We start from the raw sequence: 230,686 nt of genomic DNA on the forward strand, positions 1-230,686 counted from the left end.
CAATAAATAATGTACTGCACCCAATAGTAAGTTTGGGACTGGTTGACCTACCTGAGCATAGGACGATAGTGTAAGTACTTCCTCATCTTCAGCAATTTTCATTGATAAATATTCATATAAATCACTTGACCCTTTACATTCCTTTATTGAAAAGTTTCGAAATAAGTTTGAAATTTGTTCTTTTGTACACATTAGAGTCCCTCCTTTTTATTTTTCAGAATAATCTTACCATTACAGAAAGAATAATCCCATAAAAAGGTACTCGATTTAGTCACTTAAGGATACGTAAGCTTTTTCGAGATAATTTCAAACTGTAATTTTTTTCTATTTACCACCTTAAAAGAGCTTGTTAAATAAGATTTTTAGCGAATAAAACGTTAAATAGTTTAAAATTATCAGATAACACTAGATATTTTAGTCTATTAATTATTATAATAGAGTATGAGATGGTTATATAATTGAGACAAAAAAGTATACACCTAGGTGGGGCCTAGGCGGTGTTTCTCTTTTACGGCTTAGACATAGAAAACACCTACACTTTTTTGCCAATATAGGGGATGGAGAGATTATCATGAGCAACATGCAGCAAAAAACAGACGTTATCTTAATTGGTGCAGGAATTATGAGTGCAACGTTAGGCTCATTACTAAAAGAATTAGCACCAGAATGGGAAATTAAAGTTTTTGAAAAACTCGCAAGTGCCGGGGAAGAAAGCTCTAACGAATGGAATAATGCAGGTACAGGGCATTCTGCGCTATGCGAACTGAACTATACTTCCGAAAAAGCTGACGGATCTATAGATATTAGTAAAGCTGTAAAAGTGAATGAGCAATTCCAGCTTTCAAGACAATTTTGGGCATATCTTGTAAAGAGCAAATTAATTCGTAATCCACAAGATTTTATTATGCCACTACCTCATATGAGTTTAGTACAAGGGGAAAAAAATGTTGAGTTTCTAAAAAACCGTTTTGAAGCGCTTTCAAAAAATCCACTGTTTCAAGGAATGGAATTTTCTGATGCTCCTGAAACATTAAAAAAATGGCTTCCACTCATTATGGAAGGTCGCACATCTAATGAACCGATGGCGGCAACGAAGATTGACTCTGGAACAGATGTTAACTTCGGTGCATTAACACGTATGTTGTTTGATTACTTAAAAACAAAAAATGTCGAGCTAAACTACAAGCATAGTGTCGAAAATATTAAGCGCACGAAAAATGGTTTATGGGAAGTAAAAGTACACGATATGAATAGTGGTAAAATTGAGCATCATACTGCTAAATTCGTCTTTATTGGCGGCGGTGGCGGTAGCCTACCTCTACTTCAAAAGACTGGTATCCCTGAATCAAAGCATATCGGTGGCTTCCCAGTAAGTGGACTATTTATGGTATGTAAAAACAAAAAAGTTGTAGAGCAGCATCATGCGAAAGTGTACGGTAAAGCTAAAGTTGGCGCTCCGCCAATGTCTGTACCTCATCTAGATACGAGATATATAGACAATAAAAAAGCCTTACTGTTTGGACCATTCGCAGGCTTCTCACCTAAATTCTTAAAAACTGGCTCAAATCTTGACTTAATCGGTTCTGTAAAACCGAATAATGTCTTAACGATGTTAGCCGCTGGTGTAAAAGAAATGGGACTTACAAAATACTTAATTCAGCAAGTTATGTTATCACATGAAAAACGTATGGAAGAATTACGCGAATTCATTCCGAACGCGAAAAGTGAAGATTGGGATATTGTAGTTGCTGGACAACGTGTACAAGTAATTAAAGATACTGATGCTGGCGGTAAAGGAACACTTCAATTTGGTACAGAAGTAGTAAGTGCAGCTGATGGCTCAATCGCCGCATTACTAGGCGCATCACCAGGTGCTTCTACTGCTGTTCACGTCATGCTCGAAGTATTAGAAAAATGTTTCCCAAGCCGCATGGTAGAATGGGAAGAAAAAATAAAAGAAATGATTCCTTCATATGGCATTTCACTAACTGAAAATCCAAGATTGTTCCAAGACCTTCACACTTCTACTGGTCGTACACTTGGATTAAACGAAAAAGAAACTGTTCATAATTAATGCAGAAATAAAAAAACGTCCGATATATTCGGACGTTTTTTTGTCTACTAAAAATTATACTTATCAATATTATCTTTCGTAAATACAACTCGTTCTGGTAATACGATAATTCCGTTCCCTTCTGCCTCATAATCATATCCTTGAATGGAGTTTGGCTCTACTTTCACTTTTCCAATTCCTTTTACTTCGAAGCTATCCCCTACTTTTAACTTCTTCCCTTTTACAACAATTTCATTTGCTACATACGTTGCGAGAGCACCTTGTTGTTTTACATCCCATAAACCAAATTGTTGTACTGTTCCTCGTTTTACATAATCACGCATAACGTTCGGTGTAGAAAATCCAGTTACCACTACTTTTTTATCCATTTTTAAGTTTTCAGCTGCCTGCGCCATTGCTGGGAGTGCTGTTGCATCTGGACAAATAACTGCGTTAATATCTGGATACGTTTTTAATATGTTCTCCCCTACGGATAAAGATTTTTGTGCATTATTTTCACCGTACTGCGTCGTTACAATTTCCCAGTTCGGATATTTCTTTTTAATAATTTCTTTCGCTTTCGTTACCCATTGGTTTTGATCCGTTACTGTCGGGCTAGAATAAAAGAATGCTACTTTTCCTTTATCTCCAATTTGCTTAGAAGTCATTTCTATTAATAAGTTAGCAAGTTGGTCTGGTGTTCCTTGGCTTATATAAAAAGAACGATCTTTCGGATTCACATCAGAATCCCATGTTAAGACGGTCATTCCTTTTTTCTTAGCACGTTGTAGTGATTGCGATAAACCATCAACTGATGTAGAGGAAACCATAAGTGCATCATAGTTTTGGTTAATAAAATTATTTATATACTTTACTTGCCCTGATACACTCGCTTCAGACGGCCCATCATATTTCACTTGTACGCCTAGCTTCTCTCCCATCTCCTTTGCTCCTTCACCTCCCGATGTGAAGAAACCAACTCCTGTTAATTTCGGAATAAATGCAAATTTCACATCATCAGCCTTTTTCTTATCTGCCGTTTGGCTAGAACACGCAATTAAACCGATTAAACAAATACATACAATCAATACAATCCCTAGTTTTCTCTTCATGACATTTCCCCCTTATGCAAATTCTGTCTTTTCCCCGCTAAAAATTGATGTAATTTGAAATGTCTCATAATAACTGAAAGAATAAGGATAATACCTATTACTACATTGGATTGTTCATTTGTTAAACCCGTCATTTGCAAGCCATACTGCATGAGCCCAATGAAAATACTCGCCAGTACAGTACCGAAAATACTTCCTTTTCCACCTGTAATAAGTGTCCCGCCTAATACTACTGCTGTAATGATTGGTAATATTGTTTCGCTTCCTATATCAGCACGTGCAGAACCGAAATATGCAGTTAAGAAAGCTCCTCCTAATCCACCTCCTAACCCAGAAAGTATGTAAGCAATGATTACTACTTTCTTCGTCTTAATCCCGGTGTATTTTGCTGCATTTTCATTCGCGCCTGTTAATTTTACGTGGCGCCCATATATCGTTCGGTGAAACAAAATCGTGCATACAATTGTTAATAAAATAAGTAGCCATAATAAATTGGGTATTCCTATAAAACTACCATTTGCTAGTTGTACATAAGTATCAGGTAAACCGCTTATCCCTTCATATCCAGAAGCACCTGCCCCTCCTGAAATAACGAGTGCAATTCCTCTGTATAAAAACATCGTTCCGAGTGTAACGACTAGTGGTTCTACATCTGTCAATTTTATAATAAGCCCATTTAAAGCTCCTGCTAAGCAACTGACTATAAGTGCCATTATTACTGCTAGTAAAATATGAATTCCATTCATCCAAAACACACCAATTAAAATCGAGGTTAGCCCCATAATTGATCCTACAGATACGTCAATTCCTCCTGTTACAATAACGAAAGTCATTGGAATTGCCGCGATTGCTATGAATAGAAAATCATTTGTACTAAAAAGGAGATTACTAATATTTAAGAAATTGCTGTTTATAAAACTAAAGAGAATGAATTCTATAAGAAGTAATATGATTAACACACCTTCCCATCTGTAAAAATACTTCATAGATTCATTCTCCTTTCTGCTTTCCACTTCTTCATGACGCTATCTAATATGATAATAAGTAATAGTAAAAAACCTGAAATAGCATTATTCCAAAATGCTGGTATTTTTAAAAAGATAAGTGAACTGCTTATCACTTCTAAAAACAATGCTCCTAGTGCAGCTCCAAATATAGAACCTGTTCCTCCTTTTAGATGAATTCCTCCTAGCACAGCAGCTGCAATCACCTGTAGTTCCATTCCTGTACCAGTTTGATTTGGAACGAACCCGATATTCATAACAAATATGCAACCAGCGAGCGCAGCGCTTATGCCTGAAATCATAAACGCATATATCTTCACTTTATTAACAGGTATACCAATAAGCCTCGCGCCATCTTCATTATCACCTACCGCATAAAAGTATCTTCCCAATGGCACTTTTCTTAAAAAGAAGTATAGTAGTAGTAAAATAATAAGAACGAACCATACAGTTATAGGTAAACCAAGAATGATGATAGATGACAGCTGCTTAAAATCGTTTGGAATATCTTCAATCCACTTTCCGCCTGTGAAAATTAACATTGCACCTCTAACAATTCCTAACATGCCTAATGTCATAATAATGGCTGGTACCCGAAACTTCGCAACTCCAATACCATTTACGAAACCGATAATGGCCCCAAGTATAATAGCTACAAATATCGACAAGAATGCACTATACCCATTCGTTAACATCATTCCGCAAACTGCTGCACTTAATCCCATGCTTGAACCAACTGATACATCTATATTTTTCGTAAATAAGACGAACGATTGACCGATTGCTAGCACGACTAAAATAACGCTTGATTTCATCAGTAAAGATAACGAGGTAAATTGAATAAAACTAGGGTTTATCATCCCTACAATAGCTATATAAATTAGTAGTAACAGTATGATAGACGTTTCGTGCATTTTATACATACGTTTCATTCCGTTACACCTCCGTATGCAAGGCGTGTAACTTCATTCACACTCAGTTGTTCTTTTTCCATATGAGAAACAAATCGCCCATTTCTCATTACATATACACGGTTTACTAATTGGATAATTTCTTCAACATCTGAAGAGATTAATAAAATTGCGAGTCCTTCCCTTTTCATTTTTTTTATCGTCTCATACACTTCAAGCCTTGCTTTCGCATCAATTCCGCGAGTCGGCTCATCAAGAATAATAATTTTCGGATTACATGCAAGATACTTCGCAAGCACGACCTTCTGCTGATTACCTCCTGATAAAGATGCCAATTCTTTATTCATATTCTGCACAACAATTCGGAACTGTTCTATAAACGAATTAACTAAAGCGCTTTCTTTTTCTTGATTTATAAAAAAGCGATTATTTTGATATAAACTTGCTGCTGCAATATTTTCTTTAACAGAAGCAATTGAGAAAATTCCATTCCTCGCCCTATCCTCTGGCACATAAACTAGGCCTTCGTCTAGCCTTTTATGCAAAGAACACGTATCAATTGATTTTCCACCCAATAAGATAGACCCTGATTTTATAGTTTTCAATCCAAATATCGCTTCTGCTAATTCCGTTCTGCCAGATCCTATAATGCCAGCAACACCTACAACCTCACCCTCATGTACAGTGAATGATATATTTTCGAATGCGTGACCATTTATATCAACCACTTCTAATATTTTTTTCGTCTTTGCTGTCTCTTGAACTACTTCTATTTTCTCTTTCTGTTTATATCCTTTTGGCAATAGTCCCTCCATCAGCATGTCATATGTATAGTCACATACATCACCTTGGCTTACAACCATTCCATCACGTAGTATTGCTACTTTGTTGGCAATTTCAAAGATTTCTGGAAAACGATGCGTAATATAAATCATCCCAATTCCTTTTTCTTGTAAACTTTTCATCAACACAAAAAGACTCTTAATTTCGTGTGTTGTTAATGTCGATGTTGGCTCATCTAGAATAAGAATCTCAGCTTCTCTTATTAATCCTCTAACGATTTCTACTAACTGTTGTTGCGCAATCGATAATGTTCCTCCTAGTTTATTAAGGTCAATATCCCATCCTAAGCTGCTAATCAATTGCTGAATCTGTACTTTTAGTTTCTTTTTCTTTTCTTTTAACCCGATACATATATTTTCTTCAATAGTCATATGCGGAAAAATGAGTGGTTCTTGCGGTATTAAATAAATACCTTTTCGGTGTGCTTCTGATGGATTTGAAAACTGTTGCTTCATTCCTTTTACATACATCTCTCCATCATCATACGAATATAACCCCGTTAATATTTTCATTAATGTCGATTTCCCGGCGCCATTTCCACCAACTAAAGCGTATATATCACCATGCTCTACTTGTAAGTTCACTTCCTTTAGCACAAGTTGATTCGAAAACGCCTTACTCATTTTCTTCACTTGTAATAAGGGCACATTCTCCACATGATGTCACCTGCCTTTACCCAGAACATTTTTTAAGAAAATGATTATTTGTTCTACTTGTTTTGTAGCATTGTATATTCCTTTTTTTATATCTAGAACACTTTTTTCTACGTACTATTAATCGTTCCAACTGGAATAAACAAAATATATGGTACATATGTTTAAGCTGTGGTCAATTGTTGAAAGGGATGAAGAGTATGACTCAGCTGAACTTTGAAGAAAATTTATTAACTAAAGTAGCTTGGTACTATTATAAAGACCAATTAACACAACAGGAGATCGCGTCACTTCTTCATATTTCAAGAAATAAAGTCGTCCGGTTATTAGATAAAGCGCGCAGTGAAGGTATCGTTACATTTCACGTAAAAGGAACCGGTTTGCATTGCTTGAGCATTGAACGTGACTTAATGAAAAAGTTCCACTTAAAAGATGCTTTCATTATCCCTACTCCAATAAACAATTATGCTACTTCTCTCGGAAAAGCCGCTGCACAATATTTAGAGACTCATCTCCAACAAGGTGATTTACTCGGCATCGGCTGGGGTGAAACGATAAGTAAAATGCTAGAAAACATTCATTTTGAAAGTTCTATCAACCTTTCAATCGTAACGCTAACAGGCGGGGTAAATCACTATCTCCCGAGAAAACAAAACTATTTACACTACATGCAAGGCGAACTTCACATTATCCCTACGCCGTTTCTAGCGTCTACAACCGAAATGGCACAAAGTATTCTATCAGAACCGAGTGTAAAAGATATGCTTCAAGTCGCTTCACTTGCTCATACGGCTGTTGTCGGTATTGGGGGATTATCTCAAGACGCTACGATTGTAAAAGAAGAAAAATTAACACTACGTGAGATGACATATATTCGTAGTCAAAACGGTGCTGGCGATATTTTAGGACAGTTTTATAATACAAATGGCGATTTATTAGAGCTCTCGCATCACAATCGTCTAATTGGCACGCCCCTCTCTATTTTGCGCAATATGAATCATGTCGTCGGTGTTGCTGGAGGTACTGAAAAGATAGATGCAATTTATGGTGCCTTAAAAGGAAAGTTTATTCATTCATTAATTACCGATGAGGAAACTGCCCTCTCCTTATTACGAAAGGATGGTGATTGTTAATGTCCCATTTATTAGCTTTCGATGCTGGTACAGGGAGCATTCGAGCAGTTCTTTTTGATTTACATGGTAATCAAATTGCAGTAAGTCAAAAAGAATGGATTCACAAATCTGACCCTCGTTATCCAGGCTCTATGAACTTTGATGTAATAGAAAATTGGAAGCTAGTACAAGAATGTACGAAAGAGGTTCTTCAAAAAAGCAATACCCCTGCCTCTTCTATTCTTGCTATTAGCGCTACAAGTATGCGAGAAGGTTTTGTTTTATATGATAAACATGGGCAAGAAATATGGGCATGTGCAAATGTTGATGGCCGTGCATCCGCTGAAGTTAGTGAGCTAAAAGAAATCCGCTCACATCTTGAAAAAGATTTATACAGAAAATCTGGGCAAACTTTTTCATTGGGTGCTTTACCACGTCTACTTTGGATTAAAAAACATGAACCAGACGTCTATAGCAATATTCACTCCTTTACGATGTTAAATGATTGGATTTTGTATAAATTAAGCGGCGTACTGCAAATCGACCCTTCCAACGGTTGTACGTCCGGAATCTTTGATTTACAAAATAGGAATTGGGATAACGATGTCGCTAAAGAGTGTGGTATAAATTTGCCATTTTCACCAAAAGTAAATGAAGCTGGCACTGTGATTGGTAATGTTTCAAAAGAGTGTGCAACACTAACTGGTTTACTTGAAGGGATTCCTGTCGTCGCTGGCGGCGGTGATGCTCAAATGGCAGCACTCGGGACTGGAGTCGTAAACCCAAATCAAACTTTAATATGCGGCGGCAGCTTTTGGCAACAAGAAGTGAATGTTACTGAGCCAATAACAGATCCACATGCTGCGATTCGAGTAAATTGTCACGTCGTTCCGAACCTTTGGCAATATGAAACAATCGCCTTTTTCCCAGGTCTCGTTATGCGCTGGTTTCGAGACGCTTTTTGCCAAGAGGAAAAGAAACTAGCTGATAAGCTCGGTGTAGATGCTTATGCATTATTAGAAGAACAAGCGAAAGACGTACCTGTCGGCTCACATGGTATTATCCCTACTTTTTCAAACGTAATGAACTACATTTCTTGGCGTCATGCCGCACCTTCTTTTTTAAATTTAAGTTTAGATGCTGACAAATGTGGAAAAAAAGAACTGTTCCGTGCTATTGAAGAAAATGCTGCCTTCGTTACACTTGGTAACTTAAAATTAATAGAAAATCTCACAGGAACATTCCCTTCTGAAGTCATTTTTGCTGGCGGTGCCGCTAAAGGAAAACTATGGCCACAAATTCTAGCGGACGTCCTTGGTATTCCTGTAAAAGTACCCGTTGTGAAAGAAGCAGCTTCTTTAGGAACTGCGATTGCTGCTGGAGTTGGCGCAGGCATCTATTCATCTATGGAAGAAACTGCTGAACAGTTTGTACAGTGGGAGCACACATTCGAGCCAATTACTGAAAATCATGAACTATATAAAGAATTCTATGAAACATGGAAAACTGTGTATGACAGTCAACTCGCTTTAGCTGATAAAGGGCTCACCTCACATATGTGGATTGCGCCTGGTGCTCTGTAACACATTACATAAAGGAGTGAAAATGTATGTTAAAAGCGAATGAAAATGACTTCTCCTATCGCTTCGGTGATAATGGGCCGAAATATTTAATACAAGGTCCAAATATTGATCTTGGCCTTGTTGTCATTCAACCGGGCCAGGAGTTTCAAAATCACTACCATACGACGTGCGAGGAAGTCTTTTATGCATTAGAAGGTGAAATTGATTTCTATGTGAATAATGAAAGAGTTCCAATTAAACAAGGTGATGTCCTGCAAGTTCGTCCTCATGAATCTCACTATCTGATTAACCATTCTGACAAACCTTTTAAAGCTGTTTTTATAAAGTCACCACATTTACCAAATAAAGATACAGTACAAACGGAAAATCCAACATTAACGAAGGAGTGATTTGGAATGACTTGGGGATTTAAAAATCGATTAAATACAATTTTACCTAATGGCAGAGCGGTAATGTTAGCGATAGATCACGGCTACTTTTTAGGGCCAATTCACGGGCTTGAACAGCCACTTGAAACTGTTAAAAACTTACTTCCTTACACGGATTCTCTCTTTTTAACGCGTGGTGTACTTAGCTCCTGTATTCCTGAAAACTGCAGCACACCGATGGTTATGCGTGTATCTGGCGGCGCTACTGTCGTCGGTAAAGATTTAGCGAATGAAACAATTGTTACACCTGTGAAAGAAGCAGTAAAACAAAACGCAATTGGCGTCGGCGTTTCTGTTTTCATTGGATCAGACTATGAAACACAAACTGTTACAAATCTCGCAAATGTAGTTTCTGAAGCTCATGATTACGGCCTGCCAGTACTCGGCATTACCGCAGTCGCAAAAGAATTACAAAAACGTGAAGCTCGCTTTCTAGCACTTGCTTCCCGCGTATGTGTTGAAATGGGTGCTGATATTATTAAAACGTATTACTGCGAAGGATTCGAAAAAATAACGAGCACATGCCCTGCCCCAGTAGTCATCGCGGGCGGCCCCAAACTAGATTCAATTGAAGACGCATTAAACATTACGTACAATGCGTTGCAAGAAGGCGCAATTGGAGTAGACATGGGCCGAAACATATGGCAATCCGAGCACCCAGCTGCGATGATCCAAGCAATACATGGCATTGTAAAAAATGGATTGAATGTGAAAGAGGCACTTGAACTTTATGATGATGTGAAGAATTAATGTGAAAAGACAGACTATTTATTAGTCTGTCTTTTTTACTTTACAGTGAAACTTTCATAATCCTTCTTCTAATATGATACATACTTAAATTCTATACACCTTCAAATGATTACTCTTGATGATTACTATTAAGCTTTGAAACGTTGATAAGCCGATTTCGATGATTTCACATAATAAACCGCATGATCCACATTAATAATATGATCTGGTTTTGGTTTACCACGTCCCGCTCTATGTCCAGCTAAGTGTTCTTCACTTGTTTCCCAGTTTTTCCATGCTTCTTCCGATTCCCAGCGAATCATTACGACAACTTCTTCGTCACCGCGTCTTACTTTTTTAACGAGAACACTTAAATCGATGAATCCTTCAAATTTTTCAATTATGCCTTCTCCAGTAAAACGTTCTACAACTATATTTGATGTACCTTCTTTTACTGTAAATGTTTTCGTTTCGATAAACATATATCCCACTCCCTCTTCGTAATACGAATACTAGTATTCTTCTATTATAATTGATTATGATAATTATTTTCAATTGTAAAGTTTTAATTTTTTGAATTATGCTGATTTCTTTTCTATCGCCTCATCTAAAAATTTGAAATATGGAAGTAACATCCCTATTAAAGAGGTGACACATATAATTGCACCGATAATTAAATATAGCACTCTTACTCCCCACATTTCACTCAATATTCCCCCTACTAACACACCTAACGGCATAGCGGATCGTATGAAAAATAAACGCACTGAAAATACTTGTCCTATCATATTATTCGGCACGGTTTGTTGGCATATTGTTGTGTTATGAACATTGAAAAATGCAATACAAATCCCTGCTATTACTTCAATTATTATTGCAATGATAATACTATGATTGAACCCTAATGAAATGTATGTGAGCCCCCCTATAAACAATCCTCCAAGCATAAGTATACGCCGGCTTTTATATGTTACTTTTCCGACTACTACTGATCCAATTACGTAGCCAAGTGGAAAACCTGCCATAAAATAGCCGTACTCTGCATATCCCGCTAACAGCTCGTCTTTTATATAAGGAAGATTTGTGACCATCGTTACCCCTACTCCAAACTGCACGAAAGTAAGAAATATACCGAGCCAAACGATGATTGGTTTTGTAAAAAAATATGTAAAACCTTGAAGAAATTGTTCTAGCCACGTTTTTCGTATATCTGTTGTAGTTCTCTTTTCTTTTATATAAAGTAAGAAAGCACCACTAACAAATAGACAAATACATACGAAAGATAATGTAAGTTCTGTTCCAATGAAATGAATTACTACTCCACCTAATACTGGCGCAAGAAACATCATGAGACGAGTCATTCCATCAATATACGCATTTGCGGCTTGAAGTTGTCCTTGACTTACAATGCTCGGTGTAATTGCCTGACTCGCAGGTGTATAAAGAGGTGTAATAAGTCCCACTACAATTTGAACAACATAAATGTGCCAAACTTCTATACTACCTGTAACTAGCATCACCAAAGGTAATAAGAATACGGACGCCCGTATCCATTGTGAAAAAATCATAATCCACTTTCGGCTCCATTTATCAATAAATGGGCCACTTATTAATTGCAGTATGAGTGATGGGATGAAATATAATAGCCACATACTACTTAAAGCCATTTCCGATCCTGTTAACTCATATACTAGAATTGAATTACATAACGTTCCGAAAGCCCCTCCTAATTCTGAGATTGCACTACCAATCCACATGAAAAAGAAAGAACGATTTTTCAATATATTTTTCAATTTCACACACCAACTTTTCTTTTATATTCCTCCCTTTATGTACATTCCCGTTGTTAATTATCTATTCAAAAACATATCTAATTCTTTCGCTAAAGACTGTACTGCTTTCTTTCTTAATACATATTTTCCGTCATGTATATCAACTAACTTCGCTGCACGTAACAATTTCAAATGATGGTGTACAGTCGATTTACCAAGCTGTAATCTTTCCGTTATTTCCTGTAATGTACGTTCTTTTTCAAACAACATTTTTACAATTCGCAATCTCGCTTCATCTCCAAGAGCCTTATGTTTTTGAACTAAAAAATAATTCGGTTCATACGGATCTTCAGGATGAATACTTTCATTCGCAACTGGATAATGAAATACTTTTGTATCATCAATATCCGCTTCAATATTCCACGGTCTGTACGTCATTTGCGGGATAAGAAGCACGTGATGAACACTTGGTTCTGGCATATAGTTAATGCCACCAGTAGCCCACTCAACAAACTCTTCTGGTTTCATCTTTTTATTCATTTCATTTTTTGCTTCATAATCTCGTTTTAATATAGAAAGTATTTGTTCTTCCTCTCTTTTAATAACACTCTCATACCAACCTGTCATAACAGCGATTAAATGCGATTTCAGCACTTGTACATCTACATTACATATAAAGCTAATATAAGTAGAAAAAAACTGATGATTATCTGTTAGTTCCTTTAGTTCGTGTATTGCACATACAACTCCCGTTGCAGCTAAACGTCTTTTCTCTTCATACTTCTTTCCTAAAAACGGTAAACATATAAATTTCAAATCTTCTTCTGAAAGTGAATCAATTTTAAACTTAAACTGCGATAAATCTTGAAAATCCTCTTCATACAATAACTGGAGTAATGCTTTCCACGTATTATGTTCTTCTACAAACTGTAAGTGTTCTCTCATTTCTTCTGTTAATGCTTCCTTAATTTCTTCCCATTCACTTTGAGTCTTTTCAAGTGTATCAATTAACCTTTTATGAGTAATCGCAGCAATGCCAAGTGCACATTCGAAAAGTATCGAATATTTCACCTGAACGTTGTATGTTTCCCTTTTTCTGCTCGTTATGTGATAGACCTCCATTTTTATCCCCTCCTTGTTTGCTATATAACATATTCTATTTTTATCGAATTTTACCTTCTATATTTTTAGAACCGTTTTGCAATTTAAAAAAAACTTTGATCAATGAGCAAACAGAAAAAGGTTTATACTCTTTTCATTCTGACTCAATGAAAGCCTTGATTATTAAAAATGAAGTTTTTTAATGACTCTGTTATAAGTTGTATTTCACTCTCTTGTTCAACTATAGAGAAGGTTTATTGAAGAGAAAAGCGAATTGATTTTATTAAGAAAAATGAACAGGAGGCTATAAGAATGGGAAGAAAAGAAATGTTGCAAAATGGAGTCCAACAAGTTTTTTACGAGGAAGAATGGTACCCACCGATATCTGAAGCGTTAAAAAATCTTACTGCTGAACAAGCATGTTGGAAACCAGAAGGTGCTGCCAGTAATACGATTTGGGAAAATGTGAACCATTTATTAATTTTTAAAGAGCGCTTACTTTCCCGCTTACATGAAGATAATACATTTGTTGCTCCACAAAATAATGATGAAACCTTTATCCAAGGTGAGCCTAATGATGATAACGCTTGGCAACAAACAGTAAAGCGAACACTTCAAGTACATGATGCCTTACAATCTTCATTAACCGCCCTTCAAGAAGCAGAACTAGATCAACTAAGTCCTTCTCTACCAGTTTGGCAACAATATATGAATATCCTTTTGCATGATGCTTATCATACAGGACAAATTATACAGCTTCGGAAACTTCAAGGTTCATGGCCAACTCACCGTTCTTATTTATAAAGTGAAACTTTAATCAGCTCTTACCAATCGGGATTTTGCGGGCAGCCCACTCCCACCTAACTTCTTTGCTTTCCCTGAATTTTGAGGTAAAAGTCTTACTGCCCGTTAATCCGAGATAAACGATGTTTAAAATCGCATACGTTTAATATCCAACAAAGCAATTGAAAATAGCTACTTGTTTTGTAATTACTGCGATTGCTCAAAATAAAGCAAATTAAAATACGTGAATCCCAAACATCATTTACCCTCTTCATAACTTCTGATCATAATCCAAATTTGGAAGAATAGAGGCTTTTTTATATACAAATAATAAGCCTCAAGGAGTTGTTGACATGTATTTCATATTGAATATGTTAGGGATTTTCGTTGTCATATTAATCGTTTTCTTATGTTCGCCTAATAAAAAACATATAAAATGGAGACCAATTGTAATTCTCATCCTATTGGAGCTTTTTATTACATGGTTTATGTTAGGCACAAAGCTCGGCAGTATTATCATTAATAAAATTGCGTCATTTTTCAGTTGGCTACTAGCATGTGCGAATGAAGGTATTCGATTTGCATTTCCTTCAGCTATGGAAAGTCAGCACATTGATTTCTTCTTTAGTGCGTTACTTCCTATCATTTTTGTTATTACTTTTTTCGATATTCTATCTTATTTCGGAATCTTAACTTGGATTATTGATAAAGTAGGTGCAGTTATTTCAAAGATTTCTCGTTTACCAAAGTTAGAAAGTTTCTTTTCGATTCAAATGATGTTTTTAGGAAACACCGAAGCACTTGCGGTTGTTCGTGATCAATTATCTGTGTTAAAAGAAAATCGATTATTAACTTTTGGAATTATGAGTATGAGTAGCGTTAGCGGATCCATTCTTGGCGCTTATTTATCAATGGTGCCAGCAACATATATTTTCAGCGCCATTCCATTAAATTGTATTAACGCATTAATTTTAGCCAATCTATTAAATCCTGTGGAAGTTTCGAAAGAAGAAGACGTTGTTTACACACCTTCAAAACATGAAAAAAAGGATTTCTTTTCTACTATTTCAAACAGTATGTTAGTTGGGATGAATATGGTTATCGTTATTTTAGCTATGGTAATTGGTTATGTAGCTTTAACAGCATGTTTAAATGGGATTTTAGGATTTTTTGTAACGGGGTTAACAATTCAAAAAATCTTCTCCATTATCTTTAGTCCTTTTGCATTTTTACTCGGTTTATCAGGCAGTGATGCTATGTATGTAGCTGAATTAATGGGGATCAAAATAACGACGAATGAATTTGTTGCAATGATGGATTTAAAATCAAACTTAAAGTCGTTACAACCGCATACGGTTGCGGTTGTAACGACATTTCTAGCTTCTTTTGCTAACTTTAGTACAGTAGGTATGATTTACGGAACTTACAATTCATTATTTGGCGGAGAAAAATCATCAGTCATCGGTAAAAATGTTTGGAAGCTTCTTGTTAGCGGGATGGCTGTTTCTTTATTAAGTGCTATGCTCGTTGGGCTATTTGTATGGTAAATAATTTTTATAATAAAAGACACCCAAGCCAATTGAGTGTCTTTTATTATTATTTTCGAATTTGCCCATTTCCACGAATCACATATTTTGTAGAAGTTAATGCTGGAAGCCCCATTGGTCCTCTTACGTGTAACTTTTGTGTACTGATACCAATTTCCGCTCCGAATCCAAATTCGGATCCATCTGTAAAACGAGTCGATGCATTATGATAAAGTGCCGCGGCATCTACAGAAGTAAAAAACTTGCTGACGTTTTCCTCGTTTTCAGTAATAATTGCTTCAGAATGCATAGATCCATACGTATTTATATGATGAATCGCTTCTTCAACAGTGGAAACCACTTTCACTGCTAGTGTGAGAGATAAAAACTCAGTTTCCCAGTCTTCTTCTGTCGCAAGTAAGATAGAAGGATCAATCTCCACTGCTTTATTATCACCACGTAGCTCCACTCCTCTTTCCTTCAAGGAAGAAAACAACTCGCTACCATATTGCTCTGCCCACTTCTCATGAAGTACAATCGTTTCAATTGCATTACATACAGATGGACGCTGCGTTTTTGCGTTTATAATAATATCAAATGCCATTTGTTTATCCGCTGTTTCATCAATGAAAATATGACAATTCCCCGCACCTGTTTCAAGTACTGGAACAGACGCTTCCCTCACAACAGTATCGATTAATTGTTTGCCACCTCTTGGAATAAGAACGTCTAGATAATCATTCATTGTAAACAACTGCTTCGCGCTATCTCGCGTTGTATCTTCTATAAGCTGTACACTTTCTTGAGGTAAGCTTGTTTGTTTGAGCGCTCTGTGAATAACGGCAACGATGGCTTTATTAGAATGAATAGCAGAAGAACTACCACGTAATATGACTGCGTTTCCTGTCTTCAAACAAATTGTAGCAGCATCCACTGTTACATTCGGTCTTGCCTCGTAAATCATCCCAACAACACCAAGTGGTACGCGCATTTCCTGAATAGATAGTCCATTTGGCCTTTCCCATGCACTTACACATTCTCCTACAGGATCACGTAATTTAATTAGCTGCTTAATCCCTTCTGTCATATCAACAATACGCTGTTCATTCAGCATAAGGCGATCAAGGAGTGAATGAGAAAATCCTTTCTCCTTACCTTCTTCAATATCCCGTTTGTTTTCTTCTAAAATATAAGCTGTTTCTACTATCAGCTGATTAGCAATTGCAGCAAGTGCTTCATTTTTTTGATCTGTAGTTTTAAGCACAAGTTCTCTAGCAACCTCTTTTGCTTTTATCCCCTTTGCCAACACTTCATTCATTTTTATTTCCTCCTTTTTAAAGTGAAACCCAATGATCCCTATGGATGACTTCATAACTATGTCTCTCGCCTCTTACTTGAATATGTTGGCTTTGCATACCTTTTACATCTCTTAGTTCCTCTGCACTATATGTGCATTGTCCTTTTCCTATTACGCGTCCTTGTTGCGTTACAACCTCTACAACTTCACCCACTTGGAAAAATCCTGATACATTCGTAACACCAGCTGGAAGTAAACTCTTCCCATGCTGAATGATGGCAGTAGCTGCCCCAGCATCTACTTCGATTTGTCCACTAACAAGCGAATGCAAGGCAATCCATTGCTTGTTCATCTTCATTTCTTTTTGAGGAGCATTACCAACATACGTTCCATCACCCTTACCCTTCAAAACATCTACAAACTTTTCCTGTCCACGTCCTGTTCCGATAAATACACTCACACCAAGAGAGTGTGCTGTCTTTGCAGCATCGATTTTTGATTTCATACCGCCAGTCCCAAGTTTTGAGCCAGCATCTCCTGCAAGAGAAGAAATTTCTTCCGTAACTTCAGGAAGAAAATAATATTTTTTTGCATCCGCATTTTTCTGAGGATTTTTGTCATATAACCCGTTCACATCCGTAAAGATCATAAGCATATCCGCCGAAACAAGCCCGCTTACTAAAGCTGATAGCATATCATTATCACCGAACGTTAGCTCCTCTAAAGAGATGGAATCATTCTCATTAATAATTGGAAGAGCGGCACGGTTTAATAATTCTCCTAACGTAGCGTAAGCATTACTATATTGTTCTTTTCTAGAAAAATCACTTCTCGTCAGCAAAAGTTGCGCAGTAACGATGCCATATTTACGGAATTCCTCCGTGTACGCCTGCATTAACAAACTTTGTCCGACAGCTGCTGCAGCCTGTTTCCCTTTAATCGTTACAGGTCTGCTAGGATATCCTAGCGCTGAAAAACCTGCAGCGACGGCTCCAGATGTAATTAACACAACCTCGTGCCCATCTTCTTTCAACCGAGCCAATGCGGCAACGTGATCTGAAAGCTGTTCTGTAGAGATGCCTCCGTGACTATCTGCCAAGGAACTACTCCCAATCTTTACAACAACTCGTTGTTTTTTCACTTTTTTATCCCCCAAGTCTAAAATCAAAGTTTTTTATAAATTACACTTCATTCACTTTGTAACTATATCTATTCTCATCAATGCTGCACTGAAGTATTTAAGAGCAAAATAAAAATGACCGCCTCGCCCTTAATAAAATAAAAAGGACGAAACGGTCATTGTTCCGCGGTACCACCTTAATTGATATACATAGATATCCACTTGGTGCCTATAACGCAGGCGAACGCCTAAACTTTCATTTAAGACTCAGGGATAGGTTCGATATATTCTATACGAGGAATCTTTCAGCCGGTGAATTCCACTCTCTTTCGCAAGAAGACATATGTACTAATTCCCTTCAACGATTTTCAATCTAATTTTTTTATATTATGCGATATAGTTCGATTCGGTGTCAAGAGGTATTTTTAAAAATAAATAGAGCCACAAGTTATTTGTATGAAATTATCGCCCTACTGAATGAAAATACAAAATGATATAAGTTTAACTCATATTCATAAACATAAAACCTTACATTATAGTGTATATATTTACATAATGTCGAATATAATTAATTTTTATCTTTTAGTGTTGCAAAAAGGAATATATTCTCTTAGAATGTTTCTTTATATTGCACAGGGATGTTATTCTTATTCTAAGAAAATAATATCAAACCGATATAATTGATTATAAAAGGAGCAAGATTGAGTTATTATGGATAAACAAATTGGATTCATCGGTTGCGGAAATATGGGAATGGCTATGATTGGCGGAATGATAAACAAAAATATAGTGTCTTCAAATCAAATTATTTGTTCAGATTTAAACACTGCTAATTTAAAAAATGCTAGTGAAAAATATGGGCTAACTACAACTACCGACAACAATAAAGTAGCTAAAAATGCTGATATTTTAATTTTATCAATCAAACCAGACCTATACGCATCAATAATTAATGAAATAAAAGAAGTAATCAAAAACGATGCTATCATCGTTACGATCGCTGCTGGGAAAAGTATTGAAAGTACTGAAAATGCATTTAATAAAAAAGTAAAGGTTGTCAGAGTAATGCCTAATACTCCTGCTCTTGTTGGAGAAGGAATGTCTGCATTATGCCCTAATGAAATGGTGACAGAAAAAGATTTAGAAGATGTACTAAACATTTTCAATAGTTTTGGTCAAACAGAGATCGTAAGTGAAAAATTAATGGATGTTGTAACATCTGTAAGTGGTTCTTCACCAGCTTATGTATATATGATTATAGAAGCGATGGCAGATGCTGCTGTACTAGATGGTATGCCAAGAAATCAAGCATATAAATTCGCTGCTCAAGCTGTGTTAGGCTCTGCAAAAATGGTACTAGAAACAGGAATACATCCAGGTGAATTGAAAGATATGGTTTGTTCTCCTGGCGGAACGACAATAGAAGCTGTTGCAACATTAGAGGAAAAAGGATTACGAACAGCGATTATTTCAGCTATGCAGCGTTGTACGCAAAAGTCTGTTGAACTATCTGGTCAAACTAAAAAATAAAACTATAAAAGAGATTACGTTAGCTATGAATTCACATAATTTTAATTAAAAATTCACTACATGATAAACGGCCAAACTCATATAAAATTGAGCTTGGCCGTTCCACTTTTTAATTATATTAAAATAATTTCATTCGAATTTTCTTTAAAGGTTCTGTTTTATCCCTTACCTATTCCCTACTATGATTGTGTAATTTTATTAGAAACTAATAATTTTTCAATGCATTTCGGTAACATATCTAATAGTGTTTCAAATGCGTAGTTTACATCTAGACGTTCTGTCCATTGATGTGCATCTTTTCCTACCGGCCCCATATTTAATACTGGAACATCAAACTCTTCTAATTCCTGAAGCGGAATTGAATAACCTTTATCCCATAATGGCATATTGTCTACAAGCGAACTCATTGAATCTAGTGGATACTGCAAGCCTACATAGCTTAAATCTGAAATCCCCCCAAAATAATTTTGGTTTTCAAATGTAATCTTATGATTGTAGTGTGCATACTTTTCCATTTCTACAACTACCTCTTTTATTAAAGGATTGTTGCGTGAACTCACAGCTGGATAGTACGGCGGAGCGAAGAAAAGTACAATCATCGGTGCCTTTTCTTTACATAAAATCGCTAATTTATCTACTAAATCAATCGTTACCGCACGATCATCTTTATCTTCTCTATTTTTTATAATATTAGATTGAATATGATTTATTTTTTCTTGTCCATGTTGCTCAATTGCATATGTGATAAGCTCTTCATACGTTAATACATTTACTTTGAGATTAGGTGGTATAAATGGATTATATTTAGAAAAACGATATGCATGTTTTTCATACGACTCTTCTATTTTCTCTGCTACTTTCGTTACTTTTTGACGTAACAATGAAACTACATCTATCATTGATTTTTCTAATAAAAACAAATTAAATAATGTAACTGCACGATGCGGAATTTGTACAGAATAATCCTCCTTTAAGTCCCTTTGAAGTAAGTTAGTTGGCGGAGGACTCGCTTCCCCTTCTACAATATCACAAAGGTCTGTGTTTAACTCTAATTCTGCTGTTATTAATGAAGCCATATAACTCCCATTTAAGCCTGCAAAAGGTTCACCTACATGTGTCTCTTTTCCATAGCAAAGAAAACCAGGTAACACTTTACCAATAGAGCCAGTGTAAATATACTTATTTTGGTCACCAGGATGTCTTGAAAACATAGGCTCTGAGTTTAAGACCGTTTTATAATCTAAGTTATGCTCTCTAGCTAAATCTAACAGTCTCGGAACAGCGGCCCTCATCCCTACAGAATTCACTTCTTCATCTGGTACAGCCAATAAAAGAACATTCCCATCGAATCTTCCTTCACATGCTTGTTCAATCATTGCCATTTGTAATGCTAGACCGCATTTCATATCCATTGTTCCTCTACCAAACAGCCATTCCCCATGTTCTATATCTTCACGCACATGGTCTGGAAGTTCATCTTTATGAGAATAAAACATAGATGTTAACTTTTTAGGATTAAATGCATCTTCTTTCCACACTCCGTAATCTTGTACATCTACAACATCAAAGTGACTTACTAGAATTACAGTATTTTTTGTACTATCTTTTTTCTTTACTAGTGCTGTAACAAAATATCGTCCGTCCCCTGTCGGATTTTTTTGTAAATGATGCGGGTTTTCTTTGAAATACTGTAATTCAGATAATTGTTCCACAACAAAGCCTGGCAATATTACTTCAGCTTCTGAACCGGTAATACTAGGAATTTCAACAAGACTGCTTAATAATTGAATCAATTGTTCTTTTGATTGCCACTTTGACATATAAATCCCCCTATTTTTCCGCATTATGAAAACGAATTCCAGTATATGAATAAAAAATGACGACAGCTATCAAAATTATAGTTCTGATGTACTGCCGATTTTTATTGATATTTCATGAGCTGCTTGTTTTACCTTGCTAATAAGAAAAGATAGTCGATCATCATTAATACGATGACTAATTAACCCAACACTTAATGCTCCTACTACTTTATGATTAAATCCGATAATAGGTGCAGCTACTGAAGCTGTCCCTTCTGTTTTTTCACCATAACTGACAGCATATCCTTCATTTTTTATTTGCTTTATTTGATTAAGAAGAATTTGCTTTTGTTCTGGTAATGAAGAAAGTAAATGTTCTACAATATGTTCCATTTCATTCGTTTTCATATTGGCAAGCATCGTTTTATTTGCGGCACCAATTGAAAGTGGAATTTGTTCCCCTAGATTATCGATAACTCGAATTTTTAAAGGACTATCAATTCTTTCAATGATAATAGAATGTGTTCCGTTTGGAATATTTAAATAGACACTTTCTTCGACTTCAAAGGCCAACCGCTTCATCACTTCTCTTGCAACTGATCTGTAGTCTACCTTCTCCAATTGACGTAACCCTATTTCCATCCACATTGGTCCAATTTTGTACTGTTTTGTCTCTGGTATTTGTGTAACTAACCCATGCTCCATTAGAGAGTTAAGTAATCTATGTACTGTACTAACTGGGAGATGTGTTCCATCTGCTATATCAGAAATAGCCCAATACTCTTTTTCATTTGTAGAATTCAATAATTTAATAATACTTATCGCTCGATCAATGGACTGTACCATAACTCGCCTCAACTTTACTCGTAGTATGTTAGTACGTTTAATTAACTATCAATTTAGCAAACATTCGAAATGAAATCAATCTATTTATTCAATTTTCTAACAATAAAAATATATCACTAACAACGAATTGAAAACGCAAACAAAAAAATATTGACTTTTCTTTTTAATTATCTGAAAATTATAACAAGATTTCACATCACGGAATACATTCCATAATACGGAAAAACATCAAACTTTATTCTATCAACTACGAAAGTGAGGAAAACAATGGCGCAAGTAAACAATACAAACAATGAATTAAAACGTACGATGAAAAGTAGACACTTATTCATGATTGCACTCGGTGGTGTGATTGGAACGGGGTTATTTAACGGATCTGGCTTTATAATAAGTCAAGCTGGACCTGGTGGATCCGTACTTGCCTTTATGGCCGGTGGATTATTAATGTATTTCGTTATGCTATGTCTTGGTGAACTCGCTGTAGCCATGCCTGTTTCGGGTTCTTTCCAGGAATATGCCACTAAATTCATCAATCCTGCAACTGGCTTTACAATCGGATGGTTGTATTGGTTAAGCTGGGCGAATACGACCGGTCTTGAATTTACAACTGCCGGTATTACAATGCAGCGCTGGTTTCCTGATATTCCTGTTTGGGTTTGGTGTTTAATATTTGGCGTTACAATCTTTACTATTAACGCATTATCTGCTCGTAGTTATGCAGAAACAGAATTTTGGTTTTCAAGTATAAAAGTATCTGCCATTATAGCTTTTATAATTCTTGGTGGCGCCGCTATGTTCGGCTTTATTGATTTAAAAGGCGACGAACCAGCTCCACTCCTTTCAAATTTCGTAAATCATGGTGGTTTATTTCCGAATGGACTTGCAGCTATTCTATTAACAATGGTTACAGTCAATTATTCCTTCCAAGGTACAGAGCTTGTCGGAATCGCAGCAGGTGAAAGTGAAGATCCAGCAAAAACTTTACCTCGTTCTATTAGAAATATTATATGGCGCACAATGTTTTTCTTCGTCTTAGCAATCTTTGTTCTTGTTGCTTTAATTCCTTGGGAAGAAGCTGGACTCACAAAGAGCCCATTCGTTGCTGTTTTTGATAATATCGGTATTCCATATGCAGCTGATATTATGAACTTTGTTATTCTTACTGCTGTTCTTTCTGTTGCAAACTCAGGACTATACGCTGCTACTCGAATGCTTTGGTCTTTATCAAAAAACGAAATGGCTCCAGCATTTTTAAAGAAATTATCATCACGTGGGATTCCTCTCAACGCTTTAATCATGACAATAGCTATTTCTGCTTTTTCTCTTTTAACAAGCGTCGTAGCTGCTGAAACGGTTTACTTATGGTTAATTTCCATTTCTGGAGTCATAACAATCATTGTTTGGATGTCAATTTGTGTTTCTCAATTCTTTTTCCGCAAACACTATTTAGCTGAAGGTGGAAAATTAGAAGACTTGAAGTTCAGAACTCCACTCTATCCCCTTGTACCAATTCTTGGTTTTGGATTGTATGGCATTATATTAGTAAGTCTTATCTTTATCCCAGATCAAAGACTAGGCATTTATTGTACTGTACCATTTATCATCTTTTGCTATACCTACTATCACTTTAAAGTTAAGAAAAGAATTGCAACTAACACTCAAAGTGAAACTAAAATTAGCGAAACTTCGTAATATTGCACGATACAAAAAAGACAACACGTGGCGTTTCACTTCATGTGTGGTCTTTTTTTCATTATTTAAATATGAGTTCACCTGAATTTAATGGATTTTTCTCTTCTCCTACAAAAGTAGTAAAAATTTCATTTGAACTTGCTACCTCAGTTGGATTTATCGTATTTCAATTTCGATATAATAATAAATAGGTATATCAGATATAGCTGTACATTATTAGAATTACATTCATTACTCAACTGGTAGTTACCAAGAAAGAAAGGAATGATCATAATGATACAGAACATATACGAGACTCATTTACATGTAAGAAATTTAGAAAAAGCGATAAATTTCTATCAAAACAAGCTAGGATTAACGTTAGCAAGAAAACTCTCCAAAAGAAGAGTGGCTTTCTTTTGGGTCGGAGAAAATAAAAAACAAATGCTTGGACTATGGGAAGTAAATAATATCGAAGACTTTGAGCTGAAACATTTTGCTTTTGGTGTAAATTTAGAGTTTTTAATGACTTCTAAAGCGTGGTTAGAGGAGCGTGGAATAGAAGTGATAGGAAGTCAAGGAAAAGGAAATCAAGAGCCAATTGTCCAAAGGTGGATGCCCGCTGCAAGTGTATACTTTCTAGATTGTGATAGAAATAAATTAGAATTCATTTCTATGTTACATGACAATCCAGATGAATTAGAATATGCATCCTATTTAAGTGTATGGAATGCGGAACACCAAGAAAAATGAATGAAATTTCCGTTCAAGTCTTTTCTAATTTTTTAGATATACTGTTGTACGATCCCCCTTTTGCTATTAATTTTCGTCGGATTTATGAACAGTTATCGTAATAGAAAATTCATGATAACTCCACTTGTTAACATAATGCATTTATTGTCATCTTGCATTTGTACTTACGTACGAGCAATTCCTAATCTGCTTCAATTATAATTTGAATCATTTAATTTTTCTTCTTATCTGGCATCTACTTTTGAAACAAAAACTCCCCTTAAATCGAAAATGATTAAGGGGAATTTTATATACGATGCAATTATAGTTCAGATTTCACCCGAACAGAAACATTATTTTTAATTATATTTTTGACATCTTTAAAGCTAACAAAATTGTTACTTTTCTCATCCCAAAGACGGAAACGGAGTGAACGCAAGCTTGTAGCAAGCGTAATCGTTGGTACATTTTTTAAAGGAAGGGTATTGTTGTGTGCCTCTTCTAGTTTATAGTTAGGTACTCTTGGACTTAAATGGTGAACATGATGAAATCCAATATTACCCGTTAGAAATTGCAAAATTTTTGGAAGTTTATAAAAAGAACTTCCCTCCACTGCCGCTTTCACATATTCCCACTCTTTATCTTCTTCAAAATAAGAATCCTCGAATGTGTGCTGTACGTAAAACAGCCAAATCCCTATTGAACCTGCTATTAAAAATATAGAACCATGTACTAAAAGAAACGATTGCCATCCAATTGCCCAGCAAAGCATCCCTATAATAGCAACGATTAAAATATTCGTTAAATAAGTGTTCATACGTTCTTTTTTTCTAGCACCTTTTCGGTTAAATCTATTTTTAAGCAAGAAAACATAAATCGGGCCTAACCCAAACATAACGAATGGATTGCGATATAAACGATATGCTAAACGGAGTCTAAATGGTGCTGCTACATATTCATCTACTGTAAGCGTCCAAATATCCCCTGTACCCCTCTTATCCAAATTACCACTCGTAGCGTGGTGAATAGAATGCTCATGCCCCCACTGATCAAATGGGAATAATGTTAAAACACCCATACACGTTCCAACTATTCTATTTGCACGTCGACTTTTAAAGAATGAATAATGGGTACAATCATGAAAAATAATGAAAATCCTTGTCATAAATCCAGCGGCTAACAGTGCTGGAACTAATGTTAACCAATAAGAAACTGACAAACTTTTATAAGCAAGGTACCATAAAATAATAAATGGCACGATTGTGTTAATCAGTTGCCAAACACTTTTTTTAATCGTTGATTTTTCAAAAGGAGCAACTTGTTTTTTTAAATTTTTAGTATTTTCTAAGGTCATTGTTCTAATTCCTTTCCTTTTTGTTGCTAATTCATATTATAGCACACTATTAGTATCAGGTGTTAAAAGTAGCTATAATAAATATTTTATACTATGAAAATCTCTTTTTTCTTACTCATTACTTACAAATTTCTTACGTCCAAAATAGCTTCTATAATTGGACAGACGGAACATTTTATGTATCAAAGAAACTTCGTATTTTTCCAATAAGTACATAAAAAACAGCGAGTTTTTTCACAAGAAGAAAAAAGCTGCAATCAGTCAGTTTCACCGACTTATCGCAGCTTCTCTTCTTTTTACCTTATTTTATCGATGAAGCCAAACTGCACCTGCAGACTTGTCTTCAGCTTGGCCTACCACTTCAAACTTCAGTCCTAGCTTCGGTAACTTACGTCCTGCATCAGGAATAACGCTGTTGATGTATTGCTTAGAATCATCAAATTTTGCCACTCCTGGTAATCCTTTATAATCGAAGATACCGCGTGTTGGTGAATTTACTTTCCATGCTGGCGTTTGATCAAATGAGAATGCCGCATCGGCAATTTGATAACGTGTACTGCTCTTCACAGTAGGTTGTCCGTTTAATGTCCCTACAATTGCCTCTGGATGAGAATCTACTACTCCTAAGAACCCTTCACCTGGATGAACGCCTACCCAGTTATCTGTAAAGCTTTGATCCGCATACCATACAACCATTCCTGTATTAAACACTGGGCCACGTGCATGTTGTAACGCAGTGTCAGACCCAGCGTAATTTCTCCACTCTACATAGTAATTATGTTTTTTCTGTTCAAATCCATTAGACACAGTAAAGCCTTTTAGCGTCATTGCTGGCTGACCTTCTGCATCATCAGAGAAAACAACTTTTCCATCTACAGTTAAGGCTGCATTATCTAACGCAAATCCTTTATAAGCTACTGCAATATCTGTTAAGTACTCAAATTGCAGTTTTACTTTTTTTCCTTTGAATTGGCTTAAATCGTATGATTTATCAACCCACTTACCATCAGTTGTATCCGCGCCGCCTTTTATATCTTTTTCGCCCATTCTATCAATGCGTGTCTTCGTTCCATCTTCTGCAATCGCATATACGTCAAGGAAATCATACTTCGCTTCAAGTTCGTAAAATGCCTTATAATCGAACTTAGCATCCTTTGCATTTGTTAAGTCAAATACTGGTGTCTCAAGTGTTGTATGAATGTCATTTCCTTTTGTACTGTAATAGAACTTCTTACCAAACGCTGATTCGATATTTTTTATATCTTTGTCCGGCAAGTTAACACGAACAATTCCAGGTCGTTTAGATTTTGTAGTACTTTGATCTACATATGTTGCAACACCGATTCCTTTGCTAAGTTTGTCATAATCTACTTCAAGAATATTCGCCCAGTTCCCCTTCATATTCTTTTGGAAAAACTCTTTATTTTGTGGCGAGAAACTCGTTGGCTCTGTTCCTGCAATTTTTCCAGCCCAGCTACCACCACTCATAATAGACCATGACTCAACAGGTTCACCTTGTCCTGAGTACTTTGTATCATATTCATCTGGTAAGCCTAAATCATGGCCATACTCATGTGCAAACACACCAACTGCTCCGTCTTCAGGCTCGATTGTATAATCATATGCAGCCATCTTTCCGCCCCAGTTCGAAACAGAAGATTTCGTGCCATCAATTGCATATGGTTTTGAACCTAGTTTTGAACGATGTGACCAAATCGCATCATCTTTCAATTTACCGCCGCCAGCTTCTTGACCAACGCCAGCATGTACAACCATTAAATGATCAATAATGCCATCTGGCTCATTTTTATTTCCATCACCATCTTGATCGTATTGATCAAATTGGTCATAGTCTGCTAAATTGATTCCTTTTGCTACCGCTGCTTTTAATGCTTCTTTCACAAAATCTTTTGGTCCTAAAGGCCCCTTGTTATCATGCCCAGTACCCGCATCAGCACCATAATCTGATGCTTTTCCTGGAACAGTAAGCCATTCTGTTACAGTCCCATCAACTGTATAGCTACCACCAGATTGTTCTTCATAATATTGCTTAAATGTGTTAATTTTCGATCCATCAAATAAAGTAAATGGTTCATCACCAAATAACATTTTTTGATAATGTTCACGATTAAAGTCCTTAGAATACATGTATCCTGGCTCTTGATCAATATTGTTATGCTTAAAATCGCTAAATTCTACAAGTAAAACAAGTACTTTATCTTTTCGAACAGCTCCATTGTATTCTTCTTGCTTCGCTGATGTAGTAGGTACTTTTCCATTTAATTTCCCAGGGTTCAATGCTGCACCTTGTCCAGCTACTGGGCCTACTTCAGGCTGCTGCGCCTGTTCATTTTCCCTCATTTTTGCATCTTTTACTTTTTTCATAAAGTCAGAGGCTTCTTGCGTAAGACTATCTCCTGTTAAGATTTCTTTCCCAGGGTTTTCCCCTTTCTTTTTCTCAACATATTTTTCGACAGCCTTTGAAGTCTCAGCTTGTGATGCAGATTGATCAATTACCCCCCGTTGTTTTAGCGCTTCAGCCAAACGCTCCTCCGGTATTAAGTGCTCATCTATTGGTAGAGATGATGTTGGTGTCTCAGCATACGCTACGTGACCTCCAAAAGCAAACGTACTACTTAGTACCGCTGCTGTTGTTAATACCGCTAATGGTTTTAATTTCTTTTTCTTTTTCAATGTATTTCCTCCCCAGTGCCTGCAAATTATCGTTTTTTGCCGATAACAACATAATATGTTATAATACGAATATTCAATCTTTTTCAACAAATAAAATGTTGAGAAATATTTTTTTATGCAGGGTGAAATACATAAGATATAAAAACAAACAGACTCTTCTATAAATAACAGTGAACTTTTATATGTTCTTAGTTACAATCAAAATCCAGTAAATCTGGGATTCATACTTTTTTAATAAAAATAAGAATTAAATATTTTCTATACTATTTAATCTATGGATTACCATATTACTCACTATTCTCATTATTACAAGCTAATAGTGGTTCGTACATCATTATAGCGTGATTCTCTGTTACATATTGATCTTCTATTAACTGTTTCTGTTGATTATATACTTTACGTTGAATCACATTATGTCGTATATAACCGCCCCAGTATGCCGGTTGAATTGAGTGTTCTTTCTCATACACTTCATATTGATAAAGTTGCGGATAGACTGTTCTCCATTCACCAACTAAATGTTCATCTGTCATATAAAGGTGAAGTTGATACGGTTGGTCCGTTTCATTTTTAATTTGTAAATCCAAATAGTTATAGGAACAAGTCGCCCCACTCCCAAACGGTTGAGTTCGCCTAGAGTCAGGAAAGACATCAAAGCTATGACGATATCGTTCTGTTACTGTCAGTGGTGTATGTAAAGTCATCCAATATATTAAATTCGAAAGCTGACAAAGACCTCCTCCAATACCTGTTTGAAAAGATCCGTAATGTAATACCATACCTTCTACATACCCTTTTTTCCTCGTTGGCTTACCTATTAAACGCCAGTAAGAAAATGTTTCTCCCGGTCTAATGACGATACCATTTAGTTTTTTAACAGCAATTTTCAAATTAACAACCTTATTCTGTTGATACCACATATCTACATCTTTGAGCTTACGAAGTAATATCGTTCGGTGCTGAATTGCTGTACAAGGTAGCTTTTCTTGTTGGAACCTTTTTGCATATGTTTTTCCGTCTGCCAACCACTGAATATACCTCTTTGTAGAGTAATACCACTTCCCTAGCATAATGCGATACTTAGACCGCTGTTTAGGACGTAAGTGCACTATATTCATTTTATTCCCTCTCTCTTTCTTCAAGTAAATTCTAATATATTTCTAATCCAATAAACTACAATTTTCTTAGCTGCATAATAATTTCCGCAAAAAAATAATAAATTTACTCTAGTGGAGATTTTATTTTGATGATTGCTTTATAATTATATAAAACTGAGCTTCAATACAATAAATTGAAATAAACATATTATAAATATAACGGATAACCTTAAATAAAAAATAATGAACATTAAAGAAATTCTAAAGTATTAATATATTTTTCGTAAATATTAATACACATTAGACTTTACTATATGTATAACTTCTTATTCTACAAAACGAAATTTTTTAATGTAAGAAAAAAATATAATTTCCCTTTAACATTTATACAAGTCTCATATGGAAAACTTTACAAAACAATTCGAACACTTACATTTAGAATAAACACAAAAAATTGCCACCAGTTAACTTAACTGGTTGGCAATTTTTTAACGAGAATGCTTTACAAATAGTTGAATTGCTTCTTCTGGTACATAGCACTTTCCATTACTCTCTACAATAATACTTCTTAATTCATACCCTTTACCATTGATACGAATTATATTTTTGTTACCAAATAATTGTGCTTCTACTTTATTATGTTTTACTACGAGTAACGGGTTTGCTCCTTCGGTTTTGTCGGCTGTTACAGTTGCACCGATTTTCTTAAAGGCTTGTTCACTCTCTAAAAATATTTTATTCGTTACTTCTTCTAAGTTAAAGCCCATCGCTTTCGCCATCGTCTTCGCAATGTCTGTATTTTGGATTAAGCCTTCTGGTTTTTGAGGTCCATAAGAATGTAAGAATACATCCTCACCTGTATGTCCTCCTGTCGTAAAGCCGATATTTGCACGATTAGCCAATAATGTAGTAAGAATTCGTCCTACATCCATTTTCTTTTTTGCCACTTTTAATTTTTCTTTTTCATCATGAGTTAGATTATCCAAACCGTATAGTTTAGCTACATCTTCTACATTTGATAAATCAGATTTCAGTTTATTTATAGTTCCTTCAAGTGTCATTTTCGCCTTTTTCAATGGATCAATGTATGCAGAAACCGGTGTAGTATTGTATCCTTTTGTCGTATTCCTATTCCCTATAGAGATGCCGCTGTTACCATGATCAGTTAAAGCGATGAGCATCGTATCCCCATCTTTCTTCGCAAATTGTAACGCCTTTGCTACCGCTTCATCAAATGCCAATACATCACTAATCATCCCAATTGGATCATTAGCATGAGCTGCCCAATCAGGCTTACTACCTTCTACGAATAAAAAGAAGCCATCTTTATCTTTTGATAATGTTTGAATTGCTTTTTCTGTCATTTGAGAAAGTGTTGGTTGTTCTGGATTTGTTGCTATACGATCTATATCAAACGCAAGAGCATGATGTGAGAAAGAGCCCCAAATTTTATTAGATTTGGAGTTCAATAACGCATCTTTCGTTTCAACGAAATCGTATCCTTTGTCTTGAATCACCTTTACTAAATTTTCACCATCTTTTCGGATTCCATTACTTTTCATAGGTAACAGCGCCGCTTTTCCCCCGCCTAATACGACATCTATATTTTGATATACTTGCTGCTTCGCAATTACGTCAAAATGTTTGCGATTGACATGGTGAGCGGAGAATCCGGCCGGAGTAGCATGCTGAATTTCAGATGTAGCAACAATGCCAGTTGCACGACCAGTACATTTTGCGCCTTCTAATACGTTTGCGACCGGCCGTAACTTTTCTTCTTCTTTTATTGGCTGTAAGCTAGGCGAACTTACAATAGAAGGTAATACACCTACATATCCTGAATTCGATTTATTTCCAGTTGCTAAAGCTGTTGCTGCTGGCGCTGAGTCTGTAATAGCTGATTCCGCCGAAAACGTACGAACACCTCCTGTTACAATTTGATCTAACGTAAGCGGTGCCCCTTTATACCAGCGAGCCAATGTTGTCGCCGTTGAACTCGTTCCGTCCATAACCATCATAATTATATTTTTAGGCTGGTGTTCTACTTTTTTCACCTTAGCTTTGGCCGCATGATAATTCATCATACTTTCCATACTTAATACGCTTACTATTATAGCTCCCACCAATAGTAACTTTTTCATCTTCACACCATAATTCAACATGATTGTTCCTCCATAAACTTTGCATTCATTTCAATACACCTTATTTCCTTTTCCATACCAAAACCTACATATGTTTTATTAGTTCCCAATTCTCATAAAGCTAACAATAGTTACTTTCTCTTTCTTTAATTAAATATCGATATGTATCATTTATCTTATAAAAAAGATTTAACATCCTTTTCATTAATTACTTGTTTAACAATAAATCCTCGATTAAAAGAAATAAAGATTTATTGTTAAACAATAAATTTCATGTTAAATTAATAAGATATTAAATAAATGAGGTGCTTTTTATGAAACAAGGATCCACACTCTTTTTAAAGACCGTTGTAATTCTGATCGGAATCCCCGTTCTTGCTATGTGCATTTTTTTAGTCCCTAAAATAGGAAATTTTGCCGCAGAATTATATCCAGATATTGCATATATTAAATATCTTGTATTTATCAATTTATACGCAACAGCAATACCTTATTACTTCGCACTGTACCAAACATTTAAGCTTTTAAACTATATTGATAAAAATAACGCATTCTCAGAGCTATCTGTTCAAGCTTTAAAAAATATTAAGTACAGCGCATTGGCAATTAGTGTATTATATGTATTAGGTATGCCACTTTTCTATCTCGTGGCAGAGAGAGATGACGCCCCTGGCATTATTATTATCGGAATGATTATGATTTTTGCTTCAATGGTAATCGCGGTCTTTGCTGCCGTTCTCCAAAGACTATTAAAAGATGCTATAGATATAAAATCAGAAAATGATTTAACGGTCTGAGGTGAATAATATGGCAATTATTATTAATATTGATGTAATGTTAGCAAAAAGAAAAATGAGTGTCACAGAACTTTCGGAGAAGGTTGGAATTACAATGGCTAACCTTTCTATCTTGAAAAATGGAAAAGCAAAAGCAGTCCGTTTTTCAACTTTAGAAGCAATATGTAAAGCATTAGAATGCCAACCGGGGGATATTTTAGAATATCAACCTGAAGATACCGAGTAAAAAGAGTCCTTCATACGAGAAGGACTCTTTTTATTACACATTACGGCGCAAAACTAATTTGACCAGTAAACAATAGGATAATTGCTATGATCCAAAATATAAAAAATGATGAGGACAGTATTAATGAAAGAATAGCAATTCCCTTCTTCTCTGTTCTTTTCGTCATTGTGATTATTGAAAGCATGATACCTACACCTGTCAGGGCAATTGTAATATAATCTCCAACTATATTACCTGCATTGGCTATCCTTGTTGGCGTTATAAAAACGAATAGAAAACACAAAATGCCGATGAGTAAAGATACATAACTTATTATACTATACTTCTTTTTAGGACCTATTTCAGTTTTCATACTAACCCCACCCCTTCTATATAGCTATGAGTTCATATTAACATGAATAACCATAATTTGGTTAAAACAAACTGACCACTTCCTTATTAAAGATGGACGATTATCCTTTAACCTCTAGTAATTATTATATACAGAAAATAAAGTGAAACTTTAATCAGTGGAGGTTTTGTTCACCCTCCACTGATTATTAGTTGAAGCAATCAGGCTGCCCGTTATTGCGGAATAAAATGAAAGAGTTCTAAAAAATAAAGACTGTACCTTTAAAATGAAAGATTCAGTCTTTATTAATAACTTTTTTTATAAAGAAAACTCTCTATCACTCACTATCTTAAAAAACTCCGAGTAATGTGATAAAGAATAATCCGCTACATCACAATCACCTTGAAACATACATGTTGAAATACCTAATTCTTTTGCAGGTAATAAATCTAATTCTCTATCTCCAATAGCTAAATCAATATTATGTTTTTTATGTAAATGATTATAAGCTAAAGAGTTGGGCTTTCGGGGAAAGCCATCGTCAATTGTAACCATATCTACAAAGTATTTTTCCCAGCCGTAATATTTTAAAATGTTCATAACCCCTGCCCTATGTTTATGGGTCATAATCACATTTTTATCTGCAAATTTCAAAACCTCTTCGACACCTGCAAAAGGTTTCATATCTTTTGGCGTGAATTTCTCCTTCAAAACTTTAATTTTTTCTTCCTGCTCGCATGAAATATTATAATACTGAATTGCATGAGAGTATGATATTTTTAAGTTTTTGTATATTTCTTGTTTTTCTACTGAGTCACCTAATATTTCAGAAAGCATCATTGTATATGCAGGATACGTATCAAATAACGTCCCATCAAAATCCCATAAAATATTCATTCTATTCACCTTCTATTTTCAAATCATTCAATGACTAAATCCGCCCTATCCCTCGGCAATTCCGTTTCTAAGTAATAATCCTCTGCTTTCCAATACCTATTTTCAAATTTTGAAAGGTTTTTCTGTGTCTCCTCACTCTCACGTAGAAACCTTGTCTCTCTTGGACAGTCCAAATAGACCATATAATGAAAGAAATCTCTCCATTCTTTTCGCTGCAGAAAAACTCCTTCAATAACAATTACCCCTACAATAGGAATCTGTACTTTTTCCATTTCACATATATCTGTTTCTTCATGAAAGAAAGGTAATTTCAATTTTGTTTCATGTTGTAGCTTTTGAAAAAATTTCTGCCTTAGCCATTCAATGTCCCATTGTAAATAATAATACTCGTACCATTCTTCATATCCAGTATGATATCGTTTATTACGCTCCACTATGTGATCATCAATATGGAAAATATGAAACGGAATGCCTTCTTGTTTCATATTTTCTTTTAAATTGGTTACGAATGTTGTTTTTCCAGATCGACTTAAACCATCTATACCTAAAATGAATCTATTTTCCCTATGCTTCTTCATAATCGTTATAAGTTCGTTTGTGCTCATTACTTCTTCCACTCTTCTTTTAATAAAGAATATAAAATAGTATCATGAGCAACTCCATTTTGAATCATATGTTTTCGAAGTAATCCTTCTTCTTGAAATCCTGCTTTTATTAACAATTTTTGAGAAGATTTATTTTCTACATATACAACCGCTGCGATTCTTATTAGTTGCAGCATTTCAAATCCGTAAGCTAAAATCGCTTGTAATGCTTCCGATGCATATCCTTGTCCCCAATATGTATCATCTAATTCATAACCAATTTCAGCTCGTTTATGATTATTATTAATTAAATGAAATCCGCACGTTCCGATTAATTGGCCCGTCCCTTTTTTCTCGATTCCCCAGCGAAATACACTGCCCTCTTCATAACGATTTTTAAACGTTTGAATCGTTGTTTTCGCTTGCTCAATATTTTCAAAAGAATCCATTCCGAAATAACGTATAACTGATTCTTTCGAAAAATATTGGAACATCGTTTCTGCATCTAATAGTGTAAGTTCTCTTAATCGTAAACGTTCTGTTTCTAGTTTCGGAAATCCCATCTCTCTTTCTCCCTCTATTCTAATGAACTGCAAATTTCAATATAATTTCCATCTGGATCAGCAATGTAGGCAATTGTTTGCCCCCACGGTTTTACAATTGGTTCAACTAAAACCTTAATACCTTGTCCTCTAAATTGCTCAATCGTTTCTAATACATTTTCAACAACGAATCCTAATTCGAAATGAGAAGACTGTAATTTACCTTCTGTAAGCGGTAGTCCTGTTAATTCTTTCACATCTTGCCGCGTATTCATCGCTAAAATGGTAGTTCCAGTATTAAATTCAATATATGTACCGTGCTCTGCTTTTATAGGTAACTGTAAAATATCTTTATAGAATTTTAAACATTCCTCAAACTTTTCTACATATAAAATGATGTACTTCATTTTCAAATCCATTTTACATCCCCCTTTGTATCTATCCCTAAAATTTCGACAAAAGTCTCACAAAAACCTTGTTCCTTGTAGTAATGAGCAAAAAAAATGAGGCCGATTTCTCGGCCCCCCAGCTTATTGGCATAAAACAGGAGATTTGGTTTGGACATAACCAGTTCGTACTTTTATTATATTTTATTTTTTCTGAATTTTAAATACATTAAACACCTATTTATATTGAGAAAGTTTTTTGCTTGCATAAAATTAAAGATTTTAAGAAATGATACAAATGGAGGTGTATACATATGGAACCAATGCTATGTCCAAGCTGTAAAACGAATCGTACTCGCTTTAATATTCTTGAGCAACAAGTAAAACCAGTCAAAATAAATCCACAAACTGGTCAAGTAGAAGAAAAATACACAAATGAAACGATGAATGCTTTTCATATGGCCTATCAAGGACCTACATACCGTGTCCAATGTGCTGTATGCGGACTTGTTGAAAACCCTGAACAATTTATTAAACCTGCGCAAAATCAGTCTTTCTAATAAAAACATGATTATCCCTTGTAGAAATAGATTTTTCTATAAGGGATTTTTCCGTTTAATAACTTAATTAAAAATGTATTTCTTCCTTATTATATGTTAAACTTCGCACTCTTTTGGAAATGTTTACATAAGCGAGGTAAAACAAATAATAAAAAAATAACGCTTCTATCAATATTTCTACTATTAACTTGCCATATAGTCATCTTTTACTTTTGGATCTTCGATTGGGAGAAAATAACGACTCCTTACGGTCTAACAATATGGTTTGTTTCTACTATTTATAGTCTTTTACTTTACTACCATTTTAAAAATTAAAAATCTAATAAATTAATATTAATTGCTAGTTCGTTATTATTGATTATTTCTTCTTCATTTATGATTTTTTTAGGTGTTGTTACTGGTATTATGGTATTATCTTTGTAACTGTTAGTTCTATGAATTAAAAAGTTGGTCTTTTATTATATAAAAAAGAATGAACAAAATAAATATATATAGAAATTAGAGAAGTTGATTCCCATCAATATCTTCTCTAAGAATATCACTCTTTGTTAAAATATTTCCTTTTTCAACTTTTTAATCTTCCTAAATAAATTAATAAACGCATATAAATATATACAAACTAAAAACCCAACCATACCTTTATATAATCCTGATTCTGATACTCCAAGAAAACATAAGTAAAGCACTGGAATTAACATTACAAACATAATTGCAACGAACTGTATCAATTCAACAAATTTTTGTATCTTCGTTTCTTTGTCTGAATAAATATCAGGTAACTCATTTTCCTCGTCTACTTCTTTACAAAAATAATTCCACTTCGCAAAACTCGTTACATGTTTCCATCCACACATTTCATATATTTCAATATATTCTTTTTGTTTTTCTTTTGAATCTTTATAATCCAGTCTAAAATCCGCTTTATATACTACATCTTTTGGTTCAGTTTTCTTAAACGTATACATTACATTATACTTTTGTAAAGCCCATCCTTTTTGATGCATTTTTCTTAAAAAAGCTTCTTCTTTTTCCAAGCTCCATATCGCAAAAGGTTTGAATACCTTCTTTGTCTCCATTTCCCATTCACTCCCCTAATATACTATTTCCATTCCTTACAGATCTCTGCAATCTGTTATATTCTAGCTCTAACACTTCTCTCCCAAACGGCGTTAACTTATAGCACTTCTTTCTATCTGTAGAGGCAACTTCAACAATTAATTTTTCTTTAAGTAATTTCGTCGTATTCCCGTATAAAGTACCAGGACCGAGCTTTACTTCCCCATTTGTCATCTCTTCTACCATTTGCATAATTCCATATCCGTGCATTGGTTTCACTAGTGATAACAGTATGTAATATGTCGCCTCAGTTAACGGAATATATTTTTGCGCCTTCGCATTCATTATAACTACCTCCGATACATCGCCTTATGATATATCGACTAGCGATACATCGTATATCGATATTTTATAATCATATTCCAAAATATGCAAGAGTAATTTAATAATTAAATATCCATTTCTTTGAATTAAAAAATGATACAAACTTTCTGAATAATTTGTTAAAATATAGGAATATTAGCTCTTTTATAATGAAAGGAATGGTACATATGATACATAAATTGAAAGAAAACATCGGATCTGTGTTTGTTGGGAAAGAAAATGTTATTGATCTACTGCTCGTTTCACTTCTTGCTGATGGACATGTACTGCTCGAAGACGTGCCTGGTACTGGGAAGACGTTACTGGCGAAAACCATTTCCAAAAGTATTGGTGGTAGTTTTTCTCGCGTTCAATTCACCCCTGATGTACTTCCAAGTGATGTAACAGGTATTGAATACTTCAACCCAAAAACAAGCGAATTCGAATTAAGAATTGGACCAGTTATGACAAACATTTTGCTAGCAGATGAAATTAACCGTGCAATGCCGAGAACGCAGTCGAGTTTGTTAGAAGCGATGGAAGAACGACAAGTGACGCTTGAGAAGCAGTCAACTCCTCTGCCAAAACCGTTTTTTGTTATTGCGACGCAAAACCCAATTGAATCACAAGGGACTTTCCCTCTTCCAGATGCACAGCTTGATCGCTTTTTAATGACGATTTCAATCGGTTATCCTACTCCTAAAGATGAGCTACAAATGATGCGACGTTTTCGGAACGATTTACCATTAGAAAGTGTCACATCTGTCATCTCATTAGAAGATATTTTAGAATCTCAAAAACGAGTAAAAGAAATATTTGTTTCGGAACCGTTAGAACATTACATTATTAAACTTGCTCATGCTACAAGAAATCATGATTATATCGCTAACGGTGTAAGCCCACGTGCCACATTAGCTTTAGTACGTGCTGTTCAAGCTTTAGCCTTTTTACATGGGAGAGAATATTGCACACCAGAAGATATACAATTGTTAGTTCCTTCTGTTTGGAATCACCGTATCGTCTTATCAATGGAAGGTGCATTACGTACGACAAAAAATGATATTATGAAAAGTATTTTAAAAGAAGTTGACGTACCTGTGGAGATTGAGCAAGCATGAATGGACAGCGTGTTGTAACTGTACCTTTATTTTTTCAACTCCATATTATTCAACTAACCGTTCCAATCGCGTTACTTTTCACATTCTTTTTCCCGCAACGAATGCTTATGTTTCTCTTTTTCTTCTATTATATATTTGCGATTTTTATTTATAAATATGTGGCTTTCATAGAGAAGAAGTTTCAAATCATAAATGAGAAACAAACTACACGGCTTTTTCCTGAGGAATCTGGACAGTTTTTTATTCATTTAAAAAATGGAGCCAGCATACCGCTCGTTAATGGTGTTTGTTACTTTCATTTAAATTCGTCCCTTATACCGCATAAAGAGCAAGGCATTGAACAAATATCAAAAACATTATTCTCTTTCCCATTTTCACAACCTGCACATTCGGCACAAAAATGGGGTTTAACATTAACCGCAACGAAGCGTGGTGTGTTTCAAATTGAACAGTTTGAATGTGTATTAAAAGATCCATTTCATCTATTAACTGTACATTTACCTGTTTTTGATAAATTAAGGACTGAAATTATTGTGTATCCTTCTCCTAAAGAAGTAGCAGGTTTGCAAGAACTTCAGCAACTTTTGAATGGATTTTATCGAACGAATTTTTCTTTTTACAATGATGAAACATCTATTATCGGTGTAAAGCGATATGAGCGTGAGTCTTTCCGCTCTATTCATTGGAAGGCATCTGCTAAAATGCAGGAATTACAAGCCAAGCAATATGAACCTGTAAAAAATTATAGTTGGACGATTTGTCTTTCTTTAGCTGCCGATCGTGGATTTGGTTGGAAAGATAATGTAGAAGAACTTATTTCATATGCAACATACATTTTCCAGTACACAACGAAGCACCACATTCCGTTTGAATTGTTTATTAGTGTATTAGCAGAAGGCGGTGCATTACATGTACCGTTAAATGAAGGACAAACACAATATGCAAAAGCTTTAGAAGAATTAGCCCGTATTTCAGATGATAGTACGTTACTTCCGAAACAAGGATTCCTTCATTATGTAAAGAGAAAGAGAGAACGATCGTCTACAATGATATACATTGGTTTACAAAGAAATGAACTCCCTCTTCTCTCGCAGCCAACGTTTCTCATTACTAGTGAAGGGATGGTGGAATCGGTTGAAAACTTGGCTATATCACATTCATGATTTCATTCTGCTCCTCCTGCTTTCATTATTAACAGAAAGAGATGAACTAATTAGTATTGCAATATTTTTAACAACAGGCTATATTGGAGTATTTCTTATTCATAAATTTATGCAGAAAAAAACAACAGGATTTGTAATACTTTTAGTTCTTCAAATCGTTCTTTTCTCTTTATTTTTACCTTTTTCTCTTTTTGGCACAATCATATTACCACTATTTTTCTTTATCGTACATGTGGTCGGACCTGGATATCCAGTTCAAAAATCTTTAGGTGGTATTGTATGGTTTGTCGTTTCAGTTATATTTTATGCACCCTTTCCACCGTTGTGGAAACTATTAATGTTAGCCTTGCATCTTATGATTACATTTTGGTTAACCGGGGCAAATCGCAAACAACAACTATTACGTTTTGCTTCTATCATTACGATTGGCTTAATGAGTATATTAATTGTTCAAATATTTCCTTTCATTCGACTTATTTTTGGTTTTATAACGGAAGTAGTCGCATTAGGCGTCGGCTATGCTTTAATGCCATTAATTAAAGCAGCGGAATTAAAAGATACTGAAGATGTTTGGGCAAATAAAGGACATCTCTTAAAACCAAAAATTGAAGACGGAAAAAAAATTCCTGATTTTGATCCAATACTCATAAATAGCGCTACAATAATAGTCTGTACAGCTATCGCTATTTACGTCGTTTGGAAAATAGTAAAAAAACGAAAACATTTAAGTTTACCAAATATGCCCGCCTTCGAATCTACTATCATTACTGATAAAGAAGGAATGAGCCAAAATCCTTTTAAACGAAATAAACCGCCACATAACGAAATTCGGAAGGAAATTTTCAAGCTAGAGAGTAAGTTAACCCCTCCTTTAAATAGAAAACGGGGAGAAACTGTTGAGACTTGGCTAGAAAGAATAAACGATGAAGAAGATGTAAATATTCAAAGTGATATTATTATAGATGCTTATAATACTGTGCGTTATTCAAATGGTGCAAACACTGTACTTCTACATGAATTTAAGGAAGAGATTCATAAGCTTTATGCATATCAAAAAAGTTTGAAGAAACGAAAGAAATAACGTAATAAAAAGACTCCTATTTTTTCATAGGAGTCTTTTTATACTTCTAGGTTGCTTTTTAAATGGAAGCATTCTTCCCTGCTTCAATTTCTAATGACTCTTCATGCCACCAAAGTGTTTCTTCAGGGTCTTCTTTAGCGATTAGGTGTGCTTCTTTTTTCGTTTCTACTGTAGGATATGAACCTTTTAGCGCACGCCCTGAAGTCGTAACGAATAGTACACTAAATACAACTAATCCAATAATACTTACACCTGCTAAATAAAATGCCGGTGCGAGCGGGTTACCAGTTGCATGAACTAAGTATGAACATACGAGCGGTGTTGTTCCACCGAATATCGATACAGAAATATTAAATGAGATCGAAAGTGCTCGATAACGTACATCAGTGAAAAAGAGTGATGGTAATAATGAAGGTAATGTTCCTTCATATACACTTAAAAAGAAACCTAATACGAAAATACCTGCAAATATAGCTGCAATATGTCCGTTACCTATTAGTAAAAATGCTGGAATTGCAAATACAGTTAAACCAAGTAAACCAATTTGCACAACGCTTTTATTACCAATTTTATCACTTAATTTACCGAAATATAGTGCTAGTGGAATCATAAGTGCCATCGTAATAGAAATAATTAATAGGCCTGTTGTTTCTTCGACTTTAAGTACTTGAGTTAGATAAGAAGGAATATACGAAAGAATCATATAATTTGTAATATTAAAGAAGGCGACAATTACTGTGCTTAATAAGAAGTCTTTTTTGTGATACTTAATAATGTCCATAAATGAAAATTGTTCATTGTCTTCAGATTCCTCTTGTGCTTTTTCCATCTCTTCAAAGATTGGAGATTCATCTAGATGACGGCGTAAGTATAAACCGACCAAACCAATTGGTGCAGCTACTAAGAACGGAATACGCCATCCCCAGCTGAGCATTTGCTCATCTGTTAACAATAACGTCAAAATGGTAACAATTACCGATGCAGCAATGTAACCTGAGAGTGTTCCAATTTCAAGACCACTACCGAGTATACCACGCTTTTTATCTGGAGAAGATTCTGCGATATAAACCATTGCTCCTGAATATTCGCCGCCTGTAGAGAAGCCTTGAATCATTCGGGCAACTAAAAGTAGTATTGGTGCCCATACACCAATTTGTTCATAGGTTGGTAGTAATGCGATGAATAATGTAGAAAGTGCCATTAAAATAATAGTAGTACTTAACACGATTTTTCGGCCGTACTTATCTCCTATTCTACCAAAGAATACACCTCCGATTGGTCGAACGAGAAAGGCTGCTGCAAATGTACCGAATGTAAGTACAAGTTGCAATCCACTATTATCAACACCTGAGAAGAATAATTGACTTAAAATTACCGCTAAATACGCGTATAATCCGAAGTCAAACCACTCCATTGCGTTCCCTATACCAGTAGCAATTACTGCTTTCCTGGCTTGTTTAGGATTGACAATATTAACGTCTTGAGGTTCAAAATTTAAATCATTATTTTGTTGCATATAATAAAACAGCTCCTTTTTTAATTTAACTTCTTTAAGCACACCTTCTCTTATTGAATAAAATTAATTCGAAGCACTTAAGGGAAATCAACGTCTCCTTGTCTGTTATTATTATTTCACATAATTAATTATTTGTCCAATTAAATGCTCTTTTTGTATAAATTTACACCCTATTTAACTTTTTATAAAATGAAGTTTAGGCTATATAATATATACCTTTACACTATAAATGAACCTTTCATTTATTTATATTTATAACGTTTCTATAATTGCTTCCTCTAACTTAGAAATCAGTAACTTTTACTAAAGATTTGCATATATTTAAAAAGTGAACTCATTAGCTCGAATTCTGTTTTATTACATTCAACTATTAATATTATTGTATTTTTAAAGGAGGTTGTTTTATGTTGGAAATAATACTTTTACTTGCTACTGTTTCTTTTCTCTTTATTATTTCTGGATTTTTCATTACCTTAAAACAATATAAAGAAATTAAAAATATAAAGACTATATTAACTACAAAAAAAGAAAATGAGAAAACTTCATCTGAGAACTCCGTCCCGTTGCAATTAGACCTTAGTGTTCTCAATAATTTGCTCGCTTCTGGAATAAATAAAAACTCTAATTCAAGTAATGAAAATTGTGAGTCTGATAAAAACAAATGATTGTTATGCTTATAACAAAAGGAAAATATATCTCCTATTTTATCTAATCTTATTAACAACTACCTCTGATTAAAAAGGAGACTGCTTATGTGTAAACATTCAATTTCTATTATTATCCCCATACAACATAAAATAAAAAATTTAACTGGAATTTTGAAAGCATGTGAACAACTACAGCCTTTAGAAATTATCCTTACTATTAACGGATATACCCAGGATTCAATTGGGAGTGCAGATTCCTACAATTGTGAAATTATTACACTAGAAGAACCGATAGAATCTCCTAATCTTTATGTAATTGGTGCAAAAAAAGCAAAGGGGCAGTATCTCTTATTTTTAGATGAAAATTACATGGTTCCCCCCTCCTTACTTATACAATTTCTTCAACCATTACTAAATGGATGTGCTGACGTCGTATTAAATAATTTAGATGATTTTTTTTATCAAAAACAACAGCCCAATTTAGCAATGATTTGGCAGCAAGTTACAAATCATTTTTTTTATCGCCCAGATTTAAATATTAACTCCTTATTATTTCCCCCCTATGCAATGACAAAAGAAGTACTTGAGGTAATTAATCCAGATAATTTATCAAATCCCATATTGGCACAAATGAAAATTATTGAACATAAATTTCGGATTTGCGATCAATTAAACATTCCTATCCCTCAAGTTCTCCCTTTTCCTTCAACTCAACTCATTCATTATCATCTTGAAGCCATTGCAAATTGGATAAGTAAAATGCAAGATCCAAGAGGAAACTATACCGATAATAATCGAAAGCGGGATATTATTTTAGGGCTTCAAAACGGAGAACAAAAATCCATTCCAAAAATAATTACAGGTAAAGAGTTTTATTCAAATACTTATGGAGATCAACAATTATCAGTTATCATCCCTGTTCAAAATGAAGAAAAAATGATAGAATCTGTCATTTTTGAGGTACAAAAATTAAAACCTTTTGAAATTATTATTATTGTTAATGGATCAACAGATAAAACAGAGGAATTGGCGAAGGGTTGCGGTGCAACAGTTATAAGCTACGAAGAAGCACTTGGAAATGATACAGGACGTGCTGTTGGTGCCTTTTTTGCAAAAGGTGAAATACTATTATTTATAGATGGAGATTTCTTAATTTCTAGTCATGATTTATTACCATTTGTACAATCTATTCAAAACGGCACAGACTTAGCTTTAAATAAACTAGAGCACTACTATATGTATCGTCTACCGTATTCTATCGTCACCGCATGTAAATATGCTGTTAATTTAGCATGTAATCGAAAAGATTTAGGTATGGGATCCACAACTGCTGTCCCTCATGCTTTTAGTCGAAAATGCATTCATACAATTGGGTTTGATTCACTTCTTTCTCCAACCTTAAGTCAAGTGAAAACAATTTTAGCAGGGTTTCATGTGCAAAATGTCCATTCTGTCGACGTCGATAAGCTGAATCGTGTTCGACCTGAAAAACACTTCTCACAGGAAGGTTGCCTTTCATTAGCAACACAACAAATCATTGGTGATCATATAGAAGCAATTTCTTACCTCATTGAACAAAAAAGAGGTAAAGAGTGCTTTTAATTACACATCCAATCTACCAAATAATATATTATTTCATTTTAAATATATGACCGAATAAAAAAGATGGTTTGTAACCATCTTTTTTGTCTTTACATCAATTCAAAAGAAAAGTAGAAGGCAGGTTTTTCATTTCTGTATCTTCTTAAGAAGTTTGAAAAGAGAGGCTTGTTAATGAAGAGTCAACACTTAAATCATCATTTAGTGCAATTGAGAAACATGCAACTAATGGTAAAGTAATAACAATTGATCCACTAGGACTAATTACAATAGTAGGACTTGTCCCACATGTGCCTCCACAATCGACTACTGCATCAATTCCACTACCAGGGGTAATTGTAATTTTAAGACACACATCTAAACAAACATTATTCGTAGTACATGCCATAACTCTCCCTCCTTTCTCTTAACAATATATGCAGTTAGTTAAATTCGGACACGACTCTCCTACTAAATTTTATAAATTAGATGCTATTTTACTATTCGTTTTATAGGCAATTAACGTTTGATTAAACTATCTAAATTAACTAAGAAACTCAAATCATCTTTCACTGCAATAGAAATACATGCGATAAATGGTATTACATTAAAATTAGACATACATTCATCATTGCACCTTACGAATATTTCTGCGCCACCATTTGGATTGACTTTAGTTTCTAAATAAATCTTTAAATACCTTTTATTGATGTAAAAAAAGGTATTCTCTCCTTTCTTACATCTAATATTAAGTTAATTTCGTTACTGCTTTATTTACTCTTTACTTTATATACTTATAATAAATTGAAATAAAAAAGTAAAAACTTCTTCATGTATTTGAAGAAGTTTTTACTTTTCACTTACACTGAATTAAAAAAGCAATTTTTAAAATTTTGTTTTTATCCCAATACGTAACTCATACTTTATCCGTTGCTATTTCAAGCCGATTAATAAAGTAGCTTCCAAATTAAAATAAATCTTTAAAATCCCTATTCTTTAGTAAATAAGAAAACCCTTCTACATGATCGCCGGTAATTCTCAATACAGCTGGTGGATGTCCTACTGTTGCAAAGTGTTCATTTGGACGAATACGATTTGGTTTCATTACATCTACAAAATGGACACATTCGACTTTATACCCTTCTAATATTGCCTTTACTTGTGCAACACACGCTGTGTGAAGAGTGTCCCAGCCAATTCCCTCTAAACATTTTCTACTAATAGCATGGGGAACAGCAATTGTAGATCCTACCCCTAAATCTTTACGGTTACAAGCAATATTCAATATATATTTATATAAACTTACAATATATAGAGGAAATCTAAGATTTAAATTTAAATCATTTAAAACCATATCAACACCATCCGCAACAGCTTGCGTTAACGGATGAAGATCTTTTGCTGGAATAGCAAAATCAGCATCAATAAAGAGAAGTATATCCCCTGTGGCTTCTTGTGCACCAATTGCCCGTCCTACATCATGCCCTAATCTTTCTTCATAAACAATTACTGTTGCCCCTGATTGCTTAGCGATTACTTCTGTCTGATCTGTTGACCCATTAATGACAACAATTATTTCTTTCGGTTCAATTTTTCTTGCCTCAAGAATAACTTCTTTAATCGTTGATTCTTCATTTTGTGCTGGTATAATAATTGATAACTGTTTTCCATTATAAATTGATGAATTCATTCCCCATCCTTTATGGAAACGTGAATAATTCTTTTGTTTTTTTAACTGCTCTATAATTTCTCTTTTTCTTCCTCCATCTGTATAGTTACCTCTATCATCTTTTCGTTGTAACCAACTCTCCAAAGCTTTTATATTTTCTTTAATCTCATATACTTCTAATTTAGTTAATTCACTTTTATAGAAAGAGGTTTTGTTTGCGAGCATATTATTCAAGGAGGTGTTAGTGATGGCTGACGAGGATTGTAGTCGCCACCCTTTCTCAATAAGAGTTACTTGGGACAGAATAGGGTTCTGCAAGATATCATATCCAATGTCTTCAATTGCTTTTTTAGTAATAGCATATGGCATAGATAACATCGAATCATATTTTAAATCCATACGCCCCAATACATCGTTTACTATTTTTCTATACACCATAGCAATACTTGGCCATTCTACTCTCATCTTTTCAAAACATACGGAGTCTATGTTATTTAAGATTACATCCTGTTCCTTTTTCAGTATCGGTTCTATAAATCGCTCTAATTCTACCGAAAAAATAACATCTTCCCCATCTAAAAATAAGACTACATCACCATTGGCGATTTTTGCCCCATGAACTGGTGCTTTCCGTTTACTTTTCTCCTCAATCACAACAACGTTACTTTCAACAAATGTTGGTATAGATTGTATCGCACTCATTCTATCATCAGCTACAATAATAATTTCTATCGGTTTTATATGCTGCACTTTATTTAAAATTTGATTCAATTTTGATTTTTCTTCTCCTAAAACTATAACGACTGATAGGTCCACTTCTTTTTGTTCTTCTTTTACAGTCTGATTAGGTTTTACTTTTTTTATATATTCAATTGTTTCACTCTTCCCTACAGCTGCATGCCCTGCTTTTTTATCAAAATATAAGTCAATTATAATTTGATTTACTTCCGTGTCTTTATCAAGTTGCTCTAATTCGGAAATAAATGGTAGCAAATGATTTTGCACATCAAATTCACACGCGAAATTTTGCAAAAAATAAATATTCGGTACATATTTAATGTGATTAAAAAATTTCACAACATTAATTCTTTCGCCAAATTTCTCCTCAACTTCTTCTCTTGATAAATTTGGATAAGACAAATCGAAAACTAGATTTATTGGTACAGGTATCCATTTTAATAAATTTGTTTGAGGATTATTAATTAAAGCTGTGGAGCCCTTAACGAATCCAGCTAAAATTAAAGACATAAATCCTCCCCCGGAACTGCCATAAAACAACACATTTTTCGAATCAACTTTTAACTTTGCAAATACTATTTCTAAAATATTTGCTATATCTTGTAAATAAAATCTATTTAACTCTCCCTGTCCCCAGCCTAAAGATAATTTTCCAAGATATAACGTAGGGTCATTATAATATATAACAGTATCTTCAAATTCATCCATCCAAGAATGTCGATGAAAAATAGGTGGACCAATTGGCTGTTCTTGAAACCCACCTGCTCCGGATCCAAAAACAATAGTGTTAGAAGTATCGGGCTTAATACGAATTAAAAATTCATACGTTACTTTATCCCAATCAACCTTGAGTATAAATGGTTCTGTAATTTGAAAATCCATTTGCCATAATTGTTCATATGAAATGTTAATTTTTTTGTACTGGTCTAACAGTTTAATCACCCTTTCCATCTATTTCAAGATGTTCTATTAAGTAAGAGAGAGCTTCAACGTGATCACCAATTATTCTTAATACTGCCGGAGGATGTCCATTGTAACTTACATTCTCCATTAAACGAATTCTATTCGGTTTTACAACATCAACGTAATGTACACATTCTACTCTATACCCTTGTAATATAGCTTTTACTTGTGCAAGACTAGGGCATAGTAAGCTTTCCCAGCCTATTGCATCTAAACATGATCTACTCATAGCATGTGGAATTGCTACTAATGAGCCATTGCTTAATTCTGGACGATTATATGCTAAATTAAGCATATATTTTACGACGTCTACAACATAAAACGGAGGATGTAACATCGGATTCAAATCATTTAATGCTATGTCTACACCAGCTGAAACTGCTTTTGTAAAATGATGCAAATTACTTCCTGAAACACTAAAATCACCATCAATAAATAAAAGAATATCTCCTGTAGCTTCAAGCGCTCCAATAGCACGTCCAACATTATGACCAAGTCGTTCGTTATATTCAATAATAGTAACACCAAGTCTTTTAGCAATATTAGCCGTTTGATCTGTCGAACCATTTACAACGACAATTATTTCTAGTGGTTCTATTTTTCTCGCCTCAAGTATTACTTGTTCTATAGTCTCTTCTTCATTTTGTACTGGTATAATGACAGAAAGTTGTTTCCCGTTATAAATTGAAGAATGCATTCCCCAGCCTCGATGATACGAAGGATACTGCTTGCTTTCACCTAATCTTTGAATAATATCTCTTCTTTTTCCTGCATCAGTAAATCCTACTCTTCTTCCCTTTTTCTCTATCCATTTGGATATACCAATTAAATATTTTTCCACTTTCTCTTTTTCATTTTCTAATAATTCTTTTTTAAATAAATACCCTTCTTCTTCTAACATTTCATCTTTAGATAACGTTCTTATTGCATATTGATTGTTAATCCGCCAGCCTTGATTCACTATGTTCATATGAGCTAGAACGATATCTTTTATATAATCAAAGCCGATATTTACCACTACTTCTTTCGTAAGTGCATATGGTAATGAAAGTATTGAATTGCTTTTTAAATCTGGTCGACTTAAAATTTCATTTAACATTTTTCTCCAAACAATATCCATATTCGGACATTTACCAACTTCTATAAATTTATCTATTCTGTTTAATACTACATCCGCCTGATTTGTAACAACTGGCTCAATAAAATTCTTCATTTCAGTTGAAGATAATAAAAAATTACTATCTACAAATAACAATACATCTCCTTTTGCTGCCTTTACAGAAGCTTCATACCCATCATAATACGTACTATATTTATCCATCAAAACAATATGGCATTTATGTTTCTTTGCTATTTCATACAAATTACTTCTATCGTTAGGAACGAAAATTATAATTTCAAGAGGATTTAGCTTCCATATAGATTGAATTGACTCTTCTAACATTTGCTCTCTTTCACTGTACAAAATAATAACCGTTAACGATTTCATTACACGCCCCCTTTACACATTATGTGACATAAAATATTAAGTATTACCATTTCCTATGAATTTGCTACTTTATTAACATATTCAAAAGTGAATTATACTGTGTAAAAACAACCGTCTATTTTTAAAAATATAAGTTCTGCACTTACCTCCTTTCTCTTATCATTGTTTGTTACAACTCTCACCATAAAAAACAAAAAAAGTCCTAATTTCTTTAGGACTTTTTTAAATAAATTTATCAATATTATTAATTTTATATACTACCTTTTTCCATGTTATACCGCGATCTTTTGTAGTAAATATTTCTTTTTTATTACACGCCCAACCTTTACGCCGATTAAAAAAATGCAAACAAAATACATTTTTTAATAATGGATTGCTTGATACTTTAATCCATTTTGCTCCTTTTTTTATTATTTGATACCCACTCCCATTTTCACTATTTATAACCCAGCCATAATAGGAACTAAAAAACGAAACAGCCACTTTACTAGTATTTATTGTTTTATTTGAAATATGCCACGAATTCCCCTTATCAAATGAGTAATTCATTAAAAATACATCATCATTCATTTTAGTTGGTATTACTAATAAGTTATTTTTATAGATTGCTTTATAAGCCATAGCAGTCCCATTATTAATTCCTTCAAGACTTGGAATATCTTTTATAGGATGCCAACTTTCCCCACCATTTATTGTTTTAAATACCGTTGATGTTTCATAATGTTTTTGTAGTGAAATAAACCCAATTAGATCGTTTATAAATGTTATCCCTGAAATACTATCACTAATACTTATATTTTTTATTACTTTCCAAACTTTCCCTTTCGTTTTCAAATAGTATAAATTATGTTCAAATTTATTTGATGCAAGCTTTCTAGATAATACAATCCATATACTATCCATATTCGTAGCATGCAATTGTACTTGAACATCAGTCGATTTCTCCCAATCTTCTTCAACCGGTAAAATAAACTCACTCCACCTTTCTCCTCTATTAACTGTATAAAATATAGCTGGCAATAAATCGTCATTCTTTTTTGTTAAACCATATGCCCAAGAGCTTCGAGCGTTTATTGGATACCCAAATAATACAATTGAATTAAGAGGATTGACAACATCCCATTCTACTCCTCCGTTTCGAGTATATAAGATAGCCTGCTTTTTATTTGTATATTGAATACTAGCCCAACCATATTTATCCGTTCTCATTTGTAAAGAAGTAAATTGAATATCATTATTTTCCAATATATCACCTCATTCTTATTATTTATATATTCGTATGCTATTATTTTCAAAACGTTCTATCATTAGTTAGTTAAACCACCCGCTTTATCTACTATCTTTATACTTTCCCTTTTCTTCACCACTCAAATATAACGAAATTCCTTCTATTTTTCCGTTATCATATACAAACGACTGTATTTTACAAAATTCAACTATAAAAAATGCACTCCAATTGTAAACTATCCCCAACAATTAGAGTGCACTTTATATAAAATATAGCTTTTAATTTTTAAGCACTTACTACAGTAGCAACCTTATCCATACAAGTAATAAATTGAGTAATAAATGTATCAATTTCTTCTTTTGTAATTATATATGGAGGAAGTAAACGGATGATATTCCCTTGTGTTACGTCAACTAATATCCCTTTCTCCATTAGCTCTACCTGTAATTTTTTCACATTTTCATTTGTATCATTTAAACTAATTCCAAACATCATACCAGCATGACGTACTTCCTGAATATAATAAGAATTTTCTTTCTGAATTTCTTGTAATTTATCATTTAAATATAGTGACGTTTCATACGCTTCGTGCATTAAACCATCTTCAATCAATGTGTTTAATACCGTTAACCCTAAAGCCGTTCCCATTGATGAATGAGCAAATGTTGTTCCATGATCTCCAGGTGCAAATACATCACATAGCTTTTCACCTACAATAATTCCTCCTAGCGGTATCCCGCCTCCTGCTCCTTTACCAATTTGAATAATGTCCGGTGTGATATTAAAATTTTGATACGCAAACAGTTTCCCGGTTCTCCCCATACCACTTTGAATTTCATCAACGATAAGTAGTAGATTGTATTTCTCACATAAGTTTTGAACGCCATGTAAATATTCACGCGATAAAGGATAAATCCCCCCGCTGCCTAAAACCGGCTCTAGCATAATCGCAATTGGATTTTCATGAATAATTGTTTCTTCTAATTGCTCTATATTTTCGCGCTCTACTTCATATACAGGAATCGATGTTTTAGGGAAATTTTGATATACACTTTCTTGTCTCGTAAAATGAAGTGCCCCTAACGTACGCCCATGGAAACTATTCTTCAGCACTACAATTCCTTCGCGTTCTTCATTCGTATTAGCTCTATATTTATCAATTAATTTCAAAGTTGTTTCTGTCGCTTCCGTACCAGAGTTTGTAAAAAAGACCTTTCCGTTTTTTAATGAGCAATCCACTAATTTCTTTGCATACTCAATCGCAACTGGGTTTAAAAAATGAAACGGCAGATGCAACGATTTTGTAACTTGCTCCATTGTCGTTTGTACAATTTTAGGATGATTGTATCCTAATACATTTACTCCTACGCCAGAAAATAAATCTAAATACTCTTTACCATCTACATCATATAGTTTACATCCTTCTCCTCTTTCCATTGCAACCTCTGTACGACAATATGTAGACATCATATATTCTTTATCTAATTGAAACCAATCCGACATGTTAAATTCCTCCTATTTATTTTCCCTGTTTATTTCTGTTCATTCTCTATAAACTCATGTATAAATTCATTTTTTAGATTAAAATTTTAATAGTAATTTTCTTCACGATATTCATTTTTCCATAATTTCTTCTATTTCAACAGGTCCACTACATACACGTTTTTTTCATCTAGCGGTCTGTTACTACTTTGCATATCATACATAATCAAGATTATAAAATCATATTTAGTAACAATAGACGAAATAAATTTGGAGGCTATATCGATGAATGAAAACTATGATAAACAGGGGCAATCTTTACTAGGGAATCACTTTAATGAAAAAGGCGAACGTAATGAACTAGCTACCCTTCACTCTCAAACAGTTGGTTCACGTGGACCCGTACTAGAGCAAGATAGTGTACTACATGAGTCATTACAACAATTTATTCATGAAAAAATTTTAGAAAGACCTGTTCATGTAAAAGGATTTGGTGCGTTCGGTTATTTTCAAACGATATATTCGATGTCTGAACATACTAAATTAAGTTTTTTACAAAATTCTAATGAGAAAGTTCCTGTTATGGTGCGATTTTCGTTAGCTGTTAGTACGAAAGGAACACCGGATACTGCTAGAAATGTACGCGGTTTTTCTACAAAATTTTATACAAAAGAAGGCATTTTTGACCTTTTATGTAATCACATTCCTGTTTTTTCTGTCCGTGATCCGATGCGTTTCCCTGAAACGATTCAAGCATTATTGCCTTCACCTAAAAATAACTTAATAGACCCTAATAGATTTTGGAATTTTGTCGCTAAAGCACCTGAATCTATTCATTTTGTTGTCCGTTTATACTCAAACAATGGTACGGCCAAAAGTCTTCGCCACATTCCAGGGCATAGTGTTAATACATATGTATGGAGAAATGCGGAAGGTAATCGAAAGTATGTAAAGTATCATTGGTACCCGTTTGAAGGTGTACAGTACATTACTAGTAAAGAAGCAATTAAACTAGCTGCCGAAAATCCTGATTATAGCGGGAAAGATTTATATGATGCTATTGAAAATGGTAAACCAGTGGAGTATGGTTTATACGTCCAGCTCATGGATCCGAAAGATGAAGCGCACCTTTCTTATGATCCTTTAGATGACACAAAAGTATGGGATGAACAGACGTATCCTCTCATACCAGTCGGGAAAATGGTATTAAATAAAAATCCTGAAAATTTTATGGAACAAGTAGAAAAAGTCGCATTCTCTCCTTCTAATTTACTGGATGGTGCAGAACTATCAGATGATAAAATGCTGCAAGGGCGCGCTAACATTTACAGTGATTCACAAAGAAGAAGAATTGGTCCAGAATTTCGCAAATTAACGATTAACCAGCAGCAAGATTGGACACCTGCTAATCAAATTACAACCGGTGAAGGAAGGTACGTTGAAGGTAAACTTGAAAGAGCTTCTATAACGAAACAGGATGACTTTACACAAGCTGGTGAATTTTATACGAAGTTACAGCCAATGGAAAAAGAACATCTCGCTGAAAACTTAGCTAGTGATTTGAAAGTTATATCCGATGATATTAGGGAGATCGTTTTGGGGTATTTCAATCAAGTATCAACTGATTTGAAAACAAGCATTGAGACAAAAATGAAAGAGCATTAAGAAGATTAAAACATGCTTTACGAATGAGAATTCAGATCTATATTAATTATTTTCTTATCAAAATCCAATGAGGTTATTTAAATTAAAAATATAAAGCCAACATATCCCTGTTCTATAATTAGAACAGGGATATGTTGAATTAGTTTAATGTTTAACATTAAATACTTTATTTCGCTAAAAAATGTAATAAGTAGCCTTTCAAAACAAACTATAGTAAACTATTTTACTTGTACCGTATAATTCCCTGTTCCACCACCATACTTATATACACTTAAGTAATATTTCCCTGGCTTTGCATTATAATTTCCAAGCAATTTGTTTCCATCATGTTTTGTTGCATAAGCTACATAATTATTTAAATCTGATTCAGAATATAATACCCAGTTCAATCCAAGATTTTGTTCGTTCGTAACAGAAATTTGTAAATCTTTTTGATCCTTTACATCAATAACAAATTTATCCCCCTGATCTTGATCGCTCAAGGTTCCTCTTAACAAAATACTCAAAGATAGTGGGTTTGCTGTTTCAAATGAATTATTTGGTTCTTTTTCTACAGCCGTACCTTCTTCCGTATTCACTCCGCTAAACACAACATCATATTCAAATTGCCCAGCATTATTTACACGGTAATTTACAAAATAAGCAGTCAATGTTTTATATCCAGTCCACTCTTTTCCTGAAAGACGTTTCAACATATCATTCGTTGCTTCATTCATCACTTTCCAGTCCTCAACTTCTCCTTTAGCCGCACTTCCTGTATATGTCCCCTGTAGTGTAAATGTATTAAAGAATTGTGATTTATTCTTTGTTACTTTCACATCTTTTAATTTCGCTTCATTCGTAATATCTGAAGTAACGTCCGAAAGCGATTTTGGATCATGCTGAGTTAAATACTCATCTGATACTTGTGGAATTGTATACTTATCACGATTATCAATAAGCATTTGCATATAAGATTGATATTCTTCATTTAACTTATTATCTTTGCTTAATGTAGCACGGTATTCATCGTAACTTGAAACATCATTTGCGCGAATTAAATCATGTACTTTATCGAACATTTCTGGGCGCTTATTATACATATATGATTGCAGTGCAAACGAATAATTATAAAAATCCCACGTTCCATATTTCGCATTTAATGTTTGTGATGCTGTATAACGTTTTGCAGGATCATTAGATAACCCACCAATTATACTTTTTCGTGGTACTACACTATCTAATCGCGTTGCACCTGCAAAGAACTCTGCATTCCCTTCTTCAAACCATGTTAAACGTTCATTTTGATACATTTCCCCTTGGCCCCATAATCCCTGAACTTCGTACCTTCCCTGTAAGTAGTGCGTAAATTCATGGCGGAACAATTCTTCCAGACTATAAATACTTTGCTCTGGTGTACGTTCATATGTAAAGAAAGTCCCTGTCCCTTCAATATAAATCCCACCATTATTCGTTTCATATCCGTACAGCTGACGATTAAATTGATACTCATCTGGGCTATTATAAATAACCATCGTTAACACATCATCAGCATGTCCACTTTCAAGTGGTTTATCGCTACCAACTGTACGATAAAATTGAGAACGCACCTCTTTTGCCGCCCAGTATAGACGTTTAATTTTCTCTTCGCTAACTTTATCCCCAGCTTTAAAGACAATTGCACCATCATCAAACGTATACGTTTTCGGTAAATATTTCTTTTTACCCTCTTCTCGAATTTGATCTAAATTTACAGTTTTTCCACTCGCATCTATTCCTCCATAATTTGTAGTAATTTGTTCTGCCGCAACAAAGTATTGCTCTCCTAAATATGGATAAATTCGCATTGCATCTGTAACAACTTGTTGTCCTTTTGTGGGCGTGCTATGAAGCTTGCCCAATCGGCCAGCATAGTAAATTCCATTATTAATTAACCATCCGTTTTTATTTGTTACTGTACCAAGTAGTGCAAAACGATTTATTTCATTAATAAAGTTATCAATATTTCGAAACCACATCGTATCTTTTGGCTCTTTTCCAGTCGTGTACATATCCGTCTGAATATCAAAGTCAATTCCCTTCATCAACTCATATATAGCGTCTCCTTTTGTTCGGTCTTCAATGAAAGTTGCAAGATTATCGTTATATTGTTTAAAAATTTCACCTGCATATAAAACCGTTTCAACATCTGCTGATGCATTTCCAATTAATTTTCCATATGATGCAATTACTTTATTTTGTTCTGATGTACCAAGTTTGAAATTTGGATTTTTTGCAATTGTTTTTAAAGCTGGTAAACATTTATCATGGTAGCTACGCTCATTTAGTTTGCTTAATTCATCATGGTAAAAACCTAAATAAAACGCTGCACGTAGAGCTTCTACTAATGTTTCAATCCCTTTTGAATCATCTTGCGTATAAGCTTGTCCTTGTTCTGCTAGTTTATTAATAATCGCTTGCATTCGGCTATCATCTTGATAGAATTTAAGACTATCACTATTAAACTGAAATAATTCCGGAATTTGATACCATTTAATTGTCACAAGAAGATCAGTTAATTGTTTATTATTTAATTGATTTAACTCAGCCATCGAATACTTTTTTTCTTCAGCTAACGGCTTAATATTATCGGTTGGTGCTAGTGGACGCTGCGATAAATCCGCTAATTTTAACCGTTTTGTAAAAGATTCATTTTCTTGTACTTTTGAAGGGTGCGCCAATTCATCAACAGATTTCTGTATTCCTACCGGCTCCATTTGTAATACGTTCTTCACATTTTTCTCTTTTGTCTCTGCTTGAATTTGCAAACCATTACATGTTATTGTCACTAGTCCAACACCAAGAATCCACTTAGAAATTTTCGAATATTTAACCATACCATTGCCCCCTAATAATTTAAATGAAAATTCAGAATTTTAAAATCAAAAAAACCACTTATTTGTATGTATTTACAGTTCCGCTATAAATACAACTATGATTAATAATGCAATAGTAGCTTGTTTTATACTATTACGAGTACAGATTCCTTACATACAATCTCCCTTCCTTACATGTAATACAAGCAAAAACCGTGCCAATCATATTTCTTATGAATAGCCAACATTCTTTTATAAATACTGTAGAATAAAATATACATAGGTGTTTCGGCAATGTATAAATCATTTGACACAAAATCTAATGTTTATGAAGAACAAATTCATTGAATGTTATAAATTCATTAGGCAGTGAAAAATTTCCAACTAACAATATCCCCAATTTTTAAATCTCTCAAAAAAAGGTAAACAAACATATTCCATAAAGCTAATATGTTCGTTTACCTTTTTCTATTTCAAATCAACAGCAAAATATCGTTGAATAAAAATAGTATTAATAAGTATTTTGTTATTCATTTCTCTTTTTTAGATAATCTTTTTCACATTGTAACGGTTTGAATTTCACTTTTTTCCCTTTCTTCTTTTTCGTTTTTATAACGAGCCATTCCCCTTTTTCAACGTCTAGTTTAAGGCGTTTCATTACATTAATATTATCTTTTTCTTTATAAAGTAAAAATGCTTCTTGCGCCCTCACAAATAAGCTGGGCTGTTCGCTAAATCCACCACTATCATAAATTTTAGTTAGCGAAGTATAATAAGAATCATTTTCCTTTCCACCATACATCAAATGAGCAGCCTCCAGATCTCTTTTACTTACTTCCCAAAAACTATGTTCATCAATATTTAAATTAAATGTGGATTTAATGTCCTGTATTATATTCTTCACATACTTTTCATCTCTAACTTTTCTTTCTTCGAGACAATCCGAAGATAACTCTGGTGCATCTGATTGGGAATGTACAACGTGTTGTATCGATACACACAGAATAAATACGCTTAAAATGTAAAATATTTTTTTCATATTTACATATCACCTCAAATGATTTAGATACTATATCATTTGAGGCTTACAATATTCTTATGCTAATAATAAGAAAGATCCTATAAAATAAAATTTTTATAGGATCTTTCCTTTTAATATTGCTTTATCAAATTCACGGGCGGGGCAACTACCTTACTACTTTTCACATCATATAATCCTATAGGTGTTACTCGTATAAAAGGCAAGTGCGTCGCAGAAAAGAATAAAATTGTAAATGCTGGATCATCATACGCGTAGCCACGCTCTTGTAGTAATTTCACCATCTGTTTCTCTTCCTGTATTAATTCCCTCATTTTTAAATTAGACATAATCCCGAGCAATGGTAATGCTATTTCGTGTAACACTTCATTGTTTTCTACTATGACCATTCCACCACCGAGCTCTTTTACTCTACGAAAAGCTGTAAGCATATCTTCTTTTCTTTTTCCGATAAGAATGATGTCACCTGTACCAGAATAAGAGCTAGCAAGCCCACCTAGTTCTTTTGCAAAACCTTTGACAGCTATATTCACTTGCCAACTGCCATCACGAGCAATCATCATAAGGAAACATTCATCATGATCTGTGGACAATTCATCACAGTCTATATTGATTTCACTAGTGTATGGTTTTGTAATAACGTTATTTAATAAGTGTATCCCCGTTTTATTAGAGAAAATCATATCCTCTTTTTCTATTGACCAATCTAATGATAATGGAGTTACTTTATGTTTACTCCAGTCTATATGTAATGCCTCATGTGTATTTACACCGTCACGCTTCACCCATTTCCCCTTTGCAAGGACACTAATTGGTACTGGGTTTTCTTTACTTTCTAAAATATTGATATTAGCAATTCTACCTGTCGCAATCGAACCATGTACATGTTCCATATTATAATAGCGAGCAATATTATAACTTGCCATATCGTATGCATCTATTACTGGCACTCCTTGTTTTATCGCGGTAGAAATCATAACGTTTGTCATTCCATTCTCATAAAACGAAGGATGTGAGCCGTCTGTTGTAAAAAAGAATCTATCAAACTGCTTTACGCCTAGTTCCAACAATTCTTTCAGTAAAACTTCTAAATCTGGGCGGATTGAAGAATTTCTTAGGGAAACAGTGTAACCTTGCATAAGACGAGTGAAAGCTTCCTGCCCTGTCATCGCTTCATGATCACAATCTGTACCTAACAGTTTTAACTTCGCTAAAGTCGTTTCAGATGCACCTGGAAAATGTCCTTCTACTTTCTTCTGCAATCGCTTCGTTTCCTGCATCCAAGTTAACATTTCATCATCGCCATGTAATAGTTTTGGCCACGCTGTTAGTTCGCCGCCTTGAAGAACTGCTTTATGCTTAAGCCATTCTATTATTTCTTCACGATTAAATAAAGTTTCCCCGTTTTGCAATTCAGTTTGTCCATCAAAACGACACCACCAATACATACTTGCTGGAATCTTTTCAAATTCATCTAATAAACGAAATGCTTCTTCACGCTTTAATGTGAAAAATAAAGTTAAATTATCATTAATAAAAGTTGTTGTCCCAAACTGCATCGCATGATTCGCTAAAGTTTCAGGATTATATAATTGATATGGATGTGCATGAGGTTCTATGTAACTTGGAACTACATACTTTCCATCACAATCAATGACTTCACATTCATGCAGTTGCACTGGCAGCTTTTCCCCTACATAAACAATCCGGTCATCATAGATCCAAATATTTGCTTGCATCCACTCGCGCATATAGGAATTTAAATAAGTTGCGTTCTTACATAAAATGTGCGGACTTCTTTTACCATCTATTATTTCAACATGTTCTCGTAATTGTTTATTACTCCATTTATAATGATTTTCTCCCATTGTATTCAACTCCAAATCAACTCATAATTATTTTGATTAAAACGAGAAATAATTAACTAACTAAAGTATTTCCCATTCATAACTCCCCTATTGGCGCCCCTATATCCTTCATTATATTTAATAATTTTAAAAATAACAATTTTCAGAACCACATACCTTTTTTATCCAAAATAAAAAGAATGTCATGTAACTGACATCCTTTTTATTTTTATCGTAAGCATTAAGATTGATTTTCACTTTGAAATACAATTGATGCCATATCATAAATGCAACTACTGTCCATAGTTGCGAACTTAAAAAAGCACCTCTTTTAAATATAACTATAACAAAATTCCATTCACTTTCTTTTCATCTATTTATTAAATTCAATTTGCATCATTTTATTAAACTGCGGAACAATATCGACCCCACCTATAGAGTTGAGACTGATAGCCAATGTATGTTTGCCTCCAATTACTCCCCCAGCAAAAGTTGTAAATCCAGGAATTCCTCCTCCATGCCCCCAAACTGAAACACCGTTTGGAAGTTTAGTCTCATAGATTCCAAGACCGTATGCGTCACCAACCCCTTTTCCTTCTATAGGAACTGTAGTAAGCATTTCTTTTAGCTCGCGTTCCTTCAGTAACTTACCACCGAGTAAAGATGAAAAGAACTTATTTAAATCATCCGCATTAGAAATCATATCTCCAGCTGCATTAGCTAAACTCGGATTATAATAAGTAATATCTTTCAACTCGCCTGTTCCTTCCATTTTTACATATCCACGAGCATGATTCTTTCCTGGGATGACGGGTGAATTTCCTGGTAAAAACGTATTTGATAGGTCCAAAGGTTCAATAATTCGCTTTTCGATTTCTTCCGCATAACTATTTCCAGTTATTTTTTCAATAAGCATTCCTAGTATTACGTATCCTGTGTTTGAATACAACCAGTCTTTACCCGGCGAGAAATCTGGAGGCAGCGAAAGGCCTATTTTCACTATTTCTTCTGCTGTATACGTTTTTTTCGAATTCATTATGTCCGCGTCTTTTGACTTTAAGTATTCAGCGATACCACTCGTATGATTCAAAAGTTGTCGTATCGTAATTTGATTACCATCATACCCATTTCCTTGCACGAGACCCGGTAGCCACTTTTCAATTGGATCGTCAAGTTGTAAGCGCTTTTCTCCTACTAATTGAAGAATAGTCGTGGCAGTAAACGACTTCGTCACACTACCAATCCGAAAGCGATAATCCGAATTCACCGGTTTCTTTGTACTTAAGTCCGCCACGCCAGCAGTAAAACTACTAGTTTTTCCGTTATTAGACGCCTTAGCTAATATTCCTACAGCACCAAGCTGTACTGTTTCCTGCATTACTTGTTTCCAGCCATTACGATTCTTTTGATCATGTACTTGTGACGAACTAGAAATATTTTGAGTTGACTCTGCAGTCACAGTAAAACCAGGTGTGAATAGAGCAGTACCCGCTAATAAAACTGCAAAACTTGCTAACTTAATTGAATTACATTTTTTCATAAGGCTTTCTCTCCTCCATTAATATCGGATTGATTCAAGCTATACTTTCATCCTATATGATAAATCTCTCTTTTTTCTTATCCATTCCTTACGAAATACTTACGTTTAAATTTAAATACGGTAAACTGAGGAAGAGTTATGCATGCAAATAAAAAGAGAACATGTTTTCATTTTTTATGTAAACATGTTCTCTTAAACATTTAAAATTCTATATCAACTTTTCATCCTATTCTTTACACAACTAATTTATATTCCTTTTTACCAGCCCGCACTAGCATTCATACCATTTCCAATAATAGAAAGTAATAGCGGCCATAATACTGGTCCTAGTGTAAGAAATACATTTAGAAGTATGAGCATTCTATATCCAACGGTGAAATTGTGATTTTTACGATTAACAAATACTAAACTGATTAATGATATTATAGTTGTTAAAAATAATACTAACATTAGCAACCAATACCACACCATTAAACTAAGACTCCATGGTGTTAATAGCTCATGTATGATACAAAATGAGATTCCTAATACAGAAAAACTAAAACTAGTCACCGCTGTTTTTATAAGCCATTTATTTATTTTTTTATCGTATGTATTTTTACAATATAAATCTATTAAAGTATATAAAGATAAATATGCCATTAATACACCTATCCAAGACAATAACCAGTCTCCGTCCCCTTTGAATAATACGTACAGTAACCAACACATACCTACTGCTGAAAAAACAAAGGAAATAAGTATGCTTTTTAATACCGATTTCATTACATTTTCACACCCTTAAAAAACCAAAAATTAATTATAATTTATAAAAATTAAGTATAGGTTAACATGTAATGAAGTATAAGTAAATAAAGTTAATTTTGTTTACCTATTCGAATACGGTTTCATATAAGAAAATAATTCATGTTAATCAAATTTCCATATAAAAAAGAAAAGGTGAATATTTATGTATCCACCTTCCCATCTCCCTCTACCCACTTCATTATTTCTTCCACATCTAAATCCGTATACGTCTTTTCACCATAACGAACAGACTCATATAACGAGATAATATCCCTTGTTCTACAAATTCTTTTTAACCATTGTTGCATCGTTTCATAGGACCTTCTCTGTTCATGAAATGGTAATGTTCTTTCCCATTCAACTAACGTTTTTCTTATCTTATCTGTCGGTAACGGCTGTTCTAACTGATGAATGACTTTTTCATTCTTTATGCTTCTTACCGCAGTGTGCTTTGTAATCAATTCTTTCTCCTGTACTATTTCTGTTTTCGTCAATTTTTTCCTAATATACTTGTAGATGGCATATATAATTGATATTGCAATTATCACATAAAAAGCTATAGTAATCCATATATTTGAAAGAACAGAAAGCACGTCACTCCATAGACTTTCTCTTTCGAAAGGTTGAAATTTTTTACCCGTTTTCGTTCTTATACCTGTATCTTCTACTTCTTCATATTCATCTTCATCTATTTTGGAATCATCGAAATTTTCACCTATACTAGTAAAATCATAATTTCTTTCCGATATTGTCTTAGTCTTACTGAAAAAACGCTCTTTTACTATGTCTTGTACATACACAACACCTTGTGATAACGTTATCGCACTAATCGCAAAGAAAAGTATGATTAAAGTTCTTACACTCCATAACTTCACTTTCATATGCCGCTTCTTATTCACCATGACATAAGCCCCTTCTTATTCTTTCATTACAATCCATTTATTCGTTCTACTGTATTTCTTTGGTGAAGTACCAATAATTAAAGGAACCGCATCCAGTTCCTTTCGACGAAAGCCTGCTGTGTAAAAGTAAGAAGAAGATATAGGCGTATCTTGGTCTGATATCGAGGCAAGTACCTTTAATACATTTTGCAAATGTTTCCGATTATCCCCATTTTTTATATGTAGCAAACCGTTATCTTTTACACTATTGATCCATACTTCAAACGAACAGTTTTGCATAAGAAGTTGTTTGCATATACCTGCTGTTAATTCAATTAGTTCCTCTATATCATTTCGCAAAGAAACACCACTTTTATTTTGCAAGTTGAGATAAATCGCGTATTTATCACATTGTGTTCGCTCATACTTTTTCGCAGTTATCGTCCCTGTTTTCGCTGTTGCACTCCAGTGGATGGAACGAAAATCTTCATTTTCATAAGACTTTACTCCCATTACTTTCGTTTCATCATATAAGGGTGAAGACATCGCTTTTCGAAATCCTCGTGACCATTCTTGTAATTCAGGAACTTGTATTTTCGGAACAGCTGGTAAGACTAAATAAGAGGGCGTATCAACTTGTTTATATGTTATATGGTTCGTTATAAATCCAAAGAGATCAGTAATAACAATTTCAACTTCTTCCCATTTCGCGATGCCTCTTTTTAACGCTACAGCTTGCAAATCAAATGAAACTGACTCCCTTCCTTTTAAATTAAAATTCATATAATAATTTGAACCTGTACTATGATTTTTGTTTATTTCATCATGATTCCAAGTTAGCTTATTTTCACATTTAAATCGAAATACGATATTAAGAATAGGAAATATCGACTTGTTTGAAATTTTCATTTTGCACATATTCGTTTCACCTATAAAAACGTTCGAATTCCCTTGACTGTATTCCCATTCAACACGAGATACTTTACGTATATATACATGCATAGCACCTATTAAAATTACATATAAAAATACGAGAGATAAAAACAGTAGATTACTTGAAAATACACTTAAAATAACGGCTACAACTGACATAACCCCCATTACAAAAGGCTCCGCTAACGGTGTATACACAAGTTGTTGATTCATTGTACATTCTCCACTGGCACACTAATCGTATGAAGAATTTCTTTCATAATTTGTTCTTTCGTCGTTTTCATCTCTCCCTCAATCGTTAACGTTAAACGATGAGCACAAACTGATGCAGCGAGCGTCTTAATATCATCTGGCGTACAGTAATCTCTTTCATTTAATATTGCCCGTGCTTGAATTGCTCTCATAAATGCCAACGTTCCCCGAGGGCTTACACCAATTTCAATTAACTCATGGTTACGAGTTGCTTCAATAATTTCAAGGAGATAATCTTGCACATCATTCCCTACTAACACTTCTCTTGCACACTTTTGCATCGTAATAATTTCTTCACTTGAAATAATAGAATGTAACGTTTCTAATGGATCATTCATTTGAAACCGATTCATCATTTCCTTTTCAGCTTCTCTCGTAGGATAACCTTGGCGTATTGTGAGTAAAAACCGGTCTAACTGAGCATCTGGTAACGGAAATGTGCCCGCTGATTCGAGTGGATTTTGCGTTGCTATAACTAAAAAAGGTTCTGGTAATGAATGTGTCTGTTTCGCAATTGTAACAGTACGCTCTTCCATAACCTCAAGTAACGAAGATTGTGTTCTCGGTACAGCTCGATTAATTTCATCCACTAATACGATATTTGCAAAAATCGGTCCTAACCTTGTTTTAAAATCCGATTCCTTTACATGAAAATATTCAAGACCAATAACATCTCCAGGCAAAGTATCCGCTGTAAATTGTATTCTTTGAAATTTAGCGTCCACACTTTTAGCCAAACTTTTCGCTAATGTTGTTTTTCCTGTCCCAGGTACATCTTCTAATAAAATATGTCCCCTTGCTATTAGAGCAATGGCTGCTAGTTCTATCGATTCGTCTTTTCCTATAATAACCTTCGAAATATTATTAGTAATTTTCTTTAATGTACTCATATAGTAATCTACCACCTTTTAATTATCTAAAAATTAAGAATATATTTTTTTCCAAATTATAACATGTAATTCGAAGATGAAATAGAGTGAAAATAAATCTTTTATTTTTTCTTCATTGCACGCAAAAAAGCACCTATTGTCGTATATTGACAATGAGGTGCTTAACTCAATCCAACAGCCTTCTTTCCCTCTAATTTTTAGTAACAATACATCCTTTTTTCTGCCACGCATGCATTGTTTTGAATTAACTAGTAAAATGCATTCTAATATTACATATAATAAAAACCATTTCGATTTGTTCGTTATAGAACTTCCTCTACATCGACACTCTCTATCTTCACTTCATACATATTTGGGATACTTGCTTCTTTTGGTACCCATGCATAATAATTTTGATCATTCTCTAACATAAATTGAACTAACTTTGTTTCTGAAACATTCCAGAAATTTTTAAGATTATCGATGTAGTCCTCTAAACCCTCTTTATAGTCCAATTGCAAAATATAATCTCTTACCGTCAGGGCAAACACAATTAAACTTCCTAATAGATTTTTTTGCTCATTTTCTTCTTCATACTCTTGTGGTAAGAACCACACTTGACCTATTCCTATCGTTTTTTTGTATTTTTCATAAAAACTACTATCATTCATATTCTCATAATCATGTATTAATTCATTGACCAATGAATGCCATTTTGGCGGAATAATATTTTCCAATGCAGGATTATGTTCAATTCCTTCTACTATATCCTCGATTTCTTTTGTCTCATCTTCATAGTGATATTCACTTAGGTCTATATGCTTGAATTTCATTTCATTTTTATAATGCGCCAAATCATATGGATAATGGTTATTATCTTTTAAACTTGTATCATCAAGTTCGAGTATCTTTACTATTGCAGCTGTCTCAAAGCTCCAATACCCTACATATCCAGGTTCTTTATGCGCATTTTTCCATTCATAATCATAATGGCCTTTAAACCATTCTTTCTCCATGTACGTTTGCAATCTTTTAGACGCTTCTTTTTTATCTGTTTGTGCAAGTTCTATAATCTCTCTCGTTTTTGCATATGGATTTTCTTTAAAATAAACATTCGTCATTTTTGTGTATCCGATATCACTAGCGCATAAGAGGAAATCAATTACTGCGTCATTCATATTTTCCTTCTCAACTAGCTTAGCTAAACTTACAAGATTCTTTTTCTCCGTCTCTAATAAAATTCCTAGAGATATCATCCAAATTAGATTTAAATATCCAACTTCTCTTTCCCCTATATGCCCCAAATCAATAAGAGCGTTGTCAAAATCTCCTTCTATTGTATGGATAGCTTCTCCTAGGGAATATTTTGCGTTAATATCCTCTAACTCATAATTAAAATTTAATAGATACCTTCCTTCTATAAGACTTTTATTATCTTTAGCCTTTCTTTGAATACCATTCTTTTCATCTTCTTCTAAACTTCTAATCTCCTCTCTATTATCTTCAATAAACTTTTTATGGAGTTCTATTCCTTTTTTACATTTTTCTTCTATGCACAATTGATCTCTCATTCTATTTAATTCCTCCTAGCTTCTAAATTATGGCCATTCTCCAATATTGTTTCCTTCTTCATCTAACCTATATGTTTTTACGTTTCCACTACTATCGACTTTTGATAATACTCTTTCAACTTCACTATCTTCCAATGCATTCGCAATCTTTTCTGCTAATACTTCATCTCCATCAACAGCTTTCAATATTCTACTTTTCCAGTTTCAGAACCGTTCAACCAATCATTTGACATTTGTCGTCCATCTTTAGTTTTCCCCAATTGTGAACTACCAAACTTAGCTTCATCTATAACGTATTTGATCTTTGATTCTGCATTTGCATTTTCGTATAATCCATCAATTCCTTTTACTATTTTATCATTTATGCCAGATGGTGCACTTTTTCCGACTGGCTTTAACTCAAATCCAGCTTCTTTTAAACTTTGATTATTCAATAAATTGTCACTAGATTTTATTTCACCATAATTACCTTTTTGTTTATTTGTAGCTGTTTTTGCATCAAAATTTTCTACATTTGTGTTTTTGCTACTGCTAGGTTTACCGTTAGCCGTATCCTAAGTATCATCCTTAGCCCCTTTAACTCAACCAATTTCTTCCTAAAGCTTTGAAATCTTACTTTGAGTATAGGCTTTCGTGTCTTTACGACTTAGGGTGATTGCCTCTTCAAATATTAACTACTATAATTACAAGTAAATTAAAACAAACTTAAAAGGAATGAATTCTTTACTATACAGAATTCATTCCTCACTAGTTGCTTAAAATATTTATCTAACTCGTTAGTTTCAATTCACATTCAATGTCCCCTAAACATACATTAAATTTAAATTTCCCTCCATATTTTTAAATTCCTAAAAATGATGGAAAGCTAGCATACCCTGCAAGCTTATGCTGAATACCACTCTTCCGTAGAAAAATTATCAGCATTTGAATTTCCTTCTAACTCCCATTCGCTAATAAAATTAATTATTTCTCCTAAAATTAGATTTATATCATGATTTTTTATAATCAAACCTCTATGATTATTCCAAGTCAAATCAATTTCGATATTTATATTCAACTCATCCTCACATTTACTTAAAAAGTCATTCATTACTAAGGTAAAACATAAATTTACAAAATTATCAGAAACCCAAATTACGGATGAATCATCATTAACCTTCTCTATTCTAAATCTTAAATTATTGTATGCAATCCACTTTATATTACCTTGTATTTTTTCTTCTTTCATAATTATTTTCCTCCCATACTATGAAATAATCCTGTCAAGACATCCATTGCTGGATTTGTTTTTAAACTGCCATATATCACATCTTCCCATGAACCATACTTTTTATAAAGTTGTTCAGGTGTAGGTCCTTCTGCCCTGCCATATTCAAGAATATTTCTTTCTTTCATTGCATTCAATCCATCTAAATTATTAGATTTTATATACGTTTCCATTCTTCCTTGATTTCGCTCTTCGACTTTCAATCTAGCAATTTCCTCCATAGATAGCCCATCATTTTGAAGATTTTTAATATCTTGTTCTAGTTGTATTCTTTTTTGTTGTATTTTTTCATGATACTTTATTCTTTCGCTTCTTGCATAAGCAACTTCATCACCATTTGTCCAGTCTACCCCAAACTTATTTAAGGCAGATTCCTTCTTAGGTGAATATCCATATACAGCTTCAGTATTTCCCTCAATCTCCTTTGCTATCTTAGGATTATCTAATGGATTTCGAAGTTTAGAATTTATTTCTCTTCTGGTACCACCAGCCTCGACTATATCATCAAGATAATTGCTTACAGTTTCACCCGTACCCTTACCACCATCTTTAGACTTCGCAAACTTATAATAAGCTTCTATCAATTCACCTTGTGGTATTTTGGTTATAATAGTTCCACCAACATTAGAGAATGCATAGGAAGCCTCTTTCTTAAATGATTGTAACATTTCAAGCGTAGGCTTCAATTCTTTTGCTAGTTTTACTGCATTAGCAAATGTACTTACTCCACTTAATGTCTTTGCGATATGACCGATTTTATTTAGCGCCTTTAACTTATTTACTTCTCCTACATAATATATATACTCTGAAATACTCTACTTAATTTACAGAACCATTCCCAAACACAAAAATAGTGGTAGTTGGATTCTCCAAACTACCACTATTTTTAACCTCTTAATTCATTAAATTCCGTATAAATTAGTTTTTCAACATTACTCATGATACACAATGTTTTAATTTGCTTATTATAGAACTTCCTCTACATCAACACTCTCAATCTTCACTTCATACATATTTGGGATGTTTGCTTCTTTTGGTACCCATGCATAATAATTTTGATCATTCTCTAAAATAAATTGAATTAACTTTGTTTCTGATCCATTCCAGAAATTTTTAAGATTATCAATGTAGTCCTCTAAATCCTCTTTATAATCCAATTGTAATATATAATCTCTTACCGTCAGGGCAAACACAATTAAACTTCCTAATAGATTTTTTTGCTCATTTTCTTCTTCATACTCTTGTGGTAAAAACCATACTTGACCTATTCCTATCGTTTTTTTGTATTTTTCATAAAAACTACTATCATCCATATTCTCATAATCATGTATTAATTCATTGACCAATGAATGCCATCTTGGCGGAATAATATTTTCCAATGTAGGATTATGTTCAATTCCTTCTACTATATCCTCGATTTCTTCTGTCTCATCTTCATAGTGATATTCACTTAGGTCTATATGCTTAAATTTCATTTCATTTTTATAATGTGCCAAATCATATGGATAATGGTTATTACCTTTTAAACTTGTATCATCAAGTCCGAGTATCTTTACTATTGCAGCTGTCTCAAAGCTCCAATACCCCACATATCCAGGTTCTTTATGGGCATTTTTCCATTCATAATCATAATGACCTTTAAACCATTCTTTCTCCATGTACGTTTGTAATCTTTTAGATGCTTCTCTTTTATCTGTTTGTGCAAGTTCTATAATCTCTTTCGTTTTTGCATATGGATTTTCTTTATAATATCTGTTCGTCATTTTTGTGTATCCGATATCACTAGCGCATAAGAGGAAATCGATTACTGCGTCGTTCATATTTTCCTTCTCAACTAGCTTGGCTAAACTTACAAGATTCTTTTTATCCGTTTCTAATAAAATCCCTAGAGATATTATCCAAATTAGATTTAAATATCCAACTTCTCTTTCCCCTATATGCCCCAAATCAATAAGAGCGTTGTCAAAATCTCCTTCTATTGTATGGATAGCTTCTCCTAGGGAATATTTTGCAATAATATCCTCTAACTCATAATTAAAGCTTGATAAGTAGGTTCCTTCTATAATACTATTATTATCCTTAGAATATCTTTGAATTCCCTTTTTCTCATCTTCTTCTAAACTTTTAATATCCTCTTTATTTTCTTGAATAAACTCTTTATTATATTCAATTCCTTCTCTACATTTTTCTTCTATAATTAAATAATCTCTCATTCTATTTGATTCCTCCTAGCTTCTAAATTATGGCCATTCTCCAATAATATTTCCCTTTGCATCTAATCTATATGTTTTTACTTTTCCGGTACTATCGACTTGTGATAGTACTCTTTCTACTTGATTTCTTTCCAGCGCTCTTTTAATCTTATCTGCCAATTTCTTATCTCCATCAACAGCTTTAAATATTCTACTTTTTTTGGTCTTCGCACCATTCAACCAATCATTTGACATTTGTCGTCCATCTTTAGTTTTCCCCAATTGTGAACTACCAAACTTAGCTTCATCTATAACGTATTTGATCTTTGACTCTGCATTTGCATTTTCGTATAATCCATCAATTCCTTTTACTATTTTATCATTTATGCCTGATGGTGCACTTTTTCCGACTGGCTTTAAATCAAATCCAGCTTCTTTTAAACTTTGATTATTCAATAAATTGTCACTAGATTTTATTTCACCATAATTACCTTTTTGCTTATTTGTAGCTGTTTTTGCATCAAAATTATCTACATTTGTGTTTTTGTTACTGCTAGGTTTACCATTACCACCATCTTTAGACTTCGCAAACTTATAATAAGCTTCTATCAATTCACCTTGTGGTATTTTGGTTATAATAGTTCCACCAACACTAGAGAATGCATAGGAAGCCTCTCTCTTAAATGATTGTAACATTTCAAGCGTAGGCTTCAATTCTTTTGCACTGGCCTATTTTATTTAGTGCCTTATTACCCAATAATGAAGTAGCTATTTGCCTTGATCCAAGGAAAGATATAATATTTGTTATTCAAATCCATAAAAAGAAATCCACACTTATGAATTGTGTTTTCTTTTAACAGATAACTATTTCCCTGTAAGGTTTGTCGCCATATTTGAATATCAATTTACTATCATAAACTTTTGATTCATACGTGAAATTTTTCAAAGCGTAAAACCTTTTAGTTTACTAAAAAACCTTGAAAGGCAGATAGCCAATCAAGGTTAAATAACTACTCAACATCTACTGAAACAAACGTAGTTTCATTACTTGGAAAATCATCAGGAAATGCATTGCATATTAATTCTTTCGTTATTATTTGATATAAAAATTCTACCATCGTAAGTGAGTAAGTATAATTCTCTGGTGATCTCGATTCGTATACTACAATTTTCCATTCATCAGGTTTTCCATCTGTTAACCAGTACAATTCATCACCATTATCAGTGTATGCCCATGGAAGTATCCCCCCACTTGAAGGGTAAACATCATGTTTGTAATATTGCGGAAAATTTTTCTTAGATTGAATATATGAATCTTTCATTTCCTTCTGCCTACCAAGATAATTTACATTTTCATCGTTTACAAAAGGAGTTAATATCCACAAAAAATTGTCAATACCGCCTGTGCCATAAATTCCAATAAATTTTACATAGTCTGTAGGCAATTCCGTACCAAGAGCGCCGAAAAATTCTCCCCATTGTTCTTTATCCCCAGTTTTTTGTGGGAATTCTGGAGGAGGGAGTATTTTAATTAACTTATCCAAATAAATCGACTCCTATTTTTTATTTATTATTGTAACATCTAAAGAAAAATCATTTGTTCCCCTTGCTTTTAACGTAACACCTTTAGGCATTAAATTATTGCCCTCATATATCGGAATTGATTGGTATCTTACAACTTCACCTTTTTCAACAGCTGCTCGGACAGAACTCTCAAAATCTCTCATAACAGGTGAGTTTACAGGTGTTTGATAAAGTGTGACTAAATTCCGAGCATCTTTTCCAGAGCCACCTAACTGGTTACCTAATAAATGCCCTCGGGCATGACCTGGACTCCCTGGTCCACCACCTAAGAAACCAGGAGGTTTAATTGATTGGCTAGCTTTACTACCAGTACCAATCATGTCCTGTGTAATTGTAGCTGTTACTCCAGTTGGTCGACCCAGGTTATCCAATTCACCAAAAATAACATTTTTAGGCGAATTTTGAGTTATTTTAGATATTCCTAGATCACCCGTACCCTTAGCAACCCCCGCACTCCCAGACGTTGCTTTCTTCACATCTCCAACCTTTTTTAAATCATGAAGTTTATCAACTATTTTTACACCTTTCCCATATGGAGTCATCATCCCAACTGCTAGGAGTTTTTCACCATAGGTAGCTTCTGGGTCAAAGAGTGTGAAAAGATCACCAAAGAGAAAATCGAATCCAAACTTCGCCACACCGATTAAAAAAGGATCGAGTTCTGGCCTTCTACCACCGACTGGCTGGCCAAAAATGTTATGCTCCATTTCATAATCATCGGTTTCAACTTGGAAATCCTCACCTATATTCCCTTTTATTGTACCATTTTTAATTCCTTCAAGGTATTTTTGTGTCGCTTGTATCTCTTCTTTTGTAAATCTATTATTGATAGATTGATTTTCGCTGCTTATTCCTTCAATGTCATTATACACATTGTGCTCTAAATCTACACTTTTTCCAATACTATTGTCAGATTTCCGTATTTTCTCTTCTATAATTATTTGAATTTGCTTTGCCCATTCCATATTTAACTTTTCACTATGAAACGTCCCACTCACAGGACTAAACCCTTTCCCGCTTTGCACTTCAGCGAGTCCGGCTGTGATGCTAGCGGCTAATTGGAGGGCGGTGCTGTAGTTGTTGCTGGATGAATGATTGAATTCATATAGACGCTCTAGTTTTTCTTCTAGTTTTTTTCTCATTGCAATTAAGACTGCAATAATTGCGTCTACTCCAGGCATTGGTGTAAGTACTTCTATTGCTTCTATACTTGCAATGGATTGATTGATTTCTTGTATTTGTTGTCTTATTTCATGTTCGATAACATCTGTTGAAGCAACTTTTGCTTGAAAATCGTTTGGAAATGCTTCGTTTTGGCGAATTAATTCTTCACATAAGCATATGATTCCTTGTGCTAATGGCCGAAATGTTTGGACAAGGTAGGCTTTTGCACTACTGTATGTTTGTCCTTGTAATACTGTGTCTATCGCAAATGCATCAATAGATTGAATGGCTTGTTCCATACTTTGAATCGTAGCATTACATATAGCGTTCATACTTTGAGTTTGACTTTGTACTTCTCCCAAATACATGTTTAAACTCATGTATTGGCCTCCCTTTGTAGTTGCTGCTGTTCATAGGAAAGGTTGTTTTCTTTCTCACTGAGATGCCGTTTTTCTTTAAGCAACGTCTCTTTTTCGTTTTCTAATTCGAATGTAAGTTTTCTTTCATACTGCCCGATCTCTTGCCGCATATTCGTAAAAAAGTGAAATGCTTCTTTGTCACCATACCAAGTTTCTAGTATTCGGTTAAATAAACGATTACTTCTATTTTTCCATTCATGAAAACTAGCCTCAGCTCGTTCTTGATTTTGCAGCGCGATTCGGTTTTCATTTTGTTCTTCAAATATAATTCGTAATTTTTGATTACATTGATTGATTCTCGTTTCAATTCCTTGACTCATCTTTTCTTCCTACCTTTTCCCCTTTACGTAGGTTGTTACATTATTGAAAAGTCTTTTGAAGTCCTGTATCCATTTTCTCAAATTCATTTGCTACGGAATGGATATTATCAATTGTTTGTTGAAAAGCAGTACAAAATTGTTTCGTGATCTGTAAATTTTGTTGATTTGCTTCTTGTGCCTTGAAGTTCACAGATAGTGTAGTACGCGTTGCCTTATTTATAGAGCGACTAGTAGCACTTTGCATTCTATCTGAAGCATTTCTCATTTTCGTTGCAAGTTGCGTTGCCGTATGCAAATTACTTTGAAATTCTCCCATTACTTACTCCCCTCTACCTTTTATTTACAAGAAAATTATAACACGGAAAAATATCCCAATAAACCGAATGTTCGAATTTAACATACAATTCACCACAGTTACTGAGGATACGAGCAACACTTATCAATCAACATAACTGAATCCAAAATGGATTCTACTTATACAAAAAAGATGACTTCAGCCATATGCTAAAGTCATCTTTTTCTACCTTATTATTTTACTAATTCTCCATTATAAGCTTTTATATTAAGCGGAGCAGTTAAAAATTGTGCTGCTTTACTAACGAAAGATGTGAAGTGTTCACTCGTATTATGGCTCGCAACTGCTGCTTCATCTTTCCATACTTCTACCATCGTATAAACACTTTCTTTTTCTGTATCTTTATATAAGTCATAAGATACATTTCCACTTTCTTCTCTTGAACTATGAATAAGCGGACGAATTTCTTCTAAAAATGCTTGTTGTTTCGCTGGATCTACTTGAAATATTGCGTGAATAATAATCATGGTGTTTCCCCTCTCATATTCCACTTATTTCTTTGAAATTACTTCCACTCAGCAACTTTTTCAATTGGAAGGCGTACTGATTGGTAACCACTGTCAGCAGCTTTTCCGATTGAAATTAACATTACTGGTACGTGACGTTCTTTATCTAATCCGAATGCTTCTGCGATTTGATCTTTTTCAAATCCGCCAATTGGGCAAGTGTCATAACCGTGAGCACGAGCTGCTAGCATAAATTGCATTGCTACAAGACCACCGTCAATTAGTACTGTATCTTTCATGACTTCTGGTGTAACCATTGAGAAGTAAGCTGAAAGTTTTTTCATTTGATCTTCTTTTACTTCTGCTGGCATAAGTCCGCGCTCTACAGCTGTACCGTAAATTTCTTCTGCGTTATCAAAGTTGTTTAAATCACCAAATACAGCAATCATTGCTGAAGATGTTTCTACTTGAGATTGATTGAATTTCGCTAGTGGCGCAAGTGTTGCTTTCGCTTCGTCACTTTCAATCACTACGAATCTCCATGGTTGCATGTTTACTGAAGATGGTGCAAGTGTTGCTTCTGTAAGAATTTCTGTCATTTCTTCTTTGCTAATTTTCACTGAAGGGTCGTACTTACGAATTGAACGACGTCCTGTTAAAATTTCGTTAAAATCATTTGTTTTTACTGAGTTAGTCATAGTTGTATTCTCCCTTTTTTATAATTCTTTTATATTTTCTTGAATGTGATTTAACATATTTAAAAGATTATCGCGTTCTTCCTCACTTAATCCTTTAAATGCAGATGCTGCAAAACGTTCTTTTTCCTCTTGAAATGCTTGAATTTTATTTCGTCCCTCTTCAGTAAGAGAAACTAACGTAATTCTGTTATCATCTGGATTTTTACGTCTTACAATCATTTCATTGGCCTCAAGCTGCTTTAAATGCCTTGTTATCGCAGCATTATCAATATTCACTTCTTGTTGAAGTGCTTTTTGACTAATTTCACCTACTTCATATAACTGAAGTATAAGCTCTAATCGAGACTGGCTCATACCCGTACACCCTTCAAATTTCGAACTTACTTCTTTATTTAGAAAGTGTAATTTATATAAAATAATCGCTTCTTTTGAGCATGAACTTGTCAAATTAACCCTCCTTTACAATCAAAATAAAAATGTTTGATGTATCAATAGTTGATATGTCAATTAATATAATCTATATCGATTTAGAATGCAAGCATTTTGTTTTTATTTTATTTTTTCCAAATTAAGGCGCTTTGTAGCGTTACAAATAATGTTAATTGCACTATAATAATACTAATTTAAAGAACTGGAGAGTGATTGATAATGCGGCAATATACAAATAGAAATGAGGAATTGAAAATGGAAAATGAAATGAGGATATTCACAAATGACAACAATAAATATAGGGATCGTCGCGCACGTAGACGCTGGCAAGACGAGTTTGACTGAGCGTATTCTTTATGAAACGAATGTGATTAAAGAAATTGGCCGAGTAGATAGTGGTAATACACAAACTGACTCAATGGAATTAGAAAGACAGCGCGGAATTACGATTAAAGCATCTGTCGTTTCTTTCTTTATTGATGATGTAAAAGTAAATGTCATTGATACACCTGGACACGCTGATTTTATCGCTGAAGTGGAGCGATCATTCCGCGTTCTAGACGGTGCGATTTTAGTTATCTCTGCCGTTGAAGGTGTGCAAGCACAAACAAAAATTTTAATGCGAACATTACAGAAACTAAACATACCGACTATTTTATTCGTTAATAAAATTGATCGTAGTGGCGCAAACAGTGAAAAAGTTATGAAACAAATAAAAGAGGTTCTTTCAAATGAAGCATTCCCCTTCTACTCTGTTCTAAACGAAGGAACGAAAGAAGCCCGGATCATTGAATACAAATCATATGACGATTGTATGGAACTGTTAGCACCATTTAATGAATCATTACTTGAATCATATGTAAATAACGAAATAATACCGGACGCACTATTAAGAGAAAAACTAGAACAGCAAATACAGCAAGCGAATGTGTATCCAATCTTTTTCGGTTCAGCAATGACTGGTATGGGCGTAACAGAACTTCTTGAAAAACTTCCGGCTCTCATTCCGGCTCTTACATCGGCACAAGAGGAACCATTATCCGGTGTTGTTTTTAAAATTGAACGTGAACCTTCTGGAGAAAAGGTTGCTTATATAAGAGTTTTTTCAGGTAGCTTACATGTTAGAAAATATGTTAATATACAGCGCAGTAAGTCTCTATTCCATAAAGAAAAGATAAAAAAAATGTGCCTATTTCATAATGGAGATACCGTTCAAACTTCTACCGTTCCTAGCGGTGAGTTTTGTAAAGTGTGGGGGCTGAATGATATTAAAATTGGTGATATTATCGGTGAACGTACGGATTATATAAAAGATATTCACTTTGCCGAACCACAAATGGAAGCTGCCATTGATGCGGTACCTAAAGAGCAAATTCATAATTTATACGCTGTTCTTATGGAACTATGTGAAGAAGATCCGCTCATTAAAGTTTGGAAAGACGATGTTCATAATGAACTATATATTCGCCTTTTCGGTGAGGTACAAAAAGAAGTAATTGAAACAACACTTTATGAGAAATATAATTTGCAGGTTACTTTTTCAAATACGCGAGTTGTATGTATCGAGAAACCAATTGGCGTAGGCAATTCTGTTGAAGTAATGGGTGAAAAAGAGAATCCATTTTACGCAACAATCGGATTCAAAGTTGAACGTGGTGAACTTAATTGCGGTATAACATATAAATTAGGTGTTGAGCTCGGCTCACTACCTTTAGCATTTCATAAAGCGATTGAAGATACGGTATTTCAAACGTTAAAACAAGGATTATATGGATGGGAAGTTACAGATATTATCGTCACGTTAACACATACTGGTTATGCTAGTCCTGTTACAACAGCGAGTGACTTTAGAAATTTGACACCGATCGTATTAATGGATGCTTTAAAGCAAGCTGAAACATATGTATATGAACCAGTAAATGAATTTGAATTAACTGTACCGGAGCACGCAATTAGTACTGCAATGTATAAGCTTGCTGCCGTTCCAGCAACTTTTGCAGAGCCTATATTCAATAACAATTCTTATCAGTTAACAGGATCATTACCTGTTGCGAAAACAGAGAGTTTCAAACGAATACTACATTCATTTACAGAAGGAGAAGGCATATTTACAACGAAGCCAGCTGGTTTCACAAAACTTATGGCTCCCTTCCCTACTCGAAAACGTGTTGATTATAATCCGCTGAATCGTAAGGATTATTTACTTCATGTTTTGAAGGCTTATTAAAGTAAAAGAGGTGCAATTCGCACCTCTTTTGCATGTATTAATAGGTTAGTTTGTCCTAACAACTTCTTTAAGTTTTCCTATTATTTTCGCTATAGCCTCAATTGAATTTTCCGTTTCATATCCCCCAACATTTACAGAATGATTTGCATTTTTGACAACTTCAATCTGTAAATTCGTTTTATATAACTGATCAATTTGATCTGCATTGTATTGGTGATCTTTATCCCCAATAACTAAAAACCCTTCGTGTCGACTATGTAAGATAGAATCAAAAATTGTATCAAACGTCAGTAAAGGTGTAAGTAGTATCATTTTTGACTGCGCGAACTCTTCTCTCTTCATTAAATCATTTGCAATCGGAATTGTTCCGAGTGACTTCCCTAAAAACATAGTCTCGTTGTATTGCTCATCTTTTAATACTTCATTTATTACAGGATTAATATCATCCATCATTACTTTCGTTACTTCTTCCATTGGTTTATTCATTAATTGTCCATCATAAGAATAATGAATATGTACAACATCTATTTTATGTTCAAGCATTAACATCGTTGCGTAATAAAATAACGGCTTATCATAATTGTATCCTGAACCTGAAAACATAAAGCAAACGGTACTAGAACCTTCTTCGATATGTGTGTAATAAATTACTTTGTCATTTATATGTACCTCTTTTTTAGTTCCCTTCACCATTTTCCCCTCCGAATACATTTACTTTTGTAATACGATATGTTCTGTGTGAACTGATACATCCTTTACTTTCTCTTTTATAAATGCAGGCTGTAAGTTATATGTATGCAGTTCTTCTACTGGCACCCATCTAAACAAATACGTTCTACCCTCTTCTTCCAAAATATATTGATCCGCTCCACTCGCAGGTAACTCATGTAGCTCTACTTCATAATAAAAACTAATTTCATGAAACTTTCGCTCAGAAAGTGTAAAGAAATTTTCTACTGACCATATTAACCTTTTCCTTTTAATAGGAACACCTATCTCTTCCGCAAGTTCTCGTTTTAATGCATCTTCACTATTCTCTAGCATTTTTACTCTACCGCCGGGTACATACCAAAAATCTTCACCGTCACCTTGCAGAATGAGTATTTTATTATCATGTTTACAAATTGCTCCAACGCGGTAATTAAAACATGTTTCCTCAACTTTAAACGTAAGATCCATCCGTAACGCCCCCTTATATAAATATCGAATTATTACAAAACAATTATGTAATTACTGTACAAATAAGGTTACTAAATTTATCCACTCCATTCAATGGTTTTTGAATTTTCTAAACTATTATTTTTCATCATTACAAGTGTATATACATATGTTACAATCATATTGCACACTAGAAAACATTATGGGGGTACGGATGGAAACGTTATTAATCCAGCAAACTGAGAAATCAAATAAGTTTTGGAAAATCGTTGTGAAAGAAAAAGACTATGTTGTGTTTTACGGAAAAATTGGCACAGCTGGCAGTGTGAAAGCGAAAGAGTTTGAAACAGAAGAAGAATGTATGAAAGAAGCTAATAAACTAGTTGCTTCCAAACGTAAAAAAGGATATACAGACCCGTTGCCTGGGGAAGATTACATAAAAGAAAAAACGATAACCGAAGAAGAATTTTGGGAGCTACTTCATCGTGCAAAAACGAAAGGTGAGGACCAAGAAGAACAAATAGAATGGCTTACTTCTCACCTTGCTAAACGTACAGTACATGAAATTGTAGCTTTTGATACGCATATGCATCGCCTTTTGAAAGACTCCTATACCTCCCGTTTATGGGCAGCAGCCTATATTATTATGGGTGGCTGTTCAGATGATACTTTCGATTACTTCCGCGGATGGTTATTATATCAAGGAAAAGAGACATACGAAGCTTGTATTGAAGATCCAGAACGATTAATTCCTGTATTAGAAAATTCGAGTGAGTATGACGTCCCAGAAATAGAAGAACTTTCTTTATATTTCGGTTTCACTGTATATGCAGAAAAAACTGGTGACGAAGATGATACTTACTTTACACTTTACCATGTCTTATCTAATGAAGAATTCGACGATGTAGATTTTGAATTTGACTGGAATGAAGACGATGAAGAAGGTTTAAAAAAGATGTTTCCTAAGCTATGGGAACTGTATGGAGAAGAACCGTTTGAGTGGTAGATTCATATTAGGACTCTGTTTAAGCAATAAACAGAGTCCTTTTTTCACAAGATTCTTATTTAAACTCTCTTTATTTCATACCACTTATCCAATAACATCTTTTCTCTTTCCCTTGAAATACCTGCTTTTAATTCCCATTCTTCCACACTCTTCATCCACTCATACACATCTGTAACTGTATGTTCTAACCTTCTAAAAGTAAGTCCTTCTTTAACAACACTTTCAATACTAATTGAAAATCCACCTTTCCACGGCTTCGTTTCACCTTCTAATGAAAAAGTTTCTGGAAGCCATAAAGGCATCTCTGTCCAAGGCTGCACTTTATGTTCATTCATAAACGATTCCTCTATCCAAACGAATTCAGCATCACTATTCGTAACTTTTTTACACGTATTTAATAGCTCTTCCATCGTCAAATCATAATTCGGACCTGTTACATTGAATGTACCTGCATTTTTGTTTTCTGCCATGTTTAGTCCCCAGTTTGCGACGTCTTTTATATCAACTATCTGTACTGGACGGTCTTTTCTTCCTGGAACTAACACGTTACCTCCTTTTGCTACACGCCCGATCCAGTATGGAAGTCGATCTGTATAATCGAACATTCCTGAAAGAAGTCCTGCTCTTACGTGTAAAACACGCCCCGGCCAATACTTCTCTGCTTCTTTTTCGCATAATACTTTCAGCGCACCATAATGCTCATAAGGAGATATTTCACCATTCTCTACAGCCTTTATTTGCTCTTCCGTCGGTTCAGGTTGTAATATATAGTCTTCTTTTATGTCATGCGGAATCCAATCTTTATATACGGAAAGGCTTGAGATGAATATATAGTGTTCAATATTATCTTTAAGTACTTCTCCAACATTTCTAATGTGATGCGGAGAAAACCCACATGTATCCACAACAACATCCCATTTTCGATTTTCTAAACTTGATACATCACCATTTCTGTCACCGATCAGCTGCTCCACTTCAGGAAAAACTTCTTTGTTTGTTCCGCGGTTAAATAATGTAACTTCATGCCCTCTCTGTAAAGCCTCATCTACAAATGCTCTTCCTAAAAATCGTGTACCGCCTAGAATTAGAATTTTCATGGTTCTCCCCCATTCGTGATTAATAACCCTTCCTAATGTTTAACGATTTTTTATTGCGGAAAGTTACGGGGAGCGTTTAAATTTTTCTACAAGTTCACCATTACTCTTTTAAAAGTATATACTCTTTGATTAATCTCCATCTATCCTTTGTTTCTGGCACAACTTCAGAAGCCATCACCACCACCAATTCCTTCTCTGGAATACAACAAATCATATTCCCACCATCACCCATTGCACAATACGAATAGACACCCTCTTCTTCTCGTAACCACCATAAGTAACCATATTGATTTGAATTCATCGCTATTGATTCTTTTATCCATGATTTTGATAGAACTTGTTTTCCATTATGAATACCTTCATTCAAATACATCTGTCCAAACTTAGCCATATCCCTAACCGTTAACGTTAGTCCCCAGCCGCCCGTCGAAATACCATTTGGATCGTGAACCCATCCTTTCACATCTTTTCCGAATAAGTCATCAAATCCAAATGCTTTCATATTATAGTTTGGAATTTCTCTCATGCCGAGTGGCTGAAATAAGTATTCATTCGCAAATTCACGCGCATTTTTTCCTATTGCGTTCGTTATGATCGCTGATAGTATATGAGCTCCTGCAGATGAATATTTAAAAGCTCCAATCTCTCCACCGTTCCCCATTCTATGAAGTGTATACTGTACCCAGTCTAGTTGTGTACATAATTCTTCTAACGGTTCCTGCCAGTCTACAAAAGGGTATGGAGCTGTCATTGTAAGTAGGTGTCGCACTGTTACTTCAGATGACTTTACTTTATATTCAGGGAAAAACTCTATTACTTTTTGATCAACACTTTTTATATAGCCCTTATCTATACATATTCCAATTAGCGCAGAGATTATCGTTTTTGTAACTGACGCTACATGAAATGTATCATTTTGTCCGTAATCGTTATAATATTTTTCAAAAATAACATTACCTTTCCGCACTACTAACATACCACTCATATTTTCATATTCTTCTTTTATAATCTGATCTAACTTTTCAGCAGTTTTCATTATTCTTTCTCCTTTAACCTGTAATTAAAAAGGTTCGATAGGTACATATATATCAACTATATGTTTATGCTTTGGATGCTGCTTTGGGTCATTTCTATATACTTCAAAAGGATACGAGTCTCTCGGTTTATATCCGCTATTTGGCAGCCACTCACCATATATAAAGTCCCACGCTCCCTTATATTCATCTTGGAATATTTCAAAATGTCCTACTGTATACTTGCCTGAAGGTATTATCATTATTCCAATATCACTCGTTTCTACTGCGGACGCATCCGGAATTGTTATACATAAACTTGTTCTTAAATGATAGTCCTCAGTAAATTCATGATGATTGTGGTAAATGGTTAATACTTTCGTATCCTCAAATACATGATAGTTTTTCTTCGCCGCGTAACGAAATAATTTTTCTATCATTTCTGGAAAAGCTATAGCTAACTCTTCATATGTACCTGTATGTCTTATGTATGCGACGTTTATATTATCCGCTGTTACAATTTCAACATTTCCTCGAACCTTCTTACATTCATTGTATTGAGGAATTCCCCTTACGTCTTTGCAATTCTTGCTATTATCGTTTCGATATTGAGACGGACTTACGCCGTAATAATTTTTAAATGTTCGGGAAAAAACTGCTGAATCTGTGAATCCGAAGTGATACGCAATATCTGTAATCGTCATGTCTGCGCGATATGTAAGTAAATGTGTTGCCCTTTCTAGTTTCAAGCGATTCACATACCGAGATAATGGCTCATCAACTATTCCTTTAAAAATCCGATGAAAATGATACTTCGAAAATCCTGCTATATCAGCTAGCTCTTCAATGGATAATGAACTGTCTATGTTTGATTCTATATAATCTTGAACCTTATGTATGCGTCTTACATACTCATTTCTACTCTGTTTATTCTCCATACTCTTTATCTCCTCACAACAAAAAGAACCATCCTAGAATACTTTTAGGACGGCTTTCTATTCGTAATAGATTCTTCCATATTCTATTGTTAAATCGATATAATTTCACTATATTTTTTAAATTGATGGTAATGTGGCAGTATCTCGATTTAATTGAAAGAAACAACTATTTTTTTATGGCCCTACGCAAATTAATAATATTATTGGGATTTAGCTCCCATTGTCTCATAAGTTCTTTTTGTCTTGTTTTTAAGTCTTCAAATGGTTCTTCCACTATGTCGATTTTATTAAATTTCCCTTCGAAAACTAAAGCATTTTTTATCTTTTTATATCCACCAAAACCTAAGTCGTCATTTAGTAACCAGACTACTCTCTGTATTTTTGCGAATAAAATACCACCTGTACACATTGGACACGGTTCCAACGTGCTATAAATAGTAAACTTCTCATTTTTTATTTTTGCATCAAACATTGCTTCCCCTGCATTGCGAATAGCGTCTATCTCTGCGTGAGCTGTTATGTCTTTTTGTGGATGCACTCTATTTCTTCCTCTTGCAATGACATTATTATTTCCATCAACAATAACTGCTCCTACTGGATATGTATTTTCTTTTAATGCCTTTTCTGCTTCTTCCAATGCCATCTCCAAAAAATATCTATCTCTTTCAAAATGCATATAAATCCCCTTCTTTTGATGAAATTATTTTACAGAAATTGCTTTTGACATCCCACTCACTTCTATTAAATTAACAAAATAAAAAAGGATATCATTATGTCTGCAACAACAGGGCAAGCATGGTGTTTTGATATAAACTTAATTTAATAGAATTTGTGATACAATCCAATCGCCATTAAGCTAAGAAAAACAAATACCCTAAAACGAGAATTTTTGAGGTATCATAAAATTTTCAAATTTTTAATTCTTGTTTTGACGTTTCTTTTGTATGCTACCTATAACCCCAAATACAATCGCTACTGCTAAACATACGATTGAGAAAGTTTGTAATACGTTTGTCGAAAAATAGCCTACCCCTAACACTACTGCTAAAACAATTCCTGCTACTAACATTCTCCGTTGCTGCATATCCATGCAATCATTCCCCTTTTATCTACACATTTTTCAAAAATAAAACTCTACTCAAGCCATTCCCATCATAATTTGTATGTACCGATACACCCTCTACTTCATCATCCCCAGCCTCAATTCGAAAACCGATTTCTTGATGAAACTGTATCGACTTTTTATTAGTTGGTGACGTAATTGCTTTTACAACTTTACGATTATTTGCACGAGCGACATCAAAGAAATAAGAATACAATGTCGATGCGATTCCTCTTCTTCTATACTTCGGATTTACACCGATAAAATGAACGTATGCTTCATCTTTATATGTTTGTGAAAAAAATCCACATAAGAAACCTAACGTTTCTCCTTCTTCTTCAATGATAAAACTCGTTTCTTGAAAGTGAACGAAAAACAATTTTGGCAACATGGCAGCCATGTCTCTCCCGCCCCACCAATCATTTAAAACAGAATGAATCTTTACATAATCTTCCCCTTGGATGTTTCTTACTCGCATATGTTTCTCCCTCTCACTCACTTCATTTTTTCATAAATTTTAATGACTGTTTCTACTAAAAGGATAAATACCCATATCCCGCAAAATACGAGAACAGACTGGAATATCGATCCAATTATCATAACACCAACTGCACCTGTTATTGAAAAGGATATTCCACCAAACCCTGGATCCTGTATAAATGCTCCAGCAGAAATAGCGATTATAATAGATACTATTAAATAAATCACACTCATTATTTTTAATATTTTTATAGAAAGATACGAAGTTTGTTCTTGCTCCACTTGTGATAATTCGATTTCCCCGCTTTTAATTCCTTTTTGCAAACAGTCCTCACATAGAAATTCTTCCTTAATTTTTTTACCACCGTGCAATGTACCTGTAATTTCTTTACAGCGCGTACACTTTCGATTTATCATTTTGTTATCACTCCAATCTCGTAAGATTATACTTATACAATTTTGTTTTACCTTATTATTCCTTTTATGTATTTTATAGAGAGGTGACGTGTTTTATGATATCTAAACTTACTTTTGGCTATAAAAAGCCTACTGAGCAATATGTATTACGACCTAGTTGTTATGCAATTATTTTCAACTCAACTTCTTCAAAGATTGCTGTTATCCAAAAAGGTGACCGTTACTTTTTACCTGGTGGCGGTATGGAAGGTAATGAAACAAAAGAAGAATGTTTGCACCGTGAACTACTAGAGGAATTAGGATGGGCAATTAAAATTGATCAGTATATCGGTAATGCGGCTCGATATTTTTATGCAGAAAAGGAAGATATATATTATTTAAACGATGGATTTTTTTATATTGCGAATATGGTGCAGAAACAAACTGAAAACTGTGAGGAGGATCATGTTCTAAGGTGGATGTCTCCATTGCATGCTATAAAGCATCTCATACACGATCATCAAAAATGGGCCGTTGAACAAGCGCTTTTATTACAAAAACAAAAAGGATCTCCTTCTATATGAAAGAGATCCTTTTTACTGTTAACTTACTTTTTTCAAATTGAGAGCTGGCTTTTTGATTCCACCTTTTTTTACAACATATAAACCGATGAAGATAATAAGCCCGCCAACTAGTTGCATCAAATTAATTTGCTCTCCAATTGTTACTGCCGCAAAGATCACTGCAAACAATGGCACAAGATACATATAAACCATTACTTTCGTTGAGCCTATTTTACTAATACCGACATACCACATTGCAAGTCCGAATATGGTCGCAAAGACGATTGAATATGCTAGTGATTCCCAGCTTAGTGTATCTACTGGCCACGTTAGTGTGTTTACGTTGAATAAACAGTATATAACGAGAGGTACAATTCCAATTAAAGTAGACCATGATGTGACTCTCATTGCGGAGTACTTTGTAATAAGAGGTTGTGCTAAAATTGGGTACCATCCCCACGCAATTGCTGCGACTAATCCAATTATATTTCCGAGCCACGCATACTCGTAAGTAGCTCCTCCTGTGTGTCCTGTTAATAAAACGAATGCTGCACCAATAAACGCTACGATTGAACCAATTTGTACTTTCATCGAAAAACGTTCTTGTTTGTGCAATACTGCTAATATCCCTGTAAAAATAGGGGACATCGCAATTAATAATGAGGCGTTCGTTGCTGAAGTATATTTCACGGATAGCATAAACATCGTTTGATACATTGTCGTACCAACGATGCCGACTGCTACTAATCGTAACCAATCTTTTCTTTCAATACGTAATGAGCGTTCCATCATAAAAGTAATAAGTAATAATACCGGTGATGCTACTAAAAATCGTAAACTATTAAATTGAATGGATGACATAAATGCCACGCCATACTTTCCTATTGTATAATTTGCTCCCCATACTAACGCAACTGATACTAGGAGCCATTCCATTTGCCATCGTTTCATCCGAATCTCCCCTTCCATATTTAGCATAGTAAAATTGGCTGGATATAACACCGTCCAATTGGCTGTTTTTTTACCCAGCCAATTTGCTATACTGGATTTATATAAGAGATACGGAGGCGTTTTTTATGGAATGGAAGCTAGATAATGACAGTAAAATCCCTATTTATCAGCAAGTTGTTGACTTTATTGAGAAACGTATTACATACGGAGAACTTCCTCCAGGAAGCTTCCTACCTTCCGAACGGAAATTAGCTACGCAGTTAAATGTAAACCGTAGTACAGTAACGACTGCTTATAATGAGTTACGTGCTATGGGAATTGTAGAAAGTACGACTGGTAAAGGTACACGTGTAAGTACACATATGTGGGGCGTTTCTCCAACATTAACGCCGAACTGGAGAAATTTCGTAGAAGGTGGTACGTTTTTACCAAACTTACCGTTACTTCGCCATATTCGGGCAGAAGTACAACAAAATGAAAACATTATTGATTTTGCAAACGGAGAGCTCGGTTGTAATCTCTATCCTCATGATCAACTACAAACGATTTTACGAGAACAACCGTTAACGCATTCATTAAGTTATGATCATCCGCAAGGCTATCTCCCGCTAAGACAAGCGGTCGTAAAATATATGAAAGAATATTTAAAAGTTGAGGCAACTGAACAATCCATTATGATTACATCTGGCGCACAGCAAGCACTTCACCTTATCGTACAATGTTTATTAAATCCCGGTGATGCCGTCGCTTTCGAAAGTCCATCGCACTGTTATTCCTTACCGCTATTCCAATCAGCAGGTATTCGTATTTTCCCGTTACCTGTCGATGAACATGGTATTAATCCGGATGATGTGCAAGAATTATATAGAAAACACCGTATTAAAATGATCTTTTTAAATCCAAATTTCCAAAATCCTACGGGAACGATGCTGCATCCAAACCGTAGAAAAAAACTATTATCACTTTGTGCAGACTTACGAATTGCGATCGTTGAAGATGACCCGTCCAGTTTACTTACGCTAGAAAAGAAACAACCTTGCCCTACTTTAAAATCGATTGATGAAAATGGAACAGTTATTTATGTACATTCTTTATCAAAAATGATTGCGCCAGGATTACGAGTCGGCTGGCTCGTCGCTCCGCAATCTGTAGTAGAAAGGTTATCCGACGCAAGGCATCAAATGGAATTAGGAATGAGTATTTTCCCGCAGTGGCTTATGCAGCAGTTTTTCGAAACTGTACCATTTCAGTCGCATATCGTACCGTTACGAAAACAACTAGCAGAAAAAAGAGACGTTATTGTTCGTGCTCTAAACGAGCAACTTCATGATAAAATCTCTTTTTCAAACCCTACTGGTGGTATTTACATATGGGGAAAATTAAAAGAACCGATAAACGAAAAACAACTCATTATGCAAAGCTTAAAACAAGAAATTGCTTTTATGCCTGGTAGTATTTTCGGCGCGAAAGATGGTTATATTCGTTTATCTTATGGAAAAGTGGATATTGATCAAATTGAGGAAGGTATTTCTCGTTTGCGGGAGGCTATTTTGGTTTGTGAAAAATAACTTTACATAAAGCTCTATCGTTTGACAAAAGAAAAATCTACCATTATTATCAACACGAACCTAGTTACCCCGCATTAACGGGCAATAAAACTCCCAGCTCAAAATTCAGCTGTAACAAAGAAGTTAGGTGGGAGATTAACTGCCCGTAAATGCCCGATTGGTTCAACTAATAATCAGTGGAGGGTGAATCCCCCCACTGATTAAAGTTTCACTTTATAGGAGTGGTAAAAATGAAAATTTACGTTGATGCAGATGCTTGTCCTGTAAAAGATGTAATTATTTTTGAAGCTACGAGTGCAGAAATTCCTGTAACTCTAGTTACTAGCTTTTCTCATTATTCTAATGCTCAGCAGCCTAAAGGTGTAGAAACAATTTATGTTGATTCCGGAGCAGATGCTGCAGATTACCGAATTATGCAGTTAGCAAAAAAAGAAGATTTAATCGTAACACAAGATTACGGTCTTGCTTCGCTCGCTTTAGCAAAAGGCTGTATCGTTCTACACCATAAAGGCTATAAGTATACGAATGATAACATTGAACAATTGTTACAAACACGATATTTAAGTGCAATGGTTCGAAAAAGTGGTAAACGTACAAAGGGACCGAAACCATTTACAGCAGAAGATAAAGAGAAATTTAGAGAGCTCTTTAAAAGTATGATCGCACTTTAAAAATGAATCGTCTATTTGCAAGGAAAACTTCGCAAAACAAAGAAGAGAATATCGTAATGAACATTCTCTTCTTGAGGTTTACCCGTTTAAAATGAAGGTAAATTATCTAAGTTATTTTCTTTTATTCCATCAGGTTCACTACGTATAATATCTCTGCCATACTTATGAAATACGTCCACATGAGCTAACTTCCCTGATTTTGCTTCACTAAGAGCAGTCATATAATCTAACTCTCTCCCGCTACTTGTTTTAAAAGCAATCAAATCACCTTCATCATTTTTACGAACAGCAACAATTTGTTCTGCTCCTGAAGTAACTTCCTGAGCTATTTCAAATTGAGCTTGCTCTTCCCCTTGATGTAAATAATCATTATATACTTTTTCAAAGTCTTTTTTGTCCATTAAACTCACCTCCAAAACATTTTATTAGTATGGTTGGGAGGTGTTGGTTTTATGTACTTTTCTGTTAGAAAAACGAATTTTTAATACCTACGCAAACCCTTCAAAGTCTCCAATATATCATCTGTAAAGGCTGTACTACCCTCTGTCTCTAAAGCTCTGAAATATAAACTTCTTAAGAAAGCTCTAATATTTTGTACTAAAATATCATATTGAGGATGCGGGATGTCTTCAACAATTGCTATGCTATGTAGCCAATTGCTCCACTCTTCTTCAGTTAAAAGATTTTGGTTACGTAACGACATAATTGGTGCTACTAATCTCTCATCCTCAAAGTGAATGTATACGTAGTCATGTAAGCGTACCTTCTGACGAACAGCTGCAAGAATCGCATACGAAAATTCACGACTTTGGATTGTACGTGCTAACGCATCAAGCGCATCTGCTGCATGTGCAGTAGAGTGTGCCCAGCCTTTTCCTTCTACGTAACCTCTTACATCTTCTTCTAAATATACATATTCCAGCACTTGTTCTGCTACACTGTACAGTTGTTCTTCGGATAACAACGGTTCTCTTTCATGAACAGATAAAATAAGTGGTGGAATTAATACGGAGAATGCACGTTTAAATACAGAGTCTGTTCCCTTTTCACCAATTTTATAAAATAAATAATCAGGACTAATTGCTTGTAGCATTAACCCTCGTAATTCTTTTTGTCTAAACACATCATTTGTAATCCATGTATGAAGCGTACTATAAATTAAATCATCACGTAATTCAGCGTCAGGTGATCCGATATAATCTAGCATCCACTGCGCATATGGATATGCATCTACGTCTTCTGGTACAGCATAATTATTATTTTTAATTTGTAGTAGTTCTTCTTTTAGTTCTAGTACTTCATTCATTCTATTCCCTGTCCCCTTTTTACGTTTTTTTATTGCCTTATCCCCCGTTTTTTACTTTCTAAAGTTAATTTAATTATAAGAGAATTATAACTATAAATAAAAGGCTATACATATAATTTTGATTATGTATTACTTTCGCTCTTGAAATATAACTTCTGGATTTGCTAAATCACTATTCCGAAATACAACATCCGCATAACTTTTTGGATTATGCTCATCTATATACATCTTACAGGCAGCATGATATCTGTTTAAAAACATCTTCTCTGCTTCTTCATAACTTCCAAAAGCTTCTGTCTCCCGCTTTGCACCACGTTTTCTCGCAATCTCAAAATCTGTATCTACAAAGATTTTGTAATCAAATAAATGCGTAACGTCTTTTTTCAATAGAAACGTTCCATCTACTATTAATATCATATTTTGCGTAGCCAATAGCGGCTCATTATGTACAGGCATATCCGTTATTAAGTTATGAGAAATCGTTTCATACTGTAAATTCCCGTTAAGTCCTAAAGGCATTAATAATCTTTCTTTGAAAGCTGTATAATCGTGTGCATCTTCATAATACCCTCTTGCAGATTCTTTTCCTTTTGCATAGCGAATCACTCTTGGATTATGAAAATCATCAATGCTGGCGCGTGTTACTGGTAATCCTCGTTTTTTTATTTCTTCCGCTAGTTCGTTTGCAAATGTTGTTTTTCCTGAGGCTGTAATACCGCTTACTCCAACTCTTATTGGATGGGTTAAGTTTAGCTTTACAATATGATCTGCAATTTCTTTGATTCTTTGTTTTCGGTTCATGATATCTCCCTTTATAATTAGTTGACATAATATAATTATAGATAATAATTCATGTCACTATTTGTCAGTAAATTGATATCCTTTCTCGAATCGCTGATATCTCGAAAAAATCATTGATATATTTTAAGTTATGATAGATATATTTGAAAAATCGTTGATATATTATTAGCTTACTTTCCCTTAAACCCTCGATATAAAGCAGTCCGTAATTCTTGTTTGTATTCTTCAATTTCTGGCATTTCGAGTTCTTCTGCTAGTCTGATAGCTAATTCAATATCATACGGTACTCGTACAAGTTGAATAGAAAAGCTCGCTGCTTCTTTTTCATTGTAAGTTCCTTCAAATATTAAATAGGAAGCTTGTGTTATTTCAAGTGGGTTTCCTACGCTACCGGCATTACATAACGTTTTCCCTCTGAAATTTTGAACGAATGCTTGGTGAACGTCACCGTAACAAACGACATCTGGTTTTCTTTCCCCTTCTATATTTTCCGTCAGATCACTATTTTCGAACATACTAATACGTTCTTCTCTTGAAGCGTGTGGTTGAATTCTTTCATATAAACTTCTCGGTGAAGCGTGAAACATACGAATGAATTTCCCACTCATATAAAACTCGATTGAAAATGGTAAGTTTCTTAAATAGTCATTTTGTTCTTCCGATAATTGTTTTTGATGCCATTTCAATGCTTCAAATTCAGTCGGCTTTGTAATAAAATCATCCCAGTTTCCCATTACGACTACTTCACATTCTTTACGAATGATTTCAACTGCTTCACTGGAATGAGGTCCTTTTCCTACTAAATCTCCAAGGCAAATAATGCGCTCGATTCCTCTTAATTTAATATCATTCAACACGGATTCTAATGCTTGAATATTACCGTGAATATCTGAAATTACTGCTATTTTATCCATATAAATTACTCCTTTATTTATTAAATTCGCTTGATTGATACCATTTTGGAATATAAGATGAAAAATGATTATGATCTTCTAAAATTCCATTTAATCTTTCCTTCATATCATCTACTAAATGCGGTGTACTTCGATTCGTCCAAACGATATCCGCTGGGAATGTCATCGCGACGTACAATGTATACAGTTTCCAAAAATGAAGCGATGGTTCGCCTCCGAAATAACCGTGAACTTGTCCAACCGCAAATGGTTTACTTATTCTTATAGTAAAAATCGCTACGTTATAAAAATCGTGTATTGGATCACCAAAATCATATCCACCAAAATCGATAACGATAAATTCCTTATTATGAATCATGCTATTTGCTGGATGGAAGTCATCATGTAAAAATCTTATTGGACGATTTCCCAATAAATCTTTATGATTTTCTACAAAGGTTAATACTGGCTTCAAATCCAGAAAATTCACCTCGTAATCTGTTAGTGCCTCTATGTATCTTTCGTATTTATTCCATCTAGATGTTTCCCATTTATTACTTGCACTTTCTCTTTCAATTGAGTGAATCCTCTTTAATACTTCCCCTGCTTTTCTTCCTACATTATACTGTTCTTCCACCGATAACTTCTTTAAACCTTCTTCACCATTTATACCTCGGGTCCATTCAAATACTTGAACACATTTATTTAATTTCTCAATTATTATGAAATGAATTAACTTGGGTGTTGGAATATGTAATGACTCTAATTGTTTCATATACGTATATTCTTCTTGTTTACGTTCAAAATGAACAGCATCACATACTTTTACAAAATAGGTTTCTTGATTCTTTAATTCAATTTTATACTTCTCTTCATGTGAAAAACCTTTTGAAATAGCTGTACACGTTGCAATACGAGGCCATTCTAGTATTCTCTCTATCTCTCTAAGTATTTCTTTCACAACGTTCACCTCTATTAATATATGTACAAACTACCTAGCACTTCATGTTCTCGTTTATTTCCACCTTTAAACTCTACTGCAAATGGATTTTCGCCATTCTTATTCAAATGTTCTAGTACTAGCCCTTCTCCAATCGGTTCACAAAACTGCACATGAATATCTCCAAATACTACACTTTGACACTCGGCATTCCATTTTTCATTTTTCACAACTAAGCTTGTAGATAGCTCCATTACTTCTTTCCATTTCCGTACTGTTTCTCGAACATTTTTTACTGCGTAATGAATCGTTTCAATTTGTTGCACTTTGTTTTTATGTTCAGTAATCGTCCCACTGTTACGTAAATCGTTTCTTCTTTCTTCGTCCGTTTCATTCCACTGTATAAAGAAAGGTAATTTCGGTCCGTTCTCTTCTTGCTTAACGAATAACATTTTCCATTCTAAAAGTCGGCCATCTTTTCTCATACGTTTCCCTTCAAATGGCCCTATCGTATGTAAGCCGTACTTATTAAAGTTAACTGCTAGCTCCTCAATTGCATCTGTTCGGATCGCGATTTGTAGCATTCCTTCTCCATTTTGTAGTTTCACCACTGTTTCTTGTACTAATGGATTTTCTGCTTCTTTCGCTTTTTCTTCATGTTGAACTGCTAAAAATTCTATATATGATAAATCAAAATAACTTAAACTATTCCAAGTACCCCAATTCGTATGCTCTCCGCCTAATACAGTATGAAATCCAAGTTCCTGCATTTGTTTTGCCGCTTCCTCCGGTGTACCATGAACTGCGTGAACGAGATGATCAAATCGTAACATGTCTTTCTCCCCTTTCTCTCCATCCTTTTATTGTATATTTTATTTTTCTTTCATTCAATTCAAAAACTTTAAAACCTAGTTGATTTATACGATTAATATGTATTATAATGAAACAAATTTAATTATTGCTGATTGGAAAAACCAAAGGCACTTTTCTCATACGGGAAAAGTGTCTTTTTCATTTATTATTACAGGGGGATTATTTATGCAGAAATTAATTGTCTTTGCTATTATTGGATTTTTCGCTCAATTGATCGATGGAGCACTTGGAATGGCGTATGGAGTAACGTCTTCCTCTTTATTATTAATGTTTGGTATTGCACCAGCTGTTGCATCTGCATCAGTTCATTTAGCTGAAGTCGTTACAACTGCAGCTTCCGGCGCATCTCATATCAAATTTGGAAACGTTGATAAATATACAGTTTCCAGGCTTACATTACCTGGGGCAATCGGCGCATTTGTTGGGGCATGTTTTTTAAGTAATTTGCCCGGAGATGTAATCAAACCATACATTTCCGTATTTTTATTTACTTTAGGGGTTTATATTTTATTACGATTCATCATCCAAAAACAAATTGTCACTTCAAATAAGCGTATGTCTGCAAAACAACTTGTGCCACTTGGTTTATTCGCTGGATTCGTTGATTCAACTGGTGGCGGTGGTTGGGGGCCCATTACGACACCTGTTCTTCTAGCAAGAGGAAATGAAGCTAGAAAAGTTATTGGATCTGTAGATACGAGTGAATTTCCTGTTTCACTCGCTGCAACAATCGGCTTCTTCATCTCACTTGGCTGGGAACAAGTAAGCTGGGTTTGGGTATTTGCGTTAATGCTTGGCGGTATTGTCGCAGCTCCAATTGCTGCATGGTTAGTCCGCATCGTTCCACCCCATTTACTTGGCGTATTAGTTGGTGGTCTTATTATCTTTACAAATATTCGTACACTGCTTACTACATTTAAAGTGGATCCAACTGTTATTTCACTTTCTTACGTTGCAGTTGGTCTTGTCGTTATTATTTCTATTTTCATTGCTGTTCGAAATCATTCCAATCGTCCTAACGCATCAACGGCTGAGTATCCAAATGATCAGAAGCAAATGCTACCATAACTATAAAAAAATACCGCTCAATTTAGAGCGGTATTTTTTATTTTTCTATTTTCCAATTAATCATCGTTTCTGTAGCATTTACTCTCTTCATATGTAACTTTTCTAAAACACGCATCGAACTATAGTTATCTATGAGTGTCTCTGCAATTATTGTTTCTACCTCTCCTGTTTTGAAAGCCCAATCGATTAGTTCTCTTACAGCTTCTATTGCATAGCCCTGATTCCAATATTTCTCAATGAATCCATAGCCAATTTCTACTGTTTGATCCTCGTTTGGTTTCCCTTTAAACCCAATATCACCTAAAACGCTATCATCTTCTTTCCGAAGAACATACCACGCCCCCCATGGTAATAAAGCCGAATCTTGTTTTACATTCTCTACATGCCCTACAATATGCGGACCGCTATTATATCCTTGCTCGTTAGCGACTTGAATACTCTCTTCTGTACACGGCACTATATAGAGCCTTTCTGTTTCTAATTTCATTTTGATTTCCCCTTTTTGCTTAAACGTTACTTTAATTATAACAAATAATATGACTTTATCATGAATGTCGAATTATATTTTTCTGAATTTTCTTTTTATTTAGAGGGTTTTTCAATATTTTTTGCGAAACATTTGTATAACAATTTTTTCTTTGCTTATTGCTACATAATAGTAGGTTCGGGTGGAGTTTCGCAAGCGTTTCCTATACAATAACCGATATTTTTTGACTTTTCCTAACAAAATATCTTGCAATATATTCAGAAAGTCATTACAATTGCCATATATTAAAAATCTTAGCAATATATAAATCCTCATCAATCCGATGAGGTAGAGGTTGCGACTTTTAATAGTAAAACGGACGAGACACAGAGAATGTCAGCTGACTCCGTTTGAAAGGAAAAGTTGCCGAAGTTTATATTTCTTCTCTGGAAATATGAGCTGGGGCTGTCTCCGAAAGGAACAGAACTGTCACGTTTACAAAATTACCGTGTAAACGTGGGGTGCTATCTTAACGGAAGGGTATGATGGGGTGGTTATTTGTGAAACGTTCCGCCAAATTCCTTTGGCGGTTTTTTGTATTTTTCTCCCCCGCTCCTTCCTAACCTACAAGAAAAGGAGTGTTGAACATGAATAGCGCAACAAATCAATCTACCTCTAAAACGCAAACTACACAAGGACAAGGTGAATTAAAACGCGGATTAAAATCGCGTCACCTTACGATGATTTCTCTCGGTGGTACAATTGGTACCGGACTATTTCTTGCCAGCGGTGGTGTCATTCATTCAGCTGGTCCTGGCGGTGCATTAATCGCATACGCCGCAATTGGAATTATGGTATATTTCTTAATGACAAGCTTAGCTGAACTTGCAGCTTACATGCCTGTTACTGGATCTTTTAGTACGTATGCAACAAAATTTGTTGATCCATCACTTGGTTTTGCACTTGGATGGAACTATTGGTATAACTGGGCGATTACAATTGCGGCAGAACTAGCGGCCGTAACATTAATTATGAAATTTTGGTTCCCAGATACCCCTTCTCTTATTTGGAGCGGATTATGTTTAGCTATTATTTTCCTTTTAAACTATTTATCTGTTAAAGGGTTTGGTGAATCTGAATATTGGTTCGCACTTATTAAAGTAGTTACAATTATTATCTTTTTAATTGTCGGCTTTATGATGATTTTCGGAATTATGGGGGGCGAAACTGTTGGCTTCAAAAACTTCACTGTTGCTGATGCACCATTTAACGGTGGTATCATGGCAATTATCGGTGTATTTATGGCAGCTGGTTTCTCCTTCCAAGGAACTGAATTACTTGGGGTAGCTGCTGGTGAAACTTCTGATCCAGAGCGTAATATTCCGAAAGCAATTCGTTCGATCTTTTGGCGTATTCTTTTATTCTATATTCTTGCGATTCTCGTTATCGGTTTATTAATTCCTTATACAACTGAAAGTCTTGCCGCAAGTGATGTAACAGTAAGTCCATTTACACTTATTTTCGAAAAAGCGGGCGTTGCCTTTGCTGCTTCTGTTATGAACGCTGTTATTTTAACTGCTGTACTATCTGCTGGTAACTCTGGTATGTATGCATCAACTCGTATGCTTTGGGATTTAGCTCGCCAAGGAAAAGCACCAAAGTTTCTTGGTAAATTAGATAGCCGCGGTGTACCTGTTAACGCGTTAATCGTAACGTCAATTGTTGGTAGTATTGCTTTCATTGCTTCTTTATTCGGTGACGGAGTTGTATACATTTGGTTATTAAACGCATCCGGAATGTCTGGTTTTATCGCATGGGTCGGAATTGCAATTAGTCATTACCGTTTCCGTAAAGCATATATCGCACAAGGAAAAGATTTAAATGACTTACCATATAGAGCAAAATGGTTCCCATTCGGTCCACTCTTCGCATTTACTCTTTGTATTATCGTAATTTTAGGACAAAACTATGGCGCATTTATGGGTGAATCAATCGATTGGAACGGCGTACTTGTTTCTTACATCGGTTTACCACTCTTCTTAGTACTATGGTTAGGATATAAATTTACGAAAAAAACGAAAGTGATTCCACTTGATAAATGTGAACTAAAATAAAGTGAAACGAGCAAACAAATTTGTTTGCTCGTTTTTTGTTGCAAACCTCTTTGCTTCCCTATTGCTCCTGTTTTTGCAATAATAAAGGAAATATAAATAAAGGTTGGGATACAATGAACATTCGCATTACTGATGAAGCGAAAGCAGCTATACATAGATTAGAACTTGAAGATAAAAAGATCGTTCGCATTAGAGGAACAATGACGAACTCTTGTAGTATTTTCGTTGATGTCGATTTAATTTTGGATACATATAACGCAGATGATGTTGTATATGAAGATGCAGATCTTATCGTACAAATGGATTCATTCACGAAAGACTACACTGGTGATACAGTGAAGCTTGATTATAAGACGACTGGTTTTAGTATTACGACTCCGAGTGAGACGTTAGTTTATGGTTTGTCGATTAAAAAATAAAAATTGTTTTCATTTGACCACCGAGGTGAAAAAATGGGTAATTATGTTCCGTTAAAATTTTTATTTAGCGAAGAATTAGCAGAAAAAATAGCTGATTCTATTTGTAAATACGATCCGAATTTCTCTAAAAAAAACTTTGTATCCTCTGTAACATGTAAAGTTGAAGGTTTAGGGTTAAAACAACGTATTGAAGTAATAGCAGATGAATTACATAATGCATTACAAAAAGATTTTAATGAAGCAATACATATATTACTAAAAACATTAGGCCCAGAAAATACAACAGAAGTAGGCACATTTACAAACGGATATATGTACATGCCTCTTGCAAAATACATTGAAAAATATGGACTTAACGACTTTGAAACCTCATTCAACGCCATGTATGAAATAACAAAAAGGAATACTGCTGAATATGCCATTCGGCCTTTTCTTCAAACATACCATGAAGACACACTAAACATATTACAAAAGTGGATTCATGATAAAAACAGCCACATTAGAAGATTAGTTTCTGAAGGTACGAGACCAAGACTTCCTTGGGCTAAAAAAACAGGAGCTCTAAAAGGTGATTTTAAGTACAATTTACAGCTTCTTGAACCATTAATGAATGACCCTTCTAAATATGTTCAAAAATCTGTAGCCAATCATATTAACGATATTACGAAAGAAGATAAAGAACTCGTTTTTCAGTGGTTACAGCAATTACGTGATAAACAGCATCCTATTAATCCTTGGATTATAAAACATGGGCTAAGAACAGTAATAAAAAGTGGTACTTTACCAAAAAATTTTTCTTTTTAAGTATTTTAAACAAAACCGCTTATGCTTCAAAAATGAAGCATAAGCGGTTTTCCTTTTGAATACAGAAATAACAAACATAAAAAGTACTTTAAATTTCTTCTTTATATCATTATTTTACTAACTCTTCTATGTTATTACTTTCCTTAATTTTTTCGGATGATAGCCAGAGTGAATAACTTGTTCCATCCTTGTTCCTTAAATATATGTTAAATTCCTTATTATATAGTTCTTCTTTAAGAATAGTGACTACCTTTCTCAAATCATCTATTACATATGGATCATTTCTATATTTTATCTCACTGTCATTGAAAACTAAAGTCAATTCATACTCTAGACAATTGCCGTCTTTCGGGTGTGGACAAGTAATATCCTCAATTACAAAACGATCATTTTGAATTTCATTTAACCTTACGCCTACTTTTGTTTCAGTTTGAATCAAATATGTCCAATAACCGCTTACTGTGTTTTTCATTGTTAAAAGCAGTTCTTCTTTCGTTATAGCTTTTTGCACATTTTGAAAAGGGAAACCTATAGATTCACCATTATAATCCTCAATTTCAAGTGTTGTTATCTTTCTATTACTCTTCTGAATGAATTGAATTAGAGCATATAAACGATCTAATTCTTTTGATTCAAATTGACTGTAATCAATCTTGTCACTCGTTTTTAAAGTTAATAATAACTTATCCGTTGGTTTCTCCTCTATATCATCATCCACTATATATTGAAAAACATTTTTATTTTCAGGTTCCACGTAACCTAATTTTTTAATTTCTTCTAGCATTGGTTTAAATTTCTTATATTCCTCATATGTTTTTTTTCCGTATTGATATTCATCACCTTTTATTCTTGAATATAAGAAGCCATCTACCTCTACTCTAAATTGAATATTTTTGTTATTTTTTGCTTGAACAGTATGATATGTATGCCCCATATTCCCTTCGTTTATAGCACCCCAATGTGTTACAATCACATCAATTCCGTGCTTTTTTTTCACATATTTTTTCACCTGATCGTCATCTTTATAATTACACCCACTTAAACATAAGAAACATAACAATACTAACATTACATTTTTCATTCTTTTCATATAGCACCTTGCCCTCTTTTTGCATAAACAAAATATTCCATATATAAAGAATACTAAATCGCTGAATGTTTTCAAAGAATTAAAATATTTTTACACTCGGTTTATATATCTATTTCTTTTATTAATGGCTCTAATAAGTTTTAATATTGATAATCGAATATAATAAAAAGAAACCTAAATTTAAGGTTTCCCATTTTTACCAACAATTTAAATTTTAATAGATATTTTTTAGCCAAGTAATAATTCGTAGTACCTGAAACGACTCAAACCAAGTAATGAAAAACAGGAGAACAAAGAAAGAGATAAGTGATATGAATTTTAATCTTCCATCTTCACGTCTAGCAATCGCTATAATACTCAGAACCACTCCAATCAAAAAAGAAATATACCCTAATAGGATAATAGGCTCAGAATAGCTATCTATTATCCTATTTAATCCAAATAATAACATTCCAAAAGTCATCAATGTTATTGAAAATACACTAAATTTTTTCATAATTCAACCTCCAATATAATTTTACTATTTTATGGAGAGAATAATTTTTTTATGCGTATGGATGAACAATTACACTATAAAATTAGATAACTCAATTTATTTTTTCATTAAACAACTGCCTTCTTTTATACCCTCAAAGGATTTTCACTCAATTAACCCGAATATATAAATAACAATTCTCACAAGGAGTAACTTTATATGAATCTATTCGAACACGAAACATAAAACCGTTCCACTTTAATAAGAGGTCCTCCCTTTTTCTTTTCTCATCATATCATCCATTAAAAAAATAGGAGGACATAATTATGAAACGTGATCCATTATTTTTAACTTTATTAGAAAGTGCAAATACACATTTTAGCGGCTGGGATTTTTCTTTCATTTCAGAAACAGGTCGAATGAAGAGCGAACCTTTATCGTGGTCATACGGCAGTACTGCTTTTCAGCTTATGCAACGTGCAGAATCAATGCTCGATATGGGTACTGGCGGCGGAGAGTTTTTATCTATGTTACAACCGTTCCCGTCAACTATATTCGCTACTGAGGGCTACGCTCCAAATGTGCCAATTGCTCGAAAGAAATTAGAGTCTTTAGGGGTTACCGTTGTAGAAGTGACCGATGATACTGCTTTGCCATTTCAAGATGGTCAATTTAATTTAATTATAAATCAACATGAATCGTATGCTGCTTCTGAGGTAAACAGAATTCTTTCTCCAAGTGGCGTTTTTCTTACACAACAAGTTGGCAGTCTTGATTGCGCGGAACTTAATGAGCAGTTTGGCTCACCACTAAATAGCGAATTTGCAAGTTGGTCTCTCGAAACCGCATGCAGTGAGTTAAAGCAAAATGGATTTACTATCTTAGATGCAAAAGAGGAATTCCCTTTCCAACGCTTTTATGATATTGGCGCTATCGTCTATTATTTAAAAGCAATTCCGTGGCAAGTTCCTGATTTTACTGTCGAAAGGTACTTTGAGGAGTTATATCGTATACATGAGATTATTTTGCAAAATGGATATTTTGATGTGAAACAACATCGTTTTATGATTAAGGCGATTTGTAGCTAACAAAAAGAGGTGGCAAAGCCACCTCCTTTTTGCTCCGTTTACATATGTTCTCTACTCTTTCATAATAAGAAAAGTTATATCATGCATATTACAATTATGACCAATGAATTGTATTTCTGAAACATATAATCACCTCGCATATAGGATGAGAGCAAAAACGTGATTTTTCACTTTCCTCTTCTATTGAGAAATGAGTTGTTTTTCATATCGCTTGTTCGCATCATCTTCTGTCAAACATGCAGTTGTGTAATGAATAATATTCCGGTTATCATACGTAAACGTATGTTCTAACTTATTTTCTTCTGTTAATACTGTCGGTAAGTATTTTGGTAAATTGCTAACTACTCCTCTATTATCACCATCTAATATCCAATCAATTTCTTTCCATTCTAATAGACCTTCAGCCGTACGTAATGGTATATTCATTTGCATTCCATCTGGCAAATCAGCAACGAACACATACATTCCTTCACTAGCCTGGGGCTCATCTTTACCTTTAAAACCAACAGTCCCTTTATACGTTACACTTGAAAGTTCTATGCCCGTTTCCTCAAATGTTTCTCTAATTATTCCTTCGTATGGCGTTTCATTATCTTCTATTTTTCCTCCAACACCATTCCACATCCCCATATTCGGCTTTTTATTTCTATTTAATAGCAGTATTTTATCGCTTTTTCTAATAAAGCAAATTGTGTATTTGTACATACGATCATTTCCTTTCATTTTCCACATGAGTTATTTGGCTTATTTTCAAGTAAAAACACTCGCCTTACAATTCCTTACTACATAATATATAGTACAACTTTCATGCGTAAACACTTTACGTCAAACGAGAGAATCCTTTTTAGAAAGGAGAATTTAAAATCGATACTATAAGCAATGAATTTCTAAACCAATATTACAACAGCCTCGTATGGTTAAACGATACACACTGGTTCGGGGTTCCAATCTGTAAACTTCCCTCTGATCTCTTTTTGTATCAAGAAATTATTTATGAATTAAAGCCCGATTTAATTATTGAATGCGGGACTTTTCACGGTGGTAGTGCACTGTATTTAGCTTCTATGTTAGATTTAATTGGAAAAGGTCACGTACTTACTATCGATATAACTCCGCAGCCAAATCGACCATCACATAATCGGATTACGTATTTAACAGCATCTTCTGTTTCTGTACAGGCCGTCCAAACAATAGTAAGCATGCGCAAACCTGATGATGTGGTTTTAGTTATTTTAGATTCTGATCATAGTAAAGAGCATGTATCCAAAGAACTATTACTATATAAATCTATCGTCACTACTGGCAGTTATATGATTGTAGAAGATACCTCCATTAATGGACATCCGCTTCTTCCCGATTGGGGGCCTGGCCCGATGGAGGCTGTGGATGAGTTTTTAACTAAAAATAATAACTTCATAATCGACGAGTCTAAACATAAATTTTTCATATCATTTAATCCAAAAGGTTTTTTAAAGAAAATAAAGTGAAACTTTAATAAGTGGGGTTTTGCTCCTCTCCCACTTATTCTATTATTTTCATTTTTGAAAAAGGATAATATACAAATTCCACCTTGCCAATTATGTTATCTTCTTCAATATATCCTAAGCCATTTCGACTATCTCTACTTACTTCGCGGTTATCTCCCATTACAAATAACTTATTTGGCGGAATTTTTGTCTTTTGAAAATTATAAAACACTTGTGTGTTGTTAAATAAATCTTTGTTTGTATATGGTTCTTCTTGCTTTTTATCGTTCACATATACCTTTCCGTTCGTTATGTTAATTACATCACCAGGAAGCCCTATTACACGTTTCACATAATATTTCGATTCATCCTCTTCTTTTATAATGACAATTTCTCCGTGTTGTAAATTAGAAAGACGTACTACTGCTTTATTTACAAATACGTAGTCTTCTTCATATAAAGTGGGCTGCATCGATTCCCCTTCCACCTTACATAAAGTAAAAGAATGGTAGCCTATGACTATCACCAATATAAATAGTATGTACTTTCCCCAGCCTCTCTTAATCTCCTTTTTCATATCCATTCCCACCTTATAAAGCGCTTTTTAACTCAAAAAATATATCACTGCACAATATGTTTCCATGCAGTGATACTATTTTTACTGTGCCTTGTTCGGTTGTTCTACTGGAATTGAATTTGCATTTGATCTATTTGTTTTTAACTCAAAATACGCATCCAAAATTTCTTTACCAATCGCAGAATTAATTCCTGATTTATCATCATTCACCCATGGTACAACAACTGAAAAAGCTACTTCCGGATCAGCATCATATGGTGCATAACCGGCAAGAGTTAAATTATAACATTTTTTTCGGTTGTTGTTCTCATCTCTTCCAATATCACTTTCTCCACCATATACTGTCTCAGCTGTTCCTGTTTTTCCCGCTGGTTTATATGGTAGACCTTTAAACGTTCCGGTACCTGTTCCGTCAGCTTCTTGAAAAACTCTTCTAAATCCTTCTTTTACATGATTAATGTACGAAGTGTCCATATCCACTCTATTTAATACAACTGGTTCAATCGACCGAACGACTTTTCCTACATCCTCTGGTCTATTTGGTTGCTCTCTAACTTCTTGTACAATTTGTGGCTTCATTCGGTAACCGCCATTTGCAATGGTTGAAATATATTGTGCAAGCTGCAGCGGCGTATATGTATCATACTGTCCAATCGCGTAATCAAGTAAAAATCCGGGTATGTTATCAGTTCTACCTACTTGACCAATTGATTCATTTGGCAGGTCAATACCAGTCGACACACCTAGGCCAAATTGTCTAAAATAGTAGCGCATTTTATTAAATGTTTCTTGTTTAATGTCTAATGGATTATTTGGGACATAATTAATGCCTGCCATTTTTAAAGCCGTATTAAACATATAAACGTTCGATGACACTTGCAAAGCTCTTAAATCATCAATATCCCCAAATTCTTTCCACGATTTCTTCGGCTTAGAACTTCCTTTAAAATACATTGGTGCATCAAAGAAATGTGTATACGGCTTAATCGCTTCTGTTTGATATCCAGTTAATAAAGTAGCACCTTTTACAGTTGACCCTAACTCATAAGAACTTGTCATCGTTCCTAATGCATAATCTTCTATTTGCATACCGCCATCTTTATTTACAATTTTCTTTCCTGCCATTGATAAAATTTGACCGTTTTTCGGATTCATCATTACTACGAACGCACGATCCATCATCGGCTCTGCAGCATGAAAGGCTCGTAAATTCTTTTCAAGGCTTCCCTCTACTCTTTTCTGTAAATCCATATCGACTGTTAACATCAAGTTATTTCCACTTTTTCCTTCAGTCACTTTTTCTGTTCGAACAATCTTCCCTGCTTTATCCATAATATTTTTAGACTGTTCTTTCGTTCCGTGTAGTGCATCTTCGTATTGTTTTTCGATGTAACTTTTACCAATACGGTCGTTTCGATTATAATCACGAACTAAATAATAATCTAATTGTTCTCTTGGCAACCCTTCATTTTCATTAGAAACGCTACCTAGTATAGAGCGCAGTATTTTATCATTTGGGTATTCACGTTCCCAATCTACTGTTGTATCTATCCCCGGTAAACTTGCCAACCTTTCACTAACGACAGCATATTCATTTTGACTTACATCTTTTTTAACGATTTGCGGCGTCATTTTATATCCCGCATTCATTTTGCTTTTAATGGCTAGTACTTCTAGGTCTTCTTTTGAAAGTTCACTTAATTCTTCTTGTGTAATTCTTTCCCTACGTAACTCTTCAACTTTTTTATCTAATTCTTTCCCTTCTATCTCCTGCTTTCTAAATTTACTCTCATCTTCTTTCGTTACTTTCGCTGCTGCCCGCTTTTCATTTAACTGCATCCAAAAATCCTTTTTATCTGTTTCTGTTAACTTGTCTATGTCCTCTTGCGACATTTCAATTAGCTTAGCTAAATCTCTTGCTACTTGTAAAACTTCTTTCGAGTCTACTCCTCTCATTTTCGTATATGTAACGGTTCGCAATGGTTTATTATTTACAATAACGTGGCCTTGCCGATCAAACATTTTCCCTCTAGGAACGGGAGTGCTTACCGTTACATCTTCCTTTTTATTTACTTCATTTCTATACGTTTCTCCATCAATGATTTGTACTTTACCTAATTGAATTATAATAGCTGAAAATAAAAGAAAGACAATAAAAAATAGTACATTTAACCGAAATGGAATATGAGTCTTTTTCTTTTTCGATAGTTTTTTCTGCTCCTTTTTCTGTCTCATTTCGCTCCCTCGCTTCATTCTATTAACATTTCTACGCAAAGTCATTATGTATCAAATTTATTTATATGATATATATAGAATTTTATATTAATTATAAAAGAAATAAAAGATTTAATTTTCAGTTTTTTATTTTTATACCCTATTTATTACCATTCCCTTAATGCACAATAAAATGAATATTATTCTAAAAGAAAAATGGGGCAAATTTATTTTTATACCATTAGTTTACATTTCTTTGTATACTAAAGAAATAAATTCATAAAAGACATTACTTAAGGAGAGAACGAAAATGACAGATTCGTTTATCATACATACTAAAACGCCACATTGTTTAAACTTTATGATCTACATTCAAAATATTTATCTCAATCAAAAAGGAAAAAAAGAAAATTTTCGTTTTCCTTACATAACAAAAACATTACATTTCTCCACTGACTTTAAAACAAATTTCAAAGAATTATGGCTGACTCTTCGTAAGCAAACTGCTAACGACAGATATGATTTACAAATTTTCCACGAGGAGAATCATATATTTTATAAGAAACTTTTTGACGCTAATTTATGTGATGAGGAATCATTTAAAGAATTAATATGTAGCTTTAAAGTATGGTGGACTAGCATAGTAGGTCAGCTTTCAATAGAATGTTCCGTAAGTAATTATAGTGAACAACTTTATAATGACTTAGTTTTATACTTAAAGCAAAACGAAATAGAGCCTTTACAACAGCTACATATTAGCTTACTTTATGACGATTGTGTATTCACTAAAGATAATATTACTTCTTACTCTGCTATTTTACCTATGAAACAATTTTTTATAAATTATAGAGATGTTGTTACTACATTATCAAAATGTTTTCATATGGCTTAAAACAGCGATTACTCAAATAAAAAACTGAGGTATCTACCTCAGTTTTTTCGATAACTTATTTCATTAAAGATACCTCTTCAACAAATTCACCAATTTTATTTTGAAAAACATAATCAAAGTTATATTCCTGTCCTGTTAACTCTTCATTTACTAAAATAGTTGTTGCCCCTACTTCTCTCTTTGCGATTTGTGGGAATGAAGCGACAGGTTGTACTTTTAATGACGTTCCCATAACGAGAAGTACATCTGTTTCATATAAACGTTTCATTGCATTTTGATATTGAGGCAGTGTATCTCCGTATAAAACAACGTCTGGATTTAAAATGAAATTACACTTCTGACAGCGCGGCACTTCATGATCAATCATATACTGTAAATCATATCCCGCTTTACACTTCGGACAATGTGCTGTTTGAAGTGTTCCATGTAAATCAATGACATGTTTACTGCCACCTAATTGATGTAAACCGTCAATATTTTGCGTTAAAATCGTAATATCTTTCCCTTGTTCTTCTAGCTCAGCTAAAAAACGATGTCCACGATTTGGTTTATATTGATGGAACGTATTAATTTGAAAGATTTCTTTATAATGCTTCCAAAATTCTTTCGGACTTCGGTTATAGTACCCTCTTGATAAGTACATCTCCACATTCGCATCAGCATACAATCCATTTGCTGAACGGAAATCTGGGATACCACTTTCCGTACTTGCACCAGCGCCTGTTAATACTGTAATTTTCTTCGCTTTTTCTAAAATTGAACGTACTTCTTCAAATTGTTGCACAAAAATCACCTCTATGTATTTTCCTATTCTTATTATACCAGTTGTTTACAGGAGGTGTTGTACAATTCATTTTACTTAATGCGTTGCGCCCCCAATCTCTACAATATCTACTTCAACTGTCATCGTTACTTCAATTGCCAATTCTATTCCCTTACTAATAGTAGAAAGTGACATACTCGGTTGCCCTGGATAATTACTCGCTTGTTCTGGTAAAAACGGAATATGAATGAATCCGCCTTTTATTTTCTTATCATGTTTCTCTAGTTCATGCATAAGTCCATAGAATAAGTGATTACAAACGAATGTGCCTGCCGTCTGTGAAACAGATGACGGTATGCCCTCTTCGCGAAGTTTTTTTACGATTGCTTTCATCGGAAGTGTAGACCAATACGCAATCGCTCCTTCTTCTACAACCGGTATATCTACCGGCTGATTTCCTTCATTGTCTGCGATTCTTGCATCATCAATATTAATTGCAACACGTTCTATCGTAATATCTGGTCTGCCCCCAGCTTGTCCAATGCATATAATAATTTCCGGCGCTAGTTCTTCTATATACTCTTTTAATACGCTTATTGATTTATGAAATACAGTTGGTACTTGTTTGCTTATTACCTTGTATTCTCCAATTGTTTTTTCATGCAAACCTTTTGCTACTTCCCAAGCTGGATTGATATTTTCTCCGCCAAACGGATCAAACCCTGTTAATAATACTGTTTTCATAGTTTTATCCTCCTAATTAAAAACGATATACAAGGCCGTACATAATAAACATATTTATGATAAAAATTGAAAGAGCAATTGGTACTTGCGCTTTAATAACCGCATTTTTATCCTTTAGCTCTAAAAGCATCGCAGGTACGATATTAAAGTTTGCTGCCATTGGTGTAAGCAGCGTTCCGCAATATCCAGCAAACATACCGAGTGCTGCCATAATTGCTGGGTTTCCGCCGTGCATTTGAACTATTAAAGGTAAGCCAATTCCGCCAGTAATAACAGCAAACGCTGCGAATGCATTTCCCATTACGACTGTAAATAGCATCATGCCTAAACAGTACGCCATAACAGCAACGAACGGATACTCTGTCGGTAATACTTGACCGACTAAATCTGAAACAACTTGTCCAACGCCAGATTTCGCGAAAATACCGCCAAGTGCTGCTAACATTTGTGGTAAAATGACAGCCCAGCCGACAGCTTGTAATAGTCTGCTTCCTTCTTGAACAGGCGTTGTTATTTTTGATTTTGTAATACGCATCGCCGCGACGAATGCGAGTAATGCACCAAGCGCTAACGCTACTAACGTTACTTTATCTGGATCAACAAGAGAGACATTTCCCCATTTAATTTTCCCTAACGTTAACGTACCGATAATTGTAAAAATAGGAATTAATAGTGCAGGCATAAAAATTTTATTTTTTAATTTCTCAGCATGTTTCACACGTTCTTGTACTGGAACTTCTTTTTCCTCTGATTTTGTCACTTTATTTAGCGAGGCTAAAACGACCATAGCGAGCACGATACAGCCCACGTAAAACGAAGGAATTACATTTCCAAATAAAAATGTAACTGCAAACAATGCCCAAAATAAACTAGAACCGAATCTGTTTGGATGTTCACGATCGAATGCGATACGAACAGCGATAAAAGCAACAATTATCCCTAATACATAATAGATTGTATCCATTGTGATGATGTTCATATTAGATTGCCTCCTTCTTTTCCTTCTGCCTTCATTGTTTTCTCTATATATTTGTCAAACCTTCTAAATCTAATCCAGCTTACAATAAGTGCAGATATTGCTGTCGGAATGCCCCAAAGTGCCATATCCCATACACCGACATGCATACCTACTGAATCGAAGAATCCTTTCATTAATAAAATAGCACCAGTTGCGATGAAAATATCTTCTCCGAAAAACCAAGCTGTATTTTCCGCAGCAGCTGCGTTTGCTTTAATCTTTTCTCTTAATTTTTCAGGAAGTTTACCGTATTTACCTTGCGCGGCCCCTTCTGCCATCGGTGCAACGAGCGGCCTTACTGTTTGCGCATGCCCACCAATATTAAGCCCTAGTGCTGCTGATGATTCTCTTATCGTAAAATATGACATTAATACTCTTCCAGTTGTTGCTCCTTTTGATTTCGTTATAAGTGCTTCGGCTCTTTCTTTTAAACCGTAACGCTCTAAAATTCCGATTACAGGTAAAGTTAATATAATTGGCATAGACATATATCTATTTTCTATGAAAAATTTACCGAACATGCTGATCACATCATAAAAACTTAATCCTGAAACCATACCAGTAACAATACCTGCAACCATAACTACTAAAAGTGTGTTTAATCTAAATAAAAAGCCCACTGCCACTAATAATATTCCGATTAATTTCACCAATTCCAACACTTCCCCTCATTTTTTATTTCGGTGCACATATAGAAACACCATTATGTTCGAATGTTCTGTATATTCTTTCTGCAAATTGCACTGCTTTTTCCCCATCACCGTGTAAACAAATCGTTTGCGCCTGAACTGCTACTTTCTCTCCATTGATCGAATTTACATGGCCTTCTTTCACCATTTGAAGTACTTGCTTTATCGCTTCGTCTTCATCTTTTATAAGCGCATTTTCTTCTGTACGGCTCGTTAATGTACCATCTTGCTTATATGTACGATCCGCAAAAGCCTCTTGTACGAGAGTTACTTTGTATTTTTCTGCAGCCTGTATAAATGCCACGCTATTTGCTAATCCATAAAGTAATAGACTTGGATTTATACGATAAATTGCCTTTGCGATTGCATCTGCAATTTCCGAATTAGACGCCGCCATATTATATAAGGCACCGTGCGGCTTTACATGATGCATCTTCCCGCCAGCCACTTTTACAAACCCGTCTAATGCGCCGATTTGATATAAAACATAATCGTATACTTCACTTGCTGAAACATTCATGTTTCTTCTACCGAATCCAATTAAATCAGGAAATCCAGGATGCGCCCCTATTGCTACGTTATGCTCCAAAGCTTTTTCAACAGTTTGACGCATAACAGACGGATCACCCGCATGAAAACCGCAAGCAACGTTTATAGAGGAAACGAACGGAAGAATTTCACCATCATTCCCCATCTTATAAGCTCCAAAACTTTCTCCTAAATCACAGTTTAAATCGATTGTAGTCACACTGTTTTCCTCCTAATTTTAACTTCGTAAAGCGATAAATCTCTTTAATAGATTGCTATTTACTTCTTGTTCTATGTACAATTGTTCCGCTTCTTCAAGCGTAATTTTCTCAAAAGAAACATAGTCCCCCGGCTTTAGCTGGGCAAGAAGAGGTAAATCTACTGAAATGATATTTCCCATTCTCGGATAGCCACCTGTCGTTTGCCTATCTACCATTAATATAATCGGCTGTCCACCATTAGGAACTTGAATGGTTCCAAATGTAACAGGACTCGATAAAATCTCTTTTTCTTCAATCCTATTTAAAACTTCTCCCTCAACCCTGTAGCCCATACGGTCAGCATAATTAGATACCTTATACTCTTTCGTAAAAAATGCCTTTCTACTTTCTTCGATAAATTGATCGTATTCAAAGTCAGTTATGACACGAAGCTTAGGATGTTTCTTATACTTTGGTAGTACGCTGTTGCTAATTACCCATTTCGTTTTTATTCGCTCATCTTTTTGTAAGTCTTGAATGAAACGATTCGCCATTTCTGAGTACGTACCAATTTGAAAACAATCTCCTTTTTTCAGCATTCTTCCTTCTATACCACCAATCGCAGCACGTATGTACGTACTTTTGCTTCCCATTGTACGCTCAATATGTATACCACCCGCAAAAGTCACATACGCTCTACAACCACTTTTCACTTTTCCAAAACAAAGCATACTACCTTCTTCCGCTAAAATGGGACGCCATAATGGGATACGTTCTCCATTTAACAACGGTTCCATATCAGCCCCACCAATTGCGAGTAAAGTCGTTTTCTTTATTAACAATTTAGGACCTAAAATCGTCATTTCTAATCCTGCTTCATTCTCTTCATTACCGACTAACATATTGATGAGCCTAAGCGCATTTTTATCCATAGCACCCCCAACAGGTACACCAAACTGTTGATAATAAGATCGCCCTAAATCTTGGACTGTTGTAAACATTCCTGCATGCAAAACCTCTACATCCATTCTTTAGCCCCCTCAAGAGATACATACTCTTCCTTCGTTATCGGGATAAATCGTAAATACATACCACTTTGAATATATGTTGGTATTTCTTCTTTCGGATTAAATAGAGTAATAGGTGTTCGGCCGATAATATTCCATCCTCCTGGTGTTTCAAGCGGATATATACCTGTTTGATTTCCGCCAATACCTACTGAACCAGGAGAGATTTGTAACCGTGGTGTTTCTTTTCTAGGTGTTTCTAATTCTTTTGATAGTCCTCCTAAATACGGGAACCCTGGTGTAAAACCTAACATATATACAAAATATGTAGTTTCACTATGTATTCGAATCACATCTTCTACTTGTAAACCTTTATAATGTGCAACCTCTTCTAAATCAGGTCCATATTCTCCCCCGTAGCACACTGGTATAGAAATATGTTTCACATCCTGTTTTACTTCTTCTTTATAAGAATCACACAGCTCCTTTATATACTGGCGAACGTAATCATATGATCTTTCACTTCTCTCATTTCTCTTCCATACTTCGTATACATTGTAGTAAACAGCTAATGAAGTAAACGACGGAACACACTCAATCATTCCTGCAAACGGATGTTGTTGCAGTGCTTGAAATAACCGCTGTACTTTCTCATATATACCCATCTTAATTTCTTCACCAAATGTAACAATAATTGCTTGATCCCCTAACGCAGAAAATTTCATCCTACTCCCTCTTTCTATGCCAAAAAGCCGAGTTCTTTCGAAATGCGATGCGCTGTTTCTTTCACCTTCGCAATAAAATATGAAATGTTACTTTCGCTGTACTCAATTGCTAATCCTGAAATACTAATGCCTGCTACAACCGTTCCATCGCTCGCGAAAATGGGTGCTGCTATCGCGGCTGTATGATTTTCTAACTCAGAATAACTAATTGTGTAGCCTTCCTTTTTTGCCATTTGCAACACTTCTAACAATTGTTCCTTATCCACGATTGTTCCATCTGCAAACTGTTTTAAATCCACTTCCTCTATGTATCTCCGTTTCTCTTCCTCAGAGAAATACGATAGTAAAATTCTTGGACATGCACCAGCATAAAGCGGTGCTCTTCTTCCAACCGCCGTATACACGCGTACCGGCTGAACACCCTCCATCTTTTCAACATAAATTGCGTCATTACCATCTTGAATTATTAAATTAACTGCCTGTCCTAAACTATCTCTAAGTTCTTTCATATAAGGAATTGCTAAATTTCTTACTGATAATCGTTGTGAAACAAGTTGACCGAACCGTAAAAATACGACCCCTAAACGATATTTCCCCTTTTCGTTTTTTTGTAAAAACGCCATCTCTTCTAACGAGCCAATTAAACGATAAACAGATGTTTTCGGCATATTTGTAAGCCGAACCATCTCAGTTAAACTTAGCTCTTCATGCTCATAAAACAACTCTAAAATATCCATTGTCTTAACTGCCGTTTTATTTATACTCATTCTATCTCCCTTTCGTTCCAAATTACGGAACTTAAATTCCATTTTTCGAAACAAACATATAATTTAAAATTATAAAATATTCTTTCAATTCAATCAATAGATTTTAAGCAAATAAAAAAGTATGGAAGAATATTTCTCCCATACTTCACCACACTTTATAACGCTCTTACTTGTTCCAACGGCCAGAAAACAGCTTGTCCTTTTCCGACAATTTCATCTTCTGAAATAAAGCCAAACATGCGACCATCCTTAGAAACTTCACGATTATCCCCTAAAACAAATACTTGGCCTTCTGGCACTTTCGTTTTCCCTGTGATTTGTTCTAACGTAAAGTCTGGAGTTAATACACGGCCTACTGCTTTTTCTTTAAACTTTTTTAAATATGGTTCTTCCATCGCTTTTCCGTTTACATATAAAACATCATTTTTATACTCAACTGTATCGCCTGGCAAACCAATTACTCGTTTTACTAAATCGTATCCTTCTTTTCCGTGGAAGACGATAATATCAAAGCGATCTAATCCACTTATACTATAACCAATCTTATTCACGAGAACTCGTTCGTTATTTTTTAAAGTGGGCATCATTGATTCACCTTGCACTAAAGAAGGTGTAAATAAAACACCGCGAATAATAGCAATTAATACAAGGGTAAAACCTATCGTTTTAGCCCAAGAGAATAATTCTTTCTTCGTATTTTCCTTCATCGTTTCTCCTCTTTCTTAAGCACTTATTTTATGATTTTAACTAATTCTTGTACTAAATTAGGGTCTATTTCAGAAAAACATGATTTTCCTTCTCTTACCGCTGTACCGACATGAGCTTGCGTGATTCCAGTTTCATCTAGCAATCGCTTTATATTTTCTTTCGTCACGCCAGCTCCAGCTACAAGCTGAATTTGACCATCGCTTACCTTTTGCATTTCTGTAAGCACCGGAATATTCTCTACTATATTTCCTTGTCCACCTGAAGTTAAAACGTGAGTCACTTTATGAAACTTCTTTAAAGTTCTCATCGCTTCTACTGGATTTTCTATATCATCTATCGCACGGTGGTACGTTACATTTATTCCATCTACAACAGATAGTAAATCTGCTAATTTCTTTTCATCCACTTCATTTTGTTCGTTTAATACACCTAATACAACACCAGCTGCACCTAACTTCTGTGCAATGATAATATCTTCCTTCATCATTTCAATTTCTTCTTCCGTATATGTAAAAGACTTCGCATGCGGGCGAATCATAACGTGAATCGGTATATGTACTGCTTCTACCGCTTTTTTAATAAATGCATAGCTCGGCGTTAAACCACCTTCTGTATAAGATGAAATTAATTCAATCCGCTTCCCGCCAGCGCTTTCAATTCGTTTTACATCTTCTAAACATGTTGCAATAACCTCTAGCATGAGATGACCTCTTTTCGTGCTTTTTTCTTATTATAACATTAGTAAAAATAAGAAGCCTAGCTTTCTCCTTTAAAACTTAAAAAAGAAGAATGAAAAGAAAGATTTTTTTATTGGCAACAATTATTGGTAACATCCTATTATTCATGTACACTCCTACCATAATGAAAAAACCCATCATTTTGACGGACTTTTCTAATTTCAAGCTTTTCTTTCCTCAGTTTTCATATCAATGCCTAATTGATCTTCCAATAACTTTACACCTTTCTTTGTAAGATGGACAGCTCGGTTCTTATCCATTTTCGTAATCCATCCCTGTTCAAAAAGCAGTTTTGCAATTGCAGACCCTAACCAACCAGAAATATGATAACGCCGTTCACTCCAATCAAGGCAAGGTTTTGCAAATACCCTCCTTTTTGTATCTGCCTCATCAACATTTATTCCAAAATTCAGAAACCATTGCTTACCTTGTTCCGTTACAATGTATTCTCCATCCTCTAAAATTATAAATTGCCTATCTAGTAATTTTTCAGTTATCTCTACACCGAGTTTGCCTGCAAGATGATCATAGCAAGTTCGAGCATAACGAATTTGTTTTAGTTGGTCCGATTGTTTTAAAGACCGAACTTGGACTGTTGGTGCAATTGTTCCTAACTTTTCAAGAACTTCTGCTACCTCTTGATTAGCAAGTCGATAGTAACGATGTCTACCATGTTGTTCAACTGTAAGTAGATTCCCCTCTACTAATTTTGAAAGGTGAGAACTAATCGTTGGATGTGACACCTTTGCCATATAAGCTAATTCGCTGGCAGGTAGTGCCTGATTATTCATTAAACAATCTAAGATAATTGCTCTTGTAGGTTCAGCAATTAGTTTGGCTATATATGAGATATTCGGATATACATTCATATTTCGATGATACCCTAACTATTAAACTGATACAATTATTTTAAGTTTAATAGTAAAGGAGAATGTATTATGAATGCAATTGATCTTAGTATATTAAATTTGAAAGAAACGAGAAGACGCTCAGAAAAATTATGGGATTCTCTTCCCGATAATTTTCTTAATTGGAAGCCTGATCATGAAGCTATGTCCTTTGGTGAGATGATTCGTCATGTATGGAGCTCAACTTTTTACTATCATATGATTTTAAAAAACAACGGCTCAATACATGATATACATTTCCCGTATGATGACGAGCCAATTACTTGTGTAAAAAAAGAAATTGAATTGGCACAAGTATACTTTACTGACTTCATAGAATATGTTCAATCCATAAGCATAGCTGAGCTAGATTCAACCCTTATTGATCGAAGCGATGTTGGCTATCAAAGATATTTAGGCGACATGCTATTACGAATTGCCTATCATGATGCGGTCCATGCAGGTCAATTTTTACAATATTTACGAATGGTAAACTTGGAAAGACCTTTAATTTGGGATTAAATACGAAAAATGTTTATACAACCTCCAAACTGGCATTACAATAAGAATTTTTCAACAAGAAACAACCAAAAAACCATGATAATCATTTATATTAAAAACCTACATCTCAACTAAGTACTTCATACACATAAAAAGCACGGGTTTGATTACTAATCAAACCCGTGCTTTCAAAACAAATATAATATCCATAAACAATAAAATGTAAGCTTTAAAAACTACGACCGAAACGCCGCATCCGCCAGCATAGACAATGTTGCATCATCCATCGGTGGATTATGCAGTCCTGCTCTGACGTTTAAATAGTAACGATGGAGCGGATTTTTTTCTGATAAACTTTTTGCTCCTACGATGCGCATCGATTTATCCACTATAGATATCGCCGCATTTGTTACAGCATATTTCACGGCTGCTAATTCTGCTTGCAGTGATAGTTTATCTTCTGCCTCATCGTACTTTTTCGCAATTTGATATAAAAAGACGCGAGCTTGCATAAGCTCGAGTTCTAATTCTCCAACTAATCTTCTAACATTCGGCAATAAACTAATAGAATGGTTTAAACTGTTTGGCTTGTATGATTCCGCAAATTGAACTGCATAATTTCTTGCTGATTGTGCAATTCCTAAATAACATGCTGGTATATGTAGCAACCAGCCAACACCCTTTTGTTTTACTTTCCCGCCTTTTATATCTGTAAAAAAGCGACTTTCTATCTCTACATTTTGTAAGACAAGGTCGTGGCTAGCAGTCCCTCGCATTGCAACGCTATCCCACGTTTCTTCAATAGATACACCGAGTGTATTTCTTGGAATAACAAACTCACCAACTTCTTCTTGGCCTTCCATACTTGCTGAAATAATAAAATAATCAAGTACTGGCGCCATCGTTGTAAAAGTTTTTCTTCCATTTATAACCCACTTCTCGCCTTGTTGAACCGCTATTGTTTCTGGTTTGCCGCCACGCGTCGGACTCCCTGTTTTCGGTTCTGTTGCTGCCCTGTTAAAGAGCGCACCATTACGTACTTCTTCGCAAAACCATTTGAACATCTCATCATTCCAAGAGCGATTTTCCGCTAGCTCTTTCACAATGCCAAGATGCCAGCCAATCGATAATGCTGTAGCTCCGCAGCCTTCCGCGATTTTCTCTTGAAATAAAACAAAGTCATATAAAGAAATCGCACTACCACCAAATTCCTTCGGTAACGTTAATTTCGTATATCCGATATCTTTCAAATCATTTATATTTTCATACGGAAATGATCCCAATTCACTTAGCTGATGCTCCCTTTCCATGAACTTCGGAATCAATTTATTTATTTGTGCAATAATGAAAGATTGTTCTTCTGTTTCAACAAATGAGAGTGCCATACTATAATCTCCTTTATGTTCGATTCATCAACCGCTCACTTTTTCATTATGATTATATGAAGCTACCTCTCTATTGTTTCACTATTCCGATAAAAATACAATGTTTTTGACTAATAAGAAAAGTTCCTATTTAAGGATAGGTTCTTTTCTTATGTTAATCTCCCTTCAATGCCTTTAATGGCAAAGAGGTTACATATCCAATATACGAGAATAATTCTTTAAAGAAGAATGGAATTTCTGTGTCTAACGTTTTATATGCTGATGTCGGCGTTGGTGAAGCATACGCTTCAATATTAATATGTTTTGCAATTCTCATTGCGCGTTTCATATGAAGTGGATCACTTACAATCGTGTATGTGCGTATTCCGTTCTCTATTCCAACTTGCTTCGCATTTTTTAAATTTTCTTCAGTGAAAAGGGATTTAGTTTCAATTAAAATATCTTCCTCTTTTACACCTTGTTTCATTGCATATACTCTTGCAGTACGTGCTTCCTCAAGTTCTGCTTCGAACTTTGTACCACCTGTAAAAATAATCTTTTTAATATTTCCGTTCTTATATAAAGAAATCGCATGATTAATTCTTTCTTTAAATACAGGAGATGGTTTTCCGTTCCACGAAGCTGCTCCTAGTACGATACCAGCATCCGTTTTCACGTCATCATTTGCTTTAAAACGATAACTCCAAATATCGTAAGCTGCATAACTTACATATAAAATAGCAGAACAAATCATTAGTAAAAATACTTGAAAGATTCGTCTTTTCTTACTCTTCTTATTTTCTTTCATTTGTAATTGCCTCCGTACATCATCCATACTTCTATAAAAAACATTTATATCAAATCGTTTTGTTTGAGTTTATTTAAAAGAAGGAACTTTACTTGTTATTTATGTATAAAAGGGTTTTCATTTAAAATTGAGGATTATCAATTCATTTTCATTTGCGGTTTTCATTACATTTTTTAAATTCATAAGTTTATTACCATACAACTACATTGTAACGAATTTTTTCTCAGAAGGGAACGATGAAACAAAAGGAATTAAAATAAAGTAGCATTTTGTAAGAAAAAAGGTATATTTTTCATATGTCACGAACAATATACCTTTCAAAACACGAATTATAACTTTTCTTTATATAACTCTAATTTTTCTAACAATTGTTCTTTTACGCCTGGCCATTCACTCGAGATAATACTGTACACCACCGCATCTCTCACATAACCATTCGGTAATTTTCTTTCATTTCGAAGCACACCCTCTTTTACTGCTCCTAACCTTTCAATTGCTCGTTGTGCTTTTTCATTTCTTGCATCCGTCTTAATTTGTACCCTAAGCATATGCAGTTTTTCAAAAGCATACTGGAGAAGCATATACTTACACTCTGAATTTATACTCGTACGTTGCACACTCGGATGATACCACGTTTGCCCTAACTCAACTGTCTTATCTTCTACTGAAATATTATATAAACGTGTACTTCCTACAATCTTATTCGACTGTTGATCTACGGTTACGAAAGGTATTTGAGTACCTCTTCCGTAACCTTTTATCGCTTTTTGAACGTATTGTTGCATATCTTGCACACTATCCATTTTAGAGATTAAATACGCCCAAATAGCCCGATTTCCTTCTACAATCGAAAACAAAGTTTCGACATCAGTATTATCCATTAACCGCAACTTTGCTCTTTCGTGAATAATTTCCATTTTTAAGCCCCCTTTGTTGTTACTATATCATAAGAATATAAAACGTATTATAAGAATATAAAAAATATAGAGCAAAGAATTCTTTTCAAATATATTCTTCTCGTATAAGGTAGGAAGACTCATCAGTAACCCTTAAAAAAAAATTTTTGGTAATTTCCAATAAATTCTATATAATGATAAATGGGAGGGGATAAAAAATGCTAGATCAAATTACTTGGGGAACGCCAGGCAGCTTATTATGCTTAGGGTTCTTTTTTGCGGGACTAGGAATCTTCTTAAGAAGCGTTACGTCATATACGAAAAATAAATAAGAATATCCCGCTTTTAAACAAAAGAAGCCCTCTTTTTACAAACGGCTTCTTTTTTATAACTTTACCTTATTAAAACTTTAAAGCAATAAATAAGCAATCGGCGTAATAATAAGTAACGTTAAAATCGTTCTCTGCACATATAAAATAATAAGTTCAGACACTTTTAACGGAATATCTGTTGATAATATACAAGGAATGGAAGCGGAGAAAAACAAAATAGATGATACGGAAACAACTGCAATGACAAACTTTGTCACAATTGGTGCACTTACTACTAATAATGACGGTAAAAACATTTCTGCAATACCAACTGATGCGGCTTTAGCAGCTAATTCTGCTTCCGGTAATTGTAATAGCCATGTAAATGGATAGAAAATATAACTAATCCAATCAAATATTGGCGTGAACTTCGCTAAGACGATACCAATTAATCCTACTGACATAATAGATGGTAAAATTCCCATCGTCATAATAAATCCATCTTTTAAATTCACTGCAATATTTTTCATAATGCTCGGTGCAGATTTTGATACTTCTAACGCATCTTCCCAAGCACGTTCTAACATTTTCTCTTTATAAACAGGCTCTGGGAACCCTTCTTCTGTTACATATGTATCTGGTTTTCTACTAAGGGGTGGGATTCTTACGGTGATAGCAGTCACGATGAATGTTACAACAAGCGTAGTCCAAAAATAAACATTCCATAAATGCATAATATCTAATGTTTTTGCGATGATGATCATAAATGTAGCGGATACTGTAGAAAATCCTGTAGCGATAATCGCCGCTTCTTTTGTCGTATACTTTCCTTCTTTATACACGCGATTCGTAATAAGGAGAGCAAGCGAATAACTTCCAACGAAGGACGCAACTGCGTCGATTGCCGATCTCCCCGGCGTATTCCATAATGGCCTCATAATCGGCCGACAAAATGTACCGATAAATTCAAGCAATCCATATCCGACTAATAACGCTAAAAACGCCGAGCCAATTGGAACGAGCAAACTTACTGATATGACTAGCTTCTCATACAAAAACGGTCCAACATCTGGCGCAAAGAACCAAGCTGGTCCTACTTTTAAACAATATAATATGCCAAATACAACGCCAACTACTTTTAAAATAGAAAAACAAATGTCTACGATAGATGCATTCCATTTCTTCGTATAAAATGGATAAATCGCACCAATCGCCATAACGAACAATGCATAATAAGGTACTACGCCTGGAACCGAAGCCCTAATCCACGATACGATATGATCAATCATAATAGACGATGCACCGTTTATCGTAACAGGAACGAAAAACATAAACACCCCAACGAGGCTAGCAAGTATAAACCGAAGAATAATCCCCTTCTCTCGCCCTGTCTTAATTACATTACTCTTTAATTCAATTTCACTCAAAATTCGACACCTCCTATTATCTAAATATTCTGTATAATTATGTTATATTCCTTCTTCCCATTTCTAATATTTCATCATATAAAAAAAAGCCTATTTTAAAATAGGCTTTTTCTACTACCTCTCATAATCATCCACAATTACTTGAATAACACGATGCGATTCTTCTGCCACTATGTTATTACTAGTCTTATTCGCATCATATGTAATTAACGCTTTCCAAAGTGCCCATCCTCTTGCTCTATTCCACGTTTCTTCATCTATGCGCAATACTTCTTTAAATACGTTTCTGCTATTCTTATCAAAAAAAGTCCATGCCATCGCCGCATCACAAGCAGGATCTCCTACACCTAAAATACCAAAATCAATTACAGCACAAAGTTTTCCCTCTTTAACGAGTAAATTCCCCGGTGCTACATCTCCATGAATCCAAACTGGCTTACGGTCCCATGTTGAACTAAGTGCTACATTCCAAAGATGCTTTAATAATGCCTCGTCAAAAACATCCTTATTATTTTCAATAGCAACTCTCGCCTCTTCATCATATACAGATATAAGTCCGCCTCGGTAAAAATTATGTGCTCCAGCTAAAGGGCCGTTACTCGCATTAATAGATTGCAATTCTACTAAAAAGGATCCTAAGTCCGCCGCAAATTCATTTAAATCACGAACATTTTGTTTCGTAACTGTTTCTCCCTCTATCCACTTATTAATAGACCAAGGCAATGGATACGCTTCAGACGGATTTCCTTTCGCAATTGGTGTAGAAATTGGTAAAGAAAGTCCCTTACTTAATATAGGAAGCCAACTATTTTCTTTCTCTACTTGCGGTGCATATGCCGCATCACTTGGCAATCTTACACTCATCTCATCCCCTAAGTGAAACGTCCTATTATCATGCCCACTAAACTTTACAGGTTTCACTTCTAAATGGGCCCATTCAGGAAACTGTTCCTGTATTAACTTTTCAACTAAACTTACGTTAATTGGATGCATTCACATTCTCCTTTTCTTTTGAAACTTACTAAGCCCATCCGTACTTCCAACATATTCAAAATTATTTTTCTTATAAAAATCATTCAACGTACGATTATGCCCCACGCAATCTAACTTCAAATACTCTTTGTCATGTTGTACATTCTCTTCTATCCACTGTAAAATCCATTCTCCAATTCCGTTCCCCTTATACTTCCGTTTCACCGCAAATCTATGAATATATAATGAATTAGAAACTTCCTCTTTACCAAAAATATGTTCATCCCATTCATTTTGTTTAGGAGAAACTGTAACCGTACCAACTATTTCATCTTCTTTCAGAACAACATATGTATATTTCTCTCTTATACATTCTAGTATTTCAGCCGTAGCTTCCTCTCCTAAAAGATACTGCCACTAATCCACTTCTTTATATTGTAGCCATTGTGCTACTTCTTTTAATAGAGTAATAATGCTATCGCTTTCCTCTTCAGTAGCAGTTCGAATTGTATATTCTTTAACTGTATTTCTCTCCATATCGCTGTTCCCCTTTCCTATCGCTATCATACTGATAAACGCGTTCTACCGTCATTTTCGTCGGTAACGTATTCAACATAATAACCTTGATTCCTTGCGTTTTCATACATCAATTCAATCTGTTTTTGATCTTTAGCGTAAATTGTGACGTATGTACAATCCGCAACTAGTAAAACTAATTCACACTTACTCTCTTTAAATTCTTCATATGTTTCAATATCTACTACTTCCTCTCCCTTTGAATACGCTTTTAAATCTGCAAAAATAACATAATATATATTGTCTTTAAATAATATTTTCAAATCTGATCCTTCCACTATACTTGGTTCTTCTGGAAATAATGCCTCATCCAATCCACCACGTGCTATTAAGTATGACTCCTCACTCCCTACCCACCAATCATATGAAGAAATATCAATTGGCTTTAACACTTTCCAAAGTAAATTATCATATTCATTTGGAATATCTACTGTAATTCCTCTTTTCATTTATTTGCTCCTAGCTTATTTATTTTCGTTTTCATTTCATACATTATATACCAAATTCAATTACCATATTTTGTCGATATCTATGTAACTTGTATTTCACCGCGAAAAAAAACCGTCCCACTACTTATGAAACGGTTTCTTTATGCTTATTAAGTTTTTCATGCAATTGTTGCACTGCGCTTTAAAATAAATTCTAATATATTCATCACATCAGCCATTTATTCTTAATGCTCACTTCGTCTTCACAAAATAATATAAAAACCACACCGCATGATTTTGTTCATCGGCAGCTATTCTGCGCAATAACTCTTTCATATGTGCATCCGATGCTTCATCTGAAATTTCCAAGTAAAAATCTACTGTCTTCTGTTCATCTTGTATTGCGAATTCTAATCCTTGTAAGTACGTATTTGGACATTCTTCTGTAATTTGTGGTTTAGGCTGCTGACCAGTTAAATTTGTATAGATCTGTACAAAATGATGGAAATGCTTTATTTCATCGTTACGAATTTCAAGAATTTGATTTCGTTCCGCCGCATTTGGAGCCATGTTGGCTAATTTCGCATAGCAACTTATTGCACTAAACTCTCCATTAATTGCTTTCTCAATATCACGAATCAACTTATCATTTTGCCTATACCAATCATAATCATTCGAATTATACATCGTATCCCCTCCATTATTTCACATAACATTTTATGCAATTTGAAATAGCAGGAGCATGTATATAAAAGGAAAACGCAAATCCGAACTCTTCGATTAAAAAACCTATCTATCACTACTTTATTTTCCTATAGAGTAATAATGAATTCAAAAAAACCGGTTCACTAATAGTGAACCGGTTTTATCTTTTACACATTTCATTTATACACAACTTTAAAATAGGAATAAACAGTTAATACATAATACCCAAAGTAAATTATGCAATATGCACCACTACTAATTAAAATTGGAATAATGATGTTATTTATAGGTATATTGTTAATTATCGGTATCGCAAATAAGCTATGAACAAGTCCGACTATTAGAGGTGAAATAAAACTAAAGCTAACTTGTTTCGAAATTGACTTTCTTACCTCTTTTTTCGTAACACCTATTTTCCGAAGAGTTTCATAATATCTCTGATTAGCATACGCTTCAGATAATTGTTTATAATATATAATTGAACCTGTCGCCAAAACAAATATTCCCCCTAAAAAACTTCCAATAAATAACGCAACTCCATACAGTTGCATAAAATCTCCATTTGTTTCAGATTGCCCTACATAATACCCTGCTGCGACTGTACTAATTGCCGTTAAAGCTGTAGCGCTTAATATAGCAATTGTTGCAAGTAACTTAGCGTTCCCTTTTACTCGGTATAGTAATTGCGAAATGTTTATTATATTTATACCGCTATAAAATATTTCTCTTTTACTTCTAATTTTCTTTAAAACAATAACTGTATAAGAAGTGAATAGAAAATATGTCCCAAAAACAACTAAAAACAAAATAAAAACTGGAATCATTATAGGATTTATAATAGGGTTCATAGGATCAATGGGATTCCGCACAATATTTACTACTTCACGGAAGAAGCCTGCTAATATATATCCTAATCCCATTAAAATAAGACCTATATACGCCCTAAGTACAGAACCTTTTGGCATCCGTTCTCCTTGATGATTAGCTTGAAACATTTCAATCAATGGAAATTTATAAATAATGCGAGAGTTTTTCCATGCTGTATATAATAAAATAGATAAAAAGACGATGAACGTGTCTATTATTGCTTTTATAGATAACTCAAAATGAATAGGTACATTTAATTTCATTAAACTCATTAGCAGCTCTAAAAATAACTTAAAACTCATACTGCCAATCAGTATGCCAACTACTAAAGCAAAGCCTCCCATTATCATAGTCTCACAAAATAACATCGTACCAATTTGTTTTTTAGTTATTCCTAGTAAAGAATATAATCCTACCTCTTTTTTACGTTTCCTTATAAAAAAATTAGTAGAATAAATAATAAATATGGCTATAAAAATAATGAGAATCACTTTTGAAGATTGAAGAACACTATTAATCATCACATTATTAACCATTTCTTTTTTTATTTGAGTACTATATCGAAGTGATGCAAATATAAAATAGATAAGCATACTTGAAGCTAACGATACAAAATAAAGTATATACTCTTTAAAATTACGCCGTATGTTACGTTGAACTATATCAAATAAATTCATTTATCTGAACCTCCAGGAAATAATTGATGTAAAATATGACAAAGGGCACAGCTAGATAAGGTCACCAGCCAGCCCTCCAGAAATAGAAGACATTACATCAATGACTTTTTGAAAACACCTTACTAAAAAATTACCTTTTCACTTATTCATATCGCAAACACTCAATCGGATCTAATTTAGCCGCTTTATTAGCCGGCAGTATGCCAAAGACAATACCAATTGACATCGATATTCCAACTGAGAGTAATCCAAGACTTACAGAAATAACTAGTGGCCATTCACCTATTGATGAAGCGATCCAAGCAAAAAACATACCTAATCCAAAACCAATCGCCCCGCCTAATGACGTTAAAATACATGCTTCGATGAGAAATTGTGTTAATATTTTTCCTCTCGTTGCACCGAGCGCTTTTCGAATACCTATTTCACGTGTACGCTCTGTAACGGATACTAACATAATATTCATCACACCAATACCACCTACAAGTAAGGAAATCCCAGCAATACTAGCAAATACTATTTTCATCGTTCGTGTTGACTCTTCTATTTTTTGACCATATGCTTTCGTATCCTCCACTGTAAAAGAATGCTCAAATTCTGGGGATTTCAATTCATTCAATACAGATATAGCTTGTTTTTCTACAGCCTCTCGCTCACTTGGAGAAGATAACTTAATTTTCACTGTATCGTATTCCTCAATCCCTGCAATTAAAGATGCATTGTCGATAGATGTATATCCTTCATACAATTTAAATTGACGTTGAAAACCGTCTTCATATTTGTACACCCCGACAACTTTATATGGTTTTCCTTTTATATCTATATACAAATAATCTTTCCAAGTATCAAATAGTGTTTTAAATAAATCTTCAGCTACAATTACAACAGGAATTGGCTTTTTCAGTTCATCCGTTGTTAACTCTCGCCCATGCACCATCTTCATTTTAAAGTCCTGCATAAAGTTTCCTGTTCCCCCATTTAAACTAAAGGAAACATTTTTTGATCCCGTATATACTTTTACGTCCCTATGCACATTGGGATACACATCTTTTACACCTCGTATCACTTGCAATTGCTTTACCATATGTGGTGTAATTTTTGCTTTTTCTGTCGGAAAATCCGGGTTGAAGTATTCTATTTTAAGTTCATCCATATGCTGATTCTCTGCAAGTTCCTTTTGCATCTTTGCAGTCTGTCCATCTCCCATTGAAATAATTGTAATAATTGCACTTATTCCAATAATAATACCTAGCATTGTTAATATAGATCGCATTTTATGCGCAAAAATAGAAGATATGGCCATGCGTATATTTTCATTCGTATTCAAATTTATTCTCTCCAATCTTGTACGATATTGCCGTCACGAATTACAATTTGACGTGCTGCTGCTTCTCCGATTTCACGATCGTGAGTAATCATAATAATCGTTGAACCTTGTTTATTTAATTCGTAAAAGAGCTCCATAATTTGTTCACTCGTTTTCGTATCAAGTGCACCAGTTGGTTCATCGGCTAAAATAAATTTCGGATTATTTACAATTGCACGCGCTACAGCAACACGCTGTTTTTGACCACCTGATAACTCACTTGGAAGATGAGTAGCACGTTCAGCTAACCCAACTTTCGTTAAAGCAGCTAACGAAAGCTCGCGTCTTTCTTTTTTATCAACTCCTGCATAAATAAGAGGTAATTCTACATTTTGAAGGGCTGTAAGCCTTGGTAGTAACATGAAATTTTGGAATACAAAGCCGATTTCTTTATTACGTACGTGTGCAAGTTCTGTTTCAGACATAGTTGAAATGTTTTGACCAGCTAGCTCATACGTACCTGCAGTTGGTTTATCTAAACAACCGATAATGTTCATTAAGGTTGACTTACCAGAACCTGATGGTCCCATAATGGAAGTGAATTCCCCCTGATTCAGTATTACATCGATTCCATGTAATATTTGGACGGACTCTGTACCGTTTTGAAAAGATTTCGTGATGTCTTTTAAATGAATCATTTTGTGTTAACCTCCATACCATCTTTTACATTTTTCATAGGTTCAGAGATAATTTGTACACCTTTTTTCACTCCAGAAACTTTTGCTTCATGATCCATTTCAAATTCAACCGTAACTACTTGTTCTTTCGCTTTTCCATCTTTGACAACGAATACAACATCTTTGTCACCTTTTTTCACCATACTGCTTTTCGGAACGATTGTACCTGTTGCTTCGCCTGTTTTATTTGTCACGTTTACGTGGAAACCGTTTTGTAATCCTTCACTCTCGTTTAATGTAACAGTGAATGGATAGCTAGAAACTCTTTTGTTTTCATCCATATTCTTTACTGGTGTAGATCCGATTTCTGTAACTTTTCCTGACCACGTCTTACCAGATACAGTTTTTGATGAAACTATTACTTCTTGTCCAACTTTCACACTCGCAAGCTCATATTCAGACAGTTGACCTTTTACTTTAAATGGACCAGCGTGACGAAGCGTAATCCCACTCATTCCAGCATCATTATTTTTGACGATGTCATCAATTACACCATCAGCCGGGCTCGTTACTGAAAGTGTGTTTACTTTCTCTTTTGCTGCTTTAATCATTTCATCAGCTTTTTCTACTTCAAACCTTTTCATTTCAATTTGTGATTCTAATTGTTGTACTTCGATTTCTGATGCTTTTAACGTTCCCTCAGGAAGACCAGCGTTTTTATCTTTTTTTAATTTCTGCTTCGCTGCATCCATTTGTTTCTGATGCAATGTTACTTCTTTTTGCGCAATTTTCTTTTGCATTTCCGCTTCTGTTACACCTTGTTTAGTAATTGGGTCATTATATTTAAAAAGAAGTTGCCCTTTTTTTATTTCATCACCTTTTTTAACAGCTATTTCATACGTACCTTTTGTTGGATCGAATGAAATTGTTTCTATACCATTTGGGATAACCTCTCCGCCTAATTTTTGCTCCTCCTCTATTTGTTTTTCTGTCACTTCATATGTTTTATAAGTTTCAACTGGTTCAGATTCTCCTGCAAATGTCATATACGACCCTACTCCTAAACCAATTGTGACCATACCAACGATGACTAGTTTTTTTGCTTTCTTCATATCATAATATCCTCACTTTTTCATGTGTTTTACTTTTAGAAACTGTACGTCCTTTTCTTTAATAATTTTTGAACGTTTTTGAAAATGATATATAAAGCCTCGTACATACTATGTACAATATAAAAAGCCCCACTTTTTCATTACCAGTTCCTCCTTGACCTAACATACGTATAGGATAGAAAAAACTAATTAAATAAAAAGTGGGGTAAACATTAAATTTTTATTAAATTCTTGAACTCTCTTCTTTTGGCAATCTTACTTCAAATATTGTTCTAATTACATTACTTTCTGCTGAAATCGTTCCATTATGCTGTTCAACAATATTTTTTGCAATAAATAACCCAAGGCCTGTACCACCTTGTTGCCCTGTTCTTGCTTTATCACCTGTATAAAGCATGTCAAAAAGATAGGGCAAATCTTCTTCTGGAATGCTATCTCCGTAATTAATAATTTGTATGATAACCTCTCCATTTTCAATATATCCATTCATATCAATAAATTGGCCAGTATCTCCGTATCTAACCGCATTTGTTACAAGATTTTCAAATACTCGAGCTAACAAATTCCCGTCACCATAAATATATAAATGAGGATTAACATTCAACCTAGCTTCTAAATGATGTTTCTCCAATAATGGATATAATTCCTCATCTAATTGTATAAGCAATTCACTTATATTAATTGTTTTTTTATCTAACTTTAGCACGCCATAGTTCATTCGCGTAATTTCAAATAACTCATCAATTAAACTTTCAAGTCGCTGCGATTTCGCAAATGCAATCATAGAAAAATGTTTAATTTGCTCCTTCGATAAACTCTCATCTTTAAGAATTAAATCTAAATAACCTAAAACAGACGTTAAAGGCGTTCTTAAGTCATGAGCTAAATTAACAACGAGCTGATCTTTACTACTTTCTGCAAAGTCACCTCTCTCAACAGCCTCTTTTAGTTTTTCACTCGCTATATTTATTTCACGCGCAATCTCGCCAAATTCATCATTTGAAGTAATATGAACTCTCTTTGTAAAATCACCGTTAGCAAGATGGTGAATACCGTTAGAAATTTCATTAAAATATTTTAAGTATGGTTTTGTTAAAAAGAAAAAGAATACAACAGATAGTGGGATAAAACACATTAAAAAGAATTTAATATCTACAATTGGTCTAAATTGAGCTAAATAATCTTCGTAACGTACCATCGTTCTATAATAAAGCTGTAATACTTTATAAATTATATATGTTCCACCAGCTGCTAATACCATGCTTAGCGCAAACAAGGCAATCATTTTAAAACGAAAACTTCTCATCATGTTAGCCATTGAACGTATAACCTACCCCCCATACCGTTTTTATTAACTTATCCTTTCTTGTATCCTCCCCAATTTTTTTCGTAAAGTACGAATATGTACCGCAACCGTACTTCCACCATCGTAATAATCACCCGTCCACACTTGCTGAAAAATGTGTTCCACACTGTACACTTTCTTCGGATGACTCGCTAATAAATATAAAATATCAAACTCTTTTGGAGTTAATTCAATTTGTTCGCCATATACATTTACCTTTCGTTGATCAAGATTAATAGCCACTCCGCTTGTTTCTAAAACGGATTTCTTCTCCTCTACTTTCGGTTGATTTAACGTAAGAAATCTGCGTAATTGTGCATTTACACGTGCAACTAATTCAATTGGTGAAAAAGGCTTTGTCATATAATCATCCGCACCTAGTACAAGACCTGTCACCTTATCAAAATCAGATGTTTTCGCGCTTAGGAAAATGATTGGCATATTATGTTTGATACGAATTTGTCTTGCTACTTCATAACCATCTATTTTTGGCATCATAATATCTAAAATAACTAAATCAATTGGTTGCGATTGAATGATAAGAACTGCTTCTTCTCCATCAGTAACTTTCACAACATGATAACCTTCTTTTTCTAAATGTATCCCAATTAACTCCGCAATTTCCACCTCATCATCCGCTATTAATATTGAAATCTGCTTCATTTTACTCTTCCTCTCATTCCTTTTTCATACGTTCAATTTTAAACTAGTCTATTTGTTTATCCCCTCTTCAAAGAGCTTTATTATGAAATCCTTACTTTTTAAAAATAATCTTGAGTACTATATTTCTTTATGCATTTATTTTTGCATGTTTATATTTTGTTAACTTTGCAACACCCTCTACGATTTCACGTTGTGTGGTAGAAAATGCAGAAAAACTAACAAAATTAAAGCATATCAGAGATAATCATTATATAGTACAACAGGTTTTTCAGGAGGATTTCTACATCCCAAGCCTAGCTAAGGGACAGTTAGTTCAACAAACAACTAACTCCCTTTTCATTATATCAATATATTTTGTACACTTACATGTATTTCAACATAAAAAACTGCTCCACTACTAGTGAAACGGTTTTTCCTTTATTAATTTTTATGCATTCACTTCAGTTTTTTGTTCCTTTACTCCACTACGTTTGAAAGCAGTCGCTAAAATAATCATCATACTTACTGCACCAATCCAAACGAGCACAGTAAGAGGTGTACTCCAGCTTAATCCTTTTCCGAAGAAGAATATTTCTCTAAGCCCTTCAATCATAAATCGCATTGGCAACCATGCGTACACCCAGTCTTGATAAAATGGTAACAACATTTCCGGTGCTAACGATAATAACGGTGCCCCGAAGAATAGTAAGAGAGCGAATACACCGATTCCCTTTAGTCCAACTAATGAAAGTACCGCCGATATCATTAAGAAGAAACTAAAGGATGTAATAGATAGAAACAGTGCCGTATCTGTGAAGTTCGAAATATTTACCCCTACCATACCATCCGCGATCCATGTAAGACCGAACCCAATGACAAATATGGCATCTGCTCATATTGGTGTGATTCAGCAATGGCTAAATAACGGGCAAAAAGAAACACCTGAGGAGATTGCTCACTTTTTATCAACAATCGCAGTTCATGGGCCTTTTTATGCAGCTGGCTTAAAGAAATAATTCAGCTATATAATAAAAGAACATCCACTATAATAGCGGATGTTCTTTTATTTCATTACAACACTTCAATATACCCTTCTGTTCCATGTACCCGAATTCGTTGTCCGTCTTTTATTAAATTCGTAGCATTCTCTACTCCAACAACTGCCGGTAATCCATATTCACGTGCAATTACTGCTCCGTGCGTCATAAGTCCGCCAACTTCAGTGACTAACCCTTTTATAGACACAAACAATGGTGTCCAGCCCGGATCAGTAAAAGCTGTAACTAATATGTCGCCCTCTTCTAAATTCGCTTCTTCCATGTTTAAAATAACGCGAGCTCTCCCCTCAATCACTCCTGAAGAAACAGGCAAACCTACAATCGCATCATCTGGGAGGTTTTCTCGTTTATATTTACCTGTAATGATTTCTCCATCAGACGTCATTATACGAGGAGGCATTAGTTTTTCATATAATTTGTAATCATTTTTTTGTTTTTGGATAAGCTCATAATCTAGTTTATTCGTGCGAACTACTTCGTGAAGTTCTTCAAAAGTTAAATAGTATATATCATCAACTTCATGAATGACACCGCTCTGCACAAGTTGCTCAGCTTCTTTCAGTAACGCTTGCTTATATATGAAATAACGATTAATCATACCGTATTTTGGATATTCACGATAGCCGATAAAATTACGGATATTACGAATCATTCGCTTCGTTTCTTCTACTTTTTGTTTTCCACCCGGTAAGTGCTGTAATCGATTTACTAACTCTTCTTCTTTTTTTAAAGCTTCTTGCAGTCCTTCTTCAAATTTCCGCTTACTCGCACCATATTCAAAATCTCTTATATTATTTAAAATCATCGGGATAATTGTAGTTGGCTTTTCACTCCAGCGCGTTTTCGTAATGTCGATTTCTCCGCTACATCTCATTCCGTATTTATTTAGAAAAGTTAGAATGGCATCTCGAGCTTCTTCTCCACCTTTAAACTGAACTATTTCATCCAAAAAGTTCTCATTTTCTACATGTTGTAAATACGTAATAACTTCTGGATATGACCGAATCACATCAGCGACATCCATTAATGCTAAACCCATTTCAGATGTAATATTATTTTGTACCGATTGAGAAAGCGTGTCTGCTGCATTTTTTTCGCCTAGCCATTGCTCCATTTTTTCATTCATCCATGCTGAAGCATTCATTCCTGCCATAATAACAGCGATACTTTGCGGGTTAAATAATACTTTTTTTAATTGCTGGATGTCTTCCAAAATAAAATTAAGTACATCCACCCCTGATTTCATTTGCATGTTTCGTTTTAACTCTTTGATTGATGCTTCACTATTCTGTATTAAATTCGTAACGATTGCCGGATTATTTTCGATTTCTGGTTGCGAATTTGCAAGTTGCTTATTTTTACTAACAATCTTTTCTTTTTCATCATCCGGCAACAATGTAATAAAATTATCTCGCTCGATTATAGTCGTTAATGCATCTCTTACGAGTGGATCTGATTTTCCTAAAGTGTTTATTAAGTAATTTCTGCTAGCAGGTGAAGCTAATTGTTGCGTAGCATCAACAAACAGCCGTCCTCCCGCTTTACGCATAGGAGCATTAGTCGTTAACAGGAAAAAAGATAACCCAAGTGGTTTCATCGCATCAGTCATCATTTGTTGATGGCCAACTGATATATATACATGATTTCCCCCATCATTTTCTTCAGGAATTGGATATAAAGTCGTAATGGGGCGACTTTGGACAATATAAAATGTATTATGGGCTAAACACCATTCAATATCTTGCGGACAACCAAAATAAGCTTCAATCTGTCTTCCGATACTTGCTAGTTGTAAAATTTGTTGTTCAGACAATGTTTGAAGTTTTTGCTGATTAGGAGCAATTTTCTTTCTCTCTGTTCCGCCTTCTTTTCGTCCATAGATGGCTAATTTTTTCGTTGCGATGACCTTTTCGACGATTTCATCTTCTTTTACCTTATAATTATCGGCAGAAACCAATCCAGATACTAGCGCCTCGCCAAGTCCAAAGCTGGCATCGATTGACAACACCTTCCTATTCGAAGTAATCGGATCCGCAGTAAATAAAATCCCTGAAGCCTCAGGGAAAACCATTTTTTGAATGACAACACATATAGAAACTTGATTATGTTCAAAACCATTTTGCATGCGGTACGTAACTGCTCGCTCTGTAAATAAAGACGCCCAGCACTTTCTTACATGCTGTAAAATCGCTTCTTCTCCAATAATATTTAAATACGTATCTTGTTGACCTGCAAATGAAGCATACGGTAAATCTTCAGCCGTAGCACTCGAACGCACGGCATACGCATGTTCATTTCCAAAACGCGAGAGATAATGAGCTACTGCTTCCACTACATCAGTAGGGATTTCTACTGCCATAATGACTTCTCTAATCTTCTTACTCATTTCACCAATTTGAGCACGCTCTTCCATTTTCAACTTTGTTAGCTGCTGCAACAAAGTTTGAAGCTCTTCATTTTGCTCGATAGCCTTTTCATATCCTACCGTTGTAACACAAAAACCTTCGGGTACTTGTATACCTTGAATGTTTGTTAACTCCCCTAAATTCAATCCTTTTCCACCGACGAGAAAAAGCTGCGTTTTTTCTATTTCCTGAAAATCGAGAACGAAAGAACTCATGTAACATCTCTCCTTACTTTGCATGTGTACTTGATTGTAACAGTAGTAAATGAGAAGAAACAGTCTATTTCGAACTTGATTTACATGATATAATTAAGTTAGGAAGAGATTAAAAAATGCCCCAGTTGCATAATGAAGTAACTGGGGCTCCTTATTTCCGCTCAATTTTAAATTATAATTTATTCACAACTAACTTCAATGTACTTCTATTTTTCTCCTTTTTTATAACACGCCATTAATTATCACACACAATTCTTACCTCGACAAATAGTATATAACTCGAAATACGCTTTAGTTTAACCTCCTGTGAGCCTTTTCACAGGAGGTTTTATACATACATATATTATTTATAATGAATTAGTTCTCCCACTTTCCAAAAAAAGGATGATTGTATTGGAAATGAAAAAACTTCAAGGAATTTATGATGATGTTATTAGTTTAGGGGAAAATTGTTATACCGCTATTCATCTAAAAAAATATAGGCTGCGGAAATATTCAGGTCCTCTAGATTGGTTTGAATCACCGAATCTTTCTTCTATCAACACATTATTGAAAAATAATTTTATAGACTTTATGGATTTAAAAAACATGCACGCAATGCAGGAACAAAATATTGTGTTTAATGATGGTGTGATACAACCTGTTTTTTCTCATATTATAAAAGACACAAAATATAACGTAACATCTTATCATGATTTCCCTGTTGTTCCAAATGAAGATTGGTTCATCACATACCATGATTTTAAACAAAAATTAGATCGAAGAATTGATAACTTTTACGAAAAAATTCATCATTCACAATCCATTTTATTTGTTAGATGGGGCGGAAACTTGACTGAAGCACTAGAATTACAAACCGTTTTATCAAATATTGTTAAAAATAATTTTAAGATTCTTTTACTCTATCCAACAGGACTTGAAAATGAAATAAACGAATTAGAATGGGGGCTTGATCATGTTTTCCCTATTCAAGTTTCAAGTAATTATCAAAATAAAAGAACTTGGTATATCCTCTTAAAAGATATACACTTAAACTCAAAATAATAGTAGAAACTACGACTTTACAATCAATATTTTTTGTTTGCACTTTATATAAATTGATATGTCTCCATCTTAATTCTAGGAGTAAATTATTGCTTTTTTAATCCCCCCACTCATTCTTTTCTCAAATCCTCCAAAATGGATTTGAGAAATTAGGGAACTATAATGTCGTATGAACATATAGTAAGGGGGATAAAAAGTGGACAATGAGATGAATTACGGAAGTGATTACAAGTTTATTCCAGCAACTTCAATTGAAAGTGGTCATGGCATCGAAGTATTGCCTGATTTGTTTTGCTACACGATTCAAATCGTCAACATATGTTTTGTTGGGAATCCGCATACCGATGATTTTGTTTTAGTTGACGCTGGAATGCCTAAATGTGCAAATGAAATTATCTCTATCGCTGAGGATCGATTTGGTACCAATAGTCGCCCAAAAGCAATTATTTTAACTCACGGCCATTTTGATCATGTTGGAGGAATAATTGAACTCATTAAATATTGGGATGTTCCAGTCTATGCCCATCAAATGGAGATACCGTTTTTGACTGGACAACAAAGCTATCCTGAACCAGATCCAACAGTTGAAGGTGGTATGGTAGCGAAAATGTCTCCCCTGTTCCCTAATGAACCGATTGATTTAGGAAATAGCGTAAAAGCACTACCTACCGATGGAACTGTTCCCCATATGCCAGAGTTTAGATGGATTCATACATCAGGGCATACTCCTGGGCATATTTCATTATTCAGAGAGAAAGACCGAACTTTAATTGCTGGGGACGCTTTTGTTACAGTGAAACAGGAGTATCTGTATAAAGTAATAACTCAAGAACAGGAAATAAGCGGTCCGCCTCGTTATTTAACAACAGACTGGAAAGCAGCTAAAGAATCAGTCATTAAATTAGAAGAATTAAAGCCTCTAGTCGCTATTACTGGACATGGGATACCAATGTCAGGTGAATTGCTATCAACAAGCCTCAAAACACTGGTTCAAGAATTTGATAAAATTGCTGTACCTGATTACGGAAAATATATAGATAAAAAGATGCATTAAATGCGGAAATACTTTGTTTATTTTTATATTAATGAATCAAAACACCAACGAATATTAAGTTTAATATGAAAAAACACTGTACTTAGGCAACATCTCTATTATAAGAATGGAACTACCCTTTATGAATAAAGCTCGATATTCCGCAAATACTATCCATAGTATAAGCCTGCTTCTTACCCAGGTTGTACTTCTTACCATTAAAGGTTGATTAAAGTGGGTTACGCTATATAGCATAACCCGTTTTTAATGAAACCTTTTATTCCATATACGTTTAAACAATGGAGGAAAATAATGAAACATATTGTTGCTTTATTAATTAAATACACAGCGATAACTGCAGTATTACTTATCGTACTTGGTATCTTTCAAGGCATTTCCATTCCTAGAGTATTACTCATTTCTCTTTTCTTAACAGGAGCTGCCTATTTAATTGGCGATCTCTTCATTTTGCCTAAATACGGAAATATGATTGCTACAATGGCAGATTTTGGCTTAACCTTCTTCGGAATTTGGCTTTTAACATCCTTATTTACTAATTTAGATGCTACTCGTAATATTGGATTTTCTTCATTTATGGCCACATTAATTATTGGCGGAATAGAGGTTTTCTTCCACATTTATATGAAGAGGTTAGTACTGCATAACGACGATGAATTAAGAAATCACAATCATATTCGCCATGATAAATATGCTATGGAAATGTCAGATGAATATATGGATTCTTCCACAATAAATAAATCCAAGCTTGAGGATACATCTAAAAAATAAAAAAGTGGCCAACGCCACTTTTTTATTTTTGTTTATTAAGCTTGATCAGAATTTCTTACATGTAACGGAGGTGGTACTACCCACCCTTTTTTCTTACTTAAACGCAGCAAAGTTACACCTGCTTGCGCCTTTTTCATATGAAATTGTCCGAATAGCATGCCTACATCTTCTCGAAGACATTTTCCCATCACTTGACTACATGTCACAAGTCCAGCTGCTAATCCTGTAGCAACAGCTGCTGCTATTTCAACATCATTAATACGTGCCCCTGGGGGAATGTCTTCGATAGATGCAACTGGTCGTTCTGGAGGAGCAGGTGGTAAAGCTACGCCATTAACCTTTAAAAGAGTTTTTAACTCTTCTATCTCCGAATTCATATCATTTTCAATTAAGCCTTCTAAAAACTTCTTCAAATCTTCATCACCTGTATGATTCATAAACACTTGATGGCTTGCAATTGCACCTTGTGCAGCTAAAAGATAACTCCAAATATCAAATACTTCTCCGTAATGTAACGGTTCATTTTGAGGATTTCCACTTAAAATACCCATCTTTAAATTCCTCCCTTTCGAAAATATCATAATAAATATTGATTTCAATATTGAAACCAAATTTTTAAGTATGCTTTTTCCTGCAAAAGATTTTCTACTATGCATGGAAAACACCTTTCCAACACTGTGTGTTTATTGTTTAGGAAAGTAGTTTACAAATCAAATACTCAAAGATTATGAAAGAAGATTATCGATAATCTTTGAGTGAGAATTCATTTACTATAAGGGTTTGTTTTTATACATATACAAAAGAAATTGATTTACATACCTGCTATATTGTATGCCCATTTACTTAGCGGTTAGCTCTACCACCAAGTTGTTGTTCAGCCATTGCTACTAAACGTTTTGTAATTTCACCACCAACAGATCCGTTTGAACGAGCTGTTGTATCTGCACCAAGTTGTACACCAAACTCTTGTGCAATTTCATATTTCATTTGATCAAGAGCCTGTTCAGCGCCTCGAACTAATAATTCATTACGATTTCCACTATTATTGTTTGCCATATTATTTCACCTCCGATGTTTTTAATATGTTACAAATTATGAAATAATAATTATCCTTTTTATGGAAATTTTATTGTGAATAAATATTGAGTTTCTTCTTAAAATAGAGCAAAAGACATAAGAAAGAAGAGTTGCTATAACGTACTTTCATAACAACAATATGTGTAAATTTCTCTTTACTAAAGATTTCTGTTTTGCCAAGAGATACATATAAATTATGAAAAATGATTTCTAAGGAGATATGAGATGAAAGCTGTAACCTATCAAGGACCAAACCAAGTACAAGTTAAACAAGTTGATGATGCAAAGTTAGAGAAAAAAGATGATATTATTGTAAGGATTACTTCAACCGCTATTTGCGGTTCTGATTTACATTTATATCAAGGTAACATGCCCTTACCTCAAGGATACATTATCGGCCATGAACCAATGGGAATCGTTGAAGAAGTCGGGCCAGATGTCACTAAAGTGAAAAAAGGCGATCGTGTTGTCATCCCCTTCAACGTTTCTTGTGGACATTGTTTCTATTGCCAACATGAAATGGAAAGTCAATGTGATAACTCAAACCCTCATTACGATTCTGGTGGATACTTTGGTTATACGGAGAAATTTGGTAATCATCCAGGCGGACAAGCAGAATATTTAAAAGTTCCATTTGGAAATTTTACTCCATTTGTTATACCGGAATCATGCGAGCTTGAAGATGAATCCCTACTATTTTTATCAGATGTTTTACCTACAGCCTATTGGAGTGTAATAAATGCAGGCGTTAAGCCAGGTGATACTGTTATCGTCCTTGGTTGTGGACCTGTTGGATTAATGACACAAAAATTTGCTTGGATGCAAGGCGCTAAACGTGTAATTGCAGTGGATTACTTAGATTATCGGATACATTATGCAAAAAAGATTAACAACGTTGAGGTATTTGAGTTTACAAAATTTCCAGATATGGGAGAACATTTAAAGGAAATTACACATGGCGGTGCCGATGTAGTCATTGATTGCGTGGGAATGGATGGAAAGAAATCGCCACTAGAATTTCTGGAACAAAAATTGAAATTACAAGGCGGAACTCTCGGCCCTATTCAAATTGCTACAAAAGCTGTAAGAAAATATGGAACGGTTCAAATGACTGGCGTTTATGGTGGCAATTATAATGCATTTCCACTCGGAGCATTTTGGGTTAGAAATATTAATCTTAAAATGGGACAAGCACCTGTCATTCATTTTATGCCAGAACTATTTGAAAAAATAACAAATAAAGAATTTGATCCAAAAGAGATTATTACACACAAAATCCCCCTTGAAGAAGCGAGCTACGGTTATCAAATTTTTAATAATCGTGAAGATGATTGTATAAAAGTCATTTTGAAACCTTGAAGATACAATTTGTTATTCTTTATAAAAAGGTAAGATTGCACTCCATAATCTTATCTTTTTTTATTACATGCTAAGTAGCTATTCCCTCACTTTCATCTCACATCGAAAAGAGTTATTTCAAAAGACTTTGCATTTTAAGGTAACGATTTATTGGTAAAAAAATGAATTTAAGTATTAAGTAACCAACTAGCGGACACGATAACAATGTTAACTAACTTAAAAAGAGGTGTCCTTCATGTTTTATTATAAAGAAGAAATAATTAATATGATTAAGCCGGATAAACCAGACCCAGCTGCCGCAAAAGTTTTACAAGAAATATTAGGCGGGCATTATGGTGAAATGCGTACAATGATGCAATATTTCTTCCAAAGCTCAAATTTTAGAGGCAAAGAGAAGCAATATCGCGATTTACTTCGAGGTGTTTTTTTAGAGGAAATAAGCCATGTAGAACTTGTACAACATACAATTAATCAACTATTAACTGGATCTGGTGAACCTACGCCAGGAAATGCTGGTATTGACAAAGCACCGCTTGATGAAGCGGTTAAACATGCAAATCCTCACCACTTTATTGTAGGTGCTCAAAGTTCATTGCCTGTTGATGCAGCTGGCAACCCATGGAATGGATCTTGGGTATATAGTCATGGGAATTTAATTAGCGATTTATTAGATAACGTAGTACTTGAATCTACAGGTGTACTTCAAAAAACTAGAATTTATGAAATGAGTTCCAATCAAACTTTTAGAGAAACACTTGCATTTTTAATTGTACGTGATAATGCACATCAAAATGCTTTCGCAAAAGCTTTAGAAACATTAGGCGTTGAATGGGGGAAACTCTTCCCTGTGCCGAACTATGATATTAATAAATACCCAGAGTGCAGAAAGTATGTAGACATGGGATTCCATAACGCACAATTTAATTTTAGTTTAGATCCAACAAGAATGGGGGAAATATTCCAAGGTGAATCTCCAAGTAGAAATAAAGGAACATTAACAGTAACTGACCCACCAAAAGGTTTTCCTGTACCAGAACTTCCTGAAATGCCAAATGAGCATAGTCCCGGATTAAAAGATATGGATCTTTAAGATCATTATGGCCAACTATTTATTCGTGGTTGGCCATAGCTCTTTATAAAGATTCATGTAAGCTTGTTGTTAATATGATAGGATGTTTTAAATAAATCCTCTTTATTTAAAAGTGATGTTAATTATAATTCTGCTCCTCTTAATGTCGTTTCTAATGAAGCATTAGAAGCTACTCATAACATCCCTACCTCTATTCACATATAGCATCCCTATATTGAAAAAAAGAGGAAGGGCTTGTCCCCCCTCTTCTTTTAATTTTTCTTTAAAAGAGTTGCTCCTGCAATCCCTGGGTGTGTCATTTCGAATGGATCTAGAATTAATTCTAAGTCTTCTTGTGACAGTACACCATTTTTCACACAAAGTTCTCGAACAGATTGCCCTGTCGCGATTGCTTCTTTCGCAACGCGAGCTGCTGCTTCATAACCGATATGAGGGTTCACGGCTGTAATAATTCCTACACTCTTCTCAACATACTCTTTTAAACGATCTTCATTCGCTTCAATTCCTTTTAAGCAATTATCTGTAAAAGCACGGAAACCGTTATTCATAATGCTAATCGATTGAAGTAAGTTGAAAACAAGTACTGGTTCCATAACGTTTAATTCTAATTGTCCTGCTTCTGAAGCAAGGCAAATTGTATGGTCATTACCAATTACTTGGAACGCAATTTGATTAATTACTTCTGGCATAACAGGGTTTACTTTCCCTGGCATAATAGATGAACCTGGTTGACGAGCTGGTAACATAATTTCCGCTAAACCAACACGTGGACCTGATGCCATTAAGCGAAGGTCATTCGCAATTTTAGACATATTCATCATACATACTTTAAGCGCTGCAGATACTTCAGTATAAGCATCCGTATTTTGCGTCGCATCTACTAAATCTTCTGCACCAACAAGCGGTAATTCACTAATTGCAGCTAAATGTTTTACAACTGCTTCAATATATTCTGGATCTGCATTTAAGCCTGTACCAACTGCAGTTGCCCCCATATTTACTTCATATAAATGTTGACGCGATTGTTGAATTCGTTTCATATCACGTTCAAGTACGCGAGAGTATGCTTTAAACTCTTGTCCAAGACGAATTGGCACCGCATCTTGTAAATGTGTACGACCCATTTTAATAACATGGTCAAACTGTTCTGCTTTTAATTCAAATACATCATGCATATAACCCATCGTTTGTAATAAGCCTTCTAGTGCATTTAACGTTGCGATATGAATCGCCGTTGGGAATGCATCATTTGTTGATTGGGCCATATTTACATGGCTATTTGGACTAATATAATGATAGTCTCCCTTTTCCATTCCTAATAATTCAAGAGCACGATTGGCAATGACTTCATTTGCGTTCATATTCATTGAAGTACCTGCTCCGCCTTGGATTGGATCTACGATGAAATGATCATGCCATTTTCCATCAAGAATTTCTTGAGCAGCTTCTGCGATCGCGCCGCCCTTGTTCAATTCCAATCTTCCTACATCTGTATTCGCAAGCGCTGCTGCTTTTTTTACAATTGCGAACGCTCTAATTAAACTTTCATGAATTTTATACCCTGTAATCGGGAAATTTTCAACAGCGCGTAAAGTCTGAATTCCGTAATATGCCTCAATAGGTAATTCCTTTCCTCCCAAAAAATCATTCTCCACTCGCACGTTCTTGTTTGTCATTGCCATTTTAATTTCTCCCCCATATTAAATGTAAAACCTAAATAAATCATATGAAGTCATTACCAATCCTTATCAGATTTTATTGTTAAATCGTAGGCTAAAGGCTCTTCAATAATTTTTTTAATCTCTTCTAATTTATTAGTTTTCCCAAGCGCCCACATCAATTTTGCTATGATTGCTTCCGTATTCATATCTCCAGACAATATTACTTGATGTTGTGCCACTTTCCGTCCTACTTCATAGAGAAGTATGTCTTCTCCTTCTTCCAGGCATTGAGTAGTAATCACTACAGCAATCCCCATTTCAGTCAACTCTTGAATTTTCGAAAGCAAGTTCCTTCCTTCAAAAGGTAATCCACCGTTACCAAAACTTTCAATAATAATCCCTTTATACAAATCTTTTAAACAATCAAATATCTCTGGTTTTGTACCTGGATACAATTTCATAAGAAAAACATCCGTACATAAATTAGTATTTATTGAAAGTTCATTATGGGAGGACGTTGGCTTCCAATGATATTTCACTTCATCTTCATTTACCTCAGCAACATATGGATAATTCACACTTTCAAATGCATCATAACTTTTTGTTCGCATTTTAACTGCTCTCGTCCCAATAATCACCCTACTATCAAAAACAATAAACACACCGCCAACATCCTCACAGGCAAATCTAAGAGCATCAGCTACATTTTTCTTTGCGTCTGTCTTTTTAAAACTAATAGGTACTTGTGAACCTGTTAAAACAACTGGTTTTCTTAAACCTTGAAGCATATAAGATAACGCGGAAGATGTATAAGCTAACGTATCCGTTCCATGTGTAATCACAAACCCGTCATAGTCATCATAGTGATTAAAAACAGCATTAGCTATTTCTTTCCAGTGCTCAGGTTGCATATTGGTACTATCAATATTCATTAAGATTTTGCAATCTATTTCTAAGTTTCGAGAAGACTTCGAAAAATAATTCAATAATTCCTCAGCGGACAATCCTGGAACAAGCCCCTCATTCCCCTCCACAGATGCAATTGTCCCACCAGTTGCAAGTAATAAAATTTTCTTCATACACAACCCCTCCATAAAATAAACAACGATATATCGTTCGCGTAATGCGTATTTATATTTATCATTATAGAACTTAATTTGAATTAATCAAGATTTTGCATTCAATACGCGTACTTTTTTTCTATTCTTGATTCTTTTTCTATGTTATAATTAATTTAATAAAATTAGATGGGGTATGAGACGAATGCTGGAACGTTTATCTAAATTAAGAAAAAATCAAAAATGGTCCTTACAAGAGACAGCAGATCGACTTGGGATTGCGAAAAGCACCTATGCTGGTTATGAAAATGGTTATAGATTACCTTCATTACAATCTTTATCTAAAATAGCCGATTTATTTGATACATCTGTAGATTATATATTAGGTCGAATTGAACATTCACATCAAAACAAAGATGTAATTGATATTACAAGACTCCTAAACGATTCAGATTCAACACTTTTAATAGATGGAGAAGCACTGTCAACAGAAGAGATAATAGATTTTATTGCTTTTGTGAGAAGTAAACGAGAACTAAGTTCCAAGAGAATAGAAAATATTGAACCAACATGTAAAAGTTAATTCAATAAAAAACGAAGACACTGCACTCTTTAAACTTAGAAATACTTAGACAATTAATTTGTAAACGGTTTATATAATGAATTCTTAGCAGCTGGCCTCATTTGGGGACTTATACTTGGAAACAATCCCATTGGTTATATGATTCAATTATTTTTCATCATTTGTGTAGTGGTAGTAGCTATTTTCGGAGGTTTCACATCCAATAAATCAATTATCATGAAACAAGGACTTCTCGCTATTTTAGCGTTGCTTGCCCTTTTATCTGTCATATAGAACTAAAGCTTTTCAATAAAGGAACTCACTTTTGAAGAATACGCCATTCTTTCTGTAGATTTATAAAAAAGAATGGCGTTTTTGTATGTCTATTTCTGTATCGAAAGAATTTGAAAGTATAACAGAATTCAAACAAGACTTAGCAAAGTATATAAAGTACTATAATCATGAAAGAATCAAGGAAAAATAAAAGGAAATGAATCCAGTATTATACTAGGCTCATTCCCTAGAGGCTACTTAATAAACCGACCTTTCTAACTTTCGGGGGCACAGTCTAGTTGAAGTGCTACAAGCAACGAATTTACTACTTTAAAAGTGTTTAACCTTGAAGTACTTAATTCTTTTTTCCAGACAAAGCATACATTATATCTTGATGCTTTATTGTCCTCTTATAATTATGTGGTATCGGGAATTTGTTTCGGTGTTCTTTTATTATAATTACTGTAAGTGATAAAGCTACAGGTATAAAAAATATTAACAAAGCATCTTAATGTTTATGAAATTCTTTGTTAATAGTTTCTCTTCTCCCTAATCTCCTGCGAGACTATATTTTTTATTAAAATTTCCCATATCTTATTTGATTTATTCTGTAACACCAGATTGGGTTACTTTTACATCAGCAGTTACACGAAAACGTAAATGTTTATAGGATTCTTCCCATTCTTGACTGTTCCATTTTCTTACGTGAGTTCTACCAAGCTTTCTAAGTCCTATAGGATCTGTGTCTTTTTTAATAAATCTCTTTATCAATGTAGTTGCTTTTTTTTCTATTTCTTTTCCCATAATTTTTTCTAATTTTTTTATTTCTTTAGGATTATCTAGATTTTTTGTTTTTGTAAATTCTTGAATTTCAGCTTTAACTTGAATATGAGCATTTACGAATGGATGCTTACTATTCCCCTCCATCTTATATTTTGTTCTAGCTTTTATATTCTCTATCGTGGCATAAGTGTTTGAAGAACCAGGTAGTTTGAATTGGTATGTACCTTGTTTAAAATTATCTGTCAACAATTTAAATACAAATAAATCTTTAGGGTTCACTTTATCAACCATTTTACATCTTTTAAAAAGTGCTATTCCATTTAACTCCAACACATTCCCTTTTTTAGATATCATCGGTAAATAGGAATCTCTCGCATCATCATCAAGTTGATTTAAAAACATAAAAAAGTTTGTTTTTGGTTGCGTCCCATTGTTCATATTTTGCTCCAGTAAAGAGGATAGATAAGAAGCAATTTCTTTTTCTTTAGAATAGTTCCCCTTTAATAGTGATTCCCCTTTTACATTTGTAATTGCTAAATAAATTGCATTTCCTACACTAGGATTTCGGTTCAAAGTCTCTAAAATTTCCTGCATTCCCTTTTCAATTATTTTTTCATTAAATATAATAACACGCAATTGACCCAACTCTAGAGGTCCAGAAGATTTTTCGGATGCTCTTGCAAGAACTTCTCTACCAGTCTGGCCTGATGCTGAATAGATTTTTGTTTCACCTTCCCCACCTCCTTTATAAGCTGAAATCGCAAAGGTTCCTTTTAGCTTACCTTCTGCTTCGGTATCATATGCCGCAACCTGAACTAAGTCAATGTCATCCACAATTTTCGTTTTAGCACAACCTATTAAGAAGACACTTAATATAAGGAAAAGTATCCATCGCTTCATGTTTATCTCCTTAACTTTATTTTGGCCGTTTGAATTAGCCATAGTACAGGTAGGTATACATATATATATACAAAGCCAATTTGACCTGTCCAAGTATTTAATAAGTTAATTTTATTACGGTTATTCAAGAAAAATGACAAAATAAAGATGAATAGGATGATAACTGGCAAAACATATTTTTGCTTTATTCCCAGTGCCTCTTTTATACCACGACTTACTCCCCATAATGTAAAGGAAACATTGGGTAATATAAAAAAAGCCCAAACAGAAACAATAATGTATTCAAACCGCTCTATAAAGGGAAATTGTATAATTTTAATCATGCTTAAATATGCCCATATCGCGTTCGCAAGTTGCTTTTCACTAAAAAATGCAAGAGTTAAAATCATAAGGTATGTGTAGACAATAGTCGTTACTAAATTTGCATAGTGCGCATATTTTTGAGACGTTCTTGCCTTTTTAATAAATGGATAGTACAACAATAACATTTCGAATCCAAAAAAACTAAACATATTTCCTTTCATTCCTTTCATAATTTCTAGGAATGAATGCTGTGCAATTGGAAATAAATTCCGGAAATCTGCATACTGCAAAGGATAAAAAAATGTGAAGATTAGAATGCTTGGGATAACGATTCCAAAGAAGCCGATTCCGGCAACTACACGAAATCCTCCAGTAACAATGTAATAACATAGACCCAAAAAAGCCCCCGCTATAACCCAAGATGAAATTGAAGGAAACATCCAAACATGTACTACTTCGATATAAGTATGTAGTGTTGTTGCACCTAACAATACAATATAGGATAAAAAAATGAAGTTGAGCAATCCACCAATCCATTTTCCAAGTACGTTTTGATTGATTGCAATGATGTCTCCATTACCCTGATTTAAAATCTGATATATGATCCAAATCATAACATTAACAGATATTCCAAAAAGTAGCGTGCTAATCCACGCATCATTTCCAACTAATTTTGCACTAATCCTTTCAAAACCAAGCATACCAACTCCCATCTGTATAGTAATAATTAAAAAAAATACCATATATGGAGAGACTTGATACTCAATTGGGATCTGTTTCATAATGCTCCTCCCTGTTAAATTCAATCATCGAAATCATTTCTTGATAGTATTTTATTTTTCTCTACCTCTTCTGGATTAAAGCGAAAACGCTGTTTAGACCTTGAAAAAATAGGACGTCGAAACATCGCTGAGATCGGCATACGTATAATACTGTCTTTCCAATCTGTAGGGCGTGTAGGATAAAAAGGAAACAAATAAGGACGTCTTAATGATTCTGTACGTAATAAGCGTGCTAAAAGCAAAGAGCTTGTTAAAACAATTCCTAATAAGCCCAATAGGTGTGCAGATATTATAAAAGGAAAACGAATTACTCGAATTGTATTACCAATACGATATATTGGTGCTGTAAATGAACTAAGAGCTGAAAGTGCAACAATGATAATAAGTACGTTACTTGTAAGACTTGCTTCTACCGATGCTTGTCCAATCACAATACCACCTACTATACCGACAGTTAAACCCACTTTAGTTGGTAAACGTGCCCCCGCTTCTCTCAGTAATTCAATTGTTATTTCTAAAAAAAGTGCTTCAATTAATGGAGGAAAAGGTACTTTACTTCTCGATATGATTAACGTTTCAAGAAGTTCTTTTGGGATAAGCTCGTAATGATATGTTAAGATCGAGACATATAATGGAGTCGTTAAGACAGAAAATATAAAAGCAAAAAGCCTTAATAGACGAAAAAAAGAGGCTATAATCCAAGGCATGGTGTAATCTTCTGTCGTAGAAAAAAAATCAATTAATGTTGTTGGAAGAGTGATGGCATAAGGCGAGCCATCTACAAAAAGTGCAATTTTCCCTTCTGCTAATACAGCTGCCACACGGTCCGGACGTTCTGTATTTAAAAATTGAGGGAATATAGAATTCGGGTTGTCTGCAATTAACTGCATCAAATAAGTACTATCTAAAACATGGTCTGTTTTTATTTGACTTACCCTTTTTATAATTTCTTGTAGATTTTGATCATTTACAATTCCCTCAATAAATACAATCGCAACAGTTGTGTTAGAGAGAGATCCTACTTTCAATTCTTTCATTTGTAAATACGGTGTTGGAAGCTTTCTACGTACTAAATTTAAATTCACATCTAAATCTTCGACAAATGCGATTTGCGGACCCACAATATTGTATTCAATTTCAGCTTTTGTAATATCCCTTTTTTCTTTCTTTGACACATTTACTAACAAACAATTTAATTTATCTGTATCGTACTGAATAAGTATATAGCCATTTAAAATACTATCCTGAATATCTTCAATTTGATTTGTTATTTTTGAATTCTCAAAAGGTAAGACAGAGTGAATATCTTGTAACGAATTGAAGCTCTTCTCTTTTATATAAGTCAAAACCTCTTCATGAAATATATTTACATCGATTAAGGTTCTAAAATATGAAATGACTATAGAGGAATTATTAGAAGCAATTTCCAACGTTATAAAATCTTTAGATTTTTTTAGTAATTGCATTAAATCCTGTAAAGATTTTATAGAGTTATCAGGTATTTTTCCATACGGTTTCAATTGATAATACCTTCCTTTCAGAAAGAAGTTACATATAGTTTTTAAGAAATTTCTATTTTAAAAATCAGGCATAGTGATATATAGATATATCCATCGAATTAGCAATAACCTCTTTGAAAATAACTTAACCAAAATTAGTTAAAAAATGTATTAAAAGTAAAAATAAGATTTTTTTTAAAACATAGTTACGATATTAAAAACATCCTTTCTTTTGGTTCTAAAGAAAGGATGTTTTTATAACATGCTTTTTGGAAGGTTTTAATTTAATCCTAATTATATTTTTTATAAATTCTAAAAGTACATTCTTTATTTTTGGTATAACATACAGAAATTATTTTTTGAACAGTAGACAGCTGCAGAAGCTAAGTTAAAGTGTCGATTAATTCCCTCCAAGCTTAATAAAATCCCTGTTATGATTTCTAAACTGACTTCGCAGTTAAGTAAGAGATTTGTTGATTAACCATACACACGAAGATAGAAAATGATGCCTATGATACTTGCATTTTCGTTTTATTCACCAGCTTCTATAATCAATTGATTAAGTGTATCGGGAGACGTATATGGATATAACTCTTCGACATATACAAACAATCTTGTTTTGGAAGTATTACATGATTTGTATGATATTGTAACAAGACTTGTATCGTTTCCTGCTTCTCCATGTCTTATTACGTTTGTCATTTCCTCTTGTAAACAACGATAGAAAGTTCTATTCAGTTTTTGTTTAATAGCATTACATTTTGTATGGTTTCTTAAAAAATTTCAATAAAAGAACATATTAATTTTGAAGTGTACAAATAGGGAGAGTGACTTCAACTGTAGTTCCCTTATTCACTTCACTCTCAATAAATACCTTTCCCTGATGTGTTTCAATGATTTTATAACAGATCATTAACCCTAAGCCAATCCCCTCTTCTTTAATACTATAAAAAGGTTCTCCGAGGTATGGTATACGTTCTTTTGGAATCCCACACCCTTGATCGATAAAACGAATACTTAATTGATTATTATCAAGTATATTTAATTGAATGAGAATTTCTCCTCCCATCGGCATAGATTCAATTGCATTTTTCAATATATTAACAAATACTTGCTTTAATTGATTTCCTTCACATGAAATCAATGGAATACCAGGGTTAAGATCGATTCTAATTTTTATATTATTCATCATTGCTTGAGGTTGTAGTAGCATTAAAACTTGATCCATTAGCACACTAATATCATTAGGTTTTATTTTTACCACCTGTGGTTTGGCTACCGCCATAAATTCAGTTGTAATACTCTCTATACGCTCAATCTCTGATGATACTATATTTATATAACCTTGATTATTTTCATTTTCCGTTGATTTTAGTAATTGCATGAACCCTTTCATTGCAGTTAATGGATTATTAATCTCATGAGCCATTACAGTCGCTAATTGTCCTACAACAGCAAGTTTTTCAGATTTTCGTAATAATTCTTCTGTTTTTAGCCGTTCAGTGATATCACGAGAAATACTTAGGAAAACTTTTTTCCCATTTAAGTTAAAAACACGAACACTAAACTCAGTTGTTATTACTTTTCCTGTTGGAAAAACATATTCATCTTGCAAAGTGAAGGAAGTTTGTCCCTTTTTAATTTTTTCTAATAGCCTTACGATCATTTGAGAATCTTGTGGTACTATATTTGAAAATGATAATGAGAGCAACTCTTCTCTACTATATCCAAATCTTCTACACCCAACAGGGTTTACCTCAATAAATCGACTTGGAGCATTATCTTCATTCAGCTCTACTACATATACCGCATCAGTTGCTTGTTCGATTAGTGCACGGTACTTCATTTCACTATCTCTTAATTGCTGGTGTAATCGATGTCGTTCTCTTTCTGCTTGTTTTCTTTCAGAGATGTCTCTACATATTGCTGATAAAGCTATCACATTTCCTCTTACATCTAGTATAGGAGAAACTGTCAGACTGACATCAAGAAGACTCCCATCGCTCCTTTGTCTAACAGTTTCTAATCTAGTAACCACAGATTCACCCGTTAGAATTTTCTGAATATTTTTAAGCGATTCTTCCATTAAAAAATCTGGTACACAAGGTAATCTCTTACCTATGATTTCTTGTGATGACCACCCAAATATCTTTTCATAAGCTTTATTCGCTTGTAAAATATGCCCTTCTCGATCAGAAATGGTAATAGCATCTAGATTGTGCTTTATAAATGATTCCAATAATTCTTTGGTAGCGCTTAATTCTGATTCTACCTTTTTCCTTTCGGTTATATCAACTGTAGAACCAACAACTTCAATAACTTGTCCATTTCGTTTAATCGGCCTAAGCGCAATAAGAATAATAGTTTTATCATTTGGCCAAGGTAATTCAAATATAATTTCTTTTCCTTCCCATGCCTGAAGATAGTACTTCATCAATTGTGGAACTAAATGTGGAGGAACAATAGAAGCATCAATAGTACGTAAGCTTTTTCCTACCACCTGTTCAGAATAAAATCCGTTTTGATAATAAAACTGTCCATCACATAAAGTGTGTATAAAGTGCTTACCTACTTTTTTAAATTTAAAAATTCCTCCTTGAAGCTCATGTACGGTATCTGCAAGTTCTTGCTTCGATTTTTTTAATTCTCGATTCATTTTAGATAAGTCCTGTGTTAAATAATACAATCTCTGGTAGGCTTCCATAAGAAATAGCCCAATTAAAAGTCCTAATGCTATATATAATAAGCCTCCTGTGTAAAGTAATGTAGTATTAAATAATACGCCAACTAACCACTTTATTCCAATAAAAACAGAAAAATATAACGATGCACTTTTAAAAGGATGTAGTTTTTTAAAATAAGTTTTAAAGGTAGAAAATAGAATCCCCATACCTAAATAAGCAATCACAGGAGGTTCCCAGTACCCTCCAGTGTAAAAGATACGCATTACAATTATGCTAATTAACGTAATCCAACCAGCAATACGACCAAAGTAAATAAAAGATAGAATAAGAGGAACAACTCGAAGATCGTAGGAAAATCCCATGTATGGAAAAGAAAAGAACATTAACGTAACTGCAATAATCCCTCCATAGAGCTTTTCGAAATGTCGACTAGAATTAATTGTAAACACTTGAATAAATATTGCTGCGCTAACTAATAAAGAAAAAATAGAAAGGTTGATGAAATAATCTTTAATAATCATGTAATGTCCCTCCTTGCATTAAGTGTATTCGACAAAAAAGCTAAAAATCCTACAAATTGTATAAACAGTTCAAATGCATAAATTTTAAACTAGGATAAAATCTAGAAAAATAAATAAGGGGCACAGCAGATGAGATATTTTAATGAAAAATAGTTCAAAAAAGATAATAGTAACCGTTGACTACTATTATCTTTTTTCTTTAAGTTATCGTAATATGTCTGAAACTCTAAGGGACATGGTATGTCATTTCATCAAACAATGATTATATACTGAGTCATGAATATAGAAATTTCAGCAGTCATTTTTGAAAAATAACATAAAAAACAAAACTATCTATGAAAATGGAAAAAAACTATATAAATGTCAACTAATCTATGTACAAAAACGTTCACTTAATTTTGCATAAAATCACTCCACTTAGGAAGCTAAGTAGTTCTTCAAGGTCGATAAGAACACCTGTAGATGCTTCAGGATAACTACATAATTGTATGAGTAATGTACTTGAAACCTTTCGGTAAAACCATACACATAATACAACTAACTCCTTGGATTCAATATTTACTTTTTCGCTGAACAAATTCTTTTTCTTGAGCAAAATATTCTAGGATATAAGGAGATTTTTCAATTAACTTGGTGTCTAGTTTATTCTCCAGCTCCAATTACTTCGTTACTTTCAGATTCAGTTCATTATATTTTGTACTTTGTCTTTATACACAACATATTCTTTACCATCCACTACTGCTACTACCGCAAATTCATCATTTGGATTGAATGAAAGCCAATCAGCCCACATGTTAGTATTAGCCCCTCCACTCCACATATTATGAACAGTGTTTTTAGTTAAATTCATAACTTTATAAGACGCATTTGGCGCATTTGTTCCAGTCTTTATTTCAAAAGTGTATGCGTTATGAATTTTTTTATAAAAGTAGAAAACGTTTGATGGACGAAGCTGATTCAAAAAATCCTGTTCTTTTTTCTCTGCAATTTTTATCCCTTCTTGCAAAGTGACAACATCTGTTTTTAATGTTTTCCAACTGTTTTTCGCTGCATTCAAGCTAGGGGTTAAGAATTTATATTTATTTTGATCAGCTTTTTGATCAGCTTTATCAATATGTCCCAGTACACCCGAATATTGAGAATCTAAATCCTCCCATTGCGTAGACATATAAGTAAGAGCAGTGATAGCACTATCAAGCATACTATGCATATCACTAATATTATGAAATGCAACTCCAACTACACGATTCAATGTTATTTTATAATCTACAGTCTGACGCAATTTTGCTAATTCAGGTTCTAGCCAACCTAACTTACCTCTTGCATCACCTATCATTATGCCACCAGCAATCAAGGTTGGAATAAAGGGGATTTTCACCATGTCTAACCCCTTAGATTCTATGTCTTTCTGATATTTTACTTGTCCTAAAAGGTCCTCTAGACGCTTTTGGTCAGCCTCCACATCAGCACCTTGGTTTTTTAAAATCGATTGCAATGTCTCTTTATGACTTCCAAATGTTCTAACATCTTCTCCAATAGCATTTTTTAATTGAATTAATTCTTCTATTAATGCTTTTGCAGACTTTTGATTTTGTTGAATTCCTCCCTGTAAATCTGTAATCCCTTTTTTTAAAGTATCTCCATTTCCAGTATTGATCGCCTCTACTAATGTTTCATAATAATTTTCAAATTTTGTATCGTATTCTATAATGCCTGTCAATGTATCAAAAAGCTGTTTTTTTACTTGTGTATTCCATGTAACAGCATGTGCTCTTGCATTCTTTTGATCTTGTACAATTTTACTAGGTAAATCTGCATTTCCATTAATAGTTATTCCTTCAAAACTCACATCTGGATTATTAATTAGCAAATAAGAATATTCATTCATAGCTTTTGCAAATAAACCAGCATCTTGCAAAGCTTTTTTCATCTGTTCTTCATTTGCTGAAAGAGACATATTTTCAGTGTTCGTTTGTTCAATTTCAATTGCAAAAGTTTCTAGTGGTATGACTGCATAAGTAGTTGTTATAGTTAAAAACGCTGATACAGCGAGTAGTTTATTAGGGATTTTTTTCATCATTTCGTTTTCCTCCTATATAAGGTATGGTTTCAAGTTCTAATCTTATTAAAAAGCGATGTCTTTCAAAATGAGTTCTACATCTTTTATCAGTATCGTTTGAACTTTCTTTAGCAGCCTTCAAATCATTAAGTATTAAAGAAAATGTATATAATCTGCTTCAAATTAACCGATTCTGTTGCAAATTTTAAAAAAGCAATTAAACTACAAGGTTATTTTTTATTCGAATCATACTTATATATAATTGAAAGGCGAAGTCTTTAATGAGACTCCGCCTTTCTGTTATATAAGGATTTATTAATTATTACTTTTCTGTTTAACAGTGTAATCATAGACTTTCTATGTTTTAGTTCACTTTACAACAGAATTAATATTTCCCTATTTTTGTGGAGTAACAGTTTCCACTTTTAATTCCTTTATTCCTTCTTTTAATGTAACAGCATCTGTTCGTAATGTTTTCCAACTGTCTTTCGCTGCATTTAAATTAGGTTTTAAGAATTTAAATTTATTTTGATCGGCTTTTTGAGCTGCATTCTCAATATGCCCTAGAACGCCCGAATATTGAGAATCTAAATCATGCCACTGCGTGGACATATAAGTAAGAGCGTTAATAGCATCATCAAGCGCCTTGTGCATTTCATTAATATTACTGTAAGCAACTCCAACTACACGATTTAAGGTTACTTTATAATCCACGGTCTGACGTAATTCTGCTAATAAAGGCTCTAACTTACCTAAATTATCCCTTGCTACTCCCACTATGATACCGCCAATTATTGGTAGACCCAAAATAGCGCCCTTCATTACATTAAACCCATCAGATTCTAATTGTTTATAATAGTTTACTGATCCTAATACTTCTTCTAGACGCTTTTGATCGGCATCAACATCTGCACCTTGATTTTTTAAAATTGACTGCAAGAGCTCTTTATTACTTCCAAATGCTCTAACATCGTGTCCAATAGAGTCTCTTAATTTAGTTAATTCTTCTATTAGTTGTTGTGCATACTTTTGATTTTGTTGAATTTCACCTCGTAAATCTGTAATCCCTTCTTTTAAAGTTTCTCCATCTCCTGTATTAATCGCCTCTATCATTGTTTCATAATAATTATCAAATGTTGTATCGTATTCAACAATACCATTCAATGTATCTAAAAGCTGTTTTTTTACTTTCGTATCCCAAGTAACGGCATGTGCCCTTGCATTCTTTTGATCTTGTACGATTCTACCAGGTAAATCTACATACCCATTAATGGTAATTCCCTCAAAATTCACATCAGGATTCTTAATTAACATATAAGAATAGGCATTCATAGATTTTGCAAATAATCCAGCCTTTTGCAAGGTCTCTTTCATTCTCACTTCATTTGCAGAAAGTGCTGTATCTTCATTGTTCGTTTGTTCAATTTCACTTGCAAAAGTTGTTACTGGTGAAACTACATTAGCAGTTGTAATAGTTAATAACGTCGATACAGCGAGTAATTTGTAAGGGATTTTTTTTATCATTTCATTTTCCTCCAATTTAGGTTTTAAATTTCAGTTCTACTCCTGTTTAAAAGCAATATCTTTTGAAATGAATTCTGCATCTTTATGAATATCATTCCAACTTTCTTTAGCGGCTTTTAAATCATCTGGTATTAAAGAGAATTTGTGGTCTTGCATAGAATCGATATTATCCAATAAATCTGTATAATTTGCACCCATTGTATTCCATTGCTTTTGAATATTTGTTAGAGACAATATCGCTTGATCTACAGTCTGATATAAATATGCCAATGTTTCTTTCGCGTTAGTAAGCGAAAGAACTGCTTGATTAGCACGATCTGCTTTCATACTTAATTCTCCGATTTTGTTAGAAATTTCATTATAGGAGTCCATATGCTTAGATGCTGTGACACCAGCCGCTGTTCCTAGACCGATACCAGCTGCACCAAGAGCCGAGAGTCCACCAACAACAGCCGGTGTTGCTGTACCGCCAGTTACAACAATAACTACCGCTCCTCCAATAGCTGCAATAACTAAAATAGCTGCTCCCAATCCACCACCAATTGACCATGCTAATACATCATCAAAATGTTTTTTCTGAGTAGAACGAAGTTGCTCAATTTCAGCTTGAAGTTGTGGAATCGTTGCCTGTTGACCTGCTAATATTGCAGTTAATCCACCTTTCCCATCTGGACCACCAACATTATTTTTAAAATCTGTAGAATTTTGATATAGTTTCCCTTTGAAGTCTTGTAGCATCTTAATCACATCTGTAACTTCTTTTGAATTTGTATTGATTGTAGTAATTAAATCATTTATACCCTCTTTTAGACCTGCCTTATCTTTCTTTTGTACAGTTTCTACTAATGTGTCGTAATAATTTTGAAATTGTTCATCGTAATTTACAATATTACGAGCAGTTTTTTGAATCTGTGGCTTCGCTGTATCTAACCAGTAATTCGCATTGATTCGTGACAGCTCTTGATTAAGGTGAATATTTTTGAGCAACTCTCCCCCCTCTGACCCTAAATCGATATTAGATAAATTTACATTTGGTTGCTTAATCATTGTTTTTGCATATAAATCCATTACTAGAATATGAGACCCTGTTTCAGCCAATGCTTTCTTCAGTCCTTCGGGGCCTAATGCATAATTGCCTACTTTTTGTTCTTGAGCGGTCGTTTCTTGTGCAAATGCATGAATAGTGTTACCGGTAGTAGCAGTTATAACAGTTGCTAATGTAGCTAAAGTTAGTACTTTGAATGGAAATTTTTTCATGACTATTCTCCTTCTTTCGCTAAATGCTTATAATCTTTATGAATTCCCAAAAAACGCAATATTAAAATTTATATACTTGTTCTTCAAGGTAACTTATTACATTTTTTAATTGTCTTAATGTATCTTTTTGAGACTGCTCGTTAGTTGTATCAACATTAGTAGATAATTTTGTAATGCTATTTTTTATTAGATTTAAATCTTCTTTATAGCGCTTTAGTAGATCAAGTTCTACATCTACTTGATTTGCAAACGTATGCAAATCATTTTGTGTAAGAAGAAGCATTGATTTTTGTAAATCAGCTATTGATAATTTCGTTGTTAAATCATATATTTTTTGATTTTGTTTCTCTAAATCATCTAAATATGCTCGCTGTTCTGCTGTTAATTTATTTACTTCAGCAAAAACGCCAAATGTTTTCTTAATCTTTTCGGTATCAATGGCTTTCATCAGGTCATACTCTTGTGTTTTTGCTGCGGCTGCGGCTGCTATTTCACCTTGTTTGCTTTTCTCAATTGCTTCACGAGCTGCTTTTTTTGCTGATTCAATCTCTAGAGCAGTTTTACCTTGTTCTGTCGCTTCTTGCGCCGCTTTTTTCTCCGCTTCTAGAATAGAGTTGTTAATTTCTTTTCCTTTGTTATACGCTGCCACCCCTGCTTGAGCAGCCGGTTCAATAATTTCTTTTGAAAGACTATAAACTTCTTTGAATATAGCAAATCCCTGCTCATTTAAAGCTCCTGGTATTAATGCAATTTGTTGTAAATCATTTTGAATTGCTTTTTTGGTATTTAATATTTCATTTTTTAACTGATCTATTTTTCCTGTTCCATCTGTACTTAGTATGCCTTGCGCAGTTGCCACATCAGTATCAAAATCTTTTAATTTTTTATCAAGCTGTAATTTAAGATCTGTTAATTCATTGATTTGTCGTTGCGCATTTTCTTGATTCGTCATAGCCATTTCTTGAAGTACTTCAAGTCTATCCGAAAACCCTTCTCTATCTTCTTTATTGTCTACAAACAATTTTAATGTCGGGTAATAACTATTAAATTTTGTTACAAATCCTTTACTTTTTGAATTTAATAGAATTAACTGTGGATAGAGTTCCGATGACCATTCCTTCATATCTTGTTTGATTAGGAATTGATTGGTATTTAAAGCTGGGACTTCCTCTAGCTGTACATTAGGACTCATTAAAGATTGATCAATATACGTTTGGACTAATTTAGAATGTGCACCTAATTTTCGTAATGATGAAGAAATATCCATGTTTTCTTGTTGAGTTTCTGCTTGAACGATTGGTGTTGCAAGAGTATTGATAGGAATAGTTGCTCCAGTTACAATGGATGTTATTAAAAATCCTGTCATTATTTTAGTTTTCATTCCGTACACTCCTTTACCATTGTTTTTATAACTTAATTCATATAACTTGTACGACCGCTCTCTTTGTAAACTGGATAAGAAGGAGAAATCTTTAAGATACGTTAATATCGTTGTTTTTTACTTCTAATAGGATGTAAGGATTTTATTTATCTCTCATTTCGATACTCTATTTTTTTAAATATAAATAACAAAAATTTATTAACTATATTTGAATCAGGCACCTTATGAGTAGTAAATTATTAATTCTTTCCTAAAGTTGCGGTTTAACTTACAGAATCGTGAGGATCAATAAACCAATGCTTACAGTTAATCTTGTCATAACATTGTTTAATTTCAATTTGATAATATCCCTCTTAGTTTTGTCAGCAAACTCCTTACTAGACAACAAAAGGTGAAATTATACTGTACATTGCTTATACTTTTATTGCGGAATAACTTCACTTTTGTTATGCAGAAACTTAGAACACGTTTATTACCAATTTGATTCTTGACCTCTCGTAAACAAAAAGACTATTCAGAAAAACATTTCCAACATAATGTTACTTACAACTTCACTATAATTCCTATTAGCGTAACCTTCTCCTTTCTGTCTGGTCATACCAGTTATGTTGTTCATTAAAACATTAAATTTTTAATGCGTAAATAGAAAAATTTTGTCGATTAAGCTCGATAATTCACTGTTAAATAAAAATATGTCCCGAAAAAAATTATATAAATATAGTTATTCGTAAATTTCATTTCTGTAATTGGAATGATTACAAATTAATGTGTATACGGTTAAAAATAACTATTTTAGCTCAACCAAGAAATTTTATTTTAGAAAAAATACTTATAGAATAATATAATAGGTCTTTTTATACTTTTTTACCTTTATTTACTTATGTATAATTGCATAAAATGTAGATATATTTAGTAATATATGTTATATTGTTGATTTTTCACAAAAAAATCCTAATATCATTATTAATAAATATCTAATATGAAGATATTAGTCTATAAACTTATCTTCGTTATAAACATAGGTTTTAAATTACAAAAAAGCTGCAAAGCTTCCTTGGAACACTTTGCAGCCTTCTGTATTTTTATTCCCTTTTGCAAAATAACGGTTAGTGTATTTTTTCAAATTAACAATATGGTACAAAGATTTCCATTGAGCTTTTGCTCACATATGTGTTTATAAAGTCTTCAAGAGCTATTTGTTTGAGCTGACATCAGACTAGTTTATCTGATTCAGAACTATACCGATAAAGTGCAACTTTAATCAGTGGGGGTTTTGTTCATCCCCACTGATTATTAGCCCACACCAATCGGGCTTTTACGGGCAGCCCGCCCCCCACCTAACTTCTTTGCTTTCGCTGAATTTTTAGATGGAGATCTTACTGCCCGGCAAATAGCGGGATAAATTCAGCACATGATTGTTATTAAAAAAATAGATATACTTTGTTTCTCCATTATTTTTCTAACTCCTAAAAATTGAAACTGTTCCGCTAACAAGATAATATCTGGTTAATCTCATACGTCTATTTGAATACAAGTTCTTTTTCTAGACAAATCACAAACTCTTCCTAGAGTAATAAGTCCAGTATTTTCATCTTTTGGGATACTTACACCCATGTTTAAGTCTTTACATTGGAGACAGCAAATAACAAGCTTATATTATTGTATATTTTTCACGGTACTGCCTAGGAGTCATGCTAGTGATTTTTTTGAAAACTCTTATAAAATAACTTTGGTCATTAAAGTTAAGCCAAGCACAGATATCTGATAACGAATAAGTAGTGAGGGTTAATAATTTCTTTGCTTCTTCCACTCGTTCCCTTTGAATATATTCGCTTAAAGTAATTCCCATTTCTTTTTTAAATAGTTTAGACAGATAAGTAGGCGTAATTTCTAAATGATTAGCAAGTTCATTCAGAGATATTCCATCGTAAACATTTTTATTAATATGTTTTATACATGTAGTAACCGCGTAAGAATACTTTTTTGCATTGTATTCTTTCACACGATCTGCAAAGGTACGTAAAGCGTCCCCTGATAATCGCTTTACAGATTCTACATTATCTAATTGTTCTAGGGTTTGTATATATAAAATACTATGGGCAAAAGCAATATCTGGTGGCAGATTTCCTTCTATTGCATATCGAGTGGCTAAGGTAATCGCAATAATTCCAAGGTTTTTTTGATTCCTGAGCGGATCCTCTACTAGCATAAGTTCAACATCTTCTTGCGAAACCGCATACATATACTGTATTAACTTTTTTTTATTTCCTTCTTTGATAGTCGAAAAGAAATCATTTACTAATGCCATATTGTGCGTTTTAGGTTTGTTTTGTCGACGTTTTAAAATATATAAATCAGGTTTCACATTTTTATTAGGAGTTTCCTCTAGTACTTTATTTTTTTCCAAGACAATATCTACATCTAACTTTTCATTGAAAATCATGTAATGTAATAAAATTCCCATATCAATTAATGTAGTTTTTTTAATCTCAGATAAACACTGATAATAGGCAAGTCTTTCTTGAATGTTATCATTTGATTTAAATTCTTTCTGAAATTTTATGATCATATCATCTGAATCTTTTGAATGTATAGTAGGACCGATTATAATAGTCCCTTTAATATCATCATGATTTTCTATATGAATTAGAACAAAATTTTCAAGATAGTTGTTACTTCGGAAAAGTGGCAAGTTAAAGGGATCGTTTTCTTGATAAATATCACTAAGATGTTCTTCTTTTGAAGAATAAAAAGGACTACAAACATTATCAGATGTAGAATGATATAAAATTTTTCTGTCTGTAGACAAAATATGCACAGGGGCATTAAATGCTTTATGTGCAAGATCACACAAGTGTTGTATATCGATGAAAGTATTCATTACATTCTCCTTTATAGATCCATAAAATATATTCTGTTATAAATAATTCACGACAAATAATACTATAAAATATCAAATTAGTACAATTCACAACAAAATATTACTATATCTTTTTTATAAAAATCATATATTATTTAATTGTAGTTAGCATCTAAATATCAGAGTAGATAAGTAAAGGAAATACACTAAGTTCTTTTCTTAATTCTACAAGATATATTATTGAACTTGAGAAAACAGTGAAGTACTACAAAATACAGTGGTAGTCAATGCGAGGACCAAGCTGGAAAAAGATTTAAAATAAAGCGAAAGTAAAAAGAGGTACTGTACCACCGCAAGAAACAACAGTCAAAGTTCCAATTCAATCATTTATACAAATTGAATTCAAAAAATAAATACTGCTAATTTAAATGTGAAACTGAAAAACTATTTTGCTCCAAATTTTAGAAAAAGATAATAAAGAAGTTGTGAAATTGGAAACAGATGAAAGCGATACGGCTATTTTTGAAGCACTATACTTTGAAAAGTACAAGGTGGAGGAAATTCAAGTACTCAATTAAACATTTAATTGAGAGAAAGGTCTTTTCATCAACTAAAAATAAAAAACGAATGGAATATTCAAAAAAATGACACTATATTACTGGTCGTAACAATAGTTTTACTTTCCACAAAAGAGGAAAAAATATATAGACTTTACAAATACTAAGAATAGCAAACTAGATAGTTTTATTACCGCATCACATAAAGTGAAACTTTAATCAGTGGGGGTTTTGTTCATCCCCACTGATTATTAGCCCTCACCAATCGGGCTTTTACGGGCAGCCCGCCCCCCACCTAACTTCTTTGCTTCCGCTGAATTTTGAGGTGGAGGTCTTACTGCCCGGCAAATAGCGGGATAAACTTATTATTAATTTCCAAATACAATAGTTGTTAATCAACAAAAAAACTTCAATAATTAAGGTGCACAGTAAATTGACCTCAAAACAGTAATTACTACAGTATCAGTTTTTACTTATTCTATAAAAAAGAAATATCACTTAATAATTATTACTTTATATCAATTTAGACATAAAACATTTTATTATATCGGCTTAAGTATTATGAAATTAAAATTGCAAATAACACCAAAACTCTTTTAAAGGATCATACATCGTTCATATCAGGTTTATTATCTTTTGATACCTATGTCATTAACACAACTAAAAAAGTTTATTACAAAGGAATCTGAGAGGTTTTTTCAATTCCGAAATTTATTTTTTTGTAAATTAAAGGAAAAATAATCCATATATATATACGGATTATTTTCTTAGTGTACTCTGTATTGACCTGTTAACTGTTTTTCAGCCATTCGAACTAAGCGTTTTGTAATCTCTCCACCGATCCGAACCATTTGCAGATGATGTGATGTATCAGGTCCCAGTGTGACTCCTAGTTCAAAAGCAATTTCATACTTCATTTGCTCAATAGTACTTGTAGTAGCAGAAATAAGAATTTCATTTGTATTACTTTCGCATCTTTGAATATTTATAAATAACATGTACCTAATTATGCTATTTATGCATGAGCAACCTAATTTATTCCAGTATTTTTATAGGAACCCTTTCCCTCCCCTTATTCCACCAATTAAATTTGAAACACAAATGTACATTGCATTTCAATATAACAATAAAAGCTACAAAAGCAACGAATTTACTATTTTAAAGTTAAGTGTTTAACCTTGAAGTACTTAAATTCTTTTTTCCAGATAAAGCATACATTATATCTTGATGTTTTATTGTCCTCTTATAATTATGTGGTATCGGGAATTTATTTCGGTGTTCTTTTATTATAATTAAAGTTTGAAGTTCTATGTTCAATACTTTTGCGAGGACATGATAGTTATATCCATTGTTTAACAGAGAAATTATGTCATAAAACATAGTTTTTCCACCCACTAATTTTACTAATTTATTCTTTAACTCATCCCCTTTTTCTTTAGCTTCATCAATTTCTAACAACATAGATTTTTTATTTGTCTGCTTAATGTATTGAGTATACAACTCTGGGAATTCTTTTTGTACTTCTTTGTTTAATACTGGTTTATATTTAATCATATAAGTAACTTGTAACAATGAGCGTTTTAACAAACTATCTTCAATGAGATACGCTACTTTATTAAATAAATGTACATATTCCTCAATATTGGAATAACTATTAAAATGAGCTAATACTCTACTTTTTATACTAAAAGCCTTGCCTACATAAATAATATTGTCATTATAATCTTTAATGAAATAAATACCACTGTCAGATTTTTTCAATTTATTATCCAATTCTTCTATACTCATAAAATGCAATTCACTCATACTTCTCTCTCCTTAGCAGTTTTAAATCGTAAAAAACAAGCAAGGTTTCTAAAAAAGTACTTAGCTGCTCTAGCATCTCTTATTTTATCTCTTGCTAAATGTCAAAAAACTGTTTCTATGTTCCTCAACTATCAATATGATTATTAATAAAATTTTCTATCGTTATTATCTCGCAATTTTATCATGTAATTTCGAGATCGTTTCCTCATTTAAATTACTGTGTTTTATCGAATAAAGGAAATATATTACTACCCCAATAGTAATCCAAATACTAAAGTACACCCATGTCCTTAACGGTAAATTTAGCATTAAAAACAAACAGCATACAATTGCAACGCATGGTAATACAGGTACAAAAGGTACCATAAATCCACGTTTTAAATTTGGGTGTGATTTACGTAGAATAATAACTGATAGACACACTAACGCAAACGTCACCAAACTACCGATATTAACTAAATTAACTAATTCTTTCAAATCAATAAACCCAGCTATTATAGAGCTCCCTATTCCTGCCAATCCAGTTATAAAAGTGGGTGCTCCAGTTTTCTTATTAACTTTCGCAAATGATTTCGGTAACAATCCATCACGACTCATTGCAAAGAATACTCGTGTTGCCGCATACATATTGGAAAAAATAACAGCCATAAGGCCAATTACAGCACCTGCAGCAATTGCACCAGCGACTTTTCCTTGTCCTACAACTTCCATTACATAAGCCATTGCCTCAGGAACATTTAATTCTTTATAGGAAACCATTCCTGTCATAACAAGGCATACCATAACATAAATAATTGTACATATGATTAATGATGCAATAATACCGATCGGAAGATTACGTTTCGGGTCTTTTACTTCTTCTGCTGAAGTTGCTAATATATCAAATCCCGTAAAAGCGAATAAAATAGCTGCTCCACCCGTAAAAACTCCACTTAAACCGTATGGTGCAATTGGTATCCAGTTCATTGGTTTTACATAGAATATACCAACCGTAATAAACAACAAAATCATTCCAATTTTAATCAATACCATTGTATTATTGATTCGTTTGCTTTCCCTCGTACCACGGGATAACATCCATGCTAATATCAATGTAATGATTACTGCTGGTAGATTCACAATACCACCATGCGAAGGAATCGTTACTAGAGCTTTAGGTATCTCTAATCCAAATCCCTTTATTAAATTGTGGAAATAGCCTGTCCATCCAGCAGCGACAGCCGCTGTTGCCACGATATATATTAATAGCAATGACCAACCTACTAGATGAGCAACAAACTCACCAATTGTTGCATATGAGTACGTATATACACTACCAGACGCCGGGAGTGTAGAAGCAATTTCCGCGTAACATAATGCTATAAATCCACATATAATTGCCGCAAGTATAAATGAAAAAACAACTGCTGGACCAGCATTTCTTGCTGCTACTAATCCAGTTAACACAAGAACACCCGTTCCAACTATCGAGCCTACCCCTAACATAATTAAATCAAATGCTCCTAATGTTTTCGTTAAAATCTTGCTTTGATTATGCTCTAACAATTGTGTAACGGATTTTTTTTTTAGTAAATTACTCATATTTTCTGTATCCCCTTTAAAATAAGGTTTATTCTTCTCGTTAGTGTTGTATATAAATTTACTTAGTTATTAACTAGCCTCATAATATTTCTTTTACATTAAATAGATTTAAAATATTATATAAATTCGCTTCTCACTTACTAGTTAAACTAGACATTTCCATAGATTTTTGCGTACAACGTTTCATAGCTGAAATGATAGCTGTTCTTAAACCTTTTTCTTCTAGCGTTACTACAGCCTCTATCGTCGTTCCACCTGGAGAACAAACCATATCCTTCAATTCACCTGGATGTATTCCTGTTTCCAATACCATTTTTGCAGAACCTAATACAGCCTGAGCCGCAAATTTATAAGCTTGTTTTCTCGGCATACCGCTAAGTACAGCAGCATCTGCCATGGCTTCTATAAACATATACACATATGCTGGAGAAGAACCACTAATAGATGTAACAACATCCATTAGTTTTTCATTTATGACCTCCGTCTGGCCGAAAATATTAAATATGTTCAGTACCTCTTTTATATCTTTTTCTGTAACCATTTCATTAAAACATAACGCAGACATTCCTTCTCCAACAAGTGCCGGTGTATTAGGCATTACTCTAACAACTTTTAACTTTCTACCAAATTCATTCTCAGTGCTCTTAATACTTTTTCCTGCAGCAATAGTTACAACGATTACATCATTTTTTATTTGATCTTTTATTTGGTTAATTACCGATGAGTATAAATCTGGTTTGATTGATAAAATTAAAATGTCAGCGCTGTTAGCGACTTCATTGTTGTTAGTAGTTATAGTTATGCCATATTCATTACTAGCATTTTTTAAATTAATGACATTTAAATCTGAACAAATTATTTGATCTGGAGAAACTATATTTTTTTTAATCATCCCACCTATCATAGCAATACCCATGTTTCCACATCCGATGAATCCTATCTGTTTATTCATAATAATTTGCTCTTACTCCTTCTACTCTAAATTTTATTGATTTTGAAATTATTATTCTAAATAAGGGCTATTACAATTACTTGGTTTATCAATAGAATTTCAAAATTCTCCTTCCTATAATGAGTTATGTTTTCGTATTTCGTTTACAAGCATGCATTAAAAAAATGAAGAGACTTTCTATTCATAGAACTATTAAAAACGAGAGTAAAATGGTGATAATTTTTATGAATTAATAATCTTTAACTATTCAACATTTTAAATAGAGCTTACACATCCCTCTAATAATTACTTATTTTAACAATTTATAGTTAAGCTTAAGAAAATGTATTTAAATTCCAAATAATTATCCCCATAGATAGTATGAAACAAAGTAATGCAGGAATTGCCATTAAAATAGATTGTTTTGCTCGAAACATATGAGCATGAATAGCTCCGACCATGAGAACTGCTATTAATGTATTTGCTCCTAGCGCTAAGTATTGATTCCAAATACCACCGATTATACCTATTGCTCCAACAATTTCAACAAAACCAATTATAGACATAAACCATAATGAATATTGATATTGTTGCCAATGTTCTACCTGAAAAGATATACGGAAAATTTTTATGAATCCCCCTACTACAATAAAAATTGCTAAAACTACCTGAAGAACAATCATCTTTTAAACTCGCTCCTTTTAAAATTTTGTTAATTTTCATACTTCACAAGGAATAAATATATGCGTTTTACCAATATCAGAAAGGGAGGTATACATAATTTAACTTTTTATACGCTAAGAACTAAGTAGATAACCTTTACTACATAATATTTTCTTAAGAAAAATATTTATTTTAATATATTTGTCTCTTTTGTTAACCTGAATAGATTGTTTTTAATTTCAGACATGCTGATATTTTTTCTTGAAACACCGGTTTCTACTGCAGCACGTGCGACAGCATATGCTACATGTGGCACCACCCTAGGATCAAACGGATTTGGAATGACATAGTTGACATGAAGCTCTTCTTCTGAAATTAAATCAGCTATTGCATAAACAGCTGCTAGCTTCATTTCTTCATTAATTTCTTTTGCTTGTACATCTAAGGCTCCACGAAAAACTCCAGGGAAAGCTAATACATTATTTACTTGATTAGGAAAGTCAGAACGTCCTGTACCAACTACTAGTGCTCCTGCTATTTTTGCTTTATTAGGCATAATTTCAGGTGTAGGGTTAGCCAAGGCAAAAATAATAGGATTATGATTCATAGAACGAACCATATCCTCATCAACTACACCTGCAGCTGATACGCCAATAAATACATCAGCATCAATAAGGGCCTCTGCTAATCTTCCCCGCTTATGTTCTATATTTGTAATACGAGCTATTTCTTCTTTAAGCGCATTCATTCCAATAGGTCGCTGTTCATATACTATCCCTTTTGTGTCACACAAAATAATATTTTTCACATGCATATGGAGTAACAACTTAACAATGGCTATCCCAGCAGCACCAGCGCCATTTACAACGATTTGAACATCTTCAATTTTTTTATTTGTTAACTTAAGTGCATTAATTAGGCCAGCAATCGTTACAATAGCTGTACCGTGTTGATCATCATGGAAAACAGGAATATCACAAGATTTTCTTAGGCGCTCCTCAATTTCAAAGCATTGAGGTGCTGCAATATCTTCTAAGTTTATCCCACCAAAATTTGGTTCTAATAATTTAACAACCTCAACAATCTTATCCGGATTATTAGTGTTTAAACAAATAGGAAAAGCATCGATCTCAGCAAATGATTTGAAAAGTAAAGCTTTTCCCTCCATCACTGGCATAGCTGCTTTAGGTCCAATATTCCCAAGACCTAATACTGCAGTTCCATCAGATATAATTCCAACTAGATTCCCTTTCATTGTATAATCATATACTTTGCTTTCATCTTTATAAATCTCTAAGCATGGCTCAGCAACACCTGGTGAGTAAGCGAGACTTAAATCTGTTGAATTTTGTACTTTAACTTTAGAATAAACACCAATCTTCCCCTGTTTTTCTTTATGCATTTTTAATGCTTCATGTCGTAAAGGTGACATATAATTTCGCTCCTATAATTAAGTTAAGAGTTCATTAACTCTATCTTAAACTTGATATTGTATGATATAAGTAAGACTTCTAATATAATCATTATTTATTTTTATAACCTTTTAACATATCTTTTGCATAACGATTGGGGTATAAAGTATTTAACATATTGTATGGACTTCCCTTCCAATATCTTCTTAATGGTGTCCATAACTTATGTTTAATTAACCATCTTTGTGTGTAAATAGATAGTAATTGCCCCTCTGTTAGTTTTTCCTTTTCTTCAATAGTCCACTTCAGCGCCTCTAATGCTTTTTTTTCAGTCCAAAATCCGGTAGGTGTGAATTTATATTCCCATTCTTTATTTTGACCAGGATATAAGTCATTGATCATGGCGTACGGACTGTTATTCCAGAATATTTGACAAGGAGAAATTAAATTATGAATAGTAAGCCATTTTACACTGTAAACTTGTAATAATTGAAAAGAAGTTAATTTTTCTTTTTCTTCAATAGTCCACCTTAATGCTACCAATGCTTTTTCTTTAGTCCAAAAATTGTTAGGAGTCATACTAAATTCCCACTCTTTAAATTTATTAGGATATAAAGAATTTATCATTGCATAAGGACTACCATTCCAATACATAACTAATGGTGCACTGAGTTTATTTTTCTCTAACCATTTTTTACTATAGAATTTGAGTAGTTCTACTTTACTTAGCTTTTCTTTTTCTTCAACAGTCCATTTTAATGCTTCAAGAGCTTTTTCTTTAGTCCAAAAATTTAATGGTGCCATACCAAACTCCCACTCTTTAAATCTATTGGGATATAAGTCGTCAATCATCTTATAGGGACTATTATCATAACTATGTTTGAGCGCGCCGAGTAATCGATATTTTATAATTAAAGGCGTATTCCATTTTTGTTTAATATCCTCTTCATTCCATTTTAAAATTGTTTCAATTAAATATTTTGTGACCCTTTTAGATAGCTCTCTATTGCTATCTTCTTTCCATGTATTCGGTGGAAACCTACTTCTTTTACCGTCTAATATTTCTTGATAGATTTCTTCTATTTGCACTGCTTTCGCTTGCACTTCAAACTCCCTCCTATTCAAGACATATAGCGATTCCTCTTTCCTAACGTTAAATAACACGCCAATAGTAACTATTGTGATTTACTTTTATAACGCAAAAGAAATGTATAGGGTAAAATCATTTCTTTAATCTATAATAAGAAGGACATAAAAAAACAAAAAGTTACAAAAATTTTCAAATTAAAACTTTTATAACTTTTTGTTTTGATGTAAATATAATTTCAATTAATGTATCTCACCGTTTTAAACTTGACGCTCCATAATCTTGTATAGTTACATTTATATGATATTTAATCGGTACTTTACTAAATGTTTGATCCCAATCTTTTTTGACTTTCTCCCATGTTCTCGGGTGTTTAATTCTTAATTGGTTGCCAAAACCCGCAATATCGACTTGGTATTCTTTTTGTATTTTTTTTGTAACATGATGTACTAAGTGCTTTACTTCTTTTTCAATAGCTTTTTCTTCCCTTTTTAAAAATTCATTTTCAAAATCTTTTCCTGATTGCATCCAATTTTCAGACAAACGCCCTTCTGATTCAATGTTTACATCAAAGGAAATATTATTTCCGTTAACATGTGGTATGATTTTGCTTTTTATTGACTTTATCTCGTATATAATGAGTTTCTTTGATTCTTTATCAAAAGTTTTTACCACACCACCATTCCTTTTTCCGTTTATCCATACTACTCCTTCCAATTCCTGTTCATTTAAAAAGCCCATCAACTTTTTTGTCTTCCCTTTAATTACAGCAGCTCCTGCAAATTTTGTTTCTCCTTTTATCGAGATTACATTTTGCAAAAGAAAACTGGACCCTGACCGCATCTTTCCTTCCAATTTAGCGAGCGATACAGGAGGTAAAATCCTTGTTGTTCTATTTCTATTATCTGCAATTCCAGACAAACGAAATGCTGGGATTTCTCCTTTTTTGTTTGATTCCAGTACCTCCTTCGCTAGACCCTTGCTAATTAAGAGCATACAGCTAAGCCGAACTTCATTGTCACGGAGATACTGTTCAAGTAATTGTTCTAAACTGAATGTACGTACAAGACTATCACTAATAACAATGTTTTTTAAATGTGGGCTGAACATTGTGCTCTCTCTTTTCAATGAAAACTCACGAACAATTTGATGAATGGAATCACCGGTCTCAGAAACATTTATATAACGTTTTTGTTGTCCATTTCCTTTACTTTGTGCTTGCGAACTAACAATTTGATAAGTAGCTGTTATAAGATTTCTTTTAGGATAACCTCCTTCCTCATCCTCTTTCTCAATTGTTGAATCCTTCCCTTTATCTAGTGCTATACCTGCAGTTAAACTCAACTCTTCTACTTCTTTACTGCTCCAACATCCTGTTAAAAATAGAAGCAAAAGCGTCCATAACAAAGCCAAATAGAACCGCATATAATTAAATTTATTTTTCACACTACTCCTCCTTTTAATCGCGTAATAATAAGAAGAAGCAGTGGCAGTAAACCAAATAAAAATAAAGCAGCATTACCGAGCATATCCCCCAATTTAAGCAAGTCATTTATATTTTTCGAAGTCATAGCAATGATGTAAATGATTGGAATCAAAGCAAAAATAAACGGATGAATTCTCTTTTTAAAGAGTTGTGCTAATCCTAATGCAGCTGCATAATAACTAATCGTATAGGTAGCAAATATTTGCATAATCCATATTACAAGCAATAAAGATTCAAAACGTTCAAATATCAATCCAGAAATTTCAAAACTGCGCATAAGATCAATTGTCGGCCATGTTCTTGTTACAACCCCATCAATTGATAATGCACCAATGACTATTACAACTGTTATTACATAAAAGATTAACGGAATTGAAATTCCAACTAAAATAGCTTTTACTGCTTTCTTTCGTTGTTCCATAAACACCAAAAGAATCAACATAATTTCAGGACCTGTATATGCGAGAGAGGTTGTTTTTATCCCATCTAACACTGGTTTAATTCCTAAACCTAATACGGGACGGAGATTATCTATCTCGAATATTCCGATACTCATAAAGGAAATGAGTAAAAAAATAAAAAAAGTAATAGGAAATATTATTTCAAACATCCGTGCAATTGAATTAATACCACTCATAATCAAATAGAGACCTATCCACATAAAAGGCATAACAATAGCCCATGTGGGGGTTCCTTCCAGCAAAAAAAAGCTTATTACTTCTGCCATTGAACGAATTTGAAAGGCTGAAGTTGTAAGAAAATACCCTATAATAAGAAAACTAAGCAACCTGCCTATCCATTTCCCTACAATATCTTGACTATATTGATAAAATGTTTTATCTGGAAACTGTTGACTTAATTTGACCATAATTACTCCTGAAACCATTGCGAGTATCCCACCTAATATCACACTTAGCCATACATCTGGTGTTTTCACTTTTTCTACAGATGCTCTGGGCAGAGTGAGAATTCCTGTCCCAAGTATGTAATTTACAATAATAACAACTGCTTGTGAAGTTGTTATTCGGTCTTTAGGTTTCGTAATCACTGAAGGCCACTTCCTTTCGTCATCAGCTACCTTTTGCGGATATTTTTTTTGGTATGCATTATTTTCGGTCTACGTCTCATTATTTTTAATGGCATGCGAACCATAAAATCTTTCCAGTCACTGAATCGATATGGAACAGCAGGGCTGGTATAAGGAACGCCAAAACTTTTCAGTTTCACTAAATGACTGCAAAGTAAAAGAAAGAAGAGAATAACTCCATACAAGCCAAATATCGCAGCACAAAACATAGCTATAAAACGAAGAATGCGTAACGTAATTCCCACACTATATTGCGGAATAGTAAAAGAAGAAATAGCTGTTACCGCAACAACGATAACCATTATTGGACTAACAATTCCTGCTTCTACGGCAGCCTGACCAATTATTAAACCGCCCACAATTCCCATTGCAGGTCCAATTGGTTTAGGCAGACGTAAACCTGCTTCCCGCAAAACTTCGATAGCTACTTCCATAATTAACGCTTCTATTAAAGCGGGAAAAGGAACTCCTTCTCGCGATCCGATAATAGAAATAGCGAGCTTAGTGGGAATTAATCCTGGATGAAATGAAATAAAAGAAATATACAGTGCTGGAGCAAATAATGAAACAAAAGCTGTCATGAAGCGTAATAAACGGAGAAGCGTACCAGGAAGCCACCTTTCATAATAATCTTCTGGTGATTGCAGCAGCATACTAAATGTAACTGGAGCAATTAAAACAAATGGTGTTCCATCTAACAAAATAGCTACTCGACCTTCCATTAAAGCACTAATAACACGATCAGGTCGTTCTGTATTTTGAATCTGCGGAAAAGGACTGAGATAATTATCTTCAATAAGTTGCTCTATATAACCAGATTCGAGTACACTGTCTATGTCAATTTTCTGAATTCTGTTTTTTATTTCATCCACCAATTCTGTACTAGCAAGATCTTTAATAAATGCGACAACTAACTCTTTCTTTGCACGTTCTCCTACTGGTAGCTTTACTAATGATAAGTTCTCATCCGCACAGTGTCGTCGCAAAAGTGAGGTATTATCACTTAATACTTCAGTAAAACCGACCCGTGGCCCTCTGACTAATGCCTCCGATACTGGTTCTTCAATATTTCGTTTATTTGCTTTTGTTGTACCAAGAATAAACACATCTGCTAAACCATCAATTAAAAGAGCTGTTGAACCTATCAATACTTTGGGTATTAAATCTTTTATGTAATGGACTTCTGCTACTTCACTAATTGTAAGAACTTTATTTTTAATATATTCTTTTGAAACAGTCCCCTCCACATAAGAAGATTCATTTTTATATTCATCAGAAAAATCATCCATTAGTAATTTCATAATATGTTTGTCAATTATCTCTTTATCTGATAGACCATCAACAAAAACGATCCCAGCCTGAATGTCTGTGCGTCCAATATTAAACTTCCGAAAGCGAACATCAGAATTATGTCCGATTTGTTGCTTTATAAGTTCTAAGTTAGAGGCAAAATCATTTGTGAAATGAACGTTTGCATTTTGAGATGGTTTATGCTCTTGTTTCGTTTTACTTTGAATATTATTTTTTTTCACTTGTTTGTCTCTTGACTTCCACCAACTCATTCTTCCCACTCTTTCTCTGACATACGAACCCAATGAAAAAATCTTGAGATAGTATACGGAATTAAAAACAAGATAAAAGCTTGTACAAAGACTTTCCAATCTGGAAGATAAGAAGTAATTATGTTCCACATTTTTATCACCCAATTTATATACTCTGCTAGGATTGAGATTTCTAAAAAACGATATGTACTTAATAAAAAATAACGATAAGATTAAAGAGCAGAAAAGCGAGACATTATGCTTATTTAGTACAAATAACCTAGTTAGTATAAAAACATTTCTGACCTAAAATACCATTTCCAATTATAATTTGTTAAATATTATCTCCTTTTCCCTTATTTATATGCCTGCATTTGAATTTCAAATAATATAAGTATTAATGATATTTCCTCTTAAAGAAAAAAGATGCTAGAAGATAGCATCTTTTTTTAAATTCAACTTACTATGTATTTATATTTTATTGTGGAAATACTCGTTTTTTTAAATGAATATTAATGTGTAAAAAATACATATTCTTTTGTTTTAAGTTAGTACATTTCTACCGAATCGATACGGAATTTTCTGATTTTAAAACCAATATGAAATAAAGGAAAATCCTCTCTTAGAAAAACTATATAAAACCAATAACATGAAAACAATTATCAATCTATTAATCGAAAATAATAATTAGCAAGCATTTATCATCTTAATTCCAGGTGTATTCGTTTTGCTTCAAAATAAAGAACTTGAATAAATTTTTTCGTATCAATACGAGCAGGTAATGTTGGTTCATTATTCAATTCTGTCATCTTTCTCCTTACGGTAGTAAAATCAAAAAATCTAGAAGCATAATTTTCGAACTTCGGGTTTAAAAAATCAGTAAGTCCAAGGGATGCTAAATGGTTTAATGATTGATAAATTGCTCTCCGAATCCGTTGTTTGGAAGCTTCTATGAACCTTTTTAATTCGGCATCTTCAGCTGAATCCCCAAGTTTTTTTTGAGCCAAATTCATAAAAATCTCTTTTAGTGAGGGAAAGCCTTGTTCCAACGTGTTATCTTGTTCATATTTATATAAATAATCTAGCATATCCATTAAATCTTTACTTCCACTTTCACTGGCTATTCCTAATTCAGACAAAAGAAAATGAATGGAATTTTGAAAATGATTAAAAGTATTTAAATGTTTTTCATTACGGTATTTTTCTTGCGCACTTGAATTACTATCCAATTTTAGTACCATATTAAGCGATTCTTGAATGTTTTTTATCGATTTTTCCAAACGAATTCGTTCAATGACTTTCCGAACAACTGTTAATACTTCAATCCGGTTAATTGGCTTAATAATATAGTATTCAACACCAAGCGAATAAGCTTCAGCAATTAATTCTTTTGATTCTACTTGAGAGACCATGATGATTTTCCCTTTAAACGAAGGTTTTATTTGACGGATTGTTTTTATTCCATCTTGAATCGGCATTAACAAATCGATAAATAAAATGTCTATATTTTTAAGGATTAGCATTTGTTGCTCTAAAGATAAACCATCCTCAGCTTCTCCTATAACCTCCCCAAGATCTTCATCCTCGATAATTTGAGCCAACATTGAGCGAACCGCTTTTTCATCATCTACTATATAAAAATACATAGAATCACCCTTTCGAAATTATATGATCAATCCCTAATCTAATTATAAAAATTGATCCTTTTCCTTCGGTTCTGTCCTCAAGCGTAACATCACCTTCAAGTTGTTCGACCATTTCTTTAACATACGATAATCCGATACCTGTCGATGGGTTGCCTAAATCATCATATTTAGAAGTAAACCCAGGCTCAAAAATTGAATCTTTATATTTTGAAGAAATACCAGGACCGTTATCGCCTATTTGAAATTCAACAAAATGGTGGTCTTTATTAATGTCAATTGTGATGGTTCCCATACCTTGGATAGCTTCTACAGCGTTTGTAACGATATTATTTATAATAGATAAGATTGTGTAAATATGATAATGAGGATGCACACCATCAATTTTATACAAAAATTGGATGTCTTTCTCTAGCAAGCGTGCATATTTCGTATTTGCCCGTATAATGATATTTACTAGTTCATGTACAGACATATAATCTGTAAAACTTTCATCAGAAATTAGTTTTGAAAGTCCCGCAAAAATACGTTGGTTATCCTTTTTAACGTCATGGACCTCACCAGCAATTTGTAATGCCTGTTGCCTTAAATCCCCAAACTGAAAATCCATCTGTTTGTGCTCAAAAGAGTCTAAGGTTTTATATAAATCATAGGATTTTTTTGTTATATTCTCAGCATCTTGTAATGTTTTTTTTAAATGAACAGCATCTTCATATAAATTAGAGATAAGCATGAGCATGTGTTCATTTTGTTTCTTTATGTGTCTCTCCCTTGATTGCGCTTCATACAATTTCATCATATTGAAAAAGCTTAGAACTATAAAACTATGGGAACATGCGATAACAATGATCTCATTTATTGCCTCGGATGTGATTGATGTTTTTAATACAAAATATTGAATCATTAATTCCACACAGTCTGACAGTATTTCAATCATGCAACCAATAAAACCAATCATTAGTGGTTGATGATAAAAACGTTTGATTTTTGCTAAATGAAAGAGATACGAATAAGTAAAATAAAAGAAAAAACTAGGATAGTGAGTATGAAAAGCGGCTAGCCAATCCATATTTCCCTTTATAATGACATCCATTGAGATACGAAATACTACCACGACTATCGCTGTTAAAAAACCCGGTAAAAATGCTGGAATTCGTCGAAACAATAACAAAAAAAAGAAAAATGTTGGTGCGCCAAAGCTCATTCTAAATGTTTCATTTAAAGGAAATGACTTTATTTCACCTACTAAGGGTACTGTAAGTATCATTAAAACGAGAATATAGATGTCTTTTTTTACTAAATTACTAAGATTCAAAATAATCACTTCTCACTTTCGCCTAACAGTCAGTATACAAACCTATTTGCATTAATACAATACTTACTCTATTTTTTTCAAAAACTGATAAATAAGATATAAACGAAAGCATTATAGATTGTGAGTATTCATTACACCCTTCTACTTTAGAAAGATACTTTATAACTCAAAAATGTTCAGACACAATATAAGGTCTGAACACTTTTGGACTCGCTCTAACACCAAAATATCTGTGCTCCTTTTTAAAATATACTTAAATCCCATTCTTTTGCAATATGTTCTAACAACATAATTCCTGGTAAACTATTCCCATATTCATCAATGGCTGGTCCGTAAATACCAATACCACATCCATCTTGGAACGATAAATCCTTCCTAGATTTTGAGGGAACAAGTGTCATAATTCCACCGGATACCCCACTCTTAGCTGGTAATCCAATGAAAGCAGCAAATTTTCCAGAAGCATTGTACATTCCACAAGTTAGCATTAAAGCTTTTGTTAACCTAGCTACTTCTTTAGGGAGCACTTGTTCTTTGCGAATAGGATGATATCCATCATGTGCTAGTATAAGCCCTATTAAGGCAATATCTTCTGTATTTATTTCAATCGAACATTGTTTTAGGTAAACCTCTAGTGTCTCCTCCACATCTGATTCTAGAAAACCATTCTCCTTTAAATAGTATGCTAATGCTCTATTACGATGAGCCGTTTCCCATTCTGATTGAAATACTATTTCATTAATAACGGGACGCTTCTCTATCATTTTTTCAATTAATACGTATAGAGATTCTAATTTTTCTTGCACCGATGTCCCTGGCAAAAGTGAAGCTATCGTAATCGCTCCAGCATTAATCATAGGATTAAAAGGTTTTCCTGGTTTATGTATCTCTAAACGAATAATTGAATTAAAGGCATCTCCAGTTGGCTCTACGTCAACTCGTTCTAATACATAAGAAATACCGCGACTTAAACAAGCGGCTATAAAACCGATTACTTTTGATATACTTTGTAATGTGAAAGGTATCTCCCAATCTCCTGATTTTATCATTGTTCCATCTGGCTTTACTATACAAATACCTAACTGCGATACATTTATTTCCCCCAGAGCGGGAATATAACTGGCGCTTCGTCCCTTAGCTGCATACGCTCGATAATGAGCTACCCATTGATCTAAGCAAACTTTTTCTTGCCCCTCAACTTGAACGCTAGAATCCTTTATCATTTAATCATATTCCCCCGTACTATTAACTTTATATAGAATGATTTTTTCTTTACTATAATCAATAATATTTGCACTAGAACCAAGAAAAATATTCAGACATATTGCAGTCTGAATATCCTTCTTATTACACACTTTTCTTTTTTGAAGTTTTCTCATAACTATCCCAACATTCAATATTTTCAAGCCCTTTAATGTTTTCTTTATAAAAAATAGGATCTTTACCAGCTTTTTTCTGGTTTATATAATCTTGTAACGCCGCAAATGCTACTTTTGAAAGTAAGGTAATAGCAATTAAATTAATAATAACCATAAAGCCCATAAATAAGTCCGCTAAATCCCATACAATTTGAATCTTTGCAACAGAACCAAATACAATCATAGCCAACACACTTATTCTGTATATCATTAACCACACTTTACTTGTATGTAAAAAGCGAATATTTGTTTCACCATAATAATAGTTGCCAATTAACGCACCAAATCCAAATAAAAAAACAAAGATAGCAAGACAACCCGATGCCCAAGGACCTATGTGTTCACTTAATGCTGCTTGTGTAAGTGCAATACCATTTAACCCCGGTTGTTTATATGCATCAGACAGCAAAATAATAAAGGCAGTGCTAGTACAAATGATTAGTGTATCCGTTAATACACCAAATGCTTGAATCAGTCCTTGTTTCACCGGATGACTTGTTGTTGCTGTTGCGGCAACGTTTGGTGCACTTCCCATACCAGCTTCATTTGAGAATAAACCGCGTTTAACTCCATTCATAAGTGCTGCACCAATTGAACCGCCTGCTATTTGTTTAAAACCAAATGCGTTTTGAACAATAAGAGAAAGAACTTCCGGCATTTTTGATATGTTGGTAACTACAACAAATAATGCAACTCCAATGTATAATACTGCTAAAAATACCACCTTGTATTCAGCCATTTTTGCAATACGTTGTACACCACCAAAAATAATCGCAGCGAAAGCAATGGCCATGATTATCCCAACTGTTAGACGATCTGTACCAAATGAGTTTTGAAAAGCAATTGTAACTGTATTTGATTGTACTGAATTGAATACAAGACCAAAAGTAATTGTGATTAAAATAGAGAATAATACTCCCATCCAACGTTTATTCAACCCTTTTTCCATATAATAGGATGGACCACCGCGGAAACCAGTTTTATCTTTTACTTTATATATCTGTGCTAATGTGCTTTCGACAAAACTGGAGGCCGAGCTAATAATAGAAATAATCCACATCCAAAATACAGCTCCAGGACCACCTAATGCAATTGCAATCGCAATTCCTGTAATATTCCCTGTTCCAACGCGGGCTGCCATACCAATACAAAACGCTTGAAAAGGAGAGATTTGATCTTTAGAACCACTTTTCCCCTCCATTAATACACGGACCATCTCTTTTAACATTCGAAACTGTACAAAATTCAATTTAAATGTAAAATAAATTCCGCAAATAACAAGCATAATAATTAACAATTTAGACCATAAAAAATCATTTGTTGATCCGACTAACTCTACAAAAAACCTTTCCATATCATCACTCCATGCCAAAATTTTTATATCATAATCTATATAAAATCACCTATATTTCCTGGTATAAATACCTCTTTCATATTCAAATACAACAAGGATAAAAGTTTTCTATATTAATAGGATTGACCTGTTAAGCAAACATCACAACATGTAACTGTAAAGCTGAAATTTTGAAGAACTTAACGTTTATACACCCGTTGCTCTATTCCCTTCTGTAAAACTAATATTCTTATCCACTAATGTTGTTGTACTATTATGTTTGTTTCGTTTACCGGTGATTTACATTTAAATCCTAAAATCAATAGTGATTAACTGGTTATTTGTTAATTTTCTCAAGAACATGAAAGTATCTCCTTTCTCACTACTAATCTCAAAAATAGGCTAGATAAAAAATTTATAGAAAAACTATGAAGCGCTTTCAATCTTCAACTAAGAGAAGCTTGTCTTTAATTTATAATTAAAAGTACAGAATGTTACGAAAAAGTACAGATTTTTATAAAAACAAAAAATTTTTTAAGATTTTTCATCTAAAAAAACAGTGAGATTTTGTGAATTTTATACAGTATCCAAACGTCGCAGATGCTGTTCTACCTAACCTTTGACAAGCCTCTATTTTCTTCATATAAACATGCATACTTTTTCTCTTTTAGAAGTTCATATAAATTATTTGAAATCAAGAATCAACGGAATATTATAGGAATATTTAAAAAATAAAACATTTAATTTATTTATGGTATCATACAAAAAACATTTGTTTTCTCAATTAATCCCCCTAGCTGGATTCGTCTATATTGCACATATTTACAACATGAAAGACACTAAGAAAAAAAGGATTTTGTTGAAGGGATGAAACATTACAAAACTCTTATTTAGGACCTTATGTCATCCTCTTTTCTAGCAATATCGAGTTATCCCAAAAACGTATATTTACTAACATAAATTACAGGTGGTGTATTGTGAAAGAAATAGTATTTGTTCAAAATAAAAAAAGACTCCTTATGAAATTCGAATTTTTTAAAAAGGATTTAGTACTTACCATTTCACTGATACTAGCAATTGTCAGTTGCTTAATACATTCGCCAAAGATCGAATATATTAACTTTGAAGTGTTAATTAGTTTATTTAATCTGATGGTAGCCATTAAGGCCTTGGAACAGCTAAAGATATTAGACAAACTTGCCGTTGTGATTTTAAATAAATGCAATAACAGCAGGTCAATATCTATTATTCTAATTTTGTTATGCTTTATTTGCTCCATGTTTGTAACAAATGATGTTGCTCTCCTCACTTTTGTACCAATAACACTTGTCATTAGTAAAAAAACACAAATGAACATGATGGATACAATCATCCTGCAGACAATTGCAGCAAACATCGGTAGTAGCTTGATGCCTATGGGAAACCCACAAAATTTATACCTATATTCTTACTATGGAATTAAGCTCATCCCATTTTTAGGTTCAATTCTGCTTTTAGCTGTACTTGGAATTAGTTTATTATTTATATTTACTCAAAAACTTCAAAAAACAGATTTGAAAATAGAACTACCTGTTATTACCGTGAAAAATCGAAAAAAAGCTACCGTCTGGATTTTGATACTTATCACTATCATTGCATCTATTTTTGGTGTCATTAATTATTACATTGCGCTAATAGTCACACTGATAGCAGCATTTACGTTAGATAGAAACTTACTATTTAAGATCGATTACTTTCTTCTAATAACCTTTGTCTGTTTTTTTATTTTTATCGGAAACATTTCCCATTCCGATGCACTGGGGACATTTGCTCGCGCTAATTTAAGAGGAGATACTTCAGTCTTCTTTAGTTCCATATTTTTGAGTCAATTGATTAGCAATTTTCCTACTTCAATTCTTCTATCAAACTTTACTTCTGATTGGAAAGCTTTATTACTAGGAGTAAATATTGGAGGACTTGGAACAATTATCGCATCTTTAGCCAGTGTAATCTCCTATAAACTATTCATTCAGGCCAACGTTAAAGAGAGTAAGGCATATTTAATTAAATTTAGCATTTACAACTTTTCATTTTTAATCATACTTACATGTATACAATACTTTATCTTTAAATTTCTAAAAATTTTTTAAAAAATTGATTCCTTTAGAAAAACCCAAATTTCTCAATTTAATGCTGAGATATTTGGGTTTTAATATAGGTATGTTTAAAGAGCTACAACAAAGTTACCATCAATTTAATATTTTGAGATGTTCTCACAGTGAAAATCTTTTAGCTTTTACGTTGTTTATTAGATTTCAGTTCATTTTTGAAGTCTTCTTCACAAAATCCTTAATGTCCCTCAATTTTTTCCCGCTAATATTATCTTTAATGGTTGAATCTATTTCAATTTCTAATTTTGCAAATGCTCCTCCTACACAATTATAGATACTTAATCCCTCTATACTCTTTCAAGCGGTAATCCATTCCGATGGAAATTACAAATGAAAAAATTTATCCGTTTTTCCTACTTTCTAAATTCAGCAAGTAAAATGTTTTTAAAAACTTCCGGGTTATTAAGGTTTAGACTGTTCGAATTGATAGCGAGTGTATGTTTACCTCCAAGTGTTCCACCAGCAAAAGTGGAAAACCCTGGAACGGCCCCCCTGTGTCCCCATACCGAGACACCGTTCGGAAGCTTAATTTCAAGTATTCCAAGACCATATCCGGTTCCCTCTCTATTTGTAGGAACTGTAGTAAGCATTTGTTTTAACTGCTGTTCCTTCAGTAATTTGCCACCTAGTAAGCAAGAGAAGAATTTGTTTAAGTCGTCAGCAGTAGAAATCACATCTCCATCCGAGCTACCTGGGTTAATATAAGTAACATCTTTTAGCTCACTCGCTCCGTCTAGTTGCAAATAGCCACGGGCATGCTTGGTGCCTGGAATCACGCTTGAATTACCAGGTAGAAATGTATTTGACAAATCAAGCGGTTCAATAATCCGATTTTCAACCTCTTCCGCATAGCTGTTTCCTGTTACTTTTTCAATAAGGATTCCTAGTATTACATATCCTGTATTTGAATAAGACCAACCCTTTCCTGGAGCAAAGTCTGGGGGAAGTGAAATCCCCATCTTTACAAATTCTTCAGCCGTATACGATTTTTTTATATCCGTAATATCAAAGTCTTTTGAATTTATATAGTCAGCAATACCACTTGTATGATTCAATATTTGCCGGATCGTAATCTGGTTACCATCATATCCGTTTCCTTGAATAACACCAGGTAACCATTTTTCAATGGAGTCGTCTAGATTCAAACGGTTCTCTCCAGATAATTGAAGTAGAACTGTTGCAATGAACGTTTTCGTCACACTGCCAATGCGAAAGCGAAAATCTGCTTTCATTGGTTTCTTAGTTTTCAGATCCGCTACCCCAGCTGTATAACTCCAAGTTTTACCCCCCTTAGAAATTTTAGCGAGTATTCCCGGGTATCCAAGTTGCAGTTCATCTCGCATTGCTTTCTTAACGGAAGTACGATCGCTTTGCGTACTTGTTTGTAACGAACTAGATACATTTTGCGTAGGTTCTGCTTTTATAATTAATGTTGGTGTTATGTATAACAGGGAACTTCCACCTATTAAAAGTGCTAGACTTGCACATGTAATTTTACTGCGTGTTTTCATAAAGAATTCCTCTCTTCTATTTAAATTGTATTGATGGCTGATAGCTGTCTCATATACTAACCACACAGCTATCAACTCTCCTAATGATAAAAGTCAACACTGAATTTACAATCAACGTACTAATCATTATTTTCACAAACACCATTGTGTTCTAACAATCTCTAAATCACTCTTTTTCCACATACATATTAACCATAGAAATTACTTCTTTTCCTTAAAACACTCTTGTTACTGATTATTTGTTTTATATGTAGGCCGTACTTGTTCCCCCCTTCATGCCTCCTTATATTTTTATCCTACACAATGAAAATCTCTTTTTTCTTACCTATTCCTTACAAATTCCTTACATACAAAATCACTTCTACAATAGGATTGAAGTAGCATCTGTGCCCGAAAGCGCAAAAAACACCGATGCTTTTCGCTTCAGTGTTTTTGCGCTTTACATATTGTAAGATTCGTTTTACTCTTAACAGGTTAAACTGCTGATTTTTTCTAATGCGATTATTCTTCTTGTTATATAAAACAAATTTCATTGTGTTATATGACACACTATGAAATTTGTCATTAAGGCACATGATTCTAAATTTATTGATGTACTTGAGATGGACTCACTTTTTGAATTTGAACAAGTATATCAAACGCTTTACCTAATGATATATCAACAGTTTTTGGTATATCAGGCCCTTCGGTAGTTATTCCAGCGAAAATTGGATGTTGTTCGTTTAACCAAGTTTTTGTCACGCCGTTCGCCTTACGTAAATCAATAAAAAATTGATCTTTTTTGACCTGTCCAAAAATGTAGTTATAACTGTTTGGATCATCCGATTTTAATGTTCCATAGGGGCCAAATTCACCATTGCTATTCTTCACATTGTATTGTCCTTCATAAACTGACGTTCCAATAGATACGTACCGTTTTCCGTAATATTCTGCTAAATGCTGCCCTGCTACTTTAGGGTATATAAAAGAAAGCATATTTGTTTTCGAAACGTGTCCATTATGTCCCCATACAATGGTTTTTCCTAAATGTTCTTCAGTCCACTTCGCATTTTCATACATTGCAATATCATGTTTCAAATAAAAATCCGCTGGTTTATCAGGAGGTGTCGCTAACATTGTAGTAAACTGTTCAATAATACGAGCATTTTGCTTTATCCATACGAACTCTTTAGATTTCCCATTTAAATGACTTTTATTTTCCTCTAATAAAGCACTAATTTGTTTAGCATCTAAAACATACTTTTCTTTTTCTTCTTTCGTAAGGCTTTCAAAAGTATTCATATCCTTTGTTACAGGAATAAGCCCTTTTATCTTCTCTTCTACTCTAGGCAACAGTTTTGAATTGTTCGCTTTAATATATTCTATTATATTATTATAAACATTTTCGTTTACTGATTGAATGTCCATCCCGATGACACGTACTTTCGATTTATGTTTTGGATTAGCATTATATTGCCGAATCCAATCAAGTAAATCTAGCATTTCTTTCGTCTTAAATACAGGTGTTAGATGTTGGCTTGGGTTTCCCTTACCAGTAAGAACATATCGATCAAGTTCCAAGGCCCTGTCCCATCCCTCTTCTAAAACTAGATTGGTAAAGCCCTTTTCAGATACTAAATACTTAACAATGCGGTGTTTCATCGTAAAAACTTCATGAGCCCCATGCGTAGCTTCACCTAAACCTACAATTGAAGCTGAACCTACCATATCCTTAAGTGGTTTCAAATCATTAAGAGATGCAGTTGGATTAGTTGTTTTTAAAGGCTTTGCATGTGCTTCTAACCATTTCGCTATTTGATTTGTATTATAGGGAGCTGTAACAGAAACCTCTGTTTTCGAATCTGCATAAGTATTTCCTACAAAATGAGTCATTGTTATAGCAGAAGCAACAATTGCAATCATTATTTTCTTTTTCATAAAAAACCTCCTGAAATATTTACTTATAGCTTTTTGACATACTCTGCCAACTTCCGTTTAAAACATTCATTTTCTTATTACTGTTAAGATACATTTATTCTAGTTCCTAAAACTCACTTATTTCTTAATAGGTTCTTAAGAAATTCTTAATTCACTTATACGAATATAAAACTAAATAAGCTTCAATTCATTGTATTGTAAATTCCTCATTGCATAACATTATAATGTACAGATATTCGTTATAAATGATGTTATCTAAAGTATTCAATTTCAGTATGTATTATTAACGTAGTTAATATATGGTTAATATGAAGTTCCAAATTTTGATTGTTTGTAGTCTCTTTATCATAGAGTTAATTTAGGGGTTATTTTTTGTTCACTTCATTTTTTTCGGCACTCTGCATCTAGACGGTATACCCATTGGCCACAGTTAGACTATTTCAAATCAAAAAAATAGATTACCTGCACACGAAAAAGTATAGTGCACAGGTAATCTATTTGTTTTTGAGATTAATAAAAACCTAATTTATTTTTTGAATTCTTCCATCAATAACAGACTGAATTGGTTCTTTTGATTTTTTTATATAATCTACTAATGCTTCAAAATCAGTTGGTCCTGTTTCAGCATCTTTACCGTTTTTAAAGGATACAAATCCATCTCCACCTGAAGCTAGAAATGCGTTAGCAACGACGCTGTAAGTTTTAGAAGGAATAATTTCTTCTCCATTTGTTAAGCGAATACTTGTTACTTTTTCTCCATTGGGCTTGTTCGCATCCCAAGTGTATTGGATCCCTGAAATTTGAAGCATTCTTGTTATGTCTTTTTGCCATTGTTGATTTAAAATATCACGAATGTCTTGACCTGTTAAATTTACTTTTATTAATTGATTTCCGAATGGTTGAATACCATATATCTCTCCCCATGTAATATCACCAGCATCTAAGTCATTACGAATACCACCAGGATTCATAAGTGCAATTTGGGATTGCATTGTTGTACGCTGGGCATCAGCAACTAAATTTCCAAGAGTAGATTCACCAGCCGTATTGAGTTTGCGATCTAGTGGCGCAATAGACTTACCTACAACTTCATTAACAAGAGGTGCGATTTTTGCTTGATATTTCTCCATCTTCTTCTTTATTTTTTTATCAGGCTCTATGCCTTCATGATAAGTTGTAACAATTTCTGCTTTTTTCTCAACAATATCTTGTGTTTTACGATCAATCTTTACATCAACATCAGCAAAAGCCATACCATATGAATTTGCTTGTACGACAAGTTTATTATTAACAGTTCCATTTACATAAGTGTGGCTATGGCCACCAAAAATAACATCGACTTCTGGATCAGTCTCATTTGCTAATCGGACGATATCACCATTTGTTACGCCGTTCCCATCTGTTATACCTCCGTTATGTGCAAGAACAACGATAGATTTAACACCTAGTTTTTTTAATTGCTTTACGGATTTGTTAATAGCTTCAACTTCATCTGTAATTTCTACATTCTTTAGCATAGTAGGCATAACAAGGTTAGGAACATCCGTTGTTACGACTCCGATAAATCCAACAGGAACTCCTTGTACCTTTTTTATAGTGAATGGTGGTAAAAATAAACGACCGGTGGATTTATTATAGAAATTTGCAGCAACATATGGGAATTTTGCTCCTTTAAAATTTCCTGTTTTCTCATGGTATCCACCATAAATAAGGCGGTTCATTTCTTCAACACCTTCATCAAATTCATGATTTCCTATCGTTCCAACATCGAATTTCAAATCATTTAGAAATTCAATTGTAGGTTCGTCTTGTAATAATGCTGAAACAGGAGTACTTGCTCCAACAACATCTCCAGCATGTACCTTTAATGTATTCGGATTTTGTTTTTCACGATCACGTAAATAAGCCCCTAAGTACTCAATTCCCCCTGCATCTTTATTGTTAATTTTTTTTACAGTGTCTAGTTGCCCATGAAAATCGTTAATACCGAGCATTTGTACATCTATGTAGCGGTTTGGTTCTGTACTTGCTTGGGCTGAAGGCATAGCAAATACACTAGTAAAAGTAACTGTACTTAATGCTAAAGCAACTGGAATGATTTTTTTCAACATAAAATTTCTCTCCCCTAATTAAAATCTGACATAATACGATGTTATTTTAATATATTAAGAGAATTATTTCCACAAAAATTCTACCAATTATAAAAATTAATAAGATTTTATTGTTTTCTGACAAGATATTTCTTCCTCAAAAAAATGTATATTTCTTTGTTTTGAGGATTATTCAAAATATTATCTTGATAGTAATATAACAATACTTCTAAGAAATCTAAAAAACTCTAATCAATATATTTTAGCTGTTAAGAAGAGTATTCAATCCAAAATTAATGGAGATTTATCAACCTAACATCTCAATATCACCATTAAAAAGATGCTCCTGGATTTATCCAAGAGCATCTTTTTTTAGATTTATTTTTACTTGTTTATAATTTATCAATTAACAATTATATAGTTGTAATTAGTCCTTTAAAAATGATAGGAGTGCTTCATTAAATTCTTTAGCATGCGTTGCATTTAGCCCATGTGGACCACCCTTTATTAACGTTACTTTAGAATTAGGAATTGCTTCATGTGTTAATTTCCCACTATATTCAAATGGTACAGTTGCATCTGAATCACCATGAATAATAAGAGTAGGTATATTAAACTTCTCCAAGTCTTTTCTAAAATCAGTCTTACTAAAGGCAGTAATACAATCAAGCGTTCCTTTAGGTGATGCACTGGCTGCAATATCCCAATTATATAAACGGAATGGCTCACTAACTAAATCTGTTCGATTACCAGCCGCGAAAAATCCCTTAGTAAATTCATCAAGAAATGCAAGTCGGTCATTAATCACACCACTTTTGAATGCTTCAATTGTTGCATCATCTAATGCCCCTTCAGGATGATCCTCTGATTTGTATAAATATGGAGGAACTGCTCCAGCAAAAACAGCCTTTTCAATACGATCTGTTCCATACGTACTAATATACCGGGCTACTTCGCCTCCACCCATAGAAAAACCAACAAGTGTGACATTTTGAAGCTCTAAATGTTCTAATAGTTGATGTAAATCAGAAGTAAAGGTATCATATTCATACCCTTCCCATGGCTGAGATGATTTTCCAAATCCTCGACGATCATATGTTATAACTCTGTATCCAGCCTCAACAAGAGCTGGAACTTGGTATTCCCAAGATCGACCACTTAACGGCCAACCATGAATGAGTACAACTGGGTTTCCTGTGCCATGATCCTCATAATATATCTCAATTGGTTCTTGATTTTCAGTTCCTACAGTAATTTTAGCCATGCTTCTACCTCCAAAAAATATTCTAATATATATCCTTTTTTTCAATAATCCAGATGAATCTCATAACCTATTCATGCACGTTTATGTTGTGAACTCTAAGTATGAAACTCTATTATTCCAAAGAATTCATTTTCTCCTTTTGGACAATTCCCCCTCTAATACCTTTTTCACCATAATATAATTTCTGAACATTCCTCATATTCAATTATAATAACAAAAATAGGTGACTATCAATATTGTTCTATCTATAGGATGTATAGGTAAAACCAATCTATTTTATAGTGAAAACAACTATAGTTACGACCTATACAAATTATAGATAATTCAGAATTGATTAACGAATCAATTTTCAAATACTATAAATTTGTATAGCACTTCATGTTCTGTGAATGCTGCTATAACCAATATTATTGGTCAACTTAGTTATAAACGAAGAAACTTATAATAAAACTTTCTTCGATTACTTAATTTTTAGGAGGAATACATAATGACTGATCTCTATTCTCGTATTAACAAAGATGATGCTGTCGTGCTTTTAGTAGATCATCAAACTGGTCTTATGTCTGGACTAGTACGTGACTATGGTGTTGATGAATTCAAGAACAATGTTTTAGCTCTTGCTCATACTGCTAAGTTTTTTGATTTACCAGTTATTTTAACAACAAGTTTTGAAAACGGGCCTAATGGACCTTTAATGCAAGAATTGGTTGATCTCTTTCCTCATGCACCAAAAATAGCTCGACCTGGACAAATTAACGCATGGGATAATGATGATTTTGTAAAAGCAATCGAAGACACTGGAAAAAAACAACTTATCATCGCAGGCGTAGTTACGGACGTTTGTGTTGCTTTCCCGGCACTTTCTGCTATAAAAGCTGGATATGAAGTATTTGCTGTTACTGATGCTTCAGGAACTTTCAGTAAACAAGTTGCAGATGCTGCCAATACTCGTATGGCACATAGTGGTGTGCAACTTATGAACTGGTTTAGCGTAGCTTGCGAATTACAACGCGATTGGCGCAACGATGTCGAAGGTTTTGGCAATTTGCTTGCTAGCAATCTTCCAGGCTATCAAAATATAATTGGAAGCTATATGGGAGCTCAGCGCGATCTTAGTAAACAAAATGCATAAATGTATTTCAAAGAAATAGCTTTAAATGGCGGTATTGCCATCCAAGACCGCATGGCTTTTCAAGGTGAATACTTTGTTGATTTATACGGAAAGGAAGCTGCAAAGCGTACTCCTCCGATTTATCGTATGTTAGACCTTGGTATACCTGTTGGCGCCGGTAGTGATGCAACTAGGGTTTCCAGCTATAACCCTTGGGTTGCCCTTTACTGGATGGTTGCTGGAAAAACCATTGGTGGGCTTTCCATATACGATGAAAAAAATAAACTTGATAGAAAAGTAGCCCTGGAATTATATTCAAAAGGAAGTGCGTGGTTCTCTGGTGATGAAGGTAAAAAAGGAACCCTGGCAGTAGGTCAGTTTGCTGATATTGCTGTATTGTCTGCTGACTACTTTACTGTGCCAGAAGAAGAAATCAAAAACCTTGAATCATTACTCACCATTATGGGTGGACAGGTTGTTTATGGAAATGATGAATTTAAAAATTTATCACCTGAATTGCCGCCAGCATCACCTGATTGGTCACCGACGGGAGTTTATGGGTATGGTGGTGCTAACCTAGCCAACACTATACTTTCCCACGATTCCCATGATAACAAGTTACATAGTTGCAGTAACCCTCTCCATCAACACACTCATACCGTAATAGGAAAAGATGGAACTACATGGGGTATCGGTTGTACTTGCTTTGCTTTCTAAGTCAAAACCACCGGTATAATGCCGGTGGTTTTCTTTCTGCAATAAGGGTATGTAGATTCGAAATAGCATTGTATATCCCTCATGGAATCTATTACTATTCAATAGGACCAAAGAGTTGATAGCTTAAACTTGATTTGTTTTTTACATCCTTCTCTCCGTGCAAAGTCTACCCCTTTCCCTTAAGTAAAAGTCAAAAATCGATCACACCACACATATAAAGCCACTACCCTTTGACTTTAATATTTGCTTTATCTTAAGACTTATAGATTTTTTCAAATTTCACACTAGAATCATTATTATTTCTATTACACTGATACTTTTTGCGAATCATTTAACTTCTGCATAAAGATACGTGCTGCAAAACTTAAAAATTTATCATCAAAGTGAATAAGATTAATATCTTGGCTTGGTGTTGGGTCAGTAATACGAACTATGCTCAAAGTATCATTATTAACAAAGTTAACCAGTGAAAGAGGTATTATGGCAACCCCATGTCCATTGTATACAAGGCTCAATAGAGAAATAGAAGATTTTGTTTCTATATTTGCTTCAGATAAAGATAACCCTAAACTCTCACAATATATTTTAATAGATTCACGACAACTACATGAAACCATTATTCTACTCAGCCCTACTAATTCTCGAAAAGAAACAAATGATTTTTCATTCAAAGGATGATTTTTGGGAATGACAAGGACGAGCTCTTCACTATACAAAAGGGTGTTTGTTAATGTGTCTGGAATTTGAGCACTACGTGTAATCCCGAAATCAATATTTTTGTCAACGATTTGATTTACAGCAACTTCAGATTCTATAATCTTTACTACGATGTTGGGATAATGTTGTTGAAACTTCATAATATAAGGTGTTAAATAAGTGAGATCCTCTAATAAACCTCCTACAGTAATTACACCTCTTTTTACACCCTTTAATTCAAAAATTTCATTATAAACGTCATCAAATTGTTGCATGATAAATTTTCCTTTATCAAATAGCAGCTTACCCGCTTCTGTCATTTTGATACCTCTTCCAACTCGATGAAACAAGGGTGTATCAAGTTCACCTTCTAACACACGGATTTGTTGACTTAAAGTCGGCTGTGAAATACCTAGAACTTCCGCAGCTTTAGTAAAACTATTATTATTACAAACTTGAATAAAATACTCTAAATGACGTAATTCCATTCTTGATACCCACTCTCCGCTTTATGAAAGATTTATAATTTAAAGGACGATATGTATACGTTAACATAACAACCATCTTTTCTACTATACCACTTGAAATTACATGTTTTATTCATTTTGTATTATAATAAATTTACTACCATTTATTAATTTTTCCTCCTATTCATTTAACTTATATTTAATTAGGACATTACTAATTCGAGATATATTTCTAAAAATTTATAATTCTAGTGCATAATACCCTAATTTTTTCAACTTTTCGATTATCATTTTTTTCTCAATATAGTTCAAACCACCAAATATATGCCGAATCGCCTCTTTATGCTGAGGAAAAATACTATCCATTAACTGAATACCATCTGAAGTAATTGACGCATACGTGACACGGTGGTCTTTTGGACATGGTTTTCGTATTAAGAACCTCTTCTTTTCCAACTTATCCACTACATACGTGATACTACTACTTGCAAGTAATATTTTCCCTCCAATTTTTTGTATAGGCTGATTGCCTTTACTATATAGTAGCTCAAGCACTGCAAATTCAGTTGGATTAAGCCCATAACTTTTTATATCCTCTTCAATACGCTTAGTAATTGCCTGTGCTGACCTTGATAATGTAACAAATAACTTTAAAGATAAGCTCTCATCATTAATCACACTCATAATTACCAATCCTTTACAAGTTATCTTGAATTCGAGATTTATTATATTATCGTCGAAATATTATGTCAATAATTCATTTTAGTTTTATTAAGCCCCTTATCATTTATTTCTCAACATAAGACATATGGAATTAGAAGAAAAAAATTGTTACTATATAAGTATCTCAATTACGTTATTTCTTTTAAAGAGAGCTTGTATTCTAACGCAAGTTCTCTTTTTTTATATTCTAAATTGAATCCGGACAAAGTTCACATATTGAGTCTGCCCATGTATATGATATAGTTTTTAAACAAAGATTAGAGCCCTCCTACAAGAAAGAGAGCTCTAATCTTTCATATAAATTTTCACCTTTTTTATTATTGCGGAGACATCAAAACTTTAACTTGATGGGGATATGGCACTACCTCTATTAATAAATATTACTAACCATATATCTATGGTTCATATCTATCATATTTTTTATAAACAGGATCAATTAGATTTAAAAAAAGATTTCTTTTTCTTTACTCGTAATAAATCACCTGTCCACCCTTTGAATCGCATATACATATACATACCCCCTGTTGTGAAAATAATAAATAAGAGAGCAATTAAATAGCTATATTTCCATTCAAGTTCAGGCATGTATTTAAAATTCATACCCCATAATGCTCCTAAGGCTGTCAAAGGCGTACTTACAGCAGTTAATACAGTAAGAGCTTTCATAATTTCATTCCCACGATGAGAAGAAACAACTTCTTGTAAATGAATCATCGTGTCTAATTCTTCTTGGTACTCTTTAACGAGTTGTAATCCACGCTCTAATTTTACGTGCGTTTGTTTATAACAAAGGGTGTTTGTTAGTTTTTCTAACCAAGCTTCCTCCAAGCCTTGCAACACTTCTTGTATTAAGCGAAACACATGTGTGTTCATAAATAATTCATGACGAATATGATAAATTCTTTCTAAAACTGCTATGTTATTATGATGATAAAAATCCCATAACACATTTCTGAAATTGTTTTCAAAATAGTCAACCTTTCGTAAATAGTGAGATATAAATATTGATAAGATAGCACACATTCCTTCAGCAGAACTATTACAATTTTTTATACCCATAGAGAAATTATGTATTAATTTTTGAAAATCCTCTTCCTCTTTTTCTTGAACCGTTATCAGTATTCCATGAGCTACAAAATAATGAAGAAATTTTTGAATTTTGGCGTCCTTTTTATCTTGATCATATAAAAACGAACCATATACACAAGTTTGACTTGGTGATAACGTATAAACATATAATCCATTTTCACAAGGAGAACTTATTTTCTTTACAAATTGAGAGAAATAAGATGTTACATCACGGGAGATTATAGAAGAAATTTCTTCAAGCTCACTAGTTTTCACATGATACCAACTCCATTTCGTCATTTTTATGCATTCCATATTATTCTTCCTTTCTAAATAGTTTTATGTTTAATCGAATCATATCCGTAATATGAAATTTGTATGTAGGTATCCATATCTTGGAGGAAAAGTTTTTAAATCATCTAAATTACAAAATAAATGGCAGAGGAGGTCTTATTCTTTTAAAAGGAAGACCCCCTATATATTAGTTATTTTTATTCTCAATTTTAAACATTTCCTCTATACAAGCACTTTTTATCTTTTCTTATTTATATGTGGAAAAGAAGCCACACAATTTGGCACGTCTATTCAACGAACTCCATTTCGGTCGTCATTATAATTTGGATTTATATGCAGATTGATTGGTGATGTCCTCAAATACTTGACTTCCAATAATATAGTATCCATGAAGCGCGGCCTCTTTTGAAGCGTCTACCATACGGAAAGAAACAATTTCACCTTGCATTTTTTCAATTTGTTTTTTGTGGAGATCTACTATTCCTCCTGTCCAAATAATAGTATCATACTGGTCTAACTTAAATTGTTCTTGTAATACACGCATGATGTCTTGGAAATGTGTATCCAACTCTTTTTGAATTAAAATATTCACCTGACTTGTCTCATAATTTTCTTCTTTATCTCCATATCCTTTTTCTAATATTTTTGGCATGTCATTAATATGCAATTGATTACTTTCACCCGCATGATTCTGCAGGATATTCTTAATATTTTTCAAAGGCTTGCTACATCCTAGTTCCGTCTCATAATGATTTAAAATGACATTCTGTTTCATATCTGTCATTTCTAATGTACGAAATCCACCATCAATAATTAAGATACGATCTTGTTCCTGAATGATTCCCTCTTTTAAGAAATAGGCTTGTAAAGCGACCGGTTGCTGAAGAATCAAAACATTTTCCACCGTAATATTAATAAATTTCCCATCAATTTGTACGGAAGTTTCTTTTTTTAGTGCACGTTGTAATTGCTCATGCTGACTACCAAAACAAGTGACTGGAAGCCCGGTAACAACTAAAGGTAACACGACATTTTCTTTATAATCCTTTGCAATGCAACCAAATATTTGTTGTTTAAACTCTTCGCTTTCATAATAATTTTCTATTTCTTCGTCAAATGGAGGAAGAAATGAAGCGTCAGATTGATGTGCTTCATTTCCCATGTAGTATGCAAAGTCTAAGTCTATAAAACTTACCTTTGTTAAATCTTCACTTTCAGCGTGATTAGGTACAGGAGCTAGTGTGGCAGCTTCACTCTTAATCGTCACCTCAGAATCTACATCCTGTCGATATGCCCGCTTAGTAAAACCAATTCCTACATCAATTGCATACAGAGATTTCATACTTTTTTCCTCACTTTCTCTTTTTAGAATTAAATCTAAGCACTCTCTTCTTTCCCTTCTTTCACATATTTCTTTTCATTTTCCGTTTTTTCTCCGTCTATGTCCTTACTATTTTGATTTATTTCATTATCCTTTTCATCTTTTTTCTTTTTGTTATTTTCGTTTTCTGTTAAATCTTTAATAGTAGAAATGACAACTGGTGTGGCTGTAAGCAGTTGTGGTAATGTTTGTTTTGCAACATTAGCTGCAGTTACAGAGAATTGTTTACTTGTCTCGGTTACCTTCTCTAATGTTTCCTTTATGTTTCCTTCTTGTAGTTTGTCTTTTACGCTTTTTCCTTTTGTTTGTATAGCTTTCCGATTTTCTTTTTTTAACAGAGATACCATGACTCCGGTCGTAATCCCAATCACAGCATATTTAAATATTGTATGTTTCATTTTTCTCACCCTTCTCTACTTTTATTTTCTTCCATGCTACAACCTAAAATAATTAACTTATCTATTTATTAGATATTGCAATCTATTAGAGAGAATGATAGTTTTGCGGCTGCCTATCACTCGCCGTTAGTGTTTCATCTGTTACTAGAAGTAAAATTCTCCCTTGATCTAGTTTTTCTTCATATAAGTTAGCTTCCTCCTTCGACAACCCCATTTCCTCCATTTGATTTCGGAGCTCGTCCCCTTTTTTGGAGAAAAAGTTGATAATACTTGTGCCCAATCCTTGTTCTTTTACTCCAATCGTATTTGTGTTTGTATCATCCGCAATCTTTTTTGTTATATGTTTTTCATGTGTTAAGACGTAAATGTCATCTTGGTGAATCCCTTTCAATTCTAGCTCTTTTATTTTCATAACTACTTCCTGTTCATTATCATATTCATGAACCACCGGTTTTCTTTCATTCTTATGCATCGTATTTTTCCTCCCTTAGATTTTTTATTTTCTTATTTAGTTGTTATGTAATATGTAATACACCTATTTTAAAGATGTTAAACCTAAATTTTCAAAAAACTTCACATAATAGGTTATTAATGTTTTTGAATATCAAGGAAATGTCACGAGCACTTTGCTTTGATAACAGTGTTACAAATAACGCTTTGTTTGGAAGACAAGTCCATTATTTTATAGAAAATTTCTATTTAAAAAGTTACAAAAGGAGTACAAGATATTTTTTTCGTTAATTAAATCAAAGGAAAATAAAAAAACACTCTTTTTAAAAGAGTGCTAAAAAACATATAACCTACTAATGTTTCTAGTTTGATTACAGAAAGAAAGTCTTTATTAAAACATATAGTTGCTAATTTAATTGTGATCTTCCTTGCACCCAAGCAGCAATATCATTTATAACATACTCAGGAATATTAGCAGGACTATAATATTCATCCGGTTTACTTATTTCTCCATCCCCTTCTGTAAAGAAATGATTTAACTTTGGATATAGCTGGTAATCAACGTTATCTCGTTCTTTTAATTGTTCTTTCCAAAGAGGAATTTCGATTTTTGATTGAACTTGATAGTCTCTTTCCCCTTGAATAATAAGAAGCGGTGTCTTTTGTTCTTTTGACATTTCTGCTGCTTTAATTTTCCGAATAGAATCCCAAAATACTGCTGATCCTAAGTAAAAATCTTTTGGAGGATTCTGACCAGAGAAATTTGGATCATTTAATAATTCAAATTGCGATTTGTAGAATTTATATTGCTCCTGGTTCATTGCTCCAATAGAAAAAAGATACTCAAATTGATCTAAAACAACGTCTTGAATCGTACGAGCTGGCCCACCCATTACAATTGCCCCAGCAATATTTTGATTTTGGTCTTTTTCAATCATTTTCGGAAGCATCATTCCACCTTGACTATGACCAAGAATATATATTTGATTCTTATTTATTAGAGGCTCATTTTTAAGAAATTGAGTTACAAGAAGAGCATCATCTGTTGTCTCTTTATCAACTGTATAGAAGGGACTGAATTGTGTTTTCAGCCCATGTTCATACGTTCGTTTATTATAGCGAAGGACAGCAATTCCCTTCGATGCAAGACCTTCAGCTAAATCGCGAAATGGTTTTAAAGCAAACGCTGTTTCATCCTGATCAGTTGCTCCTGATCCTTGAACAAGAATAACCGCTGGAAAAGGACCCTTTCCTTTTGGAACCGACAATGTTCCTGGTAATGGAAATGCACCACTTCCAACTACTACTTCTTTATCAACAAATGATTCAGGCTTACTATATGATGGACGCTCAGCAACAGGACTAAACGACATGCTTAGTTGAAAATCGTCTATTTTTCCAGATGGATCTAGTTTAATTAGTAAAGGTACAGTCATTTTTTCAAAAACTAATTGAATCTCCACATTTGTATGAACAGGATTTGTCTCTTTTTGTGTAACCTCTCCAATTTCTATAAAAGAACCTGCTTGTAATTGAACTGGCAGTCCCTCCCAATAGCTCTTCAACCATTCTTCGGATATTATTTTCTGTAATGACCTTGAGGTTAAATCAAATGCAGATTTATAATCTTCACTATTCATATGGCGAATAAATGAAAGAGTAGTAGATATAATAGGATTTTCATCATCACTATTGTCTATTTTTTTTATATTTGTGTTTACTTCCTTTAATTTTGAAATAAATTGGTGGTTAAATGGATTATTATATGTATTAGGATATAAATTTGTTTTCAAAATTTCCGTATTCCGTGCCTTATACAAACTTGAAGAACTCGTAAACTTTTCAGGTGAAATTACTTCCTCCGCATATGAGACTGAGGGAATTGCTATTGTAAAAATTGCACTGATAAGTAATAACTTATTACTTATTCTTCTTTTCTTACCCATACTTATTGATTCTCCCTTCAAAATTTAAAATTTCTAATACAATATGCCAACTATAAGGAAAATAAAAATTACCAAAGAGATTAATAATCTATTTTACGATCCCCCTCTCAAGTTAAAAATCTATCATTAACCAACTTCAATAAAAAACGCCTTCCCCCTCTTTTTTTATTGTTGGATTTTCCAATGACCTAGAAGCACAGCACGAAATTACATGTAACCTACCCATGAGATTCTCTGTTTCAAAAGAAAAAAGCACCCCACTAGATGCTTTCTTTAATTGTTCTCACTATCATTTATTTAGGTAATTCTCTTATTACTGTAAGATAAATTCATTCTATTTCCTAAATCTCACTTATTTCTTAATTCACTCATACCAATATAAAACCTAATAACCTACCATCAAAAAATAAAGAAAACAGGTTATTTTGCTATTCATTTCGTAAACTTAATGCTCAAATTAGTTTTTTCACAAAGTTAAACTTTATTAAGAAAAACTTAAAGAATTTCCCTCTATATTCATAAGAACTTTTTTCTATACTCAAAAATGTAAATAGACAAAAGGAGAAACGATCATGAAGAAATTTGTAATTTGCATACTAGGAATAGGCCTCCCTATATACTTACTACCTTTCATATTACGCGGAGATTTAGACAGATTTAATCCGATTGCTGAAGAAAAAAATGTATATGCCGTTGCGAAAGGATATGGTGTTCCAGATTATCATCATAAAGGAAGAGCTATGTACTCACTAAAAGGTGTTGATGAATTAAGCAATGAAAAAGAATATAAAGTTGGAACGAACACGCCTAATGATTTTAGAAGAAAAACTTACTTGAAAATTCATGTGAAAGGAAAGTATGTCTATTCTTACGACGTTATTTCTGAAAAGGACATTCCAGAGAAAATAAGGGGACAATTGGAGATAGCAAATAAATAAAAGAGCCAATTCGTACGAGTTGGCTCTTTATTATCGCTCCTATCTATCGTTTGGAGAATTCTTTCGGTAGATTTATTACATTCATTATCATTGTTTTAACAACCATTCTTCAATTACTTTCACTGTTTCATCTCGTTGTGCTTTTGGCGCAATTAAACTCGCATTATCACCTTTTTGCTCACCATACATGCCAAAATGAGCATGATTGCCCCCTTTTATCATGTGCATAGTTGTATTTTTCGACATTAACTTTTTATTGTTCTCTATTTTTTCTACAGTTGCTAAAGCATCTACTTCTCCATAAATTGATAACATCGGAATTGATTTCGTAGAAAAGTCATCTGCAGGATACGAACCTAAGAAAATGATCCCGTCTACCTTATCTTCATGTTGAAAGGCATACTTAGAAATCATAGCTCCTCCCATTGAATGCCCTGCAACATACCATTTTTGAACTTCCGGATACTTTTCAATTACACTATCTACCTCATTTATTCCAAGTATCGCTAAATTTAATGGTAACTTAGGCATTACTACAAATTGCCCATTTTTTGCAAGAGCTTCTCCTAAATAACTATAAGCCTCAGCTTCTACTTTAGCACCTTGATAAAAAATAACCCCTACTTTCGCATCTTTCGCTCCAAAAACGATATTATCTTCATCTTTTTTATCATCTACTAACGACAAAGCCTCTTTCGTCGGTTTATAAGTAAACTGAGACCAAGTCAAAAAAGTAATACTTCCTATAATTAAAATAGCTAGTAAAGAGTACAGCATAATTTTTATCCATTTCTTCACAAAGATGACCTCCCTAAGATGTATATATTCCATATTTCGGATTATCATTAACACACATAAAAACTCGAGCATTTTTATTATGCTCAAGTTTTTAGTTCCGTCTTTAATTTATACTATAAATTGTCCAAGATAAATATGTAGCAAATGCAGACCATAAAAAATACGGAATTAGCAACCATGTCGATACTTTAGATAATTTGGAAGAAACTGCTATGAGAAGTAACGTAGTAATAGCGACAAGTAAACAATCTACTGTTGCTAAAAACAAATTTTTTTGACTGAATTGAAAATAGCTGAAAGCTTGATTGCACATATAATTTAAAAGGAATATAAACCAAAATGTTTTTGGCTTAAATCCATATTTGTTATAAATAATTGCAACTGATAATGCAATGAGTCCATATAATACAGCCCAAACTATGCCGATTGTCATACCAGGAGGTGTCCAAGACGGCTTTTCTAACGCATCATACCAAGCACGATCAATAGGAAATAAAATACTAGAAACATAAAACAAGCCATATGTTAGTAAAAATACTATAATACTAGATTTTTTCATAAACATTCTCCTTTTTTAATAGAAAGTTTTAGAAACTCTATTTGATTCGTGTGCTCTTTCAATGAATAAAATTTTAATGTGTAAATGGACATTCCTATACTTTACATTATAATCTTTACATATGAAATTCATATTGATTCATTTATTTTATACAAGTTCTTTCATACTTTTATATGCACAAAGCGCTCTCTCTCGTGCTGCCTTATGTTCAACAACTGGCAAAGGATATGTATGACCAAGCTTAATATTGGCCTTTTGTAAAATATGCTCAGGTGCTTCCCAAGGTTTATGTATATACTTATTCGGTATATCTCTTAATTCTGGTACCCATTTTCTTATATACTCTCCATTTTTATCAAACTTTTCTCCTTGTGTGATAGGATTAAAAATACGAAAGTACGGTGATGCATCTGCTCCACTTCCAGCAACCCATTGCCATCCCATTGTATTATTTGCAATATCAGCATCTAGTAGTGTATCCATAAACCATTTTGCACCTTCTTGCCACGGAATTAACAAATGCTTTACAAGAAAAGAGGCTACAGCCATTCTTGCCCGATTATGCATAAAACCAGTTTGCCATAGTTCTCGCATTCCCGCATCAATAAACGGATAACCAGTTTCACCCTTCTGCCATACTCTTAATAACTCCTCTTCCTTATTCCATGGAAAATGTTCAAAGTTTTTATTAAGAGGTTTATATACTGTAAACGGATAGTGATATAGCAAATAATAAGAAAACTCTCTCCAAATTAATTGGCGTATAAAACTAATCACTTGTTTTTCAAAAAAACTACATTGTCTTTCGGTACTTTTATTTATTAAGTAGTGATACATTAACTTCACTGATATTTGGCCAAATGAAAGATATGGTGCCAACATCGAATGAGCATTTTGATTTGGAAAATCTCTTCCTTCACTATAAGAGGCTAATTTACTAGAGAAAAATTTCTTAAATGTTTTGTATGCCCCTTCCTCTGTAGGCTCCCATATTGCTTCCATATGAGATGTCCACGGTATAGTCGGCAACAAGTGTAATTCTGAAACAGATAAGCTTGCTGGTAAAGAGCTTCCCCACTTTATACTCTGTACTCTGCTAATAGGTTTAGGTATTACCTGCTTTTGAAATGCATTGTAAAAAGGCGTAAACACCTTATATTCAGTGTTATCCTTCTTTTTTATAATCCACGGTTCTAATAATAAATGCGAATTAAATTCCTTACAAATAATACCTTTATCTTCTAACATCATTTTCATTTTTTGATTAGATTTTAACCTGTCTGGATCATAACAACTATTCCAATATACAGCTGTTATATCTAATTGTTTTATAAGAGAAAGTATTTCTTCTTGTGTATTTCCTTTGCGGATTATTAAAGTAGAGCCCAATGCCTCAAGTTGCTTTTGGACATCTATTATAGCATGGTGTAACCACCACTTTGCTGCACTTCCTATTGAAAAAGTTTCATCTTGTACATATACCGGAAGAACCTCCCCGGACTGAACAGCCTCAAATAGAGCTGGGTTATCATATAAACGAAAATCTTTTTGAAACATAACGATAATTTTATTTTGCATGGCTACCTCTTCTGATTCTTAAAACATAATAAAATTTATTATACAACAACAATTTATACATAAGAATTTATTTGTCTTTCATAGATTAATTAACTTTTTCAACTATTTTATTAGTAGCAATTTTAACAACCGTTTCTTTTTCACCTGTTCTATCAATCATGAAACCATGAACTTTAATATCAGAAGGTACTAACGGATGATGACGAATCATATCTATACTCTTTTCAATATTTTCACTAACATTTTTTTGTCCACTCAGCCATTGATTAAGGCTACCACTTGAAAATTCAGGCATGCAATTTTTAAAGAGATAGTCTATTTCTCTGTTATTTTTTATGGAATCACGTTGAATTTGTAGATTAACTACATCAGTTTCTTTATCCTCTATTCCGACAACAAAAATTTCTTCCACATTTTCTTCATAAATAGCAATAATAACAGATCTCATTATATCTCCATAAGGATGTACAATTACAGAATCATAGCTGTGTATAGTCAACATGTTTTCTTGTTGAATGTTTGTTACTTGCTGGATAATAGGCTCTATTCCGTGTTCAATGTCTGTTAATAATAAAACTTTTTTATTCTTTGAATTCATATGGAGCACTCCTTCTTCATTATTGTATTTATGAAACTTTTAAGCTAGTAACAATAATAATTGTTACCAGTTTTTCCAGCGTCCCTCTGGATCAACACTTGCAAGTCTAACCCATCCATTTTGAACTTTTTCTCGAAATGTGAAATCATTATTTAACAAACGTTCTATATATTCAATAGGTGCTTGAATGACAATTAGTAAACGAAGTGGTGAATGATACGTCTCACTATCTGACTGCATAACGGATTGCCAAGGTAAGCCTGGCAACAGGTCACTAGCATTCCCTTGCATAACACCGAGACCTGCCGTTACGGTTTGGGTTATTTTATTTCCACTACCATAATAATGAGGAGCTACAGTTGATGCGTAATATTGTAGATTTATCCACTGCGCAACTGTTCCTGGTCCTGCAATAATATTAGCTAATATATCTCCACTTTCATCCTGTTTCCAATCATAATTATGAAGGAAAGCCCTACCTTCTAAGTCACAATCTTGAGTTAATTCACGCTGTCCGATAATAAAAGATGCATTACGCGCTAATCCCCATTCTGGACGTATTTCACTCCAATCTTCTGCAAATCGATGTGCCTCTTTACTCGCATTTTTTATTTTCGTTTTTAAATTTGGTAATTGCGTTAAACGCTCTCTATTTGCATGCTGGCTCACATTTGGCATAATCGACTTGATACAATCAAATGCTTCTTGCGCATTTTCCGAAAGTTCTGGGACGTAAATCCATTCCAATTCGTCCACTGTTGTTTTATGTTCAGCTGCTGCAAAAATGGTATCCTCAGGAATTTCAATACCTTCAGCAAACAAGGCTTCTCTCACTTCTGGAAGATTACATAAAGTAGCAAAAACTCTTGCATTGAATCCCCCTGCTGCTCCGCCACAAGCACCACACTCAAGTGCTGCAGCATAAGGATTGTTCGTACTTTGACTACTGTGTCCACACATTACAACTAAAGGAGCAAATTTTTCTGTCAGTCCCACCATTTTTAAAGCTTGACGCACATAGTTCACTTTTTCTTCTTTCGTAAAACCGATAGGTATCTCACCTTTTGTTTCATGAACATGATTAAGCGAGAATGTTGTATCAGGTTTTTGTAACATAGTTTTACGAAGGTTACGAATGAAACCACCAACTCCTCTTGGGACAAAGCTTCTTGTCACCATCTGTAGACCAAGTAAAGGACCACTTAACTCAGGTAGCGCCATACTTGTCAGTACGTTCTGTTTCATCGTTTTAAATGTATAACGCACCGAACTATCTATCCTCTTACGTTGCTCATAAGATTTAAGTTCATTTTCATTTGTGAGCTCTTTTATTTGATGTTTCGGTTTTAATATAACTGGCAAAGAAGGATGGTTGTTATTACTACCTAGTTCACTAGTTGCAATTGGTAATCCAAAGAAACCAGCTATTCCAAATGTTTCAAACGGACCTAATTTTTCAAGGTGGCGACGAAACGGTTCTGAACGTACATCAATACAAAATGCTAATTGAGCTAATACACGCTTTTTATCATTAGTTGCACGTTGTTTAAAAGCAATCTTCTCCCTTAATTGCTCTGTATGCGTCTGTTCCCAAGCTTCGAGCCAAAGTTTCTTGCGAATATTTTCATCAAAACGATAAGCAAATGTTAATAATTCGCTTTGTCCAGCTGCAGGCATTCGTAGCCATTCCCGTGTTGAAATATTCCCCCAATAGATCCAAGAAGCTATAAGTGGGACGATCGAAACTTTTTTCTCAACCTTTTGATTTTTTAAAGGTAAATAAGGTTTTGCAATAGCCAACTCCATAGAAATTCGAACTGCTAAATATTCTATTAAGAGCCCCTGTTCCTGAATTGATTGTTGTGAGCGCCATCGTATCATTCCTGCCCACCCAGGTAAAGAAAGTAAGTGCCCTTCAAGATAAGCTTGCATGTTAGATTCAGAAATTCCTAGTTCAGATAACGCTCTTGTTAAAGCTACCTCGGCATCTTCTGGCCAATCTTTTAAAATGCTACGCTCATTTTTACTGAGCGCTGGATCAAATTTAATAAGGTGATGCCATGCACGATACAAACCTTTCTCTCGATTTGGCATCGTCCAACTTGACCCGGAATCATCCAAATATAATTTACACCATTTAATGATGTGATAATTAAGAATATCAGATAGGTTGTCACCCTTTTGATTCTCTATAAGCGAACTTATTGGTTGCATAACAGAGGCTTTCATACTCCCTGTATTTATATAACTCATTTCGTCTGCCAGTTTATTTAATTCTGGCGATGATAATAGACTAGAAGGTAATTTCTCTAATTTTAAAGCTGCTTGGCAAAACTGCTCCGCTTTCTTTCGCGGGATATGAAAAGATTGTGAATCAAGCCAACGAGACAAGCAACTTTGTAAAAATGATTCCTCAATCTCACCTTTCGCCTTTGCCGAATGAATCATAGAAGCACTAGGATATATATCCACATTACGAATTTCTTTTAACCAATCTGCAACTTGTTCAAATGATTGTTTTTCAAGTCCCATCCAAGGGTGATGAGCTGCAAATGTAGCAATCGGCCAAAGTGGTGCAATCACTCGGCTAGCAGATGCAACTAAATCATTTATATTATTTTTTTGTATATCAATGTTTGTATCTTTCTTTAATATTGACGGTATGCTCATCACGAATTACCTCCCTTTGATACATAATGTTTCAGATAGCTTGGATGACTTTCTACTGACTTTTGTCTCGCCTCACCTACTCGAACGAACCAAAGATACATTACAGCAAATATTGTAGAGGATTGATTACGAGTAACGAGAGTACTAATAACACTACCAAATAATAAGAGACATACAACAAAAATAACGACTGGAGCTGAAGGTTGAACATTTTGATACATGTCAGTATGCAACCATTTATAAAGAGAGTTATGAACGGTAAAGTAAATGACAGAAAATCCAGCTAAAATAAATACGCCAACAATTCGTCCCATTCTTCCCTCTCCAAAAACAACAAGCTGTTTCCATGAAACGTATAATGACCAACCTAAGATGAACGCACTAACGAATTGATACCCTTCTCCAGAAGTCGTAAGCCAAAAAGCAATCGCTATAAATAATCCGAAAACACGTCCAACCATAGTCCATAAATTAGACATCTTTTCATTAGACTGCTTCACTGCCCCAAAACGTTGTACGGAAGAACCAGCTTGTAAAAACAGCGTAGCTTTAAACAAACCATGTAAAATTAAATGAATAACAGCCGCTAAATAGGCGCCTAATGCACATTGAATAAGCATAAATCCCATTTGTGCAATAGTTGAACCTACTAGCTGACGTTTATAATCAACTTGGACTAAACTAATTCCTGTACCTATTAAGACAGAAATACTAGAGAAAATTAGTAAAATTATTTGTGCCATATCATCATGAAAAAGAGATGAAAATCTAGTTAACATGATACCGCCAGCATTTACTAAACCCGCATGCATAATAGCAGAAACAGGAGTTGGAGCAACAGCAGACTCAATTAACCATCTTTGAAAAGGCCATTGTGCTGCTGGAATCATCACCGCTAATATAATTAATAAGTTAATTCCTGTTCTCCCCAATGTTCCATGTAGCGCTACATTTTCATTCGTTAAAACTGATGTTAACTGCCACTGTCCAGTTACTTGAAACAGCCAAATGATAGCTGATAGTAAGGCAATCCAACTTATTGTAAATAAATAGCCAGAGATTTTAGTTGCTTCACTAACTACTTTCCAACCTTTATTTAGCCCTATGAGTAGAACCAATCCTATAAGCGTTGCTCCCCAACAAATGAGCATTAAGCGAAGATCGTCACTTAACCATGCAACCGAAGATACACCTGTAGTAAATGTAAAAAGTGCAAAGTATTTTCGATATGAGTGATCCCCCATTAAGTAACGTACAGAAAAGCGCTGAATAATTAAGCCAATTGTAAGAACAAAGAAAGCCATTAACCAAGCTAAAGTATCTAGATGCCAAGGCCCCACAACTCTATCTCCATTGTTATTTACAAGTGCGAGTAAAGAAACCAATGAAGGTAAAGCAGCAATACCAATATGGATATGAACAAAACGTAAAGGCATCCTTGCATGTAAAAACAATAATCCACTTAGCCAAGAAGCACTAAGCGCCATAAAAAATAATGTTAACAGTGTTGATGAACTCAGCGAAATTAACATGTTAAATACTCCCTTCTAAGCGAAAATAACCTATAAAAATTCCTTTTAATTAAGATGGTTTTTTGAATTTCAATTTTCATTCACTCTTTTTATTGCATCGTTTTTTCCCATAAAAAAAACCGACAACTTCCATAATTCAATGATTTTATATCATCATTGAATTATGGAGATTGTCGGTTTCCCTTCAACTAACTTCAATAAAGTTTTTTGAAGAGCTCCCATTTTATAGAGGATAATAATGTATGTATTACTCCTGTTAAAAAGAAATGTATATTTCTGATCTCCTAGATTATGCAATCAATATATCAATTTATGTTATACGCTATCTTTTAATTAAGAAACTTTTTCATTTAGTCAATATTACATATTAAAAAAATGCTAAAGCCTTAATTATAGCAAGCTGTTAAAATGAGCATCTATCAATTTTTTAAAACAATTATAAGATAAACCATATTAAGCAGTTTGTCAATTTCTTTATCCGTTTTTTAAGAGTTATTAGAATTAAGATTTATTATACCTAAATAACTTCAAGTTTTTAATTATTAGCCTGTTAATAAAGTGCAAAACTTGTAGGTTTCTTAATCCTTCCACTAACCTTAAGGTATTTTTAAAATTTCTCCTCAAGATTATGAAGCAATTTAAAAATCATTACTCGTTCGCCTGTACGGGAGCTTATATCCGTATGAAAGCTTTTCACTTTCTCTCCAGTTAATTCTAGTATAATATCTTTCAGATCATCAATTCCAGATTCAACTAGCTCCGAACGATTCTTCTTTATCGTTAGCATCCCGTCTTTTGTTTCGCAAACACTATATTCAGCCGGCGTTAAAACACCTTGTAAATTTACGATAATCATATCCCGTAATATATCTGTCTTAACGGATATAGACCCGCGTCCTAGGTAGTCCTTTTCCCAGTGAGTAATTGCTTTGCTTATCTCTGATTCAATAGAGCCTTTTGAGCTTTTCATCTATGTATCCTCCTTCAATAAAATAAATTTACAATAACAATATAATAATCCGGATTGATTTTATTTTCAATTATTGAGAAGAATTTATTGGGATTGTTGTATGGTATCCTTTCATATCATAGCGATTTTTTATATTACAATATAGATTTTTTTGATCATTCCCAACAAGATACTCTTACTATAAAGGCTCTGTTGCATAGATTTCTAAAAAGGACATTCCGGAGAAAATAAGGAAACTCTTGTGACATAATACATAAACGAAAGAGTCGATTTCTTTATAAAATAGGAAATCGACTTTTGCTTAATTATTGATTTAGTAATAAAAACACCTTTTAAAATAACTATGTTTATACTATAGACGTTGATCTTTTTGGAAATTTAGTCGAAAATGATCTGCATCATTGTAAACACCAAATTCATATCCATTTTCCTTATAGAATTTAATGATTTCCGGAAGTGCTTGTAATGTTTGCGCCTTTTCATGCATTAAAACAACTTCTACTTCTTCTGTTGTTTGTTTCTTTACATTTTCGATAATCTGAGTTGGATTATCTTTTAATTTCCAATCATTTGAGTCTATTGTCCAATCCCAAACTTTTATTGCTGCTTCTACAATTTGATTACGAATTTCCTCACCCTTTAATCCTGGTGCAGATCCATATGGTGGACGGACTAGTTTAGGAGTTGTACCCGTAATATTATGGATAAGAGCTAACGTTTCTTTCATTTCCGGTACAAATTGTCCCTTTTTGTATAGTTTATCACTATTATGTGTCATACTATGTGCACCAATATAATGTCCTTCTTTTACCGCTCGTTTTACGTTTTCCTGAAAACCTGTATTTTGTAAATTACTACCTTGCATAAAAAATGTCGAAGCAACATTTTGCTCTTTTAGTACATCTAAAAATTTTCCAGTTAATTCGCTAGGACCGTCATCGAATGTTAAATACACAACCTTTCCTACCGGTTTTCCATCAGGTCTTTTCTGTTTTTCCGGTGGTGTTTCTTTTTTCTTTTCTTGTTGTTGCGTATTAACTTGTTTAATACTTTCATTAGCTACTCCCTTCGCTGGGGTAGAGTTCCATTTCCCAATTAAAAAGAATGTGAAAAAGGTCGTTGCTAAAACAACTCCTAAAGATATGATTGCCTTCGTTACTACACTTGTTTTTTTCTTACTTTTCGATTCTTTCATGATTTTCCGATCCTTTCCCTATTAATTTTCATTATTTATAAGGCTGAGCCTTTATTCGACTGAATCATTCGTTTCAACCGGTGTTTACAATAAATAGATTAATAGAGAGAGGTAAAGATAAAATGCAGATAGTGTCGAAATCAGTTAAAGAATAAGGTTAAGTTAATTCTTAAATTTGAAAACTGGATATACACCCAAAATAAAAAATACTATTCTTTCTAATTAAGATTTAGAAAGAATAGTATTTTTCTATTTACCTATTTTATTACATCGTAAAATAATTAATAATGCCATCCACAATACCTTGTTGCGATTTTGCTTGGAATTCTTCTGAATTCATTCTTTTTTCATCACTCGCATTAGATGTAAACCCTAATTCAATTAAGATAGCCGGAGAAGGATTTTCTCGTAAGACAAGAAAATCACTTCCATGAATACCTCTATCACGGCTGTCTATATTTTGATCAAAAATAGCTTCTTGTACGGTCTTAGCTAACTTTTTATCTTTCCTTTTATTAGATCCAAAATGAGTTGTTATTCCTTTTACATTTGTATCCTCAAAAGCATCATGATGAATGCTAATATAAAGATCCGCCGCATGGTCTTTCGCTACTTTGACACGTGCTTGTAATTCTTCCTTTTGCTTTGTTTCTGGAAGTAAGCTCGTATCTTTTTCACGTGTTAATATAACTTTTGCATCCGTTCTTTCTTCTAATTCTTTCTTTATATTTTGTGCTACTTTTAAATTAAGCTCTTTTTCAATCGTTCCTAATTTCTTTCCTTTCGTCCCTCTATCTCCTCCACCATGCCCTGGATCAATTACAATAGTTTTTCCTTTTAATCGTAAATCCTCTTTTGATATGTTTTTGTGCCCTTTAGCATGTATGAAACTAACGCCTGTACCCATTATTATTATAATAAGCAAAAGCAATATCGCTCTTTTTTTCATTTTAACAATCTCCTTATCAACTTTTCATTCTCTTTCTAATGAAAATAGTAATGAATGCTGATAAAGATAAAATGCAGATAATGTCGATTTTGTTTAAAAATGATAAAAACGTGTAGAAAAAATTCTACACGTTTTTATTTAAATAGAAATAAAATAATACTCCATCTTCTGTATTTGAAACACCATATTCCGCATCATGTAGCTCTAATATATTTTTTGAAATAGCAAGTCCCAATCCTGTTCCACCTTTTGAACGTTGACGAGACGTATCCCCTCGATAGAAACGATCCCATATTTTCTCTAAATGTTCTGGCGCGATATGAGCCCCTTTATTTTCTACACATACTTTTACACGTTCATTCTCTTCTATTGTAGAAATAATAATATTCTCCTGTTCTGGTGTGTAACGAATCGCATTTGTAATAAAGTTCGTTATAACTTGTTCTATGCGATGCTGGTTTGCAACAACTTCAATTTTAGAAAGTTGTTTATGAACATGTAATTGCTTAGCTGTTATATCCGAGGTTAATTGCTCACATATGTAATCGATCATTTCATCAATATGGAAAACATCCATTTCCATTTTATATGTACCAGATTCGAATTTCGCTAACTCCAGCATATCAATAATGAGCATATCCATTTTATCTACTTCTTTTGACATTGCTTTAAAGTAATACTCCTTTTTATTACTAGCAACACCATCCTCTAAAATTGAAATACAGCTCTTCATAATACTTAAAGGTGTTTTTAACTCATGTGAAACACCAGCGATAAATTCTTTACGTGTATTCTCTAATTGCTTTTCTTTTTCTATATCTTGCTGCAATTGATGAATATACGAATGCAAAGCTTTAGAAAGTGTATTAATATTTTGTGATAAATCACCTATTTCATCCTTTGTAGTAATAGGTATCGTCTCAGAGAAATCTAAACCCGCGATTTTTTTTGTAGTATCATTTATTTGTAATAATGGCTTGGCGATTTTTTTTGAGTAATAGAACGATATCAAAACGATTAAAATTAATACAAAGATAATTAAATATATATAATAATCCTTTATCATTTGCACAGCTTCATCAACTGGCTGCAATGATGTCATAGCAAATATGTAATTTGTCTTACCATTTGCATCTTTTGTTGGTTTGACTAATAATTTATATTTAATATCATTTTCTTCATAATCCATTATTTCTGTAGAAGTAATATTATTTGGTTTTTGATTTAATATTAAATCAGTCTGAAATTGTTTTATTCTATCTATAAGCACACGATTTCCATAAATAGAGTTAGTTCCTACAGTCCCCTCCGGTAACTGCACGTTCTTAATGCTTCCTGCTAGATATAACTGTGAACTTTCTTTTGAAGATGCGGCTTTTGGCCCATACAACCTTTCTGACAGTTGCTTGTTCTCTAGCCCAACATTCTTCTCTTTTATTGTTAACATCGCAGGGACTACTATATTCCCCTTCTGTACTCCGTCGATAATAATATGACTCCCTTGTTCTAAGCTATATTTCATCCTTTGTATATCTTCTAAATTGATAAAACTATACAACGGTATGTGAATGGAACGTTCAGAAAATATCTTATTTTCGTTTGGGTCTAATTGAATTTCTATAGAAAAATCATTTGCATATTTTATATTTCCTACACGATCTAACGTTGTAATCCATGTCGCATTCTCTTGATAGAAATTTTGTTCTAATTCTTGAATTACCTTCGCATCATCTCCAGCTTTTATATATGCTTTTTCAAAGAATTGAATATTTGTTTTAATATCATTCACTTTTCGATTTGCGTAGTATTGCTTAAAAAATATAGTTTGTCCCATAAAAATAATTACTAAAATAAGTGTGCATAATGCTGTTGTTAACATAAATAACTTTAATACAATTCCTTTTTTCATACTTGTCCCTCAAATTTATAACCAGCTCGTACAACAGTTACAATACAAGCTGCTTTTTGTCCTAATTTATGACGCAAATTACGAATATGACTATTAACAGTGCGATCATCCCCAGCGAATTCATAACCCCAAATTTTATTGATTAGTTGTTCTCTCGAAATTACAATTCCTTGATTTCGCATGAGATACGTTACTATTTCAAATTCTGTATGCGTCAAATTTATGTCTTCCCCATCTATAGTTACTGTACGAGAAGGAAAATGTACATGGATACCACTACTCGTTAATGTGTCTTCAGCTGGTACATTAGCAGCGGAAGAATATCGGCTTTCCATTAATCGTTTTGCTCTTGCTAATAAAATAGGAGGACTATATGGCTTTGTAACATAATCATCTGCTCCTAGTTCAAATCCAAGTAAAGTATCATCTTCATCCACCCGAGCCGTTAGCATAATAATAGGTACATTAGATTTCTTCCGAATTCGCCGACAAACCGTCCAACCATCTAATTCCGGTAACATAATATCTAAAATAATTAAATGCACCTCATACTCTTCAAATATAGATAACGCTTCTTTCCCATCAATCGCCTCTAAGACGTTATACCCTTCGTTTAATAAGTAATCTTTCATAATTTCACGTAAAATATCTTCATCTTCTACAATTAATATTGTTCTTTGCATCTTTTATCTTCTCCACGATTTATTTTATTGTAAGGAAGAAATAGTTCATTTTATATGTTAACCAATTAGAAATCTTTCACTATTTCCGTCACTACTACATTCAACATAATTATATCAAGATAATAGCATGACGGTATAAAGATAAAATGCAGAGATAGCCTTACTATTGAAATGCTATTATAATTTGTAATTGGAATCAATTTGAATCAAATAAAAAACCAAAAGAAATACTATGATATCGCGACTTAAACTAAATAATATAGCGTATATCAAAAATGAGTTTCCTGAATACTTTCGAAATGGAACAGTAAAAAAACAGTCTCAGTACATCAAAGTTGATTTAGAACACATTATGAATACCTTAAAACCTGGACAGGTGTGAATTTAGGGTAATATCATATTTTCCATTCAAATATGATAGAATAGAAGTATATCCAAAACGGAGGAATAACAAATGAACTCAAACACAAAACAGTTTATTTATGATATCCAGCAACGAAAGAACAATTATATAGAAAATGCTTTAATAGCAATACAACACCCTAAAAAAGAGCAATCTGAACAGGTCATTCAAAATATAGTAGAGAAGATGGATATGATGATTAGTCTAGTTACTACGTACATGAGGATTGAATCTGGATCTACGGAAGAATTAAAAGAACTTCAGAAAGAAATTATCCATGCTCAAGCATATATTCAAAAACGAAAATTTGAAGAAACACAGAGATAAAACCCTGTGTTTTTATTTGATTTATAACGCTAATCTGTTATAAATCAAATTACATGTAATTTGATTATTGTTTTGGCATAATCCATACAATTTGTTGAATGCGTACAATATATGGCACCGTATCTTCAATGAGCAAATGATCTGGTTTCACATCCTTTAATTTCCCTCTTATATTTCCTCTTACAGTTTCAATAACCACATGTTTACCAATTACTGATTGTAATGTCTGATATACATAGGGATTAGGCACACTTACCATATTTTGTTTACTAAAGTCATTTCCCTCCAAATAACTCATTCTATAAGACTCCTTTCTAACTTGCATTCTTTCTACTAATATATGATATAAATCTTATAAATATGCTAGAAGGATAATTCATTATATGGACGGAAATAACATTTTAATAGGGTACGGTTTCTATTTCTACATTGCTAAAAAATTATTTATATAAAGTTACTTTTACTAGTTAATAGGAGATGATAAAGGGATATTTTGAATATACATCTAGGTTGTTCCTTTCTGGTTATGTATCATTTTAAATACGCCCTTTATTAGAATAGTGCTCATACTTTTTTTGAGATTCTTTCGTAATACGTGCGTTAAGTAAAATTGCTAACAATAAAAATACTCCATATTTTCCCCCTGTAGCTCCTATGATAATCACACTACTACAAACAAGTACAATTAATAGGATAAACGAAACTAAATAAATACGATCATAATTCTTTGACATCTTCTCGTATTTTATGCGTTTTTTCCTTGCATCCATTTTAATTCCTCCTTTAGATGATCCATTTCACTCTCAGATAAATCTCGCCCTAAAAAAAGAAACAATCTATCGTTTTAAATAATTAGTTTGTTTTTTTATCAACTAATTTATATAACGTAAAAAGAAATCCTACCAATATTAAGCTTTCCACCATGATAATTTCCATCCTCTCCTTCCTTTTAACCCCAACACATCAGATAAAAGTTATTTATATCCCATATTGGCTGCAACAAACAAAAAGGATCCCCCTTCTCTTAAAGGCCGATCCTTTTCTCCTTGTATGCAACTATTTTTACCTATTCTTGATTAATTAGAATAATAGCTGGTCCATCTACACGAATTCCACCAACTTCGATTTTTTCATAAGACTCAACTGTAATAGAGATGATCCCTTCTCGCTTCTTTAATTCATTACTTAATTCTTTTGTTAACATTTTTTTCATGTGTGTACTCCTTCTTACTGCTTAATTTACTATTGGTATGTAAATAAAATTTAAATTGGTTTCCTGGTCTGGAAACCAATTTTTTGTAGTTGACCATATGGTGTTACCAGTTCGTTTATCAATTTTACGTAAAGAAGATAAACAATTACTATTCACCGTCTCAGTAGATATAAGGCACTCTTACAGATAGTGGTGAGATTGATTGTTTTTTCTTCTAGAAATAATGACTTAGATAGTATATTACCTAAAACAATGAAAGCCCTACCTCTCTTTCATCCTTACGGCTCCTTGTCCGTGCCAGTGTGAATCAGGATTGTAAAAATCAAGTGACTATTTAATCGAGTTATTTGATGAAACTTCAAACATTCGTAAAAGAAATTTAAAAATAAAAATGGATTAGATTGAAGTAATAACAAAAGAGGTATCTACTCTAAAAGTGAGTTGAAGAAATTGAATATCTTTGAAATACTTTCCTTTTAATAATCAACATATACCCAGAAAATTCAGGATATTTCCGAGGGATGTTATACAGTATTTATAATAAATCTTAACAGAAACTTTTTATTTGTTTTTCAGTGATTCCTTTAATTAATTCTAGCTCACTGACCAAAAATTTATATGCATCATCCAACAATTTTTTTTCGCTTGTATTCAGTGCTTTTTCTTTCTTCATACGCATTAAATCACGTACAACTTCAGCACCTTCTTGTATTTCACCCGTTTTTATTTTGTCCGTGTTCACTTTATGCCTTTGTTTCCACGGCAGTAATTTACATGATTCTTCATGCTGAAAAATGTGTATAATGTGTTTTAATGCAAGTATATCAGTAACTGGCCGTATATTCGAATTCAATATTTTACCCGTAGGAATCATGACTTGCATCTTACTGATTGACATTTTTATTACATAATACTGTTGTTTTTCCCCTGAGAATTCTTTTTCTTCTATGGCTTCAATTATACCTGCTCCGTGCATTGGATAAACAATGTTATCGCCAATTTGAAACATATAACCCACCTCCATATGTGGTAACCTTCTCAAGCTTAACACATACGTTATTTTTTATCAAATATTTAATAATATCATGAGTTTATTTTTGGTGTCAATTACTTTTTCTTCAGAAGTTAAATTAAGGAAAACAGCCTCAAAATAATAGAGAGCGTTCTAGATTTCAAATAAAAGAAAAGGGAATTCCCACGCGTATATTCTGAAATCTCTACTCATTAACGTAGATCAGTTTTTCCTTGAAAACGGCCAAATCGATCCCGTATTTTTTTCAATCTTATATGATACTCCAAAATCTCAATTCTTGCTTTTTCTGCTAGAGGGGCAATTGGTCGTAAGTCTTTTAACCCCCAATACTCAACCACTACATCAAGTACTTGATCAAAATATTGTAGTGGCCCATAGTTTGCTTCTTTTGCAATCACAGCCATTCTATTTTCAAAATCAGGCATGACGGCACCTGGCATTTTAAAATTCCTAATCACATTGGCAATATAGTAGCAATAATTTGGTTCCAATTCTAAATGTGTTCGAATAACGTCTCGATAAAACGCATAATGAAGTGTTTCATCTTTTGCAAGACGGCGTAATAATGTAGCAAGATCTGGATCATGCTTACTTGCCACCTTAGCTACATTATTGTAAAACACCATTGTTGCAAGTTCTTGTAGCGTCGTATATGTCATGGCTTCGATTGGTGTATGAAAATCAGGCTCAAATCCACACTCAACGACTGATTTTCTTAATTCATGTATACGTTTAGGGTTTACACTTCGAGTGAGTAGTAAATATGTCTCTAATAAATTCGAATGTTGATCCTCTTCTGAGGTCCAAGTATGAATAAAGTCTGTAATAACAGAAAGGGAACCTTTAAAAGTCGCAGATAAATACGTTGTAAACCATGGTAAATTCACTTCTGTTAATAAAGCTGTTTCAATGGCCGTAATTACACCAGAAGGGAGAGTAACTTGACTTTCATCCCAAGGAACTCTTTTAAAGTCCATTCCCTTATCCCATGGTAAAAACTCATGATAACCCCAGTCTATCTTCTGCGCTCTTATTTTATGTTGTTCATACAGTTCTTTTAAACGTGGTTCTAATCGGAAATCTAAATCATTTGTTAGCATATAAGTGCCCCCTTTTCTTATCATGAATATTCAGCTTATTTTTATCCTTAAAAATTTTCTACAAATAAATATTACTTTCCTTTTTTTAAATCAAACATAACAAACTTGTAACAAAACTCTTTAAGAGCGCTATATTTTCATAAAATTTTTTTATCAAAAGAGGGAACGTTATAGCTATTTTCTTTTTTATAAAATAGATAATGAGGCATACAATATGTCAGTTAGTCAAAATAAAAAACTAACCTCAGTAAATACAGAATAACATTCATGGATAAAGATACTCGTCATGTTGTAAATTTTGGTGAGTGTAAAAAAGTGCATGCCTATAAAGAATCGTTTTATAATAAAGATTGATAGTGTTTTATGTACACTATCAATTTATTTAGACGTAAGATTATAATCCAATATATTAGATTAAGCGCTTGAAAAAAATACAGTTGATGAGATAGCCTTAAACGACAATTCCCAACAAGCTTAATGTACATTGGCTATGATGAGTTAGACCAAATTTTGTGAAACAGTATACAACAAAAAGGGAAGAGGCGATAAACATGCAGTCAACAGAAGCGCATATGAAGGAAAAACAACGTAGAGAAAAAATAGAAATTATATTTAGTCACAGGGTAAAAGGAGAGAATTTTTTTCACGGTTCTTCCTATCAATGGAAAAACATTGTATATCAAAATTATAATAGGATACAACAAAAAGAGTTGGAAATTGAACAACTCATTTCAAAAATGGAAAAAGAAGGGATCCGTTTTACGCAGCACCGTTCACTCATACACTATCCCGTCATTGATTTCGTAAAATATATAGCTAAGATTTATAAGGAGCCCCTCGAAATAAAATAATCCTATTTATAAAAGGTTTATTTCCAGGGATTTTTTTAACTTAAAACCAGAGGTACCGCCACATCGCCAGCAACCTAAGAAAAGCAAATACCCTAAACATTTTTTGTTTAGGGTATTTGTATATACTTCCAAATATTAAATCAATAAGCATGGATGATGTCCCCAGATATGAGTATCTAAAGTATTTGAATAAGAAACTTTAATCCGTTCGTTATAGTTATTTACATCATGATATAATTATATTTATCTTATTAAAAATGAGTCTATCTTAAGAACTGAAAATAGCTACTAAAAAATATGGTTGCTAATTTTATTTCGATCTTCCTTGCACCCAATTAGCAATATCATTTATAACATACTCAGGAATATTAGCAGGACTATAATATTCATCCGGTTTACTTAATTCCCCATCTCCTTCTGTAAAGAAGTGATTTAATTTTGGATATAGTCGATAATCAATGTTATCTCGCTCTTTTAATTGTTCTTTCCAAAGAGGAATTTCGATTTTGGATTGAACTTGATAGTCTCTTTCTCCTTGCATAATCAATAACGGTGTCTGTTGTTTTTTTGACATTTCTGCTGCTTTAATTTTGCGAATAGAATCCCAAAATACTGGTGATCCTAAATAAAAATCTTTTGGAGGATTCTGACTAGAGAAATTAGGGTTGTTTAATAATTCAAATTGCGATTTGTAAAATTGATATTCTTCTAGGTTTATTGCTCCAATAGACAAACGATACTTCAATTGGTCTAAAGCAGCATCTTGAATTGTACGGGCCGCTCCTCCCATCACAATTGCCCCCGCAATATTTTGATTTTGATCTTTTTCAATTATCCTTGGAATCACCATCCCACCTTGACTATGACCAAGAATATAAATTTGTTTTTTATCTATCATAGGTTCATTTTGAAGAAAATGAGTCACAAGAAGAGCATCATCTGTTGTCTCTTTATCAACTGTATAAAAAGGACTAAGTTCTGTTTTCAATCCATGTTCATAGGTTCGTTTATTATAGCGAAGGACAGCAATTCCTTTCGAGGCAAGACCTTCAGCTAAATCACGAAATGGTTTTAAAGCATACGCAGTTGAATCCTGATCGGCTGCTCCACCTCCGTGAACAAGAATAACCGCTGGGAAAGGACCCTTCCCTTTTGGAACAGACAATGTTCCTGGTAATGGAAATGCACCACTTCCAACTACTACTTCTTTATCAACAAATGATTCAGGCTTACTATACGATGGCCGATTTACAACAGGACTAAACGGCATACTGAGTTGAAAATCATCTATTTTACCAGATGGATCCAGTTTCATTAGTAAAGGTACAGTAATTTGTTCAAAAACTAATTGAATCTCTACATTTGTATGGACGGAATTTATCTCTTTTTGTGAAACCTTCCCGATTTCTATAAAAGAACCCGCTTGTAATTGCGTAGGGATTTCTTTCCAATAGTTCTTCAGCCATTTTTCGGATATTACTTTCTGTAATGACCGAGAAGTTAAATCAAATGCAGATTTATAATCTTCATTATGCATATAACGGATAAATGAAAGAGCATTAGGTATAAATGGATTTTTATCGTCAATATTGTCTATTTTTCTTATATTTGTGTTTGTTTCCTTTAATGTCGATTTAAATTGGTGGCTGAACGGATTTTTATATGTATTGGGATATAGATTTGATTTCAATACATCCTTATTCTGCCCCTCAAACATGCTTGGAGTACCCTCGAAATTTTTAGGTGAAATTCCTTCCTCCGCATAGGAAACTGAAGGAATTGTTGTTGCACAAAGTGCACTAACAAGTAATAACTTCTTCCCTATTTTTTTCTTCGTGCTCATATTTATTAATTCTCCTTTTAAGATTAATAATTTCTAATTAATCGAAAATAAGTGCCCCAACAAATACAAGTATGCTCATTATAGTGACGAATGGAATACTGGTGTATTTTTGAGAAACCCAATATGTTTATAAAAAAATGATGGATTGGATAATAAATAGTATAGAAAGGTCCTACCATTCTCATAGGATAGTAGGGCTTTTGTATACATAGAGACACCCAAAGGTGTCTCTATGCTATTTAAACCATCATATTGTACTAATTATTGAATTGCATTAACACCTTACTATTTATGAACAAATTTAATGGTTTTTGGATTTACCTTTGCGTTTATAACCTTGACCTTTACGGAATAACTACCTTCTTCTAAATATTTTATAGGAACTGAGAATTTTTGAAGATTCGAGTGATGAAGAATATTGGCACTTGCTACATGTGATAAATCACCTCGTAAATTATAAAACTCAAATACTACATAGCTTCTTTTTCCTTCGTTAGATGAGCTTAAATCAGCACTCCCAATAATAGTGTTGTAATATGGGGAATATTTTATTGGATTTCCATTACTAAGCCAAAACTCACTTTCATTAACGGATAATTTTTCAGTGTTAATTTGGGCAGAAACTGTATTCTGATCAGGACTATAAAATGCACCAAAGACTAGAAAACCTATACTCATTACAGGAATAAGAATTCTTTTTTTCATTTTAACTACTCCTTTAATTATATTTTTAACAAACAAATAATACAAATTAATTACTTAAATGTAAATATATAGAATATAATTGGAATATTAATCTATAAAATTTTATTTTTCTTTCCCCAAGCCTTTTTGGTTAGAGCGCTAGAGCGTCGTTCGGAAACACAATCCCTCATATTAAACATTTTAAATTTACGAACAAAAAGAAATACCCATTAATATTAAGCTAAGAATTTAAGAGTAATATCATTCGTGGAATTTCTCTTTGTAAAGGAAATGCTTAAAATACAAATAAAACATCGTTTCCATGTCGTATTGTTTTATTGAAGTCTATCCTGAATTGTATCTAGTTCAATGTGATAGTAAATTCTGAGTTCGGTGCGCCAGCAAATACAACCGTTCCCTTCTCCGGTAGTTTCACTATGTTATTGCCGCTCACAACGGTAAAATTGATGCATACTTCATTCTCATCATACACCGAGAATGAACTCCCTGATGGCAAATCCACCGTCATTGTTTTCCCTGCTGCCTCTTGCGGGATCGTAAACCATTTCGCATGCCCATTTGCTTGCAGTGTAACCTTTGATAATTGACCTGCATCAAGTGATTTCACGTTGGATTCACTGACGTATAAAAAACTGGCCATCTTCATGTATTCATTACCGTCCTCTTTATAGAAATGTGCTTCCTTCGTATCACGCCCATTCATCACGGGAATCTGAATTTGATGCGTCGCCGTATTGGGACCTGTAATTTTTTTGCCGTCCCAATATCCATCTTTGAGCGTAATTTGTGTGTTAAGAGGTATTAGTTGTCCTAGATAGTTCATAGAATTAAATTTTTCGTTAACGAGGTAGAATTTGCCGCCCTCGCGCTTCGCCCATGCAGCAGCTGTTTTCTTCGGTAACACATTGTTTTCTAATTTCTGAGCTAAATAGTGAGTCAGCACATTTTGCCCCAATCCCGGTGATAATTCATATGTGCTCTCTCTTAAATAAACTTTTCCATTCTTCTCAGTGACGAAGTTAAGCTTGGAAGTACCCTTTTCATTTATAAAGCTTCCATCCGCCGTATATACATATTTTTCTTCTGGTTTAGTTGGTAAAAACAGTTCTCCCTTCTTCGTAATTTCTATTTTGAAATGGCTGTAGCTATTTCCATAAAATCCTGCTTTTTTTACCACGTCTTGAGGCACTTTAGCCTTGATTGGCTTGCCGAAAGATTTATCTGGTTTTATATCCTTAATTGTCCCTTTCTCTTTAAGCCTGGCTAGCAGTAATTTGTTTGCCAACAGTTGATTAGTCATGCTGGAGCCGCCGGAGGACAATACAGCTGCTGCCAGCTTCTGTTCTGGAAGCACGACCAATGACGCATGTTGCAGGACCGTGTCGCCACCCTTAGACAAAGCTTTTATCCCATATCTATCAAATGGGTATAGTTTCACACTATCCCAGCCAAGGCCATAGTTGAACACATTATCTCCATCCTCTGGCCACATTCCTTTGTTATATTCCTCTTGTTCCATCTCCTTGATTGCTTTATTAGAAAGGATTTCTTTTCCCTGTCCCATAAATAATTGCGAGAATCGCACCACATCTTCTGCAGTAGAAGAGATTCCTCCCGTACCAATCACATTCACCATTTCAATGGGAAGCTGTCCTTGGTACTTCGGAGAATAAAGTCCAGCCCGCTTTTCGTCCCTCCATTTGTCCTGAGGTGTTTGCGTATACTCTAGTTTTAATGGCTTTGTAAACTTTTGATGTAGAAATTCAGTCAAACTCATCCTACTTACTTTTTCTACCAAAATCTCAGCCAGTGTAAAGCCGTCGTTACAATATACCGAGAATGCGCCAGGGTCCGCCTTCAAGCTTTGACTGGATAGTTGCCGCAACAACATATCATGGGCATAAGTATCATTATCTTTAAATAAAAATGCATTATTGAACGTCATACCTTGCAAACCCGAAGAGTGATTCAATAGCATACGTGGTGTAATGCGCTTGTATCGATTATCTTTCATTTTGAACTCAGGAATATAGCGGGCAACAGGAGCATCCAAATCAACTTTTCCTTCGTCTACTAGTTTCATAACAGCCGCAGCTGTATATACTTTACTAGTTGAACCAATCCCGTATAGAGTATCTTTGGTTAATGGCTGTTTTCCTTCTATATCGTTCTTTCCTGTCTGACCCGACAAAATCAGTTTACCATTATCAATTACCGCATACTGCACGCTAGTCGTCTCATAGGACTTCGTAAGCAGTGCAGCGTTCTCTGCAGCAATCTTTTCTAATTCTTTACTAGCAACTTCTTGGCTAGCTACAATCGGATCCTTACTGCTAGAAAACGCTATCGCTCCTGTTGGTAGGGTCATCGTTAGAGCCAAGGTAGCGGCTAACATCCCAAATTGTTTATTTTCCATAAGAGAACTACCTCCTTAGATAAATGATTGATTTCATTCCTTATTTGTTCAACTACAAACATCTCATAAATTACCATTTTATCTTTCTATCTACTTGCTAAATTCAGCAAGTAAAATACTTTTAAAAAGACCAGGACTCTCAGTTCTACCCATACTGTTCAAATTGACGGCCAACATATGCCTACCTCCATGTGTCCCTCCAACAAAAGTATCAAACCCTGGAATGCCACCTGTATGTCCCCATATCGGGACACCGTTAGGAAGTTTAATTTCAAAAATTCCTAGACCATATCCATTGATTCCTCCCCTTCCTGCGGGAACTGTAGTAAACATTTGATTTAGTTGCTTTTCTTTCAGTAATTTGCCACCAAGCAAATAAGAAAAAAATTTATTTAAGTCGTCTGCAGTAGAAATCATATCACCAGCTGAGCTAGCTATACTTGGATTAAAATAAGTAACGTTTTTTAGCTCGCTTCCCTCTTCTTGTTGGACATAGCCACGGGCGTGCTTGTTGCCTGGAATGATACTTGAATTTCCAGGTAAGAATGTATTTGACAATTCAAGTGGTTCAATAATTCGATTTTCAATCTCTTCTGCATAGTTATTTCCAGTTACTTTTTCAATAAGCATACCCAGTAATACGTATCCTGTATTTGAATAGGACCAGCCCTTTCCTGGAGCAAAATCTGGAGGTGCTGAGATTCCAATCTTCACTAGCTCCTCAGCGGTATACAATCTTTTGGTATTCGTAAAATCAGCTTCTTTTGATCTTGAGTACTCAGCGATACCACTTGTATGGTTCAACATTTGACGGATAGTAATCTGTTTAACATCATATCCATTTCCTTGTATAACATCCGGTAACCATTTTTCAATTGAATCATCTAGGTTTAATCGATTTTCTCCGGCCAATTGAAGGATAACTGTTGCCGTGAACGTCTTCGTCACGCTTCCAATGCGAAAACGAAAATCCGTTTTCATTGGTTTCTTAGTTCTTAAATCCGCTACACCAGCGGCATACCCCCACGTTTTTCTACCCTGAGAAGTTTTAGCGAGTATTCCTGGGTATCCAAGTTGCAATGTATCTTGCATTGCTTGTTTGACAAAGGTACGATTTCGTTGAGTACTTGTTTGTAATGAACCAACTATATTTTGAGTGGGCTCTGCTTTTACAATTGAAGTTGGTGTTGTGTATAATAGAGAGCTTCCAGCTATTAAAAGGGCCAGACTTGCACATGTAATTTGACTACGTATTTTCAAAAGGCATTCCTCTCCTCTATTCGTATTGTAAGTGTAGTTGCTTGCTTGTTCGTATTAACTACTTAGCTCTATTATCTCCACCAATGTTAAAAGGGTAACATCAAATTCGTAATCATCTTCATAATGATTATTTTTACAAGCATCACTCTGTCTTAACAAACGGTAATCCTACTCTTTTCACATGTATTTTAAACCTAGAAATTACTTCTTTTCCTTAGAACACTCTTGTTACTATTTTTTCATTTTGATTTAAGTTGAAGTCTTCTTTAAAATTCAATAGACTGAAGATTCCGACTCATGCACCCACACAAGGACAAACTGTTCCAAAATATCCTTTTTATATTTGTATATTTAATAAATCCTCACTCCTTTCTTGAATGTTCAGTACTATTCATTAAACAGTACTGAACATTATTTGATACATATTATGTAATAACTTACCATATGCTACTGTTCATTGCAAGGTACCGAAAAATTTATTTAAAAACATCCCACCAATATTAAACTAAGATTTTGCACTATTTATAAAGCAAAAAAGACATTATCTTTTCTGTTGAATTAAATGTGAATATTTTAGATCTCTATATTTAGATTGCAAATAGATAAAGGACATTAAATTTTGTTCAATGTCTATAAATTCAGCCAAAAATCGTTTAGTTACAAATAAAATAAGAATCCAAAAGCTATATATGATGAAATGATTAACATAATGTCTCTATAAAAGACAAAAGGTAACAGCCTAACTTTATTTGATATGGGGTAAAAATTATAAAACAGACTCATCAAAACTCAAAGCAGTCAACAACTAAAATAAAGCCTATGTTTCCATCACTCGCAGAAAATATGAATTTTATTGAAAATAGGCTATCTCATTCGGACGATATAAAAAAACTCGACGTTCCTTTTCCGATCAAAAAAGAACGATAATATATTGATTTAAAATCATGATTTGTAATAAAATGGATTACACCAGTACTTTCCCTACTCCCCTACTACTAATAGCTATTTAAAACAAACCAGCTAATTTAACACTTAAATATTTAGGAAGAAGGCTCAGAATGAAATTAAATAATGAAAAAGATGGCATTGTGTTTGCAGTACTTTCTTATATTATGTGGGGTATTACTCCAATTTACTGGAAGCTTATTCAACACGTATCTTCAGGAGAAATTCTAGCACAACGAGTTTTTTGGTCCTTTATTTTTATGCTTGTACTTTTATTTTTCATGAAGAAATGGTCTACATATGTTGAATTCATGAAAGAAATTGTTAAAAATCCAAAATTAGTTTGGTCACTTTTTATTGCTTCAGTACTGATTAGTTCAAACTGGGGCATCTTTATGTGGGCAGTGCTCAATGGGAAAATATTAGAAGCAAGTCTTGGTCAATACATTAATCCTTTAACAAGTATGTTAATCGGTGTAATTGCATTAAAAGAAAAGTTAAGTGGTTCTCAAATTCTTGCGTTTATATTAGCAGGCATTGGTGTATTAACACTAACGTTCCATTATGGTGTGATTCCTTGGATTTCTCTTAGTTTGGCGCTTACCTTTGGATTCTATGGTTTAGCCAAAAAAATGATTAAAACAGATTCAGTCATTGGATTAACACTTGAAACGATGGTAATTTCGCCTATTGCGTTAGTATATTTGGCTTATTTGATGTTTCAATCTCAAATACAATTTTTCAATTCTGTTTCAACCAGTTTATTATTAATAGGGAGTGGCGTAGTAACAGCTCTACCACTTTTATTATTTACAAAGAGTGCTAAAAAAGTTTCATTATCTATGCTTGGTATTCTCCAATATATTTCACCAACTCTGTCACTAATAGCCGGTGTTTTTCTTTATAACGAAACGTTAACAAAAGCTCATTTTATAGCTTTTACCTTTATTTGGTTAGCTCTTATAATTTATACTTTTTCTTCTATAACAACGTCAAGTAAAGAGAGCAAAAAATAAATGAGTTTAACTTATAAATAATGAACTATCTGTAACGAAAATTATGTAAATAAGCTGTCCATATGGGCAGCTTATTGTATTTTTTGCTTAGCGTTTTTTTGATGCATGTTGAATTGATGGTATTTTTGTACCAAGTACAAGTATGAATGCAACAAGTGCTAATCCTGTACATAGAAGAAATAGATAATAGAATGAAAATGATTTTATTACCCAAAGATCTAATACTGGTCCTAAAGCCATGCCATCACTTCTCCACGAAGAGTTCGTGGAATACATCAATTACAGCCTTTTCTATCGAACTTGTAGCAACTGTCCAGCTGATTCCATGGAGAATACGTAAAATCACTAAACATATAACCCCTGTTACCCAAGTATAAAAATACATTGTCTTTACAAATAATACTCAAACATTTTTGCAACCTTTTCTTTTATTTTTTCTTTTATAGATAATTGATTGACGTCAGAGGATGTTACTTGCTTTGAATTTTGTAAGTCTGCATTAATCACCGGTTTTATTTTCGAAATATAGATAGGGTCATGAATATAACAGTTCATTTCTTCATTTAAATGAAATGAGCGTGAATCAAAATTCACGGTCCCAACCATCAATACTTTTTCATCAATCAAAAATACTTTACCGTGTAACACCCCTTTTTTATAACCATATACTTCCATACCCTGTTTTAATGCTTTTCGGATATATGGATATGCTGCTTCTTTAACTAATAGTGCATCCGAATGAGGTGAGAATAGAATTTTGACACGGACTCCCCTCTTTCTTGCATCTACTAATGCGTTCCAAATAGTTTTGTCTTTTGGTATAAAATAAGGTGTTAATATAATAATGGATTCCTTTGCTTGTTCAAACAGCATTTTATAATCTTGCCCAAGTTTTTTTCCACTATAATATGCAGTAAATCGTTGCGAGGTTGCTCCCTTTTCCTTTACCGCATTGTGTATCGGAATCGGTTTCTCTGCGTTTCTCTTCCAGTCTAATACAAATTGTTGTTCTAAATCTTGAACTCCTTCTCCTCGTATTTGAAGATGATAATCTCTCCAATAACCAAGTTTTTCTTTTTCCCCCAAATACTTCTTTCCGATGTTGAATCCACCAATGTAACCAACCTTTCCATCAATAACTGAAATACGACGATGATTCCGATGATCCAAAGAAGAAAAAAGATAAGGGAAAGCAGGTTTATTGTAATATGTAAAATGAACTCCTTTTTTAACTAATAATTCTCTTTCCTTTTTCTTTAGTAAAATTCCACCTAACCTGTCCAAAGCATAGTATACTTCTACACCTTCTTGACTTTTTTTCCGCAATAACTCTAGAAACTGATGGCTTACTTTATCATCAGCAATAGAAAAAAAGCTAATATGCACGTAATGCTTTGCTTTCTCTATATCTGAGAATAGTTGATTGTTTAACTGTTTCCCATCTGTATACAAAGTAATATCACTTTGACGCATAGGATATTGACTAGAATTTTGGCTAAATACCTCATTTTTTTCGGCTATCGTTCTGTCAATTTCACCCCAAACAAACAGAACTAAACATCCACCGATAAATAAAAAGAGGAATACTCGGAAAATTCTTCCTATCTTTTTCAGCATATTTAATCTCCTTTATATATTATCGTTTTATTTCTGTTAGTTTTTGTTATTGGGACAAAACTATTCCATGCATTCCTTCTTTGAATGATTAACTATAAAATTTCTCATTCGCATAACCCTAACATTGTAAATGTACTTCAAAATAGGCACTCTATATTTTGAAGTACATTTACAAGGAGGAATACTACATGACAGTAAGTACTAAACTTAAACAAATATAAAAATCATTCCTCTAACCATCCTGACCTTTATCTCAACTAAACTATTAAATAGTGTAGATTTATAAAAGAGTTTAATCATTATTAAAGAAATACAAAAATAAAAACCCCAATCTCTCTATATTAAAATTGAGAAACTGGGGTTAAGTTATTTAACCATATTTTTTATTTAAAACAAATAACTAATTAATAATCCTGCTGATAATAAGAAGCCAAAAATCGTATTTGTCATCGCTGTTGATTTCATTGCGATGCGCATATAACCAGGATCCTTTGCCCCTTTTTGGAAACTTTGAATCGCAGAAATTGGCTTTCTCAAACCTAGGAACATAACTAATGCCCAAGGGCTTATATAACCCATTAATACAATTACGGCAATCCATAAATACGCAATGAAAAAGGCTACCGCTAGTGTTACCACAGCTTTCTCTCTCCCAAGGAGGATTACTAATGTCTTTCTTCCACCTTTAATATCTTCTTCGATATCTCTGATGTTATTCGACATATTGATTGCACCGACTAAAATTCCAATTGGAATGGAAATCAATACACTTTCAATCGTTATCGTATTCGTTTGAATAAAGAAAGCAATGAGTACAAAACATGTCCCCATTAACAATCCGGAAACTAATTCTCCAAACGGGGTGTACGCAATTGGTAATGGACCGCCTGTATATAAATAGCCAACTGCCATCCCAATTAAACCAATGACAACTAACCACCAGCTGCTATTCATACAAATATAAATGCCAATAAAAGCTGCTACGACATATAATAAAAGCGCAACTGTTAACACATTTTTTGGCTTCAATCCATGACGGACAATTCCGCCACCGATGCCAACGGATTCAGCGGTATCTAATCCACGTTTAAAATCATAGTACTCATTAAATAAGTTCGTTGCTATTTGCAATGCTAAACATGCAACCATCATCGCAATAAATAACAGCCAATCAATTTTGGCAACATAAAGTGATGCCACTGTCCCTAAAATTACAGGAGAAAACGTCGCCGTTAATGTATGCGGGCGCGTCATCTTCCATATTAATTTAGCGGAACTAATTTCTTTTTCTGTCTCCATAACTCTGTTCAAGCTCCCTACACTTTAAGTATAAATTACTAGCAGTATCTTTCTATCTATTTCCTGCCACGCATTCATTCATTATATCAATAAATGATTATCCTTTCTAACAAATCAACTTTTAATAAAGTAAAAATTATAAAATGAAACTTTAATCAGTAGGAGTTTTGGCATCCCGACTGATTATTAGTACATATGAATTGGGCTTTTATGGGCAGCGCCCCCTCCCATTTAAAATAGGATAAAAAAGAAAGCAAATTACTTCCAAACAACACCTCGCCTCTCATATTCCATTCTGTATTCAACAGCAGCCGCAATTTTAGGGCTTGCGAATCTTTCCGTGATCCCAAGTCCCAAATCAACTCCTGAAGTGACTCCTCTTGCAGTGATAACATCCCCTTGATCCGCAATTCTGTAATGAAGAAGCTCTGCCTCGTATTCACTCATTTCATCCTGTGCCAAATAGTGCATCGTTGCCTTTCGACCGTTCAATATACCAGAGGCAGCTAATAGCATACCTCCTGTACACACACCAGCAACGATTGTTCCTGCATTGTGCATCTCGCTAATCATTTTAGTCAAAGTTCCAAGCTCTGCTTGCTTTCGTGCCCCATGCTCTGCTTTATGATTCCAGCCACCACCAGGTACAATTAACAAAATGGTTTCTTATTTGAGTCCCAGACTAGGAGAATACATGTTATGTACAAGTTAATAATGAAGATAGTCTTTCTCCCCTCACTCTATAAACTTCCAAATGTTCTTCTAATTCCCTCTCATCACTTATTACACCTAGCGTTTTCTTCACAAAATTCCAATTCAAACTACCGGATAACCATAACAAGGAAGAAAATCTCTTATAATCATTTGGTGTTAAAATATTATGGGCCTTATACCCTACTAAAAATGAACTAGCAACCTTCGAACACACCTCATGAGACTGTACTCCTTCTGTTCGAGAATACCATTTTATTAAAAAGGCTAGTCCTTCAATGCGGTCAACATAACTAATAGATTCAAAATCCACAATTCCTTTTACCTTTTGACTTGAGTCCCATAAAACATTCAAAGGATTTAAATCTGTTTGTACGATAAATTCTAGTTCACTCGTATATGCGCACTCTATATGATATTTAGCAAGATCTATATACTCCCGCAATTCCTTACATGCGCTTGCCCTACTTTCTAACATATTAATAAACTCAACATACCCATCCAAATGAGATATTTTTTGAAAAATCGAGCTTTGAAATTCGCAAGAAATATCATGAATCTTTCTTGCTTCCTTTCCGAAGGCTTCTACAATATTTTCTGTGCAATGCATAATATGTTCTCCCTCAATCCAATTAGACAATACAAATCGGTATTGTTCATCATTCCAAGCGACAAGTGTAAATGGCTCTCCTGCCCTATTCTTGTTTATCTGCATAAAAGGAATTTCATGTTCGCGTAAATAATAGGTAAACCGTACTTGCTCTATCAGTTGTTCGTTTGATAACGCCCCAAAGGCTGGATTGATTGTTCGCTTGCTATTTATAAATCTTGCGGAATATCGCTTTCCATTTACCATTATTTTATAATGCAGATCCGTATTCCAACTATCCTTATGCAATTCTTCTTCCACTGCTAGTGAATGAATTTCTTTAAAATAATTTATTAATATGTCTTTTATTATGTGTTTCATTCTATTCTCCTTTCATGCAAAAATTACAGTAGCCTTCTATCTATGTAGATGAAAGAAGGCTACTAAATCTTTTTAAAAATTTAGATATTTCATAGTGAATGTATTATTGATTAAATAATACATTTGTTTAATACAAGTACTCCGTAAGAAAAATTAACCGTCATAATGTAATTAACAAAGTGAGGATTTTCATTTAAATTTTATAAAACTCAAATGTATTCTTTTCTAAACATATTGTTTCATCAGAAGTTTTGATAATGATATCAAAACGCTGACTATACGAATGCATAAATACTTCATATTGAATCCGTCGTTCTTCATGAGACTGCCTTAAATAACTTATATCCGCTCCCCTTTCAGCTATATCCCGGCTTGATCTTCTCATTAGTTCCGTTTCGCCATCTGTATAAAAATAAATTTTCAAATCAAATAAATCAGGGTTAATAAATGCGGCACTCATTCCCTCCACAATCGTTACTTTATTTTTCGAAGAAATCAACTTACTTTTCATATAATGCGTATCTATCGTATAAAAATCTAGCCCAGCTCTAACCATCTGAATATCTCTTTCTAAAGCTGCCAAATGGTGTGCCGCTGGATGACAAGCTGTCATTTTATAACGATGATTTTCATTTTGATATGTATAGTGAATCACTGCATGCTTACGGATATCCGAACTGACAATGTAAGGATCTGTATTAATATAATTTACTTCATTTTGATTTAGTAGATTTACGAGTCTATTAGCAAACGTTGTTTTTCCAGCTGCACCATGTCCTGAAATACCAATAACAATTTTTTCATCGCTCATCCTTAACCAATTTATAATTTCTTGTAACAACTTATCCATCATTCTCCCCCTTGCGCTAATATACTACCCTTTATTTCAATATCTAAAAATCCCCTTATTAAATTATACATAAAACAAGGAAGATATTGTAATTATTCATCATACCATCTCTAATTCTAAGCAACTATATTATCTTTTAAATGAATTTATTATTTGTGAACACCTACATGATTAAATAGATTTCTAATTTTATCAATTCAATAGAATACCCTCTATTTTCCGGTAATTTATGCGAACCAATACAGTCATGACTATGTACAATAAAAAAAGAGCCAATCCTCTATAAGATAGAAGATTGGCTCTTTCCTTTATTTACTCCCCTGTTTCAGAAAATCTCTTTATACGTTCTCCAATTTCATCGCGAACACGTTGAAATTCAGACCACTCTTTTCCTGCTGGATCATCAAATCCCCAATGAACACGATTTACGTGCGGAGGTGTCGAAGGACAAACAGAATCTGCATGACTACACAGCGTAACGACTAAATCAGCGTTGTTTAAAATATTTGAATCGATTATATCTGATGTTTGATTCGTTATATCAATATTTACTTCATTCATCGCTTTAATAGCATTTGGATTTACTCCATGTGCTTCAATTCCTGCAGAATATACATTCCATTTATCCCCTAAATATTGTTTACCCCATGCTTCTGCCATTTGGCTTCGGCATGAATTTCCTGTGCATAAGAAATAGATTGTCTTTTTGTTTTCCATGTTGTTTTCCGCCTTTGTTTTTTAATTATGCTGGTTGATCATTAAAATATTTACGCTTAAACCAAAAAGCGACGTTTACAAGTGCAATCATTACAGGTACTTCCACTAACGGCCCAATAACAGCTGCAAATGCTGCACCCGAATGAATACCAAACACACCAACTGCTACAGCAATTGCTAACTCAAAATTATTACTACCTGCTGTAAATGCTAACGTTGTTGTCACCGGATAGTTTGCACCAATTTTTCTTCCCATAAAGAAAGAAACAAAAAACATCACAATAAAATAAATGAGTAATGGAATTGCTATTCTTACTACATCTAATGGTACGCTAACAATCATTTCCCCTTTTAAAGAGAACATAATGATGATTGTAAATAATAATGCAAGTAATGTAAGTGGACTAATCTTCGGTATAAACACCTTTTCATACCATTCTCTTCCTTTTAACTTAACGAGTACAAAACGTGTTAACATGCCTGCTATAAAAGGAATTCCCAAATAGATAAATACAGATTTCGCTACTTCTCCCATTGTAATATCGACAATAGCCCCTTCAATCCCTAACCATTCTGGAATGACTGTTACAAACACGTATGCATAAACGGAGAAGAATAACATTTGAAATACTGAGTTAAAAGCCACTAAACCTGCTGCATACTCTTTATCCCCATCTGCAAGATCGTTCCAAACAATTACCATGGCAATACAGCGTGCCAAACCAATCATAATGAGCCCGACCATGTATTCTGGCTTATCAGGAAGAAAAATAATCGCTAAAACAAACATAAGTACAGGTCCAATAATCCAGTTTTGTACTAAAGATAAAACCAATACTTTTACATCTTTAAATACGCGGCCCATTTCCTCGTAACGAACTTTCGCTAACGGTGGATACATCATTATAATTAAACCAACAGCAAGCGGGATAGACGTTGTTCCAACTTGTAATGTATTCAGTCCATCTACTACACTAGGAAATACAAACCCTAAACCAATCCCAACAGCCATAGCTAGAAAAATCCATAGTGTTAAATATCGATCTAGAAAAGATAAACGTTTCATTTTATTTTCCATCTCCTATTAACAACAAGAATTTTTTTCTACTACGTTAGAAGTCGTGCAACAAGATGCCTCTTCTATTTTATGAACATCACTCTGTGCTTTCGTATAAAAGAATTCCCACTCGTTCCCATCGGGATCCGTTACCCAAAACTTATCTTGTACTGCATAGCAACAAGTCGTATCCATCTCATCACGCGCGAAGAAACCTTCTTTTTCTAATCGTTCTTTATGCAATGTAATTTCTTCAGCTGTATCCACTTGGAAACCAAAATGATTTACTTGATTTCCATTCACCTCATCTCGCAC

207 protein-coding genes, 14 pseudogenes, 1 riboswitch and 1 other annotated feature (2 of these 223 running past the window's edge) are annotated in these 230,686 nt (G+C 33.8%); of the genes and pseudogenes, 51 read left to right on the top strand and 170 right to left on the bottom strand.

The window, feature by feature from the left end; genetic code table 11:
* Window positions 1-192, bottom strand: partial view of a DUF2332 domain-containing protein gene (locus tag NST86_RS14845; RefSeq protein ID WP_016118113.1) — the start only. 855 nt of this gene lie to the left of the window's left edge; the window shows 192 of its 1,047 coding nt (coding positions 1-192); it begins with the start codon at window positions 190-192; its stop codon lies beyond the left edge, outside the window.
* A 379-nt stretch (window positions 193-571) separates the two neighbouring features.
* On the opposite strand from NST86_RS14845, the gene NST86_RS14850 reads away from it, so the two are divergent.
* On the top strand, window positions 572-2,074 hold the full coding sequence (locus NST86_RS14850) for a malate:quinone oxidoreductase (protein ID WP_016118114.1): 1,503 nt from the start codon (window positions 572-574) through the stop codon (window positions 2,072-2,074).
* A gap of 47 nt (window positions 2,075-2,121) precedes the next feature.
* On the opposite strand, the gene lsrB is transcribed toward NST86_RS14850, so the two are convergent.
* From lsrB to NST86_RS14870, 4 genes are read right to left on the bottom strand one after another with little or no spacing between them, the layout of a single operon-like run.
* On the bottom strand, window positions 2,122-3,165 hold the full coding sequence (lsrB, locus tag NST86_RS14855) for an autoinducer 2 ABC transporter substrate-binding protein LsrB (protein ID WP_000823656.1): 1,044 nt from the start codon (window positions 3,163-3,165) through the stop codon (window positions 2,122-2,124).
* Window positions 3,162-4,151 carry an ABC transporter permease gene (locus tag NST86_RS14860; protein WP_140159011.1) on the bottom strand — a complete coding sequence of 330 codons (990 nt, stop codon included), beginning with the start codon at window positions 4,149-4,151 and terminating at the stop codon, window positions 3,162-3,164. The genes lsrB and NST86_RS14860 overlap by 4 nt, the downstream gene beginning before the upstream one ends.
* A complete protein-coding gene (locus NST86_RS14865; protein WP_044797286.1) occupies window positions 4,148-5,101 on the bottom strand; it encodes an ABC transporter permease subunit in 954 nt (317 codons plus the stop codon). Before NST86_RS14865 ends, NST86_RS14860 begins: the two co-directional genes overlap by 4 nt.
* Complete coding sequence (locus NST86_RS14870; protein WP_000432623.1) at window positions 5,098-6,579, bottom strand: sugar ABC transporter ATP-binding protein; 1,482 nt, start codon at window positions 6,577-6,579, stop codon at window positions 5,098-5,100. The genes NST86_RS14865 and NST86_RS14870 overlap by 4 nt, the downstream gene beginning before the upstream one ends.
* 197 nt (window positions 6,580-6,776) lie before the next feature.
* Here NST86_RS14870 and NST86_RS14875 point away from each other — a divergent pair, with 197 nt between their 5' ends.
* The 4 genes from NST86_RS14875 to lsrF are packed head-to-tail and all read left to right on the top strand — an operon-like array spanning window position 6,777 to window position 10,449.
* The gene (locus tag NST86_RS14875; RefSeq protein ID WP_000192702.1) at window positions 6,777-7,709 is read left to right on the top strand and encodes a sugar-binding transcriptional regulator; all 933 of its coding nucleotides are present in this window, start codon (window positions 6,777-6,779) and stop codon (window positions 7,707-7,709) included.
* Window positions 7,709-9,271, top strand: coding sequence for an autoinducer-2 kinase (gene lsrK, locus NST86_RS14880; RefSeq protein WP_140159012.1), 1,563 nt, complete (start codon window positions 7,709-7,711; stop codon window positions 9,269-9,271). The genes NST86_RS14875 and lsrK overlap by 1 nt, the downstream gene beginning before the upstream one ends.
* A 26-nt stretch (window positions 9,272-9,297) precedes the next feature.
* Window positions 9,298-9,660 (top strand): cupin domain-containing protein, encoded by a 363-nt coding sequence (locus NST86_RS14885; RefSeq protein WP_000909986.1) that lies wholly within the window; start codon window positions 9,298-9,300, stop codon window positions 9,658-9,660.
* 6 nt (window positions 9,661-9,666) lie between these two features.
* Window positions 9,667-10,449: a 3-hydroxy-5-phosphonooxypentane-2,4-dione thiolase gene (gene lsrF / locus NST86_RS14890; protein ID WP_000219793.1), complete on the top strand. Its 783-nt coding sequence runs from the start codon at window positions 9,667-9,669 to the stop codon at window positions 10,447-10,449.
* A gap of 128 nt (window positions 10,450-10,577) precedes the next feature.
* Here lsrF and hmoA read toward each other — a convergent pair whose 3' ends face one another.
* The 3 genes from hmoA to NST86_RS14905 form a co-directional block, all read right to left on the bottom strand.
* Window positions 10,578-10,910, bottom strand: coding sequence for a heme-degrading monooxygenase HmoA (gene hmoA, locus NST86_RS14895; RefSeq protein WP_000469499.1), 333 nt, complete (start codon window positions 10,908-10,910; stop codon window positions 10,578-10,580).
* Between the two features lie 96 nt (window positions 10,911-11,006).
* Window positions 11,007-12,227 (bottom strand): MFS transporter, encoded by a 1,221-nt coding sequence (locus NST86_RS14900; protein WP_086423122.1) that lies wholly within the window; start codon window positions 12,225-12,227, stop codon window positions 11,007-11,009.
* Window positions 12,228-12,278: 51 nt separating this feature from the next.
* Window positions 12,279-13,322: an ArsR/SmtB family transcription factor gene (locus NST86_RS14905; protein ID WP_000454577.1), complete on the bottom strand. Its 1,044-nt coding sequence runs from the start codon at window positions 13,320-13,322 to the stop codon at window positions 12,279-12,281.
* A gap of 291 nt (window positions 13,323-13,613) precedes the next feature.
* Between NST86_RS14905 and NST86_RS14910 the strand changes: the two genes are divergently transcribed.
* Together NST86_RS14910 and NST86_RS14915 are read left to right on the top strand one after the other, a co-directional pair.
* Window positions 13,614-14,105, top strand: a complete 492-nt coding sequence (locus NST86_RS14910) for a DinB family protein (RefSeq protein WP_000532722.1) — start codon at window positions 13,614-13,616, stop codon at window positions 14,103-14,105.
* 332 nt (window positions 14,106-14,437) lie between these two features.
* Entirely contained in the window at window positions 14,438-15,631 is a 1,194-nt protein-coding gene (locus NST86_RS14915; RefSeq protein ID WP_227593160.1) for a NupC/NupG family nucleoside CNT transporter, read from the top strand.
* Between the two features lie 49 nt (window positions 15,632-15,680).
* On the opposite strand, the gene NST86_RS14920 is transcribed toward NST86_RS14915, so the two are convergent.
* Together NST86_RS14920 and proB are read right to left on the bottom strand one after the other, a co-directional pair.
* Window positions 15,681-16,928 (bottom strand): glutamate-5-semialdehyde dehydrogenase, encoded by a 1,248-nt coding sequence (locus tag NST86_RS14920; protein WP_001006622.1) that lies wholly within the window; start codon window positions 16,926-16,928, stop codon window positions 15,681-15,683.
* Between the two features lie 16 nt (window positions 16,929-16,944).
* Entirely contained in the window at window positions 16,945-18,048 is a 1,104-nt protein-coding gene (gene proB / locus NST86_RS14925) for a glutamate 5-kinase (protein WP_016118119.1), read from the bottom strand.
* A gap of 139 nt (window positions 18,049-18,187) precedes the next feature.
* Window positions 18,188-18,398, bottom strand: a binding site (T-box leader).
* 340 nt (window positions 18,399-18,738) lie between these two features.
* Here proB and proC (NST86_RS14930) point away from each other — a divergent pair.
* On the top strand, window positions 18,739-19,557 hold the full coding sequence (gene proC, locus NST86_RS14930; RefSeq protein WP_000360727.1) for a pyrroline-5-carboxylate reductase: 819 nt from the start codon (window positions 18,739-18,741) through the stop codon (window positions 19,555-19,557).
* 179 nt (window positions 19,558-19,736) lie between these two features.
* On the opposite strand, the gene NST86_RS14935 is transcribed toward proC (NST86_RS14930), so the two are convergent.
* A complete protein-coding gene (locus tag NST86_RS14935; RefSeq protein ID WP_136986281.1) occupies window positions 19,737-21,401 on the bottom strand; it encodes a M20/M25/M40 family metallo-hydrolase in 1,665 nt (554 codons plus the stop codon).
* A gap of 51 nt (window positions 21,402-21,452) precedes the next feature.
* Entirely contained in the window at window positions 21,453-22,202 is a 750-nt protein-coding gene (locus NST86_RS14940) for an IclR family transcriptional regulator (protein WP_000250746.1), read from the bottom strand.
* A gap of 267 nt (window positions 22,203-22,469) precedes the next feature.
* Between NST86_RS14940 and NST86_RS14945 the strand changes: the two genes are divergently transcribed.
* Both NST86_RS14945 and NST86_RS14950 read left to right on the top strand, forming a co-directional pair.
* Window positions 22,470-23,894, top strand: coding sequence for an amino acid permease (locus NST86_RS14945; RefSeq protein ID WP_000079968.1), 1,425 nt, complete (start codon window positions 22,470-22,472; stop codon window positions 23,892-23,894).
* Between the two features lie 273 nt (window positions 23,895-24,167).
* Window positions 24,168-24,626: a VOC family protein gene (locus tag NST86_RS14950; RefSeq protein WP_000615638.1), complete on the top strand. Its 459-nt coding sequence runs from the start codon at window positions 24,168-24,170 to the stop codon at window positions 24,624-24,626.
* A gap of 301 nt (window positions 24,627-24,927) precedes the next feature.
* On the opposite strand, the gene NST86_RS14955 is transcribed toward NST86_RS14950, so the two are convergent.
* From NST86_RS14955 to NST86_RS14970, 4 genes are all read right to left on the bottom strand, one after another.
* Window positions 24,928-25,959: a fatty acid desaturase gene (locus tag NST86_RS14955; protein ID WP_000171497.1), complete on the bottom strand. Its 1,032-nt coding sequence runs from the start codon at window positions 25,957-25,959 to the stop codon at window positions 24,928-24,930.
* A gap of 306 nt (window positions 25,960-26,265) precedes the next feature.
* A complete protein-coding gene (locus tag NST86_RS14960; RefSeq protein WP_086423124.1) occupies window positions 26,266-28,653 on the bottom strand; it encodes an immune inhibitor A domain-containing protein in 2,388 nt (795 codons plus the stop codon).
* 287 nt (window positions 28,654-28,940) lie between these two features.
* Window positions 28,941-29,771 carry a VanW family protein gene (locus NST86_RS14965; RefSeq protein WP_001028242.1) on the bottom strand — a complete coding sequence of 277 codons (831 nt, stop codon included), beginning with the start codon at window positions 29,769-29,771 and terminating at the stop codon, window positions 28,941-28,943.
* Between the two features lie 467 nt (window positions 29,772-30,238).
* Window positions 30,239-31,912, bottom strand: coding sequence for an alkaline phosphatase (locus NST86_RS14970; RefSeq protein WP_086423126.1), 1,674 nt, complete (start codon window positions 31,910-31,912; stop codon window positions 30,239-30,241).
* A gap of 293 nt (window positions 31,913-32,205) precedes the next feature.
* On the opposite strand from NST86_RS14970, the gene NST86_RS14975 reads away from it, so the two are divergent.
* A complete protein-coding gene (locus tag NST86_RS14975; protein ID WP_000809118.1) occupies window positions 32,206-32,688 on the top strand; it encodes a DUF2975 domain-containing protein in 483 nt (160 codons plus the stop codon).
* A gap of 10 nt (window positions 32,689-32,698) precedes the next feature.
* Window positions 32,699-32,914: a helix-turn-helix domain-containing protein gene (locus NST86_RS14980; RefSeq protein WP_000974619.1), complete on the top strand. Its 216-nt coding sequence runs from the start codon at window positions 32,699-32,701 to the stop codon at window positions 32,912-32,914.
* Between the two features lie 40 nt (window positions 32,915-32,954).
* Here NST86_RS14980 and NST86_RS14985 read toward each other — a convergent pair whose 3' ends face one another.
* From NST86_RS14985 to NST86_RS15005, 5 genes are all read right to left on the bottom strand, one after another.
* Complete coding sequence (locus NST86_RS14985; protein WP_086423127.1) at window positions 32,955-33,266, bottom strand: hypothetical protein; 312 nt, start codon at window positions 33,264-33,266, stop codon at window positions 32,955-32,957.
* Between the two features lie 297 nt (window positions 33,267-33,563).
* Window positions 33,564-34,142, bottom strand: a complete 579-nt coding sequence (locus tag NST86_RS14990) for an HAD-IA family hydrolase (RefSeq protein ID WP_086423128.1) — start codon at window positions 34,140-34,142, stop codon at window positions 33,564-33,566.
* A 23-nt stretch (window positions 34,143-34,165) separates the two neighbouring features.
* Window positions 34,166-34,747: a kinase gene (locus tag NST86_RS14995; RefSeq protein ID WP_000106120.1), complete on the bottom strand. Its 582-nt coding sequence runs from the start codon at window positions 34,745-34,747 to the stop codon at window positions 34,166-34,168.
* Window positions 34,747-35,289: a GNAT family N-acetyltransferase gene (locus NST86_RS15000; RefSeq protein WP_000506678.1), complete on the bottom strand. Its 543-nt coding sequence runs from the start codon at window positions 35,287-35,289 to the stop codon at window positions 34,747-34,749. The genes NST86_RS14995 and NST86_RS15000 overlap by 1 nt, the downstream gene beginning before the upstream one ends.
* A gap of 14 nt (window positions 35,290-35,303) precedes the next feature.
* Entirely contained in the window at window positions 35,304-35,687 is a 384-nt protein-coding gene (locus NST86_RS15005) for a VOC family protein (RefSeq protein ID WP_000364503.1), read from the bottom strand.
* 281 nt (window positions 35,688-35,968) lie between these two features.
* Here NST86_RS15005 and NST86_RS15010 point away from each other — a divergent pair, with 281 nt between their 5' ends.
* Together NST86_RS15010 and NST86_RS15015 are read left to right on the top strand one after the other, a co-directional pair.
* Window positions 35,969-36,214: a DNA alkylation repair protein gene (locus NST86_RS15010; RefSeq protein WP_086423129.1), complete on the top strand. Its 246-nt coding sequence runs from the start codon at window positions 35,969-35,971 to the stop codon at window positions 36,212-36,214.
* Between the two features lie 93 nt (window positions 36,215-36,307).
* Window positions 36,308-36,657, top strand: a pseudogene (locus NST86_RS15015) (hypothetical protein).
* A 105-nt stretch (window positions 36,658-36,762) separates the two neighbouring features.
* On the opposite strand, the gene NST86_RS15020 reads toward NST86_RS15015, so the two are convergent.
* Together NST86_RS15020 and NST86_RS15025 are read right to left on the bottom strand one after the other, a co-directional pair.
* Complete coding sequence (locus NST86_RS15020) at window positions 36,763-37,290, bottom strand: DUF2812 domain-containing protein (RefSeq protein ID WP_000448424.1); 528 nt, start codon at window positions 37,288-37,290, stop codon at window positions 36,763-36,765.
* A 7-nt stretch (window positions 37,291-37,297) separates the two neighbouring features.
* Entirely contained in the window at window positions 37,298-37,615 is a 318-nt protein-coding gene (locus tag NST86_RS15025) for a PadR family transcriptional regulator (RefSeq protein ID WP_016118125.1), read from the bottom strand.
* A 206-nt stretch (window positions 37,616-37,821) separates the two neighbouring features.
* Between NST86_RS15025 and NST86_RS15030 the strand changes: the two genes are divergently transcribed.
* From NST86_RS15030 to NST86_RS15040, 3 genes are read left to right on the top strand one after another with little or no spacing between them, the layout of a single operon-like run.
* Window positions 37,822-38,751, top strand: coding sequence for an AAA family ATPase (locus tag NST86_RS15030; RefSeq protein ID WP_086392537.1), 930 nt, complete (start codon window positions 37,822-37,824; stop codon window positions 38,749-38,751).
* Entirely contained in the window at window positions 38,748-39,914 is a 1,167-nt protein-coding gene (locus NST86_RS15035) for a DUF58 domain-containing protein (RefSeq protein ID WP_016118127.1), read from the top strand. Before NST86_RS15030 ends, NST86_RS15035 begins: the two co-directional genes overlap by 4 nt.
* Complete coding sequence (locus tag NST86_RS15040; protein ID WP_016118128.1) at window positions 39,886-40,995, top strand: DUF4018 domain-containing protein; 1,110 nt, start codon at window positions 39,886-39,888, stop codon at window positions 40,993-40,995. Before NST86_RS15035 ends, NST86_RS15040 begins: the two co-directional genes overlap by 29 nt.
* Before the next feature lie 58 nt (window positions 40,996-41,053).
* Here the strand turns inward: NST86_RS15040 and NST86_RS15045 are convergent, their stop codons facing one another.
* Window positions 41,054-42,511: an MFS transporter gene (locus tag NST86_RS15045; protein ID WP_086423134.1), complete on the bottom strand. Its 1,458-nt coding sequence runs from the start codon at window positions 42,509-42,511 to the stop codon at window positions 41,054-41,056.
* 404 nt (window positions 42,512-42,915) lie between these two features.
* Between NST86_RS15045 and NST86_RS15050 the strand changes: the two genes are divergently transcribed.
* Window positions 42,916-43,176 (top strand): hypothetical protein, encoded by a 261-nt coding sequence (locus NST86_RS15050; protein ID WP_000889739.1) that lies wholly within the window; start codon window positions 42,916-42,918, stop codon window positions 43,174-43,176.
* 87 nt (window positions 43,177-43,263) lie between these two features.
* Window positions 43,264-44,760, top strand: a complete 1,497-nt coding sequence (locus NST86_RS15055) for a glycosyltransferase family 2 protein (RefSeq protein WP_016118129.1) — start codon at window positions 43,264-43,266, stop codon at window positions 44,758-44,760.
* 142 nt (window positions 44,761-44,902) lie between these two features.
* Here the strand turns inward: NST86_RS15055 and NST86_RS15060 are convergent, their stop codons facing one another.
* From NST86_RS15060 to NST86_RS15085, 5 genes are all read right to left on the bottom strand, one after another.
* Window positions 44,903-45,145, bottom strand: coding sequence for a hypothetical protein (locus NST86_RS15060; protein WP_016118130.1), 243 nt, complete (start codon window positions 45,143-45,145; stop codon window positions 44,903-44,905).
* 558 nt (window positions 45,146-45,703) lie between these two features.
* Window positions 45,704-48,025, bottom strand: a complete 2,322-nt coding sequence (locus NST86_RS15070; RefSeq protein WP_137026481.1) for a glycosyltransferase family 2 protein — start codon at window positions 48,023-48,025, stop codon at window positions 45,704-45,706.
* Between the two features lie 52 nt (window positions 48,026-48,077).
* Entirely contained in the window at window positions 48,078-49,595 is a 1,518-nt protein-coding gene (locus NST86_RS15075; RefSeq protein WP_000839317.1) for a glycosyltransferase family 2 protein, read from the bottom strand.
* 222 nt (window positions 49,596-49,817) lie between these two features.
* Entirely contained in the window at window positions 49,818-50,840 is a 1,023-nt protein-coding gene (locus NST86_RS15080) for a hypothetical protein (RefSeq protein ID WP_061664863.1), read from the bottom strand.
* 268 nt (window positions 50,841-51,108) lie between these two features.
* The gene (locus NST86_RS15085; protein ID WP_001286470.1) at window positions 51,109-52,326 is read right to left on the bottom strand and encodes an aspartate aminotransferase family protein; all 1,218 of its coding nucleotides are present in this window, start codon (window positions 52,324-52,326) and stop codon (window positions 51,109-51,111) included.
* 264 nt (window positions 52,327-52,590) lie between these two features.
* On the opposite strand from NST86_RS15085, the gene NST86_RS15090 reads away from it, so the two are divergent.
* A complete protein-coding gene (locus NST86_RS15090; RefSeq protein ID WP_086423130.1) occupies window positions 52,591-53,970 on the top strand; it encodes a catalase in 1,380 nt (459 codons plus the stop codon).
* 218 nt (window positions 53,971-54,188) lie between these two features.
* Here NST86_RS15090 and colA read toward each other — a convergent pair whose 3' ends face one another.
* The 22 genes and pseudogenes from colA to NST86_RS15200 form a co-directional block, all read right to left on the bottom strand.
* Complete coding sequence (colA, locus tag NST86_RS15095; protein WP_227593159.1) at window positions 54,189-56,825, bottom strand: collagenase ColA; 2,637 nt, start codon at window positions 56,823-56,825, stop codon at window positions 54,189-54,191.
* Window positions 56,826-57,330: 505 nt separating this feature from the next.
* Complete coding sequence (locus NST86_RS15100) at window positions 57,331-57,843, bottom strand: hypothetical protein (RefSeq protein WP_016118136.1); 513 nt, start codon at window positions 57,841-57,843, stop codon at window positions 57,331-57,333.
* Between the two features lie 113 nt (window positions 57,844-57,956).
* Window positions 57,957-59,711 (bottom strand): adenine deaminase, encoded by a 1,755-nt coding sequence (locus NST86_RS15105; RefSeq protein WP_016118137.1) that lies wholly within the window; start codon window positions 59,709-59,711, stop codon window positions 57,957-57,959.
* 352 nt (window positions 59,712-60,063) lie between these two features.
* The gene (locus tag NST86_RS15110; RefSeq protein ID WP_000710633.1) at window positions 60,064-61,230 is read right to left on the bottom strand and encodes a serine hydrolase domain-containing protein; all 1,167 of its coding nucleotides are present in this window, start codon (window positions 61,228-61,230) and stop codon (window positions 60,064-60,066) included.
* A gap of 258 nt (window positions 61,231-61,488) precedes the next feature.
* On the bottom strand, window positions 61,489-61,995 hold the full coding sequence (locus tag NST86_RS15115; RefSeq protein ID WP_000843833.1) for a DUF3902 family protein: 507 nt from the start codon (window positions 61,993-61,995) through the stop codon (window positions 61,489-61,491).
* 182 nt (window positions 61,996-62,177) lie between these two features.
* Window positions 62,178-62,918, bottom strand: coding sequence for a hypothetical protein (locus NST86_RS15120; protein ID WP_000247505.1), 741 nt, complete (start codon window positions 62,916-62,918; stop codon window positions 62,178-62,180).
* Window positions 62,919-62,933: 15 nt separating this feature from the next.
* Window positions 62,934-64,043: a DUF58 domain-containing protein gene (locus tag NST86_RS15125; RefSeq protein WP_001075943.1), complete on the bottom strand. Its 1,110-nt coding sequence runs from the start codon at window positions 64,041-64,043 to the stop codon at window positions 62,934-62,936.
* Window positions 64,040-64,972 carry an AAA family ATPase gene (locus NST86_RS15130; RefSeq protein ID WP_086423132.1) on the bottom strand — a complete coding sequence of 311 codons (933 nt, stop codon included), beginning with the start codon at window positions 64,970-64,972 and terminating at the stop codon, window positions 64,040-64,042. Before NST86_RS15130 ends, NST86_RS15125 begins: the two co-directional genes overlap by 4 nt.
* 302 nt (window positions 64,973-65,274) lie before the next feature.
* Entirely contained in the window at window positions 65,275-66,522 is a 1,248-nt protein-coding gene (locus NST86_RS15135; protein ID WP_227593158.1) for a PoNi-like cognate immunity protein, read from the bottom strand.
* 27 nt (window positions 66,523-66,549) lie between these two features.
* On the bottom strand, window positions 66,550-66,708 hold the full coding sequence (locus NST86_RS15140; RefSeq protein WP_153247035.1) for a hypothetical protein: 159 nt from the start codon (window positions 66,706-66,708) through the stop codon (window positions 66,550-66,552).
* Window positions 66,705-66,956 carry a hypothetical protein gene (locus NST86_RS15145; RefSeq protein ID WP_227593157.1) on the bottom strand — a complete coding sequence of 84 codons (252 nt, stop codon included), beginning with the start codon at window positions 66,954-66,956 and terminating at the stop codon, window positions 66,705-66,707. The genes NST86_RS15140 and NST86_RS15145 overlap by 4 nt, the downstream gene beginning before the upstream one ends.
* 449 nt (window positions 66,957-67,405) lie before the next feature.
* Complete coding sequence (locus NST86_RS15150) at window positions 67,406-67,750, bottom strand: hypothetical protein (protein ID WP_000656836.1); 345 nt, start codon at window positions 67,748-67,750, stop codon at window positions 67,406-67,408.
* A 2-nt stretch (window positions 67,751-67,752) separates the two neighbouring features.
* Window positions 67,753-68,559: pseudogene (locus NST86_RS15155) on the bottom strand (T7SS effector LXG polymorphic toxin); the annotation flags it as partial.
* Between the two features lie 195 nt (window positions 68,560-68,754).
* On the bottom strand, window positions 68,755-70,002 hold the full coding sequence (locus NST86_RS15160; RefSeq protein WP_201144327.1) for a PoNi-like cognate immunity protein: 1,248 nt from the start codon (window positions 70,000-70,002) through the stop codon (window positions 68,755-68,757).
* Between the two features lie 27 nt (window positions 70,003-70,029).
* On the bottom strand, window positions 70,030-70,677 hold the full coding sequence (locus tag NST86_RS15165) for a hypothetical protein (protein ID WP_227593156.1): 648 nt from the start codon (window positions 70,675-70,677) through the stop codon (window positions 70,030-70,032).
* 314 nt (window positions 70,678-70,991) lie between these two features.
* The gene (locus NST86_RS15170) at window positions 70,992-71,525 is read right to left on the bottom strand and encodes an SMI1/KNR4 family protein (protein ID WP_016118142.1); all 534 of its coding nucleotides are present in this window, start codon (window positions 71,523-71,525) and stop codon (window positions 70,992-70,994) included.
* Between the two features lie 12 nt (window positions 71,526-71,537).
* Entirely contained in the window at window positions 71,538-73,109 is a 1,572-nt protein-coding gene (locus tag NST86_RS15175) for a DNA/RNA non-specific endonuclease (RefSeq protein WP_086423642.1), read from the bottom strand.
* Entirely contained in the window at window positions 73,106-73,468 is a 363-nt protein-coding gene (locus tag NST86_RS15180; RefSeq protein ID WP_000077521.1) for a DUF3958 family protein, read from the bottom strand. The genes NST86_RS15175 and NST86_RS15180 overlap by 4 nt, the downstream gene beginning before the upstream one ends.
* A gap of 40 nt (window positions 73,469-73,508) precedes the next feature.
* A complete protein-coding gene (locus NST86_RS15185) occupies window positions 73,509-73,784 on the bottom strand; it encodes a TIGR04197 family type VII secretion effector (protein WP_000503639.1) in 276 nt (91 codons plus the stop codon).
* Between the two features lie 212 nt (window positions 73,785-73,996).
* The gene (locus NST86_RS15190) at window positions 73,997-74,290 is read right to left on the bottom strand and encodes a putative quinol monooxygenase (protein WP_000583807.1); all 294 of its coding nucleotides are present in this window, start codon (window positions 74,288-74,290) and stop codon (window positions 73,997-73,999) included.
* A gap of 38 nt (window positions 74,291-74,328) precedes the next feature.
* Window positions 74,329-74,967 carry a nitroreductase family protein gene (locus tag NST86_RS15195; RefSeq protein WP_061664444.1) on the bottom strand — a complete coding sequence of 213 codons (639 nt, stop codon included), beginning with the start codon at window positions 74,965-74,967 and terminating at the stop codon, window positions 74,329-74,331.
* Window positions 74,968-74,985: 18 nt separating this feature from the next.
* Complete coding sequence (locus tag NST86_RS15200) at window positions 74,986-75,414, bottom strand: MarR family winged helix-turn-helix transcriptional regulator (RefSeq protein ID WP_000204172.1); 429 nt, start codon at window positions 75,412-75,414, stop codon at window positions 74,986-74,988.
* Window positions 75,415-75,679: 265 nt separating this feature from the next.
* On the opposite strand from NST86_RS15200, the gene NST86_RS15205 reads away from it, so the two are divergent.
* The gene (locus NST86_RS15205; protein ID WP_016118171.1) at window positions 75,680-77,623 is read left to right on the top strand and encodes an elongation factor G; all 1,944 of its coding nucleotides are present in this window, start codon (window positions 75,680-75,682) and stop codon (window positions 77,621-77,623) included.
* Between the two features lie 45 nt (window positions 77,624-77,668).
* Here the strand turns inward: NST86_RS15205 and NST86_RS15210 are convergent, their stop codons facing one another.
* A complete protein-coding gene (locus NST86_RS15210) occupies window positions 77,669-78,334 on the bottom strand; it encodes an alpha/beta hydrolase (protein WP_137026484.1) in 666 nt (221 codons plus the stop codon).
* On the bottom strand, window positions 78,335-78,802 hold the full coding sequence (locus tag NST86_RS15215) for an NUDIX hydrolase (protein ID WP_000366230.1): 468 nt from the start codon (window positions 78,800-78,802) through the stop codon (window positions 78,335-78,337).
* A 193-nt stretch (window positions 78,803-78,995) separates the two neighbouring features.
* On the opposite strand from NST86_RS15215, the gene NST86_RS15220 reads away from it, so the two are divergent.
* On the top strand, window positions 78,996-79,787 hold the full coding sequence (locus tag NST86_RS15220; protein ID WP_016118173.1) for a DUF4240 domain-containing protein: 792 nt from the start codon (window positions 78,996-78,998) through the stop codon (window positions 79,785-79,787).
* 59 nt (window positions 79,788-79,846) lie between these two features.
* On the opposite strand, the gene NST86_RS15225 is transcribed toward NST86_RS15220, so the two are convergent.
* From NST86_RS15225 to NST86_RS15255, 7 genes are all read right to left on the bottom strand, one after another.
* Complete coding sequence (locus NST86_RS15225; RefSeq protein ID WP_016118174.1) at window positions 79,847-80,884, bottom strand: SDR family oxidoreductase; 1,038 nt, start codon at window positions 80,882-80,884, stop codon at window positions 79,847-79,849.
* Between the two features lie 100 nt (window positions 80,885-80,984).
* Complete coding sequence (locus tag NST86_RS15230) at window positions 80,985-81,920, bottom strand: serine hydrolase domain-containing protein (protein WP_016118175.1); 936 nt, start codon at window positions 81,918-81,920, stop codon at window positions 80,985-80,987.
* Window positions 81,921-81,944: 24 nt separating this feature from the next.
* Window positions 81,945-82,835 carry an AraC family transcriptional regulator gene (locus NST86_RS15235; RefSeq protein WP_000428664.1) on the bottom strand — a complete coding sequence of 297 codons (891 nt, stop codon included), beginning with the start codon at window positions 82,833-82,835 and terminating at the stop codon, window positions 81,945-81,947.
* A gap of 166 nt (window positions 82,836-83,001) precedes the next feature.
* Entirely contained in the window at window positions 83,002-83,511 is a 510-nt protein-coding gene (locus NST86_RS15240) for a nucleoside deaminase (protein WP_000545359.1), read from the bottom strand.
* A 240-nt stretch (window positions 83,512-83,751) separates the two neighbouring features.
* On the bottom strand, window positions 83,752-83,925 hold the full coding sequence (locus tag NST86_RS15245) for a hypothetical protein (protein ID WP_000367555.1): 174 nt from the start codon (window positions 83,923-83,925) through the stop codon (window positions 83,752-83,754).
* 19 nt (window positions 83,926-83,944) lie between these two features.
* Entirely contained in the window at window positions 83,945-84,415 is a 471-nt protein-coding gene (locus tag NST86_RS15250; RefSeq protein ID WP_001266058.1) for a GNAT family N-acetyltransferase, read from the bottom strand.
* A gap of 17 nt (window positions 84,416-84,432) precedes the next feature.
* The gene (locus tag NST86_RS15255; protein WP_000610505.1) at window positions 84,433-84,834 is read right to left on the bottom strand and encodes a DUF3980 domain-containing protein; all 402 of its coding nucleotides are present in this window, start codon (window positions 84,832-84,834) and stop codon (window positions 84,433-84,435) included.
* 95 nt (window positions 84,835-84,929) lie between these two features.
* Here NST86_RS15255 and NST86_RS15260 point away from each other — a divergent pair, with 95 nt between their 5' ends.
* Entirely contained in the window at window positions 84,930-85,397 is a 468-nt protein-coding gene (locus tag NST86_RS15260; RefSeq protein ID WP_086423640.1) for an NUDIX hydrolase, read from the top strand.
* An 18-nt stretch (window positions 85,398-85,415) separates the two neighbouring features.
* Here NST86_RS15260 and NST86_RS15265 read toward each other — a convergent pair whose 3' ends face one another.
* Window positions 85,416-86,327 (bottom strand): DMT family transporter, encoded by a 912-nt coding sequence (locus NST86_RS15265; protein ID WP_016118178.1) that lies wholly within the window; start codon window positions 86,325-86,327, stop codon window positions 85,416-85,418.
* A 125-nt stretch (window positions 86,328-86,452) separates the two neighbouring features.
* On the opposite strand from NST86_RS15265, the gene pdxR reads away from it, so the two are divergent.
* Entirely contained in the window at window positions 86,453-87,895 is a 1,443-nt protein-coding gene (gene pdxR, locus NST86_RS15270; RefSeq protein WP_000454896.1) for a MocR-like pyridoxine biosynthesis transcription factor PdxR, read from the top strand.
* Between the two features lie 230 nt (window positions 87,896-88,125).
* Entirely contained in the window at window positions 88,126-88,566 is a 441-nt protein-coding gene (locus NST86_RS15275; RefSeq protein ID WP_000708774.1) for a YaiI/YqxD family protein, read from the top strand.
* Between the two features lie 86 nt (window positions 88,567-88,652).
* Here the strand turns inward: NST86_RS15275 and NST86_RS15280 are convergent, their stop codons facing one another.
* The 6 genes from NST86_RS15280 to NST86_RS15305 all read right to left on the bottom strand — a co-directional run bounded on the left by NST86_RS15280 (window position 88,653) and on the right by NST86_RS15305 (window position 93,339).
* Window positions 88,653-88,967 carry a DUF3892 domain-containing protein gene (locus NST86_RS15280; protein ID WP_000358163.1) on the bottom strand — a complete coding sequence of 105 codons (315 nt, stop codon included), beginning with the start codon at window positions 88,965-88,967 and terminating at the stop codon, window positions 88,653-88,655.
* Between the two features lie 80 nt (window positions 88,968-89,047).
* Window positions 89,048-89,872, bottom strand: coding sequence for a DUF2785 domain-containing protein (locus NST86_RS15285; protein ID WP_016118180.1), 825 nt, complete (start codon window positions 89,870-89,872; stop codon window positions 89,048-89,050).
* 129 nt (window positions 89,873-90,001) lie between these two features.
* Complete coding sequence (locus NST86_RS15290; RefSeq protein WP_086392018.1) at window positions 90,002-90,673, bottom strand: uridine kinase; 672 nt, start codon at window positions 90,671-90,673, stop codon at window positions 90,002-90,004.
* Window positions 90,674-90,843: 170 nt separating this feature from the next.
* Window positions 90,844-91,587 (bottom strand): metallophosphoesterase family protein, encoded by a 744-nt coding sequence (locus NST86_RS15295; RefSeq protein WP_000357661.1) that lies wholly within the window; start codon window positions 91,585-91,587, stop codon window positions 90,844-90,846.
* Between the two features lie 13 nt (window positions 91,588-91,600).
* Window positions 91,601-92,527 carry an aminoglycoside phosphotransferase family protein gene (locus NST86_RS15300; protein ID WP_016118182.1) on the bottom strand — a complete coding sequence of 309 codons (927 nt, stop codon included), beginning with the start codon at window positions 92,525-92,527 and terminating at the stop codon, window positions 91,601-91,603.
* A gap of 14 nt (window positions 92,528-92,541) precedes the next feature.
* Entirely contained in the window at window positions 92,542-93,339 is a 798-nt protein-coding gene (locus NST86_RS15305; protein ID WP_000943349.1) for a VOC family protein, read from the bottom strand.
* A 205-nt stretch (window positions 93,340-93,544) separates the two neighbouring features.
* Between NST86_RS15305 and NST86_RS15310 the strand changes: the two genes are divergently transcribed.
* A complete protein-coding gene (locus tag NST86_RS15310; protein ID WP_001170721.1) occupies window positions 93,545-94,447 on the top strand; it encodes a sulfite exporter TauE/SafE family protein in 903 nt (300 codons plus the stop codon).
* A 37-nt stretch (window positions 94,448-94,484) separates the two neighbouring features.
* Here the strand turns inward: NST86_RS15310 and NST86_RS15315 are convergent, their stop codons facing one another.
* Entirely contained in the window at window positions 94,485-94,934 is a 450-nt protein-coding gene (locus NST86_RS15315; RefSeq protein ID WP_086423639.1) for a GNAT family N-acetyltransferase, read from the bottom strand.
* A 320-nt stretch (window positions 94,935-95,254) separates the two neighbouring features.
* A riboswitch (Lysine riboswitch) is annotated at window positions 95,255-95,448 on the top strand.
* A gap of 112 nt (window positions 95,449-95,560) precedes the next feature.
* Here NST86_RS15315 and NST86_RS15320 point away from each other — a divergent pair.
* From NST86_RS15320 to NST86_RS15330, 3 genes are all read left to right on the top strand, one after another.
* On the top strand, window positions 95,561-97,027 hold the full coding sequence (locus tag NST86_RS15320; RefSeq protein ID WP_001083387.1) for an amino acid permease: 1,467 nt from the start codon (window positions 95,561-95,563) through the stop codon (window positions 97,025-97,027).
* A gap of 113 nt (window positions 97,028-97,140) precedes the next feature.
* A complete protein-coding gene (locus NST86_RS15325; protein WP_001026166.1) occupies window positions 97,141-97,446 on the top strand; it encodes an iron-sulfur cluster biosynthesis family protein in 306 nt (101 codons plus the stop codon).
* Between the two features lie 33 nt (window positions 97,447-97,479).
* Entirely contained in the window at window positions 97,480-98,250 is a 771-nt protein-coding gene (locus tag NST86_RS15330; protein WP_000528937.1) for a DNA alkylation repair protein, read from the top strand.
* Between the two features lie 109 nt (window positions 98,251-98,359).
* On the opposite strand, the gene NST86_RS15335 is transcribed toward NST86_RS15330, so the two are convergent.
* Both NST86_RS15335 and NST86_RS15340 read right to left on the bottom strand, forming a co-directional pair.
* Window positions 98,360-99,340, bottom strand: coding sequence for a hypothetical protein (locus NST86_RS15335; RefSeq protein ID WP_047386416.1), 981 nt, complete (start codon window positions 99,338-99,340; stop codon window positions 98,360-98,362).
* A 214-nt stretch (window positions 99,341-99,554) separates the two neighbouring features.
* The gene (locus NST86_RS15340; protein ID WP_000714730.1) at window positions 99,555-99,836 is read right to left on the bottom strand and encodes a hypothetical protein; all 282 of its coding nucleotides are present in this window, start codon (window positions 99,834-99,836) and stop codon (window positions 99,555-99,557) included.
* 305 nt (window positions 99,837-100,141) lie between these two features.
* On the opposite strand from NST86_RS15340, the gene NST86_RS15345 reads away from it, so the two are divergent.
* Complete coding sequence (locus tag NST86_RS15345; protein ID WP_086392020.1) at window positions 100,142-100,903, top strand: class I SAM-dependent methyltransferase; 762 nt, start codon at window positions 100,142-100,144, stop codon at window positions 100,901-100,903.
* 180 nt (window positions 100,904-101,083) lie between these two features.
* Here NST86_RS15345 and NST86_RS15350 read toward each other — a convergent pair whose 3' ends face one another.
* On the bottom strand, window positions 101,084-101,608 hold the full coding sequence (locus NST86_RS15350; protein ID WP_033683900.1) for an NUDIX hydrolase: 525 nt from the start codon (window positions 101,606-101,608) through the stop codon (window positions 101,084-101,086).
* A gap of 158 nt (window positions 101,609-101,766) precedes the next feature.
* Between NST86_RS15350 and NST86_RS15355 the strand changes: the two genes are divergently transcribed.
* The gene (locus NST86_RS15355) at window positions 101,767-102,390 is read left to right on the top strand and encodes a cephalosporin hydroxylase family protein (protein ID WP_080119249.1); all 624 of its coding nucleotides are present in this window, start codon (window positions 101,767-101,769) and stop codon (window positions 102,388-102,390) included.
* 34 nt (window positions 102,391-102,424) lie between these two features.
* Here the strand turns inward: NST86_RS15355 and lepB (NST86_RS15360) are convergent, their stop codons facing one another.
* Together lepB (NST86_RS15360) and NST86_RS15365 are read right to left on the bottom strand one after the other, a co-directional pair.
* Window positions 102,425-102,946 carry a signal peptidase I gene (gene lepB, locus NST86_RS15360; protein WP_033682956.1) on the bottom strand — a complete coding sequence of 174 codons (522 nt, stop codon included), beginning with the start codon at window positions 102,944-102,946 and terminating at the stop codon, window positions 102,425-102,427.
* A gap of 81 nt (window positions 102,947-103,027) precedes the next feature.
* Window positions 103,028-105,181, bottom strand: coding sequence for a peptidoglycan D,D-transpeptidase FtsI family protein (locus NST86_RS15365; RefSeq protein WP_001249180.1), 2,154 nt, complete (start codon window positions 105,179-105,181; stop codon window positions 103,028-103,030).
* Window positions 105,182-105,470: 289 nt separating this feature from the next.
* Here NST86_RS15365 and NST86_RS15370 point away from each other — a divergent pair, with 289 nt between their 5' ends.
* Entirely contained in the window at window positions 105,471-106,052 is a 582-nt protein-coding gene (locus NST86_RS15370) for a hypothetical protein (RefSeq protein ID WP_016118190.1), read from the top strand.
* Window positions 106,053-106,107: 55 nt separating this feature from the next.
* On the opposite strand, the gene NST86_RS15375 is transcribed toward NST86_RS15370, so the two are convergent.
* The 11 genes from NST86_RS15375 to NST86_RS15425 all read right to left on the bottom strand — a co-directional run bounded on the left by NST86_RS15375 (window position 106,108) and on the right by NST86_RS15425 (window position 114,807).
* Complete coding sequence (locus NST86_RS15375) at window positions 106,108-106,836, bottom strand: NAD-dependent protein deacylase (protein WP_001183800.1); 729 nt, start codon at window positions 106,834-106,836, stop codon at window positions 106,108-106,110.
* Window positions 106,837-106,911: 75 nt separating this feature from the next.
* Window positions 106,912-107,559, bottom strand: a complete 648-nt coding sequence (gene pcp / locus NST86_RS15380) for a pyroglutamyl-peptidase I (RefSeq protein WP_000859713.1) — start codon at window positions 107,557-107,559, stop codon at window positions 106,912-106,914.
* Between the two features lie 16 nt (window positions 107,560-107,575).
* Entirely contained in the window at window positions 107,576-108,538 is a 963-nt protein-coding gene (locus NST86_RS15385; protein WP_001021658.1) for a DUF979 domain-containing protein, read from the bottom strand.
* Window positions 108,535-109,230 carry a DUF969 domain-containing protein gene (locus NST86_RS15390; RefSeq protein WP_340934055.1) on the bottom strand — a complete coding sequence of 232 codons (696 nt, stop codon included), beginning with the start codon at window positions 109,228-109,230 and terminating at the stop codon, window positions 108,535-108,537. The genes NST86_RS15385 and NST86_RS15390 overlap by 4 nt, the downstream gene beginning before the upstream one ends.
* Window positions 109,231-109,252: 22 nt before the next feature.
* Entirely contained in the window at window positions 109,253-110,014 is a 762-nt protein-coding gene (pxpA, locus tag NST86_RS15395; RefSeq protein WP_000207353.1) for a 5-oxoprolinase subunit PxpA, read from the bottom strand.
* Between the two features lie 18 nt (window positions 110,015-110,032).
* A complete protein-coding gene (locus NST86_RS15400) occupies window positions 110,033-111,022 on the bottom strand; it encodes a 5-oxoprolinase subunit C family protein (RefSeq protein ID WP_000382252.1) in 990 nt (329 codons plus the stop codon).
* A complete protein-coding gene (gene pxpB / locus NST86_RS15405) occupies window positions 111,013-111,726 on the bottom strand; it encodes a 5-oxoprolinase subunit PxpB (RefSeq protein WP_000672278.1) in 714 nt (237 codons plus the stop codon). The genes NST86_RS15400 and pxpB overlap by 10 nt, the downstream gene beginning before the upstream one ends.
* 14 nt (window positions 111,727-111,740) lie before the next feature.
* Complete coding sequence (locus NST86_RS15410; protein WP_086423636.1) at window positions 111,741-112,493, bottom strand: IclR family transcriptional regulator; 753 nt, start codon at window positions 112,491-112,493, stop codon at window positions 111,741-111,743.
* A 155-nt stretch (window positions 112,494-112,648) separates the two neighbouring features.
* Window positions 112,649-113,200, bottom strand: coding sequence for a signal peptidase I (gene lepB / locus NST86_RS15415; RefSeq protein ID WP_000662498.1), 552 nt, complete (start codon window positions 113,198-113,200; stop codon window positions 112,649-112,651).
* Between the two features lie 23 nt (window positions 113,201-113,223).
* The gene (locus NST86_RS15420) at window positions 113,224-113,901 is read right to left on the bottom strand and encodes a copper homeostasis protein CutC (RefSeq protein WP_086423635.1); all 678 of its coding nucleotides are present in this window, start codon (window positions 113,899-113,901) and stop codon (window positions 113,224-113,226) included.
* Between the two features lie 198 nt (window positions 113,902-114,099).
* Entirely contained in the window at window positions 114,100-114,807 is a 708-nt protein-coding gene (locus tag NST86_RS15425; protein WP_061664382.1) for an ArsR/SmtB family transcription factor, read from the bottom strand.
* Window positions 114,808-114,876: 69 nt separating this feature from the next.
* On the opposite strand from NST86_RS15425, the gene NST86_RS15430 reads away from it, so the two are divergent.
* Window positions 114,877-115,347: a DinB family protein gene (locus tag NST86_RS15430; protein WP_061664381.1), complete on the top strand. Its 471-nt coding sequence runs from the start codon at window positions 114,877-114,879 to the stop codon at window positions 115,345-115,347.
* Window positions 115,348-115,562: 215 nt separating this feature from the next.
* On the opposite strand, the gene NST86_RS15435 is transcribed toward NST86_RS15430, so the two are convergent.
* The 15 genes and pseudogenes from NST86_RS15435 to NST86_RS15505 form a co-directional block, all read right to left on the bottom strand.
* Window positions 115,563-116,711: an acyl-CoA dehydrogenase family protein gene (locus NST86_RS15435; protein ID WP_001218341.1), complete on the bottom strand. Its 1,149-nt coding sequence runs from the start codon at window positions 116,709-116,711 to the stop codon at window positions 115,563-115,565.
* Window positions 116,712-116,865: 154 nt separating this feature from the next.
* Window positions 116,866-117,498, bottom strand: coding sequence for a YdcF family protein (locus NST86_RS15440; protein ID WP_000662216.1), 633 nt, complete (start codon window positions 117,496-117,498; stop codon window positions 116,866-116,868).
* Window positions 117,499-117,827: 329 nt separating this feature from the next.
* Window positions 117,828-118,415: a GNAT family N-acetyltransferase gene (locus NST86_RS15445; protein WP_000402581.1), complete on the bottom strand. Its 588-nt coding sequence runs from the start codon at window positions 118,413-118,415 to the stop codon at window positions 117,828-117,830.
* A 388-nt stretch (window positions 118,416-118,803) separates the two neighbouring features.
* Window positions 118,804-120,132, bottom strand: coding sequence for a YjiH family protein (locus NST86_RS15450; protein WP_001289419.1), 1,329 nt, complete (start codon window positions 120,130-120,132; stop codon window positions 118,804-118,806).
* A gap of 114 nt (window positions 120,133-120,246) precedes the next feature.
* On the bottom strand, window positions 120,247-121,125 hold the full coding sequence (locus NST86_RS15455) for an aminoglycoside phosphotransferase family protein (protein WP_086423634.1): 879 nt from the start codon (window positions 121,123-121,125) through the stop codon (window positions 120,247-120,249).
* Window positions 121,126-121,641: pseudogene (locus tag NST86_RS15460) on the bottom strand (GNAT family N-acetyltransferase).
* 26 nt (window positions 121,642-121,667) lie between these two features.
* Window positions 121,668-122,129, bottom strand: coding sequence for a DUF2691 family protein (locus NST86_RS15465; protein ID WP_000820206.1), 462 nt, complete (start codon window positions 122,127-122,129; stop codon window positions 121,668-121,670).
* Window positions 122,130-122,360: 231 nt separating this feature from the next.
* Complete coding sequence (locus NST86_RS15470) at window positions 122,361-122,795, bottom strand: ferritin-like domain-containing protein (protein WP_000282808.1); 435 nt, start codon at window positions 122,793-122,795, stop codon at window positions 122,361-122,363.
* 194 nt (window positions 122,796-122,989) lie between these two features.
* Window positions 122,990-124,357, bottom strand: coding sequence for an FtsX-like permease family protein (locus NST86_RS15475; protein ID WP_086423633.1), 1,368 nt, complete (start codon window positions 124,355-124,357; stop codon window positions 122,990-122,992).
* Between the two features lie 142 nt (window positions 124,358-124,499).
* On the bottom strand, window positions 124,500-125,684 hold the full coding sequence (locus tag NST86_RS15480; RefSeq protein WP_086392027.1) for an ABC transporter permease: 1,185 nt from the start codon (window positions 125,682-125,684) through the stop codon (window positions 124,500-124,502).
* A 2-nt stretch (window positions 125,685-125,686) separates the two neighbouring features.
* Window positions 125,687-126,361 carry an ABC transporter ATP-binding protein gene (locus NST86_RS15485; RefSeq protein WP_000581539.1) on the bottom strand — a complete coding sequence of 225 codons (675 nt, stop codon included), beginning with the start codon at window positions 126,359-126,361 and terminating at the stop codon, window positions 125,687-125,689.
* Window positions 126,358-127,452, bottom strand: a complete 1,095-nt coding sequence (locus NST86_RS15490) for an efflux RND transporter periplasmic adaptor subunit (protein WP_086423632.1) — start codon at window positions 127,450-127,452, stop codon at window positions 126,358-126,360. Before NST86_RS15490 ends, NST86_RS15485 begins: the two co-directional genes overlap by 4 nt.
* Before the next feature lie 223 nt (window positions 127,453-127,675).
* Entirely contained in the window at window positions 127,676-128,770 is a 1,095-nt protein-coding gene (locus NST86_RS15495) for a HAMP domain-containing sensor histidine kinase (protein WP_000002612.1), read from the bottom strand.
* Window positions 128,763-129,460: pseudogene (locus NST86_RS15500) on the bottom strand (response regulator transcription factor). Before NST86_RS15500 ends, NST86_RS15495 begins: the two are co-directional and overlap by 8 nt.
* 427 nt (window positions 129,461-129,887) lie before the next feature.
* Window positions 129,888-130,331 (bottom strand): annotated as a pseudogene (locus NST86_RS15505) (phage infection protein); the annotation flags it as partial.
* Between NST86_RS15505 and NST86_RS15510 the strand changes: the two are divergent.
* Window positions 130,321-130,455, top strand: a pseudogene (locus NST86_RS15510) (TetR-like C-terminal domain-containing protein); the annotation flags it as partial. The pseudogenes NST86_RS15505 and NST86_RS15510 overlap by 11 nt on opposite strands.
* Before the next feature lie 55 nt (window positions 130,456-130,510).
* On the opposite strand, the gene ppsA reads toward NST86_RS15510, so the two are convergent.
* Window positions 130,511-133,117, bottom strand: coding sequence for a phosphoenolpyruvate synthase (gene ppsA / locus NST86_RS15515; protein ID WP_000094188.1), 2,607 nt, complete (start codon window positions 133,115-133,117; stop codon window positions 130,511-130,513).
* A 384-nt stretch (window positions 133,118-133,501) separates the two neighbouring features.
* Between ppsA and NST86_RS15520 the strand changes: the two genes are divergently transcribed.
* The 3 genes from NST86_RS15520 to NST86_RS15530 all read left to right on the top strand — a co-directional run bounded on the left by NST86_RS15520 (window position 133,502) and on the right by NST86_RS15530 (window position 135,983).
* Window positions 133,502-134,161, top strand: a complete 660-nt coding sequence (locus tag NST86_RS15520; protein WP_002000036.1) for a DUF1796 family putative cysteine peptidase — start codon at window positions 133,502-133,504, stop codon at window positions 134,159-134,161.
* Between the two features lie 196 nt (window positions 134,162-134,357).
* The gene (locus tag NST86_RS15525) at window positions 134,358-135,215 is read left to right on the top strand and encodes an MBL fold metallo-hydrolase (RefSeq protein ID WP_000368278.1); all 858 of its coding nucleotides are present in this window, start codon (window positions 134,358-134,360) and stop codon (window positions 135,213-135,215) included.
* A gap of 291 nt (window positions 135,216-135,506) precedes the next feature.
* On the top strand, window positions 135,507-135,983 hold the full coding sequence (locus tag NST86_RS15530; protein WP_016118201.1) for a YndM family protein: 477 nt from the start codon (window positions 135,507-135,509) through the stop codon (window positions 135,981-135,983).
* 35 nt (window positions 135,984-136,018) lie between these two features.
* Here the strand turns inward: NST86_RS15530 and NST86_RS15535 are convergent, their stop codons facing one another.
* Both NST86_RS15535 and sasP read right to left on the bottom strand, forming a co-directional pair.
* Complete coding sequence (locus tag NST86_RS15535) at window positions 136,019-136,534, bottom strand: DUF3231 family protein (RefSeq protein ID WP_000512125.1); 516 nt, start codon at window positions 136,532-136,534, stop codon at window positions 136,019-136,021.
* A gap of 292 nt (window positions 136,535-136,826) precedes the next feature.
* Complete coding sequence (sasP, locus tag NST86_RS15540; protein WP_000002833.1) at window positions 136,827-137,039, bottom strand: small acid-soluble spore protein, SasP family; 213 nt, start codon at window positions 137,037-137,039, stop codon at window positions 136,827-136,829.
* Between the two features lie 246 nt (window positions 137,040-137,285).
* Between sasP and NST86_RS15545 the strand changes: the two genes are divergently transcribed.
* Both NST86_RS15545 and NST86_RS15550 read left to right on the top strand, forming a co-directional pair.
* Entirely contained in the window at window positions 137,286-138,419 is a 1,134-nt protein-coding gene (locus NST86_RS15545) for a zinc-dependent alcohol dehydrogenase (protein WP_061664378.1), read from the top strand.
* Window positions 138,420-138,654: 235 nt separating this feature from the next.
* Entirely contained in the window at window positions 138,655-139,509 is an 855-nt protein-coding gene (locus tag NST86_RS15550) for a manganese catalase family protein (RefSeq protein WP_060487291.1), read from the top strand.
* A 251-nt stretch (window positions 139,510-139,760) separates the two neighbouring features.
* Here the strand turns inward: NST86_RS15550 and aspA are convergent, their stop codons facing one another.
* Both aspA and ansA read right to left on the bottom strand, forming a co-directional pair.
* Window positions 139,761-141,191, bottom strand: a complete 1,431-nt coding sequence (gene aspA / locus NST86_RS15555) for an aspartate ammonia-lyase (RefSeq protein ID WP_001251924.1) — start codon at window positions 141,189-141,191, stop codon at window positions 139,761-139,763.
* Between the two features lie 53 nt (window positions 141,192-141,244).
* Entirely contained in the window at window positions 141,245-142,249 is a 1,005-nt protein-coding gene (gene ansA, locus NST86_RS15560) for an asparaginase (protein WP_000722299.1), read from the bottom strand.
* Between the two features lie 184 nt (window positions 142,250-142,433).
* Here ansA and ansR point away from each other — a divergent pair, with 184 nt between their 5' ends.
* From ansR to NST86_RS15575, 3 genes and pseudogenes are all read left to right on the top strand, one after another.
* A complete protein-coding gene (gene ansR, locus NST86_RS15565; RefSeq protein ID WP_000893572.1) occupies window positions 142,434-142,811 on the top strand; it encodes an HTH-type transcriptional regulator AnsR in 378 nt (125 codons plus the stop codon).
* Between the two features lie 66 nt (window positions 142,812-142,877).
* Window positions 142,878-143,084: pseudogene (locus tag NST86_RS15570) on the top strand (DUF1304 domain-containing protein); the annotation flags it as partial.
* Window positions 143,085-143,187: 103 nt separating this feature from the next.
* Window positions 143,188-143,274: pseudogene (locus NST86_RS15575) on the top strand (IS3 family transposase); the annotation flags it as partial.
* A 64-nt stretch (window positions 143,275-143,338) separates the two neighbouring features.
* Here NST86_RS15575 and NST86_RS15580 read toward each other — a convergent pair.
* From NST86_RS15580 to NST86_RS15635, 11 genes and pseudogenes are all read right to left on the bottom strand, one after another.
* Window positions 143,339-143,529, bottom strand: a pseudogene (locus NST86_RS15580) (hypothetical protein); the annotation flags it as partial.
* 137 nt (window positions 143,530-143,666) lie between these two features.
* On the bottom strand, window positions 143,667-144,746 hold the full coding sequence (locus NST86_RS15585) for a Ger(x)C family spore germination protein (RefSeq protein ID WP_000832864.1): 1,080 nt from the start codon (window positions 144,744-144,746) through the stop codon (window positions 143,667-143,669).
* A 2-nt stretch (window positions 144,747-144,748) separates the two neighbouring features.
* Window positions 144,749-145,831, bottom strand: coding sequence for a GerAB/ArcD/ProY family transporter (locus tag NST86_RS15590; RefSeq protein WP_000809707.1), 1,083 nt, complete (start codon window positions 145,829-145,831; stop codon window positions 144,749-144,751).
* A 20-nt stretch (window positions 145,832-145,851) separates the two neighbouring features.
* Window positions 145,852-147,297, bottom strand: coding sequence for a spore germination protein (locus NST86_RS15595; RefSeq protein ID WP_372474159.1), 1,446 nt, complete (start codon window positions 147,295-147,297; stop codon window positions 145,852-145,854).
* Window positions 147,298-147,861: 564 nt separating this feature from the next.
* Entirely contained in the window at window positions 147,862-148,032 is a 171-nt protein-coding gene (locus NST86_RS34875; protein ID WP_002000131.1) for a hypothetical protein, read from the bottom strand.
* Window positions 148,033-148,129: 97 nt separating this feature from the next.
* Window positions 148,130-150,535, bottom strand: a complete 2,406-nt coding sequence (locus tag NST86_RS15605; RefSeq protein WP_000584278.1) for a PAS domain S-box protein — start codon at window positions 150,533-150,535, stop codon at window positions 148,130-148,132.
* 679 nt (window positions 150,536-151,214) lie between these two features.
* A complete protein-coding gene (hblB, locus tag NST86_RS15615) occupies window positions 151,215-152,615 on the bottom strand; it encodes a hemolysin BL regulatory component HblB (protein WP_000976163.1) in 1,401 nt (466 codons plus the stop codon).
* A gap of 375 nt (window positions 152,616-152,990) precedes the next feature.
* Complete coding sequence (gene hblA / locus NST86_RS15620; protein ID WP_000591968.1) at window positions 152,991-154,118, bottom strand: hemolysin BL binding component B; 1,128 nt, start codon at window positions 154,116-154,118, stop codon at window positions 152,991-152,993.
* Window positions 154,119-154,154: 36 nt separating this feature from the next.
* Window positions 154,155-155,375 carry a hemolytic enterotoxin HBL lytic component L1 gene (gene hblD, locus NST86_RS15625; protein WP_000714435.1) on the bottom strand — a complete coding sequence of 407 codons (1,221 nt, stop codon included), beginning with the start codon at window positions 155,373-155,375 and terminating at the stop codon, window positions 154,155-154,157.
* A 61-nt stretch (window positions 155,376-155,436) separates the two neighbouring features.
* The gene (hblC, locus tag NST86_RS15630) at window positions 155,437-156,756 is read right to left on the bottom strand and encodes a hemolytic enterotoxin HBL lytic component L2 (RefSeq protein ID WP_000850224.1); all 1,320 of its coding nucleotides are present in this window, start codon (window positions 156,754-156,756) and stop codon (window positions 155,437-155,439) included.
* Between the two features lie 1,651 nt (window positions 156,757-158,407).
* Entirely contained in the window at window positions 158,408-159,637 is a 1,230-nt protein-coding gene (locus NST86_RS15635; protein ID WP_086423422.1) for a helix-turn-helix domain-containing protein, read from the bottom strand.
* Between the two features lie 428 nt (window positions 159,638-160,065).
* Between NST86_RS15635 and NST86_RS15640 the strand changes: the two genes are divergently transcribed.
* On the top strand, window positions 160,066-160,194 hold the full coding sequence (locus NST86_RS15640) for a peptidase (RefSeq protein ID WP_033694041.1): 129 nt from the start codon (window positions 160,066-160,068) through the stop codon (window positions 160,192-160,194).
* A 746-nt stretch (window positions 160,195-160,940) separates the two neighbouring features.
* On the opposite strand, the gene NST86_RS15645 is transcribed toward NST86_RS15640, so the two are convergent.
* The 14 genes from NST86_RS15645 to NST86_RS15710 all read right to left on the bottom strand — a co-directional run bounded on the left by NST86_RS15645 (window position 160,941) and on the right by NST86_RS15710 (window position 177,497).
* Window positions 160,941-161,171, bottom strand: a complete 231-nt coding sequence (locus tag NST86_RS15645) for an alpha/beta-type small acid-soluble spore protein (RefSeq protein WP_000897397.1) — start codon at window positions 161,169-161,171, stop codon at window positions 160,941-160,943.
* Window positions 161,172-161,337: 166 nt separating this feature from the next.
* The gene (locus NST86_RS15650) at window positions 161,338-161,979 is read right to left on the bottom strand and encodes an excinuclease ABC subunit C (RefSeq protein WP_001292158.1); all 642 of its coding nucleotides are present in this window, start codon (window positions 161,977-161,979) and stop codon (window positions 161,338-161,340) included.
* A 165-nt stretch (window positions 161,980-162,144) separates the two neighbouring features.
* Entirely contained in the window at window positions 162,145-163,560 is a 1,416-nt protein-coding gene (locus tag NST86_RS15655; protein WP_016118203.1) for an amino acid permease, read from the bottom strand.
* 133 nt (window positions 163,561-163,693) lie between these two features.
* The gene (proC, locus tag NST86_RS15660; protein ID WP_001041294.1) at window positions 163,694-164,512 is read right to left on the bottom strand and encodes a pyrroline-5-carboxylate reductase; all 819 of its coding nucleotides are present in this window, start codon (window positions 164,510-164,512) and stop codon (window positions 163,694-163,696) included.
* A gap of 314 nt (window positions 164,513-164,826) precedes the next feature.
* Complete coding sequence (locus NST86_RS15665; RefSeq protein WP_000636507.1) at window positions 164,827-165,174, bottom strand: DoxX family protein; 348 nt, start codon at window positions 165,172-165,174, stop codon at window positions 164,827-164,829.
* Between the two features lie 167 nt (window positions 165,175-165,341).
* On the bottom strand, window positions 165,342-166,586 hold the full coding sequence (locus NST86_RS15670; RefSeq protein WP_016118205.1) for an NAD(P)-dependent malic enzyme: 1,245 nt from the start codon (window positions 166,584-166,586) through the stop codon (window positions 165,342-165,344).
* 91 nt (window positions 166,587-166,677) lie between these two features.
* Window positions 166,678-167,670 (bottom strand): DUF4046 domain-containing protein, encoded by a 993-nt coding sequence (locus NST86_RS15675; RefSeq protein WP_061664325.1) that lies wholly within the window; start codon window positions 167,668-167,670, stop codon window positions 166,678-166,680.
* Window positions 167,671-167,905: 235 nt separating this feature from the next.
* Window positions 167,906-169,099 carry a Ger(x)C family spore germination protein gene (locus NST86_RS15680; RefSeq protein ID WP_000790799.1) on the bottom strand — a complete coding sequence of 398 codons (1,194 nt, stop codon included), beginning with the start codon at window positions 169,097-169,099 and terminating at the stop codon, window positions 167,906-167,908.
* Window positions 169,096-170,187: a spore germination protein gene (locus NST86_RS15685; protein WP_016118207.1), complete on the bottom strand. Its 1,092-nt coding sequence runs from the start codon at window positions 170,185-170,187 to the stop codon at window positions 169,096-169,098. Before NST86_RS15685 ends, NST86_RS15680 begins: the two co-directional genes overlap by 4 nt.
* 26 nt (window positions 170,188-170,213) lie before the next feature.
* Window positions 170,214-171,788, bottom strand: coding sequence for a spore germination protein (locus NST86_RS15690; protein ID WP_000119228.1), 1,575 nt, complete (start codon window positions 171,786-171,788; stop codon window positions 170,214-170,216).
* Between the two features lie 680 nt (window positions 171,789-172,468).
* Window positions 172,469-173,413, bottom strand: coding sequence for a response regulator (locus NST86_RS15695; RefSeq protein ID WP_000274074.1), 945 nt, complete (start codon window positions 173,411-173,413; stop codon window positions 172,469-172,471).
* Between the two features lie 4 nt (window positions 173,414-173,417).
* A complete protein-coding gene (locus NST86_RS15700) occupies window positions 173,418-174,734 on the bottom strand; it encodes a sensor histidine kinase (protein ID WP_000584792.1) in 1,317 nt (438 codons plus the stop codon).
* Between the two features lie 233 nt (window positions 174,735-174,967).
* Window positions 174,968-175,948: a glutaminase GlsA gene (gene glsA / locus NST86_RS15705; RefSeq protein ID WP_000588650.1), complete on the bottom strand. Its 981-nt coding sequence runs from the start codon at window positions 175,946-175,948 to the stop codon at window positions 174,968-174,970.
* Window positions 175,949-176,072: 124 nt separating this feature from the next.
* Window positions 176,073-177,497 (bottom strand): alanine/glycine:cation symporter family protein, encoded by a 1,425-nt coding sequence (locus NST86_RS15710; protein ID WP_000439283.1) that lies wholly within the window; start codon window positions 177,495-177,497, stop codon window positions 176,073-176,075.
* A gap of 956 nt (window positions 177,498-178,453) precedes the next feature.
* On the opposite strand from NST86_RS15710, the gene NST86_RS15715 reads away from it, so the two are divergent.
* Window positions 178,454-179,605, top strand: a complete 1,152-nt coding sequence (locus NST86_RS15715; protein ID WP_016118209.1) for an anion transporter — start codon at window positions 178,454-178,456, stop codon at window positions 179,603-179,605.
* A 165-nt stretch (window positions 179,606-179,770) separates the two neighbouring features.
* Here NST86_RS15715 and NST86_RS15720 read toward each other — a convergent pair.
* The 5 genes and pseudogenes from NST86_RS15720 to NST86_RS15740 form a co-directional block, all read right to left on the bottom strand.
* Window positions 179,771-179,869 (bottom strand): annotated as a pseudogene (locus tag NST86_RS15720) (cytochrome P450); the annotation flags it as partial.
* 110 nt (window positions 179,870-179,979) lie between these two features.
* On the bottom strand, window positions 179,980-181,137 hold the full coding sequence (locus NST86_RS15725; protein WP_000857797.1) for a serine hydrolase domain-containing protein: 1,158 nt from the start codon (window positions 181,135-181,137) through the stop codon (window positions 179,980-179,982).
* 585 nt (window positions 181,138-181,722) lie between these two features.
* Window positions 181,723-183,054 (bottom strand): erythromycin esterase family protein, encoded by a 1,332-nt coding sequence (locus NST86_RS15730; protein WP_016118210.1) that lies wholly within the window; start codon window positions 183,052-183,054, stop codon window positions 181,723-181,725.
* Between the two features lie 521 nt (window positions 183,055-183,575).
* Entirely contained in the window at window positions 183,576-185,165 is a 1,590-nt protein-coding gene (locus tag NST86_RS15735) for a bifunctional metallophosphatase/5'-nucleotidase (protein ID WP_086423420.1), read from the bottom strand.
* Window positions 185,166-185,571: 406 nt separating this feature from the next.
* Window positions 185,572-186,408, bottom strand: a complete 837-nt coding sequence (locus NST86_RS15740) for a bromoperoxidase (RefSeq protein ID WP_016118212.1) — start codon at window positions 186,406-186,408, stop codon at window positions 185,572-185,574.
* A gap of 487 nt (window positions 186,409-186,895) precedes the next feature.
* Here NST86_RS15740 and ycaC point away from each other — a divergent pair, with 487 nt between their 5' ends.
* Both ycaC and NST86_RS15750 read left to right on the top strand, forming a co-directional pair.
* Window positions 186,896-187,540, top strand: a complete 645-nt coding sequence (gene ycaC, locus NST86_RS15745) for an isochorismate family cysteine hydrolase YcaC (protein ID WP_000131210.1) — start codon at window positions 186,896-186,898, stop codon at window positions 187,538-187,540.
* Window positions 187,541-187,558: 18 nt separating this feature from the next.
* Window positions 187,559-188,236, top strand: a pseudogene (locus tag NST86_RS15750) (amidohydrolase family protein); the annotation flags it as partial.
* 305 nt (window positions 188,237-188,541) lie between these two features.
* On the opposite strand, the gene NST86_RS15755 reads toward NST86_RS15750, so the two are convergent.
* From NST86_RS15755 to NST86_RS15780, 6 genes are all read right to left on the bottom strand, one after another.
* Window positions 188,542-189,420, bottom strand: coding sequence for a LysR family transcriptional regulator (locus NST86_RS15755; protein WP_000423208.1), 879 nt, complete (start codon window positions 189,418-189,420; stop codon window positions 188,542-188,544).
* Window positions 189,421-189,639: 219 nt separating this feature from the next.
* Window positions 189,640-190,083 (bottom strand): MarR family winged helix-turn-helix transcriptional regulator, encoded by a 444-nt coding sequence (locus NST86_RS15760; RefSeq protein ID WP_061664326.1) that lies wholly within the window; start codon window positions 190,081-190,083, stop codon window positions 189,640-189,642.
* 471 nt (window positions 190,084-190,554) lie between these two features.
* Entirely contained in the window at window positions 190,555-191,505 is a 951-nt protein-coding gene (locus NST86_RS15765) for a magnesium transporter CorA family protein (protein ID WP_000388918.1), read from the bottom strand.
* Between the two features lie 295 nt (window positions 191,506-191,800).
* Window positions 191,801-192,826, bottom strand: coding sequence for a ParM/StbA family protein (locus NST86_RS15770; RefSeq protein ID WP_086391512.1), 1,026 nt, complete (start codon window positions 192,824-192,826; stop codon window positions 191,801-191,803).
* A 35-nt stretch (window positions 192,827-192,861) separates the two neighbouring features.
* On the bottom strand, window positions 192,862-193,263 hold the full coding sequence (locus NST86_RS15775) for a hypothetical protein (RefSeq protein ID WP_000683227.1): 402 nt from the start codon (window positions 193,261-193,263) through the stop codon (window positions 192,862-192,864).
* Between the two features lie 85 nt (window positions 193,264-193,348).
* Complete coding sequence (locus tag NST86_RS15780; protein WP_016118216.1) at window positions 193,349-193,735, bottom strand: general stress protein; 387 nt, start codon at window positions 193,733-193,735, stop codon at window positions 193,349-193,351.
* A 119-nt stretch (window positions 193,736-193,854) separates the two neighbouring features.
* On the opposite strand from NST86_RS15780, the pseudogene NST86_RS15785 reads away from it, so the two are divergent.
* Window positions 193,855-194,008, top strand: a pseudogene (locus NST86_RS15785) (acyl dehydratase).
* Window positions 194,009-194,120: 112 nt separating this feature from the next.
* On the opposite strand, the gene NST86_RS15790 reads toward NST86_RS15785, so the two are convergent.
* Window positions 194,121-195,659 carry an alpha/beta hydrolase gene (locus tag NST86_RS15790; RefSeq protein WP_063264080.1) on the bottom strand — a complete coding sequence of 513 codons (1,539 nt, stop codon included), beginning with the start codon at window positions 195,657-195,659 and terminating at the stop codon, window positions 194,121-194,123.
* Between the two features lie 572 nt (window positions 195,660-196,231).
* Between NST86_RS15790 and NST86_RS15795 the strand changes: the two genes are divergently transcribed.
* Window positions 196,232-196,597, top strand: coding sequence for a YxeA family protein (locus NST86_RS15795; protein ID WP_000714888.1), 366 nt, complete (start codon window positions 196,232-196,234; stop codon window positions 196,595-196,597).
* 87 nt (window positions 196,598-196,684) lie between these two features.
* Here the strand turns inward: NST86_RS15795 and NST86_RS15800 are convergent, their stop codons facing one another.
* The 11 genes from NST86_RS15800 to NST86_RS15850 form a co-directional block, all read right to left on the bottom strand.
* Complete coding sequence (locus NST86_RS15800) at window positions 196,685-197,395, bottom strand: alpha/beta hydrolase (protein WP_000758815.1); 711 nt, start codon at window positions 197,393-197,395, stop codon at window positions 196,685-196,687.
* A 103-nt stretch (window positions 197,396-197,498) separates the two neighbouring features.
* Window positions 197,499-197,954 (bottom strand): TspO/MBR family protein, encoded by a 456-nt coding sequence (locus NST86_RS15805; protein ID WP_000749728.1) that lies wholly within the window; start codon window positions 197,952-197,954, stop codon window positions 197,499-197,501.
* Window positions 197,955-198,101: 147 nt separating this feature from the next.
* Window positions 198,102-199,532, bottom strand: a complete 1,431-nt coding sequence (locus NST86_RS15810; RefSeq protein ID WP_001179978.1) for a cryptochrome/photolyase family protein — start codon at window positions 199,530-199,532, stop codon at window positions 198,102-198,104.
* An 85-nt stretch (window positions 199,533-199,617) separates the two neighbouring features.
* The gene (locus tag NST86_RS15815) at window positions 199,618-200,130 is read right to left on the bottom strand and encodes a carbonic anhydrase (RefSeq protein ID WP_086423419.1); all 513 of its coding nucleotides are present in this window, start codon (window positions 200,128-200,130) and stop codon (window positions 199,618-199,620) included.
* Window positions 200,131-200,193: 63 nt separating this feature from the next.
* Window positions 200,194-202,800 (bottom strand): DUF2309 domain-containing protein, encoded by a 2,607-nt coding sequence (locus tag NST86_RS15820; protein ID WP_267377745.1) that lies wholly within the window; start codon window positions 202,798-202,800, stop codon window positions 200,194-200,196.
* Entirely contained in the window at window positions 202,800-204,332 is a 1,533-nt protein-coding gene (locus tag NST86_RS15825; protein WP_086423417.1) for an NADH dehydrogenase subunit 5, read from the bottom strand. The genes NST86_RS15820 and NST86_RS15825 overlap by 1 nt, the downstream gene beginning before the upstream one ends.
* A gap of 607 nt (window positions 204,333-204,939) precedes the next feature.
* Window positions 204,940-205,302, bottom strand: a complete 363-nt coding sequence (locus NST86_RS15830) for a DUF2294 domain-containing protein (RefSeq protein ID WP_000842546.1) — start codon at window positions 205,300-205,302, stop codon at window positions 204,940-204,942.
* Window positions 205,303-205,654: 352 nt separating this feature from the next.
* Complete coding sequence (locus NST86_RS15835) at window positions 205,655-206,497, bottom strand: polysaccharide deacetylase family protein (RefSeq protein ID WP_061663740.1); 843 nt, start codon at window positions 206,495-206,497, stop codon at window positions 205,655-205,657.
* 265 nt (window positions 206,498-206,762) lie between these two features.
* Complete coding sequence (locus NST86_RS15840) at window positions 206,763-207,446, bottom strand: N-acetylmuramoyl-L-alanine amidase family protein (protein WP_000745357.1); 684 nt, start codon at window positions 207,444-207,446, stop codon at window positions 206,763-206,765.
* Window positions 207,447-207,570: 124 nt separating this feature from the next.
* Window positions 207,571-209,355 carry a sensor histidine kinase gene (locus tag NST86_RS15845; RefSeq protein WP_061663742.1) on the bottom strand — a complete coding sequence of 595 codons (1,785 nt, stop codon included), beginning with the start codon at window positions 209,353-209,355 and terminating at the stop codon, window positions 207,571-207,573.
* A complete protein-coding gene (locus NST86_RS15850; RefSeq protein ID WP_061663744.1) occupies window positions 209,352-210,038 on the bottom strand; it encodes a response regulator transcription factor in 687 nt (228 codons plus the stop codon). The genes NST86_RS15845 and NST86_RS15850 overlap by 4 nt, the downstream gene beginning before the upstream one ends.
* Window positions 210,039-210,492: 454 nt before the next feature.
* Between NST86_RS15850 and NST86_RS15860 the strand changes: the two genes are divergently transcribed.
* Window positions 210,493-210,768 (top strand): hypothetical protein, encoded by a 276-nt coding sequence (locus NST86_RS15860; protein ID WP_001087712.1) that lies wholly within the window; start codon window positions 210,493-210,495, stop codon window positions 210,766-210,768.
* A 64-nt stretch (window positions 210,769-210,832) separates the two neighbouring features.
* Here the strand turns inward: NST86_RS15860 and NST86_RS15865 are convergent, their stop codons facing one another.
* The 5 genes from NST86_RS15865 to NST86_RS15885 all read right to left on the bottom strand — a co-directional run bounded on the left by NST86_RS15865 (window position 210,833) and on the right by NST86_RS15885 (window position 214,114).
* Window positions 210,833-211,066, bottom strand: coding sequence for a YuzF family protein (locus tag NST86_RS15865; RefSeq protein WP_000120818.1), 234 nt, complete (start codon window positions 211,064-211,066; stop codon window positions 210,833-210,835).
* A gap of 238 nt (window positions 211,067-211,304) precedes the next feature.
* Window positions 211,305-211,538: a hypothetical protein gene (locus tag NST86_RS15870; protein WP_000340044.1), complete on the bottom strand. Its 234-nt coding sequence runs from the start codon at window positions 211,536-211,538 to the stop codon at window positions 211,305-211,307.
* A gap of 296 nt (window positions 211,539-211,834) precedes the next feature.
* Window positions 211,835-211,981: a BC1881 family protein gene (locus tag NST86_RS15875; protein WP_000738548.1), complete on the bottom strand. Its 147-nt coding sequence runs from the start codon at window positions 211,979-211,981 to the stop codon at window positions 211,835-211,837.
* A gap of 547 nt (window positions 211,982-212,528) precedes the next feature.
* Window positions 212,529-212,990 (bottom strand): CarD family transcriptional regulator, encoded by a 462-nt coding sequence (locus NST86_RS15880; protein WP_000486292.1) that lies wholly within the window; start codon window positions 212,988-212,990, stop codon window positions 212,529-212,531.
* Window positions 212,991-213,205: 215 nt separating this feature from the next.
* Window positions 213,206-214,114: an acyl-ACP desaturase gene (locus NST86_RS15885; RefSeq protein WP_000957102.1), complete on the bottom strand. Its 909-nt coding sequence runs from the start codon at window positions 214,112-214,114 to the stop codon at window positions 213,206-213,208.
* A 551-nt stretch (window positions 214,115-214,665) separates the two neighbouring features.
* Here NST86_RS15885 and NST86_RS15890 point away from each other — a divergent pair.
* On the top strand, window positions 214,666-214,965 hold the full coding sequence (locus NST86_RS15890) for a hypothetical protein (protein ID WP_001191994.1): 300 nt from the start codon (window positions 214,666-214,668) through the stop codon (window positions 214,963-214,965).
* 310 nt (window positions 214,966-215,275) lie between these two features.
* Here NST86_RS15890 and NST86_RS15895 read toward each other — a convergent pair whose 3' ends face one another.
* From NST86_RS15895 to NST86_RS15910, 4 genes are all read right to left on the bottom strand, one after another.
* Window positions 215,276-216,808, bottom strand: coding sequence for an alpha/beta hydrolase (locus NST86_RS15895; RefSeq protein WP_000104852.1), 1,533 nt, complete (start codon window positions 216,806-216,808; stop codon window positions 215,276-215,278).
* Window positions 216,809-217,093: 285 nt separating this feature from the next.
* Window positions 217,094-217,513, bottom strand: a complete 420-nt coding sequence (locus NST86_RS15900; protein WP_016118224.1) for a hypothetical protein — start codon at window positions 217,511-217,513, stop codon at window positions 217,094-217,096.
* A gap of 340 nt (window positions 217,514-217,853) precedes the next feature.
* Window positions 217,854-219,929 (bottom strand): serine hydrolase domain-containing protein, encoded by a 2,076-nt coding sequence (locus tag NST86_RS15905; RefSeq protein ID WP_016118225.1) that lies wholly within the window; start codon window positions 219,927-219,929, stop codon window positions 217,854-217,856.
* Window positions 219,930-220,019: 90 nt separating this feature from the next.
* Entirely contained in the window at window positions 220,020-221,189 is a 1,170-nt protein-coding gene (locus NST86_RS15910) for a serine hydrolase domain-containing protein (protein WP_340934077.1), read from the bottom strand.
* Window positions 221,190-222,247: 1,058 nt separating this feature from the next.
* Between NST86_RS15910 and rarD the strand changes: the two genes are divergently transcribed.
* Window positions 222,248-223,150: an EamA family transporter RarD gene (rarD, locus tag NST86_RS15915; protein WP_000773902.1), complete on the top strand. Its 903-nt coding sequence runs from the start codon at window positions 222,248-222,250 to the stop codon at window positions 223,148-223,150.
* Window positions 223,151-223,243: 93 nt separating this feature from the next.
* Here rarD and NST86_RS15920 read toward each other — a convergent pair.
* The 9 genes and pseudogenes from NST86_RS15920 to NST86_RS15960 all read right to left on the bottom strand — a co-directional run.
* Window positions 223,244-223,553: pseudogene (locus NST86_RS15920) on the bottom strand (MFS transporter); the annotation flags it as partial.
* The gene (locus NST86_RS15925) at window positions 223,541-224,767 is read right to left on the bottom strand and encodes a phospholipase D-like domain-containing protein (RefSeq protein WP_086423273.1); all 1,227 of its coding nucleotides are present in this window, start codon (window positions 224,765-224,767) and stop codon (window positions 223,541-223,543) included. The gene NST86_RS15925 and the pseudogene NST86_RS15920, both read right to left, overlap by 13 nt.
* A 387-nt stretch (window positions 224,768-225,154) precedes the next feature.
* Entirely contained in the window at window positions 225,155-226,066 is a 912-nt protein-coding gene (gene menA / locus NST86_RS15930) for a 1,4-dihydroxy-2-naphthoate polyprenyltransferase (RefSeq protein WP_016118229.1), read from the bottom strand.
* A 258-nt stretch (window positions 226,067-226,324) separates the two neighbouring features.
* Window positions 226,325-226,723: pseudogene (locus NST86_RS15935) on the bottom strand (DJ-1/PfpI family protein); the annotation flags it as partial.
* A gap of 40 nt (window positions 226,724-226,763) precedes the next feature.
* Complete coding sequence (locus NST86_RS15940) at window positions 226,764-227,747, bottom strand: phosphotransferase (RefSeq protein ID WP_000680468.1); 984 nt, start codon at window positions 227,745-227,747, stop codon at window positions 226,764-226,766.
* 193 nt (window positions 227,748-227,940) lie between these two features.
* On the bottom strand, window positions 227,941-228,597 hold the full coding sequence (locus NST86_RS15945; protein ID WP_000359535.1) for a uridine kinase family protein: 657 nt from the start codon (window positions 228,595-228,597) through the stop codon (window positions 227,941-227,943).
* 312 nt (window positions 228,598-228,909) lie between these two features.
* Complete coding sequence (gene arsC, locus NST86_RS15950) at window positions 228,910-229,314, bottom strand: arsenate reductase (thioredoxin) (RefSeq protein ID WP_000428357.1); 405 nt, start codon at window positions 229,312-229,314, stop codon at window positions 228,910-228,912.
* Between the two features lie 25 nt (window positions 229,315-229,339).
* Entirely contained in the window at window positions 229,340-230,380 is a 1,041-nt protein-coding gene (arsB, locus tag NST86_RS15955; protein WP_016118232.1) for an ACR3 family arsenite efflux transporter, read from the bottom strand.
* 18 nt (window positions 230,381-230,398) lie between these two features.
* Window positions 230,399-230,686, bottom strand: partial view of an ArsI/CadI family heavy metal resistance metalloenzyme gene (locus NST86_RS15960; RefSeq protein ID WP_001269068.1) — the 3' portion only. 150 nt of this gene lie beyond the right edge of the window; the window shows 288 of its 438 coding nt (coding positions 151-438); its start codon lies off the right edge, out of view; the stop codon is at window positions 230,399-230,401.

This window comes from Bacillus sp. FSL L8-0199 (genome assembly GCF_038005705.1).
GTDB classification, from domain to species: domain Bacteria; phylum Bacillota; class Bacilli; order Bacillales; family Bacillaceae_G; genus Bacillus_A; species Bacillus_A cereus.

Coding starts and splice junctions, on each gene's coding strand:
- NST86_RS14850 (WP_016118114.1), top strand. CDS start 572: ATGAGCAACATGCAGCAAAAAACAGACGTTATCTTAATTGGTGCAGGA.
- lsrB (WP_000823656.1), bottom strand. CDS start 3,165: ATGAAGAGAAAACTAGGGATTGTATTGATTGTATGTATTTGTTTAATC.
- NST86_RS14860 (WP_140159011.1), bottom strand. CDS start 4,151: ATGAAGTATTTTTACAGATGGGAAGGTGTGTTAATCATATTACTTCTT.
- NST86_RS14865 (WP_044797286.1), bottom strand. CDS start 5,101: ATGAAACGTATGTATAAAATGCACGAAACGTCTATCATACTGTTACTA.
- NST86_RS14875 (WP_000192702.1), top strand. CDS start 6,777: ATGACTCAGCTGAACTTTGAAGAAAATTTATTAACTAAAGTAGCTTGG.
- lsrK (WP_140159012.1), top strand. CDS start 7,709: ATGTCCCATTTATTAGCTTTCGATGCTGGTACAGGGAGCATTCGAGCA.
- NST86_RS14885 (WP_000909986.1), top strand. CDS start 9,298: ATGTTAAAAGCGAATGAAAATGACTTCTCCTATCGCTTCGGTGATAAT.
- lsrF (WP_000219793.1), top strand. CDS start 9,667: ATGACTTGGGGATTTAAAAATCGATTAAATACAATTTTACCTAATGGC.
- hmoA (WP_000469499.1), bottom strand. CDS start 10,910: ATGTTTATCGAAACGAAAACATTTACAGTAAAAGAAGGTACATCAAAT.
- NST86_RS14905 (WP_000454577.1), bottom strand. CDS start 13,322: ATGGAGGTCTATCACATAACGAGCAGAAAAAGGGAAACATACAACGTT.
- NST86_RS14910 (WP_000532722.1), top strand. CDS start 13,614: ATGGGAAGAAAAGAAATGTTGCAAAATGGAGTCCAACAAGTTTTTTAC.
- NST86_RS14915 (WP_227593160.1), top strand. CDS start 14,438: ATGTATTTCATATTGAATATGTTAGGGATTTTCGTTGTCATATTAATC.
- NST86_RS14920 (WP_001006622.1), bottom strand. CDS start 16,928: ATGAATGAAGTGTTGGCAAAGGGGATAAAAGCAAAAGAGGTTGCTAGA.
- proC (WP_000360727.1), top strand. CDS start 18,739: ATGGATAAACAAATTGGATTCATCGGTTGCGGAAATATGGGAATGGCT.
- NST86_RS14935 (WP_136986281.1), bottom strand. CDS start 21,401: ATGCGGAAAAATAGGGGGATTTATATGTCAAAGTGGCAATCAAAAGAA.
- NST86_RS14940 (WP_000250746.1), bottom strand. CDS start 22,202: ATGGTACAGTCCATTGATCGAGCGATAAGTATTATTAAATTATTGAAT.
- NST86_RS14945 (WP_000079968.1), top strand. CDS start 22,470: ATGGCGCAAGTAAACAATACAAACAATGAATTAAAACGTACGATGAAA.
- NST86_RS14950 (WP_000615638.1), top strand. CDS start 24,168: ATGATACAGAACATATACGAGACTCATTTACATGTAAGAAATTTAGAA.
- NST86_RS14955 (WP_000171497.1), bottom strand. CDS start 25,959: ATGACCTTAGAAAATACTAAAAATTTAAAAAAACAAGTTGCTCCTTTT.
- NST86_RS14965 (WP_001028242.1), bottom strand. CDS start 29,771: ATGAATATAGTGCACTTACGTCCTAAACAGCGGTCTAAGTATCGCATT.
- NST86_RS14970 (WP_086423126.1), bottom strand. CDS start 31,912: ATGTTGAATTATGGTGTGAAGATGAAAAAGTTACTATTGGTGGGAGCT.
- NST86_RS14975 (WP_000809118.1), top strand. CDS start 32,206: ATGAAACAAGGATCCACACTCTTTTTAAAGACCGTTGTAATTCTGATC.
- NST86_RS14980 (WP_000974619.1), top strand. CDS start 32,699: ATGGCAATTATTATTAATATTGATGTAATGTTAGCAAAAAGAAAAATG.
- NST86_RS14985 (WP_086423127.1), bottom strand. CDS start 33,266: ATGAAAACTGAAATAGGTCCTAAAAAGAAGTATAGTATAATAAGTTAT.
- NST86_RS14990 (WP_086423128.1), bottom strand. CDS start 34,142: ATGAATATTTTATGGGATTTTGATGGGACGTTATTTGATACGTATCCT.
- NST86_RS14995 (WP_000106120.1), bottom strand. CDS start 34,747: ATGAGCACAAACGAACTTATAACGATTATGAAGAAGCATAGGGAAAAT.
- NST86_RS15000 (WP_000506678.1), bottom strand. CDS start 35,289: ATGGGATTTCCGAAACTAGAAACAGAACGTTTACGATTAAGAGAACTT.
- NST86_RS15005 (WP_000364503.1), bottom strand. CDS start 35,687: ATGGATTTGAAAATGAAGTACATCATTTTATATGTAGAAAAGTTTGAG.
- NST86_RS15010 (WP_086423129.1), top strand. CDS start 35,969: ATGGAACCAATGCTATGTCCAAGCTGTAAAACGAATCGTACTCGCTTT.
- NST86_RS15020 (WP_000448424.1), bottom strand. CDS start 37,290: ATGGAGACAAAGAAGGTATTCAAACCTTTTGCGATATGGAGCTTGGAA.
- NST86_RS15025 (WP_016118125.1), bottom strand. CDS start 37,615: ATGAATGCGAAGGCGCAAAAATATATTCCGTTAACTGAGGCGACATAT.
- NST86_RS15030 (WP_086392537.1), top strand. CDS start 37,822: ATGATACATAAATTGAAAGAAAACATCGGATCTGTGTTTGTTGGGAAA.
- NST86_RS15035 (WP_016118127.1), top strand. CDS start 38,748: ATGAATGGACAGCGTGTTGTAACTGTACCTTTATTTTTTCAACTCCAT.
- NST86_RS15045 (WP_086423134.1), bottom strand. CDS start 42,511: ATGCAACAAAATAATGATTTAAATTTTGAACCTCAAGACGTTAATATT.
- NST86_RS15050 (WP_000889739.1), top strand. CDS start 42,916: ATGTTGGAAATAATACTTTTACTTGCTACTGTTTCTTTTCTCTTTATT.
- NST86_RS15055 (WP_016118129.1), top strand. CDS start 43,264: ATGTGTAAACATTCAATTTCTATTATTATCCCCATACAACATAAAATA.
- NST86_RS15060 (WP_016118130.1), bottom strand. CDS start 45,145: ATGGCATGTACTACGAATAATGTTTGTTTAGATGTGTGTCTTAAAATT.
- NST86_RS15070 (WP_137026481.1), bottom strand. CDS start 48,025: ATGGATTTTCAAATTACAGAACCATTTATACTCAAGGTTGATTGGGAT.
- NST86_RS15075 (WP_000839317.1), bottom strand. CDS start 49,595: ATGAAATCGTTAACGGTTATTATTTTGTACAGTGAAAGAGAGCAAATG.
- NST86_RS15085 (WP_001286470.1), bottom strand. CDS start 52,326: ATGTCGGATTGGTTTCAATTAGATAAAGAATATATGATGTCTACATAT.
- NST86_RS15090 (WP_086423130.1), top strand. CDS start 52,591: ATGAATGAAAACTATGATAAACAGGGGCAATCTTTACTAGGGAATCAC.
- colA (WP_227593159.1), bottom strand. CDS start 56,825: ATGGTTAAATATTCGAAAATTTCTAAGTGGATTCTTGGTGTTGGACTA.
- NST86_RS15100 (WP_016118136.1), bottom strand. CDS start 57,843: ATGAAAAAAATATTTTACATTTTAAGCGTATTTATTCTGTGTGTATCG.
- NST86_RS15105 (WP_016118137.1), bottom strand. CDS start 59,711: ATGGGAGAAAATCATTATAAATGGAGTAATAAACAATTACGAGAACAT.
- NST86_RS15110 (WP_000710633.1), bottom strand. CDS start 61,230: ATGAAAAAATGTAATTCAATTAAGTTAGCAAGTTTTGCAGTTTTATTA.
- NST86_RS15115 (WP_000843833.1), bottom strand. CDS start 61,995: ATGAAATCGGTATTAAAAAGCATACTTATTTCCTTTGTTTTTTCAGCA.
- NST86_RS15120 (WP_000247505.1), bottom strand. CDS start 62,918: ATGGTGAATAAGAAGCGGCATATGAAAGTGAAGTTATGGAGTGTAAGA.
- NST86_RS15125 (WP_001075943.1), bottom strand. CDS start 64,043: ATGAATCAACAACTTGTGTATACACCGTTAGCGGAGCCTTTTGTAATG.
- NST86_RS15130 (WP_086423132.1), bottom strand. CDS start 64,972: ATGAGTACATTAAAGAAAATTACTAATAATATTTCGAAGGTTATTATA.
- NST86_RS15135 (WP_227593158.1), bottom strand. CDS start 66,522: ATGAGAGATCAATTGTGCATAGAAGAAAAATGTAAAAAAGGAATAGAA.
- NST86_RS15150 (WP_000656836.1), bottom strand. CDS start 67,750: ATGAAAGAAGAAAAAATACAAGGTAATATAAAGTGGATTGCATACAAT.
- NST86_RS15160 (WP_201144327.1), bottom strand. CDS start 70,002: ATGAGAGATTATTTAATTATAGAAGAAAAATGTAGAGAAGGAATTGAA.
- NST86_RS15165 (WP_227593156.1), bottom strand. CDS start 70,677: ATGTTACAATCATTTAAGAGAGAGGCTTCCTATGCATTCTCTAGTGTT.
- NST86_RS15175 (WP_086423642.1), bottom strand. CDS start 73,109: ATGAGTTTAAACATGTATTTGGGAGAAGTACAAAGTCAAACTCAAAGT.
- NST86_RS15180 (WP_000077521.1), bottom strand. CDS start 73,468: ATGAGTCAAGGAATTGAAACGAGAATCAATCAATGTAATCAAAAATTA.
- NST86_RS15185 (WP_000503639.1), bottom strand. CDS start 73,784: ATGGGAGAATTTCAAAGTAATTTGCATACGGCAACGCAACTTGCAACG.
- NST86_RS15190 (WP_000583807.1), bottom strand. CDS start 74,290: ATGATTATTATTCACGCAATATTTCAAGTAGATCCAGCGAAACAACAA.
- NST86_RS15195 (WP_061664444.1), bottom strand. CDS start 74,967: ATGACTAACTCAGTAAAAACAAATGATTTTAACGAAATTTTAACAGGA.
- NST86_RS15205 (WP_016118171.1), top strand. CDS start 75,680: ATGACAACAATAAATATAGGGATCGTCGCGCACGTAGACGCTGGCAAG.
- NST86_RS15210 (WP_137026484.1), bottom strand. CDS start 78,334: ATGTATTCGGAGGGGAAAATGGTGAAGGGAACTAAAAAAGAGGTACAT.
- NST86_RS15215 (WP_000366230.1), bottom strand. CDS start 78,802: ATGGATCTTACGTTTAAAGTTGAGGAAACATGTTTTAATTACCGCGTT.
- NST86_RS15220 (WP_016118173.1), top strand. CDS start 78,996: ATGGAAACGTTATTAATCCAGCAAACTGAGAAATCAAATAAGTTTTGG.
- NST86_RS15225 (WP_016118174.1), bottom strand. CDS start 80,884: ATGAAAATTCTAATTCTAGGCGGTACACGATTTTTAGGAAGAGCATTT.
- NST86_RS15230 (WP_016118175.1), bottom strand. CDS start 81,920: ATGAAAACTGCTGAAAAGTTAGATCAGATTATAAAAGAAGAATATGAA.
- NST86_RS15235 (WP_000428664.1), bottom strand. CDS start 82,835: ATGGAGAATAAACAGAGTAGAAATGAGTATGTAAGACGCATACATAAG.
- NST86_RS15240 (WP_000545359.1), bottom strand. CDS start 83,511: ATGCATTTTGAAAGAGATAGATATTTTTTGGAGATGGCATTGGAAGAA.
- NST86_RS15245 (WP_000367555.1), bottom strand. CDS start 83,925: ATGGATATGCAGCAACGGAGAATGTTAGTAGCAGGAATTGTTTTAGCA.
- NST86_RS15250 (WP_001266058.1), bottom strand. CDS start 84,415: ATGCGAGTAAGAAACATCCAAGGGGAAGATTATGTAAAGATTCATTCT.
- NST86_RS15255 (WP_000610505.1), bottom strand. CDS start 84,834: ATGATAAATCGAAAGTGTACGCGCTGTAAAGAAATTACAGGTACATTG.
- NST86_RS15260 (WP_086423640.1), top strand. CDS start 84,930: ATGATATCTAAACTTACTTTTGGCTATAAAAAGCCTACTGAGCAATAT.
- NST86_RS15265 (WP_016118178.1), bottom strand. CDS start 86,327: ATGAAACGATGGCAAATGGAATGGCTCCTAGTATCAGTTGCGTTAGTA.
- pdxR (WP_000454896.1), top strand. CDS start 86,453: ATGGAATGGAAGCTAGATAATGACAGTAAAATCCCTATTTATCAGCAA.
- NST86_RS15275 (WP_000708774.1), top strand. CDS start 88,126: ATGAAAATTTACGTTGATGCAGATGCTTGTCCTGTAAAAGATGTAATT.
- NST86_RS15280 (WP_000358163.1), bottom strand. CDS start 88,967: ATGGACAAAAAAGACTTTGAAAAAGTATATAATGATTATTTACATCAA.
- NST86_RS15285 (WP_016118180.1), bottom strand. CDS start 89,872: ATGAATGAAGTACTAGAACTAAAAGAAGAACTACTACAAATTAAAAAT.
- NST86_RS15290 (WP_086392018.1), bottom strand. CDS start 90,673: ATGAACCGAAAACAAAGAATCAAAGAAATTGCAGATCATATTGTAAAG.
- NST86_RS15295 (WP_000357661.1), bottom strand. CDS start 91,587: ATGGATAAAATAGCAGTAATTTCAGATATTCACGGTAATATTCAAGCA.
- NST86_RS15305 (WP_000943349.1), bottom strand. CDS start 93,339: ATGTTACGATTTGATCATCTCGTTCACGCAGTTCATGGTACACCGGAG.
- NST86_RS15310 (WP_001170721.1), top strand. CDS start 93,545: ATGCAGAAATTAATTGTCTTTGCTATTATTGGATTTTTCGCTCAATTG.
- NST86_RS15315 (WP_086423639.1), bottom strand. CDS start 94,934: ATGAAATTAGAAACAGAAAGGCTCTATATAGTGCCGTGTACAGAAGAG.
- NST86_RS15320 (WP_001083387.1), top strand. CDS start 95,561: ATGAATAGCGCAACAAATCAATCTACCTCTAAAACGCAAACTACACAA.
- NST86_RS15325 (WP_001026166.1), top strand. CDS start 97,141: ATGAACATTCGCATTACTGATGAAGCGAAAGCAGCTATACATAGATTA.
- NST86_RS15330 (WP_000528937.1), top strand. CDS start 97,480: ATGGGTAATTATGTTCCGTTAAAATTTTTATTTAGCGAAGAATTAGCA.
- NST86_RS15335 (WP_047386416.1), bottom strand. CDS start 99,340: ATGAAAAGAATGAAAAATGTAATGTTAGTATTGTTATGTTTCTTATGT.
- NST86_RS15340 (WP_000714730.1), bottom strand. CDS start 99,836: ATGAAAAAATTTAGTGTATTTTCAATAACATTGATGACTTTTGGAATG.
- NST86_RS15345 (WP_086392020.1), top strand. CDS start 100,142: ATGAAACGTGATCCATTATTTTTAACTTTATTAGAAAGTGCAAATACA.
- NST86_RS15350 (WP_033683900.1), bottom strand. CDS start 101,608: ATGTACAAATACACAATTTGCTTTATTAGAAAAAGCGATAAAATACTG.
- lepB (WP_033682956.1), bottom strand. CDS start 102,946: ATGAAAAAGGAGATTAAGAGAGGCTGGGGAAAGTACATACTATTTATA.
- NST86_RS15365 (WP_001249180.1), bottom strand. CDS start 105,181: ATGAGACAGAAAAAGGAGCAGAAAAAACTATCGAAAAAGAAAAAGACT.
- NST86_RS15370 (WP_016118190.1), top strand. CDS start 105,471: ATGACAGATTCGTTTATCATACATACTAAAACGCCACATTGTTTAAAC.
- pcp (WP_000859713.1), bottom strand. CDS start 107,559: ATGAAAACAGTATTATTAACAGGGTTTGATCCGTTTGGCGGAGAAAAT.
- NST86_RS15385 (WP_001021658.1), bottom strand. CDS start 108,538: ATGAACATCATCACAATGGATACAATCTATTATGTATTAGGGATAATT.
- NST86_RS15400 (WP_000382252.1), bottom strand. CDS start 111,022: ATGGATGTAGAGGTTTTGCATGCAGGAATGTTTACAACAGTCCAAGAT.
- pxpB (WP_000672278.1), bottom strand. CDS start 111,726: ATGAAATTTTCTGCGTTAGGGGATCAAGCAATTATTGTTACATTTGGT.
- NST86_RS15410 (WP_086423636.1), bottom strand. CDS start 112,493: ATGAGTATAAATAAAACGGCAGTTAAGACAATGGATATTTTAGAGTTG.
- lepB (WP_000662498.1), bottom strand. CDS start 113,200: ATGAAGGAAAATACGAAGAAAGAATTATTCTCTTGGGCTAAAACGATA.
- NST86_RS15420 (WP_086423635.1), bottom strand. CDS start 113,901: ATGCTAGAGGTTATTGCAACATGTTTAGAAGATGTAAAACGAATTGAA.
- NST86_RS15425 (WP_061664382.1), bottom strand. CDS start 114,807: ATGAATGTATATCCGAATATCTCATATATAGCCAAACTAATTGCTGAA.
- NST86_RS15430 (WP_061664381.1), top strand. CDS start 114,877: ATGAATGCAATTGATCTTAGTATATTAAATTTGAAAGAAACGAGAAGA.
- NST86_RS15435 (WP_001218341.1), bottom strand. CDS start 116,711: ATGGCACTCTCATTTGTTGAAACAGAAGAACAATCTTTCATTATTGCA.
- NST86_RS15440 (WP_000662216.1), bottom strand. CDS start 117,498: ATGAAAGAAAATAAGAAGAGTAAGAAAAGACGAATCTTTCAAGTATTT.
- NST86_RS15445 (WP_000402581.1), bottom strand. CDS start 118,415: ATGGAAATTATTCACGAAAGAGCAAAGTTGCGGTTAATGGATAATACT.
- NST86_RS15455 (WP_086423634.1), bottom strand. CDS start 121,125: ATGCATCCAATTAACGTAAGTTTAGTTGAAAAGTTAATACAGGAACAG.
- NST86_RS15465 (WP_000820206.1), bottom strand. CDS start 122,129: ATGAAAAGAGGAATTACAGTAGATATTCCAAATGAATATGATAATTTA.
- NST86_RS15470 (WP_000282808.1), bottom strand. CDS start 122,795: ATGTATAATTCGAATGATTATGATTGGTATAGGCAAAATGATAAGTTG.
- NST86_RS15475 (WP_086423633.1), bottom strand. CDS start 124,357: ATGAATTTATTTGATATAGTTCAACGTAACATACGGCGTAATTTTAAA.
- NST86_RS15485 (WP_000581539.1), bottom strand. CDS start 126,361: ATGATTCATTTAAAAGACATCACGAAATCTTTTCAAAACGGTACAGAG.
- NST86_RS15490 (WP_086423632.1), bottom strand. CDS start 127,452: ATGAAGAAAGCAAAAAAACTAGTCATCGTTGGTATGGTCACAATTGGT.
- NST86_RS15495 (WP_000002612.1), bottom strand. CDS start 128,770: ATGGCTAACATGATGAGAAGTTTTCGTTTTAAAATGATTGCCTTGTTT.
- ppsA (WP_000094188.1), bottom strand. CDS start 133,117: ATGAGTTCTTTCGTTCTCGATTTTCAGGAAATAGAAAAAACGCAGCTT.
- NST86_RS15520 (WP_002000036.1), top strand. CDS start 133,502: ATGATTGTATTGGAAATGAAAAAACTTCAAGGAATTTATGATGATGTT.
- NST86_RS15530 (WP_016118201.1), top strand. CDS start 135,507: ATGAAACATATTGTTGCTTTATTAATTAAATACACAGCGATAACTGCA.
- NST86_RS15535 (WP_000512125.1), bottom strand. CDS start 136,534: ATGGGTATTTTAAGTGGAAATCCTCAAAATGAACCGTTACATTACGGA.
- sasP (WP_000002833.1), bottom strand. CDS start 137,039: ATGGCAAACAATAATAGTGGAAATCGTAATGAATTATTAGTTCGAGGC.
- NST86_RS15545 (WP_061664378.1), top strand. CDS start 137,286: ATGAAAGCTGTAACCTATCAAGGACCAAACCAAGTACAAGTTAAACAA.
- NST86_RS15550 (WP_060487291.1), top strand. CDS start 138,655: ATGTTTTATTATAAAGAAGAAATAATTAATATGATTAAGCCGGATAAA.
- aspA (WP_001251924.1), bottom strand. CDS start 141,191: ATGGCAATGACAAACAAGAACGTGCGAGTGGAGAATGATTTTTTGGGA.
- ansA (WP_000722299.1), bottom strand. CDS start 142,249: ATGAAGAAAATTTTATTACTTGCAACTGGTGGGACAATTGCATCTGTG.
- ansR (WP_000893572.1), top strand. CDS start 142,434: ATGCTGGAACGTTTATCTAAATTAAGAAAAAATCAAAAATGGTCCTTA.
- NST86_RS15585 (WP_000832864.1), bottom strand. CDS start 144,746: ATGAAGCGATGGATACTTTTCCTTATATTAAGTGTCTTCTTAATAGGT.
- NST86_RS15590 (WP_000809707.1), bottom strand. CDS start 145,831: ATGAAACAGATCCCAATTGAGTATCAAGTCTCTCCATATATGGTATTT.
- NST86_RS15595 (WP_372474159.1), bottom strand. CDS start 147,297: ATGCAATTACTAAAAAAATCTAAAGATTTTATAACGTTGGAAATTGCT.
- NST86_RS34875 (WP_002000131.1), bottom strand. CDS start 148,032: ATGACAAACGTAATAAGACATGGAGAAGCAGGAAACGATACAAGTCTT.
- NST86_RS15605 (WP_000584278.1), bottom strand. CDS start 150,535: ATGATTATTAAAGATTATTTCATCAACCTTTCTATTTTTTCTTTATTA.
- hblB (WP_000976163.1), bottom strand. CDS start 152,615: ATGATGAAAAAAATCCCTAATAAACTACTCGCTGTATCAGCGTTTTTA.
- hblA (WP_000591968.1), bottom strand. CDS start 154,118: ATGATAAAAAAAATCCCTTACAAATTACTCGCTGTATCGACGTTATTA.
- hblD (WP_000714435.1), bottom strand. CDS start 155,375: ATGAAAAAATTTCCATTCAAAGTACTAACTTTAGCTACATTAGCAACT.
- hblC (WP_000850224.1), bottom strand. CDS start 156,756: ATGAAAACTAAAATAATGACAGGATTTTTAATAACATCCATTGTAACT.
- NST86_RS15635 (WP_086423422.1), bottom strand. CDS start 159,637: ATGAATACTTTCATCGATATACAACACTTGTGTGATCTTGCACATAAA.
- NST86_RS15645 (WP_000897397.1), bottom strand. CDS start 161,171: ATGTTATTTATAAATATTCAAAGATGCGAAAGTAATACAAATGAAATT.
- NST86_RS15650 (WP_001292158.1), bottom strand. CDS start 161,979: ATGAGTGAATTGCATTTTATGAGTATAGAAGAATTGGATAATAAATTG.
- NST86_RS15655 (WP_016118203.1), bottom strand. CDS start 163,560: ATGAGTAATTTACTAAAAAAAAAATCCGTTACACAATTGTTAGAGCAT.
- proC (WP_001041294.1), bottom strand. CDS start 164,512: ATGAATAAACAGATAGGATTCATCGGATGTGGAAACATGGGTATTGCT.
- NST86_RS15665 (WP_000636507.1), bottom strand. CDS start 165,174: ATGATTGTTCTTCAGGTAGTTTTAGCAATTTTTATTGTAGTAGGGGGA.
- NST86_RS15670 (WP_016118205.1), bottom strand. CDS start 166,586: ATGTCACCTTTACGACATGAAGCATTAAAAATGCATAAAGAAAAACAG.
- NST86_RS15690 (WP_000119228.1), bottom strand. CDS start 171,788: ATGAGTTGGTGGAAGTCAAGAGACAAACAAGTGAAAAAAAATAATATT.
- NST86_RS15695 (WP_000274074.1), bottom strand. CDS start 173,413: ATGTATTTTTATATAGTAGATGATGAAAAAGCGGTTCGCTCAATGTTG.
- glsA (WP_000588650.1), bottom strand. CDS start 175,948: ATGATAAAGGATTCTAGCGTTCAAGTTGAGGGGCAAGAAAAAGTTTGC.
- NST86_RS15710 (WP_000439283.1), bottom strand. CDS start 177,497: ATGGAAAGGTTTTTTGTAGAGTTAGTCGGATCAACAAATGATTTTTTA.
- NST86_RS15725 (WP_000857797.1), bottom strand. CDS start 181,137: ATGAAAACACGCAGTAAAATTACATGTGCAAGTCTAGCACTTTTAATA.
- NST86_RS15730 (WP_016118210.1), bottom strand. CDS start 183,054: ATGAAAAAGAAAATAATGATTGCAATTGTTGCTTCTGCTATAACAATG.
- NST86_RS15735 (WP_086423420.1), bottom strand. CDS start 185,165: ATGTTGAAAAAAATCATTCCAGTTGCTTTAGCATTAAGTACAGTTACT.
- NST86_RS15740 (WP_016118212.1), bottom strand. CDS start 186,408: ATGGCTAAAATTACTGTAGGAACTGAAAATCAAGAACCAATTGAGATA.
- ycaC (WP_000131210.1), top strand. CDS start 186,896: ATGACTGATCTCTATTCTCGTATTAACAAAGATGATGCTGTCGTGCTT.
- NST86_RS15755 (WP_000423208.1), bottom strand. CDS start 189,420: ATGGAATTACGTCATTTAGAGTATTTTATTCAAGTTTGTAATAATAAT.
- NST86_RS15760 (WP_061664326.1), bottom strand. CDS start 190,083: ATGAGTGTGATTAATGATGAGAGCTTATCTTTAAAGTTATTTGTTACA.
- NST86_RS15765 (WP_000388918.1), bottom strand. CDS start 191,505: ATGGAATGCATAAAAATGACGAAATGGAGTTGGTATCATGTGAAAACT.
- NST86_RS15770 (WP_086391512.1), bottom strand. CDS start 192,826: ATGAAATCTCTGTATGCAATTGATGTAGGAATTGGTTTTACTAAGCGG.
- NST86_RS15775 (WP_000683227.1), bottom strand. CDS start 193,263: ATGAAACATACAATATTTAAATATGCTGTGATTGGGATTACGACCGGA.
- NST86_RS15780 (WP_016118216.1), bottom strand. CDS start 193,735: ATGCATAAGAATGAAAGAAAACCGGTGGTTCATGAATATGATAATGAA.
- NST86_RS15790 (WP_063264080.1), bottom strand. CDS start 195,659: ATGGGTAAGAAAAGAAGAATAAGTAATAAGTTATTACTTATCAGTGCA.
- NST86_RS15795 (WP_000714888.1), top strand. CDS start 196,232: ATGAAGAAATTTGTAATTTGCATACTAGGAATAGGCCTCCCTATATAC.
- NST86_RS15805 (WP_000749728.1), bottom strand. CDS start 197,954: ATGAAAAAATCTAGTATTATAGTATTTTTACTAACATATGGCTTGTTT.
- NST86_RS15810 (WP_001179978.1), bottom strand. CDS start 199,532: ATGCAAAATAAAATTATCGTTATGTTTCAAAAAGATTTTCGTTTATAT.
- NST86_RS15815 (WP_086423419.1), bottom strand. CDS start 200,130: ATGAATTCAAAGAATAAAAAAGTTTTATTATTAACAGACATTGAACAC.
- NST86_RS15820 (WP_267377745.1), bottom strand. CDS start 202,800: ATGAGCATACCGTCAATATTAAAGAAAGATACAAACATTGATATACAA.
- NST86_RS15825 (WP_086423417.1), bottom strand. CDS start 204,332: ATGTTAATTTCGCTGAGTTCATCAACACTGTTAACATTATTTTTTATG.
- NST86_RS15830 (WP_000842546.1), bottom strand. CDS start 205,302: ATGAAAAGCTCAAAAGGCTCTATTGAATCAGAGATAAGCAAAGCAATT.
- NST86_RS15835 (WP_061663740.1), bottom strand. CDS start 206,497: ATGAAAGAATCGAAAAGTAAGAAAAAAACAAGTGTAGTAACGAAGGCA.
- NST86_RS15840 (WP_000745357.1), bottom strand. CDS start 207,446: ATGAAAAAAAGAGCGATATTGCTTTTGCTTATTATAATAATAATGGGT.
- NST86_RS15845 (WP_061663742.1), bottom strand. CDS start 209,355: ATGAAAAAAGGAATTGTATTAAAGTTATTTATGTTAACAACAGCATTA.
- NST86_RS15850 (WP_061663744.1), bottom strand. CDS start 210,038: ATGCAAAGAACAATATTAATTGTAGAAGATGAAGATATTTTACGTGAA.
- NST86_RS15860 (WP_001087712.1), top strand. CDS start 210,493: ATGAACTCAAACACAAAACAGTTTATTTATGATATCCAGCAACGAAAG.
- NST86_RS15865 (WP_000120818.1), bottom strand. CDS start 211,066: ATGAGTTATTTGGAGGGAAATGACTTTAGTAAACAAAATATGGTAAGT.
- NST86_RS15870 (WP_000340044.1), bottom strand. CDS start 211,538: ATGGATGCAAGGAAAAAACGCATAAAATACGAGAAGATGTCAAAGAAT.
- NST86_RS15875 (WP_000738548.1), bottom strand. CDS start 211,981: ATGAAAAAAATGTTAACAAAAGAATTAAGTAATGAATTAAAGAAGCGA.
- NST86_RS15880 (WP_000486292.1), bottom strand. CDS start 212,990: ATGTTTCAAATTGGCGATAACATTGTTTATCCAATGCACGGAGCAGGT.
- NST86_RS15885 (WP_000957102.1), bottom strand. CDS start 214,114: ATGCTAACAAATGATTTAGATTTCCGATTAGAACCACGTTTAAAAGAA.
- NST86_RS15890 (WP_001191994.1), top strand. CDS start 214,666: ATGCAGTCAACAGAAGCGCATATGAAGGAAAAACAACGTAGAGAAAAA.
- NST86_RS15895 (WP_000104852.1), bottom strand. CDS start 216,808: ATGAGCACGAAGAAAAAAATAGGGAAGAAGTTATTACTTGTTAGTGCA.
- NST86_RS15900 (WP_016118224.1), bottom strand. CDS start 217,513: ATGAAAAAAAGAATTCTTATTCCTGTAATGAGTATAGGTTTTCTAGTC.
- NST86_RS15905 (WP_016118225.1), bottom strand. CDS start 219,929: ATGGAAAATAAACAATTTGGGATGTTAGCCGCTACCTTGGCTCTAACG.
- rarD (WP_000773902.1), top strand. CDS start 222,248: ATGAAATTAAATAATGAAAAAGATGGCATTGTGTTTGCAGTACTTTCT.
- NST86_RS15925 (WP_086423273.1), bottom strand. CDS start 224,767: ATGCTGAAAAAGATAGGAAGAATTTTCCGAGTATTCCTCTTTTTATTT.
- menA (WP_016118229.1), bottom strand. CDS start 226,066: ATGGAGACAGAAAAAGAAATTAGTTCCGCTAAATTAATATGGAAGATG.
- NST86_RS15940 (WP_000680468.1), bottom strand. CDS start 227,747: ATGAAACACATAATAAAAGACATATTAATAAATTATTTTAAAGAAATT.
- NST86_RS15945 (WP_000359535.1), bottom strand. CDS start 228,597: ATGGATAAGTTGTTACAAGAAATTATAAATTGGTTAAGGATGAGCGAT.
- arsC (WP_000428357.1), bottom strand. CDS start 229,314: ATGGAAAACAAAAAGACAATCTATTTCTTATGCACAGGAAATTCATGC.
- arsB (WP_016118232.1), bottom strand. CDS start 230,380: ATGAAACGTTTATCTTTTCTAGATCGATATTTAACACTATGGATTTTT.